Raw genomic sequence first — 230,686 nt, 5'->3', positions numbered from 1 at the left:
CGTAAAATCATTAAAAAGAAGAATGAAAATGAAATTGATATCTATTACAACAATCTTGTTGCTACTGGTTTCTGTGGAAAGCATAGCGCAGATTTCTTTTACAACAGAGTATTTCGGGACATCGAGCTATCGGGATGAACATAATCAGAAAGTGGGCAGCAGCAAAGGTTCCGCTTTGACTTATCAGGGAACCGCTAATCTCCCCTTATCCATGAGGGTGAATGAGAATAACCAACCGACGGTATGGGGCATCGGACTTTCGGGCGCTTATGTATCTCTTGACAATAAGAACTTTACGGAACCTCTGGTATTATCTGAAATCATGAACTTGCAAATGGCATTGTTTCACATCCGCCCTTTAAGTCAAAGGTGGTCGATGATGGCAACTGTGGGAGTAGGAGTGTACACGGATGATACCCGGTTTTCGCACCTGAGATTCAGAAATGTATTGGGTAGTGCGGGAGTCGTCTTTATCAGACGTATGCTTCCCAATCTGGAATTGGGTGCCGGTGTGGCATTGAACAATGCATTTGGATATCCTATGGCGTTTCCTGCTTTATATGTTAATTGGAATTATGGGCGTAAGCTGACCTGTAACTTCTCAGCGATGGATGGGGTTAATCTGTCAGTGGGGTATAATGTGAACGAGGTGTTCAATATCAGTCTCATCACAGAAATGGGTGGGCAAATGGCTTTGACTGAGCTGGATGGAGATGATAAAATCTTTACGCATCAATACATTGTTGTTGGCTTCCGCCCTGAACTCAAAATTGCTAAGCGCATTTCTGTTCCCATCACGATAGGTTTTAATGCTATACGTACTGCATACTACGATGGTAGAAGCCTGTCGGCATTCTTTAAAGCGATGGGAAGGGAAAATGACCCTTGTTTCCAGATTTCCCCCTATCTTTCGGCAAGTATTGTGCTTCGATTGAGGTAAATGGTTGAAACAAGGGTTGTGAGTACAGCTTTATAAAGTAAGATATACCACCTCATGCGCCTCCGTCAACTGTGGAATTTCCAGTCTGCCGAGCATTGCATCCAGTACAGGCTCGGGAACCATGAATTCCCGTTCACGGTTTTGCTTGCGCCACACTTCATAGGGCTTTTCGATATAAACAATCTTCACTTTGGCTCCATAGGTGATGAATAAATCAATCAGTTGGGAGCGCATTTGTTGTGAGATGTTGGTCGCATTCCATACGAAGCTCTGCCCTTTACGCAAGTAATTGCGTGCCTCTTCTTTAGCTTCCTGAACAACCCTGCCATTGGCGGATTTATCCGTCGGGCTGACTTTGCATTTCCGACGGATAGCATCGAGGCTGATGACCGGAATATCCTGTGACAAGGTGCTGAGATAATAATCTTTCCCCATCCCCGGAAGACCGGAGAGCAAAGTTACTTCACATTTGAAGTCGTCATGCGGGACGTAGTTTATATAACTGTTTTCCGTCCGGAAGTAATGGAAGCGGGCATGATTGGTTGCAAAATCACGTGTTTTTCCCCAGCAATCCTGTTCACGGCAAAGCATTTCAAAGAGTTCGGCTGATTCCATCAGACTTGCCTTATCTCTGCAGATGCGTCCCTGAATATCCGACACAGAAAGCATTTTCAGCATACGTGTATTCACTCTGAGGGATGCTTCGCATACCTTCTTCGCAGGATTCTCCCGTTCCATAACCCAAATCGGCAAACCGTGATAGCGCACCAGGGCGGCTATCGTTTCTCGAATATGGAATGGGGCGGGGACATCCTTGTAAAGTATGGTGCGTACTGTATATTCACCACGTCTGGCATGGCCTTTGGAGGTGATTTGCCCTTCCCCTTCATCCACGGATGTGGAGCGTTTCTCCACATCGTGCATCAGTGCGGCAGTCCATAAGACTTCCTGTTCGGTCATGGATAAAGCTTGATAATCCGGTTGCTGCTGTAAAGCTTCCAATACCATGCGGGTATGTATGGCTACATCACCTTCTTCATGGTGTAAGCGATGTTGCGCTACATTGTTCATATCTTGCACCCACCGGAACTGCTGTTCCAGTGAGAGCCAATCTTTATTATCTGTCAGTTTCCAACTCATTTTGTTTCTCCTTTCCTGATTCCCAAATGAGACGGGCGCGTTTCCAGTTGCGCGTCCAGTGCTCATCGGTTTTTACGTGCCCTTTGCGTACATACTTGAATACGTTGCGGGCAAATTCACTAACGGGATATTCACTAATATTACGGGTGACAACACCTTCACGGGTACAATCCATTCCGGTTTGCGGGTCGCGTGAACCGAATACGCTCGGTTCTTGTGCCAGACTGATGACCTGTTGTTGAAGTGATGCCTGTGTAAAATCTTTCACAGAATCTATTTTTAACTCAGGCACCGTTGGCAAATCAAACAACGCGGCATAGAATTTTACTTCTTCCCATGACAGCCACTTATCCAGATAGCGCACGGCAAATACATAGAAATGTGTTTCCAGTTTGCGATACTCTATTGAATGTACGGCATACAGGTTCTCGCCGAATATCTCGATATCTCCCAAATCATTTTTCATTAGTTCCCAGCGCTCGCGCAGTTCCCGGGTCCACGGTGAGGTGGTGGGTGCTGCATGCGAGCGTGCAAATACACCATGGCAGCTCAGACAATTATTTTCTCCGTCCAGCTTTTCGGTGTGTGTCAGGGTTCCTATTTGTTGGATATCTTCCCAATACGTATGATTGATGCGGTCGTCACTGGTCGTTCCGGGAGAAAACGGATAGTGATAAGTGCGGCCATATTTTTCTGATAACATAAGTTGCTCCTTTCTTATTCTTTGTTCATTCTTACGATGCTGGGCGTAAATCTGCCTTGCACCTTTACTAATGTTTCTTGGGTTTGCATCACCCGTTCGATGTTCTTATAAGCCAATGGCATTTCTTCAATGCTGCCGCCAATCAGGGTTACTCCAGCTTGTGAAAGGAATTTCTTCATAGCCGATTGTGTAAAACTATCTTTTGCCTTTTGGCGGGACATGGCTCTTCCGGCACCGTGCGAGGCGGAATGCAAAGCTTCTTCCACCCCTTTGCCCACTACCAGATAACCGGGAGTTGCCATGCTGCCGGGGATAAGTCCCGGTTGTCCTGCCTGTGCGGGAGTTGCCCCTTTACGATGCACGATAGCAGTGCGTCCGGGAGCAATTTCCTCTTTCCAGGCAAAGTTGTGATGGTTGTTCACATTTGCTATCGGCTTCAGACCTAATGCCTTTGCCAGATTCAGATGTATTTGTTCGTGGCAGGCACGGGCATAGTCTCCTGCCAGGTTCATGCTCATCCAATATTCCTGCCCTTCTTCTGAGTCTAGATCCAGCCAGGCGAAATGCTGTGCTTCGCGTGGAAGCTTGCAAACTTCACGTGCTATCTGACTATAGTGCATCGCTATAGCTGCTCCCAATCCGCGTGAGCCGGAGTGCGACAACAATGCCGCATAATTACCTTCGGGCACTCCCAACGCATTACTTTCCTGCAAAAGAAGCTCTCCGAATTCCACGAAATGGTTTCCGCCGCCGGAACTTCCCAATTGCCGGATGGCTTTGCCACGCAAATCCCTTAAAAGCGGCGTCATCTGAAATTCTTCCCGTTCCGTCACTTCATGTTCCTGCATAAAAGGCAGACCGCCATCCATGCCGAAATGAGTATAAGCTTTCAACGCCTCCTTTATCTGGTGCGAGTATCTTTTCAAATAGTCGGCTTTGGCATCAAATACTGTCAGGCTCATTCGGCAGCCGATATCCATTCCCACAGCATAAGGGATAACTGCGTTGTCCGTAGCCAGTACGCCACCGATAGGTAATCCGTATCCGGCATGTGCATCGGGCATCAATGCTCCGGCTATGGTGACAGGCAGCCTCATTGCCAGGTTCATTTGTTGTTTGGCAAGTGTCTCTATGAACTTCCCGCCATAGGTTTTGTAAGGCAGAGGCTCATCGAGCAAATCATATGCCGTGAACTTCTTTTCTATGAGAGTAGGGGAGAGGTGTTCGGCCAGCTTGCTCCATATCTCATTATCTTTATAAGTATCGGGGTTTTCGAATAGGTCGCTCAGAGTGGTTATAATTTGCTCTTTACTGTCATGCTTGCAATGCTTGCTGACGATGGCAACTGCCAGGCTGCGCGCTACATTGTCTCTATATCCCAGCTTACTTAAATCTTTTAATCGTATTCCCATATTGTTTTTTTTATGTATGCATACGGCATTGGCTGTCCGTCAAACAACGGATAGATGCAATATGCGTGTATTCAATGCTTTGGGATAATGGATATAACTGTATCCGTCCACTGCATTGAAGTGAATAATAATAAAATTATAAATGTGATTTAGGGCTAATCAAGAATATTGCAAAGCCCCATCATCCCGATGAGTCAACTTAGTCCTGGCTGAGATATTATAGTTTCAACATAAATTAATCCCTTTCTTTCAGTTTTAAAGGGGTAAGTATTGTATTTATCGGTGACAAAAGTAATGCAACTTTTTTAATTATGCAAGGAAAAAGAACGTATTTTTACAGAAATAAACAATTATCCCTCCCATGCCCCACGCGTAAAGTCGGGTATCTCTACCGGACGACTGCCGTTCAGTACGGATTGTTCGCTGAGCTCGGTGATGCACGACCATTCGGCAGCATCGTAAACATCCATATCCAGCGGAAGGCCGTGATGCAGGCAGTAGATGAGGCGGTAATCCATGATATAATTCATTTCATTCGGTACACCTTTGCGGAGTCCTTCTTTACCGATAGTGGTAGTAAAAGGGTGTTGGTAGCGTTGCAAAAGAGCTTCGGTGGTTTCGTTTATTGCTTCTCCGGTGAGAGGGTTTTCCAGATTGATGGTAGCTACCGGATACTTCTGGGCAAATCCTTGCGTACCGCAGATGGTGTGCGAGCGGCTGTAAGGGCGTGGGTGCACGGTGCAGTATTGCAACTGGATGGTTTTCCCTTTGACTGTATGAATAAGGGTGGTGTTCACGTCTCCCAGCGAATAAGTTTGTTGCGCTTCACGGGAGTCTTTTCCGAAAGTACGGCGGGCATACTCCGTCATTCCTGCCTGTTGGGTGGACATGGATACGAGGTAGTTCATACGGTCTCCCCGATGAATATTCAATATCTGGCATACAGGGCCTAAACCGTGAGTGGGATAAGGGTTTCCGGTATGTTCCATGCAATAAACCTTGTTCCAGTGATTGTGGAAGCCGCCTTGGTTTTCATTGCTGAAATACATGGCACGCAGGTCATGGATATAGGCACCCTCCACATGCATGATTTCACCGAAGAGACCTTTTCTTGCCATATTCAATGTGGCTAGTGCAAAGGCATCATAGCAACAGTTTTCCAGCATGATGCAGTGGCGGCGGGTACGTTCGGCGGTATCGACCAATTGCCAGCATTCGGCTACGGTCATGGCAGCAGGTACTTCTATGGCGACGTGCTTGCCTTGTTCCATGGCATAAACGGCCATGGGAGTATGTGTCAGCCAGTCTGTACATATAATGATGAGGTCGATGTCGGGGGTGCAGCACATCTTTTGCCAGCCGTCTTCTCCGGTATAACCGATAGCCGCAGGGTGTCCGCCTTTTGTCAATGTGGCTTGTCCTTTAGCCAGATTGCCGGGACGTATTTCACACAATGCTTTGATTTCTACATGTTCTATGAGCATGTAGCGTCCCAACGTTAGTAGTCCGCGGTTGCCTAACCCTATGAGTCCGATGCGTACAATAGGAATAGGGGAATGGGTTAGTCCTAAAACATGAGTGTGGTGTTCGTTTCTGTTGTTTAGTCGACTCCATTCTTTTTGCATAGTATTTATATATTATAGGTTATACAGATTATTGATTGCAAATATACATACAAAAACAATTATAGTTCATTCCTGTACAAAAAAAGCAGCAAATCTATGGAAAACGTTTTTCATCAATATTGCCTACATCATACACCAGTGAGCTTTTTCTGCTGATTAGTAATTGGATATCGAGTGTATGGAAGGTGTATGGAAGATGTAGGCAAATAAACCTTTTGCTGCAATCATAATCATTATTTGCTCCTTTCCTTTTCTTCTTTTGCATTTGGGAAAATGTCATTATGCCACTGGTAAAACTATGTTTTTCAATTGGGGGCTGTGCAGACCGCAATTGGAGGCTCCATAGCCTCCAGTTGGAAACTGTCGGGCACGCAATTGCAGGACGAAGATTTGTTGCTGATAAAAGCACAAAAACAATAGAGGAAAGGAACGTTTTCAAACGGCTGTTGTTCTATTTTTCTTATTGTGGTATGAGGATTAAGTAGGGGATGGGACAAAACAGTATTAAATAAGGAGACTATAAAAACAAAAATCAGATAGAAATCTTTCGATAACTATCTGATTTTCTTAAGAGCGGAAGACGGGGCTCAAACCCGCGACCCTCAGCTTGGAAGGCTAATGCTCTTCTGCGGCTGCCAAAGGCTTCGCCTTCGTCAGCTACCAACTGAGCTACTGCCGTTTAGCTGCTCTTAATGAGAATCCTCTTTCAGTTATCTTCTGCTTCGGTTTACATATTGGTTTACATCTATCGTGCAAAGCAAGATAAGTTAGTTATTCAATTAATTATCTCTATTTCTTAATCTTATTTGCGTGTCAATGAAGTATAAATCTCCGTCTATGCCATAAAGCACATTATTGGGAACTGCATCAAACACTTCATAATCCGAATTATGATATTCGTCGTAATAGTCCATTTCAAAGCCTAATGCTTGCATATAGGCAGCTATCTCGTCTTCCGTAGCTTCTCGTTCAGCTAATATATAAGGTTGTACGAGAACTGCGCAAAATTCTTGCTGACTGTTATAAGCGAAGCCTATCATTTGATAAGGCACATTGCCAAAGAACTTGTTATGTGCAGCAATGCGGATGAAGAAGTTCTCTAAATCATCCCCTGCGTACTCAAAGTTATTTAATTTTACAACAGACACATTACCATCATGGAACACTTCATTCTCACCACCTCTATCCATATAAGTAATATTGAGGTGTGATAAGTCAATCCATAGACCATTGTCATTGGCAAACTTTATCAGTTCTTCTGTTTGTCTTCTCTTATAGCCCTCTGTTGATTCAGTTTCTCCTGCTGCTTCCTTACTTCTTCTGGCGATGCAGGTCGCTTGCTCCAAGAGGCTATTGATTGACGAGTGCGTTCTATCCATTCTTTGTGAAATTCGTTGATGTATTCCATAATTTGTTTGATTATGAGTTTAAGACAAAGGTAATCATTCCTCTTTTAATAGCAATGCTTTGGTTGTTATATTCTTGCGAATGGGGTGTTGTGGAACATTCTATAAAAGAGAAGCAGCATAAGAGTTCCCTCAAATGCTGCTCTGTTTTAAATTAGTTTGGGAATTAGTCAATCTTCTTGTAAGTGGTTGTTGTAATGTCGTCCAATTCCTCGCTACCATCGTCCAGATTGTCCCAATCCTCAAAGGCAAGTACCAACTTAGTAGCTGTAAGTTCATTGATAGTAAGGACATCAGAATAGCCATCACTGTAAGAGAGGGTTAGTTTATTGTCTTTCAAAGACCAGCGGCTTGTTTCTGTATATCCACCTTCAACGCGGCTCTCTATGCAAGTACCATCAGCTTTGAACTCTAATAGGGCATTGGTATATGCTTCATCAGAAGTTACTACTTCTTTACCATTCTCCACTTTGTGAATCTTCTCCCAAGTGGACTGCCATTTACCTATAAGGTTAGCTTGTTCAATGATAGTCTGTTCTTCTTCTTCATCACTACATGCTGTAAAGTTTACAGCCAAGATGACCATTAATAAGGTCATTCCAATTAATCTAAATGTTCTCATTTTGAATTAAAATATTTATTGTAAGTAATAATATATTCTGTAATCTGCCTAAACACATCACCTGCTATCAATCCACCACTTACAGGAAGTCTCTCTTTATGGATGGAAACAATGATAGAATATTGGGGAGCATTGGCAGGAAAGTAACCGCAGAACTCTACAATATAACTTCCATCTTCAAACTGTATTGTCCCTGTCTCACCTGCAACTTGTATCTTATTTGACTTGGCAGGTTGTCCCAATCCATCAGTTACCACATATTCCAATGCCTGTTTCAGACTGTCAATGTTGGCTTGACTTGCTATCTGTGGATTGATAACTGTTGTACTGTCTTTGTAAAGTTGAGGTTGTACCATCTTTCCACTATTAGCAATAGCATTATAAAAGGTTAGTGTTTGTATGGGGGTAATAGTCTGATTATATCCGATGCAGAACCATGCAAAAGCTGTATCACTCCAACCGCTATCTTTAGGAGTAACAAAGTATGCAGGTTTCAGATTAGCTATTCCTGCGATGCAGTCTGGTTTACCATAATTCATTCTATCTATCAGATTGAAGTATGCTTGTGCATCATCTCTAAATGCTTTCTCCATTGTTTTATAAACAGCAATGTTTGAACTTGAAGCTAAACCTTGCTTGATAGAGATTTCACCATATCCACCTCTATGCCAATTATGGTCTTTCAGTTCTCTGTCTTGTATAGAATAGATTCCATTGCCTACATCTACCATATCAGATAGTTTCACCTTTCTTGTTTCCAATGCTGCCAATATGGATATAGGGTGCATCAGTGCTGATTCGTGTGCTTGGGAGAAGTTCTCACAAGGTAGGTAGTTAGCACCATCTTTCCTTTCAAGTCCAACCATAGCCTTTATATGTCCTGTCTGAACTTTCATAATGATAACTTGCCCAGATAAGGCATTAAGTTCAGTTAGTTTATTTTCTAAGATAGAAGTAGCTTTGACTTGTAAAGTACTGTCTATGGTGGTAGAAGTTTGAGTGTCCTTTTGCTTTGTAGAGTTACAAGCTATCATTGTAATCATGCAACTTAATAATATGCTTATCCGTATCATTTGAATTAATCTATTTGCGGTTTACTTGTACTTATATTGACACAAATGTAAATTCACATAGTTACCATCATGGTATTCTTTACATTCTATCCAATTGTTATGACTGTCATATTGGTATTCAAACTCTTTCTTTATTCTCTTTCCGTTCCACCAAGCATCGCATAAGACTATATGCTCTAAATCATTATATTTAATGATAGTCTGTTTCTTTATGCCCTTATCGTCCTCCCAATTAGAAATTATCGTTCTTCCAGCTAATTGCCCTTTATTTTCTTCTGGTTCAATATAAGGAGCGACATTCTTCGTTGCAGAACCGCTAAACTCTACTTGATTTCTGTATTCTTTAATGTGGGTATATGTAGAATCGAACTCTCTGACTAATAGTTTAGATAAGTTGTTCCCATAGTAAGATATAGTATCGCACTTTATCATTCTCCCATTAGAAAGAAGAAGCTTGTGCTCAAGCTTTATGGTTCTTGTTTCCTCCATTGCTTTATTAGAAGAGTACCATTTACTAATTTCTTTTCTACCAATAGTAAATGTCTGTGCAATTAATCCTTGAATAAGTTCTTTATTGTGCAAACTGTTGAACAATCTACTGATATGTATTGAGTATATGTCTATAATGTCCCACATGATAAATTATTCTAATGAAAAACCTCCCAATTGTGTATAACTCTTTAAACTATATTGAGTCTCTTTTTTAGAGTGCTTCCCACCTACCAAAAGAGTGTCAAATCCCAAAGTCATTAGCTGCCTAATAAAAGGCTTGTTTGACAATATATATTGAGAAATTTCTCTAATTTCAGAATCTTTTAAATTATTATCATTCTCTATTGATATTCTAAATCCACTTCTTAAAAAGAATGCACTCATTTCATGTGCATAGTTTACATCTCCAATTGTTACAGATACCTTGCAGAATCTATCTAATTCACCACAACAATAGCTATCTTTAAAATTCTGATTCATGGTATTTATTAACTTCATCCGTTCCAATGAAGTACCTACTAAAGAATTGAGTAAGTTTTTAAAGAAATCGACAATGTTCATATTAAGCTAATTTATCATTTACTATATCCTTAATCTTTAAGAGTTCTCTGTAATTGAATCTGTTGTTGTTAATCATAGCTGTTAGCTCCTCTGCTACATCTTTATTGTTGGGATGCTTATCTGGGTGAGCTTGTTTGATAAGCTCTTTATATAGCTGTTTTGCTTTAGCTATGCTCTCAACAACATTGTATGCTTCATCATCTGTTGAATGATTCTTGGAACAGAATAATCTGGTAAACATATTCATAGTATGTCTTTTAATTGTTAGGAGAATAGCCATGCAGCTATTCCAATTACTACCAGAACTATAAGGATAACAAAAAACTCTGATAATTTAGGGTCTTCCCCATTATATTGCATTTTAGTCATAATTAGGATATTTACGCTCACCTGCTTCCTATGATGAATTATAAATAAAAAAGGTGTGGAAGCTATATTTGTCTTATCCTGTTTCTTGGGCTTCTCGCATTGCCTTTTGGTACGGATAAAACAATAGCCCCACACCAAAAGGTATATAGTTCACCTAAGCGATGAATATATATCAAATGTGTGGGTGCTATTGCTATCATCTTCGTACCGTTTTTAAATTTTGCGAGAATCTAAGAAACAGAAGATAATTTCAATAACACCTTTCGTTAAATATGTCCTTCCAACTCCCTATCTCATTAGTTCATTGGAATTGGTGCAAAGATAATGAAAGGTTCTAAATTAATAGGTATGAAGTGTGGATTAATAGTAAATTCTATGCTCTCAAACATAGTCTGAATGGGATATTTAATAAGAGTTGAGATAGTTATAAACTCTGTAAACTTATGGAATTGACTTACTTCTATAAGACTGAAATGCCAAACTGCCAAGATTGGACTTTAAATGTATCTAAGCTCAATATTTTATAGATTTGGGACAGAACCATTCAGACCACTATAAAGATGTATCTTAATAATCCTGTCCCAATTATTAGAAGCTCAAACAGTCATAAGTCTGTAAGATTTCTTCCTGCCTTAACCCCAAGTATCTTTTAGTAATGGCAACAGAACTATGGTTGAACAGTTCCATCAGCTTTACTAAAGCAAGTTCAGCATTATCGCTGTTCATATTATAGACCTGTCTACCAAAAGTCTTTCTAAGAGAATGGCAGCTAAAGTTCTTAATCTTTAGCCTGTACTTCTTCTTCACCTCTTTAAGAATGATATTGATTCTCTGAATTGTGAAGATAGTGCCTTTCTGACTGATAAGGATTGGCGCATTGATTCCAACTGGATTTATATGCTCGTAGCACTCTTTAATATGATGTTGTAATTGTGGGTTTAGTCTGATAGTCCTTACCTTGCCTGTCTTTTGCTCAATTACTGTAAACTCGTCAGTACCTAATATCTGCTTCCACCTTAGAGATAGAATATCAGATATTCTTAATCCTGTGAAGCATCCCAAAGCTATAAGAAGTGAGATTTTATAATTCTCGTCTTTGGCTAACTTTCTAATGAGGTTCATAGCATCAGACCATATAAGATAGTCTGCCGTTGTGCTTGAATATTTAAGTGACATAATGTTCTGTTTTATAATAAAACGAATAGAAGTGAATATTAATTCTGAGTTGGATTTACTAACTCACTGATTACTAAAGGAACATTCACTAATAGCAGAAGTGAATATGATAAGGACACCCAACTTAAAAATTGAGTGCCTTCTACCTTATTATAATTCTCCCTCGTCAGCAAAACTGTAATATCCTGTATCTGTTAATATGAGGTGGTCTAAAACTGTAATTCTCATTAGTCTTGCAGCTTCTTTGACCTGCTTAGTAATCTCCATATCCTGCCTGCTTGGTTTCAGATTACCGCTTGGGTGATTATGTGCAAGAATGATAGCTACTGAATTGGTGAGCAATGCAGCTTGTAGGATAACTCTGACATCAGCACAAGTTTCAGTAATTCCACCCTCTGATATGAGAGTGTAGCCTAAAACTTGGCTGGATTGGTTTAGAAACAGAACTTTGAAGTATTCTTTGTAACAGATAGTTCCCTCCTTATATGTAGGAAGTAAATATTTATATGCGTCCTCAGAACTGCCTACCTTATATATATTCTTGAATTTTGGTTTGTAGGACAGTTCCACTTCTCCAACAGTATAATCTATATCCATAATATCAAGTATTAAAATGGTTTATCGCCATATTCATAAACAAGAATTGAATTGCATACTCTATCGTAGAATGAGAATCCACAGCAAGTATGAAAATAGCTCTCATAAACTGCTGCATACTCTCCATGCTGCCTACTGTTCCTATCCAAAAATGAATCAAACTTGTGCAGCCAATATTTAAGTGCTTGCAAGTGTTTGATGTATTGCAGATTGTTCTCACAGTAGCATAATTTCTCTTGTAAAGAAGTGATATGATTGATAGCATTTTCAATTTTAGATTTATCCATAATGTCATAGAATTTGTAAAGTGTATAAATAGAAAAGGACACCTAACAAAATAGCTGTCCTTTTGAATATTACCGTCTGTCCTCTTAGATAAAAGGCAGATATGTATCATCCAATGCACCACTGTCAATAATATTTTTGCATAATTCATGTGATGCTTGATTTCTGAGGTCTGTGCCATAATTATCATCGCCTACCATTTTAATGATTGCAACAATGGTTCTCATCAACTCTTGTTGTAGGGTGCGGTGATAGTGACTTACACCTTCAGCAAATCTTTTTGGATTCCAACTCATATCATTAAGCGCACGTTCTAATTCTTGTGCAGCTTTGTATTCACGAGAATTTTGTAATTCCATAATTTATGTAGTTTTAAATAGTTCATAAAATAAAGAAAGGACAACTAACTGAATAGCTGCCCTTTCCTCTGTCAATCAACAATCCACTCAGCCCAAGAACCAAGCGTATTCACTATCTCCTAATTTGGCACGTTGGATGCCTTGTACGAACTCTGTGCAGTTAAGATTCCTCTCCAAGAAGTTATCTATGTAACTTGACTTTACAGAACCATTGAGCAGGTTTAAGAGCTGCCAGCCTGTAATGCTGTCCCCTGTACTCTTGAAATTCACATCAGAAACGAATGCTCTGCAAGCCGCATTAATTTGACTGTCTCCCAACAATAGACGAGGTAAGCGTTTCTGTTGGTTGGGTGTAAGAGCTTGATATAATCTCATCCTGCCTATTATCTGGCAGAACTCGCTTGTAGAGATTGACATCTGCCCAAGTGTCCTTAACAGATGCAGGTCTTTGGATGGGTTGTAAGCATGGAACAGATTCAATGCTGCTGCATATAGTTCCTGTACGCTTAGAACTTCTACCTTATCCTGTAAACCGTCAGTAGTGAGCATTAAATTCGAGCACACACGATTCCTAAAACCTATGAAGATTTTAAATCTCTCAACAGACTTCTTACTGTACAAGTTAATCTCGTTATATGCTCTCACTCCACCAATGGATAATGCTAAACGATTACCGTATTCATCATGTACAATGGATGGAATTTCAAAGCAGAAACACATTCTCTGATAGAACAAAGTTTTCTCTTCATCAGTCAGTTCAGAAGCCTTCTTACCTAATGCACTTGGTATTCTACCATTGATAGGGTGTGAAATTCTAATCTCTGGCATATCAAACTGTTCTCCATGAAAGTAATCCTTAGCTGCATCCACTACTGCACCTATAAAGGATTGGTGGCTGATGGTTTCTTCCATTGATGCAAAACTTGGAATGATGCAGTCTTGTTGTAGGTGCTGCAAGGTTACTTCCTGCGTGTTGGCTTCAATGAAATGGTTTACTCTCTTGGGTGCTGCAACTTCTTCTACAATGATTGCTTCTTCTGCAAACTCACCCATGTTTAATGATTCTCTACGCTGTGCCATAGCTGGCATAATTACTAAATCTCTCATAATGAAATTGAATTAAATGGTTATTGATTGAATGGATTTAATAGGAACAGACCTAAAACACAAATGAATTTCTTCACCTGTATCTTAGGCTGTCCTATGTCTTTCCCTAAAGATTCTTTCAAAGGAAATGAGGAGCATTAGTAAATTATTGGTAGGCTGTGGCAATAGTACATCGTGCCTGTTCTTGGATTAAAAAGAATGCTTATTCCTGTCAGCTATCAGACTGTATTTCTAAAGCATTCTTTTTATTTAAGAGCCATGAGGGGGGATAAAATAGTAGTATGGTTGTCCGCTTATATTATATTCTTCTTTTGTAGTTAGCAATTTTCCACTTATAATGGCATGAAGGGCACTCTGTATGCGTATCGTCAAACTCTGTTCCACATTTGGGACAAAATAATGTGTGTAGGTCTTTATGTCCTTTTCCTAATCTATTATTAATCCATTGAGGAACAAGTCTGTTAGAGGATAGGTATTTATTAGCCATTCTGTCAAAAAAATCATTAGAGCAGCAGGTTAAACATTCTGGGCAAATGCACAATCCATTGGGACATCTTTTACTTTCTCTGGAATCAATAATTCCATCTTTGCAATTAAAGCAATGATTAATGTAGATTTCTTGATGGTATTCCTTACATTGTACATTTTCACAATGATAATATGTGTATTCGTTAGAATCGTTTCCTTTACTACGTTTGGCAGGGAATAGAATATGACCACATTCTTTGCATTGGAGCCTATCTACAATCTTTTGAGCTTTAAGCATTATATCAACGAATTTATTATATTCTCCATTTGCTATAAAGCCACACCCTTTATCTTCTATGATATTATGTCCTAAAATATTTAGCATATCTGTTAGTTTGTAATCCTTCCATGATTGCTTATGTTCAATAGCGGTTCTAAAACATGGTTGGTGTTTACACCAGACAAAATTTTTGTTAGTGATGTGGTGCTTCTTCTCAGACAGATTACCATAGCAAATATCAGTAGGTCTGAGTAAATTGTTTTTGAGATTGTTGTAAATATCCTTCCAATCAGTAAAGAATGGTTGGCTGCTCTCACCTGTGTTGTGGACATAAAAACCCTTTAAGATTCTATTGATAAGTTCTTTGTTTTGAATAGAAATTATCCATTCTTCTTTACTGTCAGAATCAGTCCATTCGTTTAGGGTATTAATGATATTTTCTTTTATTTCCTCTTTATTGGAGAAAGTTTCAATAGAGGAGTTTAAGGTAAATCTTGCCTTGTTTATAGTTAGAAGTTCTGGTATGAGGCATTTGCTTATTTCATCTGCATCTTTTATGCTCCAAGAATTGGCAGGGTATTTATCTTTTAAGAAAAGTAGCAGCTTGGGTAAGTCTTCTTTGCTATCATTTAGTTCGTTAATTAAATATCCTGCATAATCAATATCATCATAGGATAAGTCCTTTAGACTTTTCATTCTATTGATTGCAATATCTATGCGTTCTCTGAAATTATCTAAAGCTAATGTGCTATTTGTTGCTATTTGGTATTCAACGAGAAGAAAACCGTTAAACTTTGGATTAACTCGCAACCCTCCATTGCAGGTGTCAAACACTCGCTTAGAATCTAAATTTATTTTTATCTTTTGACTGCCAGATTGCTGTATAGCTATGTCAATAACTCCATTAAGGGTTAGAAATGTCTTTTTATCTGCATAGCTTTTTATGGCATCTAATAGTATTTCTAATGATAGATTTAATTCTGGTCTTAAACCAAATAATGTAATTTGATAGTCTGCTAATAATTTGCGTTTGGAGTTTAATAGGGTTTCCAACCAACCAATGTTTATTGAGTGGTTATTATTTCTATGTTCTTCAAATAGCTTTCTTATTATAAGCGTTCTGACATTTATTCCTAAATAGTAGAAGTATTTCTCAATAATGCTCATGTTTACCATCGAATGCAAATCATTGAGCCATAGTATTAGTTGGATGATTTCATTATGTGCTTGTGAAGTTATATTTATCAGACGATAATCATTCTCTTTCTTCCATTGCTGAATTTTGCTATATATAAGTCTGAATTGGTTGAAGATTCCTAATTCCCTACAAGTAAAAGATTCACCAATGATTTCCATTGCATCAGTGAGTAATCGTGGCTCTATTACTTTAAAGTCATAGCCAAACTCATTCAATATAGGAAGGATAAGCTCTTGTTTATTTAGAGATGCGAATGAGACGTATTTATATAGGTCTTTTATGAACCATTCCTGTATAGTAGGGTAGTCTGTTAGCTGTTTGTGAATGGCTCTCTTAAATGCTTCTGATTGAAATTTGGATGTATTTATTGCATTCAGTATTCTTAAAAGGTATAGATAGTAAAACTTGTCTGTAACCTTATCGTGGAATATATATTCTTGGAACAAACTATTCCAATCTTGTTCACTGTAGCTAAATAATCTGAACCGTTGAGTTTGTATATTATAAAATCCTGTGGCTGTTTTCCCTTTAGATTTTGATATAACTTCTGGCAAGTGTTTAACCTGTAATCCCTTATCTGTAGCCCAATAACCTTCTTGGGTTTTATGATTAAGAAGCTCAAAGTGTATGTAGCAGAGTTGTTCCATGAATATTCTTTTTATGTATCTACAAATGTAGGGCTAAATAAAGAAAAAACAAATTGATTCTCTAACATCTATTCTCTTAATATGCTTCTTGTTATTAAAGAATTTGGGCATTAGGTGTTTGTCAAGTTTAAGGTTGGTTGGGGATTATTCGTACCATCTAATAAACAGTATAAACAATCCCAACTACCTGTTATTGGAACATTATTCGTTATAATTGTGAATTTTTCTCTCTGCAATATCTTCATCAGTGAGAATATTGGAATAGACATTCTTTACAAATGCAAATGTTGATTCAGAGGTAATGATGAATATCTTTCTGTCTTTAAGGTGTATTCCTTTATCATTCCTTTTTATATATCCGCAATCTTCTGCCTGTTTTAAATATCTTGAAATGGAACTTGGGCTTATGTTCAGTTCTTTGGCTAATTCACTTTGGGTATATTGACAGGTATTTGTAGCGTTCAAACACTTGCACTTTAGTAAGACAAGAAATCCTTTTAATTGGCGGGATATGGGTTCACTGTACAACTTCTTGCTTATAAGGACATAGTGCTCAGTATTCAATGTATATTTGCATCTGTCAAAACTTCCATATTTACCTTTAATTGGGTGTTTGTCTATCTGAATCAAATTCAAGTTCTCAAACTTGTGTAACCATTGCCTTATCTGTTCTTCTTTCTTTATTCCATAGAACTCTGTCAATGCCTCTTGCTTGACATTTGAAACCATTGTGTAGCAGTCAGAGCATAGAGCCAAACAATAGAATAAGTATGCTTCCAACAAGTCAAGTTTTCCAGCAATGTTCTCAGTTATTTTCCTGTATGATAAATCTTCTTTTCCTGTCATTAGCAACTGGTTTATTATAGTCAGTAAAATAAATCTTGTTCTCTTTTACCAATCTCCTGTATCTGTGGTTGCCAAAATAAGACTTGGCTTCCTTTTGCGTTATGAATTTCATTCCTGTAGATAAATGGATTATCATATAATTAAATTGGATTTATAAACTTGTCTCATCTTTATAAGTTCCAATCCATGCGGCTTGCGGAGCAAGACGAATGGTAGGTAGAGTATTTATCTGCAATAGGTGTTTATATATAGGTATTTATAAGTAGCCTACCTGTATGAAAGTTCCACCCTACCTATTTGAAAGAGCCGCCCTACCTGTTTGAAATCTCAATATTTCAAACTTTAGATATGTGTCAGCTTAAATATTACTGAGTTAATAAGCCAACTTCTGCAATGAGATATAATAAGTAGAAACCTTTCCATTCTTCTTTCTCCTTGTCTTTAGATAGTTGTTAAGGTTAGCCCACAATCCAATGTGAACCTTGTTATCTTTTATTCCTTGTTTAAGAGCCTTAGTCCTTATCTGTTCATAAGTAAATTCTTCCATTTTAGATATTCTGAATAGTTTGTAAGTCCGTCAATCTGTGTGGTGGGATTATCTGTCTGTGGTACTGTAAAGATAGTAATTTCATGAGTGGGGAACTAATGGTAAGACCACAATTCAGAAGTATTAAGTAGGCAGGGAAACCTCTCACATTTCCCTGCTTCTTGTCAATCCTCCTTGTCATGTTCAAAACATAGGACTAAGTGTATAATTCCATTCTCATTCTTGAAAGCTATTCTTGGATTATCAACTTCCTTATATGTAATGGAAGTTATAATAATGGGGAACAGTTCATTCTCATTATAAAGTTTGAGGCTATTTGCAATATATTCATTAGAACTATATTCTGGGAGAATGAAACTGAACAGATAGAGCTTGACATCATTGTATTGTTGCATTTTAGCTCTTAGTATTTCTTGCTTAGCAATTATTGCTTCGTAGATAGTGCTTAGATATAAGCTGGATTGTATGATATATGGATTCATTGTTTTATTATTTAATTGGTTAAGAATTAAGCCCACCTGTCACATGGGCTTTGCTGTTAGTGGCTTATGCAACCTGTTCTTCTTTAATCACTCCATGATTCTTTAGATATTGGGTAAGCATCTCAGAATAAATGGTATTCACATGGTCTGACTTTACTGCATTTATAATTTTGATGCTACTCTCATTCAATGTCTTTATGGTACTTAAAGTTTCATCCAACCCAATCTTCTTGTCTTCTCCGTTCGGTGCGTAATTGGCAAGTTGGGTAATTGCATCAATCATGTAGCGATGTCTGATAGTGTCCTTAGAAATCTTCATGTCATTTAAAGTCTTGATAATTGTATCTCCTATTGTCAAGTCATATTCTTCAAGTTTGGCTTCACAAACTCCCTGCATGGCACTATTCCAGACTTTCAAACTTAGTGTCTTACCAAAATTATAGTATTTGGTGATTACGCTGATGTTTGCTTTCAATTCCAATGCCTTTTGGAACACTCTGTTAAAGAACTCCTGTTGAGTGGCTAATGCTGCATTACCAGCCTTCTCCAATCCATTGAAACCTCTGCTCAACACATTGTTCACTCCTCTGTACTTGCCAAACTCCTGTAAAGAATCAAACTTTTTAATTCTTACATTCTCTATGGTCAGTTTGGTGTCGTCCTTGACTATGGCATTAAGGTTGTGTTCATGGTAGCTTGCCCATTGCCAATATCCGTTTGCTGTATCAACAGGTACGTAAACATTGGGAGTGCCTTTAGGTACAATGTTTCCGTTAAGGTCTTTCAGCTCAATGTCTGCATTGTAAAACAGGGCGGCTTCTGTAATGTAGAGAGGAACTTTATCAAAATGTTCATTGGTTATCAAATCCTTACCACATTCAAGGTTTACCTTACTTACTGCCATGCTATAAACAGATGTAGCGATGATGATTTCCTTTTCCTCTTTAGTAAAGACTACCTGCTTGTTTGTGTTCTTGCTTTCATTCCACAATTCTACTTTAGCAGTTGGTAGTTCTACCTTTTTAAGTGCTTCAAGATATGCCGTTTCAGCCTTGCCTACATTGACCAGTGCAGATTTCTTAATATTGGCTTCTGCATCCTTATTGGCTTCAAGCACGCTCTTGGCTTTCATCAAATTCTGACGGGCTTCTTCTACTGCTTGTAACTTAGTCTCTGCGGTTGTCATTTTTACTTCTTCCATGATTTCATTCTGATTTAAAGATTCAATTTCATTATTAATTTTCTCAGCTTTTACATTTACTAATTCGTTCATAGTTTTAATCTTTTAAGTTGTTGTTATTCATTTAGTGTAACCCTCAAACCTATGTACACTTGGTTATCTGATTACGTTGCAAAACTACTTGCTTCTGGGCTGATTAAAAGAGAGAAATTAATGAGTGTTTTTACTTTCCCTCTTAATTGGTAGCTCGTCCGCTATCGTTTTTGACGCTGCAAAGATGGGATATAATGGCAGGATTAAAAGAGAGAAAAAAAGTCCTGCTTTCATGTACCCTCTTAATGGTATGAAGCAGGACTGTATTAATTATCAGATGTTTATTAGAAATATATGCTGTTCGCAGTATCAATTCTCTTGTCTTTATATTGCTTGATGTAGCCTTTTAAAACATCTTCATCATCTGAGAATTTACTATGTTTAGATAGCTTGGTGAAGTAGATAAGCCTTGATATGAGCAATGTCTTACTAAGTGATATGGTGCTTCCTTTCTTTTGTCTGACATTAAACTGCTTATTATATGGAGATAGATTGAAGAAGTCGTTAAACATTTTATAAAATAGGTATATCTGAATGGATTCCTTTTCTTCTGCATGGGTACTTATGCTGACTTGTTGGCTCTGCATCCAAGGGTGTTCCTCTATCTCCTTTAGGTTATTGATGATGGTAGTAGCCAAGTAGCCTATTGCATTGGCATTGTCAATTACAATCTGATGCTTGCCCTCTACCTTTACAGAGATAGTGATAGGTTTCTTAAAACTTACTCCAAATTGGTTAATCTCCTTATGGTTGTCAGCTATGGCTTGGGCAAATTTGGTGAGTTGTTCTATTCCAATGCCTGTAGCTTTCATTCCATCCAAGCACGTTCCACAAGTATAGTCAAAGATGAACAGAAGTAGAAACCAGAACTTATCTATATCAATTCCTAAACCTTTTAGTGTATTCTGTATGTCCTCATTGGCTATATAATCTTCGTATGTGAAGTTACCATATAGTTTATTCTGATAGCATCTTCTTATAAATATGGGTAAGGCGGTAGTGCCACAGATATATTGCTCTCCTGTTTCAAGGTCTATATCTACATCTGGAACATATTCAACGGCTATGGCTTCCATGTATTCCAAACGAGTATCAATGCTTATATAATCTTCCTTTAGCTTCTCCATAATTATTAGTTTAGGACAAAATTAAAAAATAATCCTCACCTGTATTGCTACAAGTGAGGAATTATTGGCTTAGAGTAAATTCTTCATGGCATTATCTATCTGTTCATTATCAAAACTATCAAGATAGATTTGAGTAGTCGTTAGGTCTGAATGTCCTAACGCTTCACTAATCAATGCAATGTTTACACCAGACTTCTTTAAGACGCTTGCGAATGAATGTCTTGCAACATAGGTTGTAAGATTGGCTTCAACTCCAAGCTGTGCGGCAAGTAGTTTTAGATTCTTATTGACCTTTCCCAGCATCTTATGTATTCTGTTCTGCTTTTGCAATGGTGTCTTATGCAACTGAGCATTGAGAATGGGGAACAGATAGCCTTTACTCTCTACTGCATATCGCTTAATGATTTTTAAGGCTTCTTCTGACAATCCCAACTTGATGAGTTTACCTGTCTTTTGACGAATGTAGTGTAGTCTCTTCCCCTCTATGATATTATCCTTAGTTAGATTGGCTATGTCAGTGAAGTTTATGCCACCACACAGATAACTGAAAATAAATATGTCTTTGCTTAGTTGAACATATTGCTGCTTGCCAATGGAATGAACATCTGTTGAGAATTTCAGTACGTCAGCTTTAGCGATGGCTCGCTTCTCAGTACTGACATCAAATTTACTTATCCTGTAATCATTGAAGGGGTAGTCAGACTTACGTGCACATTTGCTTTCAATAGCTTTGTTGTATGCACTACGCAGGGTACGAAACATTAAACTCATAGTAGTTTCTTTGTTTCCTTTGGAGCGTAGCCACTTCTCGTACTTGTTGAGCCATGCAACATCTATTGCACTAAATGGAATCTCTAAATTACCATTGGTAAAGACATTGATAGAGTTGTAGGAGCTTTTATAAATAAGCCTGTTCCCACATTTCTCATTAGCCTTGTACTGCTCAATCAATTCTTGGTAGAACTGTTTGACTGTTTTGAGTTCAAACTTCCTATGCTCGTCATGAAGTAGGGTGGTAGTGGTGTACTCCTTTTGTTCTGCATTCAGTTCAAGCATCCGCTGTTGAAGTTCCGCTTGCTTGTTAAGGATAAGTTTTAAGATATATTCCCTATTAGGACAGTTGGACTTAGGTTTATTCTTACTGAAATCCCAGAATTTAGGATTTACAGACACACCTAAACTTTGGTATTGGCGTTTACCTCCTTTGGAAACTTGTAGCATTAATGGACTTTCGCCATTAGATAGTCTTTTAGACTTGTAGCAAACTACTGATAATGAAGCATTCATGTACCATTTCTTGGTTTACATCTTGGTTTACATGATGATGCTCAAACCACCTGTATCCGCCTTAATCAGATAGTACTAAAAGAAGAAATCCTGAATGCCAATTGCTTGACTTTCAGGATTCTCTTAAGAGCGGAAGACGGGGCTCAAACCCGCGACCCTCAGCTTGGAAGGCTAATGCTCTATCAACTGAGCTACTTCCGCAAATTTTGTGGGCAAAGATGGATTCGAACCACCGAAGTCGAAAGACAGCAGATTTACAGTCTGCCCCATTTGGCCACTCTGGTATTTGCCCTTTTGCTTTTGAGTTAACTTAGTTAAGCACCTTGTTTTCTCAATTGCGGTGCAAAGATACGACTATTTTTGTAAACTCCAAGCGAAATCGATCATTTTTATTGCAGTAATTGCACATTCGTCACCTTTGTTACCCAGTTTGCCACCGGCGCGGTCCTCGGCTTGCTCCATTGTATTGGTAGTAATTAATCCGTAAATTACTGGAACATTGCCAGTTGCGTTCAGTTGGGCTATTCCTTGAGTAGCTCCCATACAAACATAGTCAAAATGTGGCGTATCTCCTCTTACTACGCAACCAATTGCAATAACTGCATCGACATTGCTATATTCTATGAACTGATTGGCACCAAAAGTCAGTTCAAAACTTCCCGGAACAGTTTTCACCAGAATATTTTCGTCTCTGGCACCATGTTTTTTTAATGTATTTATTGCTCCCTCCAAAAGTTTTCCGGTGATGTCGAAGTTCCACTCGGAAACAACAATACCGAACTTCATTTCTTTCGCATCGGGAACAGAATTAAAATCGTATTCTGAAAGGTTATGATAAGCTGTTGCCATAATAAATTGAGAGTTGAGAATTAAAAAATAAGAAATAGGGAAAAAAGAAACGGATTACACGGATTACACGGTTGTTTCTTCTATCCGCGTAAAATCTGTGTAACCCGTGTCTTGATATACTATATATAAATAAGGTATATTACTTCTTCAGCAATTTGGCTTGTTCGATGTACTTATCGATATCCATTGCCTGGTAAGAACGGAAATATTTGTCCTTAATCTTGGTATATGCCTTGATAGCATCGTCATACTTACCTTGCTTCACGAGGATTTCTCCGGCTTGTTGCAAGTAGATGGGGCTGAGTGAATTGTTATCAGCTTCATCTGCAGCACTCATCAGCATGGAAGCTGCTTTATCCAACTGGCCTAATTGTGCGTAGCAGTTACCCATAGCACCTTTCATTGCAGGAGCTATCATCTGGTCTTTTCCACTGAAGCTATCCAGCGCTTTCACAGCAGCTTCATATTGTCCCAGGTGAGCGTAGCAAATACCCATGTATGCTTTTGCCAGATTAGCGGCTTTTGTTCCGCTGTATTCGTTGGCAATTTTGGCAAAGCCTACAAATCCGATACTGTCACCATTCAAAGCCTGTTCGTAAAGATCGGCTTCAAAGTACTCTTGTCCTTTGAACAATGCAGCCTGTGCTTTTTCTTCGCGCGGTTCAGCATAAAGGTTCTTGTACATAACTATACCGGCCACAATAATAATTACCGCTACTACGGCGCCGATAATTGCTTTTTTGTTTTTAACGAGAAATGCCTCCGACTGCGTCAGTGCTTCTTCCACATTCAAGGCTTCATTAGCTTTCTTTTGTTCTGCCATTTTTATATATTCTTTTTGTTATTATTCTTATTTAGCCATTTCGACCCGCAAAAGTAACTTTTTTATAGGTATCAACGAAATTTAGCGGCATCTTTTTTTCTTTTACGTTGGAAAAGCCCGAAAATCTTCCCACTTTTGGATAAGATAAATCGAAAGCATTATCTTTGTAACTGAATTTACTGCTGTAATATGATACTAAAACGTATATCCATACTTAACTATAAGAACTTGGAGCAGGTAGAGCTCTCTTTTTCACCTAAGTTGAACTGCTTTTTCGGGCAGAACGGCATGGGGAAAACGAATTTGCTCGATGCTATTTACTTTCTTTCGTTCTGCAAGAGTTCGGGTAATCCTATTGACTCCCAAAATATCCGCCACGACCAGGACTTTTTCGTAATTCAAGGCTTTTATGAGGCTCCTGACGGTACACCGGAGGAAATCTATTGCGGCATGAAGCGCAGGCAGAAGAAGCAATTCAAGCGGAATAAGAAAGAATATACACGTTTATCCGATCATATAGGGTTTCTACCTTTGGTAATGGTGTCTCCTGCCGACTCGGAATTGATTGCCGGAGGCAGTGATGAACGACGCCGTTTCATGGATGTTGTAATCTCGCAGTATGATAAGGAATATCTGGAAGCTCTGATACGTTACAACAAGGCATTGGCTCAACGGAATACCTTGTTAAAGAGCGAAGTTCCGGTAGAGGAGGAGCTATTTCTCATCTGGGAAGAAATGATGGCGCAGGCAGGCGAAGTCGTCTTCCGCAAGCGTGAAGCCTTTATCAGTGAATTTATTCCTATCTTCCAGTCCTTTTATTCCTTTATATCTCAGGATAAGGAACAAGTGGGACTGACGTATGACTCGCACGCCCGTGATGCATCCCTGCTGGAAGTGATAAAGGAAAGCCGTGTACGCGACCAGATTATGGGATTCTCTTTGCGTGGCATTCATAAGGATGAACTGAATATGCTTCTGGGTGATTTTCCTATTAAACGGGAAGGCTCTCAAGGACAAAATAAAACTTATCTTGTAGCCTTGAAGCTGGCACAATTCGATTTCCTGAAACGTACCGGTACTGCTATTCCTTTACTCTTGTTGGATGATATATTCGATAAACTGGATGCTTCTCGCGTGGAGCAGATTATCAAGTTAGTGGCTGGTGATAATTTCGGGCAGATATTTATAACGGATACCAATCGGGAACATCTGGACCGTATTCTTCATAAAGTAGGCAGTGATTACAAGATGTTTCAGGTAGACCAGGGTGTCATCACAGAACGGCAGGAGGATGAAGCATGAAGCGTAATGATGCAGAACAGATAGGCACACTTATCCGTAATTTCCTACGCCAGGAAAGTTTGGAGTCGCCGCTCAATGAGCAACGGCTCATCAGTTCGTGGGCGGAAGTGCTGGGACCCACTATCGCATCTTATACCCGTGAACTCTATATTCGCAATCAGATTTTATATGTACACCTAACGTCTGCCGCCCTGCGTCAGGAATTGATGATGGGGCGTGACTTGTTGGTGCGCAACCTGAACCGCCATGTGGGGGCGCAAGTAATCACAAATATCATTTTCCGGTAGAAGAATCAGGCGGGTACTTCCTGGTAGATTTTGCCTCTATCGGCAACCTCACTTCAAATATTCATACAATGGTTTTGTTCGGATTGAGAATCATTATGCCAAGTGGTCATACGTCAAGCAGATGTTGAGAAACTGCGTTCCCTACTCGTATGTCCTTCGCTGTCTTGCTGCGTAAGTATAGGTACCAAAGTGCTGCACACGAAATAAGTATAAAAGCAGATAGTATTGCAATAATCATTAGTAAACGATTGTACCCCATAACCCAATTATATTCATAAATATTTTAAGGTTGTGTCGGAAGAAACAAAGATCGCATTAATCTCCCCTCTTGACAACGAATTGCTTCTGAGATAATATTCCATTATAACTTTATAGTATTCCATTATGTGCAGATTGGTCACTTTTAACAACGCCTGAATCGATTATAGGGTAGAATTAACAAGCATTTAACTAAAAAACGTATTGATATCGTGACTTTTGTAACCAAAAAGAGATATTAGCGTTTATAGCAATAAAAAAAACATGCTTATTCCAGAATTACATATACCTACTGATTTTATAACTGATGACCACATCGGCAGAGAGAAACTCCTGGCATATTTTGCAAATCTAAAAAAGACGAAGACCCTCATTTTTGCTCTTTGTATTCAGGGACGTATCAAGGTGACAATTAATCTGGTGCAATATAATATAGGTTCCGGTACAGTGATAGCCATTCCCACAAATAGTTTCATTCAAGTGGTAAAGGCATCAGAGGATATACAAATGCGCGCCATTCTCTTTTCATTGCGGTTTATTCACGAAGCCCATCTGGATAAATCGATCATTGATACATTTTATATCATCAACGAACACCCTTTACTTCCGTTACCCGGGAAGATTTTCAATATCTATACCGATACTTTTTCGCTGTTGGGGAAAATATATAGAGATGCACCATTCTTGTTCAGCCGCGCTACGTTGAAGTCAATATTGGAAGCACTCTTACAGGGGTTTACGGAACTTAGCCAGCGAAAAGCATTGCTGAAAGTGGCGCCTCCCGACAAACAATCCTTTATATTCCGACAGTTCGTCCGCTTGGTGCAAGAACATCACGTTCAGCAGCATCAGGTACAATTTTATGCTGCGGTAATGGGGCTGAAGCCAACCCAGCTATGTCACATTGTGAAGAAAAAATCGGAGGGGCAGACGGCGATGGAAATTATAAACAACGTCTTGATTCTGAATGCCCGGACGCTGTTACGCGCCACGTCTACCCCAGTAAAGGATATTGCACTGAATCTGGGATTCAATAATGCATCATTCTTCAATAAATTCTTCAAAAAACATGTAGGCATGACGCCGCAGCAGTTCCGTAATGCAGAGAAGTGAGTGTATCCACTCTCTTTATCTTCAATGCTTTCAATTCTTCTACCGCACGATTGTAATATACCGAAGTTTCCAAATCTTTATTGTCATGTGCATCCAGTCCGATGATGGCTGTGCAACCTTCGTTAGCAGCGATATGCCAAAAGTCCGGGCATGGATAAGTCTGTAAACCGTGTGCTTCATTGTAAGCGACGAATCCTACGTTGTATTCCAATGGGATATTGAGTCGTGCGGCTGTGCGGCAGATGTGGCGGCTCACCAACTTGCAATGCCGGTCGAACCGGGGATAAGAACGCATGAATAAATCCGGGTGTGCCAGACAGCAGAACAAACCGCTTTCCATGCCCTCAATGGCGCTCTCCTCATATAATTCCAGCATATCAAGGTTCTCTGTATGGTGTCCGAAGTAAGGGAACTTTTCATCTGTATGGTAGTGATGATTTCCGAACAGGATATAGTCCAGCTGGTACTTTTTGATTTGTTCTTTCAGCCAGTGTGTGTAAGCAGGGAAGTACTCGCATTCCAGTCCTATTTTGATACTTATCTGGTTACGATACTTTTCGCGGAGCGAGTGCAGGCTTTCTACGTACTCCGATAGTTCTTCAGGAAGCATACGCATATCGGCTACATAATCAGTGTGATACTTCCATGGGGTGTGGTCTGAAAATCCAAGCTCCTGATAACCGCCTTTGATGGCGCTGAGTACGTAGTCTTCGTCACTGCCCGTGGCGTGCATGCAACGGGTAGTATGAGTGTGATAATTTGTTTTCATTTGATTGTTATAATCGTATCCATGCGGATGTCGAACGGCTCCGCAGGCACTTCTTCCACTAATTGAAAAGGAAAACAGATGCCGACTTTGAATGCTGTGAGTTGAGGGAGTAGTCGGTCATAGTAACCTTTACCCCGACCCAGCCGGTTGCCTGCAACGTCGAAAGCTACGCCGGGAATGGCGGCAAAGTCTATGGTTGCATAGTCGGTGAAGAGTTCTCCGGTAGGTTCTTCGATGCCATAAGCCCCTGTTGCCAAGTCTTCGGGACCGGTGTAGGCACGCAATTCCAGATTGTCACCTACGACAACCGGAAGCAATATCCGCTTTTCGCGGCTCCACTTCCGGACAAATTCGTGTGTATCAACTTCGTCCTTTAGTGAGTAATAGAGCAGGACGATATGTGCCGCCCTGAAAGCCGGATGGGCTTCCAGGGCGGTAAGTATTTCAGCAGACTGGGATTGATGCGTAGTGGAAAGCCCGTGCCGGGTCTTTAACAATGCCATACGCTTCCGCAGTTCTTTTTTTCTTTCCTTCATCTTTCTTTTCTTCCTTCAAACCTTCTTCCGGGGCTTTAGGGAATGCTTCCCCATTCTCCAGAATTTCTAATGCTTTTTGTACGGTAGGATCACCCTGATTGATATACTTGATGTAGGGTTCTCTGCCTAATATGTTATAGATAATGTTTCCATACAAGTTTCTTTCCATCAACTTGTGCGACTTGTGGATGAGAATATTGCGTCTCTTCACTCCCTTACTGTCGGCAAAGCGTATGAACTGTTCCACAATGCCTTGCTGACGAAGATACTTCAACATATCTTCTTCATTATCAAACTCATTCAGTTTAGCCCGGTTGCGGTCGGAATATTGGAAACTGAACTGCAAGGTCAATCCTTTGTTGAGCACCTCAATCAGATAAGATGAAGTGCCTGTTGTGTCTTGCGGCACGAAAAAGTCGGGCATGATACCGCCGCCACCGTAAACAGGGCGTCCCAGACGGGTGGAGTAACGTAGGTTCTCATCCAGCTTGATGCTATCCTTAGAGAAGAATTCACCATGCTCATAACGGGTCAGCCAGTCCATTTCATACTTGGAATCTTTACCATTCTTATACGGGCGCTGGATGCAACGACCGGAAGGAGTATAGTAGCGGGCGATTGTCAGACGGATGGCAGAACCATCACTGAAATCAATCGGCTGTTGCACCAATCCTTTACCAAAGGAACGGCGTCCTACAATAGTGCCACGGTCATTATCCTGAATGGCTCCTGCGAAAATCTCGCTGGCAGAAGCGGAACCTTCATTGGTCAGTACCACCAAAGGCATTTTCTGGCAACTGCCTGTTCCGTTGGCATAATCTTCCGTGCGGGGATATTTGCGGCCCTGTGCGTAGACAATGAGTTGACCTTCCGGCAAGAATTCATTTACCATGCGTACAGCTGCTTCCATGTAGCCGCCGGTATTGTCGCGCAGGTCGATGATGATTCCCTTGCAATTGTGGTGACTGAGTTGGGCAATCGCATTCAGCAGTTCCACATGGGTGGTACGTCCGAATTTGCTGATTTGTATATAACCGTATTCATTGCTGAGCATATATGCCGCGTCAATGGTGTTCTGTGGGATGTCACCACGTGTAATGACGAAGTCCAGCAAATCTTTTTCGGTTGCGCGCTTAACGCTAAGTTTCACTTTAGTGCCTTTAGGTCCTTTAAGGGTGCGCATTGCTTTTTCATTCGTCAGAGGTTTGCCCACGAATAGGCTGTCATCTACCTTGACAATGCGGTCGCCTGCCATCAGTCCAACCTTCTCGGACGGGCCACCCTGAATGACACTGTTCACATGAATGGTGTCTTCCTGAATGGTGAATTGAATACCGATGCCACTGAAACTACCTTCCAACTCAGAATTTACTTCTTCCAGATTCTGGGCGGGAATATAAGTGGAGTGGGGATCTAACTCTGCCAGTATCTGCGGCATCGCTTTTTCCACGAGGTCCGTCATGTTGACAGTGTCCACGTATTGGTCTTCAATAACCCGCAGCAAAGCATTCAGCTTGTTCGACGAGCCGTTGATGATGCCCAGCGTATTTCCGGCGAAATGTCTGGCATAAAATGTTCCAATCAGAATTCCCATTACTACGCTGATGGCAATGATAAGCGGAGTGAAACGGGAAGAGTTTTTTGTACTCATTGTATAGTTCCTGTTTATAAGTTTTCAATATATACTACTTCGATACCTGCACGCTTCAGCAACTCGATTCCATCTTCCAAACGGTATTTCTCTGAGTAAACCACTCGTTTGATACCTGCCTGGATAATCAGTTTTGAACATTCAATGCATGGCGAAGCAGTGACATACATGGTAGCGCCGTCGCTGCTATTATTGGAACGGGCTATCTTGGTGATGGCGTTCGCCTCGGCATGCAGCACATAGGGTTTGGTTATGTTGTCATCATCTTCGCATACGTTTTCAAAACCGGCAGGTGTACCATTATACCCGTCGGAAATTATCATTTTGTCTTTGACAATAAGTGCGCCTACCTGGCGGCGTATGCAATATGAATTTTCCGCCCAGATGCTTGCCATACGTATATAACGTTTGTCCAGCGCTTCTTGTTTCTCTTTAGCTGAAATGTCCATAAATCTCTTTTTAATTACCAGAATTACGTTGAGGAGCGAAAGAAATGAACTTTACAGTCTGCCCTTCCTCGTAATAGATATACAGGTTTTTGTTATCTCCGCCATATCTGACTGCTTTTTTCAGTCCTTCTATGAACGCTTTACCTAAATATTTATCGGTATCGGTACCTGCATTTTTAATGTCTAATGTAAGTTTTCGGCTTTCTCCGCTTGCATTCCATTGTCCGCTTATGCTAGCAGAGGTCGCTCTTCCACTGAAAGTCCCGCCAGCAGTCGAGTTACCCAGGTCGGCTCCATCAAATGTCAAAGTGTAGTTGTCCCCTGTAATGGTTTTAAAACTTTGTATCCGCGCGTCTTCATTTCCCTGCCAGAAGTCATACATCTTATTCTGTCCTTCCACCGCAATGTAAGTCATGTACCAGGTTTTTCCAGTGAAGATATCAACAACATCGTCTTCTTGGTCACAGGCACTCAAAACGGGAGTGAGTAAAGCTACTAATAGCAACTGTATATATATCTTTATCTTTTTCATTTTTTTATTCCGTTTCTGATTAATAATGCATCAATAGTTGGTTCCTGTCCGCGGAAGCGTTTGTAAAGTACCATTGGATGCTCTGTTCCTCCTTTGGAAAGGATGTTCTCGCGGAATGAGGCGGCTACTTCTGGATTGAAAATACCTTTCTGCTTGAATAGTGAGAAAGCATCTGCATCCAGCACCTCTGCCCATTTGTAGCTGTAATATCCGGCTGAGTACCCTCCTGCAAAGATATGTGAGAATTGGGTACTCATGCAGGTTTCTTCTATCACAGGAAGAATTTGTGCTTTCGCCCATGCTTCTTTTTCGTAAACTTTCACATCACCGTCAAATGGAGTTGTACGGGTGTACCATGCCATGTCCAACAGTCCGAAGCTAACCTGGCGTAGACAGGCATATGCAGCATCAAAATTGGAAGAGTCCACAATGCGCTGTATCAGTTCGTCAGGAATCAATTTCCCGGTCTGGTAATGTCGGGCAAAGGTGTGGAGAAATTCTTTTTCGATGGCAAAGTTTTCCATAAACTGGGAGGGAAGTTCCACAAAATCCCAATATACATTTGTACCGCTCAAACTCTCATAGGTAGAATTGGCAAACATACCATGCAGGCTGTGTCCGAATTCGTGCAGGAATGTTTCCAATTCACCAAATGTCAGTAAAGCCGGTTTGTCTTTGGTCGGCTTAGTGAAGTTCATTACAATGGATATATGCGGGCGGCTGTTCTCTCCCGTTGCTCCATCAATCCATTGCTCTTTATAGGAAGTCATCCATGCACCCGAACGTTTGCCATCTCTGGGATGGAAATCGGTGTAGAGCACAGAAAGAAACTTGCCGTCTTTGTCGAATACCTCATACGCATCCACATCTTTATGATAAACAGGAATATCGTCGTTCTTCTTGAACGTGATGCCATATAAGCGGGTAGCCAGCCCGAATACGCCTTCTTTCACTTTACTCAGTTCAAAGTAGGGGCGAAGCATTTCGTCGTCTATCTGGAATTTCTGGTCTTTCAACTTATGGGAATAGTATGCCCAATCCCAGGGCATAACTGTGAAATCATCGCCATTCAGTTGGCGTGCCAATGCTTCCACTTCTGCATATTCCTGTTTGGCAGTCGGAGTATAGGCATCCAGCAACTGGTTCAGTAATTTATATACAGCATTGCTGTTTTCTGCCATTCGCTCTTTCAGATTATATTCAGCAAAACTATTGTATCCCAGAAGTTTCGCAATAGCCAGGCGGGTATTGACCAACTTCTTTACAATCTCCAGATTATTAGTTTCATTGTCATGGCTACACTTTGTGTTGTATGCCATGTAGAGCTCGCAACGCAAATCGCGATTGTTGGCATACATCATGAACGGGCTGTAGCTGGGAGCTTGCAAAGTGAACACCCATCCTTCCACACCTTTTTCTTTGGCTGTTTCGGCGGCTGCATCAACAGCGCTTTGTGGCAGGCCGGACAGTTGTGACATGTCCGTCAGTACCAGTTTGTAGTCATTGGTTTCTTTCAGGTTATTTTCTCCGAATTGCAGGGTCAGCAGGCTGAGTTTTTTGCTCAGAGCACGATACTGTTCTTTAGCTTCTCCTTCCAGATTGGCACCACTACGGACAAAACTATTGTATACCTCTTCCAGCAACTTGTTTTGCTCAGGAGTGAGATTAGCTTGGGCTTTTTGGTCATATACCGCCTTGATGCGTGCAAATAACTTTTCGTTCAGAGTGATGTTATTGCTGTGTTCGCTCAGTAGCGGCATCATGGTTTTGGCCAGTTCCTGCATATCGTCATTTGTCTCCGCACTGAGCAGGTTGCCAAACACGGTGCTGACCTGACTTAATAATTGCCCGGACTTCTCATAGGCTGCCACGGTATTGGCAAAAGTGGGTGCCTCCGTATTGTTTATAATCGCATCGATCTCCGCATCGTGGCGGCTGATGCCTTCACGGATGGCAGGTTCATAATGTTCGGTCTTTATTTTATCAAACGGAATGGTTCCGTGTGGGGTAGAATACTTTTCGAAAAAAGGGTTTTGAGCCTGTATTATGTTCATAAGGCAAAGCAATGTTAGAGTTAGTTTTAATTTTATCATACGATGAATGTATCGGTAAAAATAATCTAACTGCAAAATTGCAAAAAAATAGCTGATTTGACGAAGAACCAACTATATTTTAACAAAGTATATTATTCAACTTAAGGCGGTTATATAAAAGAAACAGGCAACCTCAATGAGGCTGCCTGTTTATAGGGTATTTGGATACTCTATTGATTACTTGTTAACTGATGCCATGTGAGCAACCAAGTCAAGAACCTTGTTAGAATAACCGATTTCGTTGTCATACCAAGATACAACCTTAACGAAAGTATCAGTCAAAGCGATACCAGCTTTAGCGTCGAAGATAGAAGTGCGAGCGTCACCCAAGAAGTCAGAAGAAACAACTGCATCTTCAGTGTAACCCAGGATACCCTTCAATTCGCCTTCAGAAGCAGCCTTCATAGCAGCACAGATTTCAGCGTAAGTAGCCGGTTTAGCCAAGTTAACTGTCAAGTCAACTACAGATACGTCCAAAGTCGGAACGCGCATAGACATACCAGTCAATTTACCATTCAAAGCAGGGATAACTTTACCTACAGCCTTAGCAGCACCAGTAGAAGACGGGATGATGTTGCCAGAAGCAGCACGACCACCTCTCCAGTCTTTCATAGAAGGACCGTCAACTGTTTTCTGAGTAGCAGTTGTAGAGTGAACAGTAGTCATCAAACCGTCAGTGATACCGAAGTTGTCGTTCAATACCTTAGCGATAGGAGCCAAACAGTTAGTAGTACAAGAAGCGTTAGAAACGAACTGAGTACCTTTCACGTAAGTCTTTTCGTTAACACCGCATACGAACATCGGGGTATCGTCCTTAGAAGGAGCAGACATTACAACGTATTTTGCGCCAGCTTCGATGTGAGCTTGAGCTTTATCTTTAGAAAGGAACAAACCTGTAGATTCAACTACATATTCTGCACCTACTTCATTCCACTTCAAGTCAGCAGGATTTCTTTCTGCAGTAATACGGATAGCGTTACCATTTACAATCAGCTTGCTGTTTTCAACATCAGCTTCGATTGTTCCGTCGAACTGACCGTGCATAGTGTCATACTTCAGCATATAAGCCAAGTAGTCAACCGGGCAAAGGTCGTTAATACCAACGATTTGAATATCGTTTCTTGTCTGAGCAGCGCGGAATACGAAACGTCCGATACGTCCGAATCCATTAATACCTACTTTAATCATTTTGTTTAAACTTTTAAGGGTTTTATAATATTTGTTCAAATATCTCTCTTCTCTTGAGCATTTATTTCCGAAATGCGGTGCAAAAGTAAGAAAATGTTTTTATATTCGCACTTAATTTTATAATTAAATAATGGAAAAGATGGGAAAAAGTTCATTTTTACAAGATTTTAAATCATTTGCCATGAAAGGCAATGTGATAGACATGGCTGTCGGTGTAATTATTGGTGGCGCGTTTGGTAAAATTGTGTCCTCTGTAGTAGCAGATGTCATTATGCCTCCTCTCGGTTTATTGGTGGGCGGTGTGAACTTTACGGACCTGAAGTGGGTGATGAAACCTGCCGAAATGGTAGATGGCAAGGAGATTGCAGCTGTTACCTTAAATTATGGTAATTTCCTGCAAGCGACGTTTGATTTTCTCATTATTGCTTTCTCCATTTTTCTGTTCATCAAGTTGCTGACAAAACTGACAACCAAGAAAGAAGCAGAGGTTCCTGCAGCACCTCCTGCTCCTCCTGCACCGACAAAAGAAGAAGTGTTGCTGACGGAAATCAGGGATTTATTGAAAGAAAAACGATAAAAAGAACAATCTCAGGACTCTCACCATACCCGGTCCGTATCTGAGCCGTGTCAAGGCCGTATCAAGTCTAAGCGTATAGATACGGAGAAAGTACGGCCTTGACACGGATCGGGTGCGGAGAGGTCGGAAAAATAGAACAATTCTTAAAGGTTTTCAATACCCTGTCAACAAGGAGTTAAGAGTTTGTTGACAAGAAGTTAACTCCTTGTCAACAAACTCTTAACTCCTTGTAAGGGACTGATAATCAGTATAGCTTTATTTTGCCTTAAATGAGCTTTGCTTTACTTGGATGGAGTTATATGATATTTTAATTTTTGATATTCCTGGATCGCTTCTCTCTGTAGATTTTCCAATAGTCTGATTTCTACGGATAATTGATTGAGGGCAGCATTGGAGTTGAGGATATTTTCGCGCTCTTTGTAATCTATGATGCCATTTGGCGCCACTTCCTGTTTATTTCTGCTTTCTTCCAGCATATAGCGTGCTGCGGCTATATAGTAGCTCCTAAGTGCTTTCTGTTCTTTATCGCGCATGGGACGGTAGTTTTTGTTCTCGTCGGATAAACGGCGATAAAAATTATTCATGGCTACATTAATTTCTTTACGTGTTTCCTCTTTAGCGGTATTCCGGTAGGCAGAGTCTAATTGCACATATTCGGAATAAGTATTCAACATCTTTTTCAGTTCGTCTTTAGCTGTCTCATAGGTTTCCTTGGAAGCTGCGAGTTCTTTGGGTTTTAATTCGAAAATGATATAAGTCAGTTTGGGTTCATTCTTGATGTTTACTAACTTGTTGGATGCACTGCAAGCATCCAGATACTTCTCCATGAGCGTCCAACTGAACAATAGTTTCTTTTGCTGCAGATCGGTACGCATGATTTCGAGTGATTTTTCTAATTCAGCAATTCTGTTTTCCTGTGCTTGCAGACATACAATATTGCATAAAAGCAATAGTAGTAAAGAACTGATTTTTTTTATGTTTTCCTATGTATTAAATGATTTATTTATTCGCAAATATAGATTTTCCGTTCTATAATTCCTATTATTCCCTCAGTTTTTCATACTTTTGCAGCTCATTTTAAACTAAATCCATACAGATTATATGCAGGAAAAGATTATCATTCTTGATTTCGGTTCGCAGACTACACAGCTCATTGGCCGTCGTGTCCGTGAATTGAGTACGTATTGCGAGATTGTTCCTTACAATAAGTTCCCGAAAGGAGATAAGAGTGTAAAGGGAGTTATCCTCTCAGGCAGCCCATTCTCTGTATACGATGAAAGTGCATTCAAGGTTGATTTGAGTGAAATTCGTGGAAAGTATCCTATTCTGGGTATTTGCTATGGTGCGCAATTCATTGCTTATACGAATGGTGGTAAAGTGGAACCCGCCGGAAGTCGCGAATATGGACGTGCACATTTGAGTTCTTTTGATAAGGATAATGTACTGTTCAAGGGCGTGAAAGAAGGTTCACAAGTGTGGATGAGCCACGGTGATACAATCACAGCCATCCCTTCCGACTTCAAGAAAATTGCTTCAACGGATAAGGTAGCGATTGCTGCTTACCAGATAGAGAATGAGCAGGTATGGGGCGTACAGTTCCATCCCGAAGTGTTCCATTCGGAAGACGGCACGCAGATGCTGAAAAATTTCGTAGTGGATGTTTGCGGTTGCAAACAGGACTGGAGTGCGGCTTCTTTTATTGAAACGACTGTTGCTGAATTGAAAGAACAGTTGGGTGATGATAAAGTGGTTCTTGGTTTGAGTGGTGGCGTGGATTCTTCTGTGGCTGCTGTGCTGCTGAACCGTGCTATTGGTAAGAATCTGACTTGTATCTTCGTAGACCACGGTATGCTCCGCAAGAATGAGTTCAAGAATGTGATGCACGATTATGAATGCCTCGGTCTGAACGTAATCGGTGTAGATGCCAGTGCTAAGTTTTTTGCTGAATTGGCCGGAGTAGCGGAACCGGAAAAGAAACGTAAGATTATAGGTAAGGGCTTTATTGACGTATTCGATGAAGAAGCCCATAAGATTAAAGATGTGAAGTGGCTGGCACAAGGTACTATTTATCCTGATTGCATTGAGTCTCTTTCTATCACCGGAACGGTTATTAAGAGTCATCATAATGTAGGCGGTCTGCCCGAAAAGATGCACTTGAAACTTTGTGAACCACTTCGTTTGCTGTTCAAGGATGAAGTTCGCCGTGTAGGTCGTGAGTTGGGCATGCCCGAACATCTGATTACCCGCCATCCTTTCCCCGGACCGGGTCTGGCAGTGCGTATTTTGGGCGATATTACTCCTGAAAAGGTAGCTATCCTGCAAAATGCGGATGATATTTATATCCAAGGTTTACGTGACTGGAAAGTGAAAGATGCTGATGGCAACGAGACTTCCCTTTACCATCAGGTGTGGCAGGCAGGTGTTATTCTGCTTCCCGTACAGTCGGTAGGTGTGATGGGGGACGAACGTACATATGAACGTGCGATTGCGTTGCGTGCAGTGACTTCTACGGATGCCATGACGGCAGACTGGGCACATTTACCGTATGAATTTTTGGGTAAAGTATCCAACGACATAATTAATAAGGTGAAAGGGGTAAACCGTGTAACCTATGATATTTCGTCAAAACCACCTGCAACAATAGAGTGGGAATAAAACACAGGTAGCCTCAACTCAGAAGTTGAGGCTATTTTGTTGATATATAGTTTTAACCTCTATAGTTGGAGGCTTTTGTTTTATGAACCAACTTTTTTACATACTTTTTTATAAATAATTCACAAAATAAGACCTTTTGCCAAAAAACTATGTATCTTTGCATCGTTGTAGAGAGCAACACACACATATAAGGAAGTGTTTAGTCTTATTCCCAAACGATAAAACTCAACTTTTTATTTAAGTGAATTGAACTGATAGGTTCACACATTCTTTAATGTGCCTATATTTTATTTCTTATTATAAGAGCATCAATGAACCTACGATGCATATTTTAGTAAAATGAAAAGATTTTTTATTAGCACATTGGCGTGTCTTATGGCGGTATGTGCAAGTGCTCAGATGATGCGTGCTGAAGAACTTGAGAAGTATGCAGTTGAAAAGTATGGTGATAAATGGACTGAAGCTGCTGAAAATCTGGGAACAGAAGTTTCATTGGATAAAAACAATTCATTGACTTATGTTCAGGTCATTGAATGTGGAGAACAAACAAAAGAGCAACTTTATGTTGCACTTAATTATTGGTTTACTGCTACATTTAATGATGCTGATGCAGTTATTCAGCTTAATGATAAAGAATCTGGTGTGATTATTGGCAAAGGATTTATAAGTGGCATTGCATCTCATACAGGTGGCATGAATTCCTACGTTATTAGTATACACCCTATTATTAGAGTAGATATTAAAGATGGTAAAATTCGTGTTACTTACACAGTCCAAAATTATGATGTTAATAAGTATGTCGGTGGTGGTATAATGGGAGCTATTGGAGGTACACAAGCAACTAAATCTGTTGAAATGTGGGCTATTGAGAAATGTTTTCCATTTCAAAAGAAAGACGAGTACAAGGCTAAAAAAAGTTCTTCTAAAGCACTTGTTATGACACATGCTTATTCAAATGTTATCATGGATAAAATAGAAGAAGCAGCAAAGAATGGTCTTGTTGGAAATGAAAATAATGATTGGTAATTACTTTGGTTAACAATGTATATAACGAGAATGCCAGAAAAGAAATTTTCTGGCATTCTCGTTATATAGTTATCATTTTTCTGCTGTCTCTTCCTTTCCTTCTTCCGCATCATTCTTCCCCCGCAGATATACTGATGGCGAATGCCCAAACTGCTTCTTGAAGCATTTGCTGAAATAGAATGGGTCTTCAATACCCACTTTATAGGATACTTCCGCCACTGTATAACGGTTTTCGAGTAACAGTTCCGCAGCTTTCTTCATTCGGATGATACGCATGTATTCATTGGGAGAATAGCCGGTCACTCCCCGCACTTTGCGATAGAATGTAGAGCGTCCCAATCCCATAATCGAAGCCAGATCATCTACTGCAAATTCACTATTACCAATCTGTTGTTCCAGAATGGATTGAAGCTTATCTGCAAACTGCTTATCCTTTTCTGATGTACAGATAGTGGGAGTTATCATACCAGGTTCGTCCGAGAACTTCTTCCGTAACTTCTCCCGCTGTTTTATCAACTGAAAAGCTCTTGCCAGCAATAACTTGGGACTGAAAGGCTTGGTGATATATGCATCTGCTCCGCTTTCTACGCCTTTCAGGTGATTCTCTGCCGAACTCATTGCGGTTAATAATATGATGGGTATATGACTAGTATCGAAATCGCTTTTGAGTTTGCGGGTTACTTCAAAACCAGTCAGTCCCGGCATCAATACATCGCAAATGATGAGGTCGGCATCATATGTTCGTGCACGTTCCAGACCTGAGAGTCCGTCTGCTTCGGTCACTACTTCAAAGTAAGGCTTGAATTCGTCTTTCAGGAACTCCCGTACATCATTGTCATCCTCTATGATTAGCAACCTGTATGGATTGGAAGGCTCTCTTGCCTCTATTTCGTTAACCTCCGGAATCTCTGTTTCTTCTTCGCTTCCTTTCTTGTAGGATTTCTCTTCCAGGAAAGCATTGTGTGGTATCAGGAAGTCTTTCTCTTCGTATACGCTTGTTGCTGTAGGAAGTAAGACAGTAAAGATGGAACCACCTCCTTGATTTTCATCATAAGTGATAGTACCTTTATGCACGTTTACTAATTCATGTGTCAGGTGCAGACCTATCCCGGTGCTATTACTGGAAAAATTGCTTTGCATAAAACGCTTGAATAGTTCTCCCCGCTTTTCTTTGGCAATGCCGATACCGGTATCTGATACGGAGATTTCCAGACATTGCTTTTCTTCATCAACAATAGCCGACAGGGTGACTTTACCATTACTCGGGGTGTATTTGAAAGCATTTGAAAGCAAGTTATAAACCACTTTATCCAGATTCCCTTTATCAATGAACATCTTGTAGGAAGCCACTGAAGGCTGAAAACGGAAATCCATATTTTTGGATGCTGCTGTATCTTTGAAGCTCAGGAAGATTTCATGAAGAAAGCCCATAACGTCCGTTTCTTCCAGAGAAAGTGCTAGCTTATTATTCTGCATCTTCCGAAATTCCAGCAACTGGTTAATCAGACGCAACATACGTTGGGTGCTTTTATTCATCACTTTCAGAGAATTAGCCATTTCTTTGGGAACCTTCTCCATACCTTGTATCTTCTCCAAGGCCCCTTGTATCAACGTCAGAGGTGTACGGAATTCATGTGAGATATTAGTGAAGAATACCAACTTGTATTCCGTCAGTTGCTTTTCTACTTGTACTTTGTTCCGTAGGAGATTGAAATTCAGTACCAATCTATATGCAATGTAGAGTATAATTAAAAACAATAAGGTGTACGTAAGGAATGCCCAGTTTGTTTTCCAGAAAGGAGGGGTTACTATTATTTTTAGAATAGCTTCCTGATCTCCTGAAATACCGGTAGCATTACAAACTTTTACGTGTAGGTTGTATGTGCCCGGCGGCAAATTTTTGTAAGAAGCAAAACTTAATGGAGAAGGCTTACTCCATTCCTTGTCATAGTTCTCTAAACGGTAAGTATAGGTATAGCTATTACTTTCTGAATAGTCAAATGTGGTGAAGTCTATTACAAAGGAGTTTTGGAAATACTTCAATTTGATTTCATCTGTGTACATCATTGCATTAACCAGCGGCGAATCGATGTCTCTTGGGCGCATGGATATTCCGTTTACTTGCAGGTTGGTGAACGTGACAACTGAATTAGGAACAGTGCCTTTTCCTATTTGTTCGGGGTTGATAACCAATAGCCCGTAGTTAGTGCCGAACAATAATCTGCCGTCCTTGCTGACGCAGGAACTGTTGTCACTATAGACATCTCCTAAAGTATAAGGAGAGAAGAAGAAGTTATCAAAAGTTTGCGTTTCGAGATTGAAGCGCGAGATGCCATATTCTGTTGAAACCCACAGTTTTCCTTGTTTGTCTTCTGCAATGGCTTGAACCATATTGTTCACTAATCCGTTGTTGGTGCTGTAATGCTTGAAACTTAGGTTTTTGTAATCATTCTCCGGGGTACACATGCTTAATCCACCTCCCGATGTACCAATCCAGATGTGCCCCTGAGTATCCTGATAGATACATTTTATTTCATTACTGCGCAGTTTTCCATTATTGTAATTGTATATCAGATAGTTGTTTGAGTCGGCTATCAGAGAGTCAGGCTGGAATATATATACTCCGTCACTGTTACCTACCCACATCCATCCATTCTTATCTTCCATAATGGCACGTGTCCGCTGCTGCCCGAAACCTTTATTCAGAAAATGCCGGAAGGTATACCCATGCTCACCCTTGATGGCTAAATCAAGTCCGCCGCCGAAAGTTCCTACCCACATTCGCCCTTTCCGGTCGCAATATAGGGTGAAGATGTGATTGTTAGAGATGGATGAAGCATCATCGTTCTTGTTTACATACCATTTACCGTCTATGCAGAGTCCGTCTCCACGGCTGCCCATCCATACTGTTCCGTTATTGTCTTCGGCTATCGCGTATATGTTGGAAGTGAAATGATATTGCTTTTTTTGCGTTTCCATTTGCACATCATAGGTATACACCCCTCCGCCCCGCGTACCGATGCAGATTTCATCGTTTTTCAGTCGGGTTATCATTCGTATGGTATTTGAACGGTCTGACAAGGAAACGGCTTCCGGATAGATACGCTGTATACCTTCGTTCAGAATGGTTAGGCGGGTAACTCCGGCATATTCGGAACTGACCCATATGGCACCGGAACTGTCTTCCATGATATATTGCAGATAATTGGAACTAATGTGGCTGAAACCATCAATCTGAAAATCGAAATGCTGGAGTTCCTCCGTAAAGGTGTTGTAGGCAAAAAGTCCGTTCCCGTACGTTGATATCCAGATAATTCCCCGAGAGTCGTGCACCACGTGATAGCGTTCCATATCCACGTAGTTAAGTTTATCCGGAGTGCTCAGTTGGAGAGTCTTGATGGCCCGCGTCTTGGCATTCACGTACCATACTTTGCCTGTATGGTTGTAAATCCAATAATTACCGAGGTTGTCGGTCAGGACATTGCCATTCCGGATATCCAGTTCCGGTTGGCGGCTGACCTGGCATGTTTTCATGTCGAATATGTATCCGCCGGTAGAGGTAAATATCACCCAATCATTTTGCAGGCAAAGTGTTCCGTATATGGTGATATTGTTTCTTTCCTTTGGAAGTTGGGCGACTGTTGTTGTCGGATTACTTCCTTCCTTTTTAGAGATGATGCCGCCGTTTGACAGGAAGAAGATGCTTTTCTCGAAAGACTGGGCTGCGAAAGCATTGTGCTTTTCAACGATGACGCTTTTGTCACCTACAATTTGGGATACACCGTAATTTGTTCCTACCCAGATACCCCCTTGTTTGTCTTGGTATACATAGGCAACACTGTCCGATGGTAAGTTCCCTTTATTCTTTTTATAGGTTACGGAAGTAAACGTATTGTTCTGGTATGTAACCCGCCGACAACCATTTCTGTTTTGCCACAGCCAGATATCCCCGTTGTCCGCTTCTATTTTGCGGTCGTAATTCTGGCGGTATTCGTTACAACCGGTGAAGTCAACAAAACAGTCTTTCTTTAAATCGTAGCAATTGAAGAACTCACCGGAGGTTTCTATCCATAGAAGCCCGTTTTTATCTTCACTGATAGTTCTGGCATGGTTGGTAGACAATGCTATCCGTCCTTTTCTTGATTCGCTTTCGGGCAAGAAGGTGACAAATGAATTACCGTCGTAGCGGCTGAGTCCATTCAAAGTGCCCATCCAGATGAATCCTTTGCTGTCCTGAAACATGTAACAGACAGAGTTGTTGGGTAGCCCGTCTGAAGTCGTCATATGGTTGGAACGTACTTCGACAGATGCGGAAGAATTTAAAATAAGGCAAAACAGGGATGTGCACAATAATAGAAAGTGCTTTTTCATATTTCATAGATTATTAGTACGTAACAAAAATACGGAAAAAAGTGCATTGAAACAGATCTTCAATGCACTTTTGTTTTTTTAATCCATATGGAAAACTTCCGGCAATGGTATGGTTACCGGAGAGTTGTCAGGATTTACCTCCATTATATCCGCCATATAATCCCACCATTTTTGAACAATGGGATTGGTACCCATATCCTGTGACGACTCTTCACCTTTCGTCTTTTGACAAGCAAAGAGGATATTCGTATCTTTGTCCCAGTAGATGGAGTAGTCGTATACTCCGCCGTCGGACAACATCTTTTTTAATTCTGGCCAGATGGCTGCATGTCTTTTTTCATATTCCTTTTCGAAGCCGGGTTTCAGGAACATTTTGAATGCTTCTCTTTTCATGATACATTGTTATTAAGGGTTATTTGGATTCGCTTACACTGAAAATAGGTGCTGTTGTTTTCTGCTCGGTAGAGTAGTATTGTATGGCGCTGTCATTCATTTTAGGGTGTTGCTTGTTCAGCAGATTAATCATTTCGGCTCCTGCCCATATCACGGGGCCATAGCCATGGGCGGCATATACATTGACCGGACGATAATAGTAGAATGCCGGGTCGAAAGCCATACCAGTGCCTACGCAAGTGCCTTCTACCTGTCCTTCTGCATTGATTTGCGTGGAAACAGCATGCCAGCCCAATTGGGCTACAGGCCCGTAAGCCAGTGCATCCAGCCACCCTTTGTTGATTCCGTGAGCCATGCAATATACATAAATAGCGGTTGCCGAAGTTTCTAGATAGGAGTCATTGCGGTCGAGTAGCTGATGCCAGAAACCTTCTCCGCTTTGACAGGCTGCCAATCCGCGGACATGCTCACGGAAAAGTTCCATTAGTTTGGCACGTTGGGGATGATTTTCGGGCATCACGTCCAGTACTTCGGTCATGGTGAGCAAAGCCCAGCCATTGGCGCGTCCCCAATGAAAAGCAGGATGGTCTTGCATACTCTCTACCCAACCATGGCGGAACAATTTCTTCTCAGGAACCCACATCCGTTCGGCAAACTGGAATATCTGACGGATAGCTTCGGCAAGATACTTTTGCTGGTTGTCTTTAGCTAATTGCGAGTACCAGGCAACAGGGGGAATTCCCATAAACATATCGTCCAGCCACAGTGTATTGAGTTGCGGACGGGTGCGTGCAAATGTTCCATCGGCAAGACGGTATTCTTTGTTCAAGATGAAGTCGAGGTAGTTCTCTATCAGCGGATAGAGGTTGAGAGATTTATCTTGTAACTGTGCTTTTATCATGGCAGCACAAACGGCTCCGGCATCATCAAGAGCATGTGGAGTCAGAATTTGTTTCATTTGTGGGTCTGTAGTACCATTCTTCTCAAGCATTTCGCGGAAGCGCGGGGCTACTTCGGCCAGGAAGTTGAAACGGTCCGTCACATATTTCTTGTAGTCGGCGTCTCCGGTAGCTTCGGCAGCAGCCAGCATGGCGGAGTAAGTAACTCCCCATTCATAACTTGCAAGGCGGAAAGCGCCGCGTTCCAGTTGAGCATCGGCAGGCAAATTATTGTAATCGGTGATTACCTTCCCTGTTTTTTCGCTTACTACACGGGTAGGTGTGGTCTTTTCCAGGTAGCGGAGTATGCGGTCGAGATCTGTTTTCACTTCGCTGGTCGTGAGTGCTTTATAAGGAACTTTATAAGCCGGTTGCAGAAGGTGCAACGGGGTATTTGAGTCATTGATGACTTCTTTCTTTTTCTGGGCATAAACGCTGATGCCGGTTAGTAACAAGGCACCTGTGATGCAAAGTGTCTTAATATTCATAATTCTTATTGTTTAGGGATGTTGGTTTATCGTTTAGCATCCTGGTTATTATTTAAATTCATACCCTCTGAACTTCCCTTTCAAATCCGGACCAAAATAGAATCCGGGCTGGCTAGGTTGGTTATAAGCCACATTTTGTGTCGCAATACTGATTCGATAAACGGGATCTTCCAGGAAGGTATGGAAACGGTAATCGGTTGCTATCGGAGACACATAGAGGCGGAGGGATTTATTATCTTCCGAACGGAGAAGAACTTCTTCGCGCCAGTCACCCGTGATGTCACCTTGCAGACAGGGATTTGCTTTGGTACCATTGTTTGATACGGCTCCGGTGAAGGTTATCAAAGGTTTGCAGATGCCGGCTTCCCAATCATATTTGGAAACTACATTCTTGTCCAGTAATTCACGAAGCAAATCGCCATCCCACCATACAGCCATATTAACGGAGAAGGTCTTGATATTCGGATTGACCACTTCACCCTTGATGTTGCGTAATCCTTTTGATTCCCATGACCACATTTCCACGCCGGGGTTCGTTGGGTCGATATCCGCTGCCATACAACGGCCTACATCTATACCACTCTTTACTTGGAAGAAGACCTCGCCTGTGGCTGCATTGCGGAAACTTGAACCATCTCTTTTGTTTTCGTGGCAATCCCATACTTGTAACCCTTTCATGTTGGGAGAGAATTTAGTCAGATGCATGGCATCTCCATGTCCCATTCGGGTGGAGTAGAGACCTTTTCCATTATTATCAATGGCACAGGAACCGTAAATGATTTCGTCGCACCCGTCCCCATCAACATCGGCTACACGGAGGTTGTGGTTTCCCTGGCCTGCATAAGCTCCATTACCTGGAGTATTGCTGTCGAATATCCAACGCTGTTTCAGGTCTTTTCCATCCCAGTCGAAAGCAGCAAGTACTGTGCGGGTGTAATAACCGCGGCACATGACTGCACTTGGCCGAATGCCATCCAGATAAGCCACTGCTGCAAGAAAACGGTCGCTTCGGTTGGCACGGTTATCTCCCCAATCTTCCAGATTCCCACGTTCAGGGACATAATCTATGGTTTTCATTGCTGCACCCGTTAGACCGTTGAATATAGTGAGATATTCATTCCCAGTCAGGATGCGGCCCTGATTGCGGCGTGGGTCACCCGGTTCGCGATAGTCGGCAGAAGCATCGCCGATTACATTTCCTTGTCCATCGACGGTTCCGTCGGAAGTTTTCATAATGATTTCGGCACGTCCGTCGCCATCGAAGTCGTAAACCATGAACTGGGTATAGTGGGCGCCTGCACGAACATTATGTCCCATGTCAATACGCCATAGTTTCTCACCAGTCAGTCGGTAACAATCAAAGAGTACGTTGCCCGTGTAGCCGTCATGGGCGTTATCATGCGCATTCGATGGGTCCCATTTCAGGATGATTTCATATTCTCCGTCACCGTCAACATCACCGATAGAAGCGTCATTAGGCATATAAGTATACTTTTCTCCTGAGGGAGTTACACCGTCTGCAGGTGTGTCGAGGGGGATATTGATGTATCCTATCGGTGCCTTGGCAGGTAGGGTGTAAGTCCCTTCGATGTGTCCTGTTTCTGCCCCGTTCACTATCGGTTTTACTGTATAAGTTGCTGCTTTCTTGCTTTTATAGGTATCGCGATAGAATGTTCCGGTACTGGCAGATACTTCCGCGATCTTCTTTCCGTCACGGTAGAGGTTGAAAGCAGTGTTTTCCGGATCGGAAGAAAGATAACGCCAGGAAACCGCCACTTCCGAAGGATTTTCCCGGATGGCAACTACACCTCTTCCTAATTTTTCTTTTTGTAGTTTAGAGTAATCGTAAGCTGGAGCATTGGCAGCATTACGGAAGCGGTCGTAAGTCATGTTCTCTTCCACTACATTTTCAACGTTCTGTACATTCTTTATGAATTTGGTGACTTCACCAGCATGTACATTCTTGATGAACACATTCTTTGCAGGTAATTTGGCATCGCCTTTCAGATCATAAATGGCTTCGGTACGTTCACAGGATATATTGTTCATGTACAAGCCATCGATACGTGTAATCCGCTCTTCATAGGTCGGCACCAGATTGCGCCATTGGTAAAGTACATCCGTATCTATTTCCAGTATACGCTGCATCTTTCCTGCTTTCACATTTTCCATGTGAATGTTTTCAATGAAACCTCCTCTGCGGTGATTAGTTTTGGCAAAGAACAAGCGGAATACAGAGTCCGGCGCAGCACAATCATGCATATATACATTGCGGATTCCGCCTGACATTTCACTGCCGATACCCAACAAAGTATGTCCCTTTATGATATCGCAGTTTCGGATAACAATATTCTCACATGGGGTATCCAGCCGCCATGCATCCTGATTACGTCCGGCCTTGATAACTACCGCATCATCCCCCTGGTCGAATTTACAATTTTCTACTAAAAAGTTGCGGCTCATTTCTAAATCGACGCCATCATTATTATGTCCGTGGGCGCGCACATCCAGATTGCGAACAATGCCGCCATCGCACAAATAAAGATGAATAGTCCAGAAAGGGCTTTCACGAATCTTGAACTGGTCGAGCAATACGTTCTGGCATCTGTTGAAGTGTATCAGGTGCGGTCGTAGGTGATTCTCTCCTTTGGCCATTTGTCTTTCTTTCACAGGAACATCCGTTGAGGCCATTGTGTATAGTTCTGCAAGTGCGTCCATATGAGGTTGGGGGCGTTTGAACCATTTACGCCAGGTGTCCATGATAGGTTGAAGCGTTCCGGTTCCGGTAATGGCAATGTTCTCACAGTCGAAGGCATAAACCAGTGGAGAGTAATTATAACATTCCATACCTTCCCATGAAGTCATTACGGCAGGTAGGTAGTCGTCAGGATTATCAGTAAACCGCAATACAGCGTTTTCTGATAGATGCAGATTGACATTACTCTTGAAATGAATCGGTCCGGTAAGCCATTCTCCGGCAGGAACGACTACACGTCCACCACCGGCACGACTACAAGCAGCAATGGCACGGGCAATAGCTTTCGTGTTGTTAGTTTTTCCATCGGCTATGGCGCCATACTTGTTTATGGGGAAATCACGATTAGGGAATATAAATTCCTTAATCGGTTCCATCGGGAAAGGTGCATTGACAATTACTGTCTTGTATTTTGGAGCAGGCATAGCCCCTGATAGTCCAAGGGCAATTATTGTAATAGCTGCAATACTCCCCAAAGATTTCAAAAAAGGTTTTTTCATGATATAAGTTGTTTCATCGATTGCAAAAATAGGGCAAAATAGGTTACTTTTCCATAGAATAATATACAATATTCATGGAAATTCGTACAATTTACTCGTCCATCGGGATAACTTCCTGCATGTAAATGGCATCAAGACTCCATAAAGCTGCATCATTAGTGCTAATGCTTTTGCACTCGTCCAACGGAGCCGGAACTACCGGTGGAAGCAAAGTTGTGATGCTGAAAGGAGGAGCAGGGGTATGTTCCAATCTGGTAAATAAATCCGTCCAGGCTTCCTTTGCCATCTCTTGGTTGCGGGTGTGGTAGGCCGCATATCCCATCAGGCGTGAAATGCGGAAACGGCTACGATTCAACTCCCATGCTTTTTGTTTATAACGGGTTGCAAGGTCCAGCCAGGCATCGTTCCATTCGGGCAGGTCTATCATCCGGAGCATTTCATTCATGATTTCAAATCCACCCATAATAGTCATTAGATGGTTAGTGCTTTCCAGTTTCGGATCACATTCAGAGGTGATTATGCCTGTTGCCGGATCAAAGCCGAGTGCTTTGGGACCTGTAAAAATACGATTAGGTAATGCTGCAATGCTTTTCATTCCTGCTATGATTTTATCACGATATGCAGTGTTTCCGGTACGTTCCCATTCTGTCATCCAGTTGCCTGCATAAGCCAGCCAGTCGGGGCCAATGCGTAAACGGGCAGGGGCGGTACAAGGGTATTCGCTTCGAGGTTGAGCCAAGCGCATTGGGTCCAGGGTATAGAGTTTCTGTTCCGCATCCTTCACTTCAGTCATCAGATCACCACAACGTTCATCGGTAGTGAGATAATAATAGAAACGGTTCCAGGCAGCCTGACTGATGCGAGCTTCTTTGGCACCGCATCCCCAGTGGCTGACGTTATGACGACTGCCTAATCCGGCATTGGGACCTATATGGTAGACATCTACTTCGGCTGTATGGCGGGTCATGGCTTCAGCCATACGCCAAATATCGGTACGCCCTGTGCGCAGAAAATTATACCAAAGCCACATGTTGGAAGCTAATTCCGTATTGTCCCAGGCAAAACCTCCGATATCATAACGCCAGGTGTGACGAACAGGGTCATAAGCGTGCATAACATCACCATAATTCCAGAAGCCATACCATTTATTCTGTTCGATAGCCTTATTGTAGAAATCAATATAGGCATCCAGGCGGTCTTCTACACGAGCGCGGAAGGGTGTGCTGCGGTCGGGAAGACTCCAAACACCAAACGCCTGTTGTGCATGCAGATAATCGGGCGTGGGCATTAATATACCTGGTTCGGAAAGCTGCTTGGCACAATCTGCGAAAGTTTCCTTTCCGGTATATCCCCCTTGTGGAATCAGAGTAAGCGTAGTAGTGCGAGCTATGCCATAGGGAGTACTCATTCCTTCCTGGACATCTTCATAGCTGGCATTTAAGTCGTGTGCCACATTATCATAGTGTCGCAGATCCATCGGTTCGGCATCAGGACTCCATAGCCAGGCCGTAAGAGTGGCTGTAGGAGTTTTCGTTCCGGACATTTCGATAGAAGAGGGATAAGATTGCCAGAAATCATGCAGACAGAGTCCGAGTCCACCGGTAATGTCGCCGGCAAAGGCATAGCCACTACTGCGTGTGCCGGAAAAAGTACCTATCCAGGGGTTGTCATCATTGGCGCGCTTACGGATGGAGAAAGCATCCGCAGTGAGCTGAGACAAACGATAGCTGTCCCATGATGCCCAGTTATCAAGCAAGGAACGGTTCTTTTCGTCAAATGTTTCATAAGGAGGAATACGTTTACCTTCCATCTGTTGCTGTTGCAGGGAGGGTTCTTTATCTTGTGGTTTTCCGAGTGTCAGAATGCGACGCCCAACCAGTGGTTGTACCGGTTCGCTCCATACTCCGCCATCAGCGCACGAAAAGGCTATGTGACGGTTGTAGAGTGCTTCGCGCATAGGAATATCGAAACGGATGCCTAAAGCACGGATAAAATCTTTATCCTGATTGCCATCAAACACAAAGCTATGTACCATCTTTACTTGTTCGCTTCCACCATAGAAGTAGAGGCGTACTACAAAAGGCAGCCATTCGCGTCCATCCTTACTTTTATGCACACCGTCCAGTTTGACAAGAGTGCGTACTGCACCTGAACGTTCCACAATAGCTGATTTCAATTCGCTGGTGTAGTTAGTGAAAGATATCTGCGAGGTGCTTTCAAGAATGGGCTCACTTTGGGTGTTGCATATCAGACGGGCTTTCTCACCTATTTTCACACCTTTATATAATAGGCTGTCTATCAGAAATTCACCTTGCCGGGGAATATAAGCAGAAAGCATTCCTGTTTCTATTTTGATACCTTTGTGTGTCTCAGTTACAGAGACGGATGTTTCATCATTCGATTTTCCAGCCTTTGATTTTTTCTTTGACTTTTCAAGCATTAACTTTTCTGTTCCGGCAGGAATAACGCCGGCTACTCCGCTCCATTTCACAGAACCATCCGGCCAATAAGCCAATGGCCAAGTATCAACCGGAATATTCTCACCATTGGCACTTCTTAATTGCAAAAGGCTTTCTGGAAAAACCTCTCCTTTATCAAAGGGGACACCAAAACTTACAGGCTTATCCAGTTCAGGGGGATTACCAATCCATTGTAAAGGAACGGCGGTAGTTTCCTGTGATGAGCATTCATAATGAAAATTGGTAATGCGGGTACGTGATAAGGTGGAGCGGAAACCGAACCAACCTTCTGTCAGAGGTTCGGCATCCCTGAAATCCACCAGACGTTTTCCGTCTATATAATAACTAACCCTGTTATTTTCATTTGTAATTTTAATATGGTACCAGTGGTTTGCTTTCAACAGATGTTCCGCATCTGTATATTCTTTTAAGATGGCAGGCCGGGCCTGAGGATCAGTAATACCTGTTTCATTACCATCATATCGACGAAACCGTGTAGTGGAATTATGATTTCCGCCATACCCCAGATAATAAAGTTGTAAGGAATAACAATTCAGGAATATTCCGTTGCGCCACTTTTCACGTTTCCATAAGTTATCGGGATATTTAGGGTCAGAAGCCATCCAGAAGCAATTTAAATCACTTAGACGATCCTCTTTGGTCTCATTGACTACGCAAGCATCGTACTCAATGGTTACTTTACCACTCATTTTTTCCTTTCTCCAGAGAGTTAGCCCTTTGGGAGATACAATTTCCGCCGTATCCCCTCGGAACGTTACTTTAAAATCGGGAGATTCCGATTCTACTTTCCAATACTTATTAAACTCGCGGGCGTTTAAACCGGAAGCCTGGTTGTTCTGTGCCTTTAATGATATTAAAGGCAAGAACAAAAGACATAAATAAATATAGAGTCTGTTTCTTTTCATCATGACTAAAAATTGGTATGTGGCGGTTGATTATATCCTACATTTTGCCAGGCAATGGCCAGGCGATATTGACGGTCATTCATTAAAGTTGGACGCCTGTCGGTAGCAGGTATTGTAGTTGTATAGATGCGCAATTCCGTTTGATCTTTTGAAGCCCAGATAACTTCTTCACGCCAGTCCCCCAAGATGTCTCCTGATAAGCAGGGATTTCCTTTGGTTCCATTGTTAGAGACTACTCCTTCGGCTTTCAGCAACAAATCCGTTTCCTCTGTTTGCCAGTTCCATTTACTGATAGAAACGTGATCCAGCAATTCTGCCAGAGAATCGGCATCCCAATAAATGGTGAAGTTACAGGAGTTTGGCTTCTTATTACTGATAAATTCTCCGGTATCTCCTCTCCTTAGTCCGCCAATATTGCACCAGCATTCTGCTCCTTCATAGCGCGGATCAATATCGGCTGCAACTCCACGTCCGGCATCTTTGCCTAAACCATCCTGCCAGATAATTTCCCCGGTAGCTCCATCAAACATAGCTACAGCAGGAGTCCGATTTACAATCTCGTTATCTCCCTCATTCTCATGTACGCCAAATACCTGCATACCAGGGCGTGAAGGTATCAGACGACCGGCATGCAGAGCGTCTCCATGTCTCAGACCAGTTGTGAAGAGTCCTTTTCCATCATGATCTACCGTCATAGCTCCCACACAAACTTCATCATAACCGTCACCATCAAAATCTGCTATTGTCACACTGTGGTTTCCCATGCCGGAGTACTTCTCTAAACCAGGGTTGGCACTATCGAAGGTCCATATATTTTTCAGCGTGGCGTTGGTAAAAGTCCATGCGGCGACTACGGTGCGCCCATACCATCCTCTGACCATTACAGGCGAGGGGTTTTTACCATCCAAAAAAGCAACTCCTGCGGTAAAACGATCAGAACGTCCTCCGGTATTGTCATTACCGCAATTGCCGCCAATACCTCCCCATCCGTCTATAGGATAGCGAGTAGGTATGTATTCTTTTGAATCTAATTTCCTTCCGGTTTTGCCTTCAAAGACAGTTAAATATTCCGGTCCGTTAACAATCTTTCCGTACGTTGGACTTTCTTTATCCCAGGTCCTCCAGTCGTTCTTGCTGTCACCTATCACATGTCCAATTCCGTCTATAGTTCCGTCACCTGTCTTACAACATACTTCGGCACATCCGTCTCCGTCGAAATCGAAAACAAGAAAGTTGGTTGTAGCTGCTCCCGAACGGATATTGGGTCCTAAATCAATACGCCAGAGCATAGTTTCATCCATTTTATATGCGTCTAGATAAGTATTTCCTGTAAATCCACGTTGTGGTGGCCGTTTAGAGTTAGAGGGTGTCCACTTCAATATGACTTCATATTCACCGTCACCATCTAAATCGCCTACACTGCAATCATTGGCTGTATAAAAGAAGTGTTCACCTGCAATTTCCCCGTCTTCCGGCTTCTTGATAGGGATACTTAAATAAGGGGTCAGTTCTTCTTCTTTTGTGCGAATCCAGGTTGCAACAATCTGGTTATCTGCTTTCAATATCCAGATGTTGTCAGCTTTTAAGTCCACTGTTTCATCCAAAAAATCACTCGTTTGGCTGATGGGGGCTTTATTCAGCTTTGTCTCTGTACCACCATTGGTGCTTCGGTATAAGTCAAATTGCAAGTCGGGCGCATCATTCAGCGTTATGCGCCAACTGAAGTACATTCCTTTCTCTGTAGGAATTCCGACTAAACCTCTTGACAACTTTTCTCCCTTGTAAGGTTGTGAAAAAGCATATATGCTGCCACAAAGCAAGAGTATATTTACAATAATCCAGTGTTTCATTTCATAATTATAAAACCTTGTTATTACAAATCTTTCACTCACCTAAATAATAAGAAGGAACCGGTGCTTGCGGATAGCCCATGGAACGGTGTGCTACATAGTTTCTATATATTCCATCCTGCATTAGGGTAACGCGACGATCTTTAGCCGGAATATTTGTTGAATAAATACGGATTTCACCCGGCAAGGCAGTGATAATCTCTTCACGCCAGTCACCATATAAATCGGCAATCATCAGAATATTCCCTTCAATGCCCTCCGTGAGCGTTTCCCCTTTCCATTTTACGATACTCAATGAACGACCGTTTGAAGAAGAACTGGCTCCCCAACGGTTATCGTCTCCTTTGAATGTCTCGCGTAGTAAATCTCCATCCCACCATGCCCAGTTACGGCAAGATGGAACATCTTCATTCTTACCTAAATGCTGGCCATCAGCTGAAAGCAAGTATTTGTCCGTACTTCCTCCTTTGCGGTCTTCACTTGCAAAGCATTCCAGTCCTTTGTGGGCAGGGTCGAAGTCTGTAACCATGCCATCTCCCACATGAAAAGTTTTATGGCCGATATTCCAAACCGGTTGCCCTGTTTTAGCATCTACCATACAGACTCCACGCCCATTGTCGTGCCAAGGCTCCAAACATAAAAACACTTCCATTCCCGGACGATTCGGATCAATATCGGTCAAATAGGCCTTATCCGGGTGTCCTAATCCGGTAGACCACAATAATGTACCATTATCATCAAGCATGCATGACCCCAACAAGATTTCATCTTTTCCGTCACCATCCACGTCACCGCAAATCATATTATGCGCCCCCATACTTCTCACTATAGGATTTTCCTCATCACTATCCCATCTCCAGGCACGTTCCAGTTTATCACCGTTCAATTGCCAGGCATCTACAACCATCAATTTATAAGTTCCGCGGCATGCCAATATATAAGGAGTCTTTCCATCCAGATAGGCCATACCAATCTGGTTGCGATTCTGGCGGACAAGATTACCATATCGGTCATTACGTTCGGGCCAATCCACACGGGCTATTTCTTTTCCTGTCATGCCATTCAGTACACTCAAATACTCTTCACCTGAATCTATGCGACCTTTCTCGTTACGTTTAGCATCATCGGGTGCCGTTTTTAAGGCTATCTCTGCTTTGCCATCTCCATTAAAGTCGTAAGCGATGAAAGGAGAATACCATACGCCCGGTTCTATTCCCTGTCCCAGATCTTTTGACCACAAGAAAGTTCCATCACTCAGATAGGCTTCAATCTGATAAGTTTCTCCACCTAAAGTACCCGGCATTCCCGGGTCTACATTTTTATCCGGCGTACGAATGATATAATCATAAATTCCGTCTCCATTCAGGTCGGCAACAGCTATTTTGCCGGCTTTTATATTCCGGTTCAGCTTGATTGATTGATAATTCTTCAATAGAGGAGCTTCCACTTCTATCTTGGCGGATGTATCGGTTACTTTTTTCTTCTTGTCCAGAGCGCATACCCAGTAGGATGCTTTTTCGTTTACCGGAGCTTTGTCAATAAAATCACAAGTAGATTTTATCGGAGATTTGGTTAAACGCTGCGTTTTTCCATTGACAGAGCGATAAATATGAAATGAAACATCTGCGTTGTCCTGTTCCAATAATCTCCAACTCAGATATATACCCTTTCCGTCAGTGGCCGGAACAGCTATTAATCCTCTATCCAACTGTTCTTTTATCTTTTCTGTAGCAAAGCCGTTTACTTCCGGCTTTGGTTCATGCCGTGGTTCCAGAATTTCATAATAGTAAGTACGTTCGCGCAAGTCTTGAGCTTGTAAACTGCCTGCTGCGCTGAGCAGCAAGACACAAAGGGATAAATATGTATTTTTCATCGTTTTATTTTTTTATTTGTCGAATGAGGTAATATCAACCATCATCAGATTTAAACGCTTACCGTTTGTAAAGTGCCCTGACTGGAAAAGAACTTTGGTTCCGTCAGGACTAAAACTCGGGTGTGCATGATCCGGTTTCATTTTGGTATCGGACACTAACCAATGACGCTCGCCGGTCTGTACATTGATTAACCAGACATTTCCTCCGAAAGTATCACCTGCTGCCCAACGGTTATCCCGGCTTGCATTACAGTGCCAGAATCCTCGTCCGGTCAATTGTCCTTCCATGGCTTTACGGTCTTTTTCCATTTCTACCTGTCCAATCAACTCTACATCATCAGTGCGCAGATTAATCCGGGCAATACCGCTTACTTGTTTGCGGAGACGAGGCTGGAAACCTAAAATATTGAAATAGACATAATCCTTTGTCGCAAAAGTTTCATGAGTGACCCAATCCAGCGGTGTTTCTTTATAGAGAGGCTTAAAGACTGAGCCGTCTGCGGTACAGAACCACATACGCTGATGGGCGTCTCCTCCTGTTTCATTGCAGAATACTATTTCTCCCGGAGTGAACCGGCTGGCCTGTATATGTCCTGTCTTAAATTCAGTATCAATCACCTTGGTAACTTCACCGGTGGTAAGATTCATTTTACGAATACCACAAAGAGATGGCTTTATTTTTACCGGTTGATTGTTTTCCGGCAAGAATGCATTCTTCATCATGCGTTCTTTCTCTTCTTCTGTTCCTTCGCGTTCCACTGTGATGTATGCGTAGTCGTCATTACAGTCTACAGCATATCCTCCGGGACGTCCCATTGCTGTAGGGAAAGTGCCGATGAAAGTTTCATAACCGGCGGGCTTACCTACCTTTCCTTTCTTTACATCTGCAAAGAATTTATCTAAATCCATCACATACATGTTCCAGCCCTCTTTTTCTTTACGACTGATGAACATGCGATTACTTTTGTTGGCTAAGAATGCACTGCCCAGATTGGGACCTTCCGTAGCTTGAATGATTTTGCCGGTAGCCATTTCTATAAAGTAAATCTGTGTCTTTTTATCGTTTCCGCGAGAGGAAGACCTGAACAGCACATATTTACTATCGGATGTCCACATCGGGTCTGTCTGATAAAGGAAGCGGTCGTTTCTGAGGGTATCGGTAAGCATGGTAATGGTATTCCCGGTTGTACTGTCTATATAAGTCTGCATTTCGGACGCAGTACAATTTCCAAACTGGGCAAACAGGGCCTTACTAAAGCCTGATAATAAGGCAATGGTCAAGAAGAGCTTTCTCATAGTATGTCATTTTTAATTTGATGTCGCAAAATTATGCGTCGTGAGTGCTATACGAAATAGAAATTTATCCATTTAGATGGTTATTTGTACATAAATAGAGTGGGGACCCATTATCCCCACTCTAAAAGTACATTTATTAATAACCGTAATTTTGGTAAGCTTTCTTGGCAGAATCATCCAAAGGATTACCATTCTCATCAGTCAATAGGTCGAGCATTGATTGAGTAAACGGTTTAAGGGTGTAGTGAGGTTCGAACATACCCATACCGTTGCCGGTTTGTCCGATACCGTTAATCAGGTTGTCAGAAGAATCCCATAAGCCTTTTTCAGAAGATGCCAACTGATCGTGATAGATGATGCGGTCTGCTTGCCAACCCGAATGATGTAAGTTCTCGTAGTAAACCATTTCCTGGTTCAGTTCGCGTGCCAATTCATTCAGTATAAAGTTGGCAAAGCGGTCTTCTGTTGAAGTTGCTGTCTTCGGATACATCTCTGCATTTGAATAAGCGGAAGCTCCGTCCCAATAAGATTCATTTACCAACATGGCGGATGTCATATCTACTGCAACTTCATAGGGCCATTGTTGCTCTGTTTGAGATAGCTTTTCATGTCCCGGCTGTAAAAGTGCAATTACTTCTGCACGCTTTTCGCCGGTCTTGTAGGCTGCACGTGCGCGCACTGTATTAATATCGGCAATCGCTGCACTATAGTTTCCTTTACGACCGTAAGCTTCTGCACGGAGTAAATAGGTTTCGGCCAAACGGAATAAAGGTACATCGCGGCCTGATTCGTAGTGCGTATAGTTACTACGGTTTGGTTCGTCATATTTCAATGTTGCCGGGCATGCGGTAGACCCCATCTTGTCCAGACCCGAATAACTTTTATCATTATAAGCGTAGCTGCTTCCTTCCGCCTTGGTCGGGATACGGTAATAATATTTATCTCCATCTTTTATCCAACGGGCCATTAGGACAAACGGTTGTGCTAAAGCTTCATTTATATCAATAGCCGTCTCTTTGGTATTCTCTACGTAAGCGAAAGCCAAATCGCCTTTACCCATTTTATGTTCGCCCGCCACAGCCTTCCTGCCATTCCAGGAAGCCCGGGTATACATAGGAAGAATATGTTCGTTGAAATAGCTTGCCATGGCATCAGTCCACACATAAGTCTTGTTATTATCATTATCATAGGTATAATAGTCGAGGTTGGCGGCAGGCGATGAATTGGAGTCTCCTCCTTTTAGAGCTGTGATATATTCCACGTGGAATGATTTCTCATAGCGAGAGTCTGCTTGCTTATTTACATACAAGTCAAACCCGAAATCATTGGTGAAACCAACACGGGCAGAAGATTTTGTCGGATACTCCCAGCAGAAATCAGGAATTCCCCAGGATGCATTCGAATAATCCCCCCCAAAGAAATAAGGCAAGCGGTTGCCGTAACGTCCATTATCGGCACCTCCCATCGGGCCATATACGCAAGAAAGAATCAATTCACGGCTGCTCTCATTAGAATAATCTCCTAATGGATGGCTGAACAGTTTTCCATAGTCAGATTCCAGTGCATAATAGCCATGCTCTATTACTTTAGAGGAATAATAGATACAAGAGTCCAGGTCGGCGGTACCTTCACCTTTGTATAGCATACCCAAATAAGATTTCGAATTACTGGTATCTACATGGCCATCGGCTTTTACACCATATTCTGAGCTGCCATATTTAGCGCCTTGTGCACGTTGCAAATAGAGCTTTGCCAGAAAGTGCGCGGCAGCCCCTTTGGTTGCACGACCAAAATCTGTAGTCAGGTTCTGCTCATTTACATCCGGCAGATGATCGTAAGCATAGCGCAAATCACTAATCAGCAGACTATAAATATTAGGTACACTTTCGCGGACATAATTATAGTTGGAAGGCAATTCGGCAGTGTATCCTTGGGGGACAAATATTTCACCATACATTGTACTCATAATATAGAGTGAATAAGCACGATTGAATAAAGCCTCCGACAAAGCTTTGGCGGCATAGTTCGCATCGCTTGCAAATTTGCCGAGAGCCTTACCCTCACGAATGGATAATATGGCACGGTTACAGTTGTTAATGATAGGATAGAAGCCTAATAATGATTTAGCATTCTCACCACATAACCCATTGGCATAAGCTGCCAATTTGCTGGTAGCATTCCATTCGCTTGCAGAGTACATGCCGCGGGCTGCCGTCTTAGCAGAGTAATTGTCTACCCCTGACATCAGGCTGTTAGGTCCCTGTTCATACTGTTTTGTTACGCGCAGGGCATCGTAAGTGCCGACAATCAACTGTTCTAAACCTTGTTCTGTCTCAAAGTAATCCTGCGTAATGGTGGACACCATCTTTTCTTCCAGAAAGCTATCTGTACAAGATACACTTCCCAATGCAATCATAGAAAGTAATATATATTTTTTCATATTGTTTTTTTTAATAATCATTCAATTAAAAGCCAAGTCTCAAACCTATCACGTAACTGCGGGTTAATACTGTATTATTGGTTTGTCCACCAATGAAATTAGTAGCATTAGTACTTTCACTCCATCCGGTGGTATCGTCAGGGTTAATACCTGATTTAACCAACTCACCACCAAAGATAAATGGATTCAATACCTGGGCATAAATCGAGCAACTTGTTGCACCAATCTTATTCAATAGTTTTTCGGGCAATGTATATGACAAGGCAATATTGCGAATTGCAATCATATTACCTTTGGTATAGTTCATATAAGCACTGTAATCAGTAAACGTTTCACCTCCTGCGCGTGGTTGTGGAAACTTAGCACCTGTATTATCCGGGCTCCAGGTGTCTTTTTCAACGCGACGTCCATAGGTCTGCATCAATCCATAATACGTATTGCCAAAGCGACCATAGACGAATGCGTTCAACTGCCAATTCTTATAAATGAAAGTAGTGGTAAAACCACCTTCCCATTTGGGAGTAAATGAACCTAAGAAATGATTGTCATCATTATTGAATTTACCAAAACCGTTGTCCATATAGGTGATTTCTTGCTTCTGTCCGTTGATGTCAACAGTTTTAGTTATCGCTCCGTCTGTGCCCTTAGGTACCTCAATAAATTCCTGGTCAACTAATTTGGCCATTCCCGGGAACATCGTAATGCCGTTTGCTTTATAAACAGCCAATAGCTTCTGGTCTTCGGGAGTATTCTGCCACAAACGGTCATATTTGTAAGTCCACACCTCGTTAATCGGCTTTCCGATAAACCAGCCATTCGCTGTGTCATCATTTTTACCGTCGGCTAATTCTACAATTTTCTCTTTGTTGGTAGAGAAGGTGAAATCAGTTTTCCAGGTAAAGTTCTTGGTCTGTATATTGGTAGTGGACAATGTCAATTCAAAGCCTTTATTCTGGGTTTTACCGATATTTGATAAAATCTGGGTATATCCGGTCATGATAGGAATGGAACGGTTCAGCAATAAGTCAGAAGTATTGGCTACGTAGTATTCAATGCTACCGCTGATTCTATTGTTCAACAATCCAAAATCGATACCCACATTGGTGGAAGCAGTTTTTTCCCAGCCAAGCATCCTGTTGGGCAATACAGAAGCTTTAGCACCAGTTGTATTGGTAGTCACGGCACCTTGTCCGAATGGCTTATTAGCCCATTGAGAAACCATTGAACCTCCTGTTTGATAAGGACTTACAGAGGCGTTTCCGGTGACGCCATAACCAACACGTACTTTTAAAGAGTTGATCCAGTTAATATCTTTCATGAAGTTCTCTTCATTCATTTTCCATGCCAATGCTGCCGAAGGGAAGAAATCCCATTTGTTACCCACAGCCAGCATAGAGGCACCATCCCAACGACCTGTCAGGGTAACCAGATAACGATCCATCAGTGAATAGTTGACACGAGCCATATACGAAGCGCGCTGTTGTTCACTGAATGAAGAACCTATACCTGCCTTTGAAGTGTTAGAGTCGCCCACGCTATACCACAAAGCTGTGGGGAACTTACATTCATAAGCACGCACATCTATGCCCTCAGTGCGATAATACTCAGCAGATTGCATCAATGTCAAGCCCAGAGAATGAATCTTATTAAAGGTCTTGTTTATGAAAATCATATTCTCTAGTGTCCATGCCAGTTTCTGACTTTGATTATTGTATGCAACATTCGGTTCTGTTGAAGCATAGCCCAACGGGTTGGTAAAGTCATTTCCATAATAACTGCCTTCACGGGAGTTGCGATATTGAGTACCCAGATTAGTACGCCATCTTATCCCTTCCAGAGGAGCCCAGATTTTTCCAAAATCAAGTTCTGCAAAAGAGCTTAACATGACACCGTAATAACGTGTTTCATTTTGTGCCTGATCGATATTAAGCAAAGCATTGTGCTGTGAAGGTCCATCCGACGGATGTAACAATTCTCCATTTTCATCATAAGCCGGTGCATAAGGCATCAGATTTGTAGCTAAGCCGTAAGAGTCTTTTGCGGTTGTATTTGAAAAATTGCTCACAATACCATAATTCTTGATAGAATGGCTGATATTGATACCCATGCCAACTTTTAAGAAGTCAGTGGCTTGAATTTCACCATTCAGGTTTACCGTGTAGCGCTTGTAGTCCTGGTCTTTCATCGGAGATTGCTGATCCAGATATGCCAATGACATATATAATTTAGACTTCTCGGTACCGGCAGACAGTGATAATTGGTGATTATGGGTAACAGCTGTGCGGGTTACATAATCAGTCCAGGGAGTTGTTGGTATATTTGAGGAATCATATACCGGTACTTTTGCAGCATATCCCAATACTTTCTGTTCATATTCAGTAGCGTCACGCAGCACGGGAGTACCATCGGCATTGAACTGAAAGGCTGAATTAAAGACCGGACGTAAGTAAGGATACTTGGTTACACCGCCAAAATAAGCGTCACCATCAATGTCTGGGTCCGGGGCATTACCGTACTTTCCTGTATAGGCACCTGCATTGATATTAGATTGGCGATTCCAGTCAATCAATTCTCCTGAATTCATCCAATCAGTCATTGAGTCCATCTTTGAGAATGAAACTGAACCGTCATAATTGATGGTCACCTTGCCTGTTTTACCTTTCTTGGTAGAAATCAGGACGACTCCATTCGCACCACGTGAACCATAAATTGCGGTGGCAGATGCATCTTTCAGAATTTCCATAGACTCAATGTCATTAGGATTGACGTCAGCCATAGAACCGGCGGTCATAGGAATTCCGTCAATTACATACAGTGGGTCATTGCTTGCATTGATAGAGCGGTTACCACGGATGCGGACATCCCCCAACTCACCGGGACGGTTGTTTGAAGTAATTTGCACGCCGGCAGCTTTACCCTGCATTGCCTGCAATGCATTCTGAACCGGTCGCTCTCTAATGGTTTTTGCTGTCACCTGGGTCAGTGCTCCGGTCACATCACTTTTCTTTGCAACACCATAACCTACAACAACTACCTCATCCAGTATTTCAGCATCTTCTTCTAACGTTATTTGTAAAGTAGAATGCCCTTTTGCCGGAATATCCAAGGTCTTATATCCAACGAAACTTACTTGAATAGTCCCATTGTCGGGAACATTGGAAATTGTAAATTTGCCATCGATATCTGTGATTGTTCCGTTAGTAGTTCCTTTTACTACTACACTGGCACCGATTACGGATTCACCAGTTTTGTCGAGGACGGTACCTGAAATAGTTTTGCTTTGCGCAAAGGCTCCTATAGCCAATACTGAAAACAAAGCAACGAAGAATAGCCGCTGGATTCTACCCAAGCAGCCGGATAAGCTTGTTTTTTTGTCGCTTTTCATACTTTAATTATTAAGTTAAACAAAAGTTAACTTGATAATTAAGGATTAAGCTGCCTGAGGTATAACTCCAAAGGGCTTTTGAAATTACCCGATACAATAAAATGGTTTTAAACTGGATTGGAAATTCCTTTCTCTCTATTTTCTTTTATATATATATGATATTCTCTCTGTGCAAATTCGGTTATTTCTTGCAAAATAGCATATTTAACCGAATTTATACCGAATCTGTACCAAGTCTATACCGAATTTGTACTGAATAGATAATATACTTTCATCGGGAGAGCACATAATGAAATGGGGATTTGGTCCATTCCCCTACAATTTAAATTCAACTACTGATTCACATGATACATAAATTTTGGAGGAACCCTGTTAAAACTGCGAATGGTATAACATCGTTTGCTACTTAATTAGCTGATCGAGGATAGCCCTGAACACTTTATCTGCATGCTCTTGCATGATTCGTATATAGTTGAATATAGGCCGATTATTTTTCATACTATGTCCTATACAATACTCTATTTTTTCTATTTCAATTCCCATATCGTATCCATGTTGGGCAAATGTCTTTCTGGCAGAGTAATATGATACTTTCCTATTAATTCCTGCCAGACTTACCACCTTATATATATGCCTAAAAACTAAGCTATATACTTTTTCATAAGACGAGTATCTTCCAAAAACTAATTTTCCGTTATCTGACATATACTTATTGATGATTTCCTGTGCCTCCGGCTGAATAGTGAAAGCAATTTCGTTCTCACTCTTTTTGCTGTTCCGAGTTTTATGGCGTACATATCGCATATGGTTCCGGTCTTTGAAATCATATTCCATCAAATCCCTTAGATTGATGCCGCCTAAATAATAAGTAAGCATAAATATATCCCGAACCATCACTTGTGTAGTCTTGAATAGCTTTACATCACGTATTTTTTTTAATTCTTCTACGGTTAGGTCCAGTTCCCTGACATTGCTAACCGGCATTTTGAAAAGGACAAAAGGGTGAACCAGATAATTAACGTAGTTCATTTTGCCTGCATAGTTGAGTATAACCTTTATTAGAGTGAGGTAGATTCTAATAGATGTTTCAGATAAACCTTCTTCTTTCATTGCATTGGCAAAACCTTGTATCTGCAATGGGCTTAGTTGTATTAACGGAAAGTCTCCTTTCATGTATTTTTGGATTTTCCTGCAAGCTATGCTATATAGTTTATAAGATTTCTTTTGTTCTTCGGTCCTCATGTAAGAAAGATATTCATTTGCCACGGCATTAAAAGTAATACCCTTCTTCTGCTGTTCGCGAGTGATAAGGTGTATTAACTCTGTACACGATAAAGTTGGTAGGTAGTGAATAGAAGATAAAATTTCTTCGTATTCATATATTATCTTGCGTAGGCAAGCATTAATATTTGCTGCGTTTTCATGTCTTACTACTTTTCCGTTTCTCAATTGGTTTGCAGAGTCCAATATAAATTGAGTTGAAATATATCTGGTTTGCGAACGGTGCGCTACTGCAATTCTTATTCGATGTTTTCCATTGGAGAACTTTTTTGTTGGTACTATTACTATTGAAAGATTAGCCATATTGATTTTTTGGATTTATATGTTTCATGATACAATATTAAAGTAACAAATCATAGATTAAAAAGCCTGCCATAATCAAAATGATACTGGGACTATTCGTTTTGATTTTATTCACAGACGTTGATACTATTTTTCAGTTAGAAAGACTGAATTTTCCATGTTTTGACACAATCCTACATTCTCTTTTTGGCGCTTTGCTCATATATTTGCAACACTTTTTCACAGACAGGAGAGCAAAAATCTCCTGAGAGAATAGAAAACTAACTTTTGTTTAACTTAATAATTAAAGTATGAAAAACAGCAAAGATTTAAGTCTGTTGGGTTGTCTGAACAATATTCAGCGGCTATTCTTCATTACTTTGTTCGCAGTAATCTCTATAGGAGCTTATGCGCAAAGTAAAACAGTATCGGGTACTGTGATTGACCAGACCGGAGAACCGGTTATTGGTGCCAATGTTATCGTAAAAGGCACTACTAATGGCGTTATCACTGACTTGGACGGTAAATTTACTCTCACTAATGTACCGGATAAAGGTACGATTTCTGTTTCTTTTATAGGTTATAAGGACCAGGTGATTCCTGTTGCAGGGAAAACGAGTTTGCAGGTAACGTTGCAGGAAGATAATGCAATGCTGGATGAAGTTGTGGTAGTTGGTTATGGTGTGCAAAAGAAGAGCGATGTGACCGGTGCTATGGCTCGTGTTGGTTCGGAAGAATTGAATGTGAAACCTGTATCAAATGCTTTTGAAGCATTGCAAGGTAAAGCTGCCGGTGTAGATATCACAAGTAGTGAACGTCCGGGTACGATTGGTTCTATTCGTATTCGTGGTAACCGTTCATTAAACGCAAAGAATGACCCTTTGTATGTGGTTGACGGTGTGCCCTTAAATTCTGGTGGTATTGAAACTCTCAATCCGAGAGACATCGAATCTATTGATATCTTGAAAGATGCTTCTTCAACAGCTATCTATGGTTCTCGCGGTGCCAATGGTGTTATTCTGGTTACTACCAAACGTGGTAAAACTGGTGCCATGTCGTTGAACTATTCTGGTTCTGTGACTTTGGAAACTTTGCAAGATAAATCTCCCGCCATGAGTGCCAGCGATTATATCACTTGGCGTCGTTGGGCATATTATAACTCAAATCCAACAGCTAATCCTATGGGAAATCAGCCTAACTATGATAAAGACCAAGCTTATTTCTCTGGTGATAACTATGCTTTGGCAAATGTGAATAAAGGCTGGGAGAATGGATCTTGGGATGGTTCTAAAGTTACTGATACGGACTGGGCAGGTATGGTTACCCGTACAGGTGTTACTCATGAACATACTATAAGCGGTAGTGGTGGTACTGAAATGATGCAAGGATTCTTCTCTTTCGGTTATTTGAATAATGAAGGTACTCAGAAAGGTCAGGAGTACGAACGCTATAACTTCTCTATGTCTTTGGACTTGCAACCTACTCCATGGTTCAAATTGGGTGGTTCTATCAATGGTTCTTATGCAGTTCAGGATTATGGTTACTCTCGTACAGGACAATCTTCTAACTCTGGTCCTACTGATATATATAGTGCTGCGAAGGCCATTCCGCGTTATGCAGTGCCTTATGATGACAAAGGTGATATCATTTTACAACCTGCAGGTTCCGTAACGAATGTGTATACAGTGATAGACGAATGGAATAAGTCTACAGATAATCGTCAGAATTTCCGTGCGCTGGGTAGCTTCTATGCTCAAATGGATTTTGGCAAGATATGGCAACCGTTGGAAGGCTTAAGCTATAAGATTGCTTTTGGGCCTGATTTCCGTTATAATCGTCAGGGAATCTTTATTGATAGTAGTTCGGCAGTTCGTGCAGGTAGCAAAAACTATGCTAAGTGGGCTTCTACCCGTAACTTCTCGTGGACGCTGGATAATATGGTTACTTATAATAAGAAGATTGGTGAGCATCGTTTCGATGTAACTTTGCTTCAGAGTGCTTCTAAAGTCAACACTGAAACTGCTAACATGAGTGAACAAGGTGTATTGATGCCAACATTCATGTGGAACAATATGGGAGCTATAGATATAACCAACAGCGATTATAAAGCTGGTATGGGCACAGGGCTTACTGAACAGCAATTGGCTTCTTATATGGCTCGTATTAACTATTCGTACAAAGACCGTTATTTGTTGACTGTATCAGGTCGTTATGATGGCTCTTCTGTATTGGCAGAGGGCAATAAATGGGATTTCTTCCCTTCTGCAGCTTTAGGCTGGCGTATAGATCAGGAAGCCTTTATGGCAGATATTACCTGGATTAATCAGTTGAAACTTCGTGCTGGTATGGGTACCACGGGTAACTCTTCTGTTGATCCTTATGGAACTTTAGGAGTGATCGGTGCTTATTGGATGCCATTCAGTACAGGTAATACTTTGATTCTGACTACTAATGAACCTTACTATGTGAAGGACCAGAATCTGATGTCTAATAGGAATTTGGGTTGGGAGAAGACTACTCAGTTTAACTATGGTGTTGATTTTAGTTTCCTGAATGGCCGTATTGGTGGTACAGTTGACGTTTACCATTCCAGAACTAAAGACTTGCTGATGTCTATGAAACTTCCTTCACTGACGGGTTATCCTTCGGTAATGTCAAACGTAGGAGAAACAAAGAACTTTGGTGTTGATCTATCAGTGAATGCTGTTCCGGTACGTTATAAGGATTTTGAATGGAATTCAACGCTGAATGTAGCTTATCAAAAAGATGAAATTGTGGAACTTGCTAATGGTAAGCAGGATATGATTGATAACTCATGGTTTATTGGTGAGTCAATCAATATATATTATGGAGTAGCAGCTAATGGAATATGGCAGGAGTCAGAAGCCGCCGAAATGGCTAAGTTTAATGAGAAAGGACATAAATTCTCAGCCGGTATGGTGAAACCTGTTGACCAGAATGGTGACTATGTAATTGATAACAATGACCGTGTTATTCTGGGCAGTAAAAATCCACGCTGGACAATGGGATGGTCTAACAGCTTCACTTATAAAGGCATTGACCTTTCGATTGAACTTTACGGACGTTTCGGTTACATGATTAATACAGGTGGCGAGGGTCAGTTTGGTATGTACAATCAACGTGAAATTGATTATTGGACTCCGGATAATCCAGGTGCAGAATGGCAGAAACCTATTTACAGTACGGCAGGTGGAGATCCTTATTCCAGCTTGTTAGGTTTCAAAGATGCTTCTTTTATAAAGGTACGTAATATCTCTTTGGGATATAATTTTGATAAGAAATTATGTAAGAGCATCGGTCTTAATTCATTGAAACTTTATGCTCAAGCCAAAAACTTAGGCAACCTTTATTCTTCTGTAGATTTCATTGATTTGGATCTTGGTACAACATATTATAACAGAGGCTTTACATTTGGTATTCAAGTAGGTTTCTAAAGTCAAGAATAATAAATATAAAATGGCATATATCATGAAAAATATAAGAAAAAAAGTTTTATTCGGTACGATGGTGCTTGTATTAGCAACCGGTACCTCTTCATGCGGCGATAGTTTTCTGAAAGAAGACGCAGGGCACATGTATACTGATGGAATTCTTGAAACAGAAGAAGGAGTACTTGCTATGGCGGCATCTCTTTATGGCAATCTCCGTTGGCACTTTGGTTATGAATGGGCTTATGGCATCACTCTTTACGGAACGGACGAATTTACGAATGGTGCCGACTTGACCAGTGAACCATGGAATACTTATGATAATCGTTTGAATCCATTGGACTGTAAGAAAGCGAGTGGTGCTGCAAACGATAACTGTCCTGGTGTTTCTGCATTGTGGGATGAAATGTATTATGGCATTTCTACTGCCAATTTGTTGATTTCCAGGGCAAGTACACTGAGTAGTGAAACAACGCGTAATAAAGCGATGGGAGAGGCTTACTTCCTTCGTGGTTATAACTATTATCGTTTGTTTGCCCAATATGGTGGTGTGGTTATCCAGACGACTCCTCCTGACGGCGTTGTGAGAAACTTTAATCGTTCAAGTGCTGAAGAGACACTTAATCAGGTCATTGCAGACTTGGAAGAAGCTTACAACTTGTTGCCGACAGATAAATGGCGTGGTAATGGAACATGGACGAAGTACACTGCGGCACATTTTCTGGCTAAGGCATTACTGTATCGTCAGTCAGAGCGTTGTGCTGACTGGAACTCAGCATATCCCGCAAAAACAGATCTTGACAAATGTATCAAGCTTTGTGATGAGGTAATAGCAGCATGTCCGTTGGCAAAAGATTATAATACACTTTATTCTGAATGGACCGGTGTGGATTGTAAGAATGAAGGTGATGCTGAAATCTTGATGGCAGCGTTGCACAATGATGATAGTTCAACAGTGGGACGTTATGGTAACCGTACTTATAACTACTTTAATCCACAGTTCTCTAACTTCTCCGGTGGTTGGACGCAGCGTGGACAATACATTGGTGGTATGGACTTTCAACGTTGTCGTCCTACAGAATATGCTTATTCTATATTCGACAATGTGAACGATGCCCGTATGTGGAAGACGTTCAAGACTATTTACGGTTTGAACAGCATTGCTAAGAAAGCAGCAAATGTAATGAGCGAAAATGGAATTACTGCCGATCAGGTACCTACTTTGGGTGATGAAGGCATTATCTTTATCTTGAATAAGAAAAGTGATACAACGTTTGATAATGCTCCTTACGGAACGTATGGACGTGGTGCTCAACCGCATTCCTTCGTAAATCCTGAAACTGGTAAATGGGTTCCTAATGTATTCCCGTTGTTCCTGAATGGTAAATATGTACTGAATACTTATGGTGTAAGTGGTGACCCCAGCCAGTCTAACGTTTTCTGTGGCATCAACAAAACAGATGATGGCTCTCGTACGGGCGAAAAAGGTGATGCACACCGTGATGTTATCATGGCGCGTAGTGGCGAAACTTATTTAGTTAAGGCAGAGGCACAGGTTAGATTGGGTGATTACCAAGATGCAATTTCTACTGTGAACGTACTGCGTAAACGTGCTGAATGGAAAGATGGTGAAGATCGTGAATATTATACAGATGGTTCTATGGCTTTCACATCCAATTCTACAGCTACTGCTACATTAGGTAAATGTGTAGATGAGAATGGGGCTAAGTTGACAAATGCACAAGCTTTCAATGCATCATTCATTCAAAAGAATACTTATTTCTTGTCGACTGGTGTTGACCGTTCTGTAAATAAGACGTCTTCAAGTCTGCAAATTACCAGCTACCAGCAGTTGCCCGAGGAAGATGAAGCTGTACTGGCAGAATTGGGGTGTACTGATGTAAAAGATCGTTTGATTAACTTTATATTAAACGAACGTACCCGTGAGTGTTTGGGGGAATGGAATCGCTGGGATGAATTAAGCCGTACTAAAACTTTGTTAAAACGCGCTAAATTGTACAATCCTGAGGCAGCTCCTAATGTTGCTGAAAAGCATTTGCTCCGTCCAATTCCACAGACTTTCATTGACGCTTTGACAAATGAAAGTGGTAAGAATCTGACAGCAGCAGAGAAAAAAGCCTTGCAAAATCCGGGATATGAAGCTGAATAAAAATATTCAATAATAAATTTGACCTTGGAGAAGGAAACTTTTCCAAGGTTTTTTATTTCAAAACCGAACGTAGTTGTGCAGGCGGTGGCAAAAGTCTGTATTTTGAACCTATACGGTTGGTTTCGCAGAGTGTTGTTTTCCATTGGGATATGTTAGGGGCCACCTCATAGTGAATTCATCTATTCAAGCGGAAAATGCTGAGGTGTCGGTGGTAGACGGGCAAAACCTTATGTGATGTCTCGGGTGAAAACTTGCAAATAGAATATTCGGGAGAATTATCTCGCCCTGTCACGTATAATCACTAAACTTGAACTGGAATGATTAATAAATCTAAAGATATACTCCGAATTGGTATTAGTCCTATATATATTATCTATTTTTAGACAATAAAGTTCCTTTTAATCCAAATACTCCATGAATATTCGAAAAACACACTTGCTCATTCTGCTATGCACATTCTGTATTCTTACTCCGGTGTATACACAGCAACCACTTTTTGAGGAATTCAAAAAGACGGCAGGGGATTATGCTGCTCTTTATACCAATAAAGTAGAAGTTGGCTATAGCCCTTATTTTTATATTAACCATCCTTACTGGGATACGGATGAATTTCAGAAAGGTGCAGTTTGCTATAATGGGCTATTGTATACTGATATACAGCTCCGCTATGATACCTATAAGAAACAGTTGATTGTGATTACTCCCGAAAAGCGGATACTTCTTCAGGTGGATATGAGGAAAGTGGATTACTTCATTATTGGTGAGAAGAAGTTTATGCCTCATAAGGATACTTACTCTGCGTTGCTGTATAATAGTCCGCAGATGAGGCTGACGCAATACGTTTTGTGTAGGTTGGGAGCGTCTGTTGAGAAAAATAGGATTAGCTATAGGAAATTCGAGAAGAATGCGCGCTTTGTGTTGTCTAAAGATGATACGGAATATATAGTAACCTCCCGTTCCAGCTTTCTTAAACTCTTTCCGGTCTATAAGAAACAGTTAAAGAGATACGCAAGAGAACAAGACTTGAACTTTAGCATTTCTCATCGTGCTGAGACTTTGACTGCATTGACAAAATATGCTGATTCTCTGATTAATAAGAAATAGCTATGAAAGTACATTCTATAAAATATATAGCAGTTGTTCTATTTATTATGTCTCCTTTTGCTGTATGGGCACAACAGCTGACGACAGATAGTATTTCTATTTTTGAACTGATAGATGCTGTTGAAAAAAGTACCTCTTGCCGTATCTATACGACAATTGCAGAACCTTTTAAAGTGAAAAGGAGTGAGACTGTAAAACCTACTGCTGAGAGTTTGCGACAGGCATTGACTCCCACACGCTACAAAGTCACTGTTTATGGGAATCAGATATTTATTCTTCCGGATGCGTATTTGTCTACAACCCTTACTCCGGTTCTGAAAGGTGAAAAGAACACAGATGATGAGCAATCTTCTTCTTTTATCCCTATAGTGAAATCTTCTTCTGAGAATAAAGTGTATGAAATAGGAAATAAGTATAAGCCCTCCTCTGAAGAGATGGTGACGTTGACTGGAAGAGTGACGGATTTTAAATCTGGGCAGAATTTGGAAGGCATTAATATTGTACACAGGGAACCGTGGGTTGCCACTGCTACTGATCGTCAGGGAAATTTCACGATTAAGCTGCCTGTAGGATATAACACCATTGAAATCAATGGATTGAATATAAAAGGAACTCGTCGGCAGTTTATGGTCTATGGAGATGGAACTGCCCATATAGAGTTGGAAGAGGAGAATCATCTGCTGGATGAGGTAGTAATTGTTTCCGGACGTGTGCAAAATGTAAGAAGTACCCAGTTGGGTATGGAAAAGTTCCAGCCCAGCTTACTAAAGAATATCCCTACAGCTATGGGGGAAGTGGATCTCTTAAAAATGCTTCAGACTCTTCCGGGTATCAAAACTGTAGGTGAAGCGTCCAGTGGCTACAATGTTCGCGGAAGTGCTGCGGATCAGAATTTGTTATTACTGAACAACGGAACGATTTATAACCCTAACCATCTGTTCGGCTTCTTCACTGCTTTTAATTCGGATATGATAAAGGATGCAGAACTCTATAAAAGTAGTATCCCCAGCCAGTATGGAGGACGCATAGCTTCTGTGCTGAATATCACCAGTAAAGAAGCCAGTAAGGAGAAGTTTACAGGTTCGGCAGGCATCGGGCTTGTGACCAGTAAACTCAATCTTGAAATACCCATCATTAAAGAGAAAACATCGCTTCTTCTGAGCGGACGTACCACTTACTCGGATTGGATTATGAAGTTGCTACCTGAGAAGAGTGGGTACCGTGATGGAAAAGCCGGATTTTATGATTTGGGGGGTGTGTTCTCGCATACACTGAATGAACGGAATAAGCTGAATGTATACGGTTATTACAGTCACGACCGTTTTGCTTTTAACGATAACCAGAAGTATGCTTATAACAATATGAACCTCTCAGCGAATTGGAGAAGCATCTTTTCCGAGAAGTTGACCGGGAATTTTTCTTTCGGTTATGACCATTATGATTATCTGAATGATGAGAGTGTAGAGGAGACAGCTGCTGTCCGGTTGTCATTCGCCATTAACCAATGGTTTGGGAAAGCGGATTTCACTTACAAGCTCAATGATGCCCATACGTTGAATTTCGGACTTATGAGCCAGTTTTATAATATAAATTCGGGAACTTATGAACCGTTGCATGAAAGTTCATTAGTAAAACGGGATCAGCTTCAGAAGGATAAAGCTATGGAAAGTGCCATTTATATCGGTGACCAATGGGAAGTAACTCCTAAACTATCTGTAAATGCAGGCATACGCTACTCCATGTTCAACCTCTTGGGGCCGCGTACCTATTATACTTATCAGGATGGCATGCTTCCCTCTTCTGCTACCCTTGTCGATTCCGTATCAGTGGGTAGTGGAAAAGTCGTTAAAACTTATCAAGGACCTGAATTCAGACTATCTGCCCGGTATGCTTTCAATGATGACTTCTCGGTAAAGGCGGGTTTCAACACAATGCGGCAATATATTCATAAGGTGTCGAACACTACGATTATGTCGCCCACGGATACTTGGAAACTGAGTGATGCTAACATAAAACCTCAAAATGGCTGGCAGTTGGCAGCAGGAGCCTACTATAACACTCCCGGGCAGGTACTGGAATTATCAGTGGAAGGATACTACAAGAAACTCAATGATTATCTGGATTATCGCAGTTCTGCCAAGTTAGTGATGAATCATCATTTGGAAACGGATGTGATAAACACGGAAGGTTATGCCTATGGCGTTGAGGTCCAGGTGAAGAAACCGTCAGGTAAGTTGAACGGATGGGCAAGCTACACTTATTCCCGCACGTTCCTGCGCCAGAATGACCCGCGTATAGCCCGCCCCGTCAATAATGGTGAATGGTATCCGACGGAATATGACAAACCGCATGACTTCAAGCTGGTAGGAAACTATAAGTTCACCCGCCGATACAGTGTATCTTTCAATATGGATTACAGTACAGGACGCCCTACCACTATCCCTGCCGGACAATACTATGACCAAGGCTTGAAGTCTATGCAAGTATATTACACGGACCGTAATAGTTACCGGGTTCCAGATTACTTCCGCCTTGACCTTGCTTTCAATGTGGAGCCGAGCCACCATCTGACTCTGTTGACGCATAGTTCTATTTCTTTCGGTATCTATAACCTGACCGGAAGAAAGAATGTTTACTCCATTTATTACGTATCTGAAAAAGGGAAAATACAAGGATATAGGATGTCCATTTTTGGTGCTCCCATTCCCTTTATTACTTATAACATTAAATTCTAAAGCGGTATGAAGAAGAGAATGAATATATTAGTCCTGGCAGGTTTACTATTGTTTACTCTGAGCAACTGTATTGATGAATTTAATGCGAAACTTCCGGATGACGGTGTAGGGTTATTAGTGATTGAGGGCAATATCATTTCGGATAGTACCGTGGTGTTTGCATTGAGCCGCACCTTTTCTTTGAATGAGGAAGACTTGCCCGAAGGGTATAACCAGATTGTTGCCGATGTCAGTGTGGTAGGGGATGACGGGACGCGCATCATAGGAACTTCTATTGGCGATGGCCGGTATCAAGTGCGGATTGGAACATTGAATAAGCAGGTTCGTTATGGACTGGAAGTGAAGTATGAAGGGGATACTTATAATTCTGAACTTCAATATCCGATAGAAACCCCCGCAGTTGCAGATGTCACCTTTGAGCAGCCGGAGAATTACGGCACTATATATATACGCCTTTCTACACAGAAAGCGGACGGCACGGTATATTATATCTGGACTTATGAAGAAGACTGGGAAGTGAGAGCGGCATTTTATTCCAAGTGGATTTACGACCCGTTGACAGAAAAGGTTCAGATTTTCGAAAAAGCTCCTTATGCACAAGGTTGGGGGCATTCCGAATCCAGTAAAACGCTTGTAGGTTCTACAGAATCGAATGTAGAGAATCTGTTGAAGAATAAAAAGATGTATTCTATTGCTTCCGACAATATTAGGGTTTCGTATTATTATAGTACGCTGATTAAGCAGAGGGCTTTGTCGAAAGGAGAATTTGAGTATTATGAGAATAAGGCGAAACTGAGTGAGAGTATGGGTGGGTTGTTTACTCCCCAACCGTCGGAACTACCTACCAATATCACTTGCAGTAATCCGGATAAACAAGCGATAGGCTATGTGGGAGTCAATATGAATGTAAGTGAATATCGACTTTATATTTCGACTAATGATATACAATATGATAATCCGTATGATTGTAGCTGTCTGACGGATGAAGAGATAGGTGGCAGGTCTAACCATGATTTGTATTTGGATGGGTATCGTATTGCTTATCCTGATATACTAAGTTACCAGTGGGCCCCCAAAGAATGCACAGACGTTCGCACTTTGGGTGCGACTCTCAATAAACCTTCTTTCTGGCCGTTACCGGACAGAGAATATTAATATCAGAAGTATCATGAAGAAAATAATATCCATCATCATTTGTTTAATTTCAGTAGTGGCTTTGCAGGCTCAGACTACTGAGTGCATGAGAATATATACTGATAAGGACAATTATCTGGCAGGGGAAGATTTGTGGATAAAGGTTTGTGTAACCGACTCCGCATTTGGTGAAAGTCTGACAAGTAAAGTGGCCTATGTGGAAATTAGTGATATGCGCCAGATGTATGTACAAGGTAAGATAGCCCTGCAAAATGGTGTAGGGTGGGGGCATGTCCGCTTTCCTCAGACGATGCATTCGGGCACTTATCAGCTTACGGCATATACCCGTTATATGAGGAATCAGTCAGCAGATAGTTTTCCAAAGAAATACATTGCTGTGTTGAATACCAATCAGGCTATGGAGGAAGATAATGTGGAAGTCCTGACGGATTCAGCGGCCTTGATTTCTGATAATATGATTACTTCTCCGTTGCGTTTGTCAACAGATAAATCCGTATACGGTAACCGTAACAGGGTGATTTTGAAATTACCCCAGTTGTCGCCTAATATGAAAGAACTCTCTTTATCTGTAGTGAGGAAAGACTGTGTGATGCCTGCTTTTCCAACTTCCGGTTATTTATTAAAATCGGACAATGATCCTGATAATCATCTTATTGCCGAATGTGAGGGACATATCGTAGTCGGGAGGTTGATAGGAGCATCTGCTGATTCTGTGGATGCACGGTTGTCTTGTGTGGGTAAGGATATCCGGATTTTTGACGGACAATCACAACCTGACGGCACTTATGCCTTTTATACTTCGGGAATAACGGATATGCAGGATATTGTTTTGTCGGCTTTGCCGGGAAGCGGGCGTCAGGCTCGATTGGAAATAGCTTCCCCTTTTGCCGGGATACTACCCGCAAAACTTCCGAAACTCCGCATAGCATATAATGAGGAAGCATTGGTAGAACGTAGTATCGGAGCGCAACTACACCACATCTTGCCGGTTGACTCTACCCATAACAAGAGTATCTTGGAACAATTGCATGATTTTTATCCATCAATCAGTTACAATCTGGATGAATATGTTCGTTTCAATACAGTGCGTGAAGCATTCATTGAGTTTGTGATGGGAATACGCGTAAGTAAATCGGAAGGCAAAACGATTATCAGGCTATTGCAAGAGGATATGAAACGCTTTAGTAGCTTGAAAGCATTAGTATTGATAGATGGAGTTCCTATTGAAAATCATGAGACAGTGCTGGACTATAATGCGCGCCTATTGCACTTTATTCATCAATATAGTGGCAGATATACATTTGGCGGCAAACTGTATGATGGGATTGTTTCGTTGATAACACATAAGGGTTCACTTCCCGGATTGCGTCTGGACGAGAATTCCCAACTGTTTGCTTATGAGTTTCCGCAAAACAGGCCTGCCTTTGTGACTCCGGTGTATGCTTTGGAGGAGCAAATAAAATCTCGTATTCCTGACTTTCGCCATACGCTTTACTGGAATCCGGAAATTACGCCTGCAACGGATACCGTTAGTTTCTATACGTCGGATATGAAAGGGCGGTACGTGGTTACTTTGCAAGGGATTACCGCTACAGGTGAAGCGGTTAGAACCCAGTGCGAGTTTGTTGTGCAGTAATTCTAATCAGCCAGCATTCGTCTTCTATACTCGGTCGGGGTAAAACCGGTATTCCTCTTGAAAGATTTGTTGAAATGGGATATTGTATCGAAACCACATTCGGTGCTGATTTGGGAGATATTCATATTGTCTAAGGAGAGTAGCTTGCAGGCATATCCAATGCGCATGTCCAGTATGTAGTTTTTCAGGGTTTTGCCTGTCTTACTTTTAAAGAAACGGCAGAAGGAGGCAGGAGACATGGCAGCCAGACAAGAGATTTCATTTAAATCCATATGGCGCGTATAGTGTTGGTTCAGATAGGCAAGGATTTTGTCTATCCGGGAGTTGCCGTGTATCTGGTCCATTTGCTCCGAGGGAGGAAGAATGACTTTGGAACTTATATCGGACATCTCTTTGAACAGTTGCAGGATAGATAGAATCTGATCCATGCCGGACTCCAAAGGAATATTTTCAAGTAAGTCGATTGCTTTACCGGAACATCCGGCAGGAAAGTATATGCCTCTCTGTGAATCATCCAACAGCTTTTTTATTTTGGTAAACTGGATGTAGTGCCGTATGGAATACTGCATAAAGTCCTGTTCAAACTGTATGATGGTGCCTTTGGTCCGGAGATTGCTGTCGGCGGCATGATAGATGTCGTCGCTCTTCATGTAGTGGGGGAGGTTGGAACCAATCAGGATGAAATCCCCGTCTCTAAAGTTTTCCATGCTGTTTCCGATGAAGCTGGTTCCCGTGCCTTCTTTGAAATAGATGATTTCATATTCGGCATGAAAATGCCATGGGTATGTAAAGTGAGCATAATCATAGAAACGGGCTTTGATGGGCGATGACTCTGAGATAGGGAGTTGCTCATTTATCATTCTTCGGGTGGCTGACTTCATAAGTGGCAAATTTAGAGTTATTCTTTGCAAATATAGGAAAAAAAGTCCGTGAATCAATTCGCTATTTTTGCAAAAGAATAATCAAATATACAGAAGCTCTAACGTATAATTAGTAGTAACTTCATTCTCCTCCTTCTTGAAGGAGGAGAGTTAGGATACTTTTATTACGTTGAACATTAATGAATAAATAAAGAACGAAAATGGAAAAGACTTGGAGATGGTTTGGCAAGAAGGATAAGATTACGCTGGATATGCTGAGGCAGATAGGCGTAGAAGGTATTGTAACCGCTTTGCACGATGTGCCGAATGGTGAAATCTGGACAGAGGAAGCTATTAATGATTTGAAGAAATACATTGAATCCTATGGCTTGCGCTGGTCTGTGGTGGAGAGTTTGCCGGTTTGCGAGGCAATCAAATATGCTGGGCCGGAGCGTGACCAACTGATAGAAAACTATAAAGTCAGTCTGGCAAACTTGGGAAAATGTGGCGTGAAGACTATCTGCTATAACTTTATGCCAGTTATCGACTGGATACGTACGGACTTGCAGCATCCCTGGGCTGACGGTACGTCATCCCTCTATTTTGACCGCGTTCGTTTCGCTTACTTCGACCTCCGCATCCTCGGACGCAAAGGAGCTGAGAAAGACTATTCTCCCGAAGAACTGGCGAAAGTGGCGGAACTGGACAAGACAATCACCGAAGCCGAGAAAGACGACCTCATCGACACGATTATTGTGAAGACGCAAGGTTTCGTAAACGGTAATATTAAGGAAGGAGATAAGAATCCGGTGAATATCTTCAAGAAATTGCTGGCTTTGTACGAAGGCATCGACCGTGATGCACTTCGTGAAAACATGCGCTATTTCCTTTCTGCCATCATGCCTGTATGTGAAGAGTATGGTGTGAATATGTGTGTGCATCCTGATGACCCACCGTTTCAGGTATTGGGCTTGCCTCGCATTGTGACGAATGAAGAAGATACCGCTTGGTTCCTGAATGCAGTGGATAACCCGCACAATGGATTAACTTTCTGCGCAGGTTCACTCAGCGCAGGCGAGCATAACGATACCCGTGATTTGGCGAAGAAGTTTGCAAAGCGTACTCATTTTGTGCATCTGCGCAGTACGGCTGCCATGCCTGGCGGCAACTTCATAGAAAGCTCCCACCTGGAAGGACGCGGACACTTGATTGACCTTATCCGTACCTTCGAGAAAGAAAACCCGGGACTCCCCATGCGTGTAGACCATGGTCGGATGATGCTGGGTGATGAAGACAAAGGTTACAATCCCGGATACTCATTCCACGGCCGCATGCTGGCACTGGCACAGGTGGAGGGAATGATGGCAGTGATACAGGATGAAATTAATAATTAAAAATTAAAAAAAGACATTATGAACGAACAATTCAGTATTGCAGGCAAAGTGGCAGTGATCACTGGTGCCGGTGGTGTATTGGGTGGCAGTATTGCCAAATGTTTTATGGAACAAGGTGCTAAAGTTGTAGCGGTCGATATTCGTCAGGAACAACTGGACAAGCGCGTGGAAGAACTGAAGACTTACGGTGAAGACATTATCGGCATCGTAGGTAATGTGCTGGACATTGCCAGCCTCGAAAAGTTGGCCGACGATATCGTTGCTAAATGGGGACGTGTTGACATCCTGCTGAACATTGCCGGCGGCAACATGCCGGGTGCTACCCTTGCTCCCGACCAGAACTTCTTTGATATGGACATCGCGTGCTGGGATAAAGTGACCAGTCTGAATATGAACGGAACCGTTTACCCGTCTCTGGTATTCAGCAAAGTGATGGCTAAACAAGGCAAAGGATGCATTGTGAATGTATCTTCTATGGCAGCTTACAGTGCCATCACTCGTGTTCCGGGCTATTCGGCAGCGAAAACAGCCGTTGCCAACTTCACTCAGTGGCTGGCAAGCGAACTTGCATTGAAGTATGGAGACGGTATTCGGGTGAATGCCATTGCTCCGGGCTTCTTCATCGGCGACCAGAACCGTGCAGTCCTCATCAATCCCGATGGCTCACTGACGGACCGCAGTAAGAAAGTACTGGCTAAGACCCCGATGAAACGTTTCGGTGATATCAACGAGTTGAACGGTGCCGTACAATTCCTGTGCAGCGATGCCGCCAGCTTCGTGACGGGAGCGTTACTGCCGATTGATGGTGGTTTCAGTGCATTCAGCGGAGTATAAGAACTGTTGCCGGAATACACCGGAGAACGGGCTATTATAAAAACAGGCAGATGAAGTTGAATCTTTATCTGCCTGTTTAAGTATCTACCCTATGTATGGTCAATACTGAAGTATGAAGCTTTCCGCCACTTTCAGAAAACGTTCATGCCCTTTCTTATTCAGATGTGCCGTATCCTTGTTTCCCTGGAAATATATTTTCCTGAAAGTATCGTTATCGGCATAGATACTCCCTTTCCTGGCACAGTCGAAAATGGGAATACTGTAATTGCCGCAGACTTCAATCATTGCATCTACTATTTTCTCCGAATTACTTCCTTTGAAGTCCCTGCAGTTCCACCGGGTGAAAAAGAATATCTTGGCTGTGGGATATTTCTCAACAAGTCCTTCACAAAGTATTCCCAGCCTGTCTTTAAAGTTGCCTATGCCTCCGATGGAGTCCAGCTTGAAGGAATCATTGTGCCCGCCAATTACGATGACATAGTCTAAACTGTCCGGCATTTCCTTATACCTTAAATACATGGCTTCTCCCCAGCGGGGACTGGAATAGGCTATGCTGCTTCCGTTTCTTCCGTAATTGAAATACTCCATGCCATGTTTCCGGGCGAAAGCATAGTGCCAGGTATTTTCTACGGGTTCTTTATGGTTTCTGACATAGCTGTCTCCAATGACACCTATGCGTTTGCCTTTAAGTTCATCTGATGACGAATCGGTAGTTGCCGGCTGTGCATGGCTGACGATGGCAGACAGACAACAGCCCGTAAATAGTAGTTTCTTCAGGATTGATTTCATTCTCATACTTATCGGATTTTTATGGTTAGTATTGTAGGTTTCTTGCCACAGGACTGGCAAGACTTTGCCACTGCATTGGCAGTAGCTTGCCAGTCCTGTGGCAAAAGTTTGCCAATGCAGTGGCAAAGACTTGGCAATGTATCTGCAACAATAAGGCCTGCCTATTGCTTCAGTGCGAATACCAATACCCCTGCCGTAGGAATATCTGTTGTCCCTATCAGAGCTTTCGCCCCTGCCGGAAGCGTAAACGAGTAAGGCTTGTCACTGTAATTAAGTACGATGCCCAATCCGTTGCGATACTCCATTGTCACGCCATAGGGCAAGTCCATGACGGGGATGTTCAGTTCAGCATACAGCTTTTTCAATACATCCTTTTCCAGAGCGCCGTCCGTGCTATCGATGCCTACATACGTGATGCTGCCTTTGCCGAGTTTTCGGGTGCTGATTGCAGGTTTTCCTTCATAGAATTCTTCGATATACTTGCCCCATGTATGGCAGTCCTTGCCCGGTTTCAGTATCTCACCCCAAGTATTCCAGGTGTATTCCTTACCGTCCATGACGTACTTTCCCGGTTCTTCGGGAAGGAGGAGGTCGTAGAATTCCATCTCATTGCCCGTCAGCTCGTCAATCATGGAGCCGAAGGGAGCTTCGGGCAGACGGCCGTAACGGTCTTTTTGTGCAGTGCGGCAGGTCAGCACCAGGTTTCCGCCTTGCTTTACGTATTCGGTCCAGCGGTCCACCAGTGCTTTGTCCGCCATCTGATAGGCAGGGGCAATCACTACAGGGTATTGCGACAAGTCTTTGCTTTCGTTGATGATGTCCACTGGGGCGCCGAAGCTTTTCAGGGTGCGATAGTACTTCTCGACGTGGGCCATTGTGTTCCAGGTGCGGTTCTGTTTCTGCCGCTCGATGCTCCATGCGTTCTCGTGGTTGAAGAGGATGGCGGTGCGGCGTGCCCGGTAATCGGCAGGCTTCACCTCACGGGCTTTTGCCTGGGTGCGTAGTTGCTTGATTTCTTTCATGAATTGTTCAAACTCCCGTCCGCCGGGGGTGATGGTGGTGCCGTCTGTGTTTACAATGCCGTAGTGGTATTGCTCTGTTCCGTAGAGTGGCTGGCGGTAGCGGTAGGTACATGTGAAGTCGCTTCCACCGGCAAAAACACTCCACAGCCACAAGCGTACGGCACCGGGCAGGGGTTGCGGGTTGATGCTTCCCCAGTTCACTTGGCCCGGCTGGAGTTCCATTACTCCGTAGGTGCCTTGCACGGGGCGGAAGAAGTCGTTGGCAAAGGCGATGCGCAACGGGTTGCCCACACGGTATCCGCGACGGCCGATGCCTTCGTTGTCGCCGTATACCATGTAGCGGGTATAGCTCACAAAGTCAAGGTCGGGGCTGCCACCGATATGTCCTTCATCATAATTAGGGATGTAGTTTGTGGTCACCCATTGGTTGCGGGCATGCTTCTTGATGAGCAGGCATTGCTCGTTCAGGAAGTCATTCGTCTGCCCGGCGGCAAAGCGGCGATAATCCAGAATCTGGTGATGATTCATGAACATCTGGGCGGTTTTGGGAAGGGTAATCTCATCGAAAGACGAGTAAACCTCGCTCCAGAAGGCTGTGCCCCAGGCATCGTTCACTTCCTTAATATTGTTGTGGTACTTATTTCTCAGGAACTGGCGGAAAGCTACTTCGGCAGCAGGATTATAATCGAACTGCACGGCAGGTTCGTTGTCGAGCTGCCAACCGATGATGCGCGGGTCGTTGCCGTAATGCTGTGCCAGCTTCTCTATCATCTTATAAGATAGTTCCCGGTAAACGGGAGAAGCAAACGAGGCATGCTGGCGTGCGCCGTGGTCGAGGATAGTTCCGTCTTCCTGCTTAATCAGGATTTCCGGATACTTGCGGCTCAACCAGACGGGTGGGGTGGCGGTAGAAGTGCACATGATAACCTTCAACTGGTACTTATCGGCCAGGGCAACCGCTTTGTCCAGCCAGGTGAAGTCATACTTCCCCTCTTCCGGTTCCAGTTGTGCCCAGGCAAACTCGGCGAAGTGCGTGAACTCGAAGCCCAGTTCGTGCATTTGTTTGAAATCGCGTTCCCACTGGCTCTCGTCCCAGTGTTCGGGATAATAGTAAGCACCGGTCAGGGTGAGGTCTTTGTCATTGAACCATGCAGGTTGTGCAAAGAGCATTCCGGTCGTCAGACAGGCGCAGAGTAAGGTGAAAATCAGTTTCTTCATGGGTATTTTACTTGATAGGTTTATATATAGGCAAAGGTACGCGACGGGGCGAAAACAGGCTATGGAAAATAGTACAAATCTATGCAATATAGAGCCTTTTTAGATGAATTTCCATGTAAATGTACATGTTTCCATTCGTTGGGATAGTGAAAAGGCCTATTTTCGCAGCATGATTAATAAGCGGAATATAATGGATACTATGAAGAGAAATCTTACTATCATATTATTGTTGCTTCTTGTGCTGGCAGAGATGAAAGCGCAGGCACTTCCTTTCCGTTTATCTAAAGGGGCGGGCACTTTCCGCCTGGGCATAGTGGCGGGCGACAAGAGCCGTTGGCTGGACGAATGTGAACTGGAAAAAACGGGAGACCGGACATACATAATAAAGGATGCATTGTTAGGAATAGGTAAAATTAGGTTAATGATATGCCCTCTCACGGATACTAAAGGGTTGTTAGTGGAGGTTTCCGGCTCCCGTTTACCAGAAAATCTGTCCTTGTGCTGGGCCTTTGGGGCTTGCAACGAAGACGAAGCGCTCTCAGGACAAGGCGCTGTAATCTTTCCCGAAGCCTGCCGGGACAATGTATTCAGCGATGAAGAAAATGCTTTCACGGTGTACTATGGTGCAAGTATGGCCCTGCGCGTCACGCAGGGGATAGCGCCTATCGGCTCGGAGCTTCGCCTGTCGGATGCCCGCCGGCAAACGTCGCCACTCGAGTTGTATCACTCCGGAAAGAAAACGGATGCTCCTGTCATTTCCTCTCTTTATTCCTGGAATGCGAAGGAGAAATGCTACTTCTGTTTCTATAAACAGAATGCTGGGGCGGATTATAATTACTTCATGTTGCCGCAACTGTTTGAAAAGGAGAGTAAGAGATGAGACGTTTAGCTTTATTCATATCGGCCTGTTGCTGGATGCTTGTGATGCAGGCAGCCATCCATAATGTGAAAGATTATGGTGCCCGGGCTGACGGGGTGACTATCGACTCGCCCGCCATCAACCGTGCCATTTCTGCGGCTTCTGCCGGAGGCGGCGGAACGGTGTATGTTCCTGCGGGTGAATATGCCTGTTACTCCATCCGTCTTGCCAGCCATGTTCATTTATATCTGGAACAAGGTGCGCGCATCATTGCCGCTTCACCCACTCCCGACGGAGGATATGATGAGGCGGAACCCAACGAGCACAACCGTTATCAGGACTTCGGCCACAGCCATTGGAAGAACTCCCTCATCTGGGGAATCGGCCTAGAAGACGTAACCATCAGCGGACCGGGACTCATCTACGGCCGTGGACTGACCCGTGAAGAGAGCCGTCTGCCGGGAGTGGGGAATAAGGCCATCAGCCTGAAACTTTGCAAGAATATCACACTGAAAGACTTCTCAATGTTGCGTTGCGGGCATTTCGCTCTGTTAGCTACGGGAGTGGATAATCTGAGTATCATCAACCTGAAAGTGGATACTAACCGTGATGGGTTTGATATAGATTGTTGCAAGAATGTACGTATCACCGGATGCAGCGTTAATTCTCCCTGGGATGATGCCATCGTATTGAAAGCCTCTTATGCCCTCGGTAGTTTCAGGGATACGGAGAATGTGATTATTTCCGACTGTTACGTCAGCGGCTACGACCGCAGCGCCATGCTGGATGCCACCTGGCAACGCGATGAGCCTCAGGCTCCCGACCATGGCTATGTGACGGGACGCATCAAGCTCGGCACAGAATCCAGCGGCGGTTTTAAGAATATCGCCATTACAAACTGCATATTCGAGCGTTGCCGTGGCCTTGCCCTTGAAACGGTGGACGGCGGACAGCTGGAAGATATTGTCATCAGTAACATTACGATGCGGGATATTGTGAATGCTCCTTTCTTCCTGCGCCTCGGCAAGCGTATGCGCAGCCCCGAAGGTACTCCGGTGGGGGCAATGAAACGCATTCTTATCAGTAACGTCAATGTGTTTAATGCCGATTCTCGCTATTCCTCCATAATCAGCGGCGTGCCGGGAGCGTTGATTGAAGATGTGACATTCAGCAATATCCATATTTACCATCAGGGAGGATATAGTGCGGAAGACGGTCAACGCATCCCGCCCGAGAATGAAAAGACTTATCCGGAGCCGTGGATGTTTGGTACTATTCCGGCAAAGGGTTTTTATATCCGTCATGCCCGTGGCGTGACTTTGAACGATGTACACTTCCATTACAAGCAGGCGGACGGCCGTCCTTTGTTGGTGACGGATGATGCCGATGGGTTGGTATATCGGAATATAACAGTGGACGGTAAAGAGTATAAGAATTAATAAATTTATAACCACACCATGAAAAAGAAACTATTAGGAGTTTTCCTCTTTATGAGCCTCATATGCGGGAGCGCTGTTGCCCAAGAGCTACCCGACAAGAAAGAGACGCTCAAGAATCTGGTAAAAGTGAATGATTACTTTATGAAGAAGTATGCGGACTATCGTACTCCGTCTTACAATGGCATCATACGTCCCAGTAATATCTGGACACGTGCCGTGTATTATGAGGGATTGATGGCGTTGTACTCCATCTTTCCCCGTGAAGAATATTACGATTACACCTATCAATGGGCTGACTATCACAAATGGGGAATGCGCAACGGAAACACCACGCGCAATGCGGACGACCAGTGCTGCGGACAGGTTTATATAGATTTGTATAACATGTCTTCCGATCCGGAGAAAATCAGGAAAATCAAGGCCAGCATCGATATGGTGGTCAATGCTCCTCAGGTGAATGACTGGACGTGGGTGGACGCCATACAAATGGCAATGCCCATCTATGCCAAGCTGGGTAAGTTGACAGGAGAGCAGAAATATAATGATAAGATGTGGGAAATGTACAGCTATTCCCGCAACGTGCATGGCAAGAACGGACTCTTCAATCCGAAAGACGGATTGTGGTGGAGAGACGCCGACTTTGTGCCTCCTTATAAGGAACCGAATGGAGAGGATTGTTATTGGAGCCGTGGGAACGGTTGGGCATACGCTGCATTAGTGCGCGTTCTGGAAGAAATTCCGGCAGACGAACTGCATCGTGCGGATTACATTAATGACTTCCTTGCAATGAGCAAGGCTTTGAAGAAGTGCCAGCGTACGGATGGCTTCTGGAATGTGAGCCTGCATGACGAAACGAACTTCGGTGGAAAAGAGACAAGCGGCACGGCGCTGTTTGTTTACGGTATGGCTTGGGGCGTACGCAAGGGATTGCTGGATAAGAAAGAATATCTGCCGGTATTGCTGAAAGCCTGGAATGCAATGGTTCAGGATGCTGTTCATCCAAATGGTTGCCTGGGATATGTGCAAGGAACAGGGAAAGAACCGAAAGACGGCCAGCCGGTGACCTATGATAAAGTACCTGATTTTGAGGATTACGGTGTAGGTTGCTTTCTGTTGGCAGGAGCAGAAGTTTATAAATTGAATTAATTAGTAACAGATTTCATAGATTATAGTATAATTGATCGGATGAATCAATTAGGGGGAAGGAGGGACTGTGAAGTCGTTCCTTTTCTTTTTCTTTGCGAGATAAACGATAACTAACATAAAATGACAGAGTATATGAGACAGATTGCAGTATTAATGATTTGGGGTGTGTTGATTGCATTTAGTGCGAACGCACAAAGCTATAAATTCGACTTCACACCTGGTAAGAAAGTAAAAGATGGATATGTCAAAGTGATACCTACTGACCGGTATGACGAAGAAAAAGGCTATGGATACGATTTATCCGCCTCTCCCGATGGCAAGAGCAAGGCTCCTTTCTTCTTCTCTGTTGCCGTGCCCGATGGAAACTATCACGTCACAGCCATTGTCGGTAGCAAACGCAGTGCAGGAGAAACCACTCTGCGAGGAGAGTCCCGCCGCCTCTTCTTCGAGAATGTAAAGACAAAAAAGGGAGAATTATCTTCCTGCTCCTTTACAATCAACAAACGTAATATACATATCTCGGAAACAGAAGATGTACGCATCAAGCCCCGTGAACGCAGCAAACTGAACTGGGATGATAAACTGACTTTGGAATTCAACGGAGATGCTCCTCAACTGACCGAATTAATCATCAACCGCGTGGAAAACGTTCCTACTATTTTCCTATGCGGTAACTCCACCGTAGTGGATCAGGATAATGAGCCTTGGGCCAGTTGGGGACAAATGGTTACCCGTTTCTTCACTGATAGTATCTGTTTTGCTAATTATGCTGAATCCGGCGAGTCGGCCAATACCTTTATAGGTGCCGGTCGCCTGAAGAAAGCCTTGACGCAAATGAAGCCAGGCGATTACATCTTTATGGAATTTGGTCATAATGACCAGAAGCAGAAGGGACCTGGCAAAGGTGCTTTCTATTCCTTTATGACAAGTCTGAAAACTTTTGTAGATGAGGCACGTGTCCGTGGTGTACAGCCGGTATTGGTAACACCTACCCAACGTCGCAGTTTCGATGAGAATGGCAAGATAAAGGATACCCATCTAGACTTCCCCGATGCAGTGCGTTGGCTGGCAGAAAAAGAGAATATCCCTTTGGTAGATTTGCATGCTATGACCCGTATCTTATATGAAGCAATGGGAGTAGACGAATCTAAACACGCTTTCGTGCACTATCCTGCCAATACCTATCCGGGACAGAATAAACCTTTGGCAGATAATACCCATTTTAACCCGTATGGTGCTTATCAGATAGCTAAATGTGTAATTGAAGGAATGAAGAAAGCAGAGCTACCCTTTGTGAAATTTCTGCGTACAGATTATGAAGGATATAACCCTGCCCAACCGGATGCCCGCGAAAGCTTTAAATGGAATGATTGTCCATTTACGGAAATTGAGAAGCCAGACGGTAATTAGGAGAGAATAGAATACAAATTACGCGAATTACGCAAATGTTTCTCTGAGTTTTAAAGAAACTATATTTGCGTAATTCGCGTAATTTGTGTTCAGCTACTCTGCTTTCGAACTGTTTTTTTTAATCTTTCACTATATCAGCTTTTCCGCATCCGGTATTATAATTTCCCCTCTATGGAGTGTCAGTAGTCCCTCTTCCTGCATACCGTTCAAAGCTTTCGATACGCTCAACCGTGTATCATTGATAGCATCGGCAAGCTCTTCCATCTTAATTTTCAATATCTTTTCTCCCGAAGGGCGTTCAATGTGCGAAAGAATAAAATCCACAATACGCGCTTCAAGTTTATCAGGCACTTTTGTCCACAAACGGTTATAGCAGGTTTGTGCCCGGTTGCTGATGATATTCATATAGTTAAGGCGGAAGATTTCATATCTGAACAAATCATTCATAACAAATGCTTTACTGATAGTTACGGTACGTACTTCTGTGCGTGCTACGTGAGTAGATACATAGGAAGTATTCATACCGAATAAAGATTGCGGTTCTATCAGGTAAGGTGCCTGGAAGAACTCTGTAAAGGTGTAAGAGTTATCTGTAGATGAAGTAGATGAAGCGATTTCTCCATTCAAGATAAATACCAGTTGCCCACATGCCGCACCTTTTTTTACTAAAACTTCTCCAGCTTTGTGCTTGGTGAAATGTAATTTAACTTTTCCTAATATACTGGTGAAGTCCTCGTGAGCGAGGCCTTGAAATAGTGGTAATTGGAGCAGGGTGTCATACATCGTTTCCATATCTTTATCAACTTCTTGTTTGAAAACAAATGTAGGCATAATAGCTATCTGGCGTAAACACTTAGCCTTTCTTTTTGTTTTTTTTATTATTTCTTAAACGTGCTATTCATTCAAGTAATTAAATCTTGCGGAATGCATAAAAATCGATTATCTTTGCAAAAAAAAGGAGGAACGTATGTTTGCAGCATTCAATTTACAACAAATGATAAGTGCTTTTATCGTACTATTCGCAGTTATCGACATTATTGGTTCTATTCCTATCATCATCAATCTGAAGGAAAAAGGAAAGGATGTGAACGCATTGAAAGCGACGTTGATATCCTTTGCATTGTTGATCGGCTTCTTTTATGCCGGAGATATGATGTTAAAGTTATTTCATGTGGACATTGAGTCGTTTGCCGTTGCCGGTGCATTCGTTATCTTCCTGATGTCTCTGGAAATGATTCTGGATGTGGAAATATTCAAGAATCAAGGGCCTATCAAGGAAGCTACTTTAGTACCTCTGGTCTTTCCGTTGCTGGCTGGTGCCGGTGCATTCACCACTTTGCTATCCCTTCGCGCGGAGTATGCCAGTGTCAACATTATCATTGCTTTGGTGCTGAACATGTTATGGGTGTACTTTGTGGTCAGTATGACTGGACGTGTGGAGCGTTTCCTGGGCAAAGGCGGCATTTATATCATCCGTAAGTTCTTCGGTATCATTCTGCTGGCTATATCCGTGAGATTGTTCATGGCGAACATTACGTTGCTGGTGGAGGCGCTACATAAGTAGCGCCTGCCGAGCTTTTATTTTTAATAACTGTTTATTAATCCGTTATTGTCACTTTTACTTTCTTATCCTTCACAAGGATGTAATATTCACCATTATCCAGGAAACGTTCTCCATTGGAGTTGACGAAGCTCAAATCACGCATCGGGTCTACTTCAAAGCGGAATGTATGTGTCTCACCTGCCTTAATCAGTTGCTTGTCGAAATGTTTCAGTTCCTTGACCGGGCGTGTGATCAGACAGAACGGGTCGGAAATATACCAGTGTACCACTTCCGCACCACCACGTTTCCCGGTATTGCTAACCGGAATTTCTACTGTGAATTTCTCATTACGCTTGATATCAGCTTTTGAAATTTTGATGTCACCGTAACTGAAAGTTGTATAGCTCAGACCGTATCCGAATTTATATAATGGAGTAGAAGGGATGTCCTGATACTTGCCACTATTGGGGCGTGCACTTTTACGCTGGTTGTAATAGAGGGGAATTTGTCCGGTGGAACGGGGGAAAGTGATGGATAGCTTGCCCGAAGGATTGACACGCCCTGATAATACACCGGCCAGAGGCTTGCCACCCGGTACACCCGGTTGCCACATTTCGACGATAGCATCACAAAGAGGCTCAACTTTGGCAAGTCCCAGTGGACGCCCGTTTGACAATACCAATACAATGGGTTTTCCGGCTTTCTTCATTTCAGCGATGAATTGTTCCTGTATGGCGGGCAGTTCTATGATGGAACGTGAAGTATTTTCGCCGCTCCATCCTCTCTTTTCACCCATGCACAACAGGACGATGTCGGCTTTCCGTGCTGTTTCCAGAGCTTCGCTGAACTTGGAAGTATCTTCACTGTCGAAATCGCAGCCATCAGCATACACTAAATTGGCTTTACCGGCAAATTCCTCGTCCAGAGCTTCGTTGATGCCGAGAACATTCTCAACGCGTCCGTGACCGGACCAGGAACCTAAGAGTTCCGTGTTATTCTTAACCATAGGCCCCATAACGGCAATTGTTTGTTTGCTGTCGGTGGCAATGGGCAGAATGTTGCCTTCATTTTTTAATAAAACGATAGTCTCTTCTGCCAATTGCTCGGCAGTAGCCAGACTTTGAGGTAACAGAAAACGCTCTTGCTCTGTGGTTTCTTTTATATAAGGAGTGTCGAACAGACCGAGACGGAACTTGACACGGAGCACGCGTTTCACGGCATCGTCAATCTGTTCCATGGTTATTTTACCTTCCTTTACCAGTTCAGCCATATGTCTGTCGTAACAATGTCCCATCATGTCCATTTCTACTCCGGCACTGAAAGCTTGGCAGGCAGCTTCCTTACGGTTGGCAGCAGAACCCTGGTCGATCAATTGCGGCACGGCCCCCCAGTCGGATACGACGAAACCGTCATGTTTCCACTGTTTCTTCAGGATGTCGGTCAAGGTATAATAGTTGGCACTTCCGGGAACGCCGCTGATGTCATTGAAAGAGCTCATCAGGGTGGCGGCACCGGCTTTTACTCCGGCTTCATATGTGAGGAATGTAGGTGTCCCATAAAGTCTGATTGGATATTTCGCTATAAACATAATCCCGTCCGGCTTCAAATGCACCGTAACCGATGTAGTGCTTCAAACAGGAAGCCACTCGTTTGCTGTCGGACATATCTTCGCCCTGATAACCTTTGACGGAAGCTACACCGAACACGGCATTGGTATATGGGTCTTCGCCATATCCTTCGGCTACACGTCCCCAGCGTCCGTCGCGTGCAACGTCAATCATGGGAGAGAAGGTCCAATCCACACCGGACATCCGGGCTTCTTGGGCGGCGATGGCGCAGGCATCTTCCACTAAATTCAAATTCCAGGAACAAGCCTGTGCCAGCGAAATGGGATAAACGGTGCGAAAACCGTGAATGACGTCGTAGCCGAAAATAATGGGAATGCCGAGACGCGACTCTTCCATGGCTTTTTTTTGTGCGGCATTGCGCAGTTGGGCATCTGCGTCGAAGTAGATGACCGAGCCTATTTCTGCCGGAATACCTTTGACCTCTTCTCCTACATTGTTCGCATTGTTATTTCGCCCTAATGTATATTGGTTCAATTGCTGGATTTTCTCTTCCAGAGTCATTTTGCCAACCAGGTCATTCACGCGCTCTTCAATGGGAGCTTTAGCACTTTTATAGACGGGTTGTGTCTTATCGGCAGCCATTGCTCCGCTTAGCCAGCCACCCAGAAGGATACAACTGATGAATGTAAGTTTCTTCATATTATTATTATTAGATCGGCGTGAAATTACCACTTTTTGCGTAAATATCCAAACTTCTCAGGCAAAGGGGGAACGCTTGTCATATCCATCGGTTGAATTTCCTTTTCTCTCTATATTCTTCTCTATATACTTGATGTTTTTTCGTAGCAAATTCGGTTATTTCTCGTAAAATGGTATATTTAACCGAATTTGAACCGAATATGTACCGAGTTTATATCGAGTTTGCATTGAACTTATAATATGCTTTCTCTCTATTTTTATTGTATTTTGGATATATATTTGGAAAATATGCAAAAAGACTATATCTTTGCACCCAAATTAAGAACAATGATGAAATATTTATGTACATATAATCCTCTGATACGATTGCCGCAGAATGAACAAAACTGCTGCTGTAGCATCGTGCATGTACATTGGTTTAGTGGTTTTATCTAAATGCTTCTATAAAACTTTTTCTATTTTTAGCCGGATGTTTTGATACCGGCGGTCTGTTTTTCAGTTACTCATATTTTGTAATTGCGGTTGTTGTTGCGTTCTTGCCGGGAGATAAGCTTTTCTGGCAAGGCAGGCAAGTGTTCCGCGCATTATCTAAACTAGAATTGATATGTTTAAAATAGTTGGCCTGATGTTCTTGGGCATGGTTATCGGTTATGGTTTTCGCCGCATTTCGCTTTTGCGTAAAGTGGAGGTGTCTATATCTTATACGGTATTTTTGCTGTTGTTTGTTTTGGGTGTTACCATAGGTTCCAATAAACTGATTGTGGACAACCTCTTTTCTTTTGGTTGGCAAGCGGTATTGCTGGCTTTGTCTGCTACGGTAGGCAGCATTTTGGCTTCATGGATTGTATTAAAGTTGTTTTTCACTTCTAAAAAGAAAAAGGTATGAAAGATAGTTTGATTGTATTGGGAGTTTTTGTGGGCGGATGCCTGCTGGGAGTCTTGGGATATTTTCCGGTGGATCTGAAGACAGGTAATATGTCTATATATATATTGTATGCGTTGATGTTTCAGATAGGCATCAGCATTGGTTCGAACAAGGAGTTGAAGAGTATGATTTCTCAGCTCCGGCTGAAGTTCCTGCTGATACCGTTGGCAACTATCAGCGGAACGTTGATTTTTTCCGCACTTGCCAGTCTGCTGCTCAGTCGTTGGAGCATCTTTGACTGTATGGCGGTGGGAAGCGGTTTCGCTTATTATTCTCTGTCGTCTGTGCTGATTACGCAATTCAAAGAAGCTTCAATCGGGCTTCAACTGGCAACGGAATTGGGCACTATTGCTTTGCTGGCAAATATATTCAGAGAAATGATGGCTCTGTTGGGGGCGCCGCTGCTGGCACGATACTTCGGGCGACTGGCGCCTATCTCGGCGGCAGGCGTCAATTCGATGGATGTGATATTGCCTGTCATTACCCGTTATTCGGGGAAGGATATGGTTCCCGTAGCCATATTTCATGGCTTGCTCATTGATATGAGTGTACCGTTTTTTGTTTCTATGTTTTGCAAATTATGATGGTTGCTCTTCTTTCGTTTGATTGCAGTCTGTCTCTGCAATCTTATAGGCTTCTTCCGCATTGTTGCAATCATCACATGTTTCATCCTCTTCGCCGGGCTCTTCATCAGACGTTTCTTCTTCGTCTGCAAACGGGTCCGGTCGTTGAGGTCCGTATCCCATGAATGCCAGGGAACAGATGGTGCCGGCTATGGCTCCGCTGAGATGGCCTTCCCACGAGGTCGTTTCTTTGGCAAAGAATGGGAACATATTCCATATCAGTCCGCCATAGAGGAAGGTTACCAATAAGGATATGGCAATCAGTGGTACATGTTTCCGCAAGATACCGCTGAAAAATAGAAAGAATGCAAGGCCGTATATGATTCCACTGGCCCCGATGTGCCACCCAGGTTTGCCTATAAGAAAGGTAAGAGCTCCACAACCTATCCAGATAGCAAAGAATATATAGGAAGCTATGTGCCGATAAAAGTAGAACAGGCACCACGACAAGAAGAATAGTGGCAATGAGTTTGCCAGCAAGTGTCTCCAGCTGCCATGTACCAATGGGTGTGCAAAAATGCCAAATACTCCTCTCTGCTCCATGGGATACACACCCAATTTTCTGAAATCCCAATCCATGCCCACTTCCAGGAACTTCAGTAGGTAAAGAATAAAAAGAAGGAATAACGGTATAACCGCTGCCAGAGCTATCCGGCGTATATCATGCTTCATATTTTCGTATAGTCTTCTTTAATTATTGTACAATGCTACAAATAATTTAAGTAAAAATGAAAATAAATGAACTTTTTATTTTGCGTATTGTCTTTAATTTGTATTTTTGGGCATCACTACCATACTTGGGAGCGTTCTATCGCAGGTATGGAGCATGATGCCTGAACAATTAACCTTTAAATAATGCACAACTATGAGTTATTTACGATTTGACAAGACTCTGATGATCAATCTGGAAGAATCTTTACCAAGGGAGATACTCCGGACCAATAAGTCAGGGGCCTATCATTGTACAACAATTGTAGATTGTAACACACGCAAATATCACGGACTATTGGTGATTCCCGTCCCCAATCTTGACGATGAGAACCATGTGCTGCTATCTTCTTTGGACGAAACGGTAATTCAGCACGGTGCGGAGTTCAATCTGGGCTTGCATAAATATCAGGGAGATCACTTCAGTCCTAATGGACATAAGTATATCCGTGAATTCGACTGCGAACATATTCCGGCGACGACTTACCGTGTAGGAGGCGTTATCCTCCGTAAAGAAAAGATTTTTGTACATCACGAGAATAGGATTTTGATTCGCTATACCTTGGTGGATGCCCACTCGGCTACCACACTCCGGTTTCGCCCTTTTCTGGCATTCCGCAGTGTGCGCGAGTATACGCACGAAAATCCGCAGGCAAACCGCGACTACCAGTTGGTGGAGAATGGTATAAAGACCTGTATGTATCCCGGCTATCCCGAACTCTTCATGCAACTTAATAAGAAGAATGAGTTCCACTATCAGCCGGACTGGTATCGTGGTATCGAGTACCCCAAAGAACAAGAACGTGGATACGACTTCAATGAAGATTTGTATGTTCCCGGTTATTTCGAAGTGGATATAAAGAAAGGAGAAAGCATTGTATTTTCTGCCGGTATCTCCGAAATATCTCCGCGTAAGTTGAAGCAGACCTTTGAGGCGGAAGTGGAAGACCGTACGCCGCGTGATAGTTTCTATCACTGTCTGGTGAACTCGGCACATCAATTCCATAACAAGCAGGGGAATGAACATTATGTGTTGGCAGGATACCCCTGGTTTAAGTGCCGTGCCCGTGACTTATTTATTTCTTTGCCGGGTTTAACGCTGGCAGTAGATGAGCAAGACGAGTTTGAAGACGTAATGCTGACTGCTGAAAAGGCTATTCGTGAGTTTATCAATGGAGAGCCTGCCACTTACAAGGTATATGAAATGAACGACCCGGATGTGCTGTTATGGGCAATCTGGGCTTTGCAACAATACGCCAAGGAAACTTCGCGTGAGCAGTGCCGTCAGAAGTACGGCAAATTGCTGGAGGATATCATGGACTATATCCGTAGCCGCAAGCATGATAATCTCTTCCTGCACGAAAATGGCTTGCTTTATGCCAATGGAACAGAGAAAGCCATCACCTGGATGAATTCTACAGCTAATGGTCGTCCTGTCACTCCACGTACGGGATACATTGTAGAAGTGAACTCTTTATGGTATAATGCACTTCGTTTTATTGCCGATTTGGTTCGTGAGGATGGCAATGTCCATCTGGCAGACGAACTGGATGCACAGGCCGAAGTGACAGGAAAGTCCTTTGTAGAAGTATTCCGTAATGAGTGTGGTTATCTGTTCGACTATGTGGATGGATATATGATGGACTGGAGCGTTCGCCCCAATATGATATTTACCGTTGCTTTCGATTATTCCCCGTTGGACAGGGCACAGAAGAAACAAGTGCTCGATATTGTGACGAAAGAATTGCTTACGCCGAAAGGGCTGCGCACTCTTAGTCCGAAGAGCGGAGGATATAATCCGAATTATGTCGGTCCTCAAACTCAGCGAGATTATGCTTATCACCAGGGCACGGCTTGGCCGTGGCCCATGGGCTTCTATATGGAGGCATATTTGCGCATCTATAAGATGAGCGGTGTGTCGTTCGTAGAACGTTATCTGATAGGCTTTGAAGATGAGATGACGAGTCATTGTATTGGTTCGCTGCCCGAACTCTTTGATGGTAATCCACCGTTCCGAGGTCGTGGTGCAGTTTCTTTTGCCATGAACGTGGCCGAAATACTGCGCATCTTGAAGTTGTTGTCTAAGTATAATTTATAAGAGGAGGAACGAAAATGAAAGTTTTAATGTTTGGATGGGAGTTCCCCCCGCATATCCTAGGTGGTTTGGGAACTGCCAGCTACGGTCTGACGAAAGGAATGTCCCAACAACAGGACATGGAGATTACTTTCTGTATTCCGAGACCGTGGGGCGATGAAGACCAGAGCTTTTTGCGCATCATAGGTATGAACAGCACTCCGGTAGTGTGGCGCGATGTCGATTGGGAGTATGTGAAGGGGCGCGTAGGTTCTTATATGGACCCTCAACTTTATTATGATTTGCGCGATCATATTTATGCCGATTTCAATTATCTGAATGCCAATGATCTTGGATGCATTGAATTCTCCGGACGTTATCCGGCCAATCTGCACGAAGAGATAAATAACTATTCCATTGTGGCAGGTGTCATAGCCCGGCAGCAGGAATTTGAAATCATTCATTCACACGACTGGTTGACGTATCCTGCGGGTATCCATGCTAAGCAAGTGTCCGGCAAGCCGTTGGTAATCCATGTACATGCCACCGACTTCGACCGTAGCCGTGGTAATGTGAATCCTACTGTTTATGCCATTGAGAAAAACGGTATGGATCATGCCGATCACATCATGTGTGTGAGTGAACTGACGCGCCAGACGGTTATCAATAAGTATTTTCAGGATCCTCGTAAGGTATCTACCGTACACAATGCCGTTTCTCCGCTTCCGCAAGAGATACAGGACATTGTGCCGCAAAAGAAACCGAATGAAAAGGTGGTGACTTTCCTGGGACGTATCACTATGCAGAAAGGACCTGAGTACTTCGTAGAGGCTGCTGCTATGGTATTGCACCGTACGCGTAACATTCGGTTTGTGATGGCTGGTAACGGTGATATGATGAATCAGATGATTCGCCTGGTGGCTGAGCGTGGCATTGCCGACCGATTCCATTTCCCCGGATTCATGAAGGGGAGTCAGGTATACGAAATGCTGAAAGCGAGTGATGTGTACATCATGCCCTCTGTTTCGGAACCATTCGGTATATCTCCGTTGGAAGCTATGCAATGTAGTGTGCCCACCATCATTTCCAAGCAGTCCGGTTGTGCCGAGATCTTGGAGAAGTGTATCAAAACCGACTATTGGGACATTCACGCTATGGCAGATGCTATCTATGCTATCTGTACTTACCCTGCGCTCTACGAGTATTTGCGCGATGAGGGAAAGAAAGAAGTGGATGGCATCAAGTGGGAAGATGTAGGCTTGAAAGTACGCCGTATCTACGAAGAGGTTATTAAACAATATAATAGATAACAATTAAACAATATAGATATGAGAACCATCTGTCTTTATTTTGAGATTCATCAAATCATTCACCTGAAACGTTACCGTTTCTTTGATATAGGCACTAATCACTATTATTATGATGATTATGCCAACGAGTTCAGCATTAATGAAGTTGCTGAACGTTCTTACATTCCTGCATTGAGTGCACTCATTGAAATGGCTAAAAACTCTGGTGGCGCATTCAAAGTAGCCTTGTCCGTTTCTGGTGTGGCTTTGGAACAATTGGAGATCCACGCGCCGGCGGTCATTGATTTGCTGCATCAGCTGAATGATACCGGTTGCTGTGAATTCCTGGCCGAGCCTTATTCTCACGGTCTTTCTTCTTTGGCAAACGAAGATTGCTTTAAGGAAGAAGTGAAGCGTCAGAGTGCCAAGATGAAGCAAATGTTCGGGAAAGCGCCGAAGGTGTTCCGCAATTCCAGTTTGATTTATTCCGATGAGATTGGCGGACTGGTTGCAAGCATGGGCTTTAAAGGCATGTTGACTGAAGGTGCCAAACATATTCTGGGTTGGAAGAGTCCGCACTATGTATATCATTGTAGTCACAATCAGAACCTGAAACTGTTGTTACGTGATTTCAAACTCTCGGATGATATCAGTTTGCGTTTTTCTAATTCGGAATGGAATGAGTATCCGTTGTTTGCCGATAAATATATTAGTTGGATCGATGCTTTGCCACAGGAAGAGCAGGTTATCAATATTTTCATGGAACTAAGTGCATTGGGTATGGCTCAGCCGCTTTCTTCCAATATTCTGGAATTCCTGAAAGCTTTGCCTGTTTGTGCTAAGGAAAAAGGTATTGCATTCTCTACGCCAACCGAGGTTATCACTAAGTTGAAGTCAGTATCTCAACTGGATGTTCCATATCCGATGTCCTGGGTGGATGAGGAGAGAGACACCAGTTGTTGGTTGGGTAACAGCATGCAGCGTGAAGCATTCAATAAATTGTATAGCATTGCCGAACGTGTTCATCTCTCTGATGACCGCCGTATCAAGCAAGACTGGGATTATTTGCAGGCAAGTAATAACTTCCGCTTTATGACGACAAAGAACAGTACTGTAGGCTTGAACCGGGGGATCTATGAGTCTCCTTATGATGCATTCACTAATTATATGAATGTATTGGGTGATTTCATTAAACGAGTAGAGTCTCTTTATCCGATGGATATAGATAATGAAGAATTGAATGCTTTGTTGACGACCATCAAGAATCAGGGTGGTGAGATTGATGAATTAAACAAAGAAGTGGAGAAGTTGCAAGCAAAACTGGAAAAAGAGAAATCTGTAGAGAAGCCGGTAAAGGCCAAAGAAACTGTTGCAACAAAGGCTAAAGCTCCGTCTGCAAAGAAGAAACCTGCTGCAAAGAAAACGACCAAGAAAGAAGCTGCTAAGTAATTTTCTTGAAAGTATATCACAATAAAAAAGCCTTCCGCTCAACTGAACGGAAGGCTTTTTTTATTCCTTTACTTATTTATTGGAAAAAGAGTTTATTTATTGAATGTGGTATAAGTTACTTCCAACTTCAATGGTGTGATTACTTCGTCGCCATTCTTAGCCGGACCACCTTTTAATTTGGCATATCCCGGTTGCAAATCGTTCTGGATACTTGTCATTGTCTTTTGGTTACTACTACTTGTATCGTACGTGATGGCAACGGGAATCAAGTATACCGTACTCCAGTCTTCTTCCCATGCTTTTTCTTTTTCTTCATTCCATGCAGCACCTGCTTCTTCCTGAGCCTTCTTCTTGGCAGCACCTTTTTCTTTGATACAAGTACTAACTAAGCGGGCAATATTACTGAATGTGTACTGATTAGTAGCCACACTATTATGCTCTACAGAAAATGACGTAATATTATCCGGCAACTTGTTCTCTTCAAAGAAGCTCTTAAAGTCCATTTTACGTAACAACAACGCATACCTTGGGGCACTCATACTGAATTCATACTTACTTTCTTCATTGTAATTGGTGAAAGTCAATTTCACAGCGTTAAGTGTATCACCAGCCAAGTTTTTGCTGATTGAATCGTAAGGTAAAACTGCTTTTGTGAAAATTCCGGCAGGAGATTTGATATAAGTATGCTTGTCTTCTTCAGCAAGTTTCTGAATTTTATCAGAGTTGAAGAACTTATTAGCCTGTATTACTTCTTTAGTAGAAGCAAACTCAGTTCTCCATCTGTAAGCAGTAGAGTCTTCATTCTCAAAGCCATACTGTTTCCGTTTATAGGGGGCATTGGTTATAGTATCTATCACGTAATAATGATATTTCATTTGTAAATCTACGCGGTCTACGTATAGCACAGTTCCATCGCCATAGTCACTTTTTATATATACGCCTTTGAATATATTCTCTATAAAAGCATTAGAGTTCTTAAACAAGTCCGGATTTTCCCTGCAGCGCTTAAGCCATTCATTTCCATATGTCTCTTTGTTGAGTTCAAAAGTAACACTGGGATAATAAGTTTTATTGCCATTACTATCTGTAGCATTTCTTTCTTCGTCAGTAATACTTGTGTCATAAGCTGTATAAGCCTTACGATTTAATAATATGGGTAACTTACCATTCGGCTGGTAATAATCTGACGGATCAATATTAGTATAACGATTACGGTCTAATTTAGCTTGTAGTTCATATGCACTCATGCGGCAAGGATTTAAGGAATCTCCGAACCAAGTGGAGTAATAAACAACTAAGCGTACACCTGATACTGTATCCCCTACCAGAATTCCTGTTTTCTTATCAAAATCATATTTTTCAGGAAATTTGAAGTTATCTATACAGTTCAACTCCGTCAGGAAACTGGCTTCATAATACCCGAATATAGGATCGGTGAAACGCCCTACATAGCCAGTGCTAGTCTTAGCAAATACAGAATCGGCAAGAACAGAGCTTGTAGTTACATTGAACGTTGTTGTATGTGCAGACATGCCATCAGAACCGGGCAACATACCCATCCCTAATGTACCTGTATTATCATCACAACCAAAGAAAGTGAGAGTTGCCGTCAAAAGCAGAGCTCCTAAATACTTAACTTTCATAGTTTTCTTTGTTATCTTGTTTATTTTTGTTCTGTTTCCCACACTTTATCGTAGAACTCGTTACAAGCATCGGCAAAGGTTTCGGGAGTTTGATATTCTAAAATCGGTTTTCCGGATTGGCGGGCATGTTCCAGCACCTCTTCGTTAATGTTTTCACTTTGCTGGATAACACCGTCTGAATAGTCGATGGCAAGCTTGCACAACGTAGCATAGTCCACCGGAGTTTTTAAGTTGGCTACATCCTTCTTTGCAACACCTTTCAACATCAATCTGTTCACAAAATCAGCACTGAATGATTCTTTGAAGTCATCTTCAAAGACAGAGAATACCACTTTGGCATCACGGAATGAGGGTTCGTCCTTATATGCTTTCTTAATATACAAAGGAGCTAAGGCAGCCATCCATCCCTGGCAATGGATGATATCCGGGCACCAGCGTAACTTCTTCACTGTTTCCAGTACACCACGTGCATAAAATATAGCACGACTGTCATTATCATCATACTCTACGCCATTTTCATCAGCAGCTTGCAGGCGGTTCTGGAAATAATCATCGTTGTCGATGAAATAGACCTGCATGCGGGCAGATTGAATGGAAGCAACTTTGATAATAAGGGGGTGGTCGGTATCGTCAATTATCAGATTCATACCGGAGAGACGTATCACTTCATGCAATTGGTTTCTGCGTTCATTGATATTCCCCCATTTAGGCATGAATGTTCTGATTTCTCTGCCTTTTTCCTGGATTGCTTGAGGTAGGTGTCTGCCTACAAGGGACATTTCGGATTCTGGTACGTAAGGAGTAATCTCTTGTGTAATAAATAAAACCTTGTTCGCCTTTGTCATAATAACAATGTTCTCAATTATTCTGCAAAGATATAAAAAAAATCGGGCACTTGGGCAAATAAGTCAGCTCTATAATTCCTTATGAATTGTTAACTGCTTGTTTTTCAGTGCAACATTGCCTTGGAAGGGCTTCTTGGGCGGACATAACTTTTGCATTAATTTGCGATATTTCTTCTTTATATGCTAAATAATAGTTTATTTTGCACCGTTTTTGCGAACAACTAAGTTATTATATAACCTATAAAGATGAAAATAGTACATACTATCAAGGACTTGCAGGCCGGACTGTCGGCTTTACGGGCCCAAGGTAAAAAGGTAGGATTAGTGCCTACAATGGGCGCCTTGCATGCCGGTCATGCGTCATTGGTGAAGCGTTGTGTTGCAGAGAATGGCGCTGCGGTAGTGAGTGTTTTTGTAAACCCGACACAGTTCAACGACAAGAACGATTTAGAGAAATATCCCCGTACATTGGAAGCCGATTGTGCTTTGTTGGAAGCATGCGGTGCGGCCTTTGTGTTCGCCCCTTCGGTTGCGGAGATGTATCCTGAACCTGATACACGCCAGTTTAGCTATGCACCATTGGATACAGTGATGGAGGGGGCTTTCCGTCCGGGACATTTTAATGGTGTCTGCCAGATTGTGAGCAAACTGTTTGATGCTGTGAAACCGGACCGTGCTTATTTCGGAGAAAAAGATTTCCAGCAGTTGGCTATTATCCGTGAGATGGTTCGTCAGATGAATTATCCGTTGGAAATAGTGGGATGCCCCATTGTACGTGAGGAAGATGGGTTGGCTCTGAGTAGTCGTAACGCACGTTTATCTGCCGGAGAACGCAAAAATGCTTTAAAAATCTCGCAAACATTATTTGAAAGTCGTACCTTTGCAGCCTCTCACACGGTTGCTGAGACTCAGAAGTTTGTGGAAGATGCCATTGCAGCTGCTCCCGGTCTGCGTCTGGAATATTTCGAACTGGTGGACGGCAACACGTTGCAGAGAATTGCCAATTGGGAAGAAACGGCATATGCCGTAGGTTGCATCACGGTATTCTGTGGTGAAGTCCGGCTGATTGACAATGTTAAATATAAAGAGTAATAAACCTAAAAAGAGAGATCAGGCCTTATGATGATTGAAGTGCTGAAGTCGAAAATCCATTGTGCCCGCGTCACGGAAGCTAACCTCAATTATATGGGGAGCATTACGATTGACGAGGATTTGTTGGATGCGGCCAATATGATTGCCGGTGAAAAAGTATACATTGCCGACAACAATAATGGCGAGCGTTTTGAAACTTACATTATTAAAGGTGAACGTGGTTCGGGTAAGATTTGTCTGAACGGTGCGGCAGCCCGTAAGGTGCAGCCGGACGATATCATCATTATTATGTCGTATGCCTTGATGGACTTTGAAGAAGCCAAGTTGTTCAAACCGTCGGTGATTTTCCCCGATCCGGCAACGAACAAGGTGGTGAAGTAATCAGTCCTTTGCAAAATACCAATAAGAAGAAGCCCCGTTTGCATCATGCAAACGGGGCTTCTTCTTATTAGAGAATATTATTATTTCTTCAACTGTTCATTCATGGCAGCAGCAGCCTTTCGTCCGTCGCCCATAGCAAGAATAACGGTAGCACCACCACGAACAATGTCACCACCGGCGTAAATGGTTGGGATGGACGATTGCATATTCTCGTTCACGGCAATCGTGCCCTTGCGTCCCATTTCCAGACCCGGAATAGATGAGGGTACAATAGGATTGGGAGATACGCCTACGCTGACGATAGCCAGGTCGATATCAATCGTTTCTGTTGCTCCCGGAATGGGGACAGGGCTACGACGTCCGGAAGCGTCCGGTTCACCAAGCTCCATCTTTTGTAGAATGACTTGTTTTACCTTTCCTTGTTCGTCGGCGATGTATTCTATTGGATTATGCAGTGTGAGGAATTCAACGCCTTCTTCTTTGGCATGTTTTACCTCTTCGATACGTGCGGGCATTTCTTCTTCGGAACGACGATAGATGATTATGGCACGTTCGGCACCCAGACGGCGTGCGGTGCGTACCGAGTCCATCGCTGTGTTTCCACCGCCAATGACAGCTACATTTTTTCCGAATGGTACTGGTGTGTCAGAGTCTTCGCTCGCTGCATCCATCAGGTTGACACGCGTCAGGTATTCATTGGATGACAGAATATTAATGGAGTTTTCTCCCGGAATATTCATAAAGTTAGGTAATCCGGCACCGGATGCAACGAATACTCCTTTGAAACCTTCTTCTTCCAACTGTTCCACACTGATAGTCTTACCGATGATACAGTCTTTTACAAAGTTAACCCCCATCTTGGCGAGGTTATCAATCTCTACATCTACTACTTTGTTTGGTAGACGGAATTCGGGAATACCGTATTTCAATACACCACCGATTTCATGCAGGGCCTCGAAAACAGTAACTTCATAACCATATTTCGCCATATCTCCTGCAAAGGAAAGTCCGGCGGGGCCAGAACCAATGACAGCAATCTTGATGCCGTTCTTTTCCTTGATTTCCGGAACAGAGATTTGTCCGCTTTCGCGCTCATAGTCGGCAGCGAAGCGTTCCAGATAACCGATAGCTACTGGCTGTTCCTTCATTTTCAAGTGGATACATTTAGCTTCGCACTGCTTCTCTTGCGGACATACACGGCCGCAAACAGCAGGCAAGGCACTGGTTTCTTTCAGCGTCTTGGCAGCTTCAAGAATTTCTCCGCGTTCTATGTTCTTGATGAAGCGGGGGATATCGATACCTACGGGGCAACCTTCCATACAGCCTGGGTTGGCACAGTCCAGACAGCGTTTTGCTTCTGTCAATGCTTGTTCTTCTGTCAGTCCCTGGTTCACTTCTTCCTTGCGGCTATGTGAGCGGTATTCCGCATCGAGCTCGTTCATTTCAACGCGTGGAATAGCCGTGCGTTCTTTCGGCTTCATGGCTTTGCGAAGTTCCAAACGCCATGCAGCATTGCGGCTTTTCTCATCCACTATCTCTGTGGCTTCCGGCATGGCTTTGCAGGATTCTCCTTCTTCGAGCTTGTGCATTTCTTCGCGTTCGATGCTTTTGAAAGCACCCATACGTTTCAGCATCTCGTCAAAGTCTACCTGATGGCCGTCAAACTCCGGCCCATCTACACAGACAAACTTGGTTTTTCCGCCGATAGTGATGCGGCAGGCACCGCACATACCGGTACCGTCCACCATAATAGTGTTCAGTGAAACGTCTGTCGGGATGTTATATTTCTTAGTCAGCAAACAAACAAATTTCATCATGATAGCAGGGCCGATGGCAAAGCACTTGTCCACTTTCTCCCGTTTGATAACTTCTTCTACCCCTTCTGTAACCAATCCTTTTCGTCCGTAAGAGCCGTCATCGGTCATAATGATGACCTCGTCTGCACTTTCGCGCATTTCTTTTTCAAGGATAATCAGTTCTTTGCTGCGTCCGGCAAGCACGGCAATAACGCGGTTCCCGGCAGCTTTCAATGCTTGTACGATAGGAAGCATGGGGGCTACACCTACGCCGCCACCTGCGCAGACCACCGTTCCGAAGTTCTCAATGTGAGTAGCTTGTCCCAACGGGCCCACTACATCGGTGATGTAGTCGCCTTCATTCAGTTCGCAAAGGCGGGTAGAGGAGAGGCCTACTTCCTGTACTACCAAAGTGATAGTACCGCGCACAGTGTCTGCCCCGGCAATTGTCAGCGGCATACGTTCGCCTTTCTCGCCTACACGTACAATGACGAAGTGTCCTGCCTTGCGTGAACGGGCAATCAAAGGTGCCTCAATCTCCAATTTAAAAACCTTTTCAGAAAAATGTTCTTTGCTAATGATTTTGTTCATTATCTTATAATTTTGTTGGTATAATTACGTAATTACTTTCAGATTGTTACGGTTTGCAAAGATACGGGTTATTTGGGAAAAACAAAGAAAGTTATGGGTAAAAAAGATACGGGTAGAGGTCAAAGTGACCTGTACCTCAAAAGTTAGACAAAAAACTTTTGGAGTGTAGTTTAAAAGGCTGGAAGCCTTTTATCTTATAGCCCAGGGCAGTGCCCTGGGTAATGGGGTGTATCACTATCTTACGCCCTGTAAGGGCATAAGCGGGTGATGGAGCGAGGATAACCTATGTCCATAAATACTCTTCATTATATTCTACATGATAACTTTTAAGAAAGTCAATCAACTCTTCTCTAAAACTTTTCTTTTGATGATGTTCCTGCTGTTTACAAATATAGTGTGTTACTGCAGCTACTTTTGATTGGCTGACTGAGAATGCTGCATAGCCGTTTTGCCAAGCAAAATACTGAAGTTTCGGATATTCATTTTTAATCCATTTGGAAGAACTTCTTTTAATCTCTTGTAACAGCATGGCAATAGACACGGTACTTGCTAATTCACAAAGTATATGTATATGATTGGCTGTACCACCTACAATAATGCTTTTACAGAGGTTTCGATTGATTATTCCTTCTATATATCGGTGTATGTTGTCTAAATTTGTTAAGGGAAGTATATCTTCACGGTTTTTAGTAGAAAAGATGATGTGTGTGTAGATTTTATTTAGGGATTGTGACATAGTAGTTTGGTTTTGCCCTTTCAGGACGTAAGTATAGGTATGAAGAAACCCGGGGCGGTGCCCCGGGCTATATGATGCAAGGCTTTCAGCCTTTGGAAAGCATTGCATCAGAGTACTTTTATGATACAATGTTTTCCGGATAAGTACATTTTAGTAGTATATTATAAGTGTATATATTATATTTACATAATGTAATTATATAACATTGAAGATTAGTCAATCATCTCAAATCCCGTATACGGCACCAATGCTTTCGGGATGCGGATACCTTCCGGTGTCTGATTGTTTTCCAGCAGAGCGGCAACGATGCGCGGCAATGCCAGGGCAGAACCATTCAGGGTATGGCAGAGTTCAGTTTTCTTTTCTCCACTGCGATAGCGGCATTTCAGGCGGTTGGCCTGATATGTGTCGAAGTTGGATACGGAGCTTACTTCCAGCCAGCGTTTCTGTGCTTCGGAATATACCTCGAAGTCGAAACAAAGCGCAGCTGTAAAACTCATATCACCACCACAGAGGCGAAGAATACGATAGGGTAATTCCAGTTTTTGCAACAAACCTTCCACGTGGTCCAGCATCTCCTTGTGAGATTGTTTAGAGTGTTCCGGCTTGTCAATGCGAACGAGTTCTACTTTAGAGAACTCGTGCAAACGGTTCAAACCGCGTACATCCTTACCATAAGAACCTGCTTCACGACGGAAACATTGTGTATATGCGCAATTCTTGATGGGAAGTTGCTTCTCTTCCAGAATTACATCGCGGTAGATGTTCGTAACTGGTACTTCAGCTGTCGGGATAAGATATAAATCGTCTACTTCGCAGTGATACATCTGACCTTCTTTATCAGGTAACTGGCCTGTTCCGTAACCGGAAGCAGCATTTACCACTGTCGGTGGCATGATTTCCAGATACCCCGATTTACGGGCTTCGTCCAGGAAGAAATTAATCAGAGCGCGTTGCAGCTGTGCGCCTTTTCCTTTATAAACTGGGAATCCGGCTCCTGTAATCTTTACGCCTAAGTCGAAATCAATCAAATCATATTTCTTTGTTAATTCCCAGTGAGGCAATGCATCTTTGGGAAGCTCAGTTTCCATGCCTCCCATTTTCTCAACTACATTGTCTTCGGCACCTACACCTTCGGGCACTTCATCATAAGGTACATTCGGAATGGTATAGAGCAGGTTCTGCATATCTTCGGCAGCCTGGTCCATTTCGGCCTGCAACGTCTTGTTGGTTTCCTTCAGCTCGGCTACACGACTCTTGGCCACTTCGGCTTCCTCTTTCTTTCCTTCTTTCATCAGTTGCCCGACGGATTTGGAGATTGAGTTCACTTCAGAGAGGTTATTATCTAATACAGACTGTGTACTACGTCTTTTGTCGTTGAAGGCAATTACCTGGTCTATTGTCTCTTTAGCATTTTTGAAATGCTTTTTCTCCAGTCCGCGGATCACCGCGTCGGTGTTTTCTGTAATTTGTTTAATGGTAAGCATATCTTGATACTTGTTTTTGATGTTTCTCTTCTATATGAGTGTGCAAAGATAAATAAAAAACAAATAATGTGCGATGTTTCGCACAAAAAGAAGAGGGATGTAATCCATACGGATCACATCCCTCTTCTTTATTTCTTGTTCCGAAACTTATGCTTCTGTAGTTTCAGCAGGGATTACAGATACATAGCGTCTGTCACCCTTGGTTACTTTGAACTGTACAGTTCCGTCTACTAAAGCGAAAAGAGTGTGGTCTCTACCCATGCCCATGTTATTGCCCGGGTGGAATTCAGTACCTCTTTGACGAATGATGATGTTGCCTGCTTTGCAAACTTCGCCACCAAATATCTTAACGCCTAATCTCTTGCTCTGTGATTCGCGGCCGTTCTTAGAACTACCGACACCTTTTTTATGTGCCATTTCTTCTTACTGTTTTAAATTGATTAAGCTACTACTTCTGTAATTGTTAACTCTGTGAATTGCTGACGGTGACCGTTCAACTTACGATGACCTTTTCTTCTTTTCTTGTGGAAAACAAGAACTTTGTCACCCTTTACCATGCTTGATACAATCTGGCAAACTACTTTTGCACCTTCTACAGTAGGAACACCTACAGTGATTGCGCCATCTTTGTCTACCAAAAGAACCTTGTCAAATTCTACTGTTGTACCATTTTCTGCATTCTGAATGTGGTGTACAAACAGTTTCTTGCCAGCTTCTGCTTTAAATTGCTGACCGTTGATTTCTACAATTGCGTACATTTCTTATATATAATGTATAAGTTAGCTCCGTCGGGTGGTCTCTAATCACTTAGAAAACGCTTTGTCGAACCCGGTGCGGAATAATCGGGCACAAAAGTACCTCTTTTCTTCGGAACAGACAAATGTTTTTTCTTCTTTTTTTGTGGATTTCGAAATTCTCCTTCTTGAAAATGAGGAGGATGTCCGGAAGAGGATTTATGGCGTTGCAACTAACTAATCCTCAGCATGCGATGAACTAATCTTAAACATGCAAGGAACTAATATTTTTCTTGCATCTTATTATTCATACAATATCTGTGAAAGTTTCCTACAATAATTATAGAAGTTTCTTACAACAGTTGTTGTAGTAAACTTGTATAATTGTTGTATAAAAAATTAGATGCAAGAAAAATATTAGTTCCTTGCAGTGCCGGGATTAGTTTCTTGCAAGCATGAGAATAGTTTGCAGGCACCCCCGGTTAAAGAGTTCATAAAGTTCGTTTTGCTTTTTTAGGAATATCCTTGTTTCGTATGATTAATAATCTCTATATTTGTCCCCGGATTCAAGAATCCGGCTTTCGGGTGCTTCGCGATATATCTTATCGAACGAGGTGAAAAGGGAATCAGGTGTAAATCCTGAACAGACCCACTGCTGTAAGCTTCATTAAACTTTCCGGATAAATTCTACAGTTGTCCACTGTCCGTAATGGATGGGAAGGACTTCCGGAAAGGAAGCGAGTCAGAAGACCTGCCTGCAAAGTCTGTAATCTACGGTTTCGGGGATAAAGAAACGTAGGAGATTAACATCGTTTTCAGCTCATACAGTTGTAGGTATGAGATGTGACTGCTGCTCGGACTTTACTCCTCGGGACATAATGGAAAATAAAATTGCGTATGCAGAAAAAACGTGTTTTGGGACTGTTTTGTGCAGTGTTGATGCTTTCATTATCCGGCTGTGAGTATGAAGATGATTTCCCTGCCGGAGTAGGCGAAGGTAATATTGAAGCGATTGTGTTGAACGAAGGACGAATAGGTACCAATATGGGAGCCATATCCGTGTTATATCGTAATGGAATGGTGAGTCCCGACGTTTTCCGTGTTGTGAACAACCGTCCGTTGGGAGATGTGGCACAATCCATTACGATGATTAACGGGAAGTACTTCGTGGCTTTGAACAACTCTAAGAAAATAGAGATCGTAGACTCCCAAACATTCAAATCCGAAGGTACGATACTCTATACACAGGCTGGGCTGCCACGTCAGATAGTGTCCGTATCGGATACCACAGCTATCGTTTCCGATCTTTTGAGTAACAATGTGTCCGGCACTGACTTGCCCAGTCAGTTGGTGCGAATCCGTACCGTGCCACCTTACGGCACTCCATTAGAGTATATTGTTATCAGGAAATGGGTGGAATATATGGAAGTGGCAGACAATAAACTGTTTGGCATGACAGCGAAAGGGCTTTATGTGTTCGACTTGGACAATATAACCCAGGAAGGCAGCCGCATGATAGAAGACGTTTATAATGAAGAAACCACCAAAACCTGTAAAATGCTAAAAGATAAGAATGGCAGGATATGGGCTTTGATGAACGAGCGGGATAAAAGCAAACTCACTGCCGTTCTGCTGAAATGTATTGATCCTGAGACGGAAAAGGTGATAACTACTTATCGGCTTCCTTTTGTCGACAAGAATGAGGCCAAAGAGGGAGATGTTGTCGGAACTGTCAGTTACAATCGTACGGATATGGATGCTGCTAAAACGCTGATTTACTTTAGTGTGCGAACCTGTAAACCGGGACGGCCGAACGATTCACAACAAAGTATCTATACACTGAATACGGATAACGGTACTTTCAGGTTACACCGTCATGTGCCGGGAGTGGACATGATGTATGGTTGCGGTGTAAGTCCGCAAGGTGAAGTTTACATCTGCGATTGCCTGGATTACTCGGCACAGCGGGGTTATATCCGCCATTATAAAGAGAGCGGAAATATTGAAAGTTACCGTGTGGGTGTCTATCCCAGTCAAGTCTATTTTCCTGAATCTGTTGAAGTACAATAATCTATGTATATGAGAAATCTATTTCTCTTGATGACTGCCTCTCTTTGTTTGCTGGCTACCGATGTCGTAGCCCAGAAGAAGGATACGGTTGCATTTCGTCTGAATCTCGACGAGGTGGAGATTGTAGCTCGCCGCATAAATCATGCCAACGAAGCGAATGCCGGTGCAAAGGTGGCGCGCATTGACCCTGAAATGCTGCAAATCAATAAAACGCGTTCATTCTCCGAATTACTGACTGATAATTCTGCTACCTACATCAAAAGCCTTGGTACGGGAGCATTGTCCACGGCCTCTTTTCGTGGAGGGAGCGCTGCGCAAACACGGGTCAACTGGAACGGAATCAACATCACGCCTCCTATGTCCGGAGTATTCGACTTTTCGCAATTTCCTGTCTTTTTTGCCGACAATGTGAACCTTTACTATGGGAGTAGCCACGTGAAGAGTGGTACCGGTGCTGTGGGGGGGAGCGTAAACATATTCAATGATCCGGAGTGGGGCAAGGGGCTCTCAGGAAAGTTCTTCGGTGAGTATGGTTCTTATAACACTTATACCGGAGGAGCGCAGATTAATGCAGGCGGCAGGCGTGTTGTTTCAAAAACGCGTTTATTTTATCAGCATTCCGATAATGACTATACTTATATAAATAAGGTGCTCACTAACGAGCCTTTCAAAGAGAAGCGTCAGGATGCTGACTATTCACAATGGGGAGCCATGCAGGAAGGTTATTTCAAACTGAACCGGTATGCACAACTTGTCGCTATCGGCTGGTTGCAACAAGGAAAGCGTATGTTGCCCCAGCCGTTGGGCATTGTGGGAAGGACACATGAGCGGCAACATGAGACGAATGTTCGCGGATATATGGGCTTCGACTACGTGCGTGGCATACACAAATTGCACGTAAAGGGCGCATGGCTCTATTATCGCCTGAAGTACGATAAATGGTTTGACGGCGGATTGTTTGATCCGGAAGGGAATATCAACTCTTCACATACCTGGCAGGGGGTTGCTGACTATTCGTGCGCACCTATTGACGAGTTGGTGCTGAATACTACGCTTACCTATACGCACGATTTGGTCAATGTGAGCAGTTATATCGATGTGGATTCGGCAAAGTATCTGATAGACGGCACTTATTATAGTATACCGGTAGCCGAGCCGCCGCTGAAACATCATCGTAATGTGTTGTCGTGGCAAGCTTCAGCAAATTGGACTCCGCTGTCATGGTTGCAATTGCATGCCCAGTATATGTTCGAACAGAACAATAGCCGGAATGTTTCTACCTGGTCGGCAGGTTTTGCCACCAATTTCTTTGAAAAGACTTTCTACGTAAAAGGAAGCATGTCATACAATTACCGCTTTCCCAGCATGAACGATCTTTATTGGCGTCCCGGTGGTAATCCTGACGTGAAGCCCGAAGACGGTTATTCTTATGATGCAGCCATTGGTTATAGGAATGACCTGACTTCCTGGATGACGCTGAATGCCGAAGTATCCGGTTATCTGATGCATATCGACAACTGGATTCTATGGCTTCCCAAAGATGGTAACCAGTGGATATGGACGCCTCAGAACAAACGTAATGTGCTTTCTACGGGGGCGGAGTTTACGGGCAAGATGCTACTGAGTTTCGGTGATTTCAAAACTACACTTTCCGGCAATTTCAGTTGGGCGCGTTCGCGCACGCGAAAGAAGCAGCATGAAGATGATAACTCTTATATGAGGCAGATTCCCTATGTACCCGAACTGAAATGGAATGCGCGCCTGGCCTTTGATTATAAAAATGCTTTCTGCTCGTGGCAGACTACTTATATAGGTAAGCGCTATGTTACGACCGATGAGTCCTATTCCACTCGTCCCTATACGATTCATAACTTGTTGGCGGGCTATCTGTGGAAGCTGAAGAATGGCAGGCAGATTACTTCTCAGGTGCGTGTGGATAACATTCTGAATACTTATTATGAATCGACACAATACTATCCGATGCCTTTGCGCAATGTGTTGTGCTCGTTGATGTTTGAATTTTAATCCCTAATTTTTAATTTTATATACAGTAACAATGAAGAAGAACATTATTTATTTTTTGTCGTGTTTGGTCCTCGCAGTAGGACTGGTGTCTTGTAGTGATGATGATGAGCCATTGCCGCTGCTGTCGGTTTTGATAGAAGGCGGTGAGACGCAGGAGGTTGTGCAGGGAGGTACACTTAGTCTGAAAGCAGAGGTCGAAGGAAGTACAGAAGTGGAATATGTCTGGAAGTTGAATGGGAAGGATGTTTCTACAGCTTCTACTTATGATTTTACTTCTACAGAACTTGGAAGTTATGACGTTCAGTTGATTGTCTCGAGTGCCGGGCAGGGCGAGGCTTCAGCCAAAGTGACTGTCAATGTATATGGAAAGTATAAATACGGAACCTTTATCCTGAACGAAGGAGCATCTCTGAGAGGAGATAAAGGCGGCTCTCTGATATTTATAAATCCTGAAGGAGAACTTACGGAGATGGCTTTCCAGAAAGAAAATAATGGAGCGTGGTTAGGAAGTGTTCCTCAGGATTTGTTTATTGCTAACAATAAAATGTATATTGTCTCTCAGAATGGGGGCAACGAAGGTGGTTTCCTGACGATTGTTAATGCGGAAACATTAAAGCTGGAAGTTGCCTATGGCGATGACTTGAAAGGCAAGGTAAGCTGGCCTACGCATGTAGCTGTATTGGGTGATGATAATATTTATCTGCGCGATAATGCGGGAATCAAGTTGTTTCATCCTTCTACCGGAGAAGCCACACTTATCGAAGGTACGAAAAGTGCCAGAAAAAATACGATGGCGGTTGTTGAAGGAAAAGTATTTGCTTCTCAAAGCAAAAATCTTCTTGTGATAGAAGCCGGAAAAGAGGAGGTATCGGCAACGGTTGAGTTTGATGCTAATATCTCAGGTGTGTTAAAGTCGTCGGACAATAATATTTGGGTATCGGTATCATCCGGTAAGATTGCTAAAGTTAGCGCCAAGGATTATTCTATTATAAAAGAGAACGATTTGTCGGCCAATGCTGATGCTACGAAAACGTTGTCGGCTTCGTTTGCGGCCGCGCCCAGTATAACAGCTAAGGGTGATACATTGTACATGAGCGGTCTTGCTACGAAAATTTATCGTCATATTTTTAGCACTAATGAAACTAAGTTGATGGTAGATGCTAAAGAGATGGTGGAAAACGCTAATATCGTTTATAATACGGTTGCCGTTGATCCTGTGACGGAGGGAGTTTACCTCAATACAATAAAAGGGTACGGAGACGGAGTAAGTACTAATCAGATTAGCATTTTTGATTTTAGTGGTGCCGCACCCACATTTAAGGCTACTTATTCCGACTGTACAAGATATCCGGCCGGGACATTCTTCACTTCTAACTTTAAATAAGAATGAAAAAGAGACTTGTTTATTTATTATCATGCCTGGTCCTTATGGCCGGACTGGTATCTTGTAGTGACGATGATTCCGATGACAATGCTTTGCCGTTGTCCGTATCTATTGTCAATGGTGACAAACAGGACGTCGTACTTGGAAAATCTCTCACTCTGGAGGCGAAAGTTGAAAATGGTGAAAATGCCCGTTATGAGTGGACATTGAATGGTGAAAAGATATCAACTGAGCTAACGTATATTTTTGCTCCGGAAAAGACGGGTGCCTATGAAGTGAAGTTCGCGGCTTATACAGATAAGGATGAAGCTTCCGCTTCTGTTATGGTGAATGTATATGTGGCTTATTCGGCAGTGAAGTCTATGGACGATATCCAGTTCTGGACGGGAGAAGGTGAATGCCGGTCAGCGTTGGCCGTTCAATGGATTAGCGGTGATGATTGGGAAAGTCCAGTGCAGGATAATGTTCATTTGCTGAGTTGGGGATATCGTTGGAAAGCGAGCGACGAGTCTACCGGACATCAGATGATATTGGCGATAGCTAAAGCGGACCCTCGTTTCTTTGTGTTGGTAGGTCCCGGATTTAGTGGTGTAGACAGCCCATCTATCCGTGGTTTTGGTTATGATGCCAATGGTGACGGTCGTTTCTCGATAAAGAATGGAACCACATCCGTGACGTATAATGCGTCGGATTTTGTGGATGGAGTCATTGTTTTGAGCGGTGACGATTCGGGAGATGGATATGTATCGACCGATTCCGGCGACTACTGGGAAGGTGGCTGGTATGAGGGGTATTGCTCATACTATCTGGGAGAGGATGGAAAAAATGTTCCTGAATTATTTGATTATTCCCCGTATATGGCCAATTTACGGCAGTTGACTCCAAACAGTTGGGATGCCTGGACGTATTCTTCAATCAATTCCGGAGGAGTGAATACTTATCCTTTTGCCGAATGGATGGTAAGTGCTATTGCAAATCCGAATTGATAAACAGAAACTGATTCATAACCTTTTGTAATAAATAAAAGTTCTCTCTATCTATGTGGATACGAGAGAACTTTTTGTGTTTTTAAAACGCCTCGAAGGACAAGGGGATGTTGAGCCGCCCGGTGTTATAGAAAGGGTTTCAATATATAGACTGCCGCAACCACTAATCCTACTACTATAATAGCAAAGAGTACAACCAATATCAAACTGTAGAAGAACATGAGTAGCGTAGTCCAGAAACTTCTCCACCAGGAGTAGTTATACAATTGTTTGTAGTCTAGACAAAAGAGTGCGAAGATTACTAATAGCGGTAATTCGTATAAATCACTAACCGCAGCACTCCCATTGAAGGGAAGCACTATGATACTGAGCAAGAGTATCTGGCAAGCGATGTAGGCCTGTATAAATACGTGTTCGGTAAGATTATAACGTATCTTGTTGTTGTTCTTCTTGCGGCGGAAAGCCATAAGTGTTGCCAAGGCAAAAAGAGGCAATGTGGCTATGATGCGAAATGCTTTGTTCCCATGTCCCCAACCTTGCAGCAGATTCCACACTTTCTGAAGGAAGGGTGTGTTATGAACCATCTTCTTAAGCTTATTGCCCACCGACTGACTACTTTCCACGAATTCGTCAATGAGGTCTTCATTGTCGTCATCACCTGTCTTGATAACAATATTGTGTTTCTTTGTGGTGTTTTCCGCTTCCAGTTTTTCCAGACTCTGATTAATGCTTTCTATAGTCTGGGCCAGGACTTCCTTTTGTACGGGGTCCTTGGTCTTTTTCATTTGCTTTTGCAGTTGTTCGAGGGTAATTGTGTAATCCTTCTTTCGGATTTCTGTAGAATCTTCCGCTTCCAGCTCCTTTAACTGGTCATTCAGTTTCTCTATGGTTAGGTTGAGGACTTCCTTTGTTGCAGGGTCCTCTGTATTTTCTATCCGCCGTTGCAATTGCTCACGCGCAGCAATGATTTCTTGCCGCTGCACTTCCGGGGAGTCTTTCTCTTTCTTTATCAAAGCGTCCGGGTCCACCAGTTGCACAGCCATGATGTAGAGGGCAGCCAATACAAATAATGTCTGGAAGGGACGGAAGTATAGTATTCGTTTTCCGGCAATGAAGTCTTTTATCATATATCCCGGGCGATAGAGCAAGTCCAGCAGAGTACGGCCAAAGCCGTTGTCGATGTTGGTGAATCCTCCCAGGATATTCCTGAAAGCATTGCTGAGGCGGTATCGGGGGGTATTGCGACTTTGTCCGCAGCGGTTGCAATAACTGCCGGCATAGACGGTTCCGCAGTTCAGGCACGTGTTGCTTTCTTCACTGGCAACCGGTACTTGCTTTCCGCGTATTATCTTGATGTGGAAGGCACGAAAGCGTATCTTGCAGGGAGTCCACCAGGGAGAGATGAAATCTGCCACACGGTCGGGGATGACCCGGCGTATGGTAAGCATGTACCAGAGGACCAGTATGAAAGACCACATAAAGACATTGCTGTCTTCTCCCTCTTCAAAAGATAGCCATAGCAATATTGCCAGAATTAATATCTGCCAGATATTTATCATCTTTCTTCTGCGCGGAGCGGGAGGAGTGGGAATAGGAGATGGGGTGGCATCCGAACGTGAAGCACTCGCTTTATCGGCAACCGGATGCTTTTCATCGGTCGACTGTTTACTGTTATCGGGGCGTTCGTCGTCTTCCAGCAATTCTTCCAGCGAACTCATTATTTTCCAGTGTGGATATTTGCTTAATTCTTCGGCAGTGGTCACTCCATGGGTTACTCCGGCAAAGCTTACTCCGGCAGCTTTGGCTGTGGCGGCATCTACTGTGCTGTCTCCTATATAAAGGGTTTCCGCTTTGGTGACATGCAACTCTTTTATGGCAAATAGCAGACCTTCGGGCGAGGGTTTGGCTGCCTTTACGTCTTCTCCGCCGACAATGATATTGAAAAAGTTGCCGGGGAAATGCTGGTCGAGTAGTTCCTTTATCCGGAAACGGTATTTGGTGGAGATGATGCCGATGAATGCGCCTGCATCTTTCAGTGCGAGCAGTACGGACTTGGTTTCAAGAAAGAGCACGGTGTTTATCGTCATATGTGTATCCGCTTCTTTTCTATACTCGTTTCTGAAGCCGTCCAGTTGGTCAGCGTCTGTTACGCCTGTCAGGATAGAAAAAGATTCTTCCAGAGTTTTTCCGATAGTGCGTTTGATAGCTTCATCGGTCACGTCGGTATAACCATGTTGATTGAGCACATTGCGGAAGCAAGTGACGATGCCGCGCGAGGAATCTGCGAGCGTGTAATCAAAGTCGAAGAGATAAGTTGTATAACTCATTGTCGCTTTTTGTGGCAAAGATAATGCAAACCGAGAACAGAATAAAATGAACTTGTTCATTTTTTATGTTGAGGTTTACCTTATCTTCGTTTTACGACAAAGATAAGGTAAACCGGAGGTAGAAACAAATTTATTTAAGGAATGATGAAGTGTAGGTTATTTTCGGGGAACAAAGTTGTGTGTTTATCGGATTTTTGTATTATTTTTGTTTGCCAAAGTTTTTTGCCGGCGCACTAAGTGTTTTTTTGCATTGAGTTGTTTTATGAGCACGTTAACTAATTATATTATGAAATTACTGAAATCCTGTTGCTTAGTTGCAGTTCTTTTCTCTTTTTCAGCGTGTGTATCCCGACAGCTTAATGCCGGAAGTGATTCTTATGCAGAGTATGTAAACCCTTTTATTGGTACTGACTTTACAGGAAATACCTATCCCGGTGCTCAGGCTCCGTTTGGCATGGTGCAACTTAGTCCTGATAACGGCCTTCCGGGCTGGGATCGCATATCCGGCTATTTCTATCCGGATAGCACTATTGCTGGTTTCAGTCATACACATCTCTCGGGTACGGGGGCCGGTGATTTATATGACATCTCTTTTATGCCTGTGACTTTACCTTATAAAGAGGCAGAGGCTCCGTTGGGCATTCATTCCCTGTTTTCTCATTCCGAAGAATCAGCAAGTGCCGGATATTATCAGGTTCGGCTGAAAGACTATGATATTAATGTTGAACTCACGGCAACCGAACGTTGCGGTATTCAGCGTTATACCTTCCCCGAAGCGGATGCTGCTATATTCCTCAATTTACGAAAAGCCATGAACTGGGACTTTACGAACGATACACGTATCGAAGTCGTCGATTCCGTCACCATTCAGGGATACCGTTTCTCTGACGGCTGGGCGCGCGACCAGCATATTTATTTCCGTACCCGTTTCTCTAAGCCGTTTGCTGCTGTGCAACTCGACACTGCCGCTGTTATCAAAGAGGGCGAACGGATCGGAACATCCGCCATTGCCCGGTTTGATTTCCATACCGCTGCGGGTGAACAAATTCTTATCACTACTGCCATCTCCGGTGTAAGCATGGAGGGAGCGGCACGTAATTTGGCTGCTGAGGCGCCGGATGATGATTTTGATAAGTATCTGGCAGCTACCCGTAAGAACTGGAACGAGCAGCTTTCAAGAGTGGAAATCAAATGTGACAATCGTGATGAGAAAGTTAAATTCTATACAGCCCTCTATCATTCTATGCTGGCTCCCACTATCTATAGTGATGTAGACGGTGCTTATTACGGTCCTGATAAGAAAGTGCATCAGGCAGACGGGTGGGCAAACTACAGCACATTCTCGCTATGGGACACCTATCGCGCAGCCCATCCCCTCTATACCTATATAGAACCTGACCGTGTCAATGATATGGTGAAATCCTTCATTGCTTTCTATGAACAGAACGGACGCCTTCCGGTGTGGAACTTCTACGGCAGCGAAACGGATATGATGATAGGTTATCATGCCGTGCCCGTCATTGTAGATGCTTATTTAAAAGGAATAGGGAACTTCGACCCTAAGAAAGCTCTGGAGGCTTGTGTGGCTACTGCCAATATGGATGAATATCGTGGCATAGGGTTGTATAAGAAGTATGGCTATGTACCTTATGATGTGACGGATCACTATAATTTAGAAAACTGGTCATTGTCTAAAACGCTGGAATATGCCTATGATGATTATTGCATCGCCCGTATGGCAGAAAAGTTGGGTGAGAAAGAGACTACGGATGAATTTTACAAACGTTCCCGGAACTATAGGAATGTGTATAATCCTCAGACTTCTTTTATGCAACCGCGTAATAATAAAGGGGATTTCATAGCAGGTTTCAGTCCGGACGATTATACTCCGCATATTTGTGAAAGTAACGGCTGGCAGTATTTCTGGTCTGTGCAGCAAGATATTGACGGTTTGATAGAATTGACGGGAGGCAAGGAGAGGTTTGCGCAGAAACTGGATAGTATGTTTACCTATAATCCGTCTGCCGATGAAGATTTGCCTATCTTCAGTACGGGAATGATCGGGCAGTATGCGCATGGAAATGAACCGAGCCATCATGTCATCTATCTCTACAACGCTGTAGGGCAACCTTGGAAAACTCAGAGATATGCAGCCGAGGTGATGCATGAACTTTATAAGAATACGCCTGCCGGCTTATGCGGGAATGAGGATTGTGGTCAGATGTCTGCCTGGTATGTGTTCAGCGCAATGGGGTTCTATCCGGTGGACCCGGTTGGCGGCAAGTATGAAATAGGCACTCCCATGTATCCCGAGATGAAGATGCATTTGGCTAACGGTAAAACGTTTACGGTACTGGCATCGGCAGTCAGCAAGGAGAATTTTTATATCCAGTCGGTGAAACTCGACGGGAAACCTTATGATAAAAGCTATATCACACATGAGCAAATAATGAACGGTAGCATCCTTGAATTTGAAATGGGGGACAAGCCGGGAAAGGTGTGGTATTAAAAAGATAACTGTGGGATTATGGGTGATAACTTTGACCTGACTTATAAACTGCTTTTCCGTCAGTACTATGCTAATCTTCTCTTTTACGCTACACGCATTGTGGGCGAAGAAGAAGCGGAGGACGTAGTGCAAGATGTATTTGTAGAGTTGTGGCGGCGGCAAGACATGGTGACGGTGGGAGAACAGATACAGGCATTCCTGTATCGGGCAGTGTATACCCGTGCTTTAAATGTATTGAAGCACCGGGAGGTCAAGAATAGTTATGAAGCTGTTGTGACGGAGATTAACAAGAAGAGGATTGAGTTCTATCAGCCGGATAGCAATGAAGTTGTGAAGAGGATAGAAGACCGGGAACTCAGAAGGGAACTCTCTGAGGCGATTAATGAACTGCCGGACAAATGTAAGATGGTCTTTAAACTCAGTTATCTACATGATATGAAGAACAAGGATATTGCAGAAACGATGGGTATATCGTTGCGAACAGTGGAAGCCCATATGTATAAGGCTTTGAAGTTTCTGCGCGAAAGATTGGGCTACCTGAACTTCATGTTGGTCCTCTTTTTATTAGGTAAGGTATAAGTGTTTTTATTGAAACGGTTGTTTTATTAGTATGATGAAGGAAGGAATAAATAAGTTGGATGAAGAATTGATGGCCAGATTCCTTATGGGCGAATGTTCTGAAGAAGAACTCCATAAGGTGAATGCTTGGCTGAACGAGTCAGACGGTAACGCGCGTGAATTGTTCAAGATAGAGCAAATATATCATCTCGGAAAAAACGAAAATTTTGCAGATGAAAAGGAAATAGAGAGAGCGGAGAAACAATTATTCAGACGGTTGAAACAGGAAGAGATGAAGCGGCATAAGGTGCGCAGAATGAATACCTGGATGCGATATGCTGCTATGTTTATAGGTATCTTTCTCATATCCGGTTTGAGTTATCATATTTATCAGTCGCAAAGCGGGACGAGTTCATTGGTGGCTGTCACGGCAAGAGACGAAGTCAAAGAATTGATGCTACCCGACGGTACCAAAGTTTGGCTGAACAAACATACTACCTTGAAGTATCCGAGCGAATTTTCAGAAAAGGGAAGGAATGTATATATAGAAGGTGAAGCCTATTTTGAAGTAAAGAGAAATGTGGAGAAACCTTTTATTGTACGAAGTGAAGCTATGCAGGTCAGAGTCTTGGGAACAGTCTTTAATTTGAAGAGTGACAAGGCTAGCCGTTCGGCAGTAGCCACACTGATAAAAGGAGAAATTGAAGTTAAAGGGAATCATGAAGAAGGGATGATTGTTCTGTCTCCGGGACAGAAAGCGGAGCTGAATGGCATGACCCGCCGCCTGGTAGTGAAACAAGTGGATACAGGTATTGAAAACTGGCATAATAACCAATTTGTATTTGAGAAGGCGGATATTTTCACCATTGCACGAACTTTGGAGAATTCCTATGGGGTGAAAATTATTCTGGCTCCTGAAATGGATGTGACAAAAACTTATACCGGTGCACTGAAAAAGAAGAGTACTGTGGAAGAGGTGTTGAACTCTGTTAAGAATGTGATACCTATTGAATATAAAATAGTGGGAAATAGTGTATTTTTGTCTTCGAAGAAATAAATAGTTTTAGATGACGCATTATATATAAAACCTGATAACCAAATAATTATTGTAATATCATGAAGAACCTTTTTTTATCGATTAGTTTTTTGTGCTGCGCTCTTTGGGGGCAGGCTAAAGATTTTACACAATACGTCAATCCATTGATGGGTACGTTGTCCACCTTCGAACTTTCTACCGGTAATACTTATCCGGCTATTGCGCGTCCCTGGGGTATGAACTTCTGGACACCGCAGACAGGGAAGATGGGAGATGGCTGGCAATATGTGTACACTGCCAATAAAATCCGTGGTTTCAAGCAAACCCATCAACCCAGTCCCTGGATTAATGACTATGGTCAGTTTTCTATCATGCCGGTGGTAGGTAAACCGGAGTTCAATGAAGATAAACGTGCCAGTTGGTTCTCACATAAAGGAGAAATAGCATTACCTCATTATTATAAGGTATATCTCGCTGAGCATGATGTTGTAACGGAATTCACTCCTACCGAGCGTGCCGTCCTGTTCCGTTTCACCTTCCCTGAGAATGATCATTCTTATGTGGTGGTAGACGCTTTTGATAAAGGTTCTTATATCAAGATTATTCCTGAACAAAACAAGATTATCGGATATACTACTCGCAATAGCGGTGGAGTTCCTGATAACTTTAAGAACTATTTCGTTATAGAATTCGATAAACCTTTCACTTACAGGGCTTCCGTTGCCGACGGCAAGCTGGCTGAAAACCAGAATGAACAGTCTGCCGGACATGCAGGTGCCATTATCGGTTTTAAAACCCGTAAAGGCGAAATCGTTCATGCACGTGTTGCTTCTTCTTTTATCAGCTTTGAACAAGCTGACAGAAACCTGAAAGAATTGGGTAATGACAGCTTTGATACTTTGGTTCAGAAGGGTCAGGATGCCTGGAATCAGGTCTTGGGAAAAATAGAAGTGGACGGTGGTAATCTTGACCAGTATCGCACTTTCTATTCTTGCCTGTACCGCTCGGTGCTTTTCCCCCGTTCTTTCTATGAATTCGACGAAACCGGAGCTCCTGTGCATTACAGTCCTTACAACGGACAAGTTCTTTCTGGCTATATGTATACCGATACCGGCTTCTGGGATACTTTCCGTTGCCTATTCCCTTTCCTCAACCTGATGTATCCGTCAGTGAACAAGCAAATTCAGGAAGGTCTCGTCAATACGTATAAAGAAAGCGGTTTCTTCCCCGAATGGGCCAGCCCGGGACATCGTGGTTGTATGATTGGTAATAACTCGGCTTCCGTACTTGCCGATGCTTATCTGAAAGGCGTCAAAGTGGATGATGTAACTACTTTGTATGAAGGACTTATCCATGGAACCAAGAATGTGCACCCGGAAGTTTCGTCCACCGGTCGCCTGGGTTACGAATATTACAATGAACTGGGTTATGTTCCCTACGATGTGAAAATCAATGAAAATACTGCCCGCACGCTGGAATATGCTTATGATGACTGGTGCATCTACCAAATGGCCAAGGCTCTGAATCGCCCGAAGAAAGAACTGAAACTTTTTGCAGAACGTGCCATGAACTATAAGAATGTATTCGACAAAGAGAGCCTGTTGATGCGTGGCCGCAACAAGGATGGCCAGTTCCAGGCTCCTTTCTCACCGCTGAAGTGGGGTGATGCCTTTACGGAAGGAAACAGTTGGCACTATTCCTGGTCTGTATTCCATGACCCGCAAGGATTAATAGACTTGATGGGGGGCGAAAAAGTGTTCGTTGGTATGCTGGATTCTGTATTTACTGTTCCTCCTGTATTCGATGACAGTTATTATGGTCAGGTGATCCATGAAATACGTGAAATGACGGTGATGAACATGGGTAACTATGCTCATGGCAATCAACCGATACAACATATGATTTACATGTACAATTATGCCGGACAACCCTGGAAAGCACAATATTGGTTGCGCGAGGTGATGAACCGCATGTACACTCCCGGTCCCGACGGCTATTGTGGAGATGAAGACAATGGGCAAACTTCCGCTTGGTATGTATTCTCTGCACTGGGCTTCTATCCTGTTTGTCCGGGTACTGATGAATATGTTTTGGGAGCTCCTTTATTCAAGAAAACTACTCTGCATTTTGAGAACGGTAATTCGTTGGTGATTGATGCTGCGAATAACAACTCTGAAAATATATATATCGAGTCACTCCGTTTGGATGGAAATACGTATACTAAGAATTATCTGAAACACGGAGATCTGATAAAAGGAGGTGTCCTGAAATTTGATATGGGCAGCAAACCCAATCTACAGAGAGGAACACAGCCGGAAGACTATCCTTACTCTTTCTCCAATGAACTAAAGAAGAAGTAAGAGAAAACGTTAATGATGTGTTGAATAAGGGGATAGCGAATAAAACTATCCCCTTTTTTATTTTAATGAAAAAAAATATCATTTTGTAGTAAGTGTATTTTGAGTGCCTGTTGTTTTATATATGAAAGCTGGGAGAAATACTCCCTTAGCTGATTAAAATTAACCAATGTGTAACCTTTAAACTTTGTTTATGAACAACAATCATGCTTTTCAAAGTTCGAAATTTCTGCGGACTTTATTAGTTTTGTTCTTCATGGCTGTATCAGTTCAGTGGACTTTCGCCCAACTGAATTTGAACGTGTCCCGCACAACGTTAGGAACAGTCATCGAACAGATTAAATCTCAATCCAAGTATCAATTTTTCTATGACGACAAACTCGCCACAGTGACAGTTGAGAACGTTAAGGTAAAGAATGCATCCATTGAAGATGCCTTGAACGCTATTCTTAAAGGAAAGGACATTTCTTTTAAAGTAGAAGATAACATCGTTTATCTTTCTGAAAAGTCGGCTACGCCGCAAGAGGGGAATCAACAAGGTAAAGAACGCACGATCACCGGAGTGGTATCGGATGATATGGGGCCCCTTATCGGTGTGAATGTATTGGTGAAAGGTACCAGTGTCGGCTGTATTACCGATTTTGATGGTAACTTTACGCTGACTACCACCGAAGCTAATCCTGTTATCCAGTTCTCCTATATTGGTTATAAGCCACAGGAAATTGCTGTTAAAGGCTCAGGACCTATTAACTTACTGATGGAGACAGACTCACAGTTGATAGAAGAGGTAGTAGTGACGGCTTTGGGTATCAAGCGTGCGGAGAAAGCATTGAGTTACAATGTAACTCAAGTAGATGCAGAGTCTGCCTTGGCTGTGAAAGATGCTAATTTTATCAATTCGCTGAATGGTAAGGTTGCAGGTTTGAATATTAACGCTTCTTCTTCCGGTGTCGGCGGTGCAAGTAAAGTGGTGATGCGTGGTTCCAGAGGTATCGAACAGTCTTCTAATGCACTTTATGTTATCGATGGTATTATCGGGTAAGTCAAGGGCATTACTGCCCCCTTCTCCCCTAAGAACCGTACGTGAGAGTTTCCCCTCATACGGCTCAAGCAACTCAATATTTCTATTTGTTGTTAGAAATCGGCTCATACTTTCAACAGTTTCGTTTATTTCGCTTGTAGCAGTTGTTATGGACAAGTTGCCGTACAATTGAACCACCAACAGATATTTCATTGACGTTCCATGCTTTTGTACAATCTATCTCCTTGCCGCATAACGGACAAGTCCGCTTCTGCTTGTTCCATAAATATAAGAGTGACTTACGTCCTTTGAGAGATTCCAGCATTTGTTGCTCCTTTCGCTGAAAGAAATAATCATCATATTCCGGGTCGAAAGGGTTTGCCTCCCCCTTGACTTGCTTGTACGGAGTATAATGTATATCCGACAACCTTTTAAGGGTCAGGTAGTTCACTTTCTTGCTTTTTGTTTCATATTTCCATGCAAACGTCCATTTACGCCCCCGAATTTCATGCCAATACTTATCTGCAACCCAAGACTTGCGTTTCTTTGGGTGGCGACGTAAAGCCCATTTCTTTGTGAGGTTGTAAATGTGATTGTCGCAACCGTGAAAAGCATTGGTTGATGCACCATATCGGTAATAGTTTCCCCAACCTGTTATCACAGGATTGAGCATTCGTATCAGCGATTCCTGCTTACACATTTTATGTCCTTTAACGATGTCACTGATTTTTGCCCTAAAGCGTTTCTGTGCATCTTTGGACGGAGATGTGTACAGCCTTTTGCCGAACTTCCTTACATTGAAACCTAAGAAATCAAATCCATCGTATATGTTCGTAATGGTAGTTTTCTCTTCGGATAAGGTAAGACCCCTTTCTTTGAGAAATTCTATCACCATTGGTTTGACCTCGTTTTCCAATAATTCCTTATCTCGACCTGTGATTATAAAGTCGTCCGCATACCTGATAAGATTCACTTTGTAGTGGAATGTCTTATAGTTGATGAAACGTCTTTTGAATCTTTCAGCCAAGAGTGGTTGAAGTCCGTCAAGTGCCATATTTGCAAGTGTCGGTGATATGATACCTCCTTGTGGTGTACCCTCTTCTGTCGGGAACAGTTTACCATTGAATACAGCTCCACATTTCAGCCATTTTCTGAGTATTGTTTTATCCATAGGGATATTTTCAATAAGCCAGCCGTGACTGATGTGGTCGAAGCAACCCTTAATATCTCCCTCCAAAATCCATTCGGGGGAATGCTGGCGATTTAGAACCGTATCAATCTGACGAATTGCGTCCATTGTCCTGCGCTTCTTTCGGAAGCCGTAAGAAAAACGGTCGCCTGTCGTTTCGGCTATCGGTTCCAATGCCATGAGATATAATGCTTGCATCGCCCTGTCTTTCATGGTCGGTATTCCCAACGGTCGGAGTTTACCGTTCTTTTTCTTGATGTGAACCCTACGGAGCGGCTGTGGATGGTAGCCACGACGTCTAAGTTCACCGATTGCTTTGTACTTGCGCTTGGGAGAGTCCCAAAGCTGTTTATCTACTCCAGACGTATTCTTCCCTTTGTTGGAAGTAACCCTCTTTACTGCCAATGCCTTGGCGTAAAAAGAGTGGGTAAGCATCCACTGCAAGGTTTTCACCTTGTTATGTCTGCCTTCTTTCTGAGCCTTTACAATACGCGCTTGTAGCTTTCGGACATAGGTTTCACACTTAGACCAGTTCATACCGTCCCAAGTCAGATTCCTGCTGTCAGCAGGCGCACACGATGTTTTAATCTCGTTCATTTGCTTTCCTCCTTTTGAAAGTTCTAAAAGTTATCTTGTAAAGAGTTACCATATACGGAAGTCTGCCCACTTTCGTGTCGGATGATGTTACCCTCATTAACTCGTGATGTTGGTTCAATCCGTATCCTCCCCATTACAGGGCGGCATTCGCTTTCTCCGTTATCTCATACCTGCACCCCATTCGGCTTGCCTTGCGGTTCGCTTACTCGCATTATTACGAGAGAGATACAGGCTTGCCCTGTTCCACGCAATTGACAAACGGATAGTTTAGGTTCTGCCAAGTCCGCCGGCAGTGCTATGTCCGTGTAACCCCAACATGGGCGAGGGTTATCCGACTGCTTACCTTTTGGTGAGAGCTAAAGTATCTTGCGCTCCTTCAAACCTTACGACGGCTAAAGTCAGTTCACATTACGTTAACCATGCTATCCAGCCTCGCCACTCGACGGTATGATACTAACCGCCCTTGACGTTCCCTCACGGTTCAGTCTTGTCCTTTCGGAAAGTGTACTTTGTCCTATAAGCTTAGCACAACCCATCACTGGAGATGCACCTTATAGTAGGCTACCGCTGACGGAACAGCGGGTTAAATCTTGCAATATACATTGCTGTTTAACAATCAATTACGTGACTTTTCAGGTCACACATCGGGTAAGTCAAGGGCATTACTGCCCCCTTCTCCCCTAAGAACCGTACGTGAGAGTTTCCCCTCATACGGCTCAAGCAACTCAATATTTCTATTTGTTGTTAGAAATCGGCTCATACTTTCAACAGTTTCGTTTATTTCGCTTGTAGCAGTTGTTATGGACAAGTTGCCGTACAATTGAACCACCAACAGATATTTCATTGACGTTCCATGCTTTTGTACAATCTATCTCCTTGCCGCATAACGGACAAGTCCGCTTCTGCTTGTTCCATAAATATAAGAGTGACTTACGTCCTTTGAGAGATTCCAGCATTTGTTGCTCCTTTCGCTGAAAGAAATAATCATCATATTCCGGGTCGAAAGGGTTTGCCTCCCCCTTGACTTGCTTGTACGGAGTATAATGTATATCCGACAACCTTTTAAGGGTCAGGTAGTTCACTTTCTTGCTTTTTGTTTCATATTTCCATGCAAACGTCCATTTACGCCCCCGAATTTCATGCCAATACTTATCTGCAACCCAAGACTTGCGTTTCTTTGGGTGGCGACGTAAAGCCCATTTCTTTGTGAGGTTGTAAATGTGATTGTCGCAACCGTGAAAAGCATTGGTTGATGCACCATATCGGTAATAGTTTCCCCAACCTGTTATCACAGGATTGAGCATTCGTATCAGCGATTCCTGCTTACACATTTTATGTCCTTTAACGATGTCACTGATTTTTGCCCTAAAGCGTTTCTGTGCATCTTTGGACGGAGATGTGTACAGCCTTTTGCCGAACTTCCTTACATTGAAACCTAAGAAATCAAATCCATCGTATATGTTCGTAATGGTAGTTTTCTCTTCGGATAAGGTAAGACCCCTTTCTTTGAGAAATTCTATCACCATTGGTTTGACCTCGTTTTCCAATAATTCCTTATCTCGACCTGTGATTATAAAGTCGTCCGCATACCTGATAAGATTCACTTTGTAGTGGAATGTCTTATAGTTGATGAAACGTCTTTTGAATCTTTCAGCCAAGAGTGGTTGAAGTCCGTCAAGTGCCATATTTGCAAGTGTCGGTGATATGATACCTCCTTGTGGTGTACCCTCTTCTGTCGGGAACAGTTTACCATTGAATACAGCTCCACATTTCAGCCATTTTCTGAGTATTGTTTTATCCATAGGGATATTTTCAATAAGCCAGCCGTGACTGATGTGGTCGAAGCAACCCTTAATATCTCCCTCCAAAATCCATTCGGGGGAATGCTGGCGATTTAGAACCGTATCAATCTGACGAATTGCGTCCATTGTCCTGCGCTTCTTTCGGAAGCCGTAAGAAAAACGGTCGCCTGTCGTTTCGGCTATCGGTTCCAATGCCATGAGATATAATGCTTGCATCGCCCTGTCTTTCATGGTCGGTATTCCCAACGGTCGGAGTTTACCGTTCTTTTTCTTGATGTGAACCCTACGGAGCGGCTGTGGATGGTAGCCACGACGTCTAAGTTCACCGATTGCTTTGTACTTGCGCTTGGGAGAGTCCCAAAGCTGTTTATCTACTCCAGACGTATTCTTCCCTTTGTTGGAAGTAACCCTCTTTACTGCCAATGCCTTGGCGTAAAAAGAGTGGGTAAGCATCCACTGCAAGGTTTTCACCTTGTTATGTCTGCCTTCTTTCTGAGCCTTTACAATACGCGCTTGTAGCTTTCGGACATAGGTTTCACACTTAGACCAGTTCATACCGTCCCAAGTCAGATTCCTGCTGTCAGCAGGCGCACACGATGTTTTAATCTCGTTCATTTGCTTTCCTCCTTTTGAAAGTTCTAAAAGTTATCTTGTAAAGAGTTACCATATACGGAAGTCTGCCCACTTTCGTGTCGGATGATGTTACCCTCATTAACTCGTGATGTTGGTTCAATCCGTATCCTCCCCATTACAGGGCGGCATTCGCTTTCTCCGTTATCTCATACCTGCACCCCATTCGGCTTGCCTTGCGGTTCGCTTACTCGCATTATTACGAGAGAGATACAGGCTTGCCCTGTTCCACGCAATTGACAAACGGATAGTTTAGGTTCTGCCAAGTCCGCCGGCAGTGCTATGTCCGTGTAACCCCAACATGGGCGAGGGTTATCCGACTGCTTACCTTTTGGTGAGAGCTAAAGTATCTTGCGCTCCTTCAAACCTTACGACGGCTAAAGTCAGTTCACATTACGTTAACCATGCTATCCAGCCTCGCCACTCGACGGTATGATACTAACCGCCCTTGACGTTCCCTCACGGTTCAGTCTTGTCCTTTCGGAAAGTGTACTTTGTCCTATAAGCTTAGCACAACCCATCACTGGAGATGCACCTTATAGTAGGCTACCGCTGACGGAACAGCGGGTTAAATCTTGCAATATACATTGCTGTTTAACAATCAATTACGTGACTTTTCAGGTCACACCCTATGTACAGCTTAAGTTCAGCAGGTGGTTCAAGTGAGTTTGATTCACAAGGTACTACTGAAGCCATCGCTGATATCAATCCGGACGACATCGAATCAATGTCTGTATTGTCTGGTGCCGCTGCTGCTGCCTTATATGGTAGTAACGCTTCCAATGGTGCCATTGTTATTACTACTAAGAAAGGTGCGGCAGGACGTGTGTCTTTGTCTGTGTCCAGCAACACTGAGATGTTGAATCCTTTTATAATGCCTAAATTTCAGGATTGGTATGGTACATCGGGTACTGACGGAAGTTGGGGAACTCGCTTAAACTCAAGTAATCGCTATGGTTATAATCCCAAAGATGATTATTTTCAGACCGGCATTATTGGTACGGAAACAGTTTCACTTTCTACTGGGTCGGAACATAATCAGACTTATTTGTCAGCTGCTGCTGTTAACTCCCGCGGTATTGTGCCCAATAACAAATACGAACGTTATAACTTTACGTTCCGTAATACTACCCAGTTCTTGAATGATAAGATGAAATTGGATGTAGGTGCGCAATATATTATGCAGAAAGACCGTAATATGACGAACCAAGGTATTTATGCAAATCCGGTAGCTTCCGCTTATTTATTTCCACGTGGTAATGATTGGGAAGAATATAAAATGTTTGAACGATATGATCCTGTTCGTAAACTATATACGCAATATTGGCCGCAAGGTGGCGGCTCATACCGTTTGCAAAATCCTTACTGGATTAACTATCGCAATTTGCGTGAGAACGATAAAGACCGTTATATGCTGAGTGCTTCTCTGTCTTATGATATCTTGGATTGGTTGAACATAGCTGGGCGTGTACGTATTGACAACTCAATGAATACTTATACTCAGAAATATTATGCTTCAACAGAGCCGACTATTGCTGAAGGTTCTGACAACGGTTATTATGGTGTGACTAATACACGTGACAAGCAAGCATATGCCGATTTTCTGATTAATATTAATAAACGTTTTGGTGAAGATTGGGGACTGACCGCTAATATTGGTGCTTCCTACTCAGACACCCATTCTGAAGCGATGGGAGTAAAAGGTCCTATTCCTGCTGATGGTTTGGCTAACTACTTCTCAATAACTCAGTTGGACAAACAGACTACCAAACGTGAAGAAACAGGTTATCGTGAACAAACGCAGTCAATTTTTGCTTCTGCGGAAGTCGGTTATAAGAATGCTTACTACCTGACATTAACCGGACGTAATGACTGGCCTTCACAATTGGCAGGTCCTAAGTCGGTACAAAAGTCTTTCTTTTATCCTTCAGTGGGGGCTTCTATACTTTTATCTGAGATATTCACTTTGCCGGAAAGTATTTCTTATCTTAAATTGCGTGCTTCATGGGCATCTGTAGGTTTGCCATTCAAACGTTTTCTGGCTTATCCTACTTTCGAATGGGATAGTTCTACAGGTAAGTATAGTACAAAATCAGCTTATCCTTTGTACGATTTGAAACCTGAGCGTACCGATTCTTGGGAGGTAGGTCTTACGGCTCGTTTCTTAGGACACTTTAACTTGGATATTTCATTTTACAATACCAAGACTTATAACCAGACTATGGATACACAGGAACTACCTACCGGAGGCTATAGTACTTTCTATGCACAGACTGGTAACGTGCGTAACCGTGGTGTTGAACTTTCTTTAGGTTATAAGAATACTTGGAATAAATTTACTTGGAATTCGAATTATACGTTCAGTGCCAATAAGAATAAAATCCTCAGCTTGATTGACGGGTATGTACATCCGGTGACTGGTGAGGTTATTTCTAAGACGCAATTGGATATGAAAGGATTGTCAAATGCTCACTTTATATTAAAGGAAGGTGGTTCTTTGGGCGATCTCTATTCTATGTCTGATTTGAAGCGTGATGCGAACAATAATATTTATGTGGATGCCAATGGCTCTGTTAAGACTGAGAGTCTGAAAGATGGAATTAAGCTTGGTTCTGTATTCCCGAAAGCAAATATGGCATGGCGTAATGATTTTCAATATAAGAACTTTGGTTTTGGTTTCTTGCTGACGGCTCGTTTGGGTGGTATCGTTTACTCGGCTACACAGGCTACTCTTGATGCTAATGGTGTATCTGAAGCTTCGGCTCTGGCACGTGACAATGGTGGCGTGATGATCAATGGTGGAGACGTTGTTGATGCGGAAAAGTGGTATACGGCAGTAGGTGGTGACAGTGGTATTCCGCAAATGTATACCTATAGTGCAACCAACTTACGTTTGCAAGAAGCATCCATTAGTTATACTATCCCCAGAGCGAAATTGAAGAATGTGATGGATATCACCCTCTCATTGGTAGGGCGCAATTTGTGGATGATTTATAGCAAGGCTCCTTTCGATCCGGAAGCAGTAGCTTCTACAAGTAATAATTATTATCAAGGAGTTGATTATTTCATGATGCCGAGTTTGCGTAGCGTGGGATTCAATTTGAAACTTAAATTCTAAAAGCTTGAAAAGTATGAAAATAAATAGTACAATAGCGAAATTCGTAGCTGCGGGAACAATATTGTTCGGTAGCGTGGCTTGTACCGGAGATTATATAGATTATAATAAAAATCCTCATGAACCGGATTTGGATCAGATGTTGCCGGACGATTACTTGTTTAGTGCACTTTTACTGAATATGCAGGATGTGATGATGCCTGAACAGGAAAATTTCTCCCAATATGTAGATTGTTTGATGCCAGGCGGATTTTCCGGTTACGTGGCAGATTCTAACTTAGGTACCGGCTGGTCGGGACGTTTTGCAACTTACAATCCGTCTGAGGCTTGGTTAAGAATTCCTTTTGCTGATTTTTACGATAAATTCTATCCTAACTACTTTCAGTTGAAAGAGCAATGTGAGGATGAAGTATATCTCTCATTAGCAGAGTTATACCGCATTTGCACTATGCTACGTGTGACTGATACATATGGACCAATTCCCTATTCTCAGGTGGGTGTAAACGATGCTTTGAAATCAGGCTACGATTCTCAGGAACAGGTTTACAAGAAAATGTTTGAAGATTTGGATAACATTATAGATGTACTTACTACTTATTCTGCTCAGAATTTCAATTCCAGTGGCGACCGTATCTATGGTGGTAATACCAAAGCATGGGCTAAGTTTGCTAATTCCGTGAAACTTCGTATGGCTATGCGTATTGTATACGTTAACGAGAGTCTGGCAAAGCAGAAAGCTGAAGAAGCGGTTAATTCGGAAATCGGTGTAATGACTGCAAGTACAGATGGTGCTTACCATAAAGTTGTGGATCACAATCCATGGGAACGTTTTATGCCAAACTGGGGTGATGCTCGTATTTCTGCTGATTTGGTTTGCTACATGAATGGCTATAGTGATCCTCGTCGTGAAGTCTACTATGATAAGTCTACGTTTGCTACGAAAGGACCTTATAAAGGTACGGAAGACTATGTTGGTTTGCGTCGTGGTATCAGACAAGGACAGTATAATTCATGGTCTCAAGGTTATTCTTGTATGAAGGTGACGGTGAGTGATAATATGCTTATCTTCCCGGCTTCAGAAGTCACTTTCTTGCGGGCAGAAGGTGCTCTTCGTGGGTGGAATATGGGAGGAACGGCTAAAGCGCTGTATGAAGAAGCTGTTAGTCTTTCTTTTGATGAACGTGGTGTATCTGGTGCTTCTACTTATCTGACTAATTCTACAGGATTACCAACTGTCTATAAAGATCCTTTGAAGGGAGAAGATGGTCAGAAATATGATTACTCAGGTTCTACTAATTCTACGATAACTGTTGCTTGGGATGATGCGGCAGATTTTGAAACAAAGCTGGAAAGAATCATTACTCAGAAGTGGATTGCTATCTTTCCGAGTACTATGGAAGCATGGTCGGAATATCGTCGTACAGGATATCCTAAGTTGATGCCTGCGATGCACAATCTAAGTGATGGGGTAGTGGATGATGCCGAGGGAGCGCGTCGTTTATCTTATCCTGCTGATGAGTATCGTGAGAATGGAGAAAATTTGGATGCCGCTGTTTCTATACTGACTAAGGAATCAAGTAATAAGAAAGGTGATACAATGGCAACCCGAATCTGGTGGGATTGTAAGCCTGCTAAATAATTACTCAAAACAATCATTGAATAGTATGAAAAGAAATAAAAGTAATAAGATATTCGGAGCGTTGCTTCCCATATTGACTATGGCTTTGTTGGTATCATGTACTGATGTTGAAAGTATTGATATCAATCGCCCGGGACTCGAAGAACAGAGTCCGGAACTTTATGCCAAATATTTGGAGAACTTGAATGCATATAAAAGTTCTGACGATCATAAGGTGGCATATGCATGGTTTGACAATAGTGTAAAAGCACCTTACAGTCGTGCTCATCACATTTCAGATATTCCCGACAGCTTGGATGTTGTTTCGATGATGTATCCGGCGGATTTGGCTGAATTTGAGTTGGCAGATATGGCTGCTGTACGTAGAAAAGGTACAAAAGTGGTTTATACAATCAGTTTTGACCGGATACAGAAAGAATATACGGATAAAGTGAAGGAGGGTGTAGAGACAGGTGTCTTTAGTACTTATCTGAAAGCAGAAGTAGACAGACTGATAAGTTATGAATCTTCTTTTGACGGTATAATTGCGGAATATAAAGGAAAAAATCCTATTTATATGTCTGCGGCTGATAAGGAAGAAGCCAAGGCGAATCAAGATATTTTCTGGGGAGCTGTTATGGCATGGAAACAAGCCAATACAACTAAGTTTTTGACTTTCCAGGGCTATCCGGAGAATCTGATAGGCCAGTCTGTACTGACAGAATGCCGCCACATCATTCTGGCGACGGATGATGTAGATGCTGTTGAAAAGTTATCAGTAGTGGCACGTCAGGCTATGCTTTCAGCAAGTACTCCGACAGACCGTTTCGTAGTGGCGGTTTCGACTGTCTCTATGGATGCTGCCGACACCAAAACCGGATTTTATGATAAGGCAAGAGCTATTAAAGAAGCTGCCTATTGGATTACGGAATCCTCTGCTGACTATACCAAAGCTGGTATTGCGATATATAACATTCAGAATGACTATTATAATGCCGATGCTATATATCCATATGTGAAAGAGGCTATTAATATTATGAATCCTTCTCCTCGTAAATAAAAGAATAATATTATGAAACTGAAAAACTTATATTTAGTATCAATAGCATTATTAGCTGGGATGTTTGTAGCTTGCAGTGATGATACTGAGAATTTCGATAATCGTGTGTATATAAGCACTTCTGTCAAGGCTAGCACTGTATTGCTGAAGACAGAAACGGCGGAAGGTCAATTCCAATTAGCTTTGGCTAAACCTGAAGAAAAGGATATAAACGTGTCTTTAAAGGCCGATATGTCTTTGGTTGAAATGTATAATGCCGCTTATTATGATAAGGCTCAGGGCTTACCGGCGGAATACTATTCTTTGGAGAATACGGAACTTGTTATTCCGGCAGGTACTGTTACCTCGGAAGCTGTAATGGTTAAATTCAAGAATCTGTTAAATCTGGATAGCGAACAGATATATGTGTTGCCCGTAACCATTGAACAGGCAGGTATTGATGTTTTGCAAAGTGCACGTACCATGTATTATGTTTTGAAGGGGGCTGCATTGATTAATGTAGTGGGTAACATTACCAAAAATTCTATTCATGTAGATTGGAAGAAACCGGAAGTGGCTAATAATCTGAGACAGTTGACAGCTGAAGCTCTGATTCGTGTCAGTAAGTTCGACAAGATGCTTACAACGATTATGGGTATTGAAGGAGGCTTCTTGATTCGTATCGGAGATGCCGGTATTCCGCAGAATCAGTTACAGATTGCTAACCCGGATCACAACGTAACCTCTGCCGATTTGTCTATTCCTACGGGAGAGTGGGTACATATTGCCGTAACTTATGATGCAGATGCCAAGAAGATGATAGTTTATATTAATGGTAAAAATAAGTTGGAAGATACAGTAGATTGTGGTGCTGTAAACTGGGGACAAACTATGACTGATGAAGGTAATGGTTTCTGGATTGGCCATTCTTATAACCGTGACCGTTGGTTGGAAGGTGAAATTTCAGAATGCCGCATCTGGAACAGAGTATTGACTGCGGACGAAATCAATGCGAAAAACCATTTTTATTTGGTGGAACCGGATTCGGAAGGACTGGCGGCTTACTGGAAGTTTGATGAAGGAACAGGTCAGACAGTTACTGACTACACCGGTAACGGAAATAATGGAATGGCTTTAGACCCGATTTCCTGGGTTGAAGTGGCATTACCTGAGAAATAAATCATTTTTCTTTAAATAAAAAAACAGATGCTTATTATGAAATATCTGAATAATATAAAATTAAGTTTGGTGGCTGCCACGTTTGTATGCACCGGAACAGTCTTTATCGGCTGTGAAGATGACCTTACAATAAGTGGACCTACTGACAAGTTAGAGACTGTAGACGGCGTATATGGCTATGTAAGATCTGCAGCCGGAGCGCGTGAACTTACTCCGATTTCTTTATTTGGAGATAAAGCGGGAACGGGACATCTTTTCTTTGAATTGACTAAAGCTGCGGAACAGGATGTTACGGTGACCTTTAAAATAGATAAAGATGCTTTGGTAGCATATAATGAAGCCAATAATACATCTTACGAAATGTATCCGGTTGATAAATTAAACTTGGCTAATGGTGGCAAGGTAACGGTGAAAGCCGGTGAAAAGAAGTCTGCTTCAGTGGAATTGAATATCAATGCGGGCGGTACAATAGGTTCAACTTACGCTGTGGCTATTTCGGCTACGGCAGACGGTGGTGCAACTGTTTCTACTAACAATCAGACTTATATTTATTTAGTAAAACCGCAACCGGCATATCCTGTACGCACAACCGAACGAGACATTAAAACTCTTTGTTTTGTAGAGGTGAATAATGAAAATATCCTGAATTGTGGTGAATATACGATGGCTAAGGATGGAACCGCTTTCTTCGATATCGTCAGCATCTTTGCGGCTAACATCAATGTCGATTCTAAAACCGGGCGTGTGCATGTCTTTTGCAATGAACAAGTGTCTTATCTTTTGCAGAATGCCGATAAGATTATTCGCCCTTTGCAGGCTAAAGGTATTAAGGTGAATATGACGATTTTGGGCAACCATGACGAGGCTGGTATGGGAAATCTTTCTCAGGCTGCGGCTGCTGATTTTGCCAAAGAGTTGAAAGCTTACATGGACATTTACGGTTTGGACGGAGTGGACTTTGATGATGAATACACTGATTACCAAACTAATCCGAGCCCGGGATTTGAGAAGCGTTCACGCGAAAACTATGCCCGTCTGATTTACGAGTGCCGCCAGGCGATGCCTGATAAATTACTTGGCATCTACGAATACCTGGGTAGCTTTAAAGATTCTCCCAATGGAACCGTGGAAGGTAAAAAGATTGGTGAATTGGTAGATTATATGACGTATGGATACTATCAGAATCAAGCAAGCTATCCGAACACAAAAGGTCGTGAGGCTAACTTTGATGGGCTGCCTAAAGCGAAGTATTGCCCTACTCCTTTGAGAATAGGGACAGAGTTAAATGGAGGATGGGCTCGATTTAATGAAGATTATATACGGGATATGAAAGACTCAGGCTATGGTCTGCAAGTATTCTATGATATCAAATCTCAAGATTATGATTACAGTCCTTACTTTACGGCGATAGGTAATATTCTGTATGAAGATAAAGTAGAGTGGAGTGGTTATTGTTATTCCCGTACAGGTCTGTCTCCGATAGAAGGAATGAGATCAATTTATGAGTCTTATCTGGGTGAATGGGATGCCACTTCCAGCAACTCACTCTATGTATACATAGATGAAGAAAACAATCCCAGATGGTGGGATTGGGGAGGCTCTCAGACGTTTGATATCCGCATTGAAGAGAAAGAGGCAGGAAAGAGCTTCTATGTATATGGTTGGGGTACATATCCTGAAATCACAGATAAATACCCGCTGGTAATGGAGTATAATGACTATGACGGTTCTATTTCTATTCCCGTTCCGCAGACAATCCACGAAGCAGATGAAGCAGACCCAATTACATGGAGAATGCTTTGGGGAACCTATGGAAAGATAAATGTATGGAACTTCTATGATGGTGATGATTATGCTATTCCTATGAAAGGTAGCATCAGTTCAAGAAAACTCCAGATAAATGGTGCGGGTAACCGTTGGGCTATCGACCCATGCTATGAAGAAGATGGCAAACTGGTTCCTCCCCACATGGAGGTGAAGTATCATGTTTCAGAGAACTATACTTTAACTAAGAGGTAAAAGCACAGAGAGAGCCTCGTCTTGGCATCAGGGTGAGGCTCTTTTAATTATATCACCAAGTTTAAAAGACCCCCAACGTATGAAACGATATCTTATATACACAATACTATCTTTTTTAATCCTGGCAAGTTGCACGGCTCCCAAGCCCACAGAGGTTGCTTCGCCCGACGGACATATCCGGCTGGTATTCGTTCTGGATGAGAATAGCCGTATGGCTTATCGGGTGGATGTGAACGACACGACCTTCATTGACCCTTCTCTTTTGGGGTTTCTTGCAGAAAATGGTGTAAACTTATCCGAGAACTTTCACTTGACCGGCACCGATTTCACTACTCAGGACGAAGTCTGGACACAACCTTGGGGCGAAAACAAAACCATTCGTAATCATTACAACGAAATGGCTGTTCATTTGTCCGATACGGCAAAGACAAAATTAACCCTGCGCTTCCGTGTTTTCGATGATGGATTAGGATTCCGCTACGAGTATGAAGTACCCGGAGCAGACAGTATTCTTGTGACGGACGAACTGACTGCGTTCAATATAGCACAGGATGGCACTTCATGGTCCATACCTGCCAATTACGAAACCTATGAATTGCTATATCGTACACAGCCTGTCAGCCGGATAGAGAATGCTAATACTCCTATGACCTTTAAGGCAGGAGGCGTGTATGCCAGTATTCACGAAGCTGCGTTGACGGACTTCCCGGAGATGACGCTGAAGAATGCCGGAGATTGTAACTTCAAATCCGAACTGGCTCCCTGGCCGGATGGTATAAAAGTCCGCATAGCCGGTGGAAGTTTTAAAACTCCCTGGCGCACTATACAGATTGCTCCGAAAGCTGTAGGACTGATAAATTCAGGTCTTATACTGAACCTGAATGAACCTTGTGTACTGGAAACTACGGACTGGATACGTCCGATGAAATATGTAGGTATCTGGTGGGGAATGCACTTGGGCGTGGAAAGTTGGGTAATCAACGACCGCCACGGCGCTACCACCGAGAATGCCAAACGATATATTGACTTTGCTGCCGCCAATAACATAGAAGCAGTGATGTACGAAGGCTGGAATGAAGGCTGGGAAAACTGGGGCGGAACACAGGCATTCGATTATACCAAACCCTATGCTGATTTCGATATGGATGAGATAGCTCGTTATGCCAAAGAAAAAGGTATTGAGATTATCGGACACCATGAAACCGGAGGGAATATCGTGAACTACGAGAAGCAACTGGATAAAGCTTATAAATGGTATGCTGACCTGGGCATTCATTCAGTGAAAACCGGTTACGCCGGCGGACTTCCCAATGGGTATAATCATCATGGACAATATAACGTGCGTCATTACCGCAAAGTGGTGGAGACTGCCGCAAAATATCATACCACTCTCGATGTGCACGAACCCATTAAAGATACAGGTATCCGCCGCACTTATCCCAACATGATGACCCGCGAAGGCGCCCGTGGTATGGAATGGAATGCTTGGAGCGAAGGTAATCCGCCCGAACATCATGTGATGTTGCCTTTCACCCGTTTACTGGCAGGTCCGATGGATTATACTCCGGGTATATTCGATATCATGTACGAGCGTGCTAAAAAATCTCCCTACCGTAAGAAATGGAATATGATGGATAGCAAGGACTGCCGCATCAATACTACGCTGGCAAAGCAGATTGCTAATTGGGTGATACTGTATTCGCCTTTGCAGATGGCGGCCGATATGATAGAGAATTACGAAGGACATCCTGCATTCCAGTTCTTCCGCGACTTTGATGCCGATTGTGACTGGTCCGAAGCACTTGCGGGCGAACCGGGAGAGTTTGTGGTAATTGTCCGTAAGGCGAAAGCCAAGTATTTCTTGGGTGCCGCAACGAATGAAGAGGCGCGTGAGGTAGATGTCAAATTGGATTTTTTGGAAAAGGATAGAGTATATCGTGCTGTAATCTATGCCGATGGGACCGATACAGACTGGGAGCTTAATCCTACGGCTTATGAAATTATTGAGAAACTGGTGACTGCTAACGATACTCTGACTATTAACATGGCAAGAGGTGGCGGACAAGCCATTAGTTTTGAGCCTGCTTAAAAATTAAAACGTAATACGATCAAAATATGAGGAAAAACATGAAAATCAATTCTATGCTGGTGAGCGGTCTTTTGTTGCTGGGCATGTACAGTTGTACACCGATGGCACAGGATTATTCATCCTACGTCAATCCGTTCATCGGTACGGGGGGGCATGGGCATACTTATCTCGGGGCAGTAGTGCCCAATGGCATGATTCAGCCTAGCCCCGACACACGCATTTATCAATGGGACGCTTGTTCCGGCTATTATTATGCAGATTCCACCATCAATGGTTTTTCGCATACTCACCTCAGTGGTACGGGGTGCGGTGATTATGGTGACGTGTTGCTGATGCCTACCGTGGGTAAACAAGATTACCACCCGATGGGAGAGGAGAGCCAGCAAATGGCTTATGCTTCGGCATTTTCCCATGATAATGAAACGGCTCAGCCCGGTTATTATTCGGTCTTTCTGGACCGCTACAAGGTGAAGGCCGAACTGACTGCTACCCAACGGGCAGCCCTTCATCGCTATACTTTCCCGAAAGCGGAAGATGCCGGATTTATCCTTGACCTGGATTATAGCCTACAACGCCAAAAAAACGAAGAGATGGAGCTGGAAATTATCAGCGACACAGAGATACGCGGTCGTAAGAAAACCGTATATTGGGCTTTCGACCAGTATATCAACTTCTATGCTAAGTTTTCAAAGCCATTTACCTATACGTTGGTCACCGATTCCATGGCACTCGATGAAGGTGGTCCGCTTCTGCCCACAGCCAAAGCATTACTGCAATTCCAGACTGCGGATAATGAACAAGTCCTTGTGAAAGTAGGCATTTCTGCTGTAGACATGGACGGGGCACGTAAAAATGTGGAAGCTGAAATCCCTGCGTGGGACTTTGACGGTGTGCGTAGTGCCGCCCGCGAATCATGGAACAATTATCTTTCAAAAATAGATATTGAGACAACTGATGCCGATCAACGGACAATGTTCTACACGGCACTCTACCACACAGGTGTACAACCCAATCTGTTTACAGATGCCGACGGTCGTTATCTGGGTATGGATTTGAAACCTCACCAAGGTAGTGTGGACAATCCTGTCTATACCGTATTCTCCTTATGGGATACTTTCCGTGCCTATCATCCGTTGATGACGATTATTGACCCGGATCTGAATCAGGCTTTCATTCGTTCACTCATTCTGAAACAGCGTGAAGGAGGCATATTCCCTATGTGGGAACTCGCAGGGAATTATACCGGAACCATGATTGGTTATCATGCTGCTTCTGTCATTGCCGACGCCTATACAAAGGGGTATCGCAACTTTGATGTGGAAGATGGTTATAGAGCCTGTATCCGTGCTGCTGAATATGACACGACCGGTATCCTGTGTCCTCCATTGGTGTTGCCCCATCTGATGCCGCAAGCTAAATACTGGAAGAACAAAATTGGTTATGTGCCTTGCGACAAAGATAATGAGTCGGTGGCAAAGGCCTTGGAATATGCTTATGACGACTGGTGTATCTCTGTAATGGCAGAGGCTCTGGGCGATGAAGCCAATCAAGAAAAATATGCCGCGTTTGCTAAAGGCTATCAGGTTTATTTTGACGCCTCCACCCGCTTCATGCGTGGTCTGGATAGTGAGGGTAACTGGCGTACACCCTTCAATCCCCGTTCTTCCAATCACCGTAACGATGATTATTGCGAAGGTACTGCCTGGCAATGGACCTGGTTCGTGCCCCATGATGTAGACGGACTGGTGAAGTTGATGGGAGGCCGTGATGCTTTTATTGGCAAGCTGGACTCTTTGTTCATCGCTCCCTCGGCCATGGAAGGTGAATCAGTGTCGGTTGATATTTCCGGTCTGATAGGGCAATATGCACATGGCAACGAACCGAGTCACCACATTGCACACTTGTATAATTATGTGGACCAACCTTGGAGAACGCAAGAACTGGTAGATGAAGTGCTTCATACGCTTTACTTCAATGACCCGGACGGATTGTCGGGTAACGAAGATTGCGGGCAGATGTCAGCATGGTTCATACTCAATTCAATGGGCTTTTATCAGGTATGTCCCGGCAAACCGGTGTATTCCATCGGCCGCCCGTTGTTCAATAAGGCAACTGTTAAACTGAAAGACGGAAAGAGTTTCACTATTGTTGCACACAATAATAGTCGTGAGAATAAGTATGTACAGAAGATGGTGCTGAATGGAAAAGAACTGGCAACACCATTCTTCTCACATAAAGATATTGTAGACGGGGGTACGCTGGAACTGACGATGGGGGCGAACCGTCCTGCCCAGGATGGTCATCTGAATTAATCAAACGGAAATAGGTATGAGTCGAAATAATCGTAGCCCCATTTCCTGGGTACCCACCGTCTACTTTGCCATGGGATTGCCCTTTGTGGTACTGAATATGGTATCTGTGCTGATGTTCAAAGGACTTGGCATCAGCGATGCGCAGATTGCTTTGTGGACGTCGCTGATAATGCTTCCCTGGACGTTGAAGTTCCTTTGGAGCCCGTTTCTGGAGATGTTCAAAACGAAGAAATTCTTTGTAGTGCTGACGCAAATGGTTACTGGGGCAGGTTTTGCCCTGGTAGCATTGGCGCTGCATCTTCCGGCTTTCTTTGCCGTATGTATAGCTGTGCTGGCAGTTATAGCTTTCAGTGGAGCCACACACGACATTGCTACGGACGGTGTTTATATGTCGGAGTTGAACAAGCAGGATCAGGCAAAATATATCGGTTGGCAGGGTGCTTTCTACAACATTGCAAAGATTGTGGCATCCGGCGGGCTAGTATGGGTGGCGGGTTGGCTGCTGAAACACTTCGGTGGAGTGGATGGAGCTACGGAAGCGGTACGACACGAAGCAACCGTACAAGCCTGGATGGTGGTAATGCTGATGATGGCGGCTATTATGGTATTTCTGGGATTTTATCACATGCGCATGTTGCCATCGGGCGGGGCTGCGGTAACTACCGCAGTATCAGGTAGAGAGACTTGGAATCGCCTGGTGGAAGTGATACGGGACTTTTTCCGGAAGAAACACATTTTTTATTATGTTGCTTTTATAATTATTTATCGTCTTGCCGAAGGTTTTGTGATGAAAATTGTACCTTTGTTCCTGAAGGCGGAACGTTCGGCGGGTGGCTTAGGACTGAATGAACAGGAAATTGGGCTATATTATGGTACTTATGGAGCGGCGGCCTTTGTTTTAGGTTCACTTCTGGCAGGATATTATATCTCTCACAGAGGGCTGAGCAAGACTTTATTCTCTTTATGCTGTATCTTCAACCTGCCGTTCATTGCTTATACTTTGCTTGCTGTTTACCAGCCGGAAAACGGTATGTTGATAGGTGGTGCCATTGTATTGGAATATTTTGGATATGGATTTGGATTTGTGGGACTTACCTTGTTCATGATGCAACAAGTAGCTCCGGGGAAGCATCAAATGGCTCATTATGCTTTTGCTTCGGGAATCATGAATCTGGGTGTGATGTTGCCGGGAAGTATCAGTGGCTTTGTCAGCGATGCGATGGGATATAAATCTTTCTTTATTTTCACGTTGTTTGCTACAATTCCGGCTTTTCTTATCACCTACTTTGTGCCATTCACGTATCCTGATGAGAAAAAGAGTAAATGAAATATATAACTAACTAATAAATAGAACAATAATGAAACTGACAACAAATATGCCTTGGGAAGAACGTCCGGAAGGCTGCACAGATGTAATGTGGCGCTATTCTAAGAATCCGGTTATCGGCCGCTATCATATCCCGACTTCCAATAGTATTTTCAACAGTGCGGTAGTTCCGTTTGAGGATGGGTTTGCCGGCGTGTTCCGTTGTGACAACAAGGCTGTACAGATGAATATCTTTGCAGGCTTCAGCAAAGACGGAATCAATTGGGAGATTACCCATGAACCTATCTGCTTTAAAGCCGGAAATACGGAGATGATAGAGTCCGAATATAAGTATGACCCGCGTGTGACCTGGATTGAAGACCGCTACTGGATTACTTGGTGCAACGGCTATCATGGTCCCACAATCGGTATCGGCTATACTTTTGATTTTAAAGAATTCTTCCAGTGCGAGAATGCTTTCCTGCCCTTCAACCGCAACGGGGTACTGTTCCCACAAAAGATAGATGGAAAATATGCCATGCTGAGTCGTCCGAGCGATAACGGCCATACGCCCTTTGGCGATATTTACATCAGTTATAGTCCGGATATGAAGTATTGGGGCGAACATCGCTGTGTGATGAAAGTTACCCCGTTCCCTGAGAGTGCATGGCAGTGCACAAAGATAGGGGCAGGCTCCGTACCGTTCCTGACTGACGAGGGCTGGCTGATATTCTATCACGGGGTTATCACCACCTGCAACGGTTTCCGCTATTCCATGGGCGCTGCTATTCTTGATAAAGAGAATCCGGCCAAGGTATTGTACCGTACGCGCCCGTACCTGCTTGCTCCTGCTGCTCCTTATGAATTACAGGGAGATGTGCCTAATGTAGTATTCCCTTGTGCATCCTTGCAGGATGGTGATAAAGTTGCGGTATATTATGGCGCGGCGGACACAGTGGTGGGGATGGCTTTCGGTTATATTTCAGAAATCATGGAGTTCACGAAGAAAAACAGTATTGTATAGTTGAAGAGCTCACTAAAGAAACAGTAAACTATGAAACGTATATTATTGACTTACACACTTTCAGTCCTCTTTTTGCTTCCGGCATTTGCCGGAGGTAAAGAGGGGACTTCGCTTTTAAAATACGTCAATCCTTTTATCGGGACTACCAATTTCGGGACTACCAATCCGGGGGCTATCTGTCCTAACGGAATGATGTCCGTAGTTCCTTTCAATGTTATGGGATCGGAAGATAATAAGTATGATAAAGACGCTCGCTGGTGGTCTACCCCTTATGAGTATCATAATTGTTTCTTTACGGGCTATTCGCATGTGAATCTGAGTGGTGTCGGCTGTCCCGAACTGGGCTCATTGTTGCTGATGCCTACTACAGGTGATTTGTCTGTGGATTACAAAGAATATGGTAGCCGTTATAAGGACGAGCAGGCGTCGCCCGGTTATTACAGCAACTTCCTGACCCGCTATAATGTGAAGACTGAGGTTACTGCAACTTCCCGCACAGGCGTTTCCCGCTTTACTTTCCCCGCCGGACAGAGCCATGTACTGCTCAATCTGGGTGAGGGACTGACCAATGAAACAGGTGCGTTCCTGCGGCAGGTGAGTGACACTGAGTTTGAGGGTATGAAAGTCCTGGGGACATTCTGTTATAATCCCCAAGCTGTATTTCCCATCTATTTTGTGATGCGCGTCAATAAACAGCCTTCTGCCAGTGGTTATTGGAAAAAACAACGTCCCATGACCGGAGTGGAAGCCGAATGGGATCTGGATAACGGACGTTACAAACTCTATACCCGTTATCACAAAGAAATTGCCGGAGACGATATTGGTGCCTTCCTTACATTCGATACGGAAGAAGGTGAGCAAATAGAGGTCCAGATGGGCGTTTCTTTTGTGAGCATGGAGAATGCCCGTCTCAATCTGGATAAAGAACAGGGGGGGAAGAATTTCAATCAGGTACTTGCTGAGGCTCGTACCCGCTGGGAGGATGACCTTTCACGTATTCTGGTCGAAGGTGGTACGGAAGAACAGAAAACAGTGTTCTACACTGCTCTGTATCATACCCTGATACATCCTAATATTTTGCAGGATGTAAACGGCCAGTATCCGGCTATGGAGAGTAACGAAATACTAACGACTCAGGGAGAGCGCTATACTGTCTTTTCTTTATGGGATACCTATCGCAACGTTCACCAGCTCCTTACGTTGGTTTATCCGGAACGCCAGTTGCAAATGGTCCGTTCTATGCTCGATATGTATCGTGAACATGGCTGGTTGCCTAAGTGGGAACTTTACGGGCGCGAAACTTTAACGATGGAGGGTGACCCTTCTATCCCTGTTATAGTGGATACCTGGCTGAAAGGTCTGCGTGATTTCGATATTGACTTGGCTTATGAAGCTATGTATAAATCTGCCACTTTGCCCGGTGCTAAGAATCTGTTGCGTCCGGATAATGATGACTATCTTTCATTGGGGTATGTTCCTTTGTGCGAACAGTATGATAACTCCGTGTCTCATGCGTTGGAGTATTACATTGCTGATTACTCTCTCTCTTTACTGGCTGATGCTTTGGGAAAGAAAGAGGATGCGCGCCTTTTTTATAATCGTTCTTTGGGCTATAAGCACTATTATAGCAAAGAGTTCGGTACTTTCCGCCCTATTCTGCCTGACGGTCAGTTTTATTCTCCTTTTAATCCACGTCAGGGAGAGAATTTTGAGCCGAATCCCGGTTTTCATGAAGGTTGCGCCTGGAACTATACTTTCTATGTTCCTCATGATGTGAAGGGACTGGCACGTCTGATGGGTGGTCAGAAGCTTTTCATTGAAAAGTTGCAGCGTGTCTTCGATGATGGTCTTTATGATCCTGCTAATGAACCTGATATAGCCTATGCTCATCTTTTCTCTTATTTCAAAGGTGAAGAATGGCGTACTCAGAAAGAGATACAACGTCTTTTGCAGAAGTACTTTAAAAATGCTCCTGATGGTATTCCGGGTAACGATGATACCGGAACAATGTCTACCTGGGCCATCTTCAATATGATGGGCTTCTATCCCGACTGTCCCGGTGCTCCGTATTATACTCTTTCCACGCCTGTGTTCGACCGTGTGGTTATCCGCTTGGATGCTAAGACCTGGGGACGTGACCGGTTGGTGATTGAAACGGAACGCCCTTCTTCGGAGTCTTTGTACATTCGTCAAATGGAATTGGGCGGAAAGAAATTATCCCGCTATCGCATCAGTCACGAAGAATTGGTGAAAGGGGGGACGCTGAAGTTTATTCTTCGTTAGTGTATTTGATGTAATGAAAGCATAGTATCAATACCCTGTCGACAAGGAGTTAAGAGTTTGTCAACAAGAAGTTAATTCTTTGTCGACAAACTCCTAACTTTTTGTAAGATGTTGATAATCAATATCTGTTTTTGCTCTTCATTCTGCGTCTTTTTTATCCCTGTTTTCGTGTCTTGTTCAGTGCACCGATGATGTATTTTCCATTGTTGAGCACTACGCTCCATCTGGTGTTATGAATTATTTTCCAGACCCCATTTCCTAGGCGACCGTAATCGGACAGCTTCAATATTGCCTTTATATCGTCCGGATCATTGATGTGCAATTCGTCCAATGAGAGTAGTAGGCATTCCAGATTATGCGTGCTCTTGTTGTAAGCGTATCCCGGAAACTCAATAAAAGAATATCTCCTCCATACATCAACGTCCTCCCCCGGCGGGGGAGTTAGAGGGGGAAGTCCTTTATTTTCGTCTGCTTTGTTTTGTTCTGTTTTGCTTTGTCCGGAATTGTCAGCAATTTCGGGTAAACTGTCTGCATCCTGCACGCTATTTTCGGGATTTTGCATACCATCAGCCTCCCTACTATCCTTATTATCTTTATCACTTTTGCCATCCTGATCGCCTTTTTTATCTTCTTCGGGTTTTACCAGCATGTAGGGTAGGGACGCTAAGTCCCTTCTCCTACGTTTAGTGGCATCCAGCCACACTTTCTGTATATTGACTGAAGTCAGTATACAGTGCTCTTCGTAACTTCCCTTGTCGAAGAATCCTTTTTCTATCAGGATGTCCACGATTCCCTGCATCTCGTCTGCCGCAATCTCCTTTCCCGCCTTATTGCTGAACAGTACGCACTGCTCGTCATTCCAGTGCAGGTAATATCCGTTCTCCTTATAGATTTTGCATATCAGTTTCATTACCGCCGTTTCCGCTTTCATTCCATATTTAGCCTCAATCAGCTCCATCGATACCTCTTCGAACAGGTTTACCTGTGTCGGAAAATAAGGTATACTGTTATATATCATTGCCATAGTTTTTTATTTTTCAATTAATTGGTCTCCATTCCAGAAAGTTCTCCAATTGGAAGCTTCTCCATGCTTGCAGTTCTACATCCCAATATACAATGTGTCCTTCTATGCGCTGTATATCGTATTCTTGATGGAAGTATCCTTCATAGGGCAGGAGTGTTGCTTTTACGAATTGGAAGGTTCCGTCTTGTTTGTAGTATGCTATGAGTGCATATCCATACTGCATGTAGTCGATGAGGCTTTCTATTCTGTCTGCCATCCATAGTACTGCGTCCTCCGTATAGTCCTTTTCGAGCATAATACGTATTTCCCACTTCTTTTTAAGTGCTTCGTGAAACGAAGCTGGTTTCTTCTTCTTTTTCATAACCTTTTAATTTTTATTTCTTTAATTTTTAATTGCTTAGTAGGTGTTTATGTCGGGCATAAAAAAGAGAAGATGTCGCTTCATAGCAAAAGCGGCATCTTCTCATGCGGGGCTTAATCTTTGCTAAAGTGGGGACAAAGATATAACGATTTGTAGATAGGGTGTAAGTATTTAATTATTGTCGGTTTATTTCTTCTATCTAGGCATTTTATTTTTTCTTTTGTTTTGTTGTTTTGGTGGATACTCTTCTCTCTGTATTTCTCCCATTTCTTCTTCTATTGTCTTTTCTGCCAATGGATTACCTTGGTTGGATAGGAAGAACTCTCCTTTTGCTGCCCAGTTTGCCAAAGCTTTTATCGTTATTATGTTTTTATTACCAAAGCATCCTTCTTCTCTCAATTTAAGCAAGAGTTTCATTCCCTTTCTCTTGTCTTTATAGAGTATGCCTTTTACTACCTGACTTTTGGGGTGTCCGGGTTTTCGCTTAGTTTCTGATACAGTGCTTTTTGTAGCTAAATCTTTTGTCTGCTTCGAGTCTTTTTTTCAAGGCTTTCAGCCATCTTTACTTGTTTCATTTTTCTTTGTTTTTAGTTAAATATTTAAATACGTATAAAATGTAAAAAAATGACAAAAGTACTGCATTCTTTTTGAAAATGAATAGGTTTGACAGGAAAAATGATTTTGGAAGTTTTTAAATGTGATGTATGTGGTTAATATTTAGATGGATAGTGCGGTGGAAAGGGGGCGTTTAAAAAACGTTCGTTTAATGGGCACAAAGGTAATGGGTATTTTTGGAACTTGCAAGGTGTTCAATAAAAATATTTCTAAATGAATCTTTTGTTACCGCCAAGTGCTTAGTAGTCAGAGATATATCATTAACTGTAAAGAGATTTAATATCCTTTCATTTTTATGCTTTCTAATCTTCTCTTTTTTTGTAAATCTTTACGCATATTAAACGAACGATTAAAAGTCATTTTTTTCATTTTAATAGCTTCGTTTACAATATATTAAGCTGGAATATCAGTTTGTACGGTTTGGAAGAGAATATGTCTCATTCAAACCGCGAAGCGCACCCAAAACAATTGTAAAATTCTCCTTTTTGTTTTTATAAGTGGTTGAAAATCAGAAATATTGGTTTGCGGCTCGTACTCGTGACAAGCAAGAATTTGCAGTCCGAAAATTCTTAGATAAACTTAAATCTGAGGAGAATTTGGATATTGATTACTATCTTCCTACACGAATTGTCATATCACAATTGAAATATCGTCGTAAGCGTAGTGAAGTTCCTGTTATTCGAAATTTGATCTTCATTCGTGCTACCAAACAGGTTGCTTGTGATATTTCTAATGTTTATAGTGCCCAGCTTTTTTATATGAAGGATCTTTCTACCCATTCTATGCTGATTGTTCCCAATAAGCAAATGGAAGACTTTATGTTTGTCATGGATCTGAATCCTGATGGGGTTAGCTTTGATACTGAACCTTTCGCTGTAGGAAACAAAGTGAAAGTCATTAAAGGAGATTTTTGTGGAATCGAAGGTGAAATTGCTACAGAATCCAATAAGACTTATGTTGTTATTCGTATCAAAGGTGTTTTGGTTGCCAGTGTCAAAGTACCCAAATCTTATCTAAAGATGATACAGTAGTTTTATCTTAATTGAGATTAATCATATTTTAATCATATACCAAATGAATTCTTTACTTTCTCGTGCTCTTGAGCTTCAACATGCTGCTCATGAGTTGATGTATCTTGGTATGGACGGTGAACCTATCTATTCTGATACTTTTTGTCGGCTAAATAAGGAACTTCTCGTCAAGGCCGATTCCCTTTTTTCCTCTCGGAGTTCCAATATTGAGGAAGAAGCCAACTTGTGTCTGGCTCTTCTGATGGGCTATAATGCTACCATTTATGATTATGGAGATAAAGGGCAGAAAAAGCAAGCTGTTTTAGATCGGATCTATAATGTTCTGGAAGAACTTCCTGATTCTTTGCTTAAGGTTCGTTTACTGACTTATACTTATGGGGAAGTTTATGAGGAATCTATGCTTCAGGAGGCTCATAGCATTATGGACGATTGGAATAAGTCGGTTTTGACTGCTGAGCAAATGGAAGTAATGGAGGAGTTGAAAAATATAGAGGAAAATCCTTATCCTTTCGAGGTGATTTAAAAAAATGACAAATGGATTGCTTCATTTGACAAATATTCCGATATGATTATTGAATCTTTGCTTACAAAAAATAATCCATTCAATTCCACAAATAGAGATTAAATCTTGGATTGAACAACGCAACAGTGAAGTTGATGTTAAGGTTGAAGAAATACCTTTTGATTAACTTGGAATGTGGCACTCGGCCCCCCCGATGGTAGTATACATCATGATTCAGGCCGCCTTTTCTCTATTGTAGGTATTGATGTAAATACCGATTACGAGACAAATGAAGACAATGGTATATTCAACCTTGGCGCTAGCCTATTATTTTGCAACCGGAGGTAGGATATCTTGGTATTTTGACCAAAGATATAGATGGCGTGCTCTATTGCTTGATGCAGGCGAAAATTGAGCCCGGAAATGTAAATTGTATCCAGATTTCGCCTACACTTCAAGCAATAAAAAGCAATTATTCTTGTGTTCATTCTGGTAAGTTGCCTAATTACTTGAAGTATTTTGTGAATGAAAGTCTGAGAATATTATACTCGATCAGCTTCAGTCTGAACAGGGAGCATGCTTTATGCGCAAACGCAATCGGAATATAATCATTAAGGTTGATAAGGATGTTCCTGTTCTTGAGAATTTTCGCTGGATGACACTTGGGCAGATTAAGGAACTCATGCAATATGACAATCTTGTCAATATGGATACTCGTACAGTACTCTCTGGGCTTAAAATTTCTGATTATGTCACTCCACTGGACGGTTTCAATGGTATGTCTCAATTTGATAAAGACATGATTTTATCTTCTCAAACTAATCATGCTTTTATTAGCCCTAGGGACCATCTTTCATGGTTAACTGGACTCAAAGCAAAGTATGATCTGTTTGTAAACTTTTATCTGATTAATGAAATGCTAGGATGGAAGAATATCGAAACAGAGATTGTGTGTGAGGATGAAAAGTATTTCAAGATTATTGGCGTAAATGTAACCATCTCAAATTCTTATAGGGTAGTACGAGGCTACAAAATGTTGAATTTACAACATCAATAGATTGTATATCAATTGATTAAATATTATAAAAGCTTGTGGTTTCAGCTTTATTTACTATCTTTGAAGTATGCAAGAGCAAGATACTATCAACTATTAATCTCCCAATGACTATCTAAAGGTGACGAGAATCTTCGTCTTGGTAAAAACAGCGATTGTCTTCTTTCCGAGCAGCGTGAAGGTGAACGTCAAATTATGGAGCAGTTGGATAAAGTTTTTGATGAACTTAAAAGGATATGTAAAGGCAATGAACATCTTGCTAATCAACTTTTCAAGGCTCTGGAAGATAAATCTCAGGCTGAAAAGTAGTCCGAACTTCTTTCCAGTACCTTGGAGAAGTTGAAAAATCTCCGTGCCACTGAACTCTTCGAGCTGGAGAAGCAAAAATGCTGGCTAACGGTTGTAAGTGTGAAAAATTTTCCTCCTTGAGCAAGGGTGCTGATAAAGACCTGAAAAAAGGCAAAGATGATTTTGACGGGAATATTCCTCCAGTTGTATTCGGTGATGAATCACCTACTGCCGCAACATCCAATATAAATATCGATTCGCCTTGCTCTGTCGGTTCTAAATCAGGATGTAGAATTTAATAGTGATTTCCCCTGAAGTATTTTTCGGGTGTCCTTATAGAAAGGATATGTGTATTGTGGGTAATAACAATTTGTAATTATATAAGGAATGAATATACTTATAACAGGCGCTAAAGGTTTTATTGGAAAGAATCTCTGTGCGCAATTGAATAATATCGCTACTAATAGAGCTCGTTGGTATAAAGTAGATCCTAATATCACCATAATGGAGTATGATATTGATTCAGGACTTGAACAACTTGAAGCCTATTGCCAAAAAGCGGATTTTGTGTTTAATTTGGCCGGAACTAATAGACCGAAAGATGTTAGTGAGTTCATGAAAGGGAATTTTGATTTCACTTTCACACTTCTTAATACATTGAAAAAATATGGAAATAAATGCCCTGTTATGATTTCGTCGTCAAGTCAAGCTGCATTAGATAATCCGTACGGACAGTCGAAAAAAGCTGGAGAAGATTTGATGTTTCAATATGCAGAAGAAACAGGTGCAAAAGTGTTAATATATCGTTTCCCGAATCTTTTTGGTAAATGGTGCCGACCAAATTATAATTCTGTTATAGCAACATTTTGTAATAACATAGCCAATGATTTGCCTATTCAGGTAAATGATCCTAATGTGATGTTGAATCTTGTTTATATAGATGATGTAGTAGATGAGTTAATTAACGCGTTGACTGGTGACGAATATAGAGAAGGGCGATTCTGCTATGTGCCTAACGTGCATAGGGTGAGATTGGGAGATGTTGTTGATTTGTTGAATTCTTTTGAAAGAGGAAGAGCTTCTCTTCAAGTGCCTTATGTAAGTGATTCTTTTAAGAAAGCTCTCTACTCAACATTTGTATCTTATCTACCGGAATCCAAAATATCTTTTGCTCTGAATATGAATATAGATACAAGGGGGAGTTTTACAGAGTTTATAAAAACAGAAAATCATGGGCAGATATCTATTAATATTTCAAAACCTGGCATAACTAAGGGACAACACTGGCATAATAATAGTGTTGAACGTTTTTTAGTAGTAAGTGGCTGCGGTCTTATTCAGTTGCGAAAAGTTGGTGTAGATGAGAACGGTAATAAATATCCAGTTATCAGTTATAGTGTGGATGGTAGTAATTTAAGAGTAATAGAGATGCTCCCGGGATACACTCACAACTTAATTAATCTTTCTGAAACAGAAGATATGGTTACTATTATTTGGAGTAATGATTGCTTTGATCCCAATCGTCCTGATACATATTTTGAACCTGTAGAATAAAATAAATATGCTGAATGGTAAATCTATACTTATAACTGGAGGTACAGGCTTTTTTGGACAAAAGTTTGTAGAAACGGTTTTTCGGGATTATCCCGGTGTAAAAAAGATTATTGTTTATTCTCGGGGAGAATCTGCTCAATATACTATGCAGCAGCAATATCCCCACAAACAATATCCTCAGTTGCGTTTCTTTATAGGGGATGTAAGAGATAAGGATCGTTTGTTAAGGGCGTGTGATGGGGTTGATATTTTAATTCATGCCGCATCTATATCCCAACCTGATACGGCAGAATATAATCCGGAAGAGTGTGTAAAGACGAATGTTATCGGAGCACAAAATGTGATAGATGTAGCTCTTATTTGTAATATAAAAAATATAATTTCATTATCATCAGATAAAGCATGTGCACCGATCAATTTATATGGAGCATCTCAGTTGTTAGCCGATAAGCTTTTTGTGGCTGCCAATAATATAAAAGGAAGAAAAGATGTTAAGTTCTCTGTGGTCCGCTATGGCAATGTAATGGGGGCAAGAGGTTCTGTTATTCCATATTTTATTGTACGTAGGAATATGGGGGCAAAGGAGCTTCCCATTACGGATAAACGTATGACCCGTTTTAATGTTACACAGCAATCTGCAGTAGATATGGTAATGTTCGCTATACAAAATCATTTAGGAGGAGAAATTTTTATTCCGAAGTGTCCGTCATATCGTATTACTGATGTGGCTATAGCAATAGCTCCTAATCTTTTGCAAAATGAAGTAGGTGTTCGTCCAAGCGAAAAGTTGCACGAACAGATGATAACGAAAGATGATGCAATAAATACGATTGATTTAGGTAATTCGTATGCAATCCTTCCTGCAATAGCATTTACCGATAACCGCAACAAGGAGACTTATCTTGCTCATTACAATGCTGAATTAGTTTCAGAAGGTTTTGTTTATGGTTCAGATACGAATACAGAGTGGGAGACTGTTGAATCATTGAGAGATAAGATACGTAAATATGTAAATTCAAGTTTTAAAGTAAAATAATGATATGATAGACCATATTATTTCTTATGGTCGCCAGTATATTACTGACGAGGATATTCAGGCTGTTGTAGAGGCCCTTAAATCTGATTATCTTACTCAGGGGCCAAAAATTAATAAATTTGAGAGTGTATTTGCTCAATTCTGTAATAGTAAATATGCTTGTGTGGTGAGTAATGGTACCGCAGCTTTGCATTTGTGTGCTATGGCTTTGGGCATTAAGCCCGGTGATAAGATTATTACTACCCCAAATACTTTTGTAGCTAGTGCCAATGGTTTTCGCTATCAAGGAGCGGAAATTACTTTTTGTGATATCCATCCTCAAACCTTCTTGATGGATTTAGATAAATTGGAAACTATTCTGAAAGCTTCGCCTAAAGGAACGTATAAAGCTGTAGTTCCTGTAGATTTTGCTGGATATCCGATTGATGGGGAGAGAATGAGGCAACTTGCAGACCAATATGGTTTTGCTATTGTGGAAGATGCTTGCCATGCTCCGGGAGCCACCTTTACTGATAGTAAGGGGATAGTAAACCGAGTTGGTAATAGTTCATATGCGGATCTTACAGTCTTTTCTTTCCATCCGGTAAAGCATATTGCTACGGGTGAAGGGGGAGCTGTTACAACTAACAATAGAGAACTGTACGAAAAAGTATGTCTTTATAGAACTCATGGTATTACTCGTGATTCGGAAAAGTTAACAAGGCATGATGGCGGATGGTATTATGAAATGCAAGAGCTTGGTTATAACTACCGTTTTACCGAATTTCAAGCAGCATTGGGAATCTCTCAGTTAGGGAGGATGGATTGGAGTATTTTTCGTCGTGGGGAGATTGCAAAGAAGTATGATAAAGCTTTTGAAGGAACCGTTATTAAAACTCCTTTTAGAGCAGATAATGTCCTTCATGCGTTTCACTTATATATTATTTTGGTTGATAATAGAAAAGCCTTGTATGACTTTTTGCGTGAGAATAACATCTTTGCCCAAGTTCTTTATGCACCGGCACACTTGATGCCATATTATAAACAATTTGGATGGAAAGAAGGAGATTGTCCTGTTGCTGAGGAATACTACACTAAGTGTTTGGCATTACCAATGTTTCCTTCACTTACTAATGAAGAACAGGACTGGGTAATTGAAAAGGTTTTAGAATTTGTAAGGTGATGAGGAACATAGCAATTATACCTGCTCGTGGTGGTAGCAAACGTATTCCTCATAAAAATGTCAAGCCTTTTATGGGTAAACCTATCATTGCCTACTCCATTGAAACAGCTCTTTCAACGCATCTCTTTGATGAAGTAATGGTATCAACGGATGATTTAGAAATAGCAGAAGTGGCACGACAATATGGAGCCTCAGTTCCTTTCTTGAGAACAGAAGAAACGGCAAATGATTATGCTACATTAGCAGATGTTATTCGAGAAGTATTGGATAGGTATAAAGAACAAGGAGATTTTTTTGATAATATGTGTTGTATTCTGGCAACTTCTCCACTACTTCTGAATGAGGATATTGTTGTTGGCTATGAAAGATTGATTCACTCGGATTTTTCGTCTATAGTACCTATTGTACAGTTCTCATATCCTATATTGCGTTCATATGGTATGAACAGTGAGGGGGAAATTTATTTCAATTGGCCGGAATATGCTAAAACTCGTAGTCAGGATTTGGAATCTGCCTATCATGATTCAGGCACATTTTATTGGCATAAGATTGACCGTTGGCTCTCTGGTGACATTAAAAGGGGAGGGATAGTGGTTGACGAAGATCGAGTGCAAGATATTGATACAGAACAGGATTGGAAGATGGCAGAAATTAAGTACAAAATGCTGTATGTTCGCGGGTAAATACCTGAAATATTAATTCATATTACTGCTATATAATAAAAGATTGAAGAAAAGAATATTATTTAGAGCAGATGCTAATGTTCAAATAGGTTATGGTCATTTTGTTCGTACATTGGCTTTAGCAGATATGCTAAAAGATGATTTTGAGTGTGTATTTTATACTCAAGAACCGACAGAATATCAAAAGCAAGCAGTTGGTGAAGTTTGTGATCTTGTAGCTCTTCCGTCTGATGAAACTAAATTTGATGTATTTCTTTCCTGTCTTTCCGGTAATGAAATAGTTTTTTTGGATAATTATTTCTTTACATCTGAATATGAGAGACAAATAAAGAGAAAGGGATGTAAATTGGTTTGTTTGGCTCCATATAATATGCATCACTATTCAGATGTTCTAATTAATTATGTAGAAGAGGATTTTTCAAAGTATTCTGTTGAACCATATACTAAAATATTATGTGGGTTTGAGTGGGTTATTCTTCGTGCACCATTTAGGAAATATAAATCAGAAAAAAAAATATCATCTAATATCATCACAATATGTTTTGGAGGTACAGATCAATATTTACTGACGGAGAAAACATTTAGGTATTTGAAAAACTGTAAACTTCAATATGAAATTCATCTCATAGCTTCTAGTGTTATTGGTACTGAAAGAATTCGTGAGTTTTTGTCAGAAGGGTTAGCAGTCCACATAGATGCTTCCGCACAAGAAATAGCTAACCTTTTTGACGTATCAAAATTTGCTATATTATCAAGTAGTATGATTTGTTATGAGGCGTTATCAAGAGGGACAAAGGTTCTTTCTGGATATTATGTTGATAACCAGTTAGGTGTGTATAATGCTTTATTGAAGACTAATTCCATTGTACCATTAGGAAATCTACTTGATGAAAATTATCTAAACTCGTTGGCTGCAGCTTTAACATGTGATAATTTGAACGTAGCATCTTTTATTGATTATTCAAAACAAAAAGAAAAATATATCTCAATCTTTCATTTGTTATGAATATAGATCGAAATAAAATTTATCAAATAAATGACTATACGTATAAAAACTTTGTAGGTCTTACTCTTGAAGAAGTGAAGTTAGTTTGGGAGTGGAGAAATCATGAGGATATACGTAAGTGGATGATAACAAAGGATATTATTCCGTTTGAAAATCATTGTACTTTTGTGCGTAATTTGTCAGAAAGGAATGATGCATATTATTGGCTATTTTATAGGGATAATATACCAATAGGGGTGTTGAGTATCATAAACGTAGATTATGAACATAAAGAAGGAGAACCTGGATACTACCTTTCACCGTATATGGCAAATTCTGGTATAGGTATAGAGATGCAGTATTACTATAAAAAGTTGTTTTTTGACGAATTAGGATTTGAAAATCTTTTTGGGCATCTTTTGTGGGGTAATACTAATGCATATCAATTATCCAGATTCTTTGGAGCAATAGAGGATAAGATTATAGAAATTGATGGTAGGAAATATGTGAAAATGCATACGCCTGCAATTGAGTTTCGAAAACTATCAGGAGATAAATTGATAAATCAGTTTGTTAAATTCAACAAACAAAATCCCGTTAAATGGTGATTTTATGAAACTAAAAGAGAATAGAGTTTATATTATTGCAGAATTGTCAGCCAACCATAATCATGATTTTGATTTAGCTGTAAAAACTATTGAAGCAATGGCGGCTTCAGGCGCTGATGCAGTTAAAGTACAAACATACAAGCCGGATTCGCTTGTTATGGATATAAATAACGAACATTTCGGTATGATAAAGTCGGGTCTTTGGAAAGGAGTTACCCGTTATCAATTATATGCTGATGCTTATATGCCTTATGAATGGCAACCGGAATTAAAGAATATATCAGAACGGTTAGGTTTGGATTTCTTTTCTACACCATTTGATTTAGAAGGGGTGGCTTTTTTGCAAAAGATGGAAATTCCTATCTATAAAATTGCTTCTTTTGAGATAAATGATATACCTCTTATCAAGCAGGTGGCCAAAGTAGGCAAACCTATAATTATGTCTACAGGTGTTGCCGATTACAATGATATAAAGATCGCTCTTGATGCTTGTTATGAAATGGGGAATAAAGATGTTTCATTGTTGAAATGTACGTCAGAATATCCTGCATCGTTAGAACAGGCCAATCTTCTGACAATTCCTGATATGATTGCTACTTTTAAGACTGTAGTTGGGGTTTCAGATCATACGATGGGGAGTGTGGTTCCAATGACTTCTGTTGCATTAGGTGCAAGAATTGTAGAAAAGCATTTCATTTTAGATAGATCGTTGGGTGGGCCAGATTCTTCTTTTTCGATGGAACCTCAAGAATTTAGGAAAATGGTGGATGATGTAAGAGATGTGGAAAGTGCATTAGGGGGGATAAAAAGAGAAATCTCGGATAGAGAACGGGCTAAAAGAAGAGCCATTTATGCCATTGTGGATATTAATCCAGGTGATATTTTTACCGTTGAGAATACAAAATCATTTAGACCTGCTGATGGCTTATCGCCTGTTTATTATGAACAGATGTTAGGACAAATAGCAAAGAGATACATTCCTATGGGAGAACCTTTGCAGTTAAGTGATATTGATATTAATAATAAAATAATTTAAGAATATGGAATTACAAGATTTTATTCAAAACATAGTGAATTTGTTTGATGACATTGACACTAGTAACTTTTCAGCATTGACTGATTTTAAAGATAATGATGAGTGGAATTCGTTATTGGCACTATCTGTAATAGCTATGGTGGATGAGGAATATGGTGTTATTATCACAAGTGATGAAATTAAGCAGGCAAAGACTATTGAAGAGTTATATATGATCCTTAAATCTAAGTAATGAGCTATAATCCATTTTCTTTAGAAGGAAAAACGATACTTGTTACGGGAGCTTCATCTGGTATTGGAAGAGCTACTGCTATAGAATGTTCAAAACTTGGAGCAAATTTGATTTTGACTGGTAGGAAGGAGTTGTCTTTGCAAGAGACCAAAGAACAATTAACTATTCAAAATGAAGAACATACTATAATTGTTGCTGATTTGACAAATGAAGAGGCTTGTGAATATTTGGTAGCTCAATTACCGTTGTTAGATGGATGTGTTAGTAATGCAGGGGTGAGTAAAATGTTACCGTTGCAATATTATTCTTCAAATGTTTTAAATGAAGTATTTCAAATTAATTGTTTTTCCCCTATGCTACTGTTGAAGTACTTAGTGAAGAAAAAAAAACTTAGAAATCCCTCTTCTGTAGTATTTACTGCATCAATCTCTGGATATAATAATATAGCTCTTGCTAATGGTATTTATGGAACTTCAAAGAGTGCGTTGAGTGCTTATATGAAATTTGCAGCTTTAGAATTAGCAGGAAAGGGCATTCGATGTAACGCTGTACATCCGGGTAGGGTTAATACCCCTTTAATTTCAAGTTCTTGGTTAACAAAAGAAGATGTAATTAAAGATATAGAACAATATCCTTTAAGACGTTATGGCAATCCGGAAGAGATTGCTTATGCTATCATTTATTTACTTTCGGATGCGTCAGCTTGGGTTACAGGTACCAATTTAGTGATTGACGGCGGACGTAATTTAAAGTGAAATAATTACCTAAAAAAACGAACAGGAAAAACATGTAAATGGAAGGTGAAAATATTATCATAACAGGGGCTAACCGTGGCATTGGGAAGGAGCTTGTAAAGGTATTCGCAGAAGCTGGTGCTAATATTTGGGCTTGTATGCGAAAAGAAAATGAGGATTTTGTTTCGTGGAAATCAGAGCTGGAACAAAAACACAATGTTTGGATAAAAACGGTCTGTTTTGATATAACTGATAGTGAGTCATTTGATATTGGAATCAAAAGTATACTTGATGAGAATATAAAAATTGATGTACTTATTAATAATGCTGGTATCTCTACTGTGAAATTATTAAATAAAAGTAAACTGGAGGAGGTTAAAGCGTTGTTTAATATTAATTATTTTTCAATGCTTAATATGATTCAGAAAATATCAAAAAAAATGGTCAGACAAAAGAGTGGGGTAATAATTAATATGGGCTCTATTGCAGGTATCGAACCACAGCCAGGTAAGATTGCGTATGGAAGTAGTAAGGCTGCCGTATTATTTATGACCCAATGTTTGGCGAAAGAATTGGGGCCTCTTGGAATTAGGGTAAATGCCATAGCTCCTGGACCGATAGAAACTGAAATGATTCAACAATATAATACTGAGCAATTAAAACAGTTATCAGTAGAGTCGTCGTTAAGACGTTTGGGTAAAACAGAAGAAATTGCTCAAGTAGCTTTATTCTTGGCATCGGAACGAGCTTCATATATCAATGGTGCGATTATTAAAGTTGATGGAGGACGATAATTATGGAAAGTGGTAAGTTAGATTCTAAAGAACTCATAAATCTTTGTAGAAAAATGCGCCTTCATGCTTTGGATATGGCGTTGGCTGCTGGAAGACGAGGAGCCCATTTGAGTGGTAGCTTGTCCTGTATTGAAATCTATGCGGTACTTTATGGTTCTATTTTAAAGTATAATGTTTCAAATCCAAGATGGGAAGGACGTGATCGTTTTATTGCAGGTAAAGAGCATGCTCGATTGGCTGAATTTCCTGTAATGGCAGAAATGGGGTTTTTCCCAATTGAAGAGTTAAACTCATATGAAGAAGACAATGGTTTGTTAGTTGGTCATCAAAGGAATTTGGATTTAGGCTTAGAGTATGCTTCCTTAAGTCTGGGTATGGAGCTTTCCTTTGCGGTAGGTAAATCTATTTATGCTAAACAAAATAATCTTCCATATCATGTATATGTTCTTTTGGGAGATGCAGAATGTAATGAAGGTTCTATTTGGGAAGCTGTCCTTACAGCCGGACATTATAAATTGGATAATCTAACTGTGATTGTTGATAGGAACTATATGGCAGTAGATGGCAATACAGAAGATTGGATGGCACAAATGGATATGGAACTTAAGTTTAAATCTTTTGGTTGGGAATCTAAAACGGTGAATGGACATAGTGTCGAGCAGTTGATAGACTCATTACAATATAGGCCAATTGATAAGCCTTATGCTTTGATAGCTGAAACGGTTAAAGGAAAAGGCGTTTCGTTTATGGAGAATAATAAATTATGGCATCAGGCTGTATTGTCAGAAGAGCAATATAAAACAGCTTACGCAGAAATTTTAAATTCATAGAGTATATGGTTATTAGTACTCCACTTATAAAAGCTTATGCTAGATTAGGGCAAAAAGGAGCAGCTGCCGGTATTGGTATGCTTGAAGTAGCTAAAAGCGATCCTAATTTGAGAGTTGTGGTTGCAGATAGTATTGCTATTGCAAGCTTGGATAGATTTTATGCAAACTACCCGGATAAGGTCATTAATGTGGGCATTGCCGAGCAAAATATGATAGGTATTGCGGCTGGTATAGCATCTGAATCTGGTAGTAATGTGTTTGCTTGTACTTATGCTGAATTTATTATTGCAAGAACAGTTGAGATGATACGTCAAAATCTCTCTTATCATCAATTTAATGTTAAGTTAATAGGAAATTCTGCTGGTTTTGCAATGGAGACCTTAGCTGTGTCTCATTGGGCTACAGAAGATATTGCACTTGTAAGAGCTTTGCCTAATATAATTATTCTTTCAGCTTCTGACTGTTTGGCTGCAATTAAGTTAGTTATTGCTGCTTCTTTGATTAAAGGTCCGGTCTATTTACGGCTGTCTGGTGGATTAAATTGCCCTATTGTTTATGAAAAAGATTGTGATTTTACCATTGGTAAATCTAATATAATCAAAAAAGGTGAAGATGTTGCAATCCTTGCAACTGGTTTAATGGTTCGAGAGGCTATGGATGCTGCTGAAATGTTAAAAGAAAAGAATGTTAATGCTGCTGTGGTGGATATGTATACTATTAAACCTTTAGATACGGGGCTTTTAGATACTATCTTCTCTACTCATCGTTTGGTTGTTACTGTTGAAGAGCATAATATTATTGGAGGATTGGGTAGTTCCATTGCTGAATATAAGTGTGATAATAATTTACATGCTAGATTAGTAAGAATAGGTGTAAATGATCGATTCGGTGAACTTGGCTCTTTGAGATATATTTGGAAACAGCATGGATTAACAGCTGAGCAGATAGCTAGTAAAATTGAGTTTTTGTTAAAATAATCAGTTATGACAAATTTAGAGAAATATCAAAATGCGTTTGTGGAAGGTTTGGAACTTCCATGTGAAAGTGTGGAAAGTGCAACGATGGATACTGTTGAACGTTGGGATTCTATTGGACAAATGAGTTTGATGGCAATTATTGAGGATGAGTTTCAAATAGAATTTGAACCTGATGAAATCATTGCTTTTACTTCTTATCAGGCAGGTTTGGACATTTTGAGGAAGCGTAATATCGAATTTTAGTTTATATGATTTTTGATATAGACAAAAAAAACAAGCTATCAACCGCTATTATTGATGATAGTGGGAATAGATTGACATATGGAGACTTAACAATCTTTTGTGATGCTTTGAAAAGGAAAATTCCTGAAAGAAAACTAGTGTTTTGTTTATGTAAAAACACTGCACCATCATTGGCGGGATTTTTGGCTTTGTATGACAATAAAGATGTTGCTTTACTACTTAATGCTAGTATAGAGAAAGGATTGCTTGATAATCTTTATAATATATATAAGCCTGAGTATATATGGTGTCCTTCAAATATGGAAGGGATTGGGGAAACGGAGATTATTGAAGAATATTTAGGCTATGTACTATATAGAACAACTAATGATACACCTGCTTTAAATCCTGATTTATCTTTGTTATTAACCACCTCAGGTACTACTGGAAGTCCTAAATTAGTACGTCATAAATATGGCAACATAGAAATTAATGCTCAAAATGTTGCAAATGTATTTGGATGGAATACTACTGAAAGGGGGATCTGTGATTTGCCAATGCAATATACTATGGGGCTGAATGTTATCAATAGTCATTTATATGCTGGCGCAACAGTTTTGCTTCTTTCTAATCATCTCTTAAGTCCGCTCTTTTGGAATTTTATTAAGGAACAAAGGGGAACTAATTTCACAGGAGTTCCATATAGCTATGAAATCCTGAAGAAAATGAAATTTACTCAAATGGATTTGCCATATCTCAAGACAATGGCTGAGGGCGGGGGGAAACTTTCAAATTCTCTATTTGAGTATTTTTCAGAATATGCCTCTGATAATGGTAAGCGGTTCATTGCAACTTTTGGTACTACAGAAACATCTGCTAGATTAGCTTATCTTCCAGCTGAGTTGGCAACTAAAAAATGTGCTAGTATAGGTTTCGCAATTCCAGGAGGAACTATTGTATTAAAAGATGACCAAGGTAAAGTTGTAGCCAATTCTAATGTAGAGGGAGAATTGTGTTATCAAGGTCCTAATGTGACAATGGGATATGCGGAGTCTGTAGAGGATTTGGTGAAGGGCGATGAGTTTAAAGGTGAATATTGTACTGGTGATATAGCCTTTAGGGATGAGGACGGTTGCTATTTTATTATTGGTAGGAAAAAACGTTTCTTAAAGTTATTCGGCTTGCGAGTTAGTTTGGATCAATGTGAGAAAATAGTAGCAGATGGATTATTTATTGATTGTGCATGTAGTGGAAATGATAATAGAATGTTTGTGTATGTAACAGAGGTAGGAAAAGAAGAACAAGTTAAAAAACTCATTTCAATAAAAACAGGGCTCCCTTTAACATCCTTTACTGTAAAATGTGTAGATGAAATTTATCGAAATGAGTCTGGCAAGATCAATTATCGGAAATTAGATAACGAATATGGCATTTTTTAAGATAGATAATGTAAAAATAGCAGGAATCTCCGCTTGCGTGCCTCCGAAGCAAGTTGAGAATATAGATTCTATTCTCATAGAAGATAAAAAAGAATTAGAGAAATACATAGAAACCACCGGAGTCAAAAGAAGGTATATTGCCGAAGAGGGAATTTGTTCTTCTGATTTGTGTTTAGAGGCAGCAGAAAGATTAATTGAGAAATTGGATTGGGAAAAGGAAGAGATTGAGTGCTTGATATTTGTCTCTCAAACTCCGGATTATATTTTTCCAGCTACAGCATGTGTCCTTCAAGACAGATTAAAGCTTTCTTCTAACTGTATGAGTTTTGATATCACGATGAGTTGTCCTGGTTGGATTTACGGACTTTCCGCAATTTCTGCAATTTTGAGTGCTGGGAAAATTAAGAAAGGGCTATTGCTTGTAGGGGAAACATCTACCAAAGCTAAATCTCCTTATGACAGAGTAAATTTGTTGGCTGGTGATGCTGGAACAGCTACGGCTCTTGAATTTAATACATCAGCTTCACCGATCATCTTTGATATGCATACTGATGGAAGTAATTTTAAATCATTAATTATTCCTGATGGTGGATATAGAAACCCTGTAACTAAAGAATCTTTTGAGTATGTAATGTGTAAGGATGATATTTTGAGAAATAGACTTCAAGCGAATATGGAAGGAGATAGTATTTTTTCTTTTGCAGTAAATACTGCTCCTAAAGAGATTAATGCACTTTTATCTAAACTAGCAGTAGATAAGGCTGATGTAGACTATTTCTTGATTCATCAGGCAAATCAAATGATTAATAAGTTTATTCAAAAGCGGCTGAAAGTTGATGATTCTAAGTGTATATATAATATCACAGATTTTGGTAATACATCATCTACATCCATACCATTAATGATCATTAGTAAACTTAGAGAAAAGTTTAATGGGAAGAAAATTGTGTGTAGTGCCTTTGGTACAGGTTTGGCATGGGGAACTATGGTTATGGATACGTCTACGGACGGGGTTTTTCCTGAGTTGATAAGATATGCTGGCGATAAAACAGATAATTAACTCTGTTTACAATTCCAATACATTCCTGCTTTACACGAAGAATAGTAGTGAATGCTGGCTTGTTGATGCGGGAGATGCGGATAAAGTGATAGACGCTATTCCCGAAGGAAAAAAGTTAGTTGGTGTATTGTTTACTCATACTCATTATGACCATATTTATGGTATTAATGAACTGTTGAGGCAATATCCTGAGTTGATTCTCTATACAAATGAATTTGGAAAAATAGCTTTATTGTCACCTAAATTGAATTGTTCACGTTATCACATGGAGGCAGAAGATATCGTTTGCTGTCGGCCGGAGAATATTATTACTATTAATGAAGGGGAAAAATTGAGGCTCTTTTCTGGCAATGATAGTTTTGTGTCGGTTTATGCGACTCCGGGGCATGACAAAAGCTGTTTATGCTATATAGTAAGTGGCTGTTTCTTCAGTGGTGATTCATATATACCAGGCTTGAAAGTGATTGCTTCTTTTCCTAATAGTAATCGAGTTGATGCAGAAATCTCTCAGCAACGAATAATACAATTGTCTCGTAACTTAAGTTTATATCCTGGTCATGGAAGCGTAGAATATGCTAGAGAATAACATGGTAAGATTCCTTTTGTTATTGATGATTGTTTTGAATTCTGAGAGTATTAGTGCTGGGAAAGATTCTTCCCCATACATAATTTCCACAAAAAAAATATATACGGGAAAACCCTATGCTTCATTTACATCATTGATTAATTATAAAGGACGCTTTTATTGTGCATTTCGGGAGGCAAAAAAACATTATGATCCTAGCGGAGAAGATGTTGGGATTATTAGAATTTTGCATTCAAAAAACGGGAAACGTTGGCAGCCTTTTTTAACGTATAGTGTAGATGGTATAGATTTACGGGATCCAAAACTTACAGTAACGCCGGAAGGAAAAGCTATGCTGTTGGTAGAAGAAGTAAAATATGAGAATAAAGTGGCTGTTTTAAGAAAATCATGTGTCAGCTTTTTCTCTTCCAATAAATCACGTACAGAGTTGATCCCTATAAGTTTTAAACCTAATATGGATTGGAATTGGTTATGGGATGTGTCATGGATAGATGGAATAGCTTATGGTTATATTTATGCACCTTATTTTGCTTTTGTAAAATCTTCTAATGGTATTAACTATAAACTTGTAGATAAACCTGTAATTGATAATTCTCCGACAGAGGCATCGGTGGTGAAGTTGGGGGATAAATTATTCTCCGTTGTACGACGAAAACAGAATGCTTATGTGGGAATAAGTAATGATGGTGATCAATGGCAATGGAAAGATGGAGGTATGCGGATCGGATGTCCTAAACTATTTACTTATAAGGATAACGTTTATACAGTTGGGCGTGCCTATAATGGTAAAATGAATTGCACAGCTCTATTTAAGGTTGATCAAACTAGTGGTAAGTTAGTGATGTTGCTTGAATTATCATCAGATATGGATAGTGCGTATCCTGGCGCAGTTGTAAAAGACGGAATACTTTATATTTCATATTATCAAGGAGATTTAATGAAAAGTTCTATCTATTTTTCACGGATAAAATTGTAAAACAATGAATTCTATTTATTCACAAGTGGTCAATCCAAACCAAGAATTTTCTATTGTTGGTGGATTACGTAGTCATGGTGAGCGCATACGGATATTGATTTTGGGAGCTTTTGGGTTTATTGGTACAAATATTTTAAAATTTATTGATGATTATCTTTCTGGACAGTATGAAGTTGTAGTGTTTGATAGGACAAATAAGCATCCTAAGGGAGTGAAAATAAATTCTATTTCAAAGGTTTATACTGGCGATATAACATCTACTTTGGACATAGAAAATATATTTAAAAATGAAGCTGAGTTTGATGTTGTTTTGCATTTAGTTACCACAACAGTTCCTGCTGCATCAAATGACTATAGATATGACATAGAAACAAATTTGATTTCTACTATTCAATTATTAGAAATGTGCAAGAAATATAAGGCACATAAAATAATCTATTTATCTTCTGGAGGGGCTATCTATGGTGACATGGCAGATGCTCATTCGGAAAATCAGGTAGCTAAGCCGATATCTTCATATGGAATAACCAAATTGGCTGTTGAAAATTATATGTATCTTTATAAAAGACTCTTTGACTTAGATTATCTAATTGTCAGGTTGTCAAATCCATATGGTCCATATCATTATTCAACGAAGCAGGGAGTTATAAATATTGCTATACAAAAAGCTTTGAGAGGTGAAAAACTGTCTATATGGGGAGATGGGACAGGGTGTAAAGATTATATCTATATTGAAGATTTTTGCAGAATACTATTCATTTTAATAAGTAAGAATTACAAGAATGAGATTGTTAATATTGGCTCTGGGTCTGTATATTCTTTAAATGATATAGTTGAAACCATTCATAAACAATTGCCTTCTTTTGGATGGGAATATACATGTTGTCACCAAAACGATGTAGTCGATTTTACATTGGATATAAGTAAATTGTTATCTATAATAGGAGATGTGAGATTTGTAGCGTTAGCAGAAGGTATTTCTAAAACTTTGGCTTGGCATAAAGACAATAAATTTGTTCTGTAGGTATTATATTAAAAATATTGATTAATGAAAATACTTCATTTAATTATAGATCATCAAGTGATTGAGAGGATGCTTGGGGTATATGAGAATGTTTTTCCATATCATAATGATGTTGTTATATTTAGTTTGACTACTAATTTCAAACATTTGCATAAGTATAAAGAATGTCCAGTGATTCTGCGAAATCAAGGTGGAAAAGAAGGAAAAGTCTTTGATTTCTCTAGCTATACTCATATCATTGCTCATTATTTAACAATGGATATGATTGACTTTATCAAGTCAGCACCAATAGATGTTCATCTTTGTTGGGAGGTGTATGGCGCTGATTTATATAATCAATTTTTGGAGCCAAATGGTTTTAAGTTATACTATACAAATCCTGTGAGATATGACAAATATAAAGTCTTCAGGAAATATTTGCCATATTTATTTAAACTGGCTCTTGAAGTTAAAGGATATGAGTATCAATTTAACTTTCAAATCAATAAACAATTTAAATATATTTCTCATCGAATAAATAGTATTCAACATTGTTGTTATTATGATGCAGCGCTTATAGAACAGTATGCTTCAAGAAAGATCCATTCTTATGAAGTTTTTAATTATTCATTATCAGAAGTCCTAGGAAAGTTGAAAGATACTCCTTTCTTTGACGGTGATACGATTATGGTAGGTAACTCAGCTTCTTACTCAAATAATCATTTGTACGTACTGAATTTCCTAAAAAGAATGGATTTGAAAGATGAGTTAAGATTTACTCTTGTTTTGTCTTATGGTGGTAGCAAACAATATGTGAGTGAAGTTGAAAATGCTTATAATTCCTCTTTTCCTCAAAAAGTTGAAGTACTTACAAATTATCTTCCACTCCAAGTTTATAATCAGATTTTTCTTAAAGTACGCTCTATGATAATGTCTGCCTGGAGACAGGAGTCTATAGGAACGATAATTATGGGGCTTTATCTAGGTATTAAGGTTTTTATGTCAGAAAGAAGTCCTTTATATAAGTGGTTTGTGGATTGCGGATTTAATATTTTTGCAATAGAGACAGCGAAAGGAGAAGACTTGGATACTCCGTTGTGCACTAAAGATAAGCAACGAAATAGGGAGATTGTTTTGGCACGTTATAATGAGGAAAGGATAGCGCGATCTCTTAAAGAAAATATAGTGGACTAATGGCAGAAACTGCTAAGTCATTTGTTAAGAAGTTTGTAGGTTTCTCTGTTGTAACCTGGGTTTCTTTTATTATAAGTTTTTTATCTGCACCTATATCTACGCGACTATTTGATCCTTCTGTGTTAGGTAAGATAAATATATTTAATACATATACCAATCTTTGGGGAATTTTAATTTTAGTAGGATTAGATCAGGCTTATGCACGATTCTATTATGAGCGGCCTAATAACAGGACTGTTGGCTATCTTTTCACATTTTGTTTTACAGTGACTTATTCCTTGATTTTACTGTTTGTTATTCTTGCAATACCATTTAGAGATTTTTTGTCTCAAGTGATGTTTCAGGAGAAAGACAATTTGCTGTTGTGGCTATTTTTCTTAAGTATTTTTTGTACTGCTACATTGAGATACTTGAACTTGACATATCGGATGGAGAAAGATATTAAGTTGTATACTATACAAGGTATCTTAATGGCTTTGATTTCTAAGGTTCTTTATATTGGGGTGGGTTTTTGGGATTCTTCTTATAAACCAGCTTTAGTAGTGTTGACGGTATCTCATCTTATTCTTGCGTTAGTATTTTTATTGATACAGAAAGAACGTTTTGAGAAAATAAGAAAGTATGATAAGGAGGCCACAAAAGAAATATTTTCTTTTGCCATCCCACTGATACCGGTTTCTGTCTTAATGTGGGCTAATTCTTCTATTCCACAGATTGTAATGCAAAATACCATGGATTATCATAGTGTCGGCATATTTACTTCTGCTGTAGCATTGGCAAACATAATACTACTTGTGCAAGCTGGATTTAATACTTTTTGGGTGCCTTATACTTATGAAAATTATAAAACACAAACAGGTCAATTTTTTAAGGTTCATCGTTATTTAGTTTGTGTTTTAACCCTATTTGGTTTATTTGTTGTTCTTTCTCAAGATATTATTTTTTTATTGCTTGGTGAGAAGTATAGGGCTGCCAAGGTGTTTTTTCCTTTCTTGATTTTGGCTCCGGTTTGTTATATTATTGGTGAGACGACGGGGATGGGTATTGGCATCTCGAAGAAAACTTATTTAAATATAACAGTGTTTATTGTTTCTGTTGTTGTCAATCTCTTTTTCTGTATGTTACTACGTATTCCGATGGGAATTCCTGGAATTGCTATTGCTACATCAATGGCGGCAATAGTCTCTATGATTCTAAAAACATACCTTGGTGAAAAACACTATCATGTGGTGGACTCGTATAAGTATATGTTTTTTTCGGTGACAGTTATTGTTGCTAGTGCTATCATAACCTTATTGGTAGGAAATATGCTTACGAAATATTTTCTTTTGTTGGGTGCTATGTTTGCTGCAGCGTTGTTTTTCAGACACGAGGTGAATGACTTATTCAGGTACACAAAAAGCTTTGTTAGATAGCCAATGTTATATACCTTTTCTCTACTTTTTTGTCTTTTTATCGCGATATGGTATGACATTTTAGACCAATCAAAGTATAAAAATACTTGGTATCATATTTTATTATTTTGGTTCATTGCCATATCAGCATTGCAGTTTCAAGTTGGTACTGATATTCCTCATTATATGAAAGAATATAAACTGTTTGATGTCGATAATTTTAGATTTTCCGATTTGTTTGAAGGAGGAGAAGATAGACGACAGCCAGGTTGGATTCTTTTGATGTATGTGTGCAGATTCTTCACTGGGGAGTTTGTGTTTTTTAAAATAATCCAAGCAATGTTCCTAAATATAGCTGTTTTTTCGTTTTTTAGGAGGGAAACTAAAAATGTGTTTTTTTGTATATTTCTATATGCACTTATCAGCTATTTGGTATTAAACTTTAATTTGTTGCGTCAGTCTTTTGCTTTAGGTTTTGCTTTATATGGTTATTCTTATTTAAAGAATAAACAAATAGCTAAGTATTTATTGTGTGTGTGTGCTGCGTTTATGTTTCATAATTCAGCTTTTATATTGATATTTCCATTGCTTGTTGAATTTTTGAGATTTAATAAAATCACACTGTGGATTACCTTAAGTCTGGTAATTATATTTATTTATTTTCTCTCTACGGTGGATATAGGTATACTTTTGGGCGACTTCTTTAAATCTGGATTTGTTAATTCGAATATCTCTTCTATTGGTTTAGGATATATGCAAAGTGAAGATTTGGGAGTAAGAGATGAATTTTCTATTTTTTCGATAAGACGTTTGTGTATAGCTTTTGTATTGATATATTTTCTTTTTAGATCAAAAGATATGCCATTAGCCTATATGGGATTTGCATATTTGATAATTAATATTTTAGTGAGTATTTTCCCTATAATTTGGCGTTTTAGGATTTATTTTGATATTAGTTATCTGATTATACTTGCTACATTTATTAAGGATTTTGAAATTCCTAAATTAAAATGCTTTTCCAAATGGATGTCAATAGTTGTCATTTGCATAATTTCTTATTTTTTCTTAAGCGATTATCTTATTCCTTATGAGGGATCCTCAATGAGGTATATTGATCAATATTATCCTTATCATTCTGTATTTGATCCTATAATAGAGTACAAGCGGTTGAATTATTTTTAATTTACTTTGAATGTACTTTAAATGAATAATTGTTGCTTTTGTGAATGTGTTGAAACGAATATATATTTAGTAAATCATATATAATGAATATGTTGAATATTTTAAAAAACAAAAAAACAGTTGATTTTATTAATTCACATCCAATAAAATTGTACATTGACCACTATGCAAATATAATTGCCTATATTAATAAGAAAAAAAACAGAAATCTAGATTTCTTTTATAGTAGAATTCCCAAGAATTTTCAATTTGTATTTAATAATAGGTATTCACAATGCATTTTTTGGAAATTGGCAATTATCATTGAACCAATACTATCACTTATCATTGTAACGATTCTGCTTCTTCCTTTTATAGTGTTGTCTATTATTATTCGTAAAAGGAGGATTTCCAATAAACTGTATTTGTCATATGCTATTCTTCTAAGGAAAAGAGTTGAAATAGCAGGCTTGTATTCATCATCTACCGATTGGCTATATCCATTGTTTATTCCTACATCGATGGAAAAGGTTGTGGGTAAAAATGTACATAATGTATTTGAAGGTATAAATGTGTTCGATGTCTTTAAGGCCTACTTGTATTCTATATTCACCATATTAATATCTGTCTTTTTTTTGCGATTTAAATATTTATTTAGAAATTATGTTTGTTTTGAGTACTACCTAACAGCTGGCTTTTTAAAAAAGTTATCTAATGATGTGGAGATATCATTTGCAAATCAAATAGATCGTTGGGCAATTCTTTTTGATCATGCACCTCAAAAAAGAAAAGTTCTTTTTCAACATGGAATTGAAATGCCTGAATCTGATTGGCCTATTAAACTTAAAAATATAACTCTTTTATATGCATTGTCAAAAAACGAAGCAAAGTTATTAATAAAGGCCACTATTCTTTCAAAACCGATTGTGAGGATATTACCTCCAACGATTCAACTGACAAATTATAATGTGGAAAATAAATCTAATGTGTTGATAGTTGGATACCCAGCTTATGGATTGTTTGATAAGGAAAGAGATCTAATATATGGAATAAATTTGGACAAGGTGAATCTTTTTTTGAAACTCCATCCTGGGGCGCAAGATATTTCGAAGTATAAAGAATTACAAAGGAAAAGAAATTATATTTTAATAGAAAACGATACTTTTCCGAATGTTGATTTCGTGATTTCATATAGATCAACTCTTGCGGTAGAATATGAGGTTTATAATAAACATATTTTATTCTATAATGATTATTCGATTGAAGAAATTTGTAAAATAGTAAATAAATAGTGAAATGTCTATTTTTAAAGGTAAAATTCTTTTAATTACTGGAGGTACAGGTTCTTTCGGTAATGCAGTTTTACGTCGTTTTCTTGATTCAGATATTAAGGAGATACGTATATTTTCACGAGATGAAAAGAAACAGGATGATATGCGTCATGCTTTACAAAATCCTAAAGTGAAATTTTATATTGGTAATGTACGTGATAAGGCTTCTGTTGATGTGGCTATGCGTGGTGTAGATTATGTGTTTGCTGCTGCTGCTTTAAAACAAGTGCCAAGTTGTGAATTTTTTCCAATGGAGGCAACAATGACCAATGTCATAGGCACTGGTAATGTGCTTGCATCAGCAATTGAACATGGTGTGAAGAATGTGGTTGTGCTTTCAACAGATAAGGCTGCATATCCTATTAATGCTATGGGCATCAGCAAGGCACTGATGGAGAAAATTGCGATGGCCAAAGGACGTGAATTGGGGGAAAATGCGCAAACGACTATTTGCTGTACACGTTATGGAAATGTAATGGCAAGTCGTGGTTCGGTGATTCCATTGTGGGTAGAGCAAATAGAACAGGGAAACCCTATAACTATAACCGATCCCAATATGACACGTTTCATGATGACATTGGATGATGCAGTTGATTTAGTTATTTATGCATTTATGCATGGGAAGAATGGAGATCTTTTTGTCCAAAAAGCTCCAGCAGCTACTCTTGAAACACTTGCAGAAGCTTTAAAGCAAGTTTATGCAGAAATTAATCCTAAGTATGGTGACACCGAAGTGAAAGTTATTGGTACTCGTCATGGAGAAAAACTTTATGAGACACTTGTTACTCGTGAAGAAATGGCTAAGGCTATAGATATGGGGGATTATTATCGTATTCCTTGTGATAATCGTGATTTGAACTATGATAAATTTTTTAATGAAGGAAATAAAGAAATTGCTAAAATAGAAGATTATCATAGTCATAACACTCGTCGTCTTGATATAGCGGGCATGAAAGAGTTACTTCTAAAACTTCGATTTATTCGTGAAGATTTAGGTCTTCAGCAACGTTCTAAAGCGAAAGAAATACGTTCAGAGTAAAGTTTATATATTCTCAGTAGAGATCATTTTCTCATGTCAGATTTTAATTGTTTTTTATCTACCTCTCGCTTATCTGACATCTTCAGTTATAATTTGTTTTAATAGATTAACTAGAATAACTACCTAATTTAAATTTAGGTAGATGATGATTATTTGTACTAATTTATACTTAATAAATTGAACATAAAATTAGATTATTCAGATATTGAGTTTCAGGAGAATGGTAAACTGAAACTCTTGATTATTGTGGGTACACGTCCAGAAATTATTCGTTTGGCGGCTGTCATAAATAAATGTCGTAAATATTTTGATTGTATACTGGCGCATACAGGACAGAATTATGATTATAACTTGAATGGGATTTTTTTTCGTGACTTGAAATTGAAAGCACCAGAAGTGTATATGGATGCTGTGGGAGATGACTTGGGCGCCACAATGGGAAATATTATTAATGCCAGTTATAAACTGATGCTTCAAGTGAAGCCTGATGCCGTATTAGTACTGGGAGATACAAATTCTTGTCTCAGTGTAATAAGTGCCAAACGATTGCATATTCCTATTTTTCACATGGAAGCTGGTAACCGTTGTTTTGACGAATGTTTGCCAGAAGAAACTAACCGTCGTATTGTAGACATTATCTCCGATATGAATCTTTGTTATTCGGAACATGCTCGCAGATATTTGAATGTTTCAGGAGTCGCAAAAGAGCGTACTTATGTGACTGGTTCGCCTATGGCAGAAGTACTCCATGAGAATCTACAGGAAATAGAGTCTTCAGATATCCACAGAAGATTGAATTTGCAAAAAGGGAAATACATTTTGCTGTCAGCTCATAGAGAAGAGAATATTGATACAGAAAGGAATTTTTGTTCTTTGTTTAATGCCATTAATGCTATGGCAGAAAAGTATGATATGCCGATTCTTTATAGTTGCCATCCTCGTAGTCGTAATCGGTTGATTACAAGTGGATTCAAACTTGATTCTCGTGTGATACAGCACGAACCTCTTGGATTTCATGATTACAATTGTCTACAGATGAATGCATATGCTGTAGTGAGTGATAGTGGGACTTTGCCGGAGGAAAGCAGTTTTTTTACTTCGGTGGGTTATCCTTTTCCTGCTATTTGTATTCGTACAAGTACGGAACGTCCGGAGGCGTTAGATAAAGGCGGATTTGTATTGGCTGGCATTGATGAAAAGTCATTATTGCAGGCTGTAGATACGGCTGTTGAAATGAATAATAATGGAGATAATGGCGTTCCTGTTCCTGACTATATGGATGAGAATGTATCGTCTAAAGTTGTGAAGCTAATTCAGAGTTATACTGGAGTAGTGAACAAGATGGTTTGGAGAAAGTAGAGAAGGATTATGACAACTCTTGAAAAGTTTAAAGATATAAAAGTTCTGGAAGTAACAGATGATTATTTCTTAGGTTCTAAAGGTTACCAAATTTTTAAATATGATTTTTTGCAAAAGAAATATGATTTTTTTGCTAGTGTCATAGACAAATATAGTTTTTTTTCTAAATATTCTTTACTTCGGAGATTTTTACGTGCTGAGATAAATGGCTTATATTCACTAAAAAATGGAGGGTATTTGGTAATTGCAAAGAAAGGTATATTCTATAAAAATAATCATTCTTCTGTTTTTAGAAAGGTGTTTTCTATACCAAGAGGATCTAGACCTTTAAATTTGTGTGAGTTGCCTAATGGGCATATTTATTGGGGTGAATACTTTGCCAATATTGGAAAAGAAGCTGTTCATGTATATGTATCTATCGATGGTGGCTTGACTTGGAAAATAGCCTACACTTTTTCTGAAGGCAATATAAATCATATTCATGGCTTATTTTGGGATGAATTTACAAATCGGTTATGGTTTTGCACAGGAGATAGAAAGAATGAGTGTATTATTGGCTATACTGAGGATGAATTTGAGACAATAGTTGAGGTATTTAGGGGAAACCAAGAATATCGTTCGTGTCAGTTGTTTTTTTATGAACATTTTGTTGTTTTTGCTACAGATTCTCAATATGTGCAGAATGAAATCAAAATGTTTGCTAGGGATTCTATGCAAATTAAATCATTGGTAAAAATACAAGGAACTGCCATAAAGGGAGGACAGTTAGGGAATATATCTTTTCTTTCAACGACAGTAGAGCCATCTAAAATAAATAAAGATAGATACTCACATTTATGGATTACGAATGATGGCATAAATTGGCGTGAAATCTTCAAAGAGAAGAAAGATATATGGCCGTTTATATTTCAATTTGGTAGTATAGAATTTCCTATATATAAATGTGGTAGAGTATTGCAAAGAATATTCTTTAATGGAAGGGCATTGAAGAATATAGATGGATGTTCGTTCTCAATATCTATTGAATAGCAATGAAGGTTTTATTAATAACACAGTATTTTTATCCTGAAAATTTTAAAAGTAATGATATTGCTTTTGAGTTGGTGAAGAGAGGATATGAAGTAGATGCATTAGTAGGTATCCCTAATTATCCGGAAGGTAAAATTTATAGTGGATATGGTCTCTTTAAGAAACGTCGGGAGAATATAAAGGGAGTGAATGTATACCGTTCCTTTCAAATACCACGGGGTAAAGGAGGTGGGTTAAAGTTAATGATAAACTATTTGAGCTTTGTCTTTTCTTCGTGTTTTAATGTGCTTTTTTATTTTGTTTGGAGAAATTATGATGCAATAATTGTACATGAAGTCTCTCCAATATTTCAAGCATATCCTGCTATTCTTCTGCGAAAGCTAAGAAAAGTTCCGGTTTACTTATGGGTATTAGATATATGGCCTGATGCCATGATGTCTGGTGGCGGAATTAAAAATAAGAAAATCTTATCGTTTGTAAATAGATTAGTGATAAATATCTATAGTCAATGTGACAGAATCTTAATTAGTAGTAAGCGTTTTACCGAATCTATTTTATCTAAAGGAGATTTTATTGATAAAATAAGGTATTTTCCGAATTGGAGTGATGATTTATTGAAAGCGGACTCGGAATATCCTATTCCTCAATTACCAGATGGTTTTAAAATAATACTTGCTGGAAATTTAGGGCATTCCCAAAATTTAGATGCAGTTGTTCAGTTGATTCTATCTTTAAGAGATATAAAGGACTTGAAATGGATATTTATAGGTAATGGGAGTGAAAAGGAATGGCTTGATAATTTTATAGAAGCTAATAAGCTGCGTGATGTAGCATTTACATTAGGGCGTTTTCCACTTGAAGCAATGCCGGGATTCTTTAAAAAGGCTGATGCTTTGCTTGTTACTTTACGATCGGGTTTCCCTCATTTGGGAATGGTAGTTCCTGCACGTTTGCAGGCATATATGTCTGCTGGAAGGCCCGTTTTAGCAATGATTGGTAATGGTGGAGCAGACGTGATAAAGGAAGCTAATTGTGGTTATGCTGTTTCTGCGGGAGATTACGAGGCTTTGGCTGCTATAATTCGAAATAGTGTACTAGTAGATAAAGAGGCTTTTGAGACTTTGGGATATAATGGTCGTTGTTATTTTGAAAGAGAATTCCAAAAAGATATCTGTATAGATAATCTGTGTCGAATACTCAAAGAGGATTTTAATTAACTATGATGAAAAAATTAAGTTTGACATACCGTTTCCTTCGTTTTATAGGGTTAAATTATTCAGAAGAAGAATATGGTGATATCAGCCTATTTAAAGTTATTGGGAAGTTTTTTGGAAACATATATCATGCTCTTTTATTGAGTATGATGAATTGGGTTATTTTAGAGCCAATAAATCCGAGAATGTTACGTCCTTTTCTATTGAGGAGACTTGGCTGTAAGGTAGGCAAGGGGGTATTTATTGGAGATCATGTTATTGTAGATGAGAATCACGCAGATCATATAATATTAGAAGATCATGTGCATGTAGCTAGCGGTACCCGTTTGTTATGTCATCAAAGAGATCTGTCTAATTATTGTGTTGGAGATGATTATGCGAAGCTTGGTTATAAACTAGGTATAATCCATATGAAAAAGGGTAGTTTAGTTGGTATGGAATCATTTATTATGCCTGGTGTTACTATTGGTGAAGGGGCAATAGTTGGTGCTGGTTCTTTGGTTACAAAAGATATTCCTGCGTGGACAGTTGCTGCTGGTAGGCCTGCTAAGGTCGTGAAAGAAATTCCTCAGAGATTTTCTGTAAAATAATCTGGTAAATTATTGTTGTTTTGAATATACTAACCTTCGACATTGAAGACTGGTATAATTGCGACTTCATCTCAGGCGATTTCAATTGGGATAAACATGAAGTGCGTATATATCAGGGAGTAGACCGTATTCTCACAGAATTGGAGAAACGGAATCAAAAGGGAACATTCTTTTGTCTTGGCTGGATTGCGGAAAGACATCCGGATGTGATTCGTTCTATTCAAAAGCAGGGGCATCATATAGGTTGTCATTCCTATCAGCATGAGTTGTCTTTCCGTTTTGATGAGAAGGCATTTAAAGCAGATACATTGAAAGCAAAACACTTGATAGAGGACGTAACGGGAGAGAAAGTGAATGCTTTTCGTGCTCCGGGTTTTTCTATTACCAAGAATAATACTTGGGCACTTCGTTGTTTAGCTGAAATGGGATTCATATATGATTGCTCGATGTTTCCTGCTCCTCATGATTATGGTGGTATGCCAAGTTATGGAGAAGGTGTTCCGAAGCGTATTGATATTGGCGATGGAAGGATTATCAAAGAGTTCCCTATAAATATCCATCAGATAATGGGTAAGCATATTGTTTTTTCCGGTGGTGGTTTCTTTCGGTTGTTTCCTTATTGGCTGATTAATCGTTGGGGAAAACATAGTGATTATATGATGACTTATTTTCATCCGAGAGATTTTGATGAAGGGCAACCTGTCATGAAGAACTTACCTGCCGTACGTCATTTTAAAAGTTATGTAGGTATAAAAGGTGCGTTTACTAAGTTTCAACGACTATTGGACCACTATGAATTCTATAATGTGGAACAGGCGGATGAACTGATAAATTGGGATACTATTCCTATAATACAATTAGATAGTTTAAAATAAGAGAATCATGAATATATTAATTACAGGTATTCACGGTTTTGTAGGCTCCAATCTTGTTATTGCCTTAAAAGGACATCATTCCCTTTATGGCCTTGATATTGTTGCTCCTGAAAAGGAGGGGGTGGTGAAAACTTTTTCTTGGAAAGATATTGAAACAACTTCTTTTCCGATGCAGTTTTTACCCAAGTTTGATGCTATCATCCATTTGGCAGGCAAAGCGCATGATACAAAGAATCACTCTGCTTCTCAGGTATATTTTGATATCAATACAGGGCTGACACAGAAGATATTTGATTTCTTTTTAGAATCTTCTGCGAAGAAGTTTATCTTTTTCAGTTCTGTGAAAGCTGCCGCAGACAGTGTAGTGGGGGATATGCTGACAGAAGATGTGATACCTACTCCGGTTGGTCCTTATGGAGAAAGTAAGATTGCAGCTGAAGAATATATTCTTAGTAAGTTGAGAAGTGAGCATGGAGAATTGAAAGTTGCTATGCAGCGTGATAAGCAGGTGTATATTTTGCGTCCTTGTATGATTCACGGTCCTGGTAATAAGGGTAATCTGAACTTACTTTATAATGTGGTGAAGAAAGGTATTCCCTGGCCTTTAGGTGATTTTGAGAATAAGCGTTCGTTTACTTCTATAGATAATCTTTGCTATGTAGTGGAAGGTTTATTGACAAAAGACGTAGCGAGTGGCATTTATCACATGGGTGATGATGAAGCCTTGTCTACGAATGAACTGATTGCCCTTATGTGTGAAGCTATGGGTAAGGAGCCTCACATCTGGAAAATGAACAGGAAAATGATGGAGAGTTGCGCAGGACTGGGTACGCTGCTTCATCTGCCTTTGAATACAGAACGGCTGAGAAAGCTGACTGAGAATTACGTGGTGAGTAATGAGAAAATAAAATCTGCTCTTGGTATTGACAGGATGCCTATCCGTGCGGCGGATGGAATAATGAAAACGATCCGCAGTTTCACCGCGGAGAGCACAGAGTAATACGGAGTTTCTAACCTACTTATAACTTGTAAATCGTGTATTATATCATTATATTAGTTCTGCTCTTTGTAGCAGAACTTTTTTATTTTAGAGTGGCTGATAAGTGCAATATCATTGATAAACCCAATGAGCGTAGTTCTCATTCACGGATAACTTTGCGTGGTGGTGGGATTATATTCTATTTTGGAGCTTTGGCCTATTTCCTGAGTAACCATTGGGAGTATCCATGGTTTATGTTAGCATTAACTCTAATCACTTTTATCAGTTTTGTAGATGATATCCGTTCTACTTCCCAAGGGCTGAGGTTGGTGTTTCACTTTACTGCTATGGTTTTAATGTTTTACCAGTGGGGCTTGTTCTCACTTTCCTGGTGGTGGATTATCATAGCTTTGATTATCTGTACAGGTATCATCAATGCCTATAATTTTATGGATGGCATCAACGGCATCACAGGTGGTTATTCATTGGTTATCCTTGGTGCATTAACTTATACCAATGCAGAAATAGTAGCCTTTGTTGAACCAGCTTTGATTAATACCGTTCTTTGTTCAGTCTTGGTCTTTTGTTTCTTCAATTTCCGTAAAAAAGCAAAGTGTTTTGCCGGTGATGTCGGTTCTGTGAGTATTGCTTTTATCCTTCTTTTCTTAATAGGTAAACTTATAATTAAGACTGAGGATTTCAGCTGGATTATCCTGTTGTCTGTTTATGGTGTTGACAGTGTTCTTACTATTATCCATCGTTTGATGCTTCATGAAAACATTGGTTTATCTCATCGCAAACATATGTATCAGTTGATGGCGAACGAATTGAAGATGCCTCATGTTGTGGTTTCGTTGATTTATATGGCGGTACAGGCAATAATAATAATTGGATATATAGGATGTCTGAACTATGGTTATATATGCTTGCTGGGTGTAATTTTATTGCTTAGTCTTGTCTATATATGGTTTATGAAGAACTATTTTTGTTTACATCAAAAGCTTTAATATCAACTAATTATATATTAATGTCAGAAAACAGCTCTCCATGGGCTATTTTTTTTGTTTATCCCTGGATATATCTTCATCTTTGCATCGTTGATCAACACAAAAATAAATTGATGTTGAATTTAAAAGTAAAAGGAGAAAGATTATGCCTTTATTGTATTATGCGAGACAATCGCAGTTGAAAACGAAAGATGGTGTGAACCAATGGCACCTGACCTTGAAGAAAGTAGGACGGGCTGTAAGTTTGCAGCAGTTGGGTGAGATGGTGGCTGAGAAGTGCTCGGCAACGCCGGGTGATGTGCACAATGTAATCAGAAACTTGGTGTCGGTGATGCGGTTGCAATTACTGAATAGCCGTACTGTTCGCCTGGATGGTTTGGGAACATTTACTGTGATGGCACGAACACGTGGAAAGGGAGTGGATAATGAGAAAGATGTAACTCCGAATCAGGTGACATCTTTGCATTTCATGTTTACTCCCGAATATACACGTCCGGCAGCTTTGGGTACTACTCGTGCGCTATGGCAAGGTGTTGAATTTGAGAAATGGACGGGTAAGGATGCTACTGGCGATGATGATTCGGGTAATGGTGGCGGAGGAAACTCCGGTGGCGAAGGAGGACTTGGAGAAGATCCACTGGGATAGGGTCTGAAGCCGGAGGCTTCAGAAATTAAAAATTAAAGAATTAAAAATTAAAGGCTGCGCAGTCTATTGGTAATTAAAACATTGGATAGTATGAAAAAAACGGTTTGGGATAGGATTTTGAAAATTGTAATAGCTGTGGCATCGGCGGTGTTAGGAGTTTTGGGAGCCAATGCTATGAATATGTAGTGAAACTTATATAATGATGAATGAGGGTATGTTAGGTATGAATCCTGATGTACCCTTTTTTAATATAAAATCGGGTGACTGCAATCACTTGCAATCACCCGGTATCTTACATTGTTTCGTGTTTATAAAATGTTAGTAAAGAGAGAATTTATAGTTTTATTTCATAGGTTCCACGCTATAACCTGCCTGTTTCAACAGGTTTAATACGCCATTGTTTCCCGGCAGGTGGCCGGCGCCAACCACAAAAAGAGTAGGAGCATCCTTCATGATGGCGGGCATTTTTTCAATCCATGCTTTGTTGCGGTTGTCTAACAAAGCTTCCATCTCACCCGGTAGCGGATCACAAGAGTTACCATCACGCTCTTCCATCAACTTCAGCATATCGTCCAGTTTCTGGGCTTTATATGCTTCATTCAGACGTTTGGTCTGGTCCATAGCCTTGTCAATGTCGCTTACAAGACAATAGAGTAAATTGGCCTGGCGTTGCAAAGTCTGGCTATTGAAGAGTACGTTTATTTGGGATTGAAGAGTTTCTAAACCACCTACTTTTTTACCATTCTGTATGGCTTGTTGCTGGAAGTAAGTATCCAGTTGCTCTTGCGGATTGAACCCACCTAAATGTTTCATGCACAATATCACGGTAAGCTGTTGAGTGATAGCCGCCGGTTTCAATTTTGCCAGCATGGCAATGTCAGCCATCATATTTTCTTTTACTACCTTGCCTACTACCTCATACTGTTCAGGAGTGAAAAGAGCCTGAAGAGTGGTATCTCCTGCTATCATCATGCTCTGCTGCATTGTTTGCATGAATTCGGGAGACATTGCTTCGGACATGACAACTTCTCCATATACTTGGGCAGTTCCGTCTATAGCTTGTGGCAGTCCGGCGATGCTATCTTTGATACTTAATGGCACCAAATGGTGTGTACCCAAAATATAGGAAGGCTTTTCCTGACCGTTGCCGGAGATTTTCCACAATAATTGTGCATTGGCATTCAGCGCAATGCCGATAAAGAGGAGAATACCTAAAATTTTTTTCATTCTTTTTTCTTTTTGAAGTTTAAACTATCATTTCACCCTTCCCCCGCAAAGCCAGTATTGCGTATAGTACTTCTCATTGAGAGCACTGACAATTACTCCTTTGCTGGTGCTGGCATGGATGAATTTTCCATTTTTGAGGTAGATACCCACGTGCGCCACTTTCTTTTTGGAGGCACGGCTGGTGAAAAAGACTAGGTCTCCCTCACGCAGGTTGCGGCGGGAGACTTTGTTGCTTTCTTTAAGCTGGTCGTTAGTACTTCGGGCCAGACGGATGTTATATACTCTTGTATAGAGTTGCGATACCAGACCGGAACAGTCGGTACCCTGTTTGCTGTCACCGCCTGCGCGGTAGGGAACACCTAACCACTCCGCAGAGGCGATGTACAGCTTATGGTTATCTTCCTTATTTATATCTACTCCTAAGCGGACAGAAGCTTTAGCCAGTGCCTTGTAGTCGAGGCGCGGCGCCGAGCTACGACAAGAACTTAAACTAAATGTCAGTCCGACAAGTGCAACTATATATAAGAAGTATTTCCTCATTCCTGTCCTTCTTTCTTTTCCGGTTGAACTACAGTTTCTTCAACAATGGTTTCTTCAACGATTGTTTCTGGAGCAGGTGTTTCTTCGATCACTGCTTCCGCCAGTTCTTCTTCAATTTCTTCTTCTACTCTGATATTGAAGTAGTCTTCAAGCTCTTTCTCTGCCGAATTGTTTTCATTCTGGATATCACGGATAATCACACCGTTCTCCAACAGAGCAATACGGGGACATACATCTACCGTATGATTCAGGTTGTGGCTTGAAATGATTACCGTGGCATGATGCTCTTCATTATACTTTTTCAGCAAGTGCTTGATGATGGACTGTGAACTCGGATCGAGGAAGTTGAACGGTTCGTCCAGAATAAGTAATTGAGGATGATGCAACATAGCGGAGATGATACCGATTTTCTGCTTATTTCCGGCAGAGAAGTTACGGATAAACTTTTTCTGACCAATCACTTCATTATTCATGAAGCGTTCAAACGGAAGCAACCGCTCGTCTACTTCTTCTTTTTTCAGACCATACATCTTACCGATGAAGTAGAAATACTCTTCCGGAGTGAGATAATCGATCAGGAAACCATCATCAATGAAAGCACCGGTGAATTGTTTCCAGTCTTCGTTTTTGCATACGTCGATGTCGTTGATGGTCACATTACCCTGATCTGCCTGCAAAAGGTCCAGTATCAAACGGAAAAGGGTAGTCTTACCGGCTCCGTTGTTACCTACTAAACCCAGCATGTCACCCTGATTAATGGTATATTTCTCAATATCTACGGCTTTCTTTTGTCCGAAGTTTTTTTGGAGATTATTTATGTTTATCATATTGTTACTATTTAATCATTATTTTCTTACTGTCTGCTATCTCTGAACCCTTCCATATTCTTGTATCTACGTTTCATGAAACGCAGGTAGACGTTCTTCAACCATAGGTTGGAGGTGAGGATAAAACCGGCTCCTATAGCAAGCAGTATCCATGAAGTTGTTTCCTGGCCTATAACTGTAGTCAGAATATAGTTCAATATAAGAGGTACACCGAAAGCGGCACCGGCAATTAGATTTTGCAATCCGGTTCCCACATTCTGGCGACTGCTCATTTTGGCATTCAGGTCAACGGTTTTGTTGTTGAATACAGCTAACTGGAACAGGAAGAAATAGATGCATCCTACACTAAACACAGCCCATGAAATACAAGTCAACAGAGCCAGTTTTCCGGTAGCAATAGCAGGTATCATCAAGATAAAAGGTACAAGGATGGCAATGCTGTAAACCGTATATTTGGCACGGAGTAGATTGTAAATAGACTCCTTGCGGCTCATCAGACCGTCTATGTAATTTCCTTCGTAGCTCATCAGACTGGATAAGAAAAGAATACCGAAAATGACGAAATTGTATATGACAATAAAGTTCTTCATACCCGTGCCGTCATATACTTCGGTAAAACTAAGCACTAGACTGAAAGCAACCACTACAAGGATAACGGTACGCAGAGAGTTCTTGCAAACCTTGTTTCGTAACAGTAGTTTTAGCTCTAGGCGCATGTATTCGCCTACTTCACCATAGCGGTCCAGGAACTTGTATTCGGACACGTGCTTGACTTTAGTGTCTTCTACTTTATTGAGCTCATTGTAAATCAATCCGCGCATCATCGTTCGGTTGATGAACCATATCAAGGCGATGGCAGCGATTACTCCGATGAATGCCAGTAAGTTTCCTGTGATAAAGCCTTCTCCCAAATTTATGAATAAGTCGAAGACCGGACTATTATCCGGAATGAATAAAGCAGCAGCAATTCCACCATATACCACCAGAGGAAGTGCAACCCACCAGAGACGTTCTCCTATAAGTGTACGGCACAACAAGAACCAGTAATTATTGAATATGATAAGTAGCCAAATGCCAATACAATACGTTAATACGCCGATAATACCGTAGAATTTGGTAATAGTGATGATGGCGAATGGAACGAACAGGAACAGCCAGATGAAGTTAAATCCGCTCAATCCGGAACGTATCAGCAGAAAGTCGATAAGCCGATTTCGCTTTACGGGCAGCAACAAGTAAGGTTTCACTTCCTGAGTTGGTGTTTTCTGGAAAGGAAAACGCATGATGAAGTCCAAAGCGAGTACAAATATCAGTCCGCTGTTCATTACATGATAGGCTTCTGTGGCTCCACCATCAAACGCAAATGCGAATGTTGTACCGAAAAAAATGAGATAACCTGCCCAGAACACAGCCATGAAGTACATCCAGAACTTTCCGAATTTACTCTTTTCGTACATCGGATTTCGCTTTTCTGCTAACTTTCCGTGCTTGCGCAGTTCGAGAAATAAGTTCATGTTATTTAGTGATTAGTTATTAGTGATTAATGATAAACGTAGGAGAGGGATGGTGATTAGTTATTAGTGATTAGTGATTAGTGATAAGTTGCTTATAGCGCTAGCCTGCTTATCACTAATCACTAATACTCTAATCACTTATTCACCGTCATTGTTACTTCAATTTCGTTTCCTTGTTTCAGTAAGTCTGCTGCGAACTTCTGGAGTTCTTTGGCAGTGATACCATTTACAAGGTCTGTATAGTCTTTAGTCATATCCATACCATAGAAGAAGTAATCATTCAGGTTGTTCAGCCAGTATGCGTTTTCCTTTTGGTTGTCGGCATACTTCTTCAACAGATACTCTTTTACTTTCTGCAGATGTACCTCGGAAGGACCTTCGGCTGCCAGTTTCTTCAATTCGTCTACTACAATACCAGCCAGTTTGTCTTTCTTTTCCGGATCGGTCTGGAAGATGATCTGCATCAGCAGTTGTTCTTTCGGATACTTCTGTAAATTGCCTATACAGTTCACGCCGTATGTACCACCTTCTTTCTCACGTACCTCTTCGGTATAAACCATATCGAGAACCTGAGTCATACAGCTCAACAGGATGTTGTTTTTCAATGTATAAGGAGCTTTTCCGCTATACAGGAATACGATGGTTGCTGTAGGAGTTTGTTGTTCCTTAGCAAATTCATTCTTATATACACCCTTACGGATATCCATCTTGGTATCTTTAAAGGTCTCCTTGCGGTTGATGGCAGGCAGTGCACCCAGATATTCTGCAATCAGCGGTTTGGCTGTTTCCAGGTCGATGTTACCGACAAAGTAGAATGTAAAGTCGCTGGCATCTTTGAAACGGTCGTTGTACATTTCCAGAACGCGGTCATAATTGATTTGATCTACCATTTCCGGTTTGAGCAATACTAAGCGCGGATGGTTGCCATACATAGCTCTCTGTAAAGAGTCTCCAATGGAAGAAAGCGGATTTGCTTGTGCACTTTCCAACTGTGCTTTCGTGCGGCTTTTGTAAGATTCGAATGCTTCCATATCCTTACGCGGAGCCGTGAATGTGAGATATGTCAACTGCATCATGGTCTCGAAGTCTTTCGGAGAGCAGGTTCCGAATACGTTTTCAGTTGTTGCACCCAGACCGGCCTGAACAGATACTTTCTTACCAGCCAATACTTTTGTCAGGTCTACTTTGCTGAAATTGCCCAGACCACCTGCGGCAACCACATTGTCCATAACTGCGAAGTTGAGCGCATCTTTGTCGGGGAAAATGGATTTACCACCCAGACTAGTACCCTTCATGCGAATTTCGTCAGCTTTAAAGTCGGTCTTTTTGATGTAAACCGTTACACCGTTAGAGAGGACGAGTTTTGTGCTGCCATAAATTTCACCTTCTTTCTCTGAAACGATTTTACCACCTTTCGGCGCTTCTTTCATCAGAGGTTCGTCAGATACCTTATCTACATATGCTTGCAGGTCGAGATTCTTCATGCCTTTCAGCAAAGCGACAACTTCTTCTTTTGTCGGGTATTTCAATCCTTCTTTTTCAGGACCGGCGATAATAACCACCTGGTTGCTGTCTGGAACGAGTTGCTGTATTACCATATTTATGGCTTGTACAGGGATGTTCGGAGCCAGTTGATTCATCATGGCATATTCTGTTTCGATGCCCGGAATAGGTTCTGCGTCCAGGAAGTTACGTACATATTCGCGTACATAAGAACCGTGTTTGGTTTTCTCACGTTCGTTATAAGCAGACTCCAAACGTTGCAGATAGTTGGCGCGTGCACGGGTATATTCTGAATCGGTGAAGCCGAAACGACGTGCACGTTCTGTTTCTTGTAATAAGGTTTTCATAGCTCCTTCAATGCCGTCAGCCTTGCTTGAAGCGTAAATATTGAGAGCTTCTTTTGTTTTAGACAGGAAGAAATTACCGTAAGTGCTGGCTGCACGGTTAAATGGCGGGTTAGCGCTCTGGGTAATTTCACTCAGGCGGGCATTCAGCATGCTGGTAATCATGTTTACCATATATTGGGAAGCCAGATAACCTACATTATTCTTTTCAGAATCAGGTGTTGCATCCTGTTTGAAATAGAGTTCGATAGACGGATCGTCCACCTCTTTATCCGTACCGATGGCTACGATAGGTTCTTTATTGTCTGCCACAGGGAAATAAGTACGTTCTGCCGGATTTTCCGGTTTTTTCACATCAGCGAATACTGCTTTCAGTTTGGCTTCTACGGCATCTACATCGATATCACCTACGATAACGATACCTTGCAAGTCGGGACGATACCATTTGTGATAGTAATCGCGGATATCCTTATAAGGGAAGTTGTTGATTACATCAATGGAACCGATAGGCATGCAGTCTGCATACTTGTCACCCGGATAAATAACAGGAGACAGATCGGTGTAAACGCGCAACATGCCGCTGTTACGACTACGCCATTCTTCGCGGATAACACCACGTTCCTTATCGATTTCGTCATCTTTCAACAAGATGAAGTTGGACCAGTCGTGCAGGATAAGTAAACAGGAATCCAGTACATTGGGACGGTCGATAGGAGCGTTACTGATGTTGTAAACAGTTTCGTCGACGCTGGTATAAGCGTTCAGGTTTGTACCGAACTTGATACCTACAGTCTCACACCAAGGGATGATGCCAAGACCTTTGTCATCACCGGGAAAGTTTTTTGTGCCATTGAAGGCCATGTGTTCCAGGAAGTGGGCAAGTCCACGTTGTTGCGGCTCTTCGAGGATGGAGCCTACTTTCTGGGCGATATAGAACTCCGCCCGGTTTTCGGGTAATTTGTTGTGACGGATGTAATAAGTCAGGCCGTTGTCCAAATGACCGATACGGACATTCTTGTCAACGGGGAGGGGCGGGAACTGCATTTGTTGTGCTACCGCTTGTTGGAAACTGGCGCATAACACTAATGCTACAACCAGTAAACTGCGAAATAAATGTTTCATATTGATGTAGATTAAAATTGTTTCTTGCTCTATTTGTCGGAGGGAGTGGAAGGAAATCACAGAGGAAGGGAAAGATTTTTGGAGAAGACTGTGCAGAAAGGAGTAAAAGTGATTAGCGTTTAGTGATTAGTGATAAGCAGTACTATCTGTCATCCTGAGCGTAGTCGAAGGATCTACTCTCTTGGCATAAGGCTGCGCTATACAGTAGGGGAAGAGATTCTTCGACTACGCTCAGAATGACAGATAGTCTGCAAATCATTCTTTTATCGCCTCACGAATACGTACCAGCTTCGTCAATAATCCTTCCAGCAGGTCCAGCTTCAACATATTGGCACCATCGCTCTTGGCAACTTCAGGATGTTCATGTGTTTCTATAAATAATCCGTCAACACCTACGGCAATGCCGGCTTTGGCTACTGTTTCAATGAGTTGAGGCATGCCGCCTGTCACTCCGCTTGTTTGATTGGGTTGTTGCAAAGAATGAGTGACGTCCAGAACGACCGGGTATCCGAAAGTTTGCATTTCAGGTATGCCACGGTAATCTACAACCAGGTCCTGATACCCGAAAGTAGTCCCGCGTTCAGTAATCATGACTTCCTTATTTCCTGCTTCTACCACCTTTTCCGCTGCAAAACGCATGGCGAAAGGAGAGAGGAATTGCCCTTTCTTGATATTAACTACTTTTCCCGTCTTTGCGGCAGCTATCAGGATGTCTGTTTGCCGGCAAAGAAATGCCGGTATTTGCAGTACATCCACGTATTCGGCAGCCATTACAGCTTCTTCTGCAGAATGGATGTCAGTAACAGTAGGTACTCCGAAAGTGTTGTGTACTTTCTCCAGTACCTTCAATGCTTTTTCATCGCCTATACCCATAAATGAGTCCAGACGCGAACGATTAGCTTTACGGTAAGAACCTTTAAATACATAGGGAATTTGTAATTTCTCGGTGATGGTCACAACACGTTCGGCAATCCGCATCGCCATCTCTTCCCCTTCGATAACACAAGGACCTGCCAATAAGAAGAAATTCCCAGCAGGGTTATTTTTCAGTTCAATCATAAGTATTTAGTGTTTAGTGTTTAGTGATAAGTGATTAGTAGGCTGCGCCGTTATTCCGCATAGTACTAATCATTTATCACTAAACGTTAATCGTTAATTTCAGTTTGGTATAATCAGTGTGATAGCCTCATGCATAATCCCGATATCCAATGGGAAATGCCTGTCGAGGATACGGCCGTCCAAGTCTACGGAGGCATTTTGTGCACGTAGCACTTTCACTTTTTGTGTCCGGTAAGGCATTACGACTTTATGATTTAAAATGCGTCCCTGAATAAGCATCCATAGCCCTGATACAAGTTGTAATAACTCCGGACGATAAATGACAGATACATCGAGCCATCCATTATAGGGGACTGCGCTTGGCGCTTGTCCATACCCCCATGCGCTACCAATACAGACTGTCATGATACGTCCGCGGATATGTTCTCCGTTTATCTTGAGGTGCATCCGGTAGAGTTTTCGTTCAAAGATAATTGAGATGAGTGCCATGAGATAAGATAGAAATTTCACTCCCCAGAAACGTTTGGTCTGATCGGATATTTTCACGATACGAGCTCCCAAACCAATATTGATGGCATTAAGAAAATAGCGGGTAATGTGTTTCTCACCATCATAATAGTTACAAAACCCTACGTCTATTTTACGGCGGCGGTTGTTGATGATGCAATCTACTGCGTCTTTGTATTCTGATGTCATTTCCCAGTATTTGGCAAAATCATTACCGATACCGTTCGGGATGATACCTATAGCAATTTCTCTTTTAGCTTCTGCATTAGACGACATAATGCCATTGATGGCATCATTCAGTGCACCATCGCCACCCACAACCACGATAGTGCGGTAGCCGTTGTTAGCGAGAATACCGGCCAGGCGCTCCACAGACCCGAACCCTTCGGACTGGACGTAATCATAAGACACGCCTTTGCTGTCCATGTATTCTTTGATTTCTTTCCACCGTTTCTGTACTTTCCGGGTACCGGCTTTGGGGTTGTATATCACCCCCCACTTTTCGGGCTCTACACTCATGACGCTAATTTATGAATTATGAATCCTCAACTCTTAATTTTCAATCTTCGACTCTCAAATTACAAAAATACTAATTCTCTTTGAGTTTCGCTTGTACAAAAGCAATCTTTTCTTCCATCGGTAGTCCGGCATCCACCCAATGGATGGTGAAACCACGACGCTCCATACCCCGGAACCAGGTCATCTGGCGTTTGGCAAATTGGTGAATGGCGGTTTCCAGTTCCTTGTACATCTCTTCGTAAGTCAACTTGCCGATGGCGTAAAGCGTCAGATACTTGTATTCCAAACCGTAATAGATGAGGTCATCCGGCTGGATACCCGAGTCTATCAGACGACGTACTTCATCTACCATTCCCTCGTCCAAGCGTTGGCGCAGGCGGCGGGATATCTTTTCACGACGCAACTCCCGGTCTATGTTCACACCAATGATGAGACTGTTCAATTTGGGAAATGCCCGTTCGTCTACCGGAGTATGTGCATAATACTCTTCTATTTCAATGGCACGAATGGCACGCTTAGTAGTATCTACGTCCGTGGTATTATGCAGGGATTTATACTGTTTTAGCATTTCGGTCAACTCTTCCAGAGATTTATCGGCAAGTTGCGTGCGCAATTCCGGGTTTTCGGGAACAGGTAACAACTTATATCCTTTCAACACAGCCTCCAGATACATACCCGTACCTCCACACAAAACGGGAAGTTTCCCTTTTTGTTCAATACTCTCGTAAGCTGTCAGAAAATCACGTTGATATTCGAAAACATTGTATTTATAGCCCGGGTCGGCAATGTCAATCAAGTGATAAGGAATTTGTTTACCATTCACAGTATAATCTACGAGGTCTTTCCCCGTACCAAGGTCCATGCCACGGTAGATTTGTCTGGAATCTGCACTGATGATTTCGGTGTCGAGGACATCTGCCAGTGCTGCGGCAAAAGGAGTTTTTCCGGAGGCGGTAGGACCTAATATAGCTATCAAATCATAGTCAGGCATAAGTCGTTTTGATTATTTTCCTACAAAGATAATGTAAACCGAAAGCAATACAAAAAAAGCAAGCTTATTTTTAATGTTAAGATGCAGCTTATCTTAGATATGAAAAAGGACGTGAAAAAAGGAGTACATTCTCTTAAATGGTGTTATAAAGGCGTTGTTCCCGCACACGGAACTTGCTATTCTCAAAAAAATGCGTACCTTTGTACTGTGTTTTTCATAGTATTAGATTTAAGGTTAACAAAGGTTGGAGTACAGCGGTGCTCCTTTTTTTATGCCCATATTCCATATATTCCTTTAAACAGGTCTGATATATTAAATTTCAATATTCCACCCCATTATCCGTAATAACTCTATTTCTTTAGAAACGGCCTCTGATGTAATAGCGTAGCCTTGATGGGCCGGATTATCATTATAAAGTTTTTGCAGCTTTTCAGATTCCATTTCTGGAATCACTTCCCAGGCAATTGCTTTGCCAAAATCATAAGAGAAAAGCGGAGTACCTTTCAGGACTAGGTCCATATTCTGTTTTATTCTGTCGATGGGAAACATTTTCAGGTATTCATTCTTCTGTCGGGCGGTGCGTACCAAGATGTGCGTTTCGCCATTTTCAATGGTGGCGAATATCAGATGCGAATCCCTGTTCACGCCGTTTTTATAAATATAATCACGTTTCTTCTGTAATAATATTTTTAGTGGAACACGGTTTACATAGCCATTTTCATAGCAAAGGAGCAGGGCACCACCGGTTTCTTCTTTATTGATTGCCAGTGTGAGTATCGCATTGTCCATGTGCGAGGGCTCATCTTTCAATACATATCCACCATTATCGAGCAGAGATAAGTAAGTTACCACTTGTACGTCGTGTCCCTCTTTTACTGTATAGGGGTTAGGGCGTATCAGGGACGTTTTTATCGCAGCTTTCCCGATTCCGGCTTCCACTTTTTTCTTCTTCTTTTCCAGACTGGCCACAAAAGCGGCGGCAACTGCCGTCTGTGCTTCTCCGGTTTGCAACAGATTTTCGCTGATTAACTCCATGTCTTTTTCTGCAATCTGGCTGAGTTCTGCTTGTAATGTGTCATTTTTCCTCTTCTGCTGCTTGGCTAGGGCATTGCCGTCGAGCATTACCGTTGAGTTGCCTTGCCGCTGCCATATCACTCCTTTTAGCTCAATTAGTTTGCCATAGCAGGGCACCGTAATGCAGCATATTTCACGGTTGCCATACCGGGGAAATTCCATTTTAATGATGCTGTTGATATCCTTTCCCATAGTAGTTATGATGCGTTGGCGGATGAAGCGCTCATAAGCATCCGAATCACATACCATGTAGGTATAATCTTCCTTCAGTCCGATTATGGCTCCGGCATCGGATACGCCGACATACAGTGTGCCGCCGGATGCATTCAGGAGTCCCGCAATGGTGCGCAGTATGATCTCCGATTGTTGCTTCATGTTGGGGACGGTGCGCCCAGCCGGATATACTATGGATGATTTAAACTCTACTTTATCACTCTCCCTCCCCATGCAGGGAATGTCTTCCTTGGATTCTGTTGCAACTGCAGACTTCGACTTCTGTTCATCGGTTGATACAAATTCCCCAGCGCCAATGCGTTGCAAGAGTTCGTTTCGCAAAGGGGCTAATGCTGCCGTCGGTAGGGAATTGAGCAAAAGTGTATGGCTCAGCACCAGCCGGACTATATGTTCCTTATTTTCGTCTTTAGTGGTTGCAATGCCAACTGCAAGCTCTGGGTCAAAGTTGTGGGTATAGAACAAATTGATAATTTGTAGCAGTTCTTTTTTAGACCGGAGTGAGGGATAACGGGAAACCGCCGCGTCGTCTATACGCGAAAAGTGTGTCCATCGCGCCGGTCCATTGTGGGTGGCAAAACTATAGATGTTCTCCTCATAATTCATTTGCAGCGACAAGTATTCGCTCAGGGGCGAATCATTAAGCATCCCCGCCAATAGCCGGGCTGTTCCCAACAGGTTGTAGCGCTTTACCAGTAACTTCTCGGCCGATGCCGTTACTGCCAGTAACCAAGGTAATTCGCACATCAGGGGAAGTGACAACTGCTCTCCGGTTAGCATTGCATCTTCGTCTGTGAATACTTGTCCGAAATTGCCTTCTTCCTCTTCCTTTTCATCCTGCGGGGAACAGAAGTCGATATATTCGCTGACTAATTTAGCCAGAGCCTCGGTTTCTTCTATGTTCTTATCTGATTCTTCTATATAGGTGGCATTGATATACCCTGCGTCATTGATTCCTCTTACTTCCAGCAAGGCCGTCGTGCCGACTTCCGGATAAGGCGCTGCGCCCGGTGTGAAAAGCGTGTACCCTTCTTCGCATATCCAGATGCCGGTTCCCTTGGATACCCGTATAAGCCTTGCATATACCCGATGACCGTATTTCACCGTTCCCGTTACAAATTCAAATAACTCCCGGAGGATGCTGAATGTCAGACGACCGTTCTGCCCGACCTTCGATACGGTGGCTTCAAACGTATCCCCTTCATAGAAAATGCCATCCAGACTGCGGATATGGCTACGGGTGACTTCATTGGCGAGAATCGCACCGTTTCCTTCGTATCCCGGTTCCGTCACTTCGGCAAACATCATTAGTGGGAAGCGTGGATTAAATGCTTTCAGGGTAATCCTGACGCGCATTCCCTCTGAAAGTGGTATCTTTTCCGATGTCTTTTTGGTAGAAGTCGCCACGTGTCCGGTTAATTGTCCGGACAGTTCTTCCCAAAGATTCTTTAATACAAAGACGTTCTGCACTTCGCTTACTTTCGGTTTGATATCTTTCTTTGCATATATGCTGATTCTGCCGTCGAATACAGACATCATTTCCGTCACCTTTTGATGCTCGGGCAGCAGTGCACCGGGATTGCAGCCGGCATAAAGCCCGAATGTCCCGTTACGTAGAAGTATCCGCCCCCCTTGCGTAATGTGCTGGGCTATCAGTTTATCTTTATCATCAGAGGCATCCGTCATGAATGAGCGTAGTTTGGTTATAAAAGCTTCAGGTTTGAAGCGCACGACATCCTCCCAAGTGAATTCCGGACGGTAAGACTGGCTTGCCCGTGTCAATACATCATACGCTTTGTCTGTCAGAATCCCGATGGAAGAGGGGCTTGCCTGGGCTGCGTAACGATAAAGCATGATGCGATAGAGGGAGGTGTGTACTTCACGGTTATAGCAAAGCAGCAGGTAGACGGCCAGCAAATGTATGATTTTTGTAGGGGAGATATCAGGCGCCACTCTGCTTTTCTCTATTATTTTTCTGATTAATTCGGTAACTGATGTCAGGGCCGAAGATTCCGTAGCTGAAGTGTTGCATGCTATATATTGGCAAAACTCCGTCAAGGTAAACATGTTTTTGTCAACCAACGTATCGTCCAGCCGGAACAGTGCGGTGAGCAGTTCTGTCTTTCGGTTCCTATCGGATAAATAGCCCGAAATACGTATTTTAGTAAAAATCTGTTTAAGGAAATCATCCATAGTATTGGTACGGATGAGTTCTATGGCTTTCTGTATTGCTTCGCAGGCAAACATTTCCCGTTCTCCCTTTTCGCGCAGAGACTGGACTACGGATGGTGAATAGAATGTGAGGAACAGGGAGTCTTCAAGTATCCATTCGGTGATGAGGAGCTGATAGCGTATTAACTCGCAAACTCCTTCCCAATCTTTATTCTCAATTTTTTCTTCTCTTCTGGTGAGTAGGATGTTCAGGAATGACAGTAACCATTCCCCCTCGTGGTTGTCATATTGCTTCAGCATCTGTTGCACTTTCGGGTCTATGACCGAGTCGGTGCGCAAAGTTTCCAGCTGGATGCAGAGGGGGAATTGTTCGGTATGGATGTTATGCATCAGTTGCTCGATAGTGAGGAAATTGGTTTCATAGTCTATTTCCTGATTGACGGGAACGGTGACAAGGATACCATCCGGATTGATATGCTTGACTGTGCAGCGGACATTTCTTCCTATGGTCAGTTCTTTCCCTATCCCCACTTGGATAAATGCCCGGATGCCATTCATGTCATATCCATAGTAGACATTGCGGTGTCCGGATTGGTAGCCTGGCTTTTGTTGTACGACAAAAGGGTAAGTACTTCCGACCGTATAAAGTTTGCGTGATATTTCACCTTTGTGCTGTGCAAAGAGAGGAGTATCGTCGGCATCATAGCCATAAACAATACACTTCACTTCTTCGGGAACCGGCAGTTTGTGCTGGAATTTCAGCATTTTCACTTTGTACTTGATTCCTTCATTTTCTATCAGATAATAATGACAATCATTTGTGATCATGGTCCCTGTAACTTTCAGGGAATAAATTACATCTTTCTCATACTGCATAGTTCCATCTTTAGTTTTATAATAATATAGTCTGTCTGTTTTGTAAGACGTGGCAATTTATGTATTTTTTATCGAATGACAAAGATAATTCGTAAAAACATGTAAAAAAGCTTAGAGGTAAAAAAACGGACAATCTGTTGGACTCTTATTTTGTTCGTAGGCTGACCAACTCTATCCACTTGTGGAGGCTCAGGTCGAATCCTCCTTTTTCTAACAGGTGGGGAATGCCTTTATAATGTAGTATTGTGTTTTCCCACTCATCATTTAATTTATAGGATAACTCTCCGAGATGGTATTTGAGGCGTGCTGTTTGGATATAATCCAGTTGAGTGTATTCTTCATTCACAGATAAGTCGATTAATTGTTTTATCAGTTCGTAGGCTTGCAGGCATTCCGGGTCGCTTAAGGCGGAGATAGGTTTACTCATAATGGGATGTTGCATTAACCGGATGATACATTCTTTAAAGTCTTCGTACATGGTTTATTTCGGTTGCCGCATCATTCCCCAGTGATGCGTGGTTTATAAAAAAAGAGCGTGGGAAACTATCTACTCATGTTCCCTAAAGGCTCCGCTAGGACCTTACAACAACATAAGTGATAGCCCCACGCCCCATATGGATATATAACAAGCTATATATACAAATGTGCGTGAGACCTGTCACTTATTGTCATCCGTTGTAAATTTTAGCGGAATTTATAGGGGAATGCAATAAATAACCGTTCTCAAATTAAAATTTCTAAAGCTACTTTCTACGCATGAAAGTAAACTGTTACAAAAGTAGTAATAAATATTTGTAATGCAAATATTATTGTTTCATAATTATGTCAAGGACTCATTCCAATTGTATCCTATTCAATGTTTGCTTGTCGTTAGAATCAAAAGAGAATAGTAATTTGCACATTAATCACATTAGCACATTCGCTTCATAACCGCTCCGGAATGAATCAACCTCACCAATACGCCTACTTAGTTGTCTGATTATCAATAGATAGTATTTACATACAATTTACCTCACGATGTAAAAGCATTTACCGCCGTATGTAACGACCTTTACCACCTATTGTAACGCTCTTTACCTCGGCATGTAACGGCCTTTACCTCGGCGTGTAAATGAAGTTACCATTTGGAGTAAATAGAATCACCACGGGAGGAAACAACCATCTACTTATAAGGTGAAGATAAATCACCCGTTGGCGGAATTAGTTTATATCTGAAAAAAAATAAATGAAATGCTAATTTAGCGCAGCCTAAGCCTAAAAGGCTTTCAACCTTGAGCTGCGCAATGCTTCTATGCCGATAGAACCTTGTTCCCTTGTCAACTTGTATCCTCGTCAACTAATTCATAACCTAACAAATTTAATATGAATTCGTTCCACTAACAGAGTATGAAACATAAAAAAGGCTGCACCATGCTTTAATAGCAGTGCAGCCTTTTCAATTGCATTATTCTATTTTCTCTTATTCCTTTTCCGGACTAATCATTGAAACTTCCACTTCATTCTTTTGCTTGAACAAGTCATCGGCAAACTTCTGAATATCTTTAGCAGTGATACTGTTGACAATCTGTTCGTAGTCCTTTATTGGGTTCATTCCGGTGAACAGATACTCGTCGATGCTTCCCATCCAGTAGCTGTTTTCTTTCAGGTCTTCAATATGTTTCTTCAACATGAACTCTTTCACCTTATTAAGATTGGCTTCTGACGGTCCCTCTTTAGATATGTGCTCTATTTCAGCAAAGATGATTTTCATCAGTTTCTCTCTTTTGGAAGGTGCTGTATCGAAAATGATTTGTATCCCGGCTATTTCCTTCGGATATTTGGAGAGATTGCCACCCACATATACACCATAAGTGCCACCTTCATCTTCGCGTACTTTCTCGGTGTAAACTAGATCCATAATCTGACAAGTCATGTCCTGCAGAATGGAATTCTTTAAATCATACTTGCACGTACCGATGAAACTGACAAAGTTAGAGGCTTTAGCTGTTTCCTGTTCGCGGATGAACTCATTCTTATATACGCCTTTACGGTATTCAATCTTATTATCTTTGAATGATTCCTTACGGTTGATGGCAGGCAAAGCTCCAAGATACTTGGCAATAAGCGGTTTCATCTCTTCAACGTCTACATTACCTACGAAGATAAAGGTGAAGTCGCTGGCATCTTTGAAACGGTCCTGATACATAGCCATGATCTTGTCATAATCCATCTTATCAATCATATCGGACTTTATACGGACAGTACGGGGATGTCCCATTTGCAGGGCATAGGTGATGCTGTCTCCGAAGGCTGTGTTCGGATTCATTTCCTGATTTAGCAATGCTGCTTTGTTACGATTCTTATAGGATGCAAAAGCGTCATCATCCCGGCGTGGTGCAGTAAATGTCAGATAGGTGAGTTGCATCATCGTTTCAAAGTCCTTCGGAGAACAGTAGCCATTGACTGTTTCGGTTTTATCACCGATACCGTAACTTACGGAAGCTCTTTTGCCTGCTAATACCTTTTCAAGATCTACAACGCTGAAATTGCCTAAACCGCCTGCTGAAACGGCATCCAAACCATTAATGTTGATGATTTCAGAGTTGGGGAATAGTGAACTACCGCCCAGGCTTACACCTTTCATGGTAATTTCATCTGCTTTGAAGTCAGTTTTCTTGATGATAACTTTTACTCCGTTGGATAACGTCAGCATGGTAGTACCGAATACGTCATCTTTTTGTTCGGAGATGATTTTTCCACCTTTTGGAACTTCTTTCATTAAAGGTTCGTCTGATACTTTATCTACATACGGAGTCAGTTTCTCGGCTTTTACGTCTTGCAGAATCTTCTTGATAGCTTCTTCCGTAGGCATTTTCAGATTCTCTTTTTCGGGACCGAAAATGGCGACTACCTGGTTGGTATCTGTTACCAACGTTTGCATCATCTGGTTCAGAGCTTGTACAGGAATGGCCGGAGCTATCTGGTTGATGATGGCATACTCGTTTTCAATACCCGGTATGGGTTCGTTATCAAGGAAGTGTCGTACATATTCATCAATATATTGCTCGTTCTTAAGTTTGTCTCGTTCGTTGTAGTTGGATTCCATAGTGCGCAGATATTCGGCACGGGCGCGTTGGAATTCGCTTTCGGTAAAGCCGAACTGGCGTGCACGTTCCATTTCGCGCATCAGGGTAGCGATGCCACTTTCCACTGCATCTTCTTTGCAAACAACGATACCGGTAAAGGCTTGTTTGGTTTTTGCAACGAAGAAATCTCCATCATAGGTTCCTGCGTAGATATACGGAGGGTTGGCAGCCTGAAGCAGCTCATTCAGTCGGGCATTCAGCATGTTATTGATGAGGTCGGTAGCATAGTTTTGTACCAGATAACCCATATTGCCTTTTTCCGAGTCGGGAGTGGCTTCATGTTTGTTAAAGATGATAGCCTGGATATGGGGTTGTTCTTTATCCTGAGCAATCAGCACAATCGGTTCTTTATTATCATTTACCGGATAATATTCACGTTTGGCAGCATTGGGTTGTGCGGGAACATCAGCGAATAGTTTTTTAATCTGTGCTTCGATGGCATCTACATCTACATCTCCTACTACAACGATGCCTTGCAAGTCGGGGCGATACCATTTCTCATAGTAATCTCTTAGTGTCTGCGGTTTGAAGTTCATCACTACATCCATGGTTCCGATGGGGAAACAAGTGGCATACTTGGTGCCGGCAAACATGGCAGGAAGTAACTTTTCCTGGAAACGTTGCACTGCACTCATGCGTGTGCGCCATTCTTCGTTAATCACGCCGCGTTCTTTATCAATCTCTTTCGGATCCAGAGTCAGGTCATTGCTCCAATCGTGCAGAATTAACAAACAAGAATCAATGGCACCCGGAGTATTGACGGGAACGTTGGAAATGTTGTAAACGGTTTCGTCTACTGAGGTGTAAGCGTTCAGATTCTCACCAAACTTAACTCCGATACGTTCCAGATATTGTTTCAAAGCATCTCCCGGGAAGTGAGTGGTTCCGTTGAAACACATATGTTCGAGGAAGTGGGCGAGGCCGCGCTGGTTTTCTTCTTCCTGTATGGAACCTACCTTTTGGGCGATATAGAAGTCAGCCCGGTCGGCAGGGAGACTGTTTTTGCGGATGTAATAAGTTAAACCGTTATCCAACTTTCCAATACGTACATTGGGATCAACGGGGATAGGAGGCATTTGCTGGGCAAGAGCCTGTTGTAGGTTACAGCATATGACGAATACTATAACTAATAGACTACGGAATAAATGTTTCATATAATATGAAGATTAAAATTGTATATTGTCCTATTTGTCTGAAAGGAGAGAAATAAATCACAGAAAGGAACGTTTTTTTGTAATAATGGTTGTTTGCCGGGCAAATGTTACATGAATAAAAGTTTATGTAACATGAAAATCCCAAGTGTAACATTGGCTGTAGTAAGTGGAAACATGGAAGATAGGACAATATTTCGTAATAACCTATCTTTGTACAAAACAGAAATTAATCAAAAGGTATCATACCATGAAAACAAAATTTAGTTGGATTTTCTATTGCTTAGTAAGTTTGTTGCTATCTCAATCTTTATCCGCAGCGGAACGCTTTGTGGTAAATGAAGGTAGCGGCTTTGTCTGGATACAGCAGGGCAAGTCTTATCCGATATTGATAGACTTGCAGGAAGACAAAGGAGTAGTACGGGCTGTGACCAATTTGCAGACAGATGCGGGTAAAGTAACGGGCATTACTCCGGAAGTTATTCACTCTGTAGCTGGTAATCGTATGTTGATAATCGGTTCTATGGAGAATAGCTCCTGGATTAAACAACTGGTGAAAGCCGGAAAAATCAATGTTGCCGATTTACAGGGAAAACGTGAGAAATACATCCTCCAGACGGTGAAGCAACCGATGGAAGGCGTAGATGAGGCGGTAGTTATAGCAGGTAGTGACAAGCGGGGTACTATTTACGGTATCTATGAATTGTCACAGCAAATGGGGGTATCACCCTGGTATTTCTGGGCGGATGTTCCGGTGGAAAAGCACGATATTATATCTATTAAAGAAGGTATATATACAGATGGTGAACCGGCAGTGAAATACCGTGGCATTTTTCTGAATGATGAATGGCCCTGTTTAGGAAATTGGGCGGGCGATACTTTTGGTGGATTTAACAGCAAATTCTATGAGACTGTTTTTGAGCTGGTACTTCGTCTGAAAGGAAACTTCATGTGGCCGGCAATGTGGAACAGTGCTTTCTATGATGATGATCCAATGAATGGCCCGTTGGCTGATGAAATGGGAATTGTGATGGGAACTTCCCACCATGAACCTATGGGACAGGCTCAGAAGGACTGGAAACGCCGTGGAACCGGAGAATGGAATTACACTACGAATGGCGCCGTGCTGCGTGATTTCTGGCAACAGGGTATGGAACGTTGCAAGGATTGGGAAGCGGTGATTACTCTGGCTATGCGCGGTGATGGTGACGAACCGATGAGTGAGGATGCCAATATCTCTTTATTACAGAATATAGTAAAGGACCAGCGGAAGATTATAGAGAAGGTGACCGGTAAGAAAGCGAAAGAAACTCCGCAAGTGTGGGCGCTCTATAAAGAAGTGCAGGATTATTATGATAAAGGTATGCGTGTACCTGACGACGTAACTCTCCTGTTGTGTGATGATAACTGGGGCAATGTACGCAAGTTGCCCGATTTGAAAGCCAAACCCCGTAAGGGCGGTTATGGTATGTATTATCACTTTGACTATGTAGGAGCTCCCCGTAACACCAAGTGGATTAATATTACTCAGATACAGCGCACTTGGGAACAGATGATGCTGACGTATGAATATGGTGTCCGTGAACTGTGGGTAGTCAACGTAGGTGACCTGAAACCTATGGAATATCCGATAACCTTCTTTCTGGATATGGCTTGGAACCCCGAACGTTTCAATGAAAACAATCTTTTCCAGCATACGGTGGACTTCTGTAAGCAGCAGTTTGGTGGCAATTATGCGGAAGAGGCAGCGCGTCTTATCGATACATATACCAAATATAACCGCAGAGTGACTCCTGAAATGCTGAACGACAGGACATACAGTCTGGAAAACTATGATGAGTGGCAACGCGTGAAAGATGATTATGCGGCTTTGAGCCTAGATGCCCTGAAATTCTACTATCTGATGCCTGCCGATTACCGGGATACTTTCGACCAACTGGTACTCTTCCCGATACAGGCATGTGCCAATCTGTATGATATGTACTATGCTGTAGCTATGAACCGCAAACTGGCGGAAGCTGGCGATGTGAAAACCAATAAATGGGCAGGTAAAGTGCGCGAATACTTTGAACGCGATTCTGTATTGACCTATCATTATAATCATGTGATGAGCAGTGGCAAATGGAATCATATCATGGATCAGACGCACATAGGCTATAGATCCTGGAATGATCCGAAGCATAACATTATGCCTAAGGTCACTCTGGTTCCCGAAGCCCGTATAGCTCCTGCACCTCCTGTCTTTATTGAGAAAGACGGATATGTGTCTATCGAAGCGGAACATTACACCCGTTCTGTTGACTGTACTTCTGCCAAGTGGATTACAATCCCTAATCTGGGACGTACCCTGTCAGCAGTCACCACCTCACCCTGTACTGCTACTCCGGAGGAAGATATGTATCTGGAATATGATTTTGAAACGGAAAAGAGTGGTGAGGCAACTGTTATCGTACGTTTCTCTTCGACTCTGAACTTCAATGATTATAAAGGATTGCGTTATGCGGTCAGTCTGGATGGAGGTGAAGAACAAATTGTCAATATCAACGGTGATTATAAAGGTGAACTCGGCAGATTACAAGCAGAGCATATTATCACGACTCAGACGAAACATCAGTGTGATAAGAAAGCGAAACATACTTTGCGCATCCGTCCGCTCGACCCGGCGCTCGTCATTCAGAAGATTATGATTGATTTCGGAGGGTTGAAACCTTCATTCCTGGGTGCTCCTGAGAGTTCTATTAAATAGTGACAGATATGAATGGAAGTTGTACTCCGGCATTACGCCGGGAATTAAAAAACATTTCTTAGATATATGAATTACAAGTCTGTTTTATTAGTAACGGTGGCCTGCCTGTGCTCTATGCTGGCCGAGGCTAAAGTTAAACTCCCATCTGTTCTTTCGGATGGAATGGTATTGCAACGCGAACGTCCCATCAAAATATGGGGTACTGCCGATGCCAATGAAGATGTAGTGGTGACATTCAAAAAAAAGAAGTACACGACGAAAGCTGGTGAAAATGGCAAATGGCAGGTGGAACTTCCGGCTATGAAGGCAGGTGGTCCTTATGAGATGGCTGTGAACGACATGCTTGTGAAGGATATTCTGATAGGTGATGTCTGGTTGTGCTCGGGACAGTCTAATATGGAACTGACTGTGGCGCGGGTAGCAGATATGTTCGGCAAAGAGACTGCTGTTTATGAAAATCCGATGATTCGCTACGTCAAAACTCCTTATGGTAATGATTTGCATGGACCGAAAGAGGATATTTCGCAAATGAACTGGACCTCTCTGGCACCGGAAGTTGCGCAGTCGTATGCTGCGTTGCCCTATTTCTTTGCCATAGAGATGTATAATGAGACGAAAGTTCCCGTAGGAATCATTAATTCGAGTTGGGGAGGAAGCGCTATCGAGGCGTGGATGAGTGAGGATGCTTTGCAGGCATTTCCGAAATATCTGCGTGAGAGGGATTTGTATAATTCTGATGAATACAAGGCCTTGGTGAATAAGGCGGGTGGAATGATGTCGAGGTTCTGGAATCTCTCTTTATATAAAGGTGATGAAGGGCTTCATGCTCCGGTAAAGTGGTATGAACCCGGTTTGGATGATTCTGATTGGGAGACCGTAAACATGTTCTCTTATCAGTTGGGGGACAGGAATGGCTATCCGGTTAGCGGGTCGCATTGGTTCCGCCAACATATCCGTCTGACATCCGCACAGGCCGATAAAGATGCCATATTACGTTTGGGATGCATGGTTAATGCGGATTCGGTATATGTGAATGGTGTGTTTGTGGGTACTACGTCCTATCAATATCCGCCTCGTATCTATAAAGTTCCGGCATCAGTGTTGAGAAGCGGTGAGAATTTGGTTACGGTTCGCCTCATTAATTCCGGTGGCCGCCCTAGCTTTGTGAAAGATAAACCCTATTGCTTGGCGATAGATGGAGATACGGTACGTTTGACTGAACAATGGAAATATAAGTTGGGTTGTGAAATGCCTGCGGGGAGAGGTGGGGTGTCTTTTCAGAACATTCCGACAGGTATGTACAATTCGATGATTTCCCCTTTACGGAATCTTACTTTCAAGGGCGCTTTATGGTATCAGGGCGAATCGAATGCAGGCAGACCTAATGAGTATGAAGCATTATTAAGCGCCATGCTTAAAGATTGGCGTGAGAAACTGACTGATGAAAATCTTCCTTTCTTCATCATGCAGTTGCCTAATTTCATGCAGACCCATCAACAGCCGGTGGAAAGTGGCTGGGCAGGTATGCGTGAGGCTCAACGGCAGGTTACTTTGAAGCTACCCGAAACTTCTTTGGTGGTAGCTATAGATTTGGGAGAATGGAATGACATTCATCCACTTAATAAGAAGGAGCTGGCAAGAAGGATAGCTCTTCAGGTAAAGAAGAAAGTATATGGTCATGAAGAGATTGTTCATAGTGGTCCGTTGTGCACTGCTGCATCAGTGGAAGATGGAAAAGTCATTCTTTCTTTTGAAAAAGGTACGGACGATCTGATGCCGGTAAATGAGTTGAAGGGCTTTGCACTGGCTGGAAAAGACGGGCGTTTCAGATGGGCTGAGGCTACCATAGAAGGTCATAAAGTGATTGTCCGGAGCAAAGATATTCCTCAGCCGGTAAAAGTGCGCTATGCCTGGGATGATAATCCGCGGGAGGCAAATTTGAAAAATAAGGCAGGACTTCCGGCTTCACCGTTCCAGATGGTTTTGAATTAGCTACAAGCTAAACCATATTTTCAGCTTATTGAACGTATTCTGAAAGCTTTGGGAATACGTTCGGTAAGCTTTCGGAACGCGCTCTGAAAGCTTACCGAATAAACACATCATATCTAACCGGTTACAACGTTCCTATTTATCGTTTGAATCGGATTATCTCATAGTCTTGCCATAAGGCGATGGCAGGTGAGGAGACTCTACTACAATGAATCAAATGATAATTTACGCAGCCTAAGCCTTTCAGCCTTGAGCTGCGCAATAATCACCTGTTCTATTCATAACCGCTCCGTAATGAATTAAATTCAACTCCTCTTTGCATATTATGATATCGTTTCTCTTTGTTGCAACGTAGTGCTTAGGATTAGCCTTTTGTTTAAAGTGTTAATGAATGTATTTGTTCGATAAGAGGGTAATAAGTTTTTTTAGGCTCTAACAGATGGGTTACATATCTTTTGTAGTACGTTACCACCTCATATTTTCCTGTATTTAAATGGTATTTTGAGGCTCTTTTTTCTTCTACTTTTTTCTTCTCAAATAGACTGCTGTTGCTGAAAATACTTCTTGAATTTCTGATGTTTTATGTGTATGTAATTCTTTTATATACAGTGTGTTATTGGAGAATCTGTAATACCATCAAAGAAAAATGTAACATCGAAAATAAAGATGTAATGCCATCAAAAAACTGTGTAGCATGATCGTGTCAATTGTTCCATTTTAGTTGGATACATTTGTTGCCAGGAAGAAGCCTGTTCTAATGACTGGAAAGACGCAATATGGAAAACACTTTCCTCTTATGAATAATTTCAAACGTGAATAAATGTAACAATAATATAAACGCTAATAATTTATCTATTAATCTTAAAGGCTAATTAATTATGAAATGCAAGTATGATGACAGTTAAAGCTATCCTTAATAGCTAATGAAAAGAGAATGTAGTTATTAATATCTTAAACTAATGGTAATGAAAAATGTAACAAAAAAAAACCAAAAGCTCCCTTATTTATTGCTTTTGTTGCTACTAAGTTGTTTGCCAACTTTAGCGCAAAATGGGGTAACGGTCAAAGGAACAGTTCTTGATGGCACCGGTGAAACGGTTATCGGTGCTTCCATCGTTGTGAAAGGCAACACTTCAATAGGTACGATATCAGATATAGATGGGAATTTTACGTTGGCTGTTCCTAATGATAATGTAACTCTTGTTATTTCATTTATCGGAATGAAGGCACAAGAAGTAAAAGCAACGGCTCAGAAACCGATAAGAGTGATGTTGGAAGATGATAGCCAACAATTGGATGAAGTAGTGGTGGTAGGTTTCGGTCAGCAGAAGAAGGCTTCAGTGGTGGGTGCTATTGCACAGACCAGTTCGAAGACTCTGGAACGTACAGGTGGTGTGACAAGTTTAGGTCAGGCCCTGACTGGTAACCTTCCCGGTGTGGTCACCATGACTACTACTGGTAAGCCGGGTGACGAAGATCCGAAAATCACTATTCGTGGTGTGACATCGTGGAACTCAAGCGAACCGCTTGTATTAGTGGATGGTGTAGAACGCCCTATGGCTTCGGTGGACATCAATTCTGTGGCATCCATCTCTGTATTGAAGGATGCATCGGCAACAGCCGTGTTCGGCGTACGTGGTGCCAACGGTGTAATTTTGATTACTACCAAGCGTGGTGAAGAAGGTAAGGCTGTAATCAACATCAATGCCAGTACAACATTGAAAACTTATTCAAAATTGCCCGACATGATGGACTCGTATGATGCGCTTGCACTTCGTAATCAGGTTATAGAAAGTGAACTGGCTTATCATCCTGATTCCTGGAGTTATTATCTGTCGCAGGACAGGCTGAACAAATATCGCTATCCGGCCAATCAAGCTGAAGCCGAACGCTACCCGAATGTAGACTGGGTGGACTACCTGCTGAAAGATGTGGCTACATCGTATAATGCTAACGTAAACATCAGTGGTGGTACAAAGTTCGTGAAATATTTTGCTTCTGCCGACTTTGCGCACGAGGGTGATATATATAAGAAGGTAACTAACACAAAAGGCTATGACCCTGGATTTAGTTATGACCGTATCAACGTGCGCAGTAACCTCGACTTTAACCTGACAAAGACCACCAAACTACACCTCAACCTTTCAGGATCGCATGCAGTGAAGAAGGCTACGCAGGGACAATACGAAAATCTGGTTTGGAGTGCTTTCTATGGTATTTCTCCCGATTCTTTTGTGCCGGTGTATAGCGATGGTACCTTTGGTTATTACTATCCTAATCCTACACAAGCTGCTACAAACAGTTATGAGAATCTTAGTGTAAACGGTATTGGCTATACTACCGACGACCGTTTGAACACCGACTTCACTTTGGAACAAGACCTTGGCTTTGTGCTGAAAGGACTGAACGTGCAGGCCAAACTGGCATTTGACAACGCTTTCCGCGAAACAGGTCGTGGTGTGGATGATACGACCGACTGGGAGGCAGAAGCTCACAAGTGGATTGACCCCGATACAGGTCTGGAATATACTGACATTACGCCCGATGCACTGTATAAGTTTGACTTTAAGAACAACAATGCCTGGAAGACCGGCGCCGGTTCTGTTCAAAACAATGCTACATATCGTCGTATGAACTACTCTGTACAGTTGAACTATTCCAATAAGTTTGGCAATCATACTGTAGGCGGCATGGGTAACTTCAGCCGCGAACAATATGCCACTGGTAGCGAACAACCCCACTATCGTGAAAACTGGGTGTTCCGTGCGACTTATGACTATGCCAGCCGCTATATGGTGGAATATAATGGTGCATACAATGGTTCTGAAATCTTTGCTAAGGAAAACCGCTTTGCTTTCTTTAACTCGGGTGCTATCGGATGGATGGTTTCGGAAGAACCCCTTGTGAAGAAACTTAATCTGAAGTGGTTGGATATGTTTAAATTACGTGCCTCTTACGGCCAGATTGGCGATGACAATGTAAGCGGACGTTGGCTTTATATGGACACTTGGAGCAATGGTGGCAGCCCCATAGGTAGCTTTCGCCAGTCATTGACGGGAGTAGACCCGGCCAAGAGTCCTTACACTTGGTGGCGACAAAGCCAATTGGGTAACAAAAACCTGCAATGGGAGGTGGCTACCAAACTTGACATTGCTGCTGATTTTGCTTTCTTTGGCGGAGTTATTTCCGGTTCGTTCGACTACTTCAAGGAGAAACGGTCCGACATTTTAATTACCGGTGCCAACCGTGCTGTTCCCTCATATTTCGGTGCTTCTGCTCCCGTAGCTAATCTCGGTAAGGTGGATAGCGAAGGTTTTGAACTTGATATACGCTGGACTAAGCAATTGGGCAGCAACTGGCGTCTTTGGGGGAACGCTTCTCTAACCCATGCTACCAGCAAAATTAAGGAAGCGGATGATCCTAAACTGAAACCTGAATATCAAAAAAAAGCTGATAAATCCATCGGACAGACTTACTCGTATGTGGATCATGGTTATTACAATAGTTGGGATGAACTGTATGGTAGTACGGCGCACGATGAATATGATAGTGGTCGTAAGCCTGGTAACTATGTCATTCTTGACTACGATGCCGATGGAATCATTTCCGTAAACGACAATATTCCTTATGGCTTTACCGATACCCCGCAGAACACCATGAACCTTCAAGTAGGTGTTGACTATAAAGGCTGGAGTTTCTTTGTCCAGTTCTATGGTGTGAACAATGTGAACCGTTCTGTGGGACTTACCAGTTTGGGTGGTACACGCAATACCGCCTTCTATGAGGGTAGCTATTGGAGTCCGAGCAACCAAAATGCCGATGTACCTCTGCCTCGCTGGTTGAATCAGACAAGTAAGTATACGGATGGTACCCGTTTCCTCTTCGACGGTTCCTACACTCGTTTGAAGTATGCCGAACTCTCGTATACCTTTTCTAAAGAGAAGTGGCTGAAAACATCGGGATTGAGCAGTTTGAAGTTGTTTATTAATGGTAACAACCTCTTCCTCTGGACTGATATGCCAGACGACCGTGAGTCCAACACTGGCGGATGGAGTGCGTATCCTACTCAACGTCGTTTCAATTTAGGTTTTAAAATCACACTTTAATCTGAAAGCAAAATGAAAAATAAGATTATTCATATACTTTTCGCACTCTTTTCTGCCGGTTTCATATTTACTTCATGTACCGACTATTTGGACAGAGACTCTGATTCTGTACTTTCTGAAGAAGATGCGTTTAAGAACTTCAATAACTTCCAGGGATTTGTCGAAGTAATGTACAATGTTATCCCCGATGTAGCCAAGCACAACTGGGTAAGTTCTTTCAACTGGGGTGATGACGAGGTTATTACTACCGGAAACGGTGAGTACCTGATGGGGTATGCCATCGATGGTGGAAACTATCGCAGCTATATCGGCAAGGGTGACTGTTTCCTGGATAGAAGTTGGACAGTAGAAGGCGACCGTTTCGCTAAGTCTTTGTGGGGCGGTGGCTGGTATGCTATCCGTCAGGTCAATGTTGGCCTCGAGGCCCTGCAGAATGGCCTGTTGAAAGATGCTACACAAGAAGAACGTAACTTCCTCGAAGGCCAGCTCTATTTCTTCCGTGCCTGGTTTTACTTCCAGCTTACTTCCTATTGGGGTGGTTTACCCTATATGGAGAGTGTGCTTGCTCCCGATGCACAGTTCAACTTGCCGCGCGAAAGCTATCAGGAGAATGCCGAGAAGATGGCAGCTGACTTCCAACGTGCTGCTGATTTACTTCCGGTTGATTGGGATAACACCACTACAGGTAGCCGTACTAAAGGTAACAATGCTTTCCGTCCCAATAAGATTTGGGCACTTTCTTACTTAGGTAAGTGTCTGCTTTATGCAGGTAGCCCCTTGATGGAGAATGGTGGTGAAAACAGTAATCGTTCGTACAATGCAGACTACTGCAAGCGTGCAGCTGATGTCTTAGGCAAGGTGCTTGCTATGGTCGAGGGTGGTCAAACTCAATATGCTTTGGTGGACTTCGATAAGTACAGCTCCCTGTTTTACACTAAAGAGCAGAACTGGCTGATGCCAGGTGGTACGGAAGCCATTATGCGTAGTCCTACTTATGGTGCCGACTCTTATTGGCGTCAGATGAACTCCTATCAACTTGCAGCCATTTGCGAGGGAGACGGTATCATTCTCTGTCCGGCTGCCAATTATGTGAACTATTTTGGTATGGCGAATGGCCTGCCTCTTGATGATTCCAATTCCGGTTTCAGTAAGTCTCAACCTTGGAAAGATCGCGACCCGCGCTTCTATAACAATTTTATTTATGATGGTGTGAAGATGATTAAGGCTCCGTCGGAAGAACGTAAAATATATCAGTATGCCAACCTCTACGACGGCGGTAACTGCTGCGATGACCCTCGCAAGAGCAGCCGCACGGGTTATTTCAACTATAAGTTCATTCCGTTGGGTGCCAATAGGGATGATAGTGACTATGGATATGGTAAGGCCACTCACTTTCACTTAGCATGGTTGCGCTTGGCAGAAGTATATTTACTGTATGCCGAAGCTGCTGCACAAGGTTATGGTTCACCCACGGGTAAATCTTCTACTTTTACGAAGAATGCCGTGGAAGCAGTCAACGTTATCCGCAGACGTGCGGGGGTGGCTGATGTGGCCAGTAGCTACACCGGTGATTTGGAAAAATTCATGGGTGAGGTTCGCCGTGAACGTGCTGTTGAGTTGGCTTATGAAGGACATCGCTTCAACGACCTGCGCCGCTGGAAATTACTGACTGAGTATCCTTATAATATTAAGACTGTGCAGAAGTTTGACCGTGCAGAGGCATTTGACCCCGAAGCTGATGCTAAAGAACGCAAGGTTATCAACTTCCGTGAAGAGATTGTGACACAGCGTAAACTCTCGGGTAAGCACTATTGGCTGCCGTTCAAGACAGACGATGTGACGATGTATCCGGAGTTCTACCAAAATCCCGGTTGGTAATGGTTTTATTAACGTAAAAACTATAATAAGATGAAACATATATATAAAGGACTTGTATTTTGTGCGGCGTTGGCTTTCGCTCACACACATGTTGCCGCTCAAGAGACGCTGGTTGACTTGGTGGAAGCTGCCCAAACTGATACGCTCCAAAAGGTACAAGTGGCATTCCGTTCCATAGATCGAAGCGACCTGTTGGGCGGAGTATCGGTCATTGATATGAAGGAAATGTCAGAAAAAGCATATACAAACAATAGTTTGAGCCTTGTTGACAATGTGGTGGGTGGTTTCAACGGTAACATCTGGGGAAACAGCGAATACCTCGTTATAGTAGACGGGATGGTGCGTGATGCAAACAATGTGCTCCCTCACGAGATAGATCAGATTACCCTCTTAAAGGGAGCTTCGGCTGTAGTACTCTATGGTCCGCGTGCCGCCAAAGGTGTTCTTTCCATCACTACCAAACGTGGTGAAGTGGGTGATCTCCGAATAAATGTTCATGCCAATACCGGTTTCTATACTCCCAAGTCTTATCCCAAATATTTGGGTTCGGCAGAGTACATGACCCTCTACAACGAGGCTCGTGCGAACGATGGTCTGGCTGCAAACTACTCGCAGGGGGCTATTTATAATCATGCATCCGGCCTGAATCCCTATCGCTATCCCAACTTCGATATGTATTCTTCTGATTATTTGAAGAAAGCATACAACCGCTCTGAAGCGGTAGCCGAAATCTCAGGCGGTAGCGAGAAGGTGAAATATTACACCTCTACAGGTTACTATCGTGAGTCATCCCTCCTTAAAGTAGGCAACACGGAGGATAATTATGTCAGCCGTTTCTTTGTACGCGGAAATGTAGATATGCAGTTACATAAACTTATCACGGCACAGGCTGATGCCAATGTCACTTTCTATGATTCTTATGCAGCCAATGTAGACTGGTGGGGGCAAGCCGCCACGTTACGCCCGTACTTGGTGTCTCCGTTCATCCCTCTGAGTTATATCGAAGGGACTGACCAGAACTCATTGAATACCGTACTTAATAGTAGTTATATCAAAGATGGCAAATACTTCTTTGGCGGTACGCAGCAGAATCCTACTAATCCGGTGGCCGACGCATATGCAGCTGGCGACAACAAGTTTGTGAGCCGTCAGTTCCAGTTTAATACACGCTTTGACATCAATCTGTCCCCGTTACTCAAAGGTCTTTACTTCCGTGCCAAATATGGTATAGACTACGCTTCTACCTATAATCAGGGTTATAGCAGCAGTTATGCCACTTTTTCACCTGTGTGGACCAATTACAATGGAAAAGATGCTATTGCAAGTATTACGCAGTATGGAAAGGATGAGAAGAGTGGCAATGAGAATATCAGCAATTCAGCTTATCGATACACCTATAATGTGTCCGGTCAGTTCGATTATCAGCGCACTATCAATGCCGACCATAATCTTTTTGCCATGGTTTTGGCCAATGCTTGGCAGACACAACAGAGTGGACGCTATCATCGCACTACCAATGCTAATTTAGGTTTCCAGGCATCGTATAACTACCAGCACAAATATTATGCTGACTTCAGTGCTGCAATGCCTTATTCGACTAAGTTGCCCGAAGGTAAACGCGCAGCTTTTTCGCCTACAGTTACTTTGGGCTGGAACCTCGCCAAAGAGTCGTTTATGGAAAATTCTATTTTTGATGACCTAATGGTGACAGCTTCGGCAGGTATTATCAATCAGGATCTCGATATTACCGCTTCCGATAACGAAGACGGTTACTTCCTCTATAAGGCAGTGATACAATCGGGCGGTTGGTACAGTTGGGGGGACAACGGTGGTTTGTCTGCCACAGAGTTCCAGCGTGGTGACAACCTCGACATGAGCTACGTGAAGCGTAAAGAGTTTACCGCAGGTTTGCGTGGTTCTATGTGGAACAGGTTAATTAGTTTCGATGTCAATTTCTTCACCAGCAAAATGGATGGTGGATTGGCTCGTACCAATTCGTTGTATCCCAACTATTTCACGCAGATTGGCTATCCGTCATCATCTATCATTCCTTATGTGAACTTCAATGTGGATAAGCGTACAGGGGTTGATTTCAGTGTATATGCCAACAAGAAGGTGGGTGAAGTGGATCTTACTCTTGGTGTAAGTGGTATGTACTACAAGAGCACTGCCGAGAAGCGGGATGAGAATATAGAGTTCGACTATCTGTCGGCTGTAGGTCGTGCTTTGAACGGGCACTGGGGCTTGCAGAACGAAGGTTTTTTCCAGACCCAGGCTGAAATCGATGCTGCTCCTACACAGACATTTGGAGATGTGAAACCTGGAGATATCCGTTATAAAGACCAAAATAACGACGGTAAGATTGATGACAATGACCGCGTATTTCTGGGGCGTTGGGATTCTCCCTTCATGAGCGGTATTAATCTTACTGTTAAATGGCGCAACTTTACCCTTTATGCCATGGGTAACCTCTATCTGGGTGGCTACGGTATGAAAGATAACTCATACTACTGGGTAAAGGGTGATGGTAAATACTCTGAAGTGGTGCGCAACCGTTGGACTCCCGAGACGGCAGCTACGGCCACTTATCCGCGACTGACCACAACCGACGGTGCCAACAACTTCCGTACTTCCGACTTCTGGATGTATAAGAACGACCGCTTCAACCTTACTCAGATTCAGCTTACTTACAAGATGCCTGAGAAAGTGTTGAGAGGAACTTTCATCAAGGGTTTGAGTTTCTTTGCCAACGCAAACAACCTGCTCACCATTGCGAAAGAGCGCAAAGCTTTGGAACTGAACGTAGGCAGCGCACCTCAGACGCGCTTCTACCAACTTGGTTTTAAGGGCACTTTCTGAGAAAATGATAAATTTAATAATGAAGATTGAAAAAATAAGAAGTTATGAAACTAAAAAATATCATCTTATCAGCGGCATTATTGGTGGCATTCTCCGCTTGCGACGATTTGTTTGAGCCGACAATAGAGAACCACAAAGATGCGGCAGACTTGGAAAACATGCCTTCGTGGGCTGTCGGTTTGTTGGGACATGCCTATATTAGTAATCCGCTAGGTGAAAATGCCAACTCTTGGAAGTTTACTGACGTAGCTACCGACGATGCCGTATCCAATGATATAGGAAATTCTTATCTGAAGATGGCAACTGGTTCCTGGCGTGCTGATAACAATGCCATGGACAATTGGCAATATTTGCGTGCGTCGTGGCAATACCTTAATCAGTTTCTGGAAATTTCTGAGAATGTGGAGTGGGCTAGAGATAAGGTAGCTTCCGACCTTTTCAAAGTACGTTTCCAAGGCGATGCTTATGGTATGCGTGCCCTCTACATGTATCATCTGTTGATGAGCTGTGCCGGATGGAGTGCTGATGGGCAATTGCTGGGTATCCCCATCCTGACAGAATCGGAGGATATCAATTCAGACTTTAATAAGCCGCGTAACACATTCCGTGAGTGTTTGGATCAACTGAACAGGGATGTGGAGAAAGCTATTGAGATGCTTCCCGAAGAGTATGGTGATGTGAATGGTGCAGGCGATGTACCCTCCAAATATACTCAGATGGGTGCCGACCTCAGTCAGTACAACCGTGTGTTTGGAGACCATGCCAAGAATCGTATGAGTGCCCGCGTGGCTCGCGCCATCCGTGCCCAGGCTGCCCTGCTTGCAGCCAGCCCTGCCTATAGCGAAGGCTCTGGAGTTACTTGGGAACAGGCTGCTAACAGTATGGCTGAGATACTGGCTAATCTTGGTGGTAATCCTATAGCTAACATCGATCCTACAGGTAACAAGTGGTACGAAGATGCCAATGGCATCAAGAACCTGGTGGCAGGCTACAACCGCCCCGAATTTTTGTGGCGTAGCAACAAGAACGAGAGTGCCGATCTTGAAAAGGATCAATATCCTCCTTCTCTTTTCGGCAAGGGGCGTGTCAATCCTTCTCAGAACTTGGTAGATGCATTTCCTTCGTTGACCGGTTATCCTATCAGCGACTCTCGAAGTGGGTATGATGCTCAGAATCCATATGCTAATCGTGATCCCCGCTTGGCCCTGTACATCATTTATAATGGTTGCAAGGCTGGTGCATCAAGCAGTGTTATCACTACTGCCGCAGATGGCACCAATAACGATGCCATGAATAAGTTCGACGGAGCTTCTACACGTACCGGTTACTACTTACGTAAATTCTTGGATATGAACGTGAATGCTAATCCAAGCAACACCACTAATGGCTATCACATCAAACCTTGGATTCGTTATACTGAAATTTTCCTAGGGTATGCTGAAGCTGCCAATGAGGCTTGGGGACCGCAAGGTAAAGGAGCCAACAGTTACTCAGCCTATGATGTGATTAAGGCTATCCGTCAACGTGCCGGTATCGGTGAGAATGGTGGCGATCCTTATCTGGAGTCGATAAAAGGCGACAAAGACAAAATGCGTGAACTCATCCGCAACGAACGTCGTCTGGAACTCTGCTTCGAAGGTTTCCGTTTCTGGGATTTACGTCGCTGGAAGGTGGATCTCAGCAAGCTGAATGAAACCGTGAAGGGTATGAAGATTACGGGAACTAACCATGAAGTGGTAGACGTAGAGAAACGCGACTATAAGGATTACATGTACTACGGTCCTGTGCCTTATAGTGAAATGTTGAAGTTTGATGCTCTCATCCAGAATAAAGGATGGTAAGTGACAGTCTGCGTGTAAACGAATTTATATAAACTGAATAAATGAAAATAGCAATGAAAAAATCATTCCTGATAATAGCCGCTATGGCGGGAGCTTTGTTCACAGCATGTGAGAACAACGACTGGGACTTCCCCGACTACAAATATTCTGCGGTTTACTTTGCCTATCAAAGTCCCATCCGCACCATTACACTGGGCGAGGATGAATCGGTGGATAACTCATTGGACAAAGAGCATAAGTGCCAGATTATGGCTACCATAGGCGGTGTATACGAGAATAAGAAAGACGTGGAAATCGGCATCCGGGTAGACAACTCGTTGTGCGATGGCTACGCTTTTGGAAGTTCTGAAGGTGATGTAGAGCCTCTGCCTTCTTCACATTACACATTGAGTTCTGAGAAGATTGTCATCAAAAAAGGCCAAGTATTGGGTGGCGTTACTGTGAACCTGACGGACGCATTCTTTAATGATCCTAAGTCCACCGGGTTGAACTATGTTATCCCTGTAGTGATGACCGGTGTGCAGAATGCCGACTCTATCTTGGAGGGAAAGCCTTCAGTTGATACTCCCCATCGTATGAACAAGGATAACTGGGAGATACAGCCTAAAGACTATATTCTCTATGCTGTGAAGTATATCAGCAAGTACGATTCGCACTACCTGCGTCGGGGCGTTGATACTTATAGCGGTGGCAAGACCGGTACGGAGGTTCGCCATGCTGCCAATGTGGAGAAGGATGAAACTATTGACGGATTCAGTACTGTAGGTCTGAATAAGGTGCAGTGGGTTCGTCCCACCCGTAACGCAGCCGGAGAGATCATTGACAGTAAATTGTTGCTCGCTTTCGATGAGAGTGGTAACTGTACCATTACTTCCAACTCCGAAGGCGTAGCGGCTACTGGTAGCGGCAAGTTCGTAGCCAAAGGTGACAAGAAAAGCTGGGGCAATAAAGACCGTGATGTGCTCTATCTGGATTATACCATGGACTATGCCGGCATTCATTGTGTCACCAAAGACACTTTAGTGGTGCACTACCGTGGCGTGAAGGCTGAATGGTTCACTCCCGTGAAGAAATAATGATAGGATTTCTTATTAAAAAAGTATTTATATGAAACATATAAAAAATATATTAGGAACAATGCTTTTAACGGCTGCGGCTGTTGTTGCCACCTCTTGTGTGGACGATACCAAGTTGTTGTTTGATGTTGAGAAGCCTGCCTCTATTGCAGGTATGGAGTATCTCAATCAGTATGATGCATTGAAAACTTATATAAACAGTAGTGCCAATCCCGACTTTAAGTTGGGAATCGCACTGGCTGCAAGCGATTATATTGCAGGTGGTCAGGTGACACGCCTGGCTAACTCTAATTTCCATGAAATGACGGCAGGTAATGCCATGAAGTATGCTTCGTGTGTATCTGACGATGGTACAATGAATTTTGGAACCGTAGAAAACTTCGTTTCTGCGGCCAAAGCCGGAGGAATTACTATTTATGGACACACATTGGCTTGGCATGCGCAGCAGAATAATAAGTATTTGAATTCGTTGCTGAAAGATAAGGAGATGGATGGAGATCCTGATGAAAAAATTGATGTTGAAGATTATGTAGTAGATTACTCTAAAGATCCATATACTTTCTGGAAGCAAGCGCCGGAAGGTGTAACTATTGATGTGAATACTTCTGAGGGTTGTCTTGAAGTTATAAATCCTACTCCCGCTGAACAGAATTACCTTGTTCAGTATCATACAGCTGACGGTCTTCCTACCCTTGTAGGTAAGGAGTATAAGTTGAAAATGATGATTAAGGGTTCTGGTAAAGGTCGACTTTCAGTCGGTGTAGGTCCTTGGTCAGGTAGAGCCGAAGGGGGATTTGATTTCGACACTGAGTGGAAAGAGTATGAGTTTGCTTTTAAAGCTGTGGCTGATGGTGGTCACGTGATGACTCAATCAGGTCTTTTTGCCGGAACTATTCAAATTAAGTATGTTAAGATTACTCACTCTGAAAGTCCTGCTGTAGAGGTTGAACAAGAGAAAGTGATGCGGACTTGTCAGGATGGTCCATTTCCATTCTATGTAATGGGTTGTGAACCTCCTGTTATAGATGGCTGTATACATTTTGTGCCTACAGGTGATTGGTCACAATTCTTTATTCTTCCTGGTGGTGAAAATTCACTTGAAGAAGGAAATTATGTCATGTATCTCGATCTGAAGTCTTCTAAGGATGGTGATGGTGTACAATTGACCATGCAGAATGGCTGGGGAGGGGATGCTCAAAGTATTACGGTTTCTGTGCCTATTAAGGCGGGTAGTCAGATGGTAAGATTGAATCTTCCTAATGTTGCGGGTGGCAATTATGATGTCATTCTTAAACCACAGACTTGTGACGCAACACTTGATCTTAAGTCGGTTAGGATTTGTAAGGTTGTGAAGATGAATTCGATTCCTCTTACTCCCGAAGAAAAGAAAGACACCCTAACCTGGGCCATGAATAACTGGGTAGAGGGTATGATGAAAGCTACTACGGGTTATGTAACTGCATGGGATGTAGTGAACGAAGCTATTTCCGGTGGTGGTGATGACGGGGAAGGTTTCTATCCTTTACAGTCATCTGCTAGTGCTAGCGCAGAGGATGCCAAGAATAATTTCTACTGGCAAGACTATTTAGGTAGCGTGGATTATGTGCGTATTACTGTGGCTGCTGCCCGTAAGTACTATGCTGAGAATGATGGAATCAATCCTTTGAAACTCTTCGTCAACGACTATAATCTGGAATCAGACTGGGATGACAACAAAAAGGTCAAGAGTTTGGTACATTGGATTAAGAAGTGGGAAGCTGACGGCGTGACGAAGATTGACGGTATTGGTACGCAGATGCATGTGAGTTGCTATGCCAATGCTGCTATACAGAAGAGCAAGGAAGATCATATTGTGAAGATGTTCGAAATCATGGCTAAGAGCGGTAAGCTGGTGAAGATTTCCGAGCTCGATATGGGCTACATAGATGAGAACGGTAATAGTGTGAAGACAGAGAATATGACTGAAGTTCAGCATAAGGCGATGTCCGAATACTATAATTTCATCGTGAAGAAGTTCTTTGAAATAATTCCTGCTGCCCAGCAGTATGGTATTACCCAATGGTGTGCTACCGATAGTCCCAATAGTTCCAGTTGGCGCGGTGGTGAACCGGTAGGTCTGTGGGATGCTAATTATAACCGCAAGCATGTCTATGCAGGATTTGCAGAAGGCTTGTCCGGTAAATAAGAGTTCTCTATAATTAACGCCCATACAGGAAATCCTTGTATGGGCGTTAATTTATCTTTTCTGTTAGTATATGCAAGTGACAGAAAGGACGATGGAATGTTTCTGCAAGAAATTGTAACATAGACATTAAAGATGTAACATCAGTGAATAACTATGTAGCATGAAAATACAGCTTGTTTTATTTCTATCTGTTACATTTGAAACCGGAAAGATAGCTGAAATTATAGTTAAAGATAAAATAGAAAATAATATGAAAAACAAGAATATTTTGTTTGTATTATTAATGGGATTTGCTTTAAATTCCTGGGGAGGTAATCCTGTAAGGAGCGATGAACCTTCTCTGAAAAAAGTAGTGGGTGATAAGTTCCACATTGGTGTTGCCATTAACACGGCGCAATCATCAGGACGTGATGCGAAGTCGGTACAATTGATAAAAAAACATTTTAATTCTGTTGTAGCTGAAAACTGCATGAAGAGTGCGGTTATTCACCCGGAAGAAAATCGATACAATTTCTCTCAGGCAGACGAGTTCGTAAAGTTTGGAGAAGACAATGATATGTTTATTATCGGACACTGCCTGATGTGGCATTCTCAACTACCACGATGGTTTTGTACAGATTCCGAAGGGAAGAATGTATCACCGGAAGTATTGAAGCAACGGATGAAAGACCATATTTATACGGTTGTTGGGCGGTATAAAGGACGTGTTAAGGGATGGGATGTTGTGAATGAAGCTATTATAGAAGATGGCTCTTATCGCAAGACGAAATTCTATGAAATCTTAGGTGAAGAATTTATCCCTCTGGCATTTCAATATGCCCATGAAGCAGACCCGGATGCTGAACTTTATTACAATGATTATGGCATGAATGTAGAAGGCCGCCGCAATACAGTAGTGAAGATAGTGAAAGATATGAAGGAAAAAGGTCTGCGGGTAGATGCCATCGGTATGCAGGGACATATGGGAATGGATTATCCGGATATGAAAGAGTTTGAAGAAAGTATTCTTGCTTTTGCCTCAACAGGTGCTAAAGTGATGATTACCGAGTGGGATATGAGTGCATTGCCAACAGCAAAGCGGAGTGCAAACATTTCTGATACTGTAGCTTATCGGAAAATGTTGAATCCGTATCCGGAAGCTCTGCCGGATAATGTCTCTGAGGAGTGGAACGCAAGAATGACTGATTTCTTAAACTTGTTCATGAAGCATTCGGATGTTATTACCCGCGTAACGGCATGGGGAGTAATTGATGGTGATTCCTGGAAGAATGATTTTCCGGTGAGAGGTCGCCGCGATTATCCGTTACTTTTCGATCGTAATTATCAACCGAAGCCTTTTGTGAAAGAATTGATAGAAAAGAAATAATATCAGAGATATATCGGTTCTCTTCTTTCCGAGAACCTGATATAATTGTGCATTTTATAAAATCTTCCTGCATCCTCTGTGAAGAGTGCGCAGGAGCACAAATGAAAGAATTGTTTTACAATATATTAATTACTCAAAGAAATACTATGAATAGAAAAAGAGCTTTATCAGTGTTGTTTTGCCTTGTTTCATTTCTTGCAAGTACGCTTGCTCAGGACAAATTGTATACGAATACTTTTCCATTAGGGCAGGTGAAATTGCTGGAGGGCCCCTTTAAGCATGCGTGCGATTTGAATGTGCAGATACTGCTGCAATATGATGTTGATCGTTTATTAGCTCCTTTTCTGAAAGAGGCCGGACTACAGCCTAAGGGTGAAAGTTTTCCGAATTGGGAAGGCCTTGACGGTCATGTAGGCGGACATTATCTGTCTGCATTAGCTATCCATTATGCAGCTACGGGTAATGTGGACTGTAAGAAACGTATGGAGTACATGATTTCTGAACTGAAACGTTGCCAGCAAAAGCATGCTGACGGATATGTAGGCGGTGTTCCTGATGGAATGAAAGTCTGGAATGAGATTAAAAAAGGAAATGTCGGAATAGTATGGAAATACTGGGTACCCTGGTATAATCTGCACAAAATTTATGCAGGGTTGCGTGATGCCTGGATATACGGTGGCAATGAAGAGGCACGGATGATGTTTCTTGAACTTTGTGATTGGGGGATGACGATTATTGCTCCTTTGAATGATGAGCAGATGGAGCAAATGTTGGCTAATGAATTTGGTGGTATGGACGAAGTATATGCTGATGCATACCAGATGACAGGTGACATGAAGTATCTGAATACAGCCAAGCGTTTTTCTCATAAGTGGCTGCTTGACAGCATGGCGGCACAGGTCGATAATCTTGATAATAAACATGCCAATACGCAAGTCCCTAAAGTGGTAGGTTATCAGCGGATTGCCGAACTGGGACATGATAAGAAATATGAGGTTGCTACTGAATACTTCTGGAATACGGTGGTTTATAACCGTTCTCTTTCTTTAGGCGGTAACAGTCGTCGTGAGCATTTTGCAGCAGCGGATGATTGCAAAAGTTATGTGGAGGACCGTGAAGGACCTGAGTCATGCAACACGAATAATATGTTGAAACTTACCGAAGGCTTGTTCCGCATGCACCCGGAAGCCCGTTATGCTGATTTTTACGAACGGGCAATGTATAATCATATCCTTTCTACCCAGCATCCGGAGCATGGAGGTTATGTCTATTTTACTTCTGCGCGTCCTGCGCATTACCGGGTCTATTCTGCTCCCAATAGCGCTATGTGGTGTTGTGTGGGAACGGGTATGGAAAATCATGGTAAGTATGGTGAATTCATTTATACCCATGCTCATGATTCGTTGTTCGTTAACCTTTTTGTAGCCTCGGAACTTAACTGGAAGGAGAAAGGAATTACTCTGATACAGGAAACCCGCTTCCCTGACGAAGAAAGCAGCCGTTTGACTATTCGGGTTAAGAAACCGACTAAGTTTAAATTATTGGTTCGCCATCCGTGGTGGGCTGATGGGAATGATATGAAGGTATTGTGTAAGGGTAAGGATTATGCCTCCGGTTCTTCTCCTTCTTCCTATATTGTGATAGAAAGAACATGGAAGAATGGTGATGTTGTTGACATCACTACTCCTATGAAAGTTCATATTGAAGCGTTGCCGAATGTCTCTGAGTATATCTCTATCATGCGTGGTCCTATTTTGTTGGGAGCACGGATGGGAACAGACCACTTGGATGGGCTAATTGCGGATGATGGTCGTTGGGCACATATTGCGCATGGACCGTTAGTTTCTGCTTTTGATACTCCTTTTATTATCGGCAGTCGGGAAGAAATACAGTCGAAACTTGATAATATGAAACCGGTAGCCGGAAAAGCTTTCTGCTATACTGTGCCCGGATTGTTTACTGAGAAATATAAAGATCTGGTTCTTGAACCTTTCTTTCGTATTCATGATAGTCGCTACATAATGTATTGGCTTGCAATGACTCATGAAAAATATGCGGAGTTCCAGAAAGCAGAACAAGAGAAAGAACAACTTAAATTATTACTGGATAAACGGACTGTTGACGCGGTTGCTACGGCAGAACAACAACCGGAAGTGGACCATTTGATGAAATATGAAAATTCAACTACTGGAACTTTTGAGGGTGAAACTTGGCGTGATGCCCGTAATGGTGGCTATTTCCAGTATAACATGATGACGGGAGATGAGAGCGATTTGTCGCTGATGGTTCGTTATTGGGGGGATGAAACCAGAAACCGCACTTTTGATATTTTAATTGACGACGAGTTGTTGGTAACCGAGAATCTGGTTGGTAAATGGAAACGTAAAGAACTGGTAAATGTGGAATATCCTATTCCGGCAACAATGATTAATGGCAAGAAGTCTGTTACTGTAACTTTCCGTAGTAAACCGGGAAATATAGCCGGTGGAGTCTTTTATATCAGATTATTGAAGAAAGAATAGGATAATGGCGGATAATATATTTAGATGAACATGAAAAGAATAATAAAAGAACTTTTCTTCCTGGGTTTTATACTGTTACTGACGTCTTGTTCTGATGATCCAATACAAGAAGTAGCGCCGCCGGAAGAACCGGTGGGACCCGTTGAGCCTGAACCTGAACCAGGGGATGATAATAACTCGTTGCCTCTTTTAAGTGTAGTGGGGCGTTATCTTAAGAATACGAAAGGAGAGATTGTAAATTTGCACGGCTTTACGCAGACTTACAGTCCTTATTTCAATAATGGTGCGTGGTCCAACTATGATGTGCAGGCCTGCCTGAATTATAATAAGCGCATGGTAGACGGAATATTGACTGCGGGTTGGAAATTTAATTTTGTCCGTTTGCATTTGGATCCTTATTGGAGTGATGATACTTCCATGCCATATGTGCGCTATGAAGGGCATGAACGTTTCTCGGAAGCACGTTTCCGGAAATATCTGGATGAATTATTTGTGCCAATGGCGGAATATTTCATTTCTAAAGGGATGTATGTAGTGATGCGCCCGCCTGGCGTGTGCCCTAATCGGGAACCTGCGGATAAATATCAGGGAATAGAAGTGGGAGATACTTATCAACAGTTTCTGTTGAAAGTCTGGGATATTGTATCACAACATGCAAAGTTGAAAAACAATTCCGGAATTATGTTTGAATTGGCTAATGAGCCGGTCAATATAAAAGGAACGGATGGGGGTTATGGAAGTACGGGCGACGCTTGTTTCGCTAACACGAAAATCTATTTCCAAGCGATTGTCGATAAAATACGAAGTCATTGCAATAATATTATCTGGGTACCCGGACTGGCATATCAGTCTTCCTATGCAGGTTATGCCACTCACCGTATTGAAGGTGAAAATATTGGTTTTGCTGTTCATTGCTATCCGGGTTGGTATGGTAGTGATGCGGAACAGGATAGTGGTGAAGGAATCGGTTCATCTACTGGAGGAGGATATGAAGCCTTTCAGCGTGGATGGGATGCGCAGGTAGGACCTGTAGCAGCTTTTGCCCCTATCATGGTGACGGAGATAGACTGGGCACCGAAGAAATATGATGCTACTTGGGGTAAAAGTGTTACAGGTACGGCAGGGGGCGAAGGTTTTGGTGCCAACTTCAAGTACATAGCTGATAACTCGGGCAACGTCTCTTGGCTGTTTTTCACCACGAGGTCTCATGAACTGGCGGCGTTTAAGGATGTACCGGGTGAACCGGGCAACTATACTTTTCTCAACGATCCTGAAGCTTGTCCATGGGCAATGTATCATTGGTTCAAGGAGTATGCTGAAGGTATGGTAGTGAACGGAGAGTTGGAAAAACTGGAACTGGTGGGACAGGAAGGTGAACTTCGTCTGCAAATGGGAGGTACAAATTATCTCAAAGTAAAAGCAACCTATTCGGACGAAACATCACGGATGGTGACTGCGGAAGCGGATATCAATAGTTCGAACACAGCTGTGCTGAAAGTGGAACGCGCTGGTAAACTGGTGGCTGTGGCACCGGGCGAAGCTACGATAACTGTTACTTATCAATCCGCTACCGGAGTCAGTAAACAGTTATCACTGAAGGTTACAGTAATTTCTCCTTTCTCGCTAACAGCAGATGTATTTAATCCTTCTATTTGGGAAAATGGCACTTTTGATGAGGCTACCCGTACTTTGGTGACGGGACAGTATGGGTTTGGCGGTTGGCAATATGCTGACGGGCTTGATTTGTCAGGATATAAAACACTGACTGTAGAACTGGGTAATGATAGTGAGAGCAGTGTTTCGTTCCGTTTGTTTGATAAAACCAGCTATTGGACAAAACCTGCCACCTATAATTTCGGTTCGTCGCGTAAAGTAGTTGTCGAGTTGAATCGGATGATTGATGAGGATGGGGTGAAGATTGATTCTTCACATCTCTATATTGTAGGTTTCTGGTCTATGGGTGGCAAACCGATTATAATAGCCAATATTGCTTTGGCAAATTGAGTATTATCTAATATTGATATTGAAATATCTGAAATTATAAAGCTGTGATCAGATTCATGCCTTATTTTTGCAGATGCACATAAATAATTTAAAATATAATGAAGAAGATAATTGTATGGTTAGTTGTAGTAATGTGTACACTGGCTGGTTATGCACAAAATGCCCCTTGGAATTTTCAGAGTAAAGTAGTTACGGATACTCTTTTTAGTAAAGTGTTGAATGCCAAACGGGCCTATACTGTTTTTCTACCCAAAAGCTTTGAACAGAATAAAGAGAAAAAATATCCTGTTCTCTATCTTTTGCATGGAATGTGGGAGACAAATCCGGTTTGGACCGAACGTGGTCATGTAAAAGATGTCATGGATAGGCTTGTGGCCAGTGGCGAGGCGTGTGAGATGATCATTGTTACTCCGAATGCCGGTGGCAATATCCATATGGAGTGGAACGGATATTTTGATATGCCGGGTTGGAAATATGAGACTTTTTTTTATACGGAATTCTTACCTCATATAGAGAAGAAATACCGGGTGATAGGTGATAAGCAGCATCGTGCCATTGCCGGTTTGTCGATGGGAGGTGGCGGAGCTACTAATTATGGTCAGCGCCATAGTGATATGTTCTGTGCAGTTTATGCGATGAGCGCTCTGATGTCTATTCCTGAACAGGGAGCAGTGTCTGCTGATGACCCAAATTCGAAAATAGCGATACTTACCCGTAGTGTTATTGAAAATAGCTGTGTGAAATATGTGATGGAGGCTGACGAGAATCGTAAGGCTGATTTACGTAGTGTTGCTTGGTTTGTAGATTGTGGGGATGATGATTTCCTGCTTGATCGTAATATAGAGTTTTATCAAGCTATGCGTAATACTGGCATACCCTGCCAGTTCAGGGTGCGTGATGGAGGGCATGACTGGGAATATTGGCACTCGGCTCTTTATCAGTGTTTGCCTTTCGTAACCCGAATATTTGGTAAAGAATGAGTATGTATATAGAAAAATAAATAATAGACAGATTATGAGAACATTTGTATTTACATGCTTACTTCTTTTAGGCATGACGACATTTGCACAAGATGCGAATTTTCATATCTATCTGTGTTTGGGGCAATCGAACATGGAGGGAAATGCAAAGGTGGAAGAACAGGACACAGTGGCTATTGACAGCCGTTTTCAGGTATTAGCGGCTGTCGATTGTCCTAATTTGGGGAGGACCAAAGGGAATTGGTATAAGGCGGTTCCTCCTTTGGCACGTTGCTATACAGGCCTGACCCCGGGAGATTATTTTGGACGGGCTATGGTGGCTAACCTGCCATCCAATGTGCGGGTAGGTATTATCAATGTTGCCGTAGGTGGTTGCAGGATAGAATTGTTTGACAAGGATAACTATCAGTCGTACGTAGAAACTTCTCCGGACTGGTTGAAGAATATGGTAAAAGAATATGGCGGCAATCCTTATGCGCGTTTGGTTGAGCTGGCAAAGCTTGCTCAAAAAGACGGAGTGATTAAAGGTATTCTGTTACATCAGGGAGAGTCGAATACAAATGATAAAGACTGGCCCTTAAAAGTAAAGGGAGTGTATGATAATCTTCTGAAAGATTTGGGATTATCTGCTGCTAATGTGCCTTTACTGGCGGGTGAGGTGGTACATGCAGATCAGAATGGAATTTGTGCCAGCATGAATACAATCATCGACAGTTTGCCACAGGTAATTCCTACTGCACACGTCATATCCTCTGCCGGTTGTCCGGCTGCATTCGATAAGCTTCATTTTACAGCCGAAGGATACTGGATGATGGGAGCACGCTATGCTGCTAAGATGCTTTCTATTTTGGGATATGGAGATTGGACATCTGCCCAGAATATGAAGTTGTGGTATGGTCGTCCGGCACAAGACTGGCTGGAAGCTCTGCCACTGGGCAATTCCCGTTTGGGAGCTATGGTATTTGGTGGAACTGCCCGTGAAGAACTGCAACTCAATGAAGAGACTTTCTGGGCCGGCGGACCTTACAATAATAACAATCCCAGAGGATTGCAGGTATTGCCTGAAATACGCCGTCTTATTTTTGAAGGCAAAACTCTGGAGGCACAGAAACTCATTGATGAGAATTATATGACACCTCAGCATGGCATGCGCTACTTGACGATGGGGAGTCTTTTCCTGAATTTCCCCGGACATGAGAATCCTTCTGAATATTACCGGGACCTGAATTTGGAGAATGCTACTGCTACCATCCGTTATGAAGTGGATGGAGTGAAGTTTGTCCGTACGGCGTTTGCCTCTTTGAGTGATGATGTGATTATTGTCCGTATTCAGGCGGATAAGGCAAAGGCTTTGAATTTCGCCATATCATACAACAGTCCGCTGAAATCGAATGTACAAGTAAAGGGTGGCAAACTGATTATCTCCTGTCAGGGAGCTGAACATGAAGGAGTCCCTGCTGCTATGCGTGCCGAATGTCAGGTGCAGGTGAAAACAGATGGTAAAGTGAGTAAGGAAGAAAGCTCACTTGCCGTGAATGGGGCTACCGAGGCTACTTTGTACATATCGGCAGCTACCAATTTTGTGAATTACCATGATGTCAGTGCGAACGAGTCAAAGCGTGCGGCTACTTATTTACAGAAAGCCACCCGTATTCCTTACGAACAGGCTCTGAAGAGTCATATCGCTTCTTACCGTAAACAATATGACCGTGTGGCCCTGACTTTGGAAAGCACTAAAGTTTCTGCTTTGGAAACACCTGTCCGTGTGCAACGTTTTATGGAAGGGAATGATATGGCGATGGCGGCTTTGATGTTCCAATATGGTCGTTATTTGTTGATTTCTTCTTCGCAACCCGGTGGTCAGCCTGCTAATCTTCAGGGGATCTGGAATCACAGTCCATATGCTCCCTGGGATAGTAAATATACGATTAATATCAATGCGGAGATGAATTATTGGCCTGCTGAAGTTACCAACCTGAGTGAGACGCATGAACCTCTCTTTGACATGGTGGCCGATCTGGCGGTTGCAGGTAGCGAGACTGCTAAAGTTCTTTATGATGCTAAAGGTTGGGTGGCACATCATAATACGGATATATGGCGTGCCTGCGGACCGGTGGATGCTGCATACTTCGGCATGTGGCCTAATGGAGGTGCCTGGCTGGCACAACATCTGTGGCAGCACTATCTGTTTACCGGCGACAAGGAGTTTCTGAAGAAATATTATCCGGTACTGAAAGGAACTGCTGATTTTTATTTAAGTCATTTAGTGGAACATCCGAAATATAAGTGGATGGTTACGGTGCCTTCCATGTCTCCGGAACATGGTTACCGGGGTTCACAAACAACGATTACGGCAGGTTGCACAATGGATAATCAGATTGCTTTTGATGCTCTTTACAGTACACTCCAGGCAAGCCGTATTCTGGATGGTGATAAACAGTATGAAGATTCTTTGCAGACCATGTTGGACAAGTTGCCGCCAATGCAGATTGGCAAACATAACCAATTGCAAGAGTGGCTGATTGATGCTGATAATCCGTTGGATGACCATCGGCATATTTCGCACTTATATGGTTTATATCCCGGTAATCAGATTTCTCCGACTACGAATCCTGAGCTATTCCAGGCGGCCCGCAATACTTTGATACAGCGTGGAGACATGGCTACCGGTTGGAGTATAGGTTGGAAGATTAATTTCTGGGCACGTATGCTGGATGGCAATCACGCTTATAAGATCATACAGAATATGCTTCATCTTTTGCCTAATGACAAAGTGCAGAAAGAATACCCCGAGGGGCGTACTTATCCTAATTTGTTTGATGCCCATCCGCCTTTTCAGATTGATGGTAACTTCGGTTATACGGCAGGAGTGGCAGAGATGTTGTTGCAAAGCCATGACGGGGCGGTACAATTGTTGCCCGCATTGCCCGAAGCATGGAAGAAAGGAAGTGTGAAAGGACTTGTTGCCCGTGGCGGTTTTGTGGTGGATATGGAATGGGATGGTGCTCAGTTGAATAAGACGAAGATACATTCTCGTCTGGGTGGAGTATTGCGCATCCGTTCTTATGTTCCTTTGAAAGGAAAAGGGGCGCAAATGGCTGACGGTGCTTGTCCGAATCCTTTGTATGCACCGGCAGTTATAAAAGAGCCAATCGTTTCAAAACAGATAAATCCTCAATCTCCGATTCTCTATCGTACTTATGAATATGATATTGTTACTCAGCCGGGAGAAGATTATTATTTGGAACGTGCAATGTAATAAAAGTAAAGCTTTATATTAATTGAACGCCGTCTACAAAGTATCATTGTCAGATACTTGTAGACGGCGATCTTTTTTTATTGCTGTTCTTCTTCAGACTGGGTGGAGTCTAAACGCTTTTCCATATAGCTTGTCGGAGATACACCGTACAACTCTTTGAATGCCGTAGAAAAATAGGCTATGTTTGTAAAGCCTGTGAGTCTTGCTACTTCGGTGATACTATGGTATTTATCACCCAACAACGATGCCGCTTGCTTTAGTCTTACATTACGTATCAAGTCACGAGTCGACTGGTTGGTGAGTTCCTTTAATTTTCGGTGAAGATGTACACGGCTGATACCAACTACGGTTGCTATCATCTCGACATTCAAATCAGGATTACTCAAGTTTTCATTGATAACTTTCATTACCTTATTCAATAACTTGTCGTCAGGTGACTGTACATTTAGCTTATGCAATTTATCTTCCCGTATCTGGTTACCACTGAAACTGTTGCGTAGCACTTCCCGGCTTTTGATAAGGTTCAGTACGGTCTTTCTCAATATTTCAATATTGAATGGCTTTACGAGATATGCATCTGCGCCAGTCTCCAAACCTTCCAATTTATCTTCTTCTCTCGACTTGGCTGTCAATAGAATAACAGGTATATGGTTCACTGTCACATTCTGCTTTATTTTCCGGCAAAGGGTCAACCCATCCATTTCCGACATCATAATGTCACTGATAATGAGGTCCGGTGCTTTCTTCAGAATCATAGAAAGTGCCTCTTTACCGTTGGCGCATTCATGCATATGAAAATCGCTTGCCAGTTCCCGGCATATATATTTGCGTATTTCTTCATCATCCTCTACGACTAAAACGTGACGTTTGGTTTTGGAACGTACCTTTACGTCTTCTTCATCCGTAGGTGAGGGTGTAGGCAATGCTGTAGTGATATGTACGGGATTATAGTTATTGGAAGAAGCCTCATCAATCTCTTCTGCTGTTAAGTGTTCTTTGCCTAAAGGGAGGCGGATAATGAAGCGCGAACCCGGTTTTCCCTCGTTACTCTCAGCCAATATTGTGCCATGATGCAATTCTATTAATGAGCGGCTCAGATGCAAGCCAATGCCGGTACCTATATTAGAGTTGTTGTGGCTGTTGCGAATCTGATAAAAGCGTTCAAAAATCCGTCCCATCTCTGCAGGATCGATGCCAATACCGCTATCTGCCACTACAATTTCAAAATAATGTTGCAGAGCTTTAGAAGCCTTCGGACTTTCACCCATGCGTAGATAAATATTGATTTCACCATTTTCTGGTGTAAACTTGAAAGCATTGGAAAGTATGTTCAGAATTACTTTATCGAAGTTCTTCGGATCTATCCAAACCTGTAGTTTTTCTATTTCCGGTTGGAAATTCAGGGTGATATGTTTAGTTTTTGCCTGGTATTCAAATGTGTTATACAAGTCATGGATAAATCCTACGATATCCATCTCCTGAAATTTCAAGGCCATCTGTCCTTTGTCGATTTTGCGGATGTCCATCAACTGGTTTACTAACCGGAGTATACGTTCTGCATTCCGGTAGATAGTGTAATAGTTCTTCTGCCGTTCTCCATCCTTATCTATAGCTATCAATTTCTGTAGCGGACTTATGATGAGGGACATCGGAGTACGGATTTCATGGGAAATGTTGATAAAGAATTGTAGCTTTGCTTCATTGATCTGTTCCGCATGTATATGCTCCATTATTTCCTGACGGGCACGATAGCGATGGCGCACTTGTATGATGATAATATAAATGATGCCCAGTGCTAAGATTATATATATTAGTTTAGCCCAGCCGGATGCATACCAGGCTGGGAAAATGGTAATTGTTATTTCCTTTGTATCGGAGTAGTAATTATAATCTTTGGCTTTTATTTGGAACGTATAGTTGCCTGGGGCTAAGTTACTGAATGAAACTCGATTTATGCCTTGTTGCAGGCTGACCCAATTTGAATTGTTGAGGGAATACATGTAAGTAATCCGTTCCGGACTATAAAATTCCATAGCAGAAAACTCAATACTGAAAGAATTGTCTTTGTGAGATAATTGAAAGAGCTCCGCATCCATAATTGCTGTATTGACAATCTCATAATTTCCGGATTTCATTCCTTTCTTGATGGTCTTTTCATGAATATTAAAATCTGTAATCCGTATTTCCGGTTTTTTATTGGGATTGGTAATCACCAGTGGATTGAAGTAGGTGATACCACCGGTTCCTCCGAATATGATTTCTCCTGTCGGATCGGTAAAACCTACCCCTTTGCTAAATTCATTGCCTTGCAATCCATCATTGGCATAAAAGTTTATGAAACTAGGATTCCTGGTGTTATAACGGCTGATTCCGTAGCCTGTACTAATCCAGAGATATCCGTTATCATCACCTTGGATGGAGCAAATAAGGTTGCTGGGTAAGCCATCTTCCATGGTGTATTCGTGAGTAGACATTGTTTTGGGATCCAAATAATTTAACCCTCTGGACGTACCGATCCAAATGCCGCCGTTCTGATCTTGGTATAGGGCATAGACAACATCACCGGGTAATATCCTTTTAGTTTTAAGAGGGCTATTGAAATTCATTGTTTTTATATCCAGACAAGCTAGGCCATCATAAGTGCCTATGTATAATTTGTCATCGGCGGTGTGTAGCAGGCAATTGATCCATGAATTATGTAGCATTTCCGGCTTTCCCCATTCTGCTATGGTTTCATACGTGTGGCATCGGTTTATTTTGCCTGTATTTATGTCCATATAAAAAATGCCAGCCCCCATGGTTCCTATCCATAGATTCTTGTCGTTATCCTCGGCAAAACAATAGACACTTTGTACCAGATTTGATCGGTCGTCTACAAGATTCAAATAGGTACATTTTCCTGTTTTGGTATCCATTTTCGCCATACCATTCAAGTAGGAACCTATCCATAGGTTATGATTGGAATCTTCGTAGATACTCATTATGGTAGAAGGAACAGAGTGGGGACTTTCTGAAGTTGTGAAATGTACATTCTGTGTGCCATCGGGAGAAATACCATAGATTCCATCGTTATCAGTACCTACCCATAAAGTTCCGATGTGATCTTTAAAAACAGACATAACACAACTTGAACCGATTGTGTTGTTAACGGCTGATTTGAAGCCAATGTATTTGAATTCATTGGTTGTTGCAGGAATAATCATGACCCCTTTCTGGAAGAATCCCAGCCAGAGATTTC

Annotated in this window: 164 protein-coding genes, 3 tRNA genes, 3 pseudogenes and 1 riboswitch (1 of these 171 cut by a window edge); of the genes and pseudogenes, 95 read left to right on the top strand and 75 right to left on the bottom strand. The window is 41.8% G+C overall.

What is annotated here, in order from left to right:
- Nucleotides 1-28: 28 nt before the first annotated feature.
- Nucleotides 29-940, top strand: coding sequence for a DUF6268 family outer membrane beta-barrel protein (locus tag HMPREF9447_RS07995; RefSeq protein WP_009129197.1), 912 nt, complete (start codon nucleotides 29-31; stop codon nucleotides 938-940).
- Nucleotides 941-970: 30 nt separating this feature from the next.
- Here the strand turns inward: HMPREF9447_RS07995 and HMPREF9447_RS07990 are convergent, their stop codons facing one another.
- The 25 genes from HMPREF9447_RS07990 to HMPREF9447_RS07860 form a co-directional block, all read right to left on the bottom strand.
- On the bottom strand, nucleotides 971-2,080 hold the full coding sequence (locus HMPREF9447_RS07990) for an ATP-binding protein (RefSeq protein WP_009129196.1): 1,110 nt from the start codon (nucleotides 2,078-2,080) through the stop codon (nucleotides 971-973).
- On the bottom strand, nucleotides 2,058-2,783 hold the full coding sequence (locus HMPREF9447_RS07985; RefSeq protein ID WP_009129195.1) for an RNA ligase family protein: 726 nt from the start codon (nucleotides 2,781-2,783) through the stop codon (nucleotides 2,058-2,060). Before HMPREF9447_RS07985 ends, HMPREF9447_RS07990 begins: the two co-directional genes overlap by 23 nt.
- A gap of 14 nt (nucleotides 2,784-2,797) precedes the next feature.
- A complete protein-coding gene (locus HMPREF9447_RS07980) occupies nucleotides 2,798-4,195 on the bottom strand; it encodes an RtcB family protein (protein ID WP_009129194.1) in 1,398 nt (465 codons plus the stop codon).
- Between the two features lie 350 nt (nucleotides 4,196-4,545).
- Nucleotides 4,546-5,820: a Gfo/Idh/MocA family protein gene (locus HMPREF9447_RS07975; RefSeq protein WP_009129193.1), complete on the bottom strand. Its 1,275-nt coding sequence runs from the start codon at nucleotides 5,818-5,820 to the stop codon at nucleotides 4,546-4,548.
- Nucleotides 5,821-6,392: 572 nt separating this feature from the next.
- A tRNA-Gly gene (locus HMPREF9447_RS28415) sits at nucleotides 6,393-6,498 on the bottom strand.
- A 101-nt stretch (nucleotides 6,499-6,599) separates the two neighbouring features.
- Nucleotides 6,600-7,199 (bottom strand): putative polyvalent protein kinase domain-containing protein, encoded by a 600-nt coding sequence (locus tag HMPREF9447_RS07965; protein WP_009129192.1) that lies wholly within the window; start codon nucleotides 7,197-7,199, stop codon nucleotides 6,600-6,602.
- A gap of 193 nt (nucleotides 7,200-7,392) precedes the next feature.
- Nucleotides 7,393-7,848, bottom strand: a complete 456-nt coding sequence (locus HMPREF9447_RS07960) for a lipocalin-like domain-containing protein (RefSeq protein WP_009129191.1) — start codon at nucleotides 7,846-7,848, stop codon at nucleotides 7,393-7,395.
- Nucleotides 7,845-8,882, bottom strand: coding sequence for a penicillin-binding transpeptidase domain-containing protein (locus tag HMPREF9447_RS07955; RefSeq protein WP_009129190.1), 1,038 nt, complete (start codon nucleotides 8,880-8,882; stop codon nucleotides 7,845-7,847). Before HMPREF9447_RS07955 ends, HMPREF9447_RS07960 begins: the two co-directional genes overlap by 4 nt.
- Before the next feature lie 60 nt (nucleotides 8,883-8,942).
- Entirely contained in the window at nucleotides 8,943-9,557 is a 615-nt protein-coding gene (locus HMPREF9447_RS07950) for a hypothetical protein (protein ID WP_009129189.1), read from the bottom strand.
- A 6-nt stretch (nucleotides 9,558-9,563) separates the two neighbouring features.
- Complete coding sequence (locus tag HMPREF9447_RS07945; protein ID WP_009129188.1) at nucleotides 9,564-9,974, bottom strand: hypothetical protein; 411 nt, start codon at nucleotides 9,972-9,974, stop codon at nucleotides 9,564-9,566.
- Nucleotide 9,975: 1 nt separating this feature from the next.
- On the bottom strand, nucleotides 9,976-10,215 hold the full coding sequence (locus tag HMPREF9447_RS07940) for a hypothetical protein (protein WP_009129187.1): 240 nt from the start codon (nucleotides 10,213-10,215) through the stop codon (nucleotides 9,976-9,978).
- A 716-nt stretch (nucleotides 10,216-10,931) separates the two neighbouring features.
- Entirely contained in the window at nucleotides 10,932-11,519 is a 588-nt protein-coding gene (locus tag HMPREF9447_RS07930) for a tyrosine-type recombinase/integrase (RefSeq protein ID WP_009129186.1), read from the bottom strand.
- A 150-nt stretch (nucleotides 11,520-11,669) separates the two neighbouring features.
- Nucleotides 11,670-12,116, bottom strand: coding sequence for a JAB domain-containing protein (locus HMPREF9447_RS07925; protein ID WP_009038408.1), 447 nt, complete (start codon nucleotides 12,114-12,116; stop codon nucleotides 11,670-11,672).
- Nucleotides 12,117-12,127: 11 nt separating this feature from the next.
- Nucleotides 12,128-12,403, bottom strand: coding sequence for a hypothetical protein (locus HMPREF9447_RS29070; protein ID WP_009129185.1), 276 nt, complete (start codon nucleotides 12,401-12,403; stop codon nucleotides 12,128-12,130).
- A gap of 84 nt (nucleotides 12,404-12,487) precedes the next feature.
- Complete coding sequence (locus HMPREF9447_RS07915) at nucleotides 12,488-12,760, bottom strand: hypothetical protein (RefSeq protein ID WP_009129184.1); 273 nt, start codon at nucleotides 12,758-12,760, stop codon at nucleotides 12,488-12,490.
- Nucleotides 12,761-12,847: 87 nt separating this feature from the next.
- Nucleotides 12,848-13,867, bottom strand: a complete 1,020-nt coding sequence (locus HMPREF9447_RS07910) for a DUF3871 family protein (RefSeq protein WP_009129183.1) — start codon at nucleotides 13,865-13,867, stop codon at nucleotides 12,848-12,850.
- Between the two features lie 298 nt (nucleotides 13,868-14,165).
- A complete protein-coding gene (locus HMPREF9447_RS07905) occupies nucleotides 14,166-16,460 on the bottom strand; it encodes a zinc ribbon domain-containing protein (RefSeq protein ID WP_009129182.1) in 2,295 nt (764 codons plus the stop codon).
- 201 nt (nucleotides 16,461-16,661) lie between these two features.
- Nucleotides 16,662-17,306 (bottom strand): winged helix-turn-helix transcriptional regulator, encoded by a 645-nt coding sequence (locus tag HMPREF9447_RS07900; protein ID WP_009129181.1) that lies wholly within the window; start codon nucleotides 17,304-17,306, stop codon nucleotides 16,662-16,664.
- 1,093 nt (nucleotides 17,307-18,399) lie between these two features.
- Complete coding sequence (locus HMPREF9447_RS07890) at nucleotides 18,400-19,608, bottom strand: hypothetical protein (RefSeq protein WP_009129179.1); 1,209 nt, start codon at nucleotides 19,606-19,608, stop codon at nucleotides 18,400-18,402.
- A 284-nt stretch (nucleotides 19,609-19,892) separates the two neighbouring features.
- The gene (locus HMPREF9447_RS07885; RefSeq protein WP_009129178.1) at nucleotides 19,893-20,735 is read right to left on the bottom strand and encodes a hypothetical protein; all 843 of its coding nucleotides are present in this window, start codon (nucleotides 20,733-20,735) and stop codon (nucleotides 19,893-19,895) included.
- A gap of 69 nt (nucleotides 20,736-20,804) precedes the next feature.
- Nucleotides 20,805-22,022 (bottom strand): site-specific integrase, encoded by a 1,218-nt coding sequence (locus HMPREF9447_RS07880; RefSeq protein ID WP_009129177.1) that lies wholly within the window; start codon nucleotides 22,020-22,022, stop codon nucleotides 20,805-20,807.
- A 128-nt stretch (nucleotides 22,023-22,150) separates the two neighbouring features.
- Nucleotides 22,151-22,223, bottom strand: a tRNA-Gly gene (locus HMPREF9447_RS07875).
- Nucleotides 22,224-22,231: 8 nt separating this feature from the next.
- Nucleotides 22,232-22,314: transfer RNA gene (locus HMPREF9447_RS07870), tRNA-Tyr, on the bottom strand.
- Nucleotides 22,315-22,376: 62 nt separating this feature from the next.
- On the bottom strand, nucleotides 22,377-22,871 hold the full coding sequence (gene ribH, locus HMPREF9447_RS07865; protein ID WP_009129176.1) for a 6,7-dimethyl-8-ribityllumazine synthase: 495 nt from the start codon (nucleotides 22,869-22,871) through the stop codon (nucleotides 22,377-22,379).
- Nucleotides 22,872-23,010: 139 nt separating this feature from the next.
- On the bottom strand, nucleotides 23,011-23,694 hold the full coding sequence (locus HMPREF9447_RS07860; RefSeq protein ID WP_009129175.1) for a tetratricopeptide repeat protein: 684 nt from the start codon (nucleotides 23,692-23,694) through the stop codon (nucleotides 23,011-23,013).
- Nucleotides 23,695-23,883: 189 nt separating this feature from the next.
- Here HMPREF9447_RS07860 and recF point away from each other — a divergent pair, with 189 nt between their 5' ends.
- The 3 genes from recF to HMPREF9447_RS07845 all read left to right on the top strand — a co-directional run bounded on the left by recF (nucleotide 23,884) and on the right by HMPREF9447_RS07845 (nucleotide 26,654).
- The gene (gene recF, locus HMPREF9447_RS07855; RefSeq protein WP_009129174.1) at nucleotides 23,884-24,996 is read left to right on the top strand and encodes a DNA replication/repair protein RecF; all 1,113 of its coding nucleotides are present in this window, start codon (nucleotides 23,884-23,886) and stop codon (nucleotides 24,994-24,996) included.
- Entirely contained in the window at nucleotides 24,993-25,283 is a 291-nt protein-coding gene (locus tag HMPREF9447_RS07850; RefSeq protein ID WP_009129173.1) for a DciA family protein, read from the top strand. The genes recF and HMPREF9447_RS07850 overlap by 4 nt, the downstream gene beginning before the upstream one ends.
- Nucleotides 25,284-25,805: 522 nt before the next feature.
- Nucleotides 25,806-26,654, top strand: coding sequence for a helix-turn-helix domain-containing protein (locus tag HMPREF9447_RS07845; protein ID WP_009129172.1), 849 nt, complete (start codon nucleotides 25,806-25,808; stop codon nucleotides 26,652-26,654).
- Here HMPREF9447_RS07845 and HMPREF9447_RS07840 read toward each other — a convergent pair.
- The 7 genes from HMPREF9447_RS07840 to gap all read right to left on the bottom strand — a co-directional run bounded on the left by HMPREF9447_RS07840 (nucleotide 26,602) and on the right by gap (nucleotide 33,872).
- Entirely contained in the window at nucleotides 26,602-27,423 is an 822-nt protein-coding gene (locus HMPREF9447_RS07840) for a histidinol-phosphatase (RefSeq protein ID WP_009129171.1), read from the bottom strand. The two genes, HMPREF9447_RS07845 and HMPREF9447_RS07840, sit on opposite strands and share 53 nt — an antisense overlap.
- On the bottom strand, nucleotides 27,420-27,926 hold the full coding sequence (locus tag HMPREF9447_RS07835) for a 5-formyltetrahydrofolate cyclo-ligase (protein ID WP_009129170.1): 507 nt from the start codon (nucleotides 27,924-27,926) through the stop codon (nucleotides 27,420-27,422). Before HMPREF9447_RS07835 ends, HMPREF9447_RS07840 begins: the two co-directional genes overlap by 4 nt.
- Nucleotides 27,868-29,610 (bottom strand): S41 family peptidase, encoded by a 1,743-nt coding sequence (locus HMPREF9447_RS07830; RefSeq protein ID WP_009129169.1) that lies wholly within the window; start codon nucleotides 29,608-29,610, stop codon nucleotides 27,868-27,870. The genes HMPREF9447_RS07835 and HMPREF9447_RS07830 overlap by 59 nt, the downstream gene beginning before the upstream one ends.
- Nucleotides 29,611-29,624: 14 nt before the next feature.
- Entirely contained in the window at nucleotides 29,625-30,059 is a 435-nt protein-coding gene (locus HMPREF9447_RS07825; RefSeq protein ID WP_009129168.1) for a deoxycytidylate deaminase, read from the bottom strand.
- A 10-nt stretch (nucleotides 30,060-30,069) separates the two neighbouring features.
- On the bottom strand, nucleotides 30,070-30,591 hold the full coding sequence (locus HMPREF9447_RS07820) for a DUF4847 family protein (RefSeq protein WP_009129167.1): 522 nt from the start codon (nucleotides 30,589-30,591) through the stop codon (nucleotides 30,070-30,072).
- Nucleotides 30,588-32,645 carry a M3 family metallopeptidase gene (locus HMPREF9447_RS07815; RefSeq protein ID WP_009129166.1) on the bottom strand — a complete coding sequence of 686 codons (2,058 nt, stop codon included), beginning with the start codon at nucleotides 32,643-32,645 and terminating at the stop codon, nucleotides 30,588-30,590. Before HMPREF9447_RS07815 ends, HMPREF9447_RS07820 begins: the two co-directional genes overlap by 4 nt.
- A gap of 216 nt (nucleotides 32,646-32,861) precedes the next feature.
- The gene (gene gap, locus HMPREF9447_RS07810) at nucleotides 32,862-33,872 is read right to left on the bottom strand and encodes a type I glyceraldehyde-3-phosphate dehydrogenase (RefSeq protein ID WP_009129165.1); all 1,011 of its coding nucleotides are present in this window, start codon (nucleotides 33,870-33,872) and stop codon (nucleotides 32,862-32,864) included.
- 139 nt (nucleotides 33,873-34,011) lie between these two features.
- Between gap and mscL the strand changes: the two genes are divergently transcribed.
- Nucleotides 34,012-34,449 (top strand): large-conductance mechanosensitive channel protein MscL, encoded by a 438-nt coding sequence (mscL, locus tag HMPREF9447_RS07805; protein ID WP_009129164.1) that lies wholly within the window; start codon nucleotides 34,012-34,014, stop codon nucleotides 34,447-34,449.
- Between the two features lie 281 nt (nucleotides 34,450-34,730).
- Here mscL and HMPREF9447_RS07800 read toward each other — a convergent pair whose 3' ends face one another.
- Nucleotides 34,731-35,399 carry a DUF5039 family protein gene (locus HMPREF9447_RS07800; RefSeq protein ID WP_044137569.1) on the bottom strand — a complete coding sequence of 223 codons (669 nt, stop codon included), beginning with the start codon at nucleotides 35,397-35,399 and terminating at the stop codon, nucleotides 34,731-34,733.
- A gap of 151 nt (nucleotides 35,400-35,550) precedes the next feature.
- On the opposite strand from HMPREF9447_RS07800, the gene guaA reads away from it, so the two are divergent.
- Both guaA and HMPREF9447_RS07790 read left to right on the top strand, forming a co-directional pair.
- Nucleotides 35,551-37,104, top strand: coding sequence for a glutamine-hydrolyzing GMP synthase (gene guaA, locus HMPREF9447_RS07795; protein WP_009129162.1), 1,554 nt, complete (start codon nucleotides 35,551-35,553; stop codon nucleotides 37,102-37,104).
- Nucleotides 37,105-37,443: 339 nt separating this feature from the next.
- Nucleotides 37,444-38,130, top strand: a complete 687-nt coding sequence (locus HMPREF9447_RS07790; protein WP_044137567.1) for a DUF4468 domain-containing protein — start codon at nucleotides 37,444-37,446, stop codon at nucleotides 38,128-38,130.
- Nucleotides 38,131-38,202: 72 nt separating this feature from the next.
- Here the strand turns inward: HMPREF9447_RS07790 and HMPREF9447_RS07785 are convergent, their stop codons facing one another.
- From HMPREF9447_RS07785 to HMPREF9447_RS07735, 11 genes are all read right to left on the bottom strand, one after another.
- Entirely contained in the window at nucleotides 38,203-42,501 is a 4,299-nt protein-coding gene (locus HMPREF9447_RS07785; protein WP_009129159.1) for a hybrid sensor histidine kinase/response regulator transcription factor, read from the bottom strand.
- A gap of 78 nt (nucleotides 42,502-42,579) precedes the next feature.
- Nucleotides 42,580-42,894 (bottom strand): L-rhamnose mutarotase, encoded by a 315-nt coding sequence (gene rhaM / locus HMPREF9447_RS07780; RefSeq protein WP_009129158.1) that lies wholly within the window; start codon nucleotides 42,892-42,894, stop codon nucleotides 42,580-42,582.
- 19 nt (nucleotides 42,895-42,913) lie between these two features.
- A complete protein-coding gene (locus tag HMPREF9447_RS07775; RefSeq protein WP_009129157.1) occupies nucleotides 42,914-44,320 on the bottom strand; it encodes a glycoside hydrolase family 88/105 protein in 1,407 nt (468 codons plus the stop codon).
- A 48-nt stretch (nucleotides 44,321-44,368) separates the two neighbouring features.
- Nucleotides 44,369-47,575, bottom strand: a complete 3,207-nt coding sequence (locus HMPREF9447_RS29420) for an alpha-d-galacturonidase (RefSeq protein ID WP_009129156.1) — start codon at nucleotides 47,573-47,575, stop codon at nucleotides 44,369-44,371.
- Nucleotides 47,576-47,666: 91 nt separating this feature from the next.
- The gene (locus tag HMPREF9447_RS07765; RefSeq protein ID WP_009129155.1) at nucleotides 47,667-50,963 is read right to left on the bottom strand and encodes an exo-rhamnogalacturonan lyase family protein; all 3,297 of its coding nucleotides are present in this window, start codon (nucleotides 50,961-50,963) and stop codon (nucleotides 47,667-47,669) included.
- A gap of 2 nt (nucleotides 50,964-50,965) precedes the next feature.
- Entirely contained in the window at nucleotides 50,966-52,810 is a 1,845-nt protein-coding gene (locus HMPREF9447_RS07760; RefSeq protein ID WP_009129154.1) for a rhamnogalacturonan lyase, read from the bottom strand.
- A gap of 34 nt (nucleotides 52,811-52,844) precedes the next feature.
- Nucleotides 52,845-54,683, bottom strand: a complete 1,839-nt coding sequence (locus tag HMPREF9447_RS07755; RefSeq protein ID WP_009129153.1) for a rhamnogalacturonan lyase family protein — start codon at nucleotides 54,681-54,683, stop codon at nucleotides 52,845-52,847.
- A 12-nt stretch (nucleotides 54,684-54,695) separates the two neighbouring features.
- Nucleotides 54,696-55,979 carry an oligogalacturonate lyase family protein gene (locus HMPREF9447_RS07750; RefSeq protein WP_009129152.1) on the bottom strand — a complete coding sequence of 428 codons (1,284 nt, stop codon included), beginning with the start codon at nucleotides 55,977-55,979 and terminating at the stop codon, nucleotides 54,696-54,698.
- 136 nt (nucleotides 55,980-56,115) lie between these two features.
- A complete protein-coding gene (locus HMPREF9447_RS07745) occupies nucleotides 56,116-58,419 on the bottom strand; it encodes a RagB/SusD family nutrient uptake outer membrane protein (RefSeq protein WP_009129151.1) in 2,304 nt (767 codons plus the stop codon).
- 25 nt (nucleotides 58,420-58,444) lie between these two features.
- The gene (locus HMPREF9447_RS07740; RefSeq protein ID WP_009129150.1) at nucleotides 58,445-61,804 is read right to left on the bottom strand and encodes a SusC/RagA family TonB-linked outer membrane protein; all 3,360 of its coding nucleotides are present in this window, start codon (nucleotides 61,802-61,804) and stop codon (nucleotides 58,445-58,447) included.
- Nucleotides 61,805-62,206: 402 nt separating this feature from the next.
- The gene (locus HMPREF9447_RS07735; RefSeq protein ID WP_009129149.1) at nucleotides 62,207-63,388 is read right to left on the bottom strand and encodes a tyrosine-type recombinase/integrase; all 1,182 of its coding nucleotides are present in this window, start codon (nucleotides 63,386-63,388) and stop codon (nucleotides 62,207-62,209) included.
- A 290-nt stretch (nucleotides 63,389-63,678) separates the two neighbouring features.
- Here HMPREF9447_RS07735 and HMPREF9447_RS07730 point away from each other — a divergent pair, with 290 nt between their 5' ends.
- The 6 genes from HMPREF9447_RS07730 (at nucleotide 63,679) to HMPREF9447_RS07705 (ending at nucleotide 75,616) form a co-directional block, all read left to right on the top strand.
- Nucleotides 63,679-66,822 (top strand): SusC/RagA family TonB-linked outer membrane protein, encoded by a 3,144-nt coding sequence (locus HMPREF9447_RS07730; protein ID WP_009129148.1) that lies wholly within the window; start codon nucleotides 63,679-63,681, stop codon nucleotides 66,820-66,822.
- A 34-nt stretch (nucleotides 66,823-66,856) separates the two neighbouring features.
- A complete protein-coding gene (locus HMPREF9447_RS07725; protein ID WP_009129147.1) occupies nucleotides 66,857-68,986 on the top strand; it encodes a RagB/SusD family nutrient uptake outer membrane protein in 2,130 nt (709 codons plus the stop codon).
- Between the two features lie 414 nt (nucleotides 68,987-69,400).
- The gene (locus HMPREF9447_RS07720) at nucleotides 69,401-70,090 is read left to right on the top strand and encodes a hypothetical protein (protein ID WP_009129146.1); all 690 of its coding nucleotides are present in this window, start codon (nucleotides 69,401-69,403) and stop codon (nucleotides 70,088-70,090) included.
- 2 nt (nucleotides 70,091-70,092) lie between these two features.
- A complete protein-coding gene (locus HMPREF9447_RS07715) occupies nucleotides 70,093-72,825 on the top strand; it encodes a TonB-dependent receptor (protein WP_009129145.1) in 2,733 nt (910 codons plus the stop codon).
- Between the two features lie 6 nt (nucleotides 72,826-72,831).
- Nucleotides 72,832-73,980, top strand: coding sequence for a DUF4249 domain-containing protein (locus tag HMPREF9447_RS07710; protein WP_009129144.1), 1,149 nt, complete (start codon nucleotides 72,832-72,834; stop codon nucleotides 73,978-73,980).
- 13 nt (nucleotides 73,981-73,993) lie between these two features.
- A complete protein-coding gene (locus tag HMPREF9447_RS07705) occupies nucleotides 73,994-75,616 on the top strand; it encodes a hypothetical protein (RefSeq protein ID WP_009129143.1) in 1,623 nt (540 codons plus the stop codon).
- A 2-nt stretch (nucleotides 75,617-75,618) separates the two neighbouring features.
- Here HMPREF9447_RS07705 and HMPREF9447_RS07700 read toward each other — a convergent pair whose 3' ends face one another.
- Nucleotides 75,619-76,497: a helix-turn-helix domain-containing protein gene (locus HMPREF9447_RS07700; protein ID WP_009129142.1), complete on the bottom strand. Its 879-nt coding sequence runs from the start codon at nucleotides 76,495-76,497 to the stop codon at nucleotides 75,619-75,621.
- Between the two features lie 200 nt (nucleotides 76,498-76,697).
- On the opposite strand from HMPREF9447_RS07700, the gene uxuA reads away from it, so the two are divergent.
- Both uxuA and HMPREF9447_RS07690 read left to right on the top strand, forming a co-directional pair.
- A complete protein-coding gene (gene uxuA / locus HMPREF9447_RS07695; RefSeq protein WP_009129141.1) occupies nucleotides 76,698-77,870 on the top strand; it encodes a mannonate dehydratase in 1,173 nt (390 codons plus the stop codon).
- Between the two features lie 18 nt (nucleotides 77,871-77,888).
- Nucleotides 77,889-78,704, top strand: a complete 816-nt coding sequence (locus tag HMPREF9447_RS07690) for an SDR family oxidoreductase (RefSeq protein ID WP_009129140.1) — start codon at nucleotides 77,889-77,891, stop codon at nucleotides 78,702-78,704.
- A 99-nt stretch (nucleotides 78,705-78,803) separates the two neighbouring features.
- Here HMPREF9447_RS07690 and HMPREF9447_RS07685 read toward each other — a convergent pair whose 3' ends face one another.
- Nucleotides 78,804-79,499 (bottom strand): SGNH/GDSL hydrolase family protein, encoded by a 696-nt coding sequence (locus tag HMPREF9447_RS07685; protein ID WP_009129139.1) that lies wholly within the window; start codon nucleotides 79,497-79,499, stop codon nucleotides 78,804-78,806.
- A 155-nt stretch (nucleotides 79,500-79,654) separates the two neighbouring features.
- On the bottom strand, nucleotides 79,655-81,733 hold the full coding sequence (locus HMPREF9447_RS07680; protein WP_009129138.1) for a beta-galactosidase: 2,079 nt from the start codon (nucleotides 81,731-81,733) through the stop codon (nucleotides 79,655-79,657).
- Between the two features lie 199 nt (nucleotides 81,734-81,932).
- Between HMPREF9447_RS07680 and HMPREF9447_RS07675 the strand changes: the two genes are divergently transcribed.
- The 4 genes from HMPREF9447_RS07675 (at nucleotide 81,933) to HMPREF9447_RS07660 (ending at nucleotide 86,587) form a co-directional block, all read left to right on the top strand.
- Complete coding sequence (locus HMPREF9447_RS07675) at nucleotides 81,933-82,613, top strand: DUF4450 domain-containing protein (protein ID WP_044137840.1); 681 nt, start codon at nucleotides 81,933-81,935, stop codon at nucleotides 82,611-82,613.
- A complete protein-coding gene (locus HMPREF9447_RS07670; protein ID WP_009129136.1) occupies nucleotides 82,610-84,031 on the top strand; it encodes a rhamnogalacturonidase in 1,422 nt (473 codons plus the stop codon). The genes HMPREF9447_RS07675 and HMPREF9447_RS07670 overlap by 4 nt, the downstream gene beginning before the upstream one ends.
- Nucleotides 84,032-84,049: 18 nt before the next feature.
- Complete coding sequence (locus HMPREF9447_RS07665) at nucleotides 84,050-85,177, top strand: glycoside hydrolase family 88/105 protein (protein ID WP_009129135.1); 1,128 nt, start codon at nucleotides 84,050-84,052, stop codon at nucleotides 85,175-85,177.
- Nucleotides 85,178-85,309: 132 nt separating this feature from the next.
- A complete protein-coding gene (locus tag HMPREF9447_RS07660; protein WP_009129134.1) occupies nucleotides 85,310-86,587 on the top strand; it encodes a rhamnogalacturonan acetylesterase in 1,278 nt (425 codons plus the stop codon).
- A 129-nt stretch (nucleotides 86,588-86,716) separates the two neighbouring features.
- On the opposite strand, the gene HMPREF9447_RS07655 is transcribed toward HMPREF9447_RS07660, so the two are convergent.
- Nucleotides 86,717-87,379 (bottom strand): Crp/Fnr family transcriptional regulator, encoded by a 663-nt coding sequence (locus tag HMPREF9447_RS07655; protein WP_044137838.1) that lies wholly within the window; start codon nucleotides 87,377-87,379, stop codon nucleotides 86,717-86,719.
- Nucleotides 87,380-87,554: 175 nt separating this feature from the next.
- On the opposite strand from HMPREF9447_RS07655, the gene HMPREF9447_RS07650 reads away from it, so the two are divergent.
- Nucleotides 87,555-88,151, top strand: a complete 597-nt coding sequence (locus HMPREF9447_RS07650; protein WP_009129132.1) for a MarC family protein — start codon at nucleotides 87,555-87,557, stop codon at nucleotides 88,149-88,151.
- A gap of 34 nt (nucleotides 88,152-88,185) precedes the next feature.
- On the opposite strand, the pseudogene HMPREF9447_RS07645 reads toward HMPREF9447_RS07650, so the two are convergent.
- A pseudogene (locus HMPREF9447_RS07645) lies at nucleotides 88,186-90,397 on the bottom strand (glycoside hydrolase family 3 N-terminal domain-containing protein).
- Between the two features lie 604 nt (nucleotides 90,398-91,001).
- Between HMPREF9447_RS07645 and HMPREF9447_RS07640 the strand changes: the two are divergent.
- Nucleotides 91,002-91,283: a LysO family transporter gene (locus tag HMPREF9447_RS07640; protein ID WP_044137563.1), complete on the top strand. Its 282-nt coding sequence runs from the start codon at nucleotides 91,002-91,004 to the stop codon at nucleotides 91,281-91,283.
- Entirely contained in the window at nucleotides 91,280-91,906 is a 627-nt protein-coding gene (locus HMPREF9447_RS07635; protein ID WP_009129128.1) for a lysine exporter LysO family protein, read from the top strand. Before HMPREF9447_RS07640 ends, HMPREF9447_RS07635 begins: the two co-directional genes overlap by 4 nt.
- Here HMPREF9447_RS07635 and HMPREF9447_RS07630 read toward each other — a convergent pair.
- Nucleotides 91,901-92,617: a rhomboid family intramembrane serine protease gene (locus tag HMPREF9447_RS07630; protein ID WP_009129127.1), complete on the bottom strand. Its 717-nt coding sequence runs from the start codon at nucleotides 92,615-92,617 to the stop codon at nucleotides 91,901-91,903. The two genes, HMPREF9447_RS07635 and HMPREF9447_RS07630, sit on opposite strands and share 6 nt — an antisense overlap.
- Nucleotides 92,618-92,810: 193 nt before the next feature.
- Between HMPREF9447_RS07630 and HMPREF9447_RS07625 the strand changes: the two genes are divergently transcribed.
- The 3 genes from HMPREF9447_RS07625 to HMPREF9447_RS07615 are packed head-to-tail and all read left to right on the top strand — an operon-like array spanning nucleotide 92,811 to nucleotide 97,465.
- Nucleotides 92,811-94,751 (top strand): glycogen debranching enzyme N-terminal domain-containing protein, encoded by a 1,941-nt coding sequence (locus tag HMPREF9447_RS07625; RefSeq protein ID WP_009129126.1) that lies wholly within the window; start codon nucleotides 92,811-92,813, stop codon nucleotides 94,749-94,751.
- A gap of 14 nt (nucleotides 94,752-94,765) precedes the next feature.
- On the top strand, nucleotides 94,766-96,037 hold the full coding sequence (locus HMPREF9447_RS07620) for a glycosyltransferase family 4 protein (RefSeq protein WP_009129125.1): 1,272 nt from the start codon (nucleotides 94,766-94,768) through the stop codon (nucleotides 96,035-96,037).
- Between the two features lie 18 nt (nucleotides 96,038-96,055).
- Entirely contained in the window at nucleotides 96,056-97,465 is a 1,410-nt protein-coding gene (locus tag HMPREF9447_RS07615) for a glycoside hydrolase family 57 protein (protein WP_009129124.1), read from the top strand.
- A 92-nt stretch (nucleotides 97,466-97,557) separates the two neighbouring features.
- On the opposite strand, the gene HMPREF9447_RS07610 is transcribed toward HMPREF9447_RS07615, so the two are convergent.
- Both HMPREF9447_RS07610 and HMPREF9447_RS07605 read right to left on the bottom strand, forming a co-directional pair.
- Nucleotides 97,558-99,108: a DUF4270 domain-containing protein gene (locus tag HMPREF9447_RS07610; RefSeq protein ID WP_009129123.1), complete on the bottom strand. Its 1,551-nt coding sequence runs from the start codon at nucleotides 99,106-99,108 to the stop codon at nucleotides 97,558-97,560.
- 20 nt (nucleotides 99,109-99,128) lie between these two features.
- The gene (locus HMPREF9447_RS07605; RefSeq protein ID WP_009129122.1) at nucleotides 99,129-99,953 is read right to left on the bottom strand and encodes a glycogen/starch synthase; all 825 of its coding nucleotides are present in this window, start codon (nucleotides 99,951-99,953) and stop codon (nucleotides 99,129-99,131) included.
- A gap of 246 nt (nucleotides 99,954-100,199) precedes the next feature.
- Between HMPREF9447_RS07605 and panC the strand changes: the two genes are divergently transcribed.
- Both panC and panD read left to right on the top strand, forming a co-directional pair.
- Entirely contained in the window at nucleotides 100,200-101,045 is an 846-nt protein-coding gene (gene panC, locus HMPREF9447_RS07600) for a pantoate--beta-alanine ligase (RefSeq protein WP_009129121.1), read from the top strand.
- 27 nt (nucleotides 101,046-101,072) lie between these two features.
- Nucleotides 101,073-101,426 carry an aspartate 1-decarboxylase gene (gene panD / locus HMPREF9447_RS07595; protein WP_009129120.1) on the top strand — a complete coding sequence of 118 codons (354 nt, stop codon included), beginning with the start codon at nucleotides 101,073-101,075 and terminating at the stop codon, nucleotides 101,424-101,426.
- An 80-nt stretch (nucleotides 101,427-101,506) separates the two neighbouring features.
- Here panD and HMPREF9447_RS07590 read toward each other — a convergent pair whose 3' ends face one another.
- The 5 genes from HMPREF9447_RS07590 to rplU all read right to left on the bottom strand — a co-directional run bounded on the left by HMPREF9447_RS07590 (nucleotide 101,507) and on the right by rplU (nucleotide 106,794).
- The gene (locus tag HMPREF9447_RS07590) at nucleotides 101,507-103,813 is read right to left on the bottom strand and encodes a bifunctional dihydroorotate dehydrogenase B NAD binding subunit/NADPH-dependent glutamate synthase (RefSeq protein WP_009129119.1); all 2,307 of its coding nucleotides are present in this window, start codon (nucleotides 103,811-103,813) and stop codon (nucleotides 101,507-101,509) included.
- Nucleotides 103,814-104,096: 283 nt separating this feature from the next.
- Nucleotides 104,097-104,549 carry an IS200/IS605 family transposase gene (gene tnpA / locus HMPREF9447_RS07585; protein WP_044137836.1) on the bottom strand — a complete coding sequence of 151 codons (453 nt, stop codon included), beginning with the start codon at nucleotides 104,547-104,549 and terminating at the stop codon, nucleotides 104,097-104,099.
- A 212-nt stretch (nucleotides 104,550-104,761) separates the two neighbouring features.
- A complete protein-coding gene (serS, locus tag HMPREF9447_RS07580) occupies nucleotides 104,762-106,036 on the bottom strand; it encodes a serine--tRNA ligase (protein WP_009129117.1) in 1,275 nt (424 codons plus the stop codon).
- Between the two features lie 147 nt (nucleotides 106,037-106,183).
- A complete protein-coding gene (rpmA, locus tag HMPREF9447_RS07575) occupies nucleotides 106,184-106,453 on the bottom strand; it encodes a 50S ribosomal protein L27 (RefSeq protein WP_009129116.1) in 270 nt (89 codons plus the stop codon).
- Between the two features lie 23 nt (nucleotides 106,454-106,476).
- Nucleotides 106,477-106,794: a 50S ribosomal protein L21 gene (gene rplU / locus HMPREF9447_RS07570; protein WP_009129115.1), complete on the bottom strand. Its 318-nt coding sequence runs from the start codon at nucleotides 106,792-106,794 to the stop codon at nucleotides 106,477-106,479.
- A gap of 542 nt (nucleotides 106,795-107,336) precedes the next feature.
- Nucleotides 107,337-107,544, top strand: a riboswitch (cobalamin riboswitch).
- Between the two features lie 123 nt (nucleotides 107,545-107,667).
- Between rplU and HMPREF9447_RS07565 the strand changes: the two genes are divergently transcribed.
- Genes HMPREF9447_RS07565 through HMPREF9447_RS07550 form a run of 4 tightly spaced genes read left to right on the top strand, consistent with a single transcriptional unit; the run spans nucleotide 107,668 to nucleotide 113,235 of the window.
- Entirely contained in the window at nucleotides 107,668-108,840 is a 1,173-nt protein-coding gene (locus HMPREF9447_RS07565; RefSeq protein WP_009129114.1) for a DUF5074 domain-containing protein, read from the top strand.
- Nucleotides 108,841-108,849: 9 nt separating this feature from the next.
- Nucleotides 108,850-110,865 (top strand): TonB-dependent receptor plug domain-containing protein, encoded by a 2,016-nt coding sequence (locus HMPREF9447_RS07560; RefSeq protein ID WP_009129113.1) that lies wholly within the window; start codon nucleotides 108,850-108,852, stop codon nucleotides 110,863-110,865.
- 31 nt (nucleotides 110,866-110,896) lie between these two features.
- On the top strand, nucleotides 110,897-112,249 hold the full coding sequence (locus HMPREF9447_RS07555) for a DUF5074 domain-containing protein (RefSeq protein ID WP_009129112.1): 1,353 nt from the start codon (nucleotides 110,897-110,899) through the stop codon (nucleotides 112,247-112,249).
- A gap of 2 nt (nucleotides 112,250-112,251) precedes the next feature.
- Complete coding sequence (locus tag HMPREF9447_RS07550; RefSeq protein ID WP_009129111.1) at nucleotides 112,252-113,235, top strand: PKD-like domain-containing protein; 984 nt, start codon at nucleotides 112,252-112,254, stop codon at nucleotides 113,233-113,235.
- Nucleotides 113,236-113,360: 125 nt separating this feature from the next.
- Here the strand turns inward: HMPREF9447_RS07550 and HMPREF9447_RS07545 are convergent, their stop codons facing one another.
- On the bottom strand, nucleotides 113,361-115,562 hold the full coding sequence (locus HMPREF9447_RS07545; protein ID WP_044137834.1) for an HAD-IA family hydrolase: 2,202 nt from the start codon (nucleotides 115,560-115,562) through the stop codon (nucleotides 113,361-113,363).
- A gap of 286 nt (nucleotides 115,563-115,848) precedes the next feature.
- Here HMPREF9447_RS07545 and HMPREF9447_RS07540 point away from each other — a divergent pair, with 286 nt between their 5' ends.
- The 5 genes and pseudogenes from HMPREF9447_RS07540 to HMPREF9447_RS07520 all read left to right on the top strand — a co-directional run.
- The gene (locus HMPREF9447_RS07540) at nucleotides 115,849-118,071 is read left to right on the top strand and encodes a GH92 family glycosyl hydrolase (RefSeq protein WP_009129109.1); all 2,223 of its coding nucleotides are present in this window, start codon (nucleotides 115,849-115,851) and stop codon (nucleotides 118,069-118,071) included.
- Between the two features lie 18 nt (nucleotides 118,072-118,089).
- On the top strand, nucleotides 118,090-118,650 hold the full coding sequence (locus tag HMPREF9447_RS07535) for an RNA polymerase sigma-70 factor (RefSeq protein WP_009129108.1): 561 nt from the start codon (nucleotides 118,090-118,092) through the stop codon (nucleotides 118,648-118,650).
- A gap of 31 nt (nucleotides 118,651-118,681) precedes the next feature.
- Nucleotides 118,682-119,686: a FecR family protein gene (locus HMPREF9447_RS07530; RefSeq protein ID WP_009129107.1), complete on the top strand. Its 1,005-nt coding sequence runs from the start codon at nucleotides 118,682-118,684 to the stop codon at nucleotides 119,684-119,686.
- 59 nt (nucleotides 119,687-119,745) lie between these two features.
- Nucleotides 119,746-122,025 (top strand): GH92 family glycosyl hydrolase, encoded by a 2,280-nt coding sequence (locus HMPREF9447_RS07525; protein ID WP_009129106.1) that lies wholly within the window; start codon nucleotides 119,746-119,748, stop codon nucleotides 122,023-122,025.
- 190 nt (nucleotides 122,026-122,215) lie between these two features.
- Nucleotides 122,216-123,055: pseudogene (locus tag HMPREF9447_RS07520) on the top strand (carboxypeptidase-like regulatory domain-containing protein); the annotation flags it as partial.
- Between the two features lie 121 nt (nucleotides 123,056-123,176).
- Here HMPREF9447_RS07520 and ltrA (HMPREF9447_RS07515) read toward each other — a convergent pair.
- Together ltrA (HMPREF9447_RS07515) and ltrA (HMPREF9447_RS07510) are read right to left on the bottom strand one after the other, a co-directional pair.
- Nucleotides 123,177-124,829 (bottom strand): group II intron reverse transcriptase/maturase, encoded by a 1,653-nt coding sequence (gene ltrA, locus HMPREF9447_RS07515; protein ID WP_005647529.1) that lies wholly within the window; start codon nucleotides 124,827-124,829, stop codon nucleotides 123,177-123,179.
- A gap of 764 nt (nucleotides 124,830-125,593) precedes the next feature.
- Nucleotides 125,594-127,246, bottom strand: coding sequence for a group II intron reverse transcriptase/maturase (gene ltrA / locus HMPREF9447_RS07510; protein WP_005647529.1), 1,653 nt, complete (start codon nucleotides 127,244-127,246; stop codon nucleotides 125,594-125,596).
- Between the two features lie 643 nt (nucleotides 127,247-127,889).
- Between ltrA (HMPREF9447_RS07510) and HMPREF9447_RS07505 the strand changes: the two are divergent.
- From HMPREF9447_RS07505 to HMPREF9447_RS07460, 10 genes and pseudogenes are all read left to right on the top strand, one after another.
- Nucleotides 127,890-130,379, top strand: a pseudogene (locus tag HMPREF9447_RS07505) (SusC/RagA family TonB-linked outer membrane protein); the annotation flags it as partial.
- 13 nt (nucleotides 130,380-130,392) lie between these two features.
- Nucleotides 130,393-132,015, top strand: coding sequence for a SusD/RagB family nutrient-binding outer membrane lipoprotein (locus HMPREF9447_RS07500; protein ID WP_009129103.1), 1,623 nt, complete (start codon nucleotides 130,393-130,395; stop codon nucleotides 132,013-132,015).
- 25 nt (nucleotides 132,016-132,040) lie between these two features.
- Entirely contained in the window at nucleotides 132,041-133,054 is a 1,014-nt protein-coding gene (locus HMPREF9447_RS07495) for a glycoside hydrolase family 18 (RefSeq protein WP_009129102.1), read from the top strand.
- 12 nt (nucleotides 133,055-133,066) lie between these two features.
- Entirely contained in the window at nucleotides 133,067-134,212 is a 1,146-nt protein-coding gene (locus HMPREF9447_RS07490; RefSeq protein WP_009129101.1) for a DUF1735 and LamG domain-containing protein, read from the top strand.
- A gap of 36 nt (nucleotides 134,213-134,248) precedes the next feature.
- Nucleotides 134,249-136,231, top strand: a complete 1,983-nt coding sequence (locus HMPREF9447_RS07485; protein ID WP_044137832.1) for a BT_3987 domain-containing protein — start codon at nucleotides 134,249-134,251, stop codon at nucleotides 136,229-136,231.
- A gap of 79 nt (nucleotides 136,232-136,310) precedes the next feature.
- Complete coding sequence (locus tag HMPREF9447_RS07480) at nucleotides 136,311-138,320, top strand: glycoside hydrolase family 97 protein (RefSeq protein WP_009129099.1); 2,010 nt, start codon at nucleotides 136,311-136,313, stop codon at nucleotides 138,318-138,320.
- A gap of 26 nt (nucleotides 138,321-138,346) precedes the next feature.
- A complete protein-coding gene (locus tag HMPREF9447_RS07475) occupies nucleotides 138,347-140,632 on the top strand; it encodes a GH92 family glycosyl hydrolase (RefSeq protein WP_009129098.1) in 2,286 nt (761 codons plus the stop codon).
- A gap of 16 nt (nucleotides 140,633-140,648) precedes the next feature.
- A complete protein-coding gene (locus HMPREF9447_RS07470) occupies nucleotides 140,649-141,959 on the top strand; it encodes an MFS transporter (protein WP_009129097.1) in 1,311 nt (436 codons plus the stop codon).
- Nucleotides 141,960-141,990: 31 nt separating this feature from the next.
- Complete coding sequence (locus HMPREF9447_RS07465) at nucleotides 141,991-142,962, top strand: glycoside hydrolase family 130 protein (protein ID WP_009129096.1); 972 nt, start codon at nucleotides 141,991-141,993, stop codon at nucleotides 142,960-142,962.
- A gap of 30 nt (nucleotides 142,963-142,992) precedes the next feature.
- Nucleotides 142,993-145,245 (top strand): GH92 family glycosyl hydrolase, encoded by a 2,253-nt coding sequence (locus tag HMPREF9447_RS07460; protein ID WP_009129095.1) that lies wholly within the window; start codon nucleotides 142,993-142,995, stop codon nucleotides 145,243-145,245.
- Between the two features lie 154 nt (nucleotides 145,246-145,399).
- Here the strand turns inward: HMPREF9447_RS07460 and HMPREF9447_RS07455 are convergent, their stop codons facing one another.
- The 3 genes from HMPREF9447_RS07455 to HMPREF9447_RS07445 all read right to left on the bottom strand — a co-directional run bounded on the left by HMPREF9447_RS07455 (nucleotide 145,400) and on the right by HMPREF9447_RS07445 (nucleotide 147,047).
- Nucleotides 145,400-146,269 (bottom strand): DUF4373 domain-containing protein, encoded by an 870-nt coding sequence (locus HMPREF9447_RS07455; RefSeq protein ID WP_044137555.1) that lies wholly within the window; start codon nucleotides 146,267-146,269, stop codon nucleotides 145,400-145,402.
- Between the two features lie 13 nt (nucleotides 146,270-146,282).
- On the bottom strand, nucleotides 146,283-146,630 hold the full coding sequence (locus HMPREF9447_RS07450; RefSeq protein ID WP_009129093.1) for an SH3 beta-barrel fold-containing protein: 348 nt from the start codon (nucleotides 146,628-146,630) through the stop codon (nucleotides 146,283-146,285).
- A 195-nt stretch (nucleotides 146,631-146,825) separates the two neighbouring features.
- Entirely contained in the window at nucleotides 146,826-147,047 is a 222-nt protein-coding gene (locus HMPREF9447_RS07445) for a hypothetical protein (RefSeq protein WP_009129092.1), read from the bottom strand.
- A 695-nt stretch (nucleotides 147,048-147,742) separates the two neighbouring features.
- Here HMPREF9447_RS07445 and HMPREF9447_RS07440 point away from each other — a divergent pair.
- From HMPREF9447_RS07440 to HMPREF9447_RS28410, 36 genes are all read left to right on the top strand, one after another.
- Complete coding sequence (locus HMPREF9447_RS07440) at nucleotides 147,743-148,276, top strand: UpxY family transcription antiterminator (protein WP_009129090.1); 534 nt, start codon at nucleotides 147,743-147,745, stop codon at nucleotides 148,274-148,276.
- A 43-nt stretch (nucleotides 148,277-148,319) separates the two neighbouring features.
- Entirely contained in the window at nucleotides 148,320-148,799 is a 480-nt protein-coding gene (locus HMPREF9447_RS07435) for a UpxZ family transcription anti-terminator antagonist (protein ID WP_009129089.1), read from the top strand.
- A 362-nt stretch (nucleotides 148,800-149,161) separates the two neighbouring features.
- Nucleotides 149,162-149,386: an NDP-hexose 2,3-dehydratase family protein gene (locus tag HMPREF9447_RS29050; protein WP_244267592.1), complete on the top strand. Its 225-nt coding sequence runs from the start codon at nucleotides 149,162-149,164 to the stop codon at nucleotides 149,384-149,386.
- On the top strand, nucleotides 149,362-149,835 hold the full coding sequence (locus HMPREF9447_RS29045) for an NDP-hexose 2,3-dehydratase family protein (RefSeq protein ID WP_009129088.1): 474 nt from the start codon (nucleotides 149,362-149,364) through the stop codon (nucleotides 149,833-149,835). Before HMPREF9447_RS29050 ends, HMPREF9447_RS29045 begins: the two co-directional genes overlap by 25 nt.
- 672 nt (nucleotides 149,836-150,507) lie before the next feature.
- A complete protein-coding gene (locus tag HMPREF9447_RS07415) occupies nucleotides 150,508-151,674 on the top strand; it encodes a capsular polysaccharide biosynthesis protein CapF (protein ID WP_009129087.1) in 1,167 nt (388 codons plus the stop codon).
- Nucleotides 151,675-151,681: 7 nt separating this feature from the next.
- The gene (gene pseB, locus HMPREF9447_RS07410; protein WP_009129086.1) at nucleotides 151,682-152,710 is read left to right on the top strand and encodes a UDP-N-acetylglucosamine 4,6-dehydratase (inverting); all 1,029 of its coding nucleotides are present in this window, start codon (nucleotides 151,682-151,684) and stop codon (nucleotides 152,708-152,710) included.
- A 4-nt stretch (nucleotides 152,711-152,714) separates the two neighbouring features.
- Nucleotides 152,715-153,872, top strand: a complete 1,158-nt coding sequence (gene pseC, locus HMPREF9447_RS07405; protein WP_009129085.1) for a UDP-4-amino-4,6-dideoxy-N-acetyl-beta-L-altrosamine transaminase — start codon at nucleotides 152,715-152,717, stop codon at nucleotides 153,870-153,872.
- A complete protein-coding gene (pseF, locus tag HMPREF9447_RS07400) occupies nucleotides 153,872-154,555 on the top strand; it encodes a pseudaminic acid cytidylyltransferase (protein ID WP_009129084.1) in 684 nt (227 codons plus the stop codon). The genes pseC and pseF overlap by 1 nt, the downstream gene beginning before the upstream one ends.
- Before the next feature lie 43 nt (nucleotides 154,556-154,598).
- The gene (locus HMPREF9447_RS07395) at nucleotides 154,599-155,561 is read left to right on the top strand and encodes a hypothetical protein (protein WP_009129083.1); all 963 of its coding nucleotides are present in this window, start codon (nucleotides 154,599-154,601) and stop codon (nucleotides 155,559-155,561) included.
- Complete coding sequence (gene pseH, locus HMPREF9447_RS07390) at nucleotides 155,558-156,148, top strand: UDP-4-amino-4,6-dideoxy-N-acetyl-beta-L-altrosamine N-acetyltransferase (protein WP_009129082.1); 591 nt, start codon at nucleotides 155,558-155,560, stop codon at nucleotides 156,146-156,148. Before HMPREF9447_RS07395 ends, pseH begins: the two co-directional genes overlap by 4 nt.
- A gap of 4 nt (nucleotides 156,149-156,152) precedes the next feature.
- A complete protein-coding gene (gene pseI / locus HMPREF9447_RS07385; protein WP_009129081.1) occupies nucleotides 156,153-157,184 on the top strand; it encodes a pseudaminic acid synthase in 1,032 nt (343 codons plus the stop codon).
- A 4-nt stretch (nucleotides 157,185-157,188) separates the two neighbouring features.
- The gene (locus tag HMPREF9447_RS07380; RefSeq protein ID WP_009129080.1) at nucleotides 157,189-157,416 is read left to right on the top strand and encodes an acyl carrier protein; all 228 of its coding nucleotides are present in this window, start codon (nucleotides 157,189-157,191) and stop codon (nucleotides 157,414-157,416) included.
- On the top strand, nucleotides 157,416-158,171 hold the full coding sequence (locus HMPREF9447_RS07375) for an SDR family NAD(P)-dependent oxidoreductase (protein ID WP_009129079.1): 756 nt from the start codon (nucleotides 157,416-157,418) through the stop codon (nucleotides 158,169-158,171). The genes HMPREF9447_RS07380 and HMPREF9447_RS07375 overlap by 1 nt, the downstream gene beginning before the upstream one ends.
- Nucleotides 158,172-158,209: 38 nt before the next feature.
- Nucleotides 158,210-158,944, top strand: coding sequence for an SDR family NAD(P)-dependent oxidoreductase (locus tag HMPREF9447_RS07370; protein ID WP_009129078.1), 735 nt, complete (start codon nucleotides 158,210-158,212; stop codon nucleotides 158,942-158,944).
- A gap of 2 nt (nucleotides 158,945-158,946) precedes the next feature.
- The gene (locus tag HMPREF9447_RS07365; RefSeq protein WP_029328249.1) at nucleotides 158,947-159,774 is read left to right on the top strand and encodes a transketolase; all 828 of its coding nucleotides are present in this window, start codon (nucleotides 158,947-158,949) and stop codon (nucleotides 159,772-159,774) included.
- A 5-nt stretch (nucleotides 159,775-159,779) separates the two neighbouring features.
- Complete coding sequence (locus HMPREF9447_RS07360; RefSeq protein ID WP_009129076.1) at nucleotides 159,780-160,751, top strand: transketolase family protein; 972 nt, start codon at nucleotides 159,780-159,782, stop codon at nucleotides 160,749-160,751.
- A gap of 6 nt (nucleotides 160,752-160,757) precedes the next feature.
- Entirely contained in the window at nucleotides 160,758-160,994 is a 237-nt protein-coding gene (locus HMPREF9447_RS07355; RefSeq protein ID WP_007663580.1) for a phosphopantetheine-binding protein, read from the top strand.
- Nucleotides 160,995-160,999: 5 nt separating this feature from the next.
- On the top strand, nucleotides 161,000-162,412 hold the full coding sequence (locus HMPREF9447_RS07350; RefSeq protein ID WP_009129075.1) for an AMP-binding protein: 1,413 nt from the start codon (nucleotides 161,000-161,002) through the stop codon (nucleotides 162,410-162,412).
- On the top strand, nucleotides 162,399-163,472 hold the full coding sequence (locus tag HMPREF9447_RS07345; protein WP_009129074.1) for a 3-oxoacyl-ACP synthase III family protein: 1,074 nt from the start codon (nucleotides 162,399-162,401) through the stop codon (nucleotides 163,470-163,472). The genes HMPREF9447_RS07350 and HMPREF9447_RS07345 overlap by 14 nt, the downstream gene beginning before the upstream one ends.
- The gene (locus HMPREF9447_RS07340) at nucleotides 163,447-164,058 is read left to right on the top strand and encodes an MBL fold metallo-hydrolase (protein WP_009129073.1); all 612 of its coding nucleotides are present in this window, start codon (nucleotides 163,447-163,449) and stop codon (nucleotides 164,056-164,058) included. The genes HMPREF9447_RS07345 and HMPREF9447_RS07340 overlap by 26 nt, the downstream gene beginning before the upstream one ends.
- 1 nt (nucleotide 164,059) lies before the next feature.
- A complete protein-coding gene (locus HMPREF9447_RS07335) occupies nucleotides 164,060-165,034 on the top strand; it encodes a hypothetical protein (RefSeq protein WP_244267585.1) in 975 nt (324 codons plus the stop codon).
- A gap of 4 nt (nucleotides 165,035-165,038) precedes the next feature.
- Nucleotides 165,039-166,058 (top strand): NAD-dependent epimerase/dehydratase family protein, encoded by a 1,020-nt coding sequence (locus HMPREF9447_RS07330; protein ID WP_009129071.1) that lies wholly within the window; start codon nucleotides 165,039-165,041, stop codon nucleotides 166,056-166,058.
- 24 nt (nucleotides 166,059-166,082) lie between these two features.
- A complete protein-coding gene (locus HMPREF9447_RS07325; RefSeq protein ID WP_009129070.1) occupies nucleotides 166,083-167,231 on the top strand; it encodes a TDP-N-acetylfucosamine:lipid II N-acetylfucosaminyltransferase in 1,149 nt (382 codons plus the stop codon).
- A complete protein-coding gene (locus HMPREF9447_RS07320; RefSeq protein ID WP_009129069.1) occupies nucleotides 167,231-168,646 on the top strand; it encodes a lipopolysaccharide biosynthesis protein in 1,416 nt (471 codons plus the stop codon). The genes HMPREF9447_RS07325 and HMPREF9447_RS07320 overlap by 1 nt, the downstream gene beginning before the upstream one ends.
- 3 nt (nucleotides 168,647-168,649) lie before the next feature.
- Nucleotides 168,650-169,807, top strand: coding sequence for an EpsG family protein (locus HMPREF9447_RS07315; RefSeq protein WP_009129068.1), 1,158 nt, complete (start codon nucleotides 168,650-168,652; stop codon nucleotides 169,805-169,807).
- A gap of 89 nt (nucleotides 169,808-169,896) precedes the next feature.
- The gene (locus HMPREF9447_RS07310) at nucleotides 169,897-171,078 is read left to right on the top strand and encodes a hypothetical protein (protein WP_009129067.1); all 1,182 of its coding nucleotides are present in this window, start codon (nucleotides 169,897-169,899) and stop codon (nucleotides 171,076-171,078) included.
- A 4-nt stretch (nucleotides 171,079-171,082) separates the two neighbouring features.
- Nucleotides 171,083-172,156, top strand: a complete 1,074-nt coding sequence (locus tag HMPREF9447_RS07305; RefSeq protein WP_009129066.1) for a polysaccharide biosynthesis protein — start codon at nucleotides 171,083-171,085, stop codon at nucleotides 172,154-172,156.
- A gap of 177 nt (nucleotides 172,157-172,333) precedes the next feature.
- Nucleotides 172,334-173,515: a non-hydrolyzing UDP-N-acetylglucosamine 2-epimerase gene (wecB, locus tag HMPREF9447_RS07300; protein WP_009129065.1), complete on the top strand. Its 1,182-nt coding sequence runs from the start codon at nucleotides 172,334-172,336 to the stop codon at nucleotides 173,513-173,515.
- Nucleotides 173,516-173,524: 9 nt separating this feature from the next.
- Nucleotides 173,525-174,544 carry a hypothetical protein gene (locus HMPREF9447_RS07295; protein ID WP_009129064.1) on the top strand — a complete coding sequence of 340 codons (1,020 nt, stop codon included), beginning with the start codon at nucleotides 173,525-173,527 and terminating at the stop codon, nucleotides 174,542-174,544.
- A gap of 2 nt (nucleotides 174,545-174,546) precedes the next feature.
- On the top strand, nucleotides 174,547-175,761 hold the full coding sequence (locus tag HMPREF9447_RS07290; RefSeq protein WP_009129063.1) for a glycosyltransferase family 4 protein: 1,215 nt from the start codon (nucleotides 174,547-174,549) through the stop codon (nucleotides 175,759-175,761).
- Nucleotides 175,762-175,763: 2 nt separating this feature from the next.
- Nucleotides 175,764-176,348: an acyltransferase gene (locus tag HMPREF9447_RS07285; protein ID WP_009129062.1), complete on the top strand. Its 585-nt coding sequence runs from the start codon at nucleotides 175,764-175,766 to the stop codon at nucleotides 176,346-176,348.
- A 20-nt stretch (nucleotides 176,349-176,368) separates the two neighbouring features.
- A complete protein-coding gene (locus HMPREF9447_RS07280; RefSeq protein ID WP_009129061.1) occupies nucleotides 176,369-177,223 on the top strand; it encodes a polysaccharide deacetylase family protein in 855 nt (284 codons plus the stop codon).
- Between the two features lie 7 nt (nucleotides 177,224-177,230).
- Nucleotides 177,231-178,223, top strand: a complete 993-nt coding sequence (locus HMPREF9447_RS07275; RefSeq protein WP_009129060.1) for an NAD-dependent epimerase/dehydratase family protein — start codon at nucleotides 177,231-177,233, stop codon at nucleotides 178,221-178,223.
- A gap of 35 nt (nucleotides 178,224-178,258) precedes the next feature.
- Nucleotides 178,259-179,209, top strand: a complete 951-nt coding sequence (locus tag HMPREF9447_RS07270) for an MraY family glycosyltransferase (protein WP_009129059.1) — start codon at nucleotides 178,259-178,261, stop codon at nucleotides 179,207-179,209.
- A 145-nt stretch (nucleotides 179,210-179,354) separates the two neighbouring features.
- Nucleotides 179,355-179,855, top strand: coding sequence for an HU family DNA-binding protein (locus HMPREF9447_RS07265; RefSeq protein ID WP_009129058.1), 501 nt, complete (start codon nucleotides 179,355-179,357; stop codon nucleotides 179,853-179,855).
- Between the two features lie 90 nt (nucleotides 179,856-179,945).
- Nucleotides 179,946-180,041, top strand: coding sequence for a smalltalk protein (locus tag HMPREF9447_RS28410; RefSeq protein ID WP_009129057.1), 96 nt, complete (start codon nucleotides 179,946-179,948; stop codon nucleotides 180,039-180,041).
- Between the two features lie 156 nt (nucleotides 180,042-180,197).
- Here HMPREF9447_RS28410 and HMPREF9447_RS07260 read toward each other — a convergent pair whose 3' ends face one another.
- The 11 genes from HMPREF9447_RS07260 to HMPREF9447_RS07210 form a co-directional block, all read right to left on the bottom strand.
- Nucleotides 180,198-181,082, bottom strand: a complete 885-nt coding sequence (locus HMPREF9447_RS07260; RefSeq protein WP_009129056.1) for a TraB/GumN family protein — start codon at nucleotides 181,080-181,082, stop codon at nucleotides 180,198-180,200.
- A gap of 27 nt (nucleotides 181,083-181,109) precedes the next feature.
- Entirely contained in the window at nucleotides 181,110-181,622 is a 513-nt protein-coding gene (locus tag HMPREF9447_RS07255; protein WP_009129055.1) for a C40 family peptidase, read from the bottom strand.
- Nucleotides 181,619-182,449: an ABC transporter ATP-binding protein gene (locus HMPREF9447_RS07250; protein ID WP_009129054.1), complete on the bottom strand. Its 831-nt coding sequence runs from the start codon at nucleotides 182,447-182,449 to the stop codon at nucleotides 181,619-181,621. The genes HMPREF9447_RS07255 and HMPREF9447_RS07250 overlap by 4 nt, the downstream gene beginning before the upstream one ends.
- Nucleotides 182,450-182,475: 26 nt before the next feature.
- Nucleotides 182,476-183,963 carry a DUF5687 family protein gene (locus HMPREF9447_RS07245; protein ID WP_009129053.1) on the bottom strand — a complete coding sequence of 496 codons (1,488 nt, stop codon included), beginning with the start codon at nucleotides 183,961-183,963 and terminating at the stop codon, nucleotides 182,476-182,478.
- A 134-nt stretch (nucleotides 183,964-184,097) separates the two neighbouring features.
- Entirely contained in the window at nucleotides 184,098-186,932 is a 2,835-nt protein-coding gene (locus HMPREF9447_RS07240) for a M16 family metallopeptidase (protein WP_009129052.1), read from the bottom strand.
- Between the two features lie 255 nt (nucleotides 186,933-187,187).
- On the bottom strand, nucleotides 187,188-187,991 hold the full coding sequence (gene kdsA, locus HMPREF9447_RS07235) for a 3-deoxy-8-phosphooctulonate synthase (protein WP_009129051.1): 804 nt from the start codon (nucleotides 187,989-187,991) through the stop codon (nucleotides 187,188-187,190).
- A 99-nt stretch (nucleotides 187,992-188,090) separates the two neighbouring features.
- Nucleotides 188,091-189,017: a diacylglycerol/lipid kinase family protein gene (locus HMPREF9447_RS07230; protein WP_009129050.1), complete on the bottom strand. Its 927-nt coding sequence runs from the start codon at nucleotides 189,015-189,017 to the stop codon at nucleotides 188,091-188,093.
- Between the two features lie 70 nt (nucleotides 189,018-189,087).
- The gene (gene miaA, locus HMPREF9447_RS07225; protein WP_009129049.1) at nucleotides 189,088-190,008 is read right to left on the bottom strand and encodes a tRNA (adenosine(37)-N6)-dimethylallyltransferase MiaA; all 921 of its coding nucleotides are present in this window, start codon (nucleotides 190,006-190,008) and stop codon (nucleotides 189,088-189,090) included.
- 312 nt (nucleotides 190,009-190,320) lie between these two features.
- Nucleotides 190,321-194,361 carry an AlbA family DNA-binding domain-containing protein gene (locus HMPREF9447_RS07220; RefSeq protein WP_009129048.1) on the bottom strand — a complete coding sequence of 1,347 codons (4,041 nt, stop codon included), beginning with the start codon at nucleotides 194,359-194,361 and terminating at the stop codon, nucleotides 190,321-190,323.
- Nucleotides 194,362-194,506: 145 nt separating this feature from the next.
- The gene (locus HMPREF9447_RS07215) at nucleotides 194,507-194,839 is read right to left on the bottom strand and encodes a hypothetical protein (RefSeq protein WP_044137545.1); all 333 of its coding nucleotides are present in this window, start codon (nucleotides 194,837-194,839) and stop codon (nucleotides 194,507-194,509) included.
- Between the two features lie 981 nt (nucleotides 194,840-195,820).
- Nucleotides 195,821-198,640, bottom strand: a complete 2,820-nt coding sequence (locus HMPREF9447_RS07210) for a M16 family metallopeptidase (protein ID WP_009129046.1) — start codon at nucleotides 198,638-198,640, stop codon at nucleotides 195,821-195,823.
- A gap of 247 nt (nucleotides 198,641-198,887) precedes the next feature.
- Between HMPREF9447_RS07210 and HMPREF9447_RS07205 the strand changes: the two genes are divergently transcribed.
- The 13 genes from HMPREF9447_RS07205 to HMPREF9447_RS07145 all read left to right on the top strand — a co-directional run bounded on the left by HMPREF9447_RS07205 (nucleotide 198,888) and on the right by HMPREF9447_RS07145 (nucleotide 227,448).
- Nucleotides 198,888-201,383, top strand: a complete 2,496-nt coding sequence (locus tag HMPREF9447_RS07205; protein WP_009129044.1) for a glycosyl hydrolase 115 family protein — start codon at nucleotides 198,888-198,890, stop codon at nucleotides 201,381-201,383.
- Between the two features lie 66 nt (nucleotides 201,384-201,449).
- Nucleotides 201,450-203,375 carry a sialate O-acetylesterase gene (locus HMPREF9447_RS07200; protein WP_009129043.1) on the top strand — a complete coding sequence of 642 codons (1,926 nt, stop codon included), beginning with the start codon at nucleotides 201,450-201,452 and terminating at the stop codon, nucleotides 203,373-203,375.
- Between the two features lie 956 nt (nucleotides 203,376-204,331).
- Nucleotides 204,332-207,478 (top strand): SusC/RagA family TonB-linked outer membrane protein, encoded by a 3,147-nt coding sequence (locus HMPREF9447_RS07195; protein WP_009129042.1) that lies wholly within the window; start codon nucleotides 204,332-204,334, stop codon nucleotides 207,476-207,478.
- A 12-nt stretch (nucleotides 207,479-207,490) separates the two neighbouring features.
- Nucleotides 207,491-209,356 carry a RagB/SusD family nutrient uptake outer membrane protein gene (locus tag HMPREF9447_RS07190; RefSeq protein ID WP_009129041.1) on the top strand — a complete coding sequence of 622 codons (1,866 nt, stop codon included), beginning with the start codon at nucleotides 207,491-207,493 and terminating at the stop codon, nucleotides 209,354-209,356.
- 30 nt (nucleotides 209,357-209,386) lie between these two features.
- Complete coding sequence (locus HMPREF9447_RS07185; RefSeq protein WP_009129040.1) at nucleotides 209,387-212,215, top strand: SusC/RagA family TonB-linked outer membrane protein; 2,829 nt, start codon at nucleotides 209,387-209,389, stop codon at nucleotides 212,213-212,215.
- Nucleotides 212,216-212,259: 44 nt separating this feature from the next.
- Entirely contained in the window at nucleotides 212,260-214,056 is a 1,797-nt protein-coding gene (locus HMPREF9447_RS07180; RefSeq protein ID WP_009129039.1) for a RagB/SusD family nutrient uptake outer membrane protein, read from the top strand.
- A gap of 53 nt (nucleotides 214,057-214,109) precedes the next feature.
- Nucleotides 214,110-215,132, top strand: coding sequence for a DUF5627 domain-containing protein (locus HMPREF9447_RS07175; protein WP_009129038.1), 1,023 nt, complete (start codon nucleotides 214,110-214,112; stop codon nucleotides 215,130-215,132).
- A 31-nt stretch (nucleotides 215,133-215,163) separates the two neighbouring features.
- Complete coding sequence (locus HMPREF9447_RS07170; RefSeq protein WP_009129037.1) at nucleotides 215,164-217,317, top strand: endo-1,4-beta-xylanase; 2,154 nt, start codon at nucleotides 215,164-215,166, stop codon at nucleotides 217,315-217,317.
- 250 nt (nucleotides 217,318-217,567) lie between these two features.
- The gene (locus HMPREF9447_RS07165; protein WP_081589766.1) at nucleotides 217,568-218,683 is read left to right on the top strand and encodes an endo-1,4-beta-xylanase; all 1,116 of its coding nucleotides are present in this window, start codon (nucleotides 217,568-217,570) and stop codon (nucleotides 218,681-218,683) included.
- Between the two features lie 146 nt (nucleotides 218,684-218,829).
- Nucleotides 218,830-221,205, top strand: coding sequence for a glycoside hydrolase family 127 protein (locus HMPREF9447_RS07160; protein ID WP_009129035.1), 2,376 nt, complete (start codon nucleotides 218,830-218,832; stop codon nucleotides 221,203-221,205).
- A gap of 30 nt (nucleotides 221,206-221,235) precedes the next feature.
- Complete coding sequence (locus HMPREF9447_RS07155; protein ID WP_009129034.1) at nucleotides 221,236-223,209, top strand: cellulase family glycosylhydrolase; 1,974 nt, start codon at nucleotides 221,236-221,238, stop codon at nucleotides 223,207-223,209.
- Between the two features lie 98 nt (nucleotides 223,210-223,307).
- The gene (locus HMPREF9447_RS07150; protein ID WP_009129033.1) at nucleotides 223,308-224,189 is read left to right on the top strand and encodes an alpha/beta hydrolase; all 882 of its coding nucleotides are present in this window, start codon (nucleotides 223,308-223,310) and stop codon (nucleotides 224,187-224,189) included.
- A gap of 34 nt (nucleotides 224,190-224,223) precedes the next feature.
- Nucleotides 224,224-227,448 carry a glycosyl hydrolase family 95 catalytic domain-containing protein gene (locus HMPREF9447_RS07145; RefSeq protein WP_009129032.1) on the top strand — a complete coding sequence of 1,075 codons (3,225 nt, stop codon included), beginning with the start codon at nucleotides 224,224-224,226 and terminating at the stop codon, nucleotides 227,446-227,448.
- A gap of 77 nt (nucleotides 227,449-227,525) precedes the next feature.
- Here HMPREF9447_RS07145 and HMPREF9447_RS07140 read toward each other — a convergent pair whose 3' ends face one another.
- Nucleotides 227,526-230,686 carry the 3' portion of a hybrid sensor histidine kinase/response regulator transcription factor gene (locus HMPREF9447_RS07140; protein ID WP_009129031.1) on the bottom strand. 940 nt of this gene lie beyond the right edge of the window, so the window shows 3,161 of its 4,101 coding nt (coding positions 941-4,101); its start codon lies off the right edge, out of view; it ends in the stop codon at nucleotides 227,526-227,528.

The sequence above is a fragment of the Bacteroides oleiciplenus YIT 12058 genome (genome assembly GCF_000315485.1).
GTDB classification, from domain to species: domain Bacteria; phylum Bacteroidota; class Bacteroidia; order Bacteroidales; family Bacteroidaceae; genus Bacteroides; species Bacteroides oleiciplenus.
This window is presented reverse-complemented; position numbering and strand designations above follow the sequence as displayed.

What these genes read in the sequence shown, in the direction of transcription:
- HMPREF9447_RS07995 (WP_009129197.1), top strand. Translation starts at nt 29, where the DNA reads ATGAAATTGATATCTATTACAACAATCTTGTTGCTACTGGTTTCTGTG.
- HMPREF9447_RS07990 (WP_009129196.1), bottom strand. Translation starts at nt 2,080, where the DNA reads ATGAGTTGGAAACTGACAGATAATAAAGATTGGCTCTCACTGGAACAG.
- HMPREF9447_RS07985 (WP_009129195.1), bottom strand. Translation starts at nt 2,783, where the DNA reads ATGTTATCAGAAAAATATGGCCGCACTTATCACTATCCGTTTTCTCCC.
- HMPREF9447_RS07980 (WP_009129194.1), bottom strand. Translation starts at nt 4,195, where the DNA reads ATGGGAATACGATTAAAAGATTTAAGTAAGCTGGGATATAGAGACAAT.
- HMPREF9447_RS07975 (WP_009129193.1), bottom strand. Translation starts at nt 5,820, where the DNA reads ATGCAAAAAGAATGGAGTCGACTAAACAACAGAAACGAACACCACACT.
- HMPREF9447_RS07965 (WP_009129192.1), bottom strand. Translation starts at nt 7,199, where the DNA reads ATGGATAGAACGCACTCGTCAATCAATAGCCTCTTGGAGCAAGCGACC.
- HMPREF9447_RS07960 (WP_009129191.1), bottom strand. Translation starts at nt 7,848, where the DNA reads ATGAGAACATTTAGATTAATTGGAATGACCTTATTAATGGTCATCTTG.
- HMPREF9447_RS07955 (WP_009129190.1), bottom strand. Translation starts at nt 8,882, where the DNA reads ATGATAGCTTGTAACTCTACAAAGCAAAAGGACACTCAAACTTCTACC.
- HMPREF9447_RS07950 (WP_009129189.1), bottom strand. Translation starts at nt 9,557, where the DNA reads ATGTGGGACATTATAGACATATACTCAATACATATCAGTAGATTGTTC.
- HMPREF9447_RS07945 (WP_009129188.1), bottom strand. Translation starts at nt 9,974, where the DNA reads ATGAACATTGTCGATTTCTTTAAAAACTTACTCAATTCTTTAGTAGGT.
- HMPREF9447_RS07940 (WP_009129187.1), bottom strand. Translation starts at nt 10,215, where the DNA reads ATGTTTACCAGATTATTCTGTTCCAAGAATCATTCAACAGATGATGAA.
- HMPREF9447_RS07930 (WP_009129186.1), bottom strand. Translation starts at nt 11,519, where the DNA reads ATGTCACTTAAATATTCAAGCACAACGGCAGACTATCTTATATGGTCT.
- HMPREF9447_RS07925 (WP_009038408.1), bottom strand. Translation starts at nt 12,116, where the DNA reads ATGGATATAGATTATACTGTTGGAGAAGTGGAACTGTCCTACAAACCA.
- HMPREF9447_RS29070 (WP_009129185.1), bottom strand. Translation starts at nt 12,403, where the DNA reads ATGGATAAATCTAAAATTGAAAATGCTATCAATCATATCACTTCTTTA.
- HMPREF9447_RS07915 (WP_009129184.1), bottom strand. Translation starts at nt 12,760, where the DNA reads ATGGAATTACAAAATTCTCGTGAATACAAAGCTGCACAAGAATTAGAA.
- HMPREF9447_RS07910 (WP_009129183.1), bottom strand. Translation starts at nt 13,867, where the DNA reads ATGAGAGATTTAGTAATTATGCCAGCTATGGCACAGCGTAGAGAATCA.
- HMPREF9447_RS07905 (WP_009129182.1), bottom strand. Translation starts at nt 16,460, where the DNA reads ATGGAACAACTCTGCTACATACACTTTGAGCTTCTTAATCATAAAACC.
- HMPREF9447_RS07900 (WP_009129181.1), bottom strand. Translation starts at nt 17,306, where the DNA reads ATGACAGGAAAAGAAGATTTATCATACAGGAAAATAACTGAGAACATT.
- HMPREF9447_RS07890 (WP_009129179.1), bottom strand. Translation starts at nt 19,608, where the DNA reads ATGAACGAATTAGTAAATGTAAAAGCTGAGAAAATTAATAATGAAATT.
- HMPREF9447_RS07885 (WP_009129178.1), bottom strand. Translation starts at nt 20,735, where the DNA reads ATGGAGAAGCTAAAGGAAGATTATATAAGCATTGATACTCGTTTGGAA.
- HMPREF9447_RS07880 (WP_009129177.1), bottom strand. Translation starts at nt 22,022, where the DNA reads ATGAATGCTTCATTATCAGTAGTTTGCTACAAGTCTAAAAGACTATCT.
- ribH (WP_009129176.1), bottom strand. Translation starts at nt 22,871, where the DNA reads ATGGCAACAGCTTATCATAACCTTTCAGAATACGATTTTAATTCTGTT.
- HMPREF9447_RS07860 (WP_009129175.1), bottom strand. Translation starts at nt 23,694, where the DNA reads ATGGCAGAACAAAAGAAAGCTAATGAAGCCTTGAATGTGGAAGAAGCA.
- recF (WP_009129174.1), top strand. Translation starts at nt 23,884, where the DNA reads ATGATACTAAAACGTATATCCATACTTAACTATAAGAACTTGGAGCAG.
- HMPREF9447_RS07850 (WP_009129173.1), top strand. Translation starts at nt 24,993, where the DNA reads ATGAAGCGTAATGATGCAGAACAGATAGGCACACTTATCCGTAATTTC.
- HMPREF9447_RS07845 (WP_009129172.1), top strand. Translation starts at nt 25,806, where the DNA reads ATGCTTATTCCAGAATTACATATACCTACTGATTTTATAACTGATGAC.
- HMPREF9447_RS07840 (WP_009129171.1), bottom strand. Translation starts at nt 27,423, where the DNA reads ATGAAAACAAATTATCACACTCATACTACCCGTTGCATGCACGCCACG.
- HMPREF9447_RS07835 (WP_009129170.1), bottom strand. Translation starts at nt 27,926, where the DNA reads ATGGCATTGTTAAAGACCCGGCACGGGCTTTCCACTACGCATCAATCC.
- HMPREF9447_RS07830 (WP_009129169.1), bottom strand. Translation starts at nt 29,610, where the DNA reads ATGAGTACAAAAAACTCTTCCCGTTTCACTCCGCTTATCATTGCCATC.
- HMPREF9447_RS07825 (WP_009129168.1), bottom strand. Translation starts at nt 30,059, where the DNA reads ATGGACATTTCAGCTAAAGAGAAACAAGAAGCGCTGGACAAACGTTAT.
- HMPREF9447_RS07820 (WP_009129167.1), bottom strand. Translation starts at nt 30,591, where the DNA reads ATGAAAAAGATAAAGATATATATACAGTTGCTATTAGTAGCTTTACTC.
- HMPREF9447_RS07815 (WP_009129166.1), bottom strand. Translation starts at nt 32,645, where the DNA reads ATGAACATAATACAGGCTCAAAACCCTTTTTTCGAAAAGTATTCTACC.
- gap (WP_009129165.1), bottom strand. Translation starts at nt 33,872, where the DNA reads ATGATTAAAGTAGGTATTAATGGATTCGGACGTATCGGACGTTTCGTA.
- mscL (WP_009129164.1), top strand. Translation starts at nt 34,012, where the DNA reads ATGGGAAAAAGTTCATTTTTACAAGATTTTAAATCATTTGCCATGAAA.
- guaA (WP_009129162.1), top strand. Translation starts at nt 35,551, where the DNA reads ATGCAGGAAAAGATTATCATTCTTGATTTCGGTTCGCAGACTACACAG.
- HMPREF9447_RS07790 (WP_044137567.1), top strand. Translation starts at nt 37,444, where the DNA reads ATGAAAAGATTTTTTATTAGCACATTGGCGTGTCTTATGGCGGTATGT.
- HMPREF9447_RS07785 (WP_009129159.1), bottom strand. Translation starts at nt 42,501, where the DNA reads ATGAAAAAGCACTTTCTATTATTGTGCACATCCCTGTTTTGCCTTATT.
- rhaM (WP_009129158.1), bottom strand. Translation starts at nt 42,894, where the DNA reads ATGAAAAGAGAAGCATTCAAAATGTTCCTGAAACCCGGCTTCGAAAAG.
- HMPREF9447_RS07775 (WP_009129157.1), bottom strand. Translation starts at nt 44,320, where the DNA reads ATGAATATTAAGACACTTTGCATCACAGGTGCCTTGTTACTAACCGGC.
- HMPREF9447_RS29420 (WP_009129156.1), bottom strand. Translation starts at nt 47,575, where the DNA reads ATGAAAAAACCTTTTTTGAAATCTTTGGGGAGTATTGCAGCTATTACA.
- HMPREF9447_RS07765 (WP_009129155.1), bottom strand. Translation starts at nt 50,963, where the DNA reads ATGATGAAAAGAAACAGACTCTATATTTATTTATGTCTTTTGTTCTTG.
- HMPREF9447_RS07760 (WP_009129154.1), bottom strand. Translation starts at nt 52,810, where the DNA reads ATGAAACACTGGATTATTGTAAATATACTCTTGCTTTGTGGCAGCATA.
- HMPREF9447_RS07755 (WP_009129153.1), bottom strand. Translation starts at nt 54,683, where the DNA reads ATGAAAAATACATATTTATCCCTTTGTGTCTTGCTGCTCAGCGCAGCA.
- HMPREF9447_RS07750 (WP_009129152.1), bottom strand. Translation starts at nt 55,979, where the DNA reads ATGAGAAAGCTCTTCTTGACCATTGCCTTATTATCAGGCTTTAGTAAG.
- HMPREF9447_RS07745 (WP_009129151.1), bottom strand. Translation starts at nt 58,419, where the DNA reads ATGAAAAAATATATATTACTTTCTATGATTGCATTGGGAAGTGTATCT.
- HMPREF9447_RS07740 (WP_009129150.1), bottom strand. Translation starts at nt 61,804, where the DNA reads ATGAAAAGCGACAAAAAAACAAGCTTATCCGGCTGCTTGGGTAGAATC.
- HMPREF9447_RS07735 (WP_009129149.1), bottom strand. Translation starts at nt 63,388, where the DNA reads ATGGCTAATCTTTCAATAGTAATAGTACCAACAAAAAAGTTCTCCAAT.
- HMPREF9447_RS07730 (WP_009129148.1), top strand. Translation starts at nt 63,679, where the DNA reads ATGAAAAACAGCAAAGATTTAAGTCTGTTGGGTTGTCTGAACAATATT.
- HMPREF9447_RS07725 (WP_009129147.1), top strand. Translation starts at nt 66,857, where the DNA reads ATGAAAAATATAAGAAAAAAAGTTTTATTCGGTACGATGGTGCTTGTA.
- HMPREF9447_RS07720 (WP_009129146.1), top strand. Translation starts at nt 69,401, where the DNA reads ATGAATATTCGAAAAACACACTTGCTCATTCTGCTATGCACATTCTGT.
- HMPREF9447_RS07715 (WP_009129145.1), top strand. Translation starts at nt 70,093, where the DNA reads ATGAAAGTACATTCTATAAAATATATAGCAGTTGTTCTATTTATTATG.
- HMPREF9447_RS07710 (WP_009129144.1), top strand. Translation starts at nt 72,832, where the DNA reads ATGAAGAAGAGAATGAATATATTAGTCCTGGCAGGTTTACTATTGTTT.
- HMPREF9447_RS07705 (WP_009129143.1), top strand. Translation starts at nt 73,994, where the DNA reads ATGAAGAAAATAATATCCATCATCATTTGTTTAATTTCAGTAGTGGCT.
- HMPREF9447_RS07700 (WP_009129142.1), bottom strand. Translation starts at nt 76,497, where the DNA reads ATGAAGTCAGCCACCCGAAGAATGATAAATGAGCAACTCCCTATCTCA.
- uxuA (WP_009129141.1), top strand. Translation starts at nt 76,698, where the DNA reads ATGGAAAAGACTTGGAGATGGTTTGGCAAGAAGGATAAGATTACGCTG.
- HMPREF9447_RS07690 (WP_009129140.1), top strand. Translation starts at nt 77,889, where the DNA reads ATGAACGAACAATTCAGTATTGCAGGCAAAGTGGCAGTGATCACTGGT.
- HMPREF9447_RS07685 (WP_009129139.1), bottom strand. Translation starts at nt 79,499, where the DNA reads ATGAGAATGAAATCAATCCTGAAGAAACTACTATTTACGGGCTGTTGT.
- HMPREF9447_RS07680 (WP_009129138.1), bottom strand. Translation starts at nt 81,733, where the DNA reads ATGAAGAAACTGATTTTCACCTTACTCTGCGCCTGTCTGACGACCGGA.
- HMPREF9447_RS07675 (WP_044137840.1), top strand. Translation starts at nt 81,933, where the DNA reads ATGAAGAGAAATCTTACTATCATATTATTGTTGCTTCTTGTGCTGGCA.
- HMPREF9447_RS07670 (WP_009129136.1), top strand. Translation starts at nt 82,610, where the DNA reads ATGAGACGTTTAGCTTTATTCATATCGGCCTGTTGCTGGATGCTTGTG.
- HMPREF9447_RS07665 (WP_009129135.1), top strand. Translation starts at nt 84,050, where the DNA reads ATGAAAAAGAAACTATTAGGAGTTTTCCTCTTTATGAGCCTCATATGC.
- HMPREF9447_RS07660 (WP_009129134.1), top strand. Translation starts at nt 85,310, where the DNA reads ATGAGACAGATTGCAGTATTAATGATTTGGGGTGTGTTGATTGCATTT.
- HMPREF9447_RS07655 (WP_044137838.1), bottom strand. Translation starts at nt 87,379, where the DNA reads ATGGAAACGATGTATGACACCCTGCTCCAATTACCACTATTTCAAGGC.
- HMPREF9447_RS07650 (WP_009129132.1), top strand. Translation starts at nt 87,555, where the DNA reads ATGTTTGCAGCATTCAATTTACAACAAATGATAAGTGCTTTTATCGTA.
- HMPREF9447_RS07640 (WP_044137563.1), top strand. Translation starts at nt 91,002, where the DNA reads ATGTTTAAAATAGTTGGCCTGATGTTCTTGGGCATGGTTATCGGTTAT.
- HMPREF9447_RS07635 (WP_009129128.1), top strand. Translation starts at nt 91,280, where the DNA reads ATGAAAGATAGTTTGATTGTATTGGGAGTTTTTGTGGGCGGATGCCTG.
- HMPREF9447_RS07630 (WP_009129127.1), bottom strand. Translation starts at nt 92,617, where the DNA reads ATGAAGCATGATATACGCCGGATAGCTCTGGCAGCGGTTATACCGTTA.
- HMPREF9447_RS07625 (WP_009129126.1), top strand. Translation starts at nt 92,811, where the DNA reads ATGAGTTATTTACGATTTGACAAGACTCTGATGATCAATCTGGAAGAA.
- HMPREF9447_RS07620 (WP_009129125.1), top strand. Translation starts at nt 94,766, where the DNA reads ATGAAAGTTTTAATGTTTGGATGGGAGTTCCCCCCGCATATCCTAGGT.
- HMPREF9447_RS07615 (WP_009129124.1), top strand. Translation starts at nt 96,056, where the DNA reads ATGAGAACCATCTGTCTTTATTTTGAGATTCATCAAATCATTCACCTG.
- HMPREF9447_RS07610 (WP_009129123.1), bottom strand. Translation starts at nt 99,108, where the DNA reads ATGAAAGTTAAGTATTTAGGAGCTCTGCTTTTGACGGCAACTCTCACT.
- HMPREF9447_RS07605 (WP_009129122.1), bottom strand. Translation starts at nt 99,953, where the DNA reads ATGACAAAGGCGAACAAGGTTTTATTTATTACACAAGAGATTACTCCT.
- panC (WP_009129121.1), top strand. Translation starts at nt 100,200, where the DNA reads ATGAAAATAGTACATACTATCAAGGACTTGCAGGCCGGACTGTCGGCT.
- panD (WP_009129120.1), top strand. Translation starts at nt 101,073, where the DNA reads ATGATGATTGAAGTGCTGAAGTCGAAAATCCATTGTGCCCGCGTCACG.
- HMPREF9447_RS07590 (WP_009129119.1), bottom strand. Translation starts at nt 103,813, where the DNA reads ATGAACAAAATCATTAGCAAAGAACATTTTTCTGAAAAGGTTTTTAAA.
- tnpA (WP_044137836.1), bottom strand. Translation starts at nt 104,549, where the DNA reads ATGTCACAATCCCTAAATAAAATCTACACACACATCATCTTTTCTACT.
- serS (WP_009129117.1), bottom strand. Translation starts at nt 106,036, where the DNA reads ATGCTTACCATTAAACAAATTACAGAAAACACCGACGCGGTGATCCGC.
- rpmA (WP_009129116.1), bottom strand. Translation starts at nt 106,453, where the DNA reads ATGGCACATAAAAAAGGTGTCGGTAGTTCTAAGAACGGCCGCGAATCA.
- rplU (WP_009129115.1), bottom strand. Translation starts at nt 106,794, where the DNA reads ATGTACGCAATTGTAGAAATCAACGGTCAGCAATTTAAAGCAGAAGCT.
- HMPREF9447_RS07565 (WP_009129114.1), top strand. Translation starts at nt 107,668, where the DNA reads ATGCAGAAAAAACGTGTTTTGGGACTGTTTTGTGCAGTGTTGATGCTT.
- HMPREF9447_RS07560 (WP_009129113.1), top strand. Translation starts at nt 108,850, where the DNA reads ATGAGAAATCTATTTCTCTTGATGACTGCCTCTCTTTGTTTGCTGGCT.
- HMPREF9447_RS07555 (WP_009129112.1), top strand. Translation starts at nt 110,897, where the DNA reads ATGAAGAAGAACATTATTTATTTTTTGTCGTGTTTGGTCCTCGCAGTA.
- HMPREF9447_RS07550 (WP_009129111.1), top strand. Translation starts at nt 112,252, where the DNA reads ATGAAAAAGAGACTTGTTTATTTATTATCATGCCTGGTCCTTATGGCC.
- HMPREF9447_RS07545 (WP_044137834.1), bottom strand. Translation starts at nt 115,562, where the DNA reads ATGAGTTATACAACTTATCTCTTCGACTTTGATTACACGCTCGCAGAT.
- HMPREF9447_RS07540 (WP_009129109.1), top strand. Translation starts at nt 115,849, where the DNA reads ATGAAATTACTGAAATCCTGTTGCTTAGTTGCAGTTCTTTTCTCTTTT.
- HMPREF9447_RS07535 (WP_009129108.1), top strand. Translation starts at nt 118,090, where the DNA reads ATGGGTGATAACTTTGACCTGACTTATAAACTGCTTTTCCGTCAGTAC.
- HMPREF9447_RS07530 (WP_009129107.1), top strand. Translation starts at nt 118,682, where the DNA reads ATGATGAAGGAAGGAATAAATAAGTTGGATGAAGAATTGATGGCCAGA.
- HMPREF9447_RS07525 (WP_009129106.1), top strand. Translation starts at nt 119,746, where the DNA reads ATGAAGAACCTTTTTTTATCGATTAGTTTTTTGTGCTGCGCTCTTTGG.
- ltrA (WP_005647529.1), bottom strand. Translation starts at nt 124,829, where the DNA reads ATGAACGAGATTAAAACATCGTGTGCGCCTGCTGACAGCAGGAATCTG.
- ltrA (WP_005647529.1), bottom strand. Translation starts at nt 127,246, where the DNA reads ATGAACGAGATTAAAACATCGTGTGCGCCTGCTGACAGCAGGAATCTG.
- HMPREF9447_RS07500 (WP_009129103.1), top strand. Translation starts at nt 130,393, where the DNA reads ATGAAAATAAATAGTACAATAGCGAAATTCGTAGCTGCGGGAACAATA.
- HMPREF9447_RS07495 (WP_009129102.1), top strand. Translation starts at nt 132,041, where the DNA reads ATGAAAAGAAATAAAAGTAATAAGATATTCGGAGCGTTGCTTCCCATA.
- HMPREF9447_RS07490 (WP_009129101.1), top strand. Translation starts at nt 133,067, where the DNA reads ATGAAACTGAAAAACTTATATTTAGTATCAATAGCATTATTAGCTGGG.
- HMPREF9447_RS07485 (WP_044137832.1), top strand. Translation starts at nt 134,249, where the DNA reads ATGAAATATCTGAATAATATAAAATTAAGTTTGGTGGCTGCCACGTTT.
- HMPREF9447_RS07480 (WP_009129099.1), top strand. Translation starts at nt 136,311, where the DNA reads ATGAAACGATATCTTATATACACAATACTATCTTTTTTAATCCTGGCA.
- HMPREF9447_RS07475 (WP_009129098.1), top strand. Translation starts at nt 138,347, where the DNA reads ATGAGGAAAAACATGAAAATCAATTCTATGCTGGTGAGCGGTCTTTTG.
- HMPREF9447_RS07470 (WP_009129097.1), top strand. Translation starts at nt 140,649, where the DNA reads ATGAGTCGAAATAATCGTAGCCCCATTTCCTGGGTACCCACCGTCTAC.
- HMPREF9447_RS07465 (WP_009129096.1), top strand. Translation starts at nt 141,991, where the DNA reads ATGAAACTGACAACAAATATGCCTTGGGAAGAACGTCCGGAAGGCTGC.
- HMPREF9447_RS07460 (WP_009129095.1), top strand. Translation starts at nt 142,993, where the DNA reads ATGAAACGTATATTATTGACTTACACACTTTCAGTCCTCTTTTTGCTT.
- HMPREF9447_RS07455 (WP_044137555.1), bottom strand. Translation starts at nt 146,269, where the DNA reads ATGGCAATGATATATAACAGTATACCTTATTTTCCGACACAGGTAAAC.
- HMPREF9447_RS07450 (WP_009129093.1), bottom strand. Translation starts at nt 146,630, where the DNA reads ATGAAAAAGAAGAAGAAACCAGCTTCGTTTCACGAAGCACTTAAAAAG.
- HMPREF9447_RS07445 (WP_009129092.1), bottom strand. Translation starts at nt 147,047, where the DNA reads ATGAAACTCTTGCTTAAATTGAGAGAAGAAGGATGCTTTGGTAATAAA.
- HMPREF9447_RS07435 (WP_009129089.1), top strand. Translation starts at nt 148,320, where the DNA reads ATGAATTCTTTACTTTCTCGTGCTCTTGAGCTTCAACATGCTGCTCAT.
- HMPREF9447_RS29045 (WP_009129088.1), top strand. Translation starts at nt 149,362, where the DNA reads ATGCGCAAACGCAATCGGAATATAATCATTAAGGTTGATAAGGATGTT.
- HMPREF9447_RS07415 (WP_009129087.1), top strand. Translation starts at nt 150,508, where the DNA reads ATGAATATACTTATAACAGGCGCTAAAGGTTTTATTGGAAAGAATCTC.
- pseB (WP_009129086.1), top strand. Translation starts at nt 151,682, where the DNA reads ATGCTGAATGGTAAATCTATACTTATAACTGGAGGTACAGGCTTTTTT.
- pseC (WP_009129085.1), top strand. Translation starts at nt 152,715, where the DNA reads ATGATAGACCATATTATTTCTTATGGTCGCCAGTATATTACTGACGAG.
- pseF (WP_009129084.1), top strand. Translation starts at nt 153,872, where the DNA reads ATGAGGAACATAGCAATTATACCTGCTCGTGGTGGTAGCAAACGTATT.
- pseH (WP_009129082.1), top strand. Translation starts at nt 155,558, where the DNA reads ATGAATATAGATCGAAATAAAATTTATCAAATAAATGACTATACGTAT.
- pseI (WP_009129081.1), top strand. Translation starts at nt 156,153, where the DNA reads ATGAAACTAAAAGAGAATAGAGTTTATATTATTGCAGAATTGTCAGCC.
- HMPREF9447_RS07380 (WP_009129080.1), top strand. Translation starts at nt 157,189, where the DNA reads ATGGAATTACAAGATTTTATTCAAAACATAGTGAATTTGTTTGATGAC.
- HMPREF9447_RS07375 (WP_009129079.1), top strand. Translation starts at nt 157,416, where the DNA reads ATGAGCTATAATCCATTTTCTTTAGAAGGAAAAACGATACTTGTTACG.
- HMPREF9447_RS07370 (WP_009129078.1), top strand. Translation starts at nt 158,210, where the DNA reads ATGGAAGGTGAAAATATTATCATAACAGGGGCTAACCGTGGCATTGGG.
- HMPREF9447_RS07365 (WP_029328249.1), top strand. Translation starts at nt 158,947, where the DNA reads ATGGAAAGTGGTAAGTTAGATTCTAAAGAACTCATAAATCTTTGTAGA.
- HMPREF9447_RS07360 (WP_009129076.1), top strand. Translation starts at nt 159,780, where the DNA reads ATGGTTATTAGTACTCCACTTATAAAAGCTTATGCTAGATTAGGGCAA.
- HMPREF9447_RS07355 (WP_007663580.1), top strand. Translation starts at nt 160,758, where the DNA reads ATGACAAATTTAGAGAAATATCAAAATGCGTTTGTGGAAGGTTTGGAA.
- HMPREF9447_RS07350 (WP_009129075.1), top strand. Translation starts at nt 161,000, where the DNA reads ATGATTTTTGATATAGACAAAAAAAACAAGCTATCAACCGCTATTATT.
- HMPREF9447_RS07345 (WP_009129074.1), top strand. Translation starts at nt 162,399, where the DNA reads ATGGCATTTTTTAAGATAGATAATGTAAAAATAGCAGGAATCTCCGCT.
- HMPREF9447_RS07340 (WP_009129073.1), top strand. Translation starts at nt 163,447, where the DNA reads ATGCTGGCGATAAAACAGATAATTAACTCTGTTTACAATTCCAATACA.
- HMPREF9447_RS07335 (WP_244267585.1), top strand. Translation starts at nt 164,060, where the DNA reads ATGGTAAGATTCCTTTTGTTATTGATGATTGTTTTGAATTCTGAGAGT.
- HMPREF9447_RS07330 (WP_009129071.1), top strand. Translation starts at nt 165,039, where the DNA reads ATGAATTCTATTTATTCACAAGTGGTCAATCCAAACCAAGAATTTTCT.
- HMPREF9447_RS07325 (WP_009129070.1), top strand. Translation starts at nt 166,083, where the DNA reads ATGAAAATACTTCATTTAATTATAGATCATCAAGTGATTGAGAGGATG.
- HMPREF9447_RS07320 (WP_009129069.1), top strand. Translation starts at nt 167,231, where the DNA reads ATGGCAGAAACTGCTAAGTCATTTGTTAAGAAGTTTGTAGGTTTCTCT.
- HMPREF9447_RS07315 (WP_009129068.1), top strand. Translation starts at nt 168,650, where the DNA reads ATGTTATATACCTTTTCTCTACTTTTTTGTCTTTTTATCGCGATATGG.
- HMPREF9447_RS07310 (WP_009129067.1), top strand. Translation starts at nt 169,897, where the DNA reads ATGTTGAATATTTTAAAAAACAAAAAAACAGTTGATTTTATTAATTCA.
- HMPREF9447_RS07305 (WP_009129066.1), top strand. Translation starts at nt 171,083, where the DNA reads ATGTCTATTTTTAAAGGTAAAATTCTTTTAATTACTGGAGGTACAGGT.
- HMPREF9447_RS07295 (WP_009129064.1), top strand. Translation starts at nt 173,525, where the DNA reads ATGACAACTCTTGAAAAGTTTAAAGATATAAAAGTTCTGGAAGTAACA.
- HMPREF9447_RS07290 (WP_009129063.1), top strand. Translation starts at nt 174,547, where the DNA reads ATGAAGGTTTTATTAATAACACAGTATTTTTATCCTGAAAATTTTAAA.
- HMPREF9447_RS07285 (WP_009129062.1), top strand. Translation starts at nt 175,764, where the DNA reads ATGATGAAAAAATTAAGTTTGACATACCGTTTCCTTCGTTTTATAGGG.
- HMPREF9447_RS07275 (WP_009129060.1), top strand. Translation starts at nt 177,231, where the DNA reads ATGAATATATTAATTACAGGTATTCACGGTTTTGTAGGCTCCAATCTT.
- HMPREF9447_RS07265 (WP_009129058.1), top strand. Translation starts at nt 179,355, where the DNA reads ATGCCTTTATTGTATTATGCGAGACAATCGCAGTTGAAAACGAAAGAT.
- HMPREF9447_RS28410 (WP_009129057.1), top strand. Translation starts at nt 179,946, where the DNA reads ATGAAAAAAACGGTTTGGGATAGGATTTTGAAAATTGTAATAGCTGTG.
- HMPREF9447_RS07260 (WP_009129056.1), bottom strand. Translation starts at nt 181,082, where the DNA reads ATGAAAAAAATTTTAGGTATTCTCCTCTTTATCGGCATTGCGCTGAAT.
- HMPREF9447_RS07255 (WP_009129055.1), bottom strand. Translation starts at nt 181,622, where the DNA reads ATGAGGAAATACTTCTTATATATAGTTGCACTTGTCGGACTGACATTT.
- HMPREF9447_RS07250 (WP_009129054.1), bottom strand. Translation starts at nt 182,449, where the DNA reads ATGATAAACATAAATAATCTCCAAAAAAACTTCGGACAAAAGAAAGCC.
- HMPREF9447_RS07245 (WP_009129053.1), bottom strand. Translation starts at nt 183,963, where the DNA reads ATGAACTTATTTCTCGAACTGCGCAAGCACGGAAAGTTAGCAGAAAAG.
- HMPREF9447_RS07240 (WP_009129052.1), bottom strand. Translation starts at nt 186,932, where the DNA reads ATGAAACATTTATTTCGCAGTTTACTGGTTGTAGCATTAGTGTTATGC.
- kdsA (WP_009129051.1), bottom strand. Translation starts at nt 187,991, where the DNA reads ATGATTGAACTGAAAAATAACCCTGCTGGGAATTTCTTCTTATTGGCA.
- HMPREF9447_RS07230 (WP_009129050.1), bottom strand. Translation starts at nt 189,017, where the DNA reads ATGAGTGTAGAGCCCGAAAAGTGGGGGGTGATATACAACCCCAAAGCC.
- miaA (WP_009129049.1), bottom strand. Translation starts at nt 190,008, where the DNA reads ATGCCTGACTATGATTTGATAGCTATATTAGGTCCTACCGCCTCCGGA.
- HMPREF9447_RS07220 (WP_009129048.1), bottom strand. Translation starts at nt 194,361, where the DNA reads ATGCAGTATGAGAAAGATGTAATTTATTCCCTGAAAGTTACAGGGACC.
- HMPREF9447_RS07215 (WP_044137545.1), bottom strand. Translation starts at nt 194,839, where the DNA reads ATGTACGAAGACTTTAAAGAATGTATCATCCGGTTAATGCAACATCCC.
- HMPREF9447_RS07210 (WP_009129046.1), bottom strand. Translation starts at nt 198,640, where the DNA reads ATGAAACATTTATTCCGTAGTCTATTAGTTATAGTATTCGTCATATGC.
- HMPREF9447_RS07205 (WP_009129044.1), top strand. Translation starts at nt 198,888, where the DNA reads ATGAAAACAAAATTTAGTTGGATTTTCTATTGCTTAGTAAGTTTGTTG.
- HMPREF9447_RS07200 (WP_009129043.1), top strand. Translation starts at nt 201,450, where the DNA reads ATGAATTACAAGTCTGTTTTATTAGTAACGGTGGCCTGCCTGTGCTCT.
- HMPREF9447_RS07195 (WP_009129042.1), top strand. Translation starts at nt 204,332, where the DNA reads ATGGTAATGAAAAATGTAACAAAAAAAAACCAAAAGCTCCCTTATTTA.
- HMPREF9447_RS07190 (WP_009129041.1), top strand. Translation starts at nt 207,491, where the DNA reads ATGAAAAATAAGATTATTCATATACTTTTCGCACTCTTTTCTGCCGGT.
- HMPREF9447_RS07185 (WP_009129040.1), top strand. Translation starts at nt 209,387, where the DNA reads ATGAAACATATATATAAAGGACTTGTATTTTGTGCGGCGTTGGCTTTC.
- HMPREF9447_RS07180 (WP_009129039.1), top strand. Translation starts at nt 212,260, where the DNA reads ATGAAACTAAAAAATATCATCTTATCAGCGGCATTATTGGTGGCATTC.
- HMPREF9447_RS07175 (WP_009129038.1), top strand. Translation starts at nt 214,110, where the DNA reads ATGAAAAAATCATTCCTGATAATAGCCGCTATGGCGGGAGCTTTGTTC.
- HMPREF9447_RS07170 (WP_009129037.1), top strand. Translation starts at nt 215,164, where the DNA reads ATGAAACATATAAAAAATATATTAGGAACAATGCTTTTAACGGCTGCG.
- HMPREF9447_RS07165 (WP_081589766.1), top strand. Translation starts at nt 217,568, where the DNA reads ATGAAAAACAAGAATATTTTGTTTGTATTATTAATGGGATTTGCTTTA.
- HMPREF9447_RS07160 (WP_009129035.1), top strand. Translation starts at nt 218,830, where the DNA reads ATGAATAGAAAAAGAGCTTTATCAGTGTTGTTTTGCCTTGTTTCATTT.
- HMPREF9447_RS07155 (WP_009129034.1), top strand. Translation starts at nt 221,236, where the DNA reads ATGAAAAGAATAATAAAAGAACTTTTCTTCCTGGGTTTTATACTGTTA.
- HMPREF9447_RS07150 (WP_009129033.1), top strand. Translation starts at nt 223,308, where the DNA reads ATGAAGAAGATAATTGTATGGTTAGTTGTAGTAATGTGTACACTGGCT.
- HMPREF9447_RS07145 (WP_009129032.1), top strand. Translation starts at nt 224,224, where the DNA reads ATGAGAACATTTGTATTTACATGCTTACTTCTTTTAGGCATGACGACA.